Here is a 230686-nt window from a genome sequence, read left to right as displayed (position 1 = left end):
TGTCGATCAGATAGCGCGCCAGGCTGGCCGAAAAGCCGGCCGCCAGCATTTCGCGCAGCACCACGGCTTTTTGCGGCTCGCGCTGCTGCGTCGAGCCCCACGAAATTTCCGCCAGTTGGGTTTCCATCATGCCGCGCATGGCGCGGATTTCATTCATCATGCCGCTCATCTCGGCGGCGGCATTCTCTTTGACGTGCGCCAGCGCGCTGGCCATCATCTGCTGCATGCGGGCCATGTCCACTGGCTCGGAAGAAGCCTGGCGCGGCGCTGGCTGGCGTTGTGTCGGGGTAGCCGGGCGCTGGGCCGGGGCTGCCTGACGCTGCGGCGTGGCGAACTGGGTCTGCAACTGGGGACGGGGCTGGGCCATTTCGGACGCGGCCGGCGGCGAGGCCAGCGAAGCGGCATCGTCATTGGCCAGCGCGAGGATTTCCACCACGCCATCGGCCTGGCGGTTCGACAGGATCACGGCATCGGGGCCCAGCGCTTCGCGCACCTTGCGCAGCGCATCGCGCGACGAGGCGCCCGTAAATTTCTTCACATTCATGACCGGCCTCCCAAGGCGGGGGTGGCGCAATATTGGCTGAACTGTGTGACCATCGTCGACTCCTGTTGCTTGGGTGCTGTCTTCCACATGGACACAGATCACCCGGACAGTTTCCATTATTAGCGATGCTTGGAGGAAACGATCGAAGGAACAGGATGGGAAAGTACCCGTTATTCAGTTTGCCAGCAGGAAATTGATGCTGAAAGTCAAGAATCGGGGCACCGTTCTCGCAGGAACGGCGCACTGATACATATTGAACAACTATTGTGCGCCCACCAAGCTGGTGACGCGAATGGTCTTGGTTTCCGGCACTTCCGCATGCGACAGCACTTTCAGCTGCGGCAAGGCGCGGCGCAGGAAGCGCGACAGCAAGGCGCGCAGCGGCGCCGGCACCAGCAGCACCGGCGTCAGGCCCAGCGCTTCCTGTTGCTGGGCAGCCAGGCCCGCCTGGTGCGCGATGGTATCGGCCAGGCCCGGCTCGATGCCGGCACCATCGCCGCCATTGCCCATGGCTTGCATCAGCAAGCGCTCCAGGCGGCTGTCCAGGGTCATCACGGACAGTTCGGCCGCGCCGGGGAACAGTTGCTGCACGATGGCGCGCCCCAGGGATACGCGCACCAGCGCCGTCAGCTCGTTCGGGTCTTGTGTATTGACAGTATGCTCGGCCAGGGTTTCGATGATGGTGCGCATGTCGCGGATATGCACGCCCTCGGCCAGCAGGTTCTGCAGCACCTTTTGCAGGGCCGACAGCGACAGCATCTTCGGCACCATGTCTTCCACCAGGCGCGGTGCATCCTTGCCCAGGTGGTCGAGCAGGGACTGTACTTCCGCGCGACCCAGCAGCTCGGAAGCGTGCGAGGTGATCAGATGATTCAAGTGCGTGGCTACCACGGTGCCCGCATCGACGACCGTATAGCCCATCGATTGCGCCTGGTCGCGCAAGCTCGCGTCGATCCAGGTGGCGGGCAAGCCGAACGCGGGGTCGTTGGTGGCCAGGCCCGGCAAGGTGCCGCTGGCCATGCCGGGATTAATCGCCAGGAACTGGCCGTTGAACGCTTCGCCCACGCCCACTTCCACGCCCTTGAGGGTGATGCGGTAAGCGGACGGCTTCAATTCCAGGTTGTCACGGATATGCACGGGCGGTGCCAGAAAGCCCACTTCCTGGGCAAATTTCTTGCGGATGCCCTTGATGCGCTTGAGCAATTCGCCGCCCTGCGTCTTGTCGACCAGGGGAATCAAACGATAGCCCACTTCCAGGCCCAGGGTATCGACGGGCATGATGTCTTGCCAGCTTGCTTCTTCCTGCTCGGGCGCCACGGTGGCTTGCGGCACGTCGGCCGGCGTCTGCGCCGCCTCTTTTTCCTGTGTGCGTTTCTTGCTAATCAGATAGGCGGAGCCGGCCAGCAGCGCGGCCAGCAGGAGGAAGACCATGTTCGGCATGCCGGGAATCAAGCCCATGCCGCCAATGATCGCGGCGGTAATGTACAGCACTTGCGGCTTGGCGAACAGCTGGCCCACCAGCTGCGTGCCGATGTCCTGATCGCTGGCCACGCGCGAAACGACGATACCGGCCGCAGTGGAAATGATCAGCGAAGGAATCTGCGCCACCAGGCCGTCACCGATGGCCAGCAGGGTGTAATTTTTGAGCGCGTCGGCAAAGCCCATGTCATGCTGCAGCAAACCCACCAGCAAGCCGCCGACGATATTGATGACGGTGACCATGATGCCGGCGATGGCATCGCCGCGCACGTATTTGCTGGCACCGTCCATGGCGCCATAGAATTCCGCTTCCTGCGCCACTTCCGTGCGGCGGCGGCGAGCTTCGTCTTCGCCGATCAGGCCGGCATTCAGGTCGGCATCGATGGCCATCTGCTTACCAGGCATGGCGTCCAGCGCGAAGCGGGCGCCCACCTCGGCGATACGGCCCGCACCCTTGGTCACCACGGTAAAGTTGATGATCGTCAAAATGATGAACACCACGATACCGACCGTGTAATTACCGCCAATCAGGAAGTGGCCGAACGCTTCAATCACCTTACCGGCCGCGTCGGCGCCCGTATGGCCTTCCGTCAGCACCACGCGCGTTGACGCCACGTTCAGCGACAGGCGCAGCATGGTCGACACCAGCAGGATGGTCGGGAACGCCATGAAGTCGAGCGGCTTGACCGTGTACAGCGCCGTCAGCAGCACGATGATGGACAGCGCGATATTGAAACTGAAGAAAATATCGAGGATGAAGGCCGGCAGCGGCAGCACCATCATCGCCAGCAGCATGATGATGATGATCGGCGCGGCGAGGCCCTTGCTGGCGTTGCTGCCCATTCCGCTGAGCCAGGCTGGCAATCTCAGGCCGTTCATGGTGTACTTCCTTTATTCTTGTTTGCTGCGTCTGCTGCGGCCTTGATCTGCGATGCGGGGTCGAGCGGATCGAGCTCCGCCGGCACGTCGAGTTTTTTCGGCTTGTCGGGCCGCTGGCCATGGCCACTGCCGTAGCTGCGCAGCTGGAATACATATGCCAGCACTTCGGCCACGGCGCCATACAGCGCCTCGGGAATCTCGTCGCCGATGTCCGTGTGCTTATACAGCGCACGCGCCAGGGCCGGCGCTTCCAGAATGGCGACCTTGTGTTCGCCCGCCAGTGCGCGGATCTTCGCCGCCACCTCGTCGATGCCCTTGGCCACTACCTGCGGCGCGCCGCGCGAATTCTCGCCATACTTCAAAGCCACCGCGTAGTGGGTAGGATTGGTCACCACCACGTCGGCCGTCGGCACGTCGGCCATCATGCGGCGGCGCGACATTTCATGCTGCATCTGGCGAATTTTTGCCTTGATCTGCGGATTGCCGTCCGATTCCTTCGACTCTTGCTTGACTTCCTGCAAGGACATTTTCATCTTGTTGGCGTAGTGCCACATCTGGTACGGGCCGTCGATGGCGGCGATCAAGCCCAATGCGCCCACGATCATCAAAAAGGCCGTGATCAGCAGGCTGATCAAATGGGCCGAACCGGCGCGCAAGGATTCGACGGACAGGCCCAGCACGGCGTCTTTCTGGTGCTGCATCACCATCCAGGCGACGACGCCGACGACGATGGTCTTGGCGACGGCCTTGAGCAATTCCACCAGCGCATTCTTCGAAAACATATTGCCCAGGCCGCGAATCGGGTTGAGCTTGCCAAAATTGGGGGTAAACGCCTTGGAACTGAACAGCCAGCCGCCCACCAGCACGGGCGACGCCAGGGCGACGAGCATGATGGCCAGCGCGTATGGCAGGCAAGTCAGCAAGACCGAGCCCACGTCGTAGCCAATGCGCAACATCATCGCGTCGGGATTGAGGATTTGCTCCCGGTCCAGGGTCAAGCCCGACACCATGACGGCCGTCAGCCGCCGCACGATGGCGTCGCCGGCAAACCACAGACAGCAGCCGGACGCCATCAGCACCGTAAACGTTGCCACTTCACGCGATCGCGGAACATCGCCTTCCTCACGCGCCTGCTCGAGGCGCTTCGGTGACGCGGCTTCGGTCTTTTCTGCGTCGCTGTCTTCCGACATCAATCAACTCCGGTGAAGTCCTGCTGCCTGGTTAGGCGCAATACGGACTGGGCATGACGCATTATCGGTTCAATGACCGCAACGCCATCAAGGGAAAAGGAGGGCTAATCCCCTGCTTTTCCTTTGCTCTCAAGTAACCTTAACGCGACTTGCGCGTCTCGGCCTGTTTCAACGTTTGCTCTATCGCACCAAACAGCGACTTGCCGTCATCACCCAGCATTTCCAACCGAACAACATCACCGAACAGCAAATAGGGCGTACTGGCGACGCCATCGGCGATCATCTCCTGGTTACGTCGCTCAACGATACTGGAAAACCCCTTCTTGACTTCCTTGTTGGCGACGCCGCCCGCACTCAGCACGCTGCCGGCGCGCGCGTTGCGCGTCTGGCACAGATGGGCAAGCAATTGCGGATAATTAAACGCCATGTCAGCGCCCGCGTGGGGCTGGCCCGTCAATTTGCCGTTCAGGCTGCAACGCAGGGCGTAATGCACCTTGCCGCCACGCCATGCATCGCCCAGCTCGTCGGGCGTGATGGCCACAGGAGAGCATGCCATGGCCGGTTTCGCCTGCAGGAAGCCGTAGCCACTGGATTGCTCGTCGGGCGCCAGCTTGCGCAGGGTAATGTCGTTGACCAGCATCAAGAGCTTGATGTTCAGGTGCGCCTGGTCCGGCGTCGAGCCCATGGCCACGTCGTCCATGATGGCGGCGATGCCTGCCTCGTAATCGATGCCCCACTGCTCGTGCGCCAGGCTGATGTCGTCGTGGGCGCCGAGGAAATCGTCGCTGGCGCCCTGGTACAGGCGCGGCGCCTCGCGCAAGTTGGCGGGCGCCTCGCCGCCCGCCGCCTTGCAGGCCCGCTCGATCTGCTGCAGGTACGCGGCGCCAGCCACGCGCAAACTGCTGCGCGGCAAGGGTGCCATGCAGTTGGCCGCATCGAACTCGAAGGCGCGATGACCGCGGCCGTTATTGATGGTCTGGTACAGCAAGTCCAGCTGGGGCGCGATGAAACTCCAGTCGTCGAGCGCCTTTTGCAGGGTCGAGGCGATGCCATCGGCCAGATGCGCAGTTTTCAAGTCGCGCGAGACGACAGCCAACTGGCCGTCGCGCGTGCCATCCTTCAGGGTAGCTAATTTCATATGCGGGAAACTTCGTCAAATGCAGGCAATTAGGGACTAAAGACGCCAAAAAGCCGGGACATTCCCGGCTTTGGCGGTCAGGAGGGATTTACGCCAGCAGCGCGATTTGCTCGGGCGTCAGATAGCACCACTCGCCTTCGGCAATGCCCAGCGATTCCAGCGTCAGGCTACCGATGGCGGAACGGTGCAGCGCGCTGCAATGGTTGCCGGCGGCGGCCAGCATGCGCTTAACCTGGTGGTATTTGCCTTGCTCGAGCACGATTTCCAGCTGGAATTCTCCGCGCTGGACGCAGACCAGGGCGGCCAACGGGGCCGGCTCATCGTGCAATTGCACGCCAGCCAATAGCTGCACTACCAGTTCATCGGTCACGGGCTCTTGCGTGGTAGCCTGGTAAATCTTTGGAACGTGACGCTTCGGTGACGATTGTGCATGGATAAAGGGGCCATCGTCTGACATCAGCAGCATGCCGGTCGTATCGTGGTCGAGCCGGCCGACGGGCTGGACTTCACGCCAGGTGAACTGTTCCGGCAGCAGGGTCAGCACGCCAGGGTGATGACTGGGCTTGCGCGAGCATTCGAAGTTGGCGGGCTTGTTCAGCGCCAGATACAGGTGCTCACGGACCACCCACTCTTCGTCGAACACGTGCAGCACCAGGCCTTCGGTCTCGACGGTGGTGCGGTAATTGGTCTGGGTGACGCCATCGATGACGACATCGCCATCCTCGATGAGGGAGCGACAATATTTGCGGGTGCCAAAACCCTGCGATTGCAGGATGCGGTCTAGGGATAATTTACTCATGGGCGTGACTTTACCAGAAGCGGCTGGCAGCGTGAAGCGGCGGCGCGCGCCGCCTGCGCCTGGCGGTGGAACGCGCGCCAGCCTTGCGCAGGCACAGATATGGCGAAGCACAAGGTGAGATTTCGATATAAATGGCCAATTCCTTTGAGATATATCAAGCGCTCGGAATATCGCATTGATAGACTGAAACTTCATTAGGAATCCGCCTAATGTACTTTAGGAATTGTGGCAGTCGCCACCCCTCATAAGGACATCGTATGAAGCATACCGATACCATCGCCTTACAAGGCAGCATCGCCGACATGCGCCAGCGTATCGCCGCGGAACAGGCGGCCATGCACAAGGTCAAACTCGGCGTGGCGCGCTGGAGCAACGCCCCTGTGCCGCAGGATGCGGACGCGCCGCCAGCGCCAGCGCGCCAGACGCACTGGCATGCAGAGGCGCAATGCCATTTCATGTGCTGGCTGGAACAGGGCGGCTTTGCGCACGCGGATGCAGATGCAGATGCAGATGCAGATGTAGCAATCGACAACGTCAGCGCACCCGCCACGGCGGACACGCCGCCCGATACCGGCAGCACAGCAACGGCGCCGGCCCGGCAAGCAGCCACCCCGACCCTGCCCGCCCATTGCAACGGCTGCGCCGCCTGAGCGCCGCCATCGAACCAGCCATGCCCCGCCCTCGCATGCCTACCTTGCCAGCTCGCCCAGACAACGCAACAATGTCGATTCACGCCAGCACATCCAGCACGAACGACGCACAAAAGGAAACGGCGGCATTGCGCCGCCGTTCCCAAGCCCCAGCGGGACTTTAGTGAGGAATGTAAATTCACTCAAAACCACATCTGCGATGCGGCGAGTAGTTCCAAGACCTACCAATCAAGTTAGTACTGACAACATAGTTGATATATCGCCCCTCCTTGAAAAGAACTACGTTTTCAATATAGCCCAAGCAGCCCGTTTTTCAAGCCAAAATACCACCTTATTGAAAATCATTCTCGACTGGCTTGCCCGCCTGCCAAGAGTGATGTCCTCAACGCAATGCCGGTTGTGACTGCTGCACGGCTGCCTTCATGGCACCGGCGCCCATGGCGGCGCCAAATTTCTTCAGCACCCGTTCCGGCAAGCCTTCATGCTGCGTGTAGTCGACGATGTCTTCCGCCTTGACGACGTCGCGCGCCACGCTGTCGACCGTGCCGAAATCATCGGCCAGGCCCATTTCCACGGCTTTCGCGCCGGTCCAGTACAAGCCGGAGAACGTGTCCGGCGTTTCCTTCAGGCGCTTGCCCCGTCCCGTGCGCACCACGTCGATGAATTGCTGGTGGATTTCATTGAGCATGCCTTGCGCATACGCCTTGTGTTTTTCGCTCAGGGGGCTGAACGGGTCCATGAACCCCTTGTTCTCGCCCGCCGTCAGCAAACGGCGCTCGACGCCCACCTTTTCCATCACGCCCGTAAAGCCGAAGCCGTCCATCAGCACGCCGATGGAACCGACCACGCTGGCCTTGTTGACATAGATGCGGTCGGCGGCGGCGGCGATGTAATAGCCGCCCGAGGCGCACATTTCATCGACCACCACATATAAAGGCTTATCCGGATAGCCCTTGCGCAGGCGCTGCATCTCGTCGACGATCATGCCGGCCTGCACGGGACTGCCGCCCGGACTATTAATATGCAGCACCACGGCCACGGAACCGGCATCGGAAAAGGCCTTGTCCAGCGCGGGGATGACGACGGCGGCCGAGCCGCTGCCTTCGGACTCGATGGCGCCGCTGATATCGATCAGGGCCGTGTGGCGGCCCAGGGTTTCGCTGTCGTCGGCCGTGTTGTAGTCATAAAACACCCACAGGGCGAACAGCACGATCAACAGGCCGAAGACCTTGAAAAAGATGCTCCAGCGGCGGTGCGCGCGTTGCTCTTGCAAAGTGGCAAATACCAGCTTTTCCAGTACGTCGCGCTCCCAGTTCCCCGCAGGGGCGCCGTGGCCGGCGGCTGGCGCGCTGCTGTCCAGCTTGTCATTCGTGTTATCGCTCATGGTTCACTTTGCTTAAATTACAGAAGGCCTAAACCCGGCTTCAGGCTGGCAGCGGCTGGACATACTCATCGGGTTGCCAGTACAGCTGGCCATCGCGCTCGGTCACGGGAATCGGGCGCAAGCGGCCACCCTTGCAGGGACCGCCCGCGCACAGGCCGCTCTCCGGCACATAGATGGCGCCATGCGTCGAACACATCAGATACAAGCCGCTGGACTCGAAAAACTCGCCCTCGGCCCAGTCCAGTTCGATCGGCACGTGGGCGCAGCGGTTCAGGTAGCCATACGCCTTACCGCCGTGGCGCACGACAAAGCCCGTGGTCGCTTCGCCACCGGCCGAGACGGGAAAGCGCACGCCCTTGCCGCCATCGGCCACCGCATCGGCGGCACAAATGAAAACGTCGACAACATCGCTCATCATGCGTGCTCGCTCAGCCATTGGTGCAGCTCAGCCACCGTGGCGGCCGAATACAGGGGCTGGCAAGCCTGCAATTGCTCCACAGGATGTGCCCCATACTCTACGGCAATACCGGCCGCGCCTGCATTGCTTGCCATCAACAAATCATGACTGGTATCGCCAATCATCACGGTGCGGCGCATATCCTGACCCAGTTCGCGCGTCAGCTCTTGCAGCATGGCCGGATGGGGCTTGGAAAACGTTTCATCGGCGCAGCGCGTCGCATCGAACAGCGACAGCAGCTTGACGGCATTCAAGGAGCGGTTCAGGCCGACACGGCTCTTGCCCGTGGCGACGGCAAGAAAGTACGCTTGCTGCGACAAGTCCTGCAGCATTTCTTGCACTCCAGGAAACAGGGTCAACTCATGGTCGCGCGACAGATAGTGATAACGGTAGCGCTCGGCCATGCGCGCATGGTATTTCGGCTCGACATCGGGCATCACCAGCTGCATGGCTTCCTGCAAGCCCAGGCCGATCACATGCGAGGCCAGCAACTCGGTGGGAATTGGCAAGCCCAGGTCTTTGGCCGACGCCTGGATGCACTTGACGATGGTCGAGGTACTGTCTATCAGGGTACCGTCCCAATCAAAGACGATCAGATCAAATTGCTTTCTTGCCATGTTTCCCGACGGCAAAGCCGCCGACTCCTTGAGAATGAATGATGGCGACTGGCTACCTTGTGAGTAGTGTCGCGCGCACGCGGTGAATACTTATCGTGCAGCAACGGCCAATGGTTTGCCCAAGCTTACCAAGAAACGCTCGCATTCGGCTGCCAGCGGCGCGTTCAGGGTCATACTCTTGCCCGTCTCCGGGTGCGTAAACGTGATCTGATGGGCGTGCAGGAACATGCGCTTCAGGGCGCCGCGCGTGCTGTCGGCTTTCAAGAGGGCACGGTTGAGGGCAAAGTCGCCATATTTATCGTCGCCGGCGATGGCGAAACCGGAGGAGGACAGGTGCACGCGGATCTGGTGCGTGCGTCCCGTCTTCAATTCCGCTTCCAGCAAGGCGAAGTTGTGATATTTATGCAACAGTGAAAACACCGTGTGCGACGCCAGGCCATCAGCCTGCACGGCCACCCGGCGCTCGCCTTCGGCCGTCGTATATTTATGCAACGGCAGCTTGATATGCTGGCGCGCATTCTTCCAGTCGCCCGCCACCAGCACCAGGTAGCGCTTGTCGGTGACGCCGTCGCGCATCTGCTCGTGCAAATTCGTCAATGCGGTACGTTTCTTTGCCAGCAACAACAAGCCGGACGTGTCGCGGTCCAGGCGGTGCACCAGTTCCAGGAACTTGGCGTCGGGGCGCGAGGCGCGCAATTGCTCGATCACGCCGAACGAGACGCCAGAGCCGCCATGCACGGCCACGCCGGCCGGCTTGTCGATGACGAGCAGTTGCGCATCTTCAAAGATGATCTTGAATTCGGCGGCCGGCGCGCCCGTGGGGGCCTTTTCGGCCACGCGCACGGGTGGAATGCGCACCACGTCGCCGGCGGCGAGACGGTACAGCTGATCGATACGGCCTTTATTAACCCGCACTTCTCCTGATCGCAAGATCCGGTAGATGTGGCTTTTAGGCACTCCCTTGCACACTCTTAATAAGTAGTTGTCGATGCGCTGGCCTGCTTCTTCCTCGGCGATCGTTACGAATTGGGCTTGCGGCTGAACCGGGGGTGTTGAAGGGGGAACAACATCATTTTGACTCTTCATTTACTATGTCTTCCCAGAAATCTCTCTAAGTCCTTCATTTTGAATATATAATTGTTTTTGCTGCGGCCCTGGCTGCTGCGAGTGTAAGAATAAAAGCACATTTTACACAGGGGCGTCTCCACCGGCCTCGCCAAATTGCAAATTCGGTGGAAAAAAATGTATATGCACCATCCCTGCGCGAATCAAGGTTGCACCGTAGTTGTAATCGGATAACGCGTGGAGATGCTGAAGTGAGTGTGGGATTATAAGGATAAGTACCCGTTAGCGCGACTTATCGAGTCGGGCTCGCGGGTTGATGAAGTTGATAACGCTTGCCGTTTTCGCCAAACCCCGTATGCGGCCACCTGAGGTTGTCGATGAATAGGCTGAGGCCAAGCCTCGCCATCGCGATCCCTGTAATGAGCCGGCTGACGATTTGGCTCTGAATTTGCTGACCACTTGCATTCTCTGCCCCCGATATAGTTCATTCTCATTCGGGCTGTTTCAGATGAGTTGCAGGTGTCCTGTGCACTCGGCATGACGATTGACCTCACCGCGCCTGTTGCGGCCGTAACGTATACCTCGTACGCGTTGTTGCTCCGCACGCTAAGGCATTTCCCCCGCCAACACTCCCGTTCTCGCATATATCCCTGTACTTTCGCCGCTTCCCCGGAAGCGGCTTTGAGATGGCCTACGGGTCGCGGAGTTATAAAAATGAAACGCATGTTGTTTAATGCCACGCAGCAAGAAGAACTGCGCGTAGCGATTGTCGACGGACAAAAACTGATCGACATCGATATCGAGACAGCCGGGCGCGAACAGCGCAAATCCAACATCTACAAGGGCGTGATCACGCGCATCGAGCCTTCGCTCGAAGCGTGCTTCGTCAGCTATGGCGAAGACCGCCACGGCTTCCTGCCTTTCAAGGAAGTTGCCCGCACGTATTTCCGCGAAGGCGTCGATGTGCGTAACGCTTCCGTCAAGGAAGCGCTGCGCGAAGGCCAGGAAATCATGGTCCAGGTCGAAAAGGAAGAGCGCGGCAACAAGGGCGCTGCCCTGACCTCCTTCGTTTCGCTGGCCGGCCGTTACCTGGTATTGATGCCGAACAATCCGCGTGGCGGTGGCGTATCGCGCCGCGTGGAAGGTGAAGAGCGCCAGGAATTGCGCGAAACCATGGATAAATTGGACTTGCCTGCTGGCATGTCCGTCATTGCCCGCACCGCCGGCATCGGCCGCAACGTCGATGAACTGCAGTGGGACTTGAATTACCTGATGCAACTGTGGCGCGCCATCGAAGGCGCCGGCAAGTCGGCCAATGGCGCATTCCTGATCTACCAGGAATCGTCGCTCGTCATCCGCGCCATCCGCGACTACTTCCAGCCCGACATCGGCGAGATCCTGATCGACACCGACGAGATCTACGACCAGGCGCACCAGTTCATGAGCCACGTGATGCCCGACATGGTGCACCGCGTAAAACGCTACAGCGACGACGTGCCGCTGTTCTCGCGCTTCCAGATCGAACACCAGATTGAAACGGCGTACAGCCGCACCGTGCCACTGCCATCGGGCGGCGCCATCGTGATCGACCATACCGAAGCGCTGGTCTCCGTCGACGTCAACTCGGCCCGCGCCACGCGTGGCGCCGACATCGAGACGACCGCCTTCAACACCAACTGCGAAGCGGCCGAAGAAGTGGCCCGCCAGCTGCGCCTGCGCGACTTGGGTGGCTTGATCGTCATCGACTTCATCGACATGGAAGTGGCAAAAAATCAGCGCGAAGTGGAACAGCGCTTGAAAGATGCGCTGCACCATGACCGTGCCCGTGTACAAATGGGCAAGATTTCCCGCTTCGGCCTGATGGAACTGTCGCGCCAGCGCCTGCGCCCTTCCCTGTCCGAAGGTTCGCACGTAACGTGCCCGCGCTGCTCCGGCACCGGCCACATCCGCGATACCGAATCGTCCGCCCTGCAGGTGCTGCGCATCATCCAGGAAGAGGCGATGAAGGAAAACTCGGCCACCATCCACGTGCAAGTGCCCGTCGATGTGGGCGCCTTCCTGCTGAACGAAAAGCGCGGCGAAGTGCTGAAAATCGAAAACCGCCACCGCATCGCCGTGATCCTGATCCCGAACAAGCATCTGGAAACGCCGCATTACAAACTGGAACGCATCAAGCACGACGATCCGCGTCTGGAAGACAGCCAGGCCAGCTACAACCTGGCGGAAAGCGCTGAAACCGACATGGCTTACAGCAAGCGCCAGAAGGAAGAAGCCAAGCCGCGCCAGGAAGCCGTCGTCAAGACGATCACGCCTGACCAGCCGGCACCGCTGGTCGAACGCAAGCCTGTCGAAGCGAAACCGGCTCCGGTGGCCGCGCCTGCCGCACCACAGGGCCTGATCGCCAAGATCATCAGCTTCTTCACCGGCGCCCCGGCACCGGTGACGCCAGCGCCCGCCCCTGTCGCACCAGCCAAACCGGCCGGCGCCGACCGCGGCGACCGCAACAGCCGTGGTCCGCGTGGCCGCGGCCGCAACGGCAAGCCTGGCCGCGAAGAACGCGAACCAGGCCAGGGCCGTCCGGCCCTGGACGATGCAGCGAAAGAAGCGGAAGCACTGGAAAAAGCGGCCCGTCCGCCACGCCCACCGCGTCCGCCACGCGAACCGCGTGAAGCCGGCGATGCAACGGCGGCACCACGCGAACGCGGTGAACGTCCTGAGCGCGCCGAGCGTCCTGAACGCGCAGAACGCCCGGAACGCGCCGAACGTCCGCCACGCCAGCCTCGCGAAGGGCGTGAACCACGCGCCGACAAGGCTATTGTTGCTGAAGTGAAAGCGGATGAACTGGCCCTGGTTGGCGCTACCGCCAGTGCCGTCAACGTGGTCGTGCCATCGGCAGGTCCGGACGCTGATGCAGCACCAATGAGCTTGCTGAAAGCGCCGGCAAATGCCGGTCCTGAAGGCGAAGAGACGGAAAACGACGTGGAAGGCGAAGAACCGCGCCGCCGCCGTCGTCGTGGTGGCCGCAACCGCAACCGCCGTGACCGCGAAACTGGCGAACTGATCGAATCGGCAAATGGCGACAACGAAGGCCAGGACGCGCCCGTAATCAGCTTTACGGTCGCTCCGGCGCCGGAAACTGCCGCTGCGGTCGTTGCCGATGCGGCGCCAGTAGCCGTCGTGGCCGCCGCCGCTGTCGTAGCCGTCGCTACCGCGCCGGTGGAAGCTGCGGTCGTGGAAGTGGTCGAAGTGGCCAGGGTCGTGGACATCGCCAAGGTCGAAGAAGCCGCTCCTGCCGCTGAAGCCGCGCCAGTTGCTGAAGTGATCGTACCGGCAGCCCCGGTCGAAGCGGCTGCAGCGCAAGCTGAACCAGCCGCTGCCGAACCGGCACCAGCTGCCGAGTACAGCTTTGCCGAGAAAGCGGAAGCTGCACCAGCGCCTGCGCCTGCGCCAGCGGAAGTCATCTTCGAAGCCTTGCCAGTGGTGGAAGCTGCACCGCTGGTCGAAGCCATCGCCGTGATCGAGGAAGCACCAGCGCCAGTGACTGAAGCGGCGCCTGCCGTGGTGGAAGCCGCTCCGGTGGTGGTCGAAGTTGCTCCCGCCCCTGCTCCTGCGCCTGCTCCGGCGCCTGTCGTAGCTCCTGTACCGGCTTCCGCACCGGCTCCAGCGCCGGTGCCCGCGCCGCTGGACTTGAACGCAGTGCTCGGTTCAGCCGGCCTGACCCTGGCTGCCACCGATCCGGAAAAACTGCGCCTGGCGCAGGAAGCGGCGGCCAAGGCCGTGGCCCCGGTACGCAAGCCGCGCGAACGCAAGCCATTGCCGCCGCAATCGGATGAGCCGTTGATCCAGGTCAACACGCAACGTCCATAAGCGCGCCGGGTTCGCCCAGCCGCCAACGATGAAAGGGGAAGCTCAGGCTTCCCCTTTTTTACGTCCACATCTTTGCCAGCTAGCCGCCATGCACGAGAACGCCAACCTTCCCCGTCCCGCCTCCGTCAGCCTGCGCAGCGCCTTCTGGTACTGGCTCAAGCTGGGCTGCGTCAGCTTTGGCGGCCCGGCCGGGCAAATCGCCATGATGCATGCGGAATTGGTGGAAAAGCGGCGCTGGATTTCCGAGCAGCGTTTCCTGCATGCCCTCAATTACTGCATGCTGCTGCCGGGGCCGGAAGCGACCCAGCTGGCCATCTACATCGGCTGGCTGATGCACCGCACGCGCGGCGCGCTGGTGGCGGGCCTGCTATTTCTGCTGCCCTCGCTGCTGCTGCTGATCGTCCTGTCCTGGCTCTACATGGCGTATGGCCACATGGGCGCCATCGCCGCCATCTTGTACGGCATCAAGCCGGCCGTCGTCGCCATCGTAGTGGCGGCCGCCTGGCGACTGGGCCGGCGCACCTTGCGCAGTCCCGCCCTGATCGCCATCGCGGCGGGCGCATTTGTCGCCATCGCCATGCTACAGCTGCCATTTCCACTGATCGTGCTCGCCGCTGCCCTGCTGGGCATGGCCGGCGGCCACTGGCTGCCGGCCCACTTTCATGCCGGCGGCACGCCGCATGGCGGCGCGGCCCGCTATGGCGCCGCCCTGATCGATGACGACACGCCCACGCCAGACCACGCGCAGCTCAAATGGCCGCGCCTGCTGGCCACCTGCGCGCTGGGCCTGGCCCTGGCCTTCCTCGCCTGGCTGGGCCTGGCGCTGGCGGGCGGCGCGGACCAGCCACTGGCGCAGATGGGCATGTTTTTCAGCAAGGCGGCCCTGCTCACGTTCGGCGGCGCGTATGCCGTGCTGCCCTACCTGGTGCAGGGCGCCGTCGACCACTACCACTGGATCAGCAGCGCGCAGATGATGGATGGTCTGGCGCTGGGCGAAACCACGCCCGGCCCCCTGATCATGATCGTCGCCTTCATCGGTTTTGTCGGCGGCTGGAGCCATGCCTTGGCGGGTGAACACCTGTGGCTGGCGGGCGTGTGCGGCGCGCTCGTCGCCAGCTGGTTCACCTTCCTGCCCTCGTTCATCTTCATCCTGGCCGGCGCGCCGCTGGTGGAAGCGTCGCGCGGCAACCTGCGCCTGAGCGCGCCCTTGACGGCCATCTCGGCGGCCGTGGTAGGCGTCATCGCCAGCCTGGCCCTGTTCTTTGGCCGCCATGTCTTCTGGCAAGCAAACCCGCTGCCGCACTGGGACTGGCTGGCCATCGCCATCGCGCTGGCGGTCGGCGTGGCGCTGATCAAGTTTCAAATGGGCACCATCAAATTGCTGCTCGCCTGTGCCATCTTCGGCCTCGTGCTATCGTATCTGCCTTGAACGACCTAACGTAACTAGTAACTGGCATCATTTTTATGGCTGACAAGATTATCTACCTCGCCGAGGCCCGCAATGGGGCTTTGCTGATCCCCGCGCAACTGGAAAGTCCCAGCGGCAACGTGACCGACAGCCTGGGCCGGCCCCTGCACGACTTGCGCATCTCGATTACCGACCGCTGTAATTTCCGTTGCGTATATTGCATGCCGAAGGACGTGTTCGACAAGAATCACGTGTATTTGCCGCACACGGATTTGCTGTCGTTCGAGGAAATCACGCGCATCGCGCGCCTGTTCGTCGCGCACGGCGTGGAAAAGATCCGCCTGACGGGTGGCGAACCGCTGCTGCGCAAGAATATCGAAAAGCTCATCGCCATGCTGGCAGAACTGCGCACGCCATCGGGCCAGCCGCTGGACCTGACCCTGACGACCAACGGTTCCTTGCTCGCCAGAAAGGCACAAGTGCTCAAGGATGCGGGCCTGAACCGCGTCACCGTGTCGCTCGACTCGCTCGACGACGCCACCTTCAAGCGCATGAATGATGTCGATTTCGCCGTGGCCGACGTGCTGCACGGCATCGATGCAGCACACGCGGCGGGCCTGGGGCCCATCAAGATCAACATGGTCGTCAAGGCCGGCATGAACGAGCAGGAAATCGTGCCCATGGCGCGCCACTTCAAAGGCACGCCATACATCTTGCGCTTCATCGAATACATGGACGTGGGCGCCTCGAACGGCTGGAACTTGCAAGAAGTCATCCCTTCGGCCGAAGTGGTGCGGCGCATCGCCTCGCACATGCCCTTGCTGCCCATCGACCCCAACTATACGGGAGAGACGGCGGCGCGCTGGCGCCATGCAGATGGCGGCGGCGAAATCGGCCTCATTTCCAGCGTCACGCAAGCGTTCTGCGCCGACTGCAGCCGCGCCCGCCTATCGACCGAGGGCAAGCTGTACACGTGTTTGTTCGCCAGCAGCGGCCACGACTTGCGCGGCCTGCTGCGCGGCGGCCACAGCGACGCGGAAATTTCCTCGGTCGTGGCGCAGTTGTGGCGCGGCCGCGGCGACCGCTATTCGCAATTGCGCACCAGCCAGACAGATTTGTCGGGCGGCGCACTTGAGCACGGTAAAAAGAAAGTGGAAATGTCGTATATCGGCGGCTGAATCAGGCGCGGCACAGGCCCGCCGCTGCTACCATGGCGCATGTATCCATATTTTCGCCTCTCATGATCAACAAACACGACATTACCGGCCTGATCCTGGCCGGCGGCCTCGGCACCCGCATGGGCCAGCGCGACAAGGGCATGCTGCTCCTGCATGGCCAGCCCCTTGCGCGCCACGTGCTGCAGCGCCTGGCGCCGCAAGTGGGCCGGCTGGCCATCAGTGTTCACGCAGAGGCCGGCGACTACGCGCGCTTCGGTCTGCCAGTGTGGCCGGACGTGCTGCCGGGCCAGCTGGGTCCGCTGGCCGGCTTGCACAGCGGCATGCAGCACGCCACCACGCCCTACCTGCTCACGGTGCCGTGCGACTCGCCCCTGCTGCCGCCCGACCTGGCAGCGCGCTTGGCGACCGGTTTGATGCAGGACAATGCCGACCTGGCCATCGCCGTCACCGAGGAAATCGATGCGGTGACGGGATCGACGGTGCGCCGTCCGCATCCCGTTTTTTGCTTGGTGAAAACATCGGCCCTGCCCCAGCTGGACACCTACCTGGCCGCAGGCGAACGCCGCATGCGCACCTGGCACGGTCACTTAAAATTGACCGAAGTGCTCTTCCAGAACCATGGTGCGTTCGGCAACATCAATACCCCGGACGAGCTGGCCGCCCTGCAGGCGCAAGGCCTGTCCGTGCCGATGGCGCAAGCCATCCTGGCCGACAGCGTCGCGCCCGTCGCCGAGAGCGAGCAATTACCGCTGCCGCAAGCGTTCGAGCGCATCCTGGCGGCCGACATCATCTCGCCCATCAGCGTGCCTGCGCACGATAATTCGGCCATGGATGGCTATGCTCTGCACGGGGCAGACCTCGGTGGCGACACGCCCGTGACCCTGACCGTGGTCGACACCATCCTGGCTGGCCGTCCCGGCACGGTCACCGTGCGGCGCGGGCAATGCGCGCGCATCATGACGGGCGCCGTCATGCCGGACGGCTGCGACAGCGTGGTGCCGCAGGAACTGGTGCAACAGGCCGGCGAACTGCACATCAGCATCGCACCGGACTGTATCCGCCCCGGCGACAACCGCCGTTTCATGGGTGAAGACTTGATGCAAGGCCAGCCTGCGCTGCTGCAAGGCAAGATACTCGGACCGGCCGAACTGGGCTTACTCGCCTCACTGGGTATCGCCACCGTGCCCGTGCGCCGCCGCCTTCGCGTGGCTTTCTTTTCCACCGGCGACGAATTGCGCTCGATCGGCGAGCCGCTTGCCGCGGGCTGCATCTACGACAGCAACCGCTACACCCTGCTGGGCATGTTGACGCGCCTGGGCTGCGAGGTGCTCGACATGGGCATCGTCAAGGATCAGCCGCAAGCGCTGGAAGCGGCCCTGCGCGGCGCCTGCGCCACGGCTGATGTCATCATCACCTCGGGCGGCGTCTCCAGCGGCGCAGCCGATTTTACACGCGACATCCTGGCGCGCCTGGGTGACGTCGCCTTCTGGCAAATCAACATGCGCCCGGGCCGCCCCATGGCCTTTGGCCAGATTTCCAGCGAGGGCGACTCGGCCTTGCTGCTGGGATTACCCGGCAACCCGGTGGCCGTGATGGCGGCGTTTTACTTCCTCGCCCGCCCGACCTTGCTGCGCCTGATGGGCGCAGATGCGGACACGGCCAGCCTGCCGCTGCTGCAAGTGGCGGCGCAAGCGACTATCCGCAAGAAGCGCGGCCGCACGGAATACCAGCGCGGCATCGTCGAACGCGGCGCGGACGGCCGCCAGCACGTGCGCGTGACGGGTGCGCAAGGCTCCGGCATCCTGCGCTCGATGACGCAAGCCAATTGCATGATCGTGCTGCATGAAGCGCAAGGCCACGTGGCAGCCGGCGATCTGGTCGATATCGTGCTATTCCATGGACTAATATGAAACTGCAACTGCAACTGAAACTGATACTGGCACTGGCACTGCTAAAGGGCATGACGGCGTACGCCGGCGAAGTCCACAGCAATGGCTACACGGTGCGCTTCGATGAGCGCATCGAGGATGCAAACGGTGACTTGCACGGCGAAACCGTGGGCAGCATCCGCCTCGTGCGCACCAGCGACCAGGCGCTCGTGTGGCAGGAAAACACGCCTTTGCGGCCCGACTGCGGCGACGTTGCGGCCGTCACCGCCATCAACGATCGCTTCGTGGCCCTGTGCGGCCACCTGGGCGGGCGCCATTACACGCAGAAAATCATCTTCATGCAAGGCAACTCACCAGCCATGGTGAGCGTGGACCAGTACGACTCGCCCAGTCCCGTGCGCGTGGAGCGCAACGGGTCGCTGGCCATCGACGTCCTGCGGCGCGACCTATTCCCCGGCGAACTGACGGGCTCCCATTACTTTCCCACTGTCTACCGCTTGCACCGCGATGACGCCACCTTCGGCTTCGTCCCCAGCTTTGATGGCGATGCCGCCGAGCGCTACTGGCAGCACTACCGCGCCACGCGCCAGGCGGCGCCGGCGGCGGTCGTACTGCCAGAACTGCTGGCCTCCCTGCTGGCGGCCCAGGCCGGCAAGCAATCCATCTGTGCAGAACTAGATACGCTCGCCGCAGATTTGCAGCAGGGGCGACAGTACGATACGCAAGGCGCGCGCAGCTTGATGCGCAAGTGGCTGCACAAGCTGCCCGCCATCGGCTATCCCGCCTTCGATACGCAAGCCTGCCCGGGCCGCATCTAGATCGTTTCACCGCCGCCTGCTGGCGGCGCATCCTTCAAAACCCCGCTGCCCTCACAACCGGCCCGCCCTGCGCGGGCCGATCGCATTTCCCTTTCGCAATCATCTCCCCTGCGCTGCAGCCGTTCGATTATCGAGATAAAAATATTAATCATCTCTTTAAGCAACATATCAATAAACACAACACAAATTGCAATTATTTTATTTATTTGTTGATACTACAGTTTCTTTGGTGATAACATCTGAATTCATACAAAATATAATTTCTATATTGTTTTCACCGGGAAACTATCAATGAAACACAGCTCATGGATCGCGCGTGCCAGCATGCTGGGAGCGGCTTGCCTGCTTGGCATGTTGTCCCTGGCGCCGCTGCCCGCCTATGCCAAAGGGATCCCTCGGGCCGACGTGCTGGAACACTGCAGCTGGAACCGCCCCGGTGCCGACCCGTTCATGGGCGATGTGGTGGCTGCCGTGGATCGCTATACGGACATCGCGCCGCAGGTGCGCGAAGAATTGAAGACGCGCATGCGCGCGCGCCAGTACGATGAAATCGTCGTGATCAGCCGCGACGCCATCCGCGGCAAAGGCAATTACCAGGCGCGCATCAGCAACATGCATTTCGGGCCAGGCCGCGTTTGCCGCAATGTGACGCGTTCGGGCTGGAGCGAACAGATGCAGGAACGGGGACTCGTCTACTGCGTGCAGGGACAATGCATCCTCGTGCCGACGATCTGCCGCAATGTCAGCCGCATCGCGCAGGCGCCCGCATCGGCGCCGCCGGCAGCAGGCGGTGCAGCTCCCGGCGGTGGCGCACCCGTTGCCGCCGTGCCCGCCGCCCCGGAAGCGGCAGGCGTGCCCCTGATCGATAATCCCGACGCCTTGCGCGGCGGTTCTTTCACGGGTGGCGCCATGCCGCCCGAGGTGGCCAGCATTCCTTTCCTGCCCTTCGATTATGTCCGTACCGTCGGCGGCATCACACCACCGGCCGGCATGGGCGGCGGCGGCGGTGGCGGCGGTCTGCCGCCCGGCCAGGGAAGCAGCATCATCGTGCCGCCCACCGTGATCCTGCCGACGCTGCCGCCCATCGGCCCGAATGTCTTGCCGGCCGTGCCCGAGCCGCAAACCTGGGCCATGCTGTTGGCAGGACTGGCGCTGATCGTCTATGCCTCGCTGCGCCGCCGGCAAGCGCCGGTGGCCTGAACGACAATCCTACTCGCCGTCACCGGGCGAGCCGGCATCTGCCGCTCCCAGCAGCAAGGCGGCAGCCTCGCCCGGCAAGGCTTCCACGGATTTCAGCTTGCGCGCCATCTGCCGGCTGCGCACTTCCGCGCTTTCGATGTTTTTCGCTGCCTTTTCCAGGGTCAGCCGGGTTTGCGACAGCACGTCGCCAAACTTGCCGAACTCCGTCTTGACGGCGCCCAGTACTTGCCATACTTCTGACGAGCGCTTTTCCAGCGCCAGCGTGCGGAAACCCATCTGCAGGCTGTTGAGCAAGGCCGTCAGGGTGGATGGCCCGGCGATGCTGACCCGGTGCACGCGCTGCAATTCATCGGCCAGGCCAGGGCGGCGCAGCACTTCCGCATACAAACCTTCCGTGGGCAGGAAGAGGATGGCGAAGTCCGTGGTCTGCGGCGGCGCCAAGTATTTCTCGGCGATGGTTTTCGCCTCGCCCCGCACGGCACGCTCCAGCTCGCGGCCAGCCACGGCCACGCCGTCCGCATCGGCCCGCTCGGCCGCTTCGACCAGGCGTTCGTACTGTTCCTTGGGGAATTTCGCATCGATGGGCATCCACACGGGCGGCCCGCCGTCGCTCAAGCCCGGCAGTTTCAGGGCGAATTCCACGCGCGCGCCGCTACCCGGCACGGTTTCCACGTTCTTTGCGTATTGGTCGACAGTGAGTACCTGCTCCAGCAGCATTTCCAGCTGCACCTCGCCCCAGGTGCCACGCGTCTTCACATTCGTCAGCACCCGCTTCAGATCGCCCACACCCAGCGCCAGCTGCTGCATTTCGCCCAGGCCCTGGTGGACTTTTTCCAGCCGCTCCGACACTTGCTGAAACGAGGCGGAAAGCCGCGTTTCCAGGGTCGCGTGCAGTTTTTCGTCGACCGTCTTGCGCATCTCTTCCAGGCGCGCGCCATTATCGGCCTGCAAGTCGCGGATTTTGTTCTCCAGCGTGGCGCGCACTTCCAGCATGCGCTGTGCATTCGATTCTGTCAGCTGGGCCAGGGTCTGGTTGGTGCTATCGGCAAAGCGCGCCAAGCTTTGCGCCTGCTCTTCGCGCCCGACTTTCCCCTGCGCCTGCATCTGCGTGCGCAGGCTGTCGAGCTGTTGCAGGGTTGCCGCCTGGAATTGCGCCAGGCCGGCAGCCAAGTCCTGCCGCGTCGCCTGCGCCGACGCCTGCAACTGCAGCCGCACTTCACGTTCGACGCGGTCGATGCGTTCCAGGCTTTGCTGCTGGTGCTGCTGCACCAGTGCCAGCGTGGTGGCGCCATCGCCGGCAACGCCACGCGGACGCAGCAGTATCAGGATCAACAGGACGATGGCGACGGCGGCAGCGCCCAGCAGGCTGTAAAACTCGATTGGGCTCATGGGTGTCAGTCAGGTTTGTTGCGCATCCAGTCGGCCGTCTGATAGAACGATTCCATCAGGCGCACGCGCAGGGACTCTTCGATGCCAGTGTCTTCCATGGCCCAGGCCATGGCGCGCAGCCACTGGTCGCGCTCGCTGGTGCCGATGGCGTAGGGCAAGTGCCGTGCGCGCAGGCGCGGGTGGCCGAATTTCTCGATATACAAATCCGGCCCGCCCATCCAGCCCGTCAGGAAAAAATACAGCTTGTCGCGCGAACCGTCCGTCGATGGCGGATGCATGACGCGGATGCCGGCGAACTCGAGCTCAAGTTCCATCAGATCATAAAAGCGGTCGACCATTTCACGCAGCACGGGGGCGCCGCCGATGGTCTCGTACAGGGTGGGGGCAGTGGTATCAGTCATGGCCGCCATGATAGCGCAAGCGTCGGCGCCCCACGCAGCCGCGTGGCTTACGATGCCACAATCAATGGCAATATACTTGACTACTCAAGCTTATATCAACTACTATGCAACTTCTCAAACACGGACAAGACGACCATGCCAAGCGCTATAGACACTCCTTTGCTGCGCAATAGCAACTTCCGCTGGCTGCTGGGCGGCGGCCTGGTCTCCATGCTGGGCGACCAGTTCAGCATGCTGGCCCTGCCCTGGCTGGTGCTGAGCCTGACCGGCGATAGCCTCAGCCTGGGCATCGCCGTGGCACTGATGGGCGCTCCGCGCGCCGTGCTCATCTTGTTGGGCGGCACCGTCGCCGACCGCTATTCACCCCGACGCGTGATGCTACTGAGCAAATATGCGAACGCCGCCATTCTGTTGTTGCTGGCAGCACTGCTGTTGCTGGACCACGCCAGCCTGGCGCTGGCGTATGCGGCCGCGTTGGCGCTGGGGATCGCGTCCGCCTTTGGCATCCCGGCCGGCACGGCCATTCTGCCGCAGGCTGTGCCGCTGCAATCGTTGCAAAAAGCCAATGGTTTGCAGATGGGCGCGCGCCAGTTGTCCTTGCTGGCCGGCCCCCTGCTGGCGGCGCTGGTGCTCGGCGCTGACGATGGCGCGCAGCAAACCCCCATGGCAGCGCTGGCCGCCGCCTTTGCCATCGATGCGCTGACGTTTCTGTTCTCCGCCTGGACCTTGCGGCAAGTCAGCCTGCGGCCACTGGCAGCCGCCGCCGCGCAAGGCATGTGGCGCGCCACGGCGGCGGGCCTTGCCATGGTGTGGCGCGACATTCCCTTGCGCAGCTGCTATGCCTACTGGGCGGTGGTGGCGTTCTTCGTCATGGGACCGCTGCAGGTGGCCTTGCCCGTGCTGGCCAATGAACGCCTGCACGCTGCCGCGTCGCTGGGACTGCTGATGGGCGCGCATGGCGCCGGCACCCTGGCCGGCATGCTGGCATCGAGCCTGGGCGGCGCCTGGCTGCGCCGGCGTTTCGGCGCCACCTTGCTGCTCGTCGACGCCATCGTGGGCTGCCTGTTGATGGCGCTGGGACAAATCAGCACAGCCTGGCAAGGCGCAGCCTTGCTGGCCGTCACAGGCATGCTGGGCGGCTACTTGCAGGTCGCCATCTTTACATGGATACAGCGGCGCGTCGCGCCCGCCATGCTGGGCCGGGCCATGGCCCTGTTCATGGGCATCTTCCTGGGCCTGGCGCCCCTGTCCGCAGCGGCCACGGGAGCGCTGCTACGCCACCTGAGCGTGGGGGAGCTGTTCTGCGGCGGCGGCGCCCTACTGCTAACGGCAGCCGTGGGGGCGGCACTCTTCACCGCCATCCCGCGCATCGCCGGAGCAGAAACGAATTGCACAAACGATGGGAGAAATAAAACATGGATAAGACACGACAGGCAACATTGAAAGCACACTACCGGCAACAGCCACCGCCGCTGGGCATCATCGCCCTGCGGCACCTGCCCAGCGGACGGACCTTGCTCGAATGCAGCCGTAACGCGCCCGGCATGCTGAACCGGCACCGCTTCGAACTCAACTTGGGCAAGCATCGCAATGCCCAGCTGCAGGCGGACTGGCGGCGCGACGGCGCGGCGGCCTTTTCCTGCGAGATCATCGACACCGTCACCCTGCCCGACGACCCCGCCTTCGATACGGACGCCGAGCTGGGCGCCCTGCTGGCGCTGCACCTGGAGCAACTGCTGGAACAGGGGCAGCCGCTGTATTGAGCAGGTTTACTTTATACTTGCGCACTCAAGCATTTCGCAGCGAATAAAATGGCAACCATGACCGATCACATTTCCCCCTCGCCGGACGGCGCCAGCGCGCTGGACTTCTGCCTGCGCCTGGCGCGCGCCCAGGCGCTGCTGGTGCGCCGCTTCGACAGCGCCCTGGGCAATTTGCATGGCCTGAGCTTCAGCGACTATCAATTGCTGTATCAGCTGCAGCGCGCACCTGGTGCGCGCCTGCGGCGCATCGACCTGGCCGAGCGCCTGGCGCTGACGGCCTCGGGCGTCACGCGCTCCTTGATGCCGCTGGAAAAGATCGGCCTGGTGGCGCGCCAGGCCGATGTGCGCGACGCGCGCGTCGGCTATGCCGTGCTGACTGCCGCCGGCCAGGAATTGCTGGGACATGCCAACGCCACCGCGCATGCGGTGGGCCGCGAATTGCTGCAGGACGCACCGGCAGAGCAGCTGGGAGCGCTATCCGCCGTCCTGGGCAAGCTGGCCGGCTGACGCTGTCAAGCGGCTGACGCCGGCGCTGGTGCCGGCCCTACACGAGCGCCAGCTTGCGCATGCGCCGCGTCGACGGCCAATGTTCCACGTGCACTTCGGCGCGCACTGCCGCGCAGGCGGCCAGCAGCCTGGCGATGCCCGTCTCGTCGAGTCCAGCGTTGAGGGTCAGTCGCACGAGGGCCCGGTTCTTCGCCGTTGCCGGGGCACAAAACATGGCGCCGTAAATGCCATGCCGCTCCAGCGCCTGGCGCAGAGCCAGTGTGGCCGGTTCGCCACCTGCTTCCAGCGCCACGATCTGCTCCGTGCCGTCGCTGACGTTGTAGCCGAGCGCGCTCAATCCCTGGCGCACCTGCAGCGTGTGGCGCCGCAAAATGGCGCGGCGCGCGTCGGCGGCCATAATGAAATCGAGCGCCGCGTCCAGCCATGCCAGCTCGTGGGCCAGCAGGCAGGAGCTGAAGATGGCAGGACGCGATTCGGACAAGAAATATCCCTTGAAGCGGCTGGAACAACTGATGAAACCGGCACGTCCCGCAAAGGCCTTGGCCAGCGACGCCGTGCGGAAATGCACGCGGTGGCCCAGGCCCCAGGCCTCCACCAGGCCCGCGCCTTGCGGGCCATGCGTGCCCAGCGAGTGGGACTCGTCGACCACCACCACGCAGTCGCCGCGCTCGGCAATGTCCAGCAGTTCCAGCAGCGGCGCCACGCTGCCGTTGGTACTGTACAGGGCATCGACGACGATCACGCCGCGGCCATGTTTTTCCACTTGACGCTGCAGGTGCGCCATGTCGTTGTGCAAGAAGGCGACGGCCTGGGTCTGCGCCGACAGCACGCCTTCCCACAGCGAGGCGTGGGCCTGCATGTCCAGGTAGACGGGGATGCCGGGGCCGGCGATACACTGCAGCAAGCCAACATTGGCCGCCATGCCGGACTGCGCCAGGATGCCATCCTCGCAGCCCATGAAGCGGGCCAGCCGGCTTTCCAGCCGATGCTGTTCGCTGCCTTCCTGCAAGTACACGGCCGACATCAGCATGCCGCCCGCGTTCGCCTGCAGGGAAGCCACCTGGGCCGCCACCAGCGCCGGCTCGGCGGCGATGGAAAGATAGTCATTACCCGCCAGAAAAATGGCATGGGCGGGTGTCGGTTGCCAGGCATGGGGATGCTGTCCTCCCAGCAGTTTTTCAATGCGCGTGATGTGATGCGCATCCATGCGCCGCACGATGTAGTCGGGCAGGCAGTGTTCGGCGCGGTCGAAGGATGGGGCGTGCAAGCTGGTAGCGATGGTCATGGGTTTTCTCCTGGGGAAAGGTTTGCTGCGGATTAAAGCCTTCACCGTGTTGCCAACCCATCCATTGACGTATATCAATGTCCGTCGAGATAACCGTACAAACAAGAAAAATTACGCGATGATAATGTTCTGACGAGGATCAAGGCAGAGTCATGACGCAGCAATGGCAAGGAGGATGGACACACTGGCGCAGGCGCCTGCTCCATTCGCTGCTACATGAACGCGTGCCGCATGAAAACCTGGCCAGCCGCGTCGCCATGCTGGCCGCCGTGGGCACGGTGGCAATGCCGCTGTACTACCTGCTGTGGCAATTTTTTTTCCCACAAGCCTATGAAAACCTGACCCTGCGCCTGACGGGCGTGGGCATCTGCGTGGCAGGCCTGTTTGCGCGCCGCTTCTCGGTCCGCTGGCTGTCGCGCTACCTGCTGTTCGCGCTCAGCTACATCCTGCCCTTCTTCTTTACCTTCATGTTTCTGATGAATCATGCCTCGTCCATCTGGAGCCAATCGCTGCTGATCGGCCTGGTGGTGCTGTTTCATTTCGAAACGGGCCTGGCCTGCCGCGCCTACCTGATCGGTACGGGCGCCGCCTGCCTGGCCGTCGTCCTGCAAGGGGAAGGCGCCTACCTGCTGCAGCCTGAAGTGCTGCAGCAATTGCCCGTGCACTGGTTCACCATCGCCGCGCTGTCCGTGGTAAAAGTGGGCAGCAAGGTACTGGAACGGGAACGGCTGGCGGGCATGGCGGCCGGGCTCGGTTCCGTGGCGCACGAACTGCGCACGCCACTGACCAGCGTGGAAGCGAATGTGCGCGGCATGCGCAGGCTGCTGCCGCAGTTGGCTGGCCAGGCGGACGATATGCCGCCGCTGCTGGATGCGCTGTCGCGTATCCAGTTCGAAGTGCGCCACATGCAGCACATGATCGATTTGTTCCTGATGAGCGCCAGTGCCGTGAACCGCAACCTGCAGCCCAGCCAGACGCTATCGATGCTGGCGATGGTGAACGCCGTGCTCAGGCGCTACCCGTTTACCGGCAAGCTGCAGCGGGCCAGCGTCGCGGTGGACTTACGCACCGACTTCCAGTTCGCTGGCCAGGACGAACTGTGCGTGGTGATCCTGCTGAACCTGCTGAGAAATGCGCTGAAAGCCATCCAGCGCGCCGGCAAGGGCCGCGTGCGCATCATCATCGACGGCGCCCGCCCTGTGCCCAGGCTGCTGTTCATCGACACCGGCTGCGGCATCGCGCCTGCCCGCCTGCCGTTGATCTTCGAGCGTTTTTATTCCTATCCCGTGCATAACGGCAGCGGCATCGGTCTGGCACTGTGCTGGCAGATCGTCACCGCCTGGCAAGCGCGCATCCGCTGCGTATCGCGCGAGCATGCGTATGCGGTCTTCATCCTGGAATTTCCCCAGCCCCTGCCTTCCCGCTTCCAACCCTCTTCTCCCGCAAGGTGACGCATGCAACTGCCCGTCTACACCCATCCGTCCCTGACCGTATTGATCGACGACAGCGATTCCTTCCTGAAAAGCCTGGCGTTCCAGCTCGATCCCGGCCTGGCGCGCAAGACTTTCCACGACACCAGCAGTGCGCTGCACTGGCTGCGCCACAGCACGCAACTGGGCGAGACGCCACTGCACGTCAATTTCGATACGCAAAACCTGCCGCCCGACCAGTGCAACGTGGCACTCGATCTCGACCGCATCTGGCGCATCAGCGGCCAGGCACAGCGCTTCGCCGTGCCTTCCGTGCTGGTGGTCGATTATTCGATGCCGCAAATGAATGGCCTGGAATTCTGCCAGGCGGTACGCGACTTGCCGTGCAAGAAGATCTTATTTACAGGGGCGGCCGATGAAAAAGTGGCCGTGACAGCCTTCAACCGGGGCTTGATCGACCGCTACATCAAAAAGAGCGACGACGATGCGCTCGATGTCCTGGAACAGGAAGTCCATACCCTGCAACGCGAATTCTTCCTGCAGCAGTCGGACACCGTGCGCGACTTGCTATTGCTGCACGACTATAGTTTCCTGCAAGACGAAGCCCTGACCATGGTGGTGCACGCGCTGTGCCAGCGCCATGGCTTCGTCGAGTTTTACATCTTTCCCAATCCCAGCGGCATCCTGTTCTTCACGCGCGATGGCCACGCCAAGCTGATGATCATCGAGACGGAACGCAGCCTGCACACGCAGTACGAAATGGCGCGCGACAGCGACGCACCGGAATCCTTGCTGCTGGCCCTGCTGGAAATGCGCGTGATCCCGTACTTTTCCGACGCCGACAGCGACGGCATGTATGCGGCGCACATCGGCGAAAACTGGTTCCGCTATTGCGCCGCGCCCACCATCTGCCTGGGCCGCGTGACATATTTCTGGGCCCTGTTTGACGTGCCGCCGCACCAGCTGGGGCAGCCGGTTATGTCCTACGCGCAATTTTTACGCGCACAGGCGGGCGACAGCGCCTAGCTTTCCCGTAGCGTTTGCAGCGGCGGATGTTTCAAGACATTGCGCAAGCCCAGCCAGCCGCCGGCGATCGCGCACAGGGCGCCGGCCAGTAAACCAAAGGCCCACACGCCCGGTGCGAAGCTCCAGGCGAACTTGAACTGATACGTGGCCAGGGCCCAGCCCATGGCGGCCGCGCCCGTGGCCGCCAGCAAGCCGGCCAGCGCGCCTACCAGCGAGAATTCGATCAGCTGCGCCTGCGCCAGCTGGCGCCGCGTGGCGCCCAGCGCGCGCAGCAGGCCCGCTTCGCGCGTGCGCTCGTCCTGCGAACCCATCAATGCCGCATACAGCACCAGCAAGCCCGACGCCAGGGTAAAGGCGAACAGGAATTCGACGGCCGTCACCACCTGGTCCAGCACGCCCTGGATTTGTTTGAGCACGCCGCCCACGTCCACCACCGTCAGGTTCGGGTAATCGCGCAGCAAGGCATTGCCCAGGTCCGCCTGCGCGGGCGCGGACGCGGTAGGCAAATGAAACGCCGTGATCCACGTCTGCGGCGTGTCCGCCATGGCGGCCGGATTGATGATGACAAAGAAATTGACGCGCATCGAACCCCATTCCAGCTTGCGCAAACTGGTGATGGCCGCTTCGACGGGTTGGCCGGCGATATCGAAGCGCAGCTTGTCGCCCAGTTTCAATTTCAGGGTCTTGGCGATGCCCTCTTCCACCGAGGCTTCTGCCGGCGCGCCGGGCGCGTTGCTGAACCACTTGCCAGCCACAAGCTTGTTTTCTTCCTGCATGGTAGCCATCGTCGACAAATTGAATTCGCGGTCGGCCAGGCCCTTGGCGCGGTCATCCTGGTAAGTCTCTTCCGTGATGGCCTTGCCATTCACGGCCACCAGGCGCCCGCGTATCATCGGATACAAGGGCGCGTTGACCACGCCAGCCTGCGCCAGGCGCGCGGTGATCGGGTCTTTTTGCTCGGGCAGAATATTGATCATGAAACGGTTCGGCGCGTCGGGCGGCGTGGCGTTGCGCCAGGCCACCATCAAGTCGCCGCGCACCACGGTCAGCAGCAGCAAGGCCATCAGGCCCAAGGCCAAGGACACCACCTGGATCACCGTGGCGCCCGGGCGGCGCTGCAAGGAGGTGACGGCAAAGCGCCAACCCTGGTGATTGAAGGCGCCGCGCAGGCTTTTCAACGACTTGATGCCCAGCCAGCCGGCCAGGCCGAACAGGGCAAAGCCGCCCAGGAAGCCGGCCGCCGTCAGCAGCGCCAGTTTCACGTCGCCCGCCTGCCACAAGAGCAGCACGACGAAGGCGGCGATGCCCAGGCCGTAGGTCGCCAGGGCCAGCGCCTGCGGCGGCTCTTGTTCGCGGCGGATCACGCGGTTGTGCGGCACATTGCGCAACTGCAAAATCGGCGGCAGGGCAAAACCCAGCAGCAACAGCATGCCGGTGGCCACGCCCTGCAGCGCGGGCAGCATCGAGACGGGTGGCAAGTCGCTCTGTACCAGCTTGCCCAACAGCTCCAGCAGCACCAAATGGCCGCCGAAGCCCACCATCACGCCGACCACGCTGCCGGCCAGGCCCACGAGCAGGAATTCGATCACATACATGGCCGTGACCTGATTTTGCGTCAAGCCCAGGCAGCGCAGCATGGCGCACGCATCCAGGTGGCGCAACATGAAGCGGCGCGCCGCCATGGCCACGGCGACAGCCGCCAGCATGGCCGACAGCAAGCCGACCAGCGACAGGAAGCGGTCGGCGCGGTCCAGGGTCGATTGCATCTGCGGACTGCCCGATTCCAGCGATTCGATGCGCACGCCCTTGATCGCTTGCGTCTTGATCTGGCTTTCCAGCCAGGCTTGATATTGCGCAAGCTCGGCCGCCTTGGCCGGCGCCGCCGACAGCAGCAAGCGGTAAGACACGCGCGAACCGTTCTGTACCAGCGCCGTGGCGGCCAGGTCGGACAGGGGCAGCATCACGCGCGGCGCGAAATTCAGAAAGGAGGCGCCGCGGTCCGGCTCGCTGGCGATCAGTTGCGTGACCGTAAATGCCTTGTCGCCCAGTGTCAAGGTGTCGCCCAGCTTGACGTTCAGGCTGGACAGAATTGCCGCGTCGACCCACAGGGTGCCGGGCGCGGGCACCTGGCTGGTCGGCCGTCCCAGGGCATCCTGCGCCTCGCTGGTGCTGGTGGTGATTTTCAGCTTGCCGCGCTGCGGGTAGCCGGGCGAGACGGCCTTGATGGACGCCAGTTGCGAGCTCGATTGTTCGCCCTCGCCCGCCTGCGCCATGCTGGGGAAGGTCACCGTGTCGGCCAGGAGGAAGCCGCGCTTTTGCGCTTCGGCGCGCCAGGCTGCATTGACGGGCTGGTCGGCGCTGATGACCAGGTCGGCCCCCAACAGCTGGTGCGCGTCGCGGTTCAGGCCCGCGCGCAAGCGGTCGACGAAGAAGCCCACGGCCGACAGGGCCGCCACGGCCACGATCAGCGCGACGAGCAGGAAACGCAATTGCCCGGCGCGCCAGTCGCGGCCGGTCATTTTCAGGGAGAGGCGGAGCATGGGCGGCGGGTCTTTATGAACGTGGATAGTGATGCGTTATTGCGCGATGCCGTGGGCGGCCGCGTGCCGGGCGAAATACGCATCGACAGTGGCGAGGAAGGCATCTTTCTGCGCCTGCGGCAGGAAGGCGGCGATGAAACCGTTGCGCGCCAGGCGTTGCGCGTGGGACAGGCCCAGCGGCAAGGCATCAAAAATGGCGTCGAAATTGTCGTTCATGTAGCCGCCGAAGTAGGCGGGATCGTCCGAGTTCACCGTCACCAGCAGGCCGGCGTCGAGCAACTGCACCAGGTTATGCTCATGCATCTGGTCAAACACGCGCAGCTTGGTATTCGACAGCGGGCACACGGTGAGCGCAATTTGTTCGCGCGCCAGGCGGATCGTCAGTTCCGCGTCTTCCAGGCAGCGCACGCCATGGTCGATGCGTTCGACTTTTAAGTCGTCGAGCGCCGTGCGGATGTAGGCTGGCGGGCCTTCTTCGCCTGCATGGGCCACCAGGTGCAGGCCCAACTCGCGGCAACGGGCAAACACGCGCGAGAATTTCTCGGGCGGGTTGCCCACTTCCGAAGAATCGAGGCCGATGCCGATGAATTTGTCGCGGTGCGGCAGCGCGTCTGCCAGGGTCTCGAACGCTTCTTCCTCGCTCAAATGACGCAGGAAGCACAGGATCAGGGACGCGCTGACGGGGCTGTCCTGACAGGCGCGGTGGATGCCATTGATCACGTCGGCAATGGGCACGCCGCGCGCCGTGTGCGTTTGCGGGTCGAAGAAAATTTCCGTGTGCAAGACATTGTCCGTCTCGGCGCGGCGCAGATAGGCTTGCGTCATGTCATAGAAATCCTGCTCTTTCAAGAGCACGCTTGCGCCAGCGTAATAAATGTCGAGAAAAGACTGCAAATCCGTAAAAGCATAGGCGCTGCGCAAGTGTTCCACCGATTCATAGCCCAGCGGCACGCCATTGCGCTCTGCCAGTGCGAAAATCAGTTCTGGCTCCAGCGAGCCTTCGATATGGATATGCAGTTCGGCCTTCGGCATGCCGCGGACGATCGCGCGCAATGGGGGGTTCATCATGGGTGTTCCTTATAGGGTGACGATAAAAGTGCTGGCACGCGCACGCGCGGCGCGCAGGGCCATCAGACATGCAGGCATCTTAGCGCAAGATGGCCGGTCTCACCGGCGGCCGGCCGCCATGGCGGTGGCAACAGCAGCGGCATGGCCGGCACCGGCACGCGCTGGCGAATTGTCGTATGATGATTTAAAAGGTACAAAAAGGTTCATTGAAATCGACGAAAAACTTGATGATTTATCCAATTAAATCAACAATTTACAAACAAGTATTAAGGATATGCTGACATATCTTTTGACTTCCTGATCCTTTAGAGCAATAATAAATTTCATGGGGTAAGGTAGGTGCAACAAGCGCTATCAACAGTGAAAAAAAGCCGGCTGGCCACGTCAGCGCACGGCATCAAGCGCCAGTTTTTTGGTCCGGGCAATCCGGACTCGCAAAGACAGCCGGGCTTGAAACAACAATAAAAATTGGTGCGGGGTACAGGAAAAGTTCAGACGGCAAGCCCAGGCGAGTGCCAGGAGGGCGGCCATGGTGACTGGCAGTACAGGTTTACATTAAAGGACATTGACATGACCATTTTTGATAACTATGCAGCACGCTACGAGCGCACCCGCGAAGAGGAAATGTCGCTCACCGAATACCTGGCCCTGTGCAAGAAGGACAAGCTGACCTATGCCAGCGCGCCCGAACGCATGCTGGCCGCCATCGGCGAGCCGCAACTGGTCGACACGCGCAACGACACGCGCTTGTCGCGCATCTTCGCCAACAAGATCATCAAGATCTATCCCGCCTTCCGCGAGTTCTACGGCACTGAGGAAGTCATCGAGCAAGTCGTCTCGTATTTCCGCCACGCCGCGCAAGGCTTGGAAGAACGCAAGCAGATCCTGTATCTGCTGGGGCCTGTCGGCGGCGGCAAGTCGTCGATCGCGGAAAAACTCAAGTCGCTGATGGAACACGTGCCCTTCTATTGCCTGAAAGGCTCGCCCGTCAATGAATCGCCGCTGGGCCTGTTCAACGAGGAAGAGGACGGCACCATCCTGGAAGAGGATTACGGCATCCCGCGCCGCTACCTGCGCAACATCCCCAGCCCGTGGGCCGTCAAGCGCCTGCACGAATACAATGGCGATATCAACCAGTTCCGCGTCGTCAAGCGCTATCCATCCGTACTGAAACAGATCGCCATCTCGAAGACAGAGCCGGGCGATGAAAACAACCAGGATATTTCCTCGCTGGTGGGCAAGGTCGACATCCGCAAACTGGAAGATTACGCGCAGGATGACCCGGACGCCTACAGCTATTCGGGCGGCCTGTGCCTGGCCAACCAGGGCTTGATGGAATTCGTGGAAATGTTCAAGGCGCCCATCAAGGTCTTGCATCCGCTGCTGACGGCCACGCAGGAAGGCAATTACAAAGGCACGGAAGGTTTTGGCGCGATTCCGTTCGACGGCATCATCCTGGCCCACTCCAACGAGTCGGAATGGAAGACCTTTAAAAACAACCGCAACAACGAGGCCTTCCTTGACCGTATCTATATCGTCAAGGTGCCGTACTGCCTGCGCGTGACCGATGAAATCAAAATCTACGACAAGCTGGTGGCCAATTCCTCGCTGGTGAAGGCCCCGTGCGCACCCGGCACCCTGCGCATGATGGCGCAGTTCGCCATCCTGTCACGCCTGAAAGACCCGGAAAACTCCAGCATCTTCTCGAAGATGCTCGTCTACGACGGCGAAAACCTCAAGGATACAGACCCGAAAGCCAAGTCCATGCACGAATACGTCGATTACGCGGGCGTGGACGAGGGCATGAATGGCCTGTCGACGCGTTTTGCCTTCAAGATCCTGTCGAAAGTGTTCAACTTTGATAATTCCGAAGTAGCCGCCAATCCCGTGCACTTATTATATGTACTGGAACAACAGGTCGAGCGCGAGCAGTTCGCGCCGGAACTCGAACAGCGCTACTTCTCCTATATTAAAGAGCACCTGGCGCAGCGCTATGTGGAATTCATCGGCAAGGAAATCCAGACGGCTTACCTGGAAAGCTATTCGGAATACGGGCAAAACATTTTCGACCGCTACGTGACGTTTGCCGATTTCTGGATACAAGACCAGGAATACCGCGATCCGGATACGGGCGAAAGCTTCGACCGCGAATCGCTGAACAATGAACTCGAGAAGATCGAGAAGCCGGCGGGCATTTCCAATCCAAAGGACTTCCGCAATGAAATCGTGAACTTCGGGCTGCGCGCGCGGGCGTCGAATGGCGGCAAGAATCCCGCCTGGACCAGTTATGAAAAGTTCCGCACCGTGATCGAAAAGAAAATGTTCTCGAATACGGAGGAATTGCTGCCCGTGATTTCCTTCAATGCCAAGGCCAGTGCAGACGATGCCAACAAGCACGCCGACTTCGTGGCCCGCATGGTGGAAAAAGGCTATACGGCCAAGCAGGTACGCCTGTTATGCGAATGGTACTTGCGCGTACGCAAGTCATCCTAGCGCGAACAGCGGAGGCGCGCTCCCGCCTGGTGACTGGCGGGGCGCGCAAGACGAGAGGCAAGGAGGCACCCTTTGACATACCTCATCGACAGGCGCTTGCAAAGCAAGAATAAATCCGCCGTCAACCGCGAGCGTTTCCTGCGGCGTTACAAGAGCCAGATCAAGGATGCCGTGGGACGCGCCATCAAGGGGCGCTCGATCACGGACGTCGAGAATGGCGAAAAGGTCAGCATCCCCGTCAAGGACGTGGGCGAACCGTCGTTCGGCCACGCGCATGGGGGCGTATGGGAAGTGGTCAATCCCGGCAACAAGGAATACTTGAAAGGCGACCAGATCGCCCGGCCGAAAGGCGGCGGTGGCGGCGGGCGGGGCAAGGCGGGCAATAGCGACGAGACGACGGAAGACGATTTCATCTTCGAATTGTCGCGCGAAGAATTCATGAATTATTTCTTCGAGGACTTGGAATTGCCGCACATGGTGAAAACCCAGTTGACGGCCACCACGGAATTCAAGAACCAGCGCGCCGGCTACAATATGTCGGGCACGCCATCGAACATCCATGTGCTGCGTTCCCTGCGCGGCGCGCTCGGGCGGCGCATCGCCGTCGGCGGCGGCGCCCGCAAGCAGCTGGCGCAGGCCGAAGAAGACCTGGCCGCCCTGCTGCACGAAGGCGCGCCCGACAGCGATCCGCTGGTGGTGGAGCTGCGCCGCCTGATCCACCACCTGCATACGCGCTTGCTGGCGATTCCCTTCATCGACCCGTTCGATTTACGCTACAGCAACCGCATCAAGGTGCCCAAGCCCATGACGCAGGCCGTCATGTTTTGCATCATGGACGTCTCCGGCTCCATGGACGAATCGCGCAAGGACACGGCCAAGCGCTTCTTCATCCTGTTGTATCTGTTCCTCAAGCGCGCCTACGACAAGATCGAGGTCGTCTTCATCCGCCACCATACGGCGGCGGCGGAAGTGGACGAGCATGAATTCTTCAATTCGCGCGAATCGGGCGGCACCGTGGTGTCTTCCGCCTTGCACTTGCTCAATACCATCATCGACGAGCGCTATGGCGCGGGGCAATGGAACAGCTATGTGGCGCAGGCCTCCGACGGCGACAATTGGGACAACGATTCCGTGCTGTGCCGCCAGTTGCTGATCAACACCATCATGCCCAAGGTGCAGTACTACACCTATGTCGAGATCACCGACGGCCCGCAGCAAAACCTGTGGGAGCAATATGCGGGCGTGCTCGACCATCACGCCCATTTCGCCATGCAAAAGATCGTCACGCCGGCCGATATCTACCCGGTCTTCCGCGAACTGTTCAAAAAACAGGTGAAATGATGAGTGCAGCCTTTGACCGCGCCAGCAACACCCCGGGCGAACCGTTCGTGCGCCTGCGCCACCCGAACGCCCTGCCCGAGCAGTCGGAATGGACCTTCGAGCTGATCGAGCAAATCCACGAGGAAATCCGCCGCGTGGCAAAACAATTCGGCCTGGATACCTATCCGAACCAGCTGGAAATCATCACGGCCGAACAGATGATGGATGCCTACACCTCGGTCGGCATGCCCGTTTCCTACAACCACTGGTCGTTCGGCAAGCATTTTCTTTCCACCGAGAAAAGCTACAAACGAGGCCAGATGGGCCTGGCCTACGAGATCGTCATCAACTCGAACCCGTGCATCGCGTATTTAATGGAGGAAAACAGCCTGACCATGCAGTCGCTGGTGATCGCCCATGCGGCCTATGGCCATAACTCCTTCTTCAAGGGCAACTATCTATTCCGCGCCTGGACGGATGCCGATGCCATCATCGACTATATGGTGTTTGCCAAGAATTACATCGCCGAATGCGAACAGCGCCATGGCGTCGATGCGGTGGAATTGCTGCTCGACTCTTGCCACGCCATCCAGAACTATGGCGTGGACCGCTACAAGCGCCCGGCGAAACTGTCGATGGTGAAGGAATATGCGCGCCAGAAAGAGCGTGAAGCGTATGTGCAGTCGCAGATCAACCAGCTGTGGCGCACCCTGCCCCGGCGTGAAGATGACGAGGAGGAGGACGACCAGCGCAAGGCTGCCCCCCGCTTTCCGCCCGAACCCGAGGAAAACCTGCTGTACTTTATAGAGAAGTACGCGCCGCTGCTGGAACCATGGCAGCGCGAGATGGTGCGCATCGTGCGCAAGATTTCCCAGTATTTCTATCCGCAGCGGCAAACCCAGGTGATGAACGAGGGTTGGGCCACCTTCTGGCACTACACCATATTGAACCAGTTGTATGACGAAGGCGTGGTGGGCGACGGCTTCATGATGGAATTTCTGAAAAGCCATACCAACGTGGTCTACCAGCCGCCCATCGACAGCCCCTACTACAGCGGCATCAACCCGTATGCGCTGGGTTTTGCCATGATGAGCGATATCCGCCGCATCTGCGAGCATCCGACCGATGAAGACCGCGCCTGGTTCCCTGACATCGCCGGCAGCGACTGGCGCAAGAGCCTGGACTTTGCCATGCGCAATTTCAAGGATGAAAGCTTCATCGCCCAGTATTTGTCGCCGCGGCTGATCCGCGAATTCCATTTCTTTGCGGTGCTCGACGACGACAAGAATGAAAAGCTGGCCATTTCCGCCATCCACGACGATGCCGGCTACCGCTACGTGCGCCAGCAACTGGCCGAACAGTACAACCTCGGCAACCGCGAGCCGAATATCCAGGTCTGGTCCGTCAATACGCGCGACGACCGCGCATTGACCTTGCGCCACACGCAATTCCTGCGCCGCCCGCTGAACCAGCAGGCAGCCGAAGTGCTCAAGCATGTGGCACGGCTGTGGGGCTTCGATGTGCACCTCGATACGGTCGATCCGCACGGCGTCGTCCTGGGCACCCTGAATTGCCGGCGCGAAAAGCGCAACCGCCGCGACGATGCGCCGGCACGGCCATAAGTGATCTTCTTGGCAATGATTTTAGCAAGAACATAAGCGCATCCTATGCCGCCATAGGAATTCCGTATGGCCTGGCGACGTCGACACGGCCGCCGGGAGCGTCTTTTTTGACCTGGATGAAGTGCCTTTCGCACCCGATTGGTGCGCACCGATGGCTAAGTGGTCTGGTTCCGAGGCAAAATATTTCCCCGAGGAAATATTTTTCTCCAAATTTAGCAGTTTCCATATTGAATATCACGAAATATAATTCCGTCATAAGGTCACATCGGAGAACTTAGCAGTGGTAGCCCAAAACGGCTGTAAAAAACCGATAAGACCGCCTTTTTTTATGTCCGAAAGCGTGCAAAGATGACATAAGCAAGTACGTTTTCAGGGCGCAAAAGCGCCAAAAATTTAACCGGTTTTAGGCGTTAAAAATCTGTGTAAAATAAAGAATTCGTATGTATAATTCGGCGACGTCCCGGATACGGCTGGAGCTTTGTGTCGTCATTTTGGGGTTCAGTTGCAAGACAAGAGATGGTATTTGGAGAAAGCAGGCATGAATTTTTCGAACGAGAAAAGTCCCAAGAACTACACAGGCATAACCGTCGTTGTCCTGCTGCACGTTCTCGCGGCTTACGGGATCGCGACGGGCTTGGGCAAGCGGTTGGTCACCAAAATGATGGAACCGGTTGAAACCAAGATTATCGAGGAAGTCAAACCGCCTCCACCGAAGGATCTTCCACCGCCACCACCGCCGCCAGAAATGAAAGCGCCACCGCCGCCATTCATTCCGCCAGTCGAGGTGAACGTGCAGCAGCCGCCACCACAACAGAACGTGATTGCAAATACGACTGCTGTGAAGCCAGCCACGAATGTATTGGCACCGCCAACGGCGCCTGCACAGCCTGCGCCAACTCCTGGACCAGCCAAATCGGTGCGTACACCGGCCGTGGTTGACTTCAGTGTCTGCGAAAAACCGGCTTATCCAAAGTCGTCGCAGCGCAATGAGGAAACCGGCGTGGTGACACTGTCGTTCCTGATCGGTGTAGACGGCAAGGTCGCTGATTCGAAGATCGTGAAGTCCAGCGGCTTCAGAGACCTGGACAAAGCCGCAGTGCAAGGTATCAGCCGCTGTACATTCAAGCCGGCAACAGTTGACGGCAAGCCGGAACAAGGCTGGCAGCAAATGCAATACGTTTGGTCGCTGGATTAAAACCCGAGGCAGTTATCCCCTGTCTCACACTATGATTTCGTTGTCATTACGTTCAGCGATCTGTTATTTTTAATTTTGGAGGAAGCATGTTTAAGAATACCCGTTTGTCCGCATTTTTTGCCGCGGTTCTGTTGTCCGTTACCGCTACTACCGCTCTGGTAGCAGCTCCGGCATTCGCTGACGCGCCAGCATCGGCTGCCGCTTCGGCTCCTGCGGCAGACGCTGCACCAGCACCAGTTGCCGCAGATGCCGCCGCTCCAGCAGCAGACGCAGCAGCTCCAGCCGCTGATGCAGCCGCTCCAGCCAAAACCGAAGAAGTGCACAACCCGTTCGGCCTGTCCGCAGTATGGGACGGCGGCTTCGTGCCACGCGCTACCCTGATCATCCTGTCCATCATGTCGATCGGCAGCTGGTACATCATCATCACCAAGCTGCTGGATCAAATGAAGATCTTCAAGCAAGCGAAAGAAGCCGCTTCCAAATTCTGGAAAGCTCCTTCGATCGCAGCTGGTTCGGCAACCTTGAGCGAAGGCTCGCCATTCCGCTTCATCGCTGAATCGGGCACCAAGGCAACCGCGCACCATGACGGCGCCCTGCTGGAACAAATCGATCTGTCGACCTGGGTGACGATGTCGATCCAGCGCGCTTCGGACAAAGTCCAATCGCGTCTGCAAGATGGCCTGTCGTTCCTGGCAACCGTTGGTTCGACCGCACCGTTTATCGGTCTGTTCGGTACCGTTTGGGGTATTTACGGCGCGCTGACCGCTATCGGCATGACCGGTAACGCATCGATCGATAAAGTGGCAGGTCCAGTTGGCGAAGCCCTGATCATGACCGCTTTCGGTCTGCTGGTCGCCGTTCCTGCCGTTCTGGGTTACAACTGGTTGGTTCGTCGTAACAAATCCGCAATGGAAGACATCCGCTCGTTCAGCGCCGACGTTCACTCGGTTCTGGTTTCCGGCGTAATGTCGACCAGCGAAGCTGGCCGTGCTGCCGGCGCTAAAAAGATCGGATAAGAATCATGTCGATGTCCGTCGGCTCCGACAGCGGAGATGAAGATCAAGTAATGTCAGAAATCAACACGACGCCGCTCGTCGACATCATGTTGGTTTTGCTGATCATTTTCTTGATTACGAGTCCGGTTGTCCTCAAGCTGCAGAAAATCGATCTGCCGATTGAGACGAACCAAGCCCTGCAAACCAAGCCAGAGAACGTTAACATTGTTGTTAATAAGGACGGCGAGATTTACCTGGGCCAGACCAGACTGAAAGACACGAACGAGCTGTTCGATTATCTTAAAGTTGAAGCAGTGAAAGTACCGCAGCCGGAAGTACACGTTCGTGGCGACCAAGAAACACGCTACGAATCGATCGGCCGGGTTATTTACACGACCCAACGTGCCGGGATCCAGAAGGTCGGCTTCATCACCGAACCACCTGACAAGGGCTGATAGCGACTGGCAGCGGCGTCCCGGCAACACGCGGACGCCACTGCCAGAAGTTGACCGGGCGGCAGTTTCGCCCGGCGCTTCGTTGGACTTCTTAAAGGAAACACTATGAGTATGAATGTCGGTTCGGGAAGCGCAGCAGGCGCGGATCCGGAACCAATGATGGAACTGAATATGACGCCCCTCATCGACGTGATGCTGGTGCTGATTATCATGTTGATCATCACGATTCCTAAGCAAAACCACTCGGTGAACTTGAACATGCCGGTCGGCACCCCGCCGCCACCGACAACCGAACCAGTGGTCGTCACGATTGATGTCGATTTTGACGGTACGATCTTGTGGGACAATCAGGTCGTTCCTGACCGCGCTTCGCTGGAAGCCAAGCTGAGCAACGTTGCTGCGCAAGCAGACCAGCCGGAAGTGCATCTGCGTCCGAACAAGCTGGTGGAATACAAAGTCGTCGCCGGTGTGATGGCGTCGGCGCAGCGTCTGGGTGTGACCAAAATCGGTCTGGTCGGCAACGAGCAATTCCAGTAAGCTGCAGCAATCAGGTTCTCTTTACATCCGAATAGGCAGGACTTCCTGCCTATTCGCTTTTTACTGAAAGACTTTCTTATGTCCAAGTTTCGTCTCGCTCATCTCGGCCTCGTCATGGCCGCTATCGGTTTTACCGCAGCAACTCCCGTAATCGGCCTGGGCTCGCTGGCATACGCCGCGGACACCGTGCGTGCCGAAGTGGGCAAGCCACTGCAAGAAGCGCAAAAACTCGCTAGCAGCGGCAAAAACAAGGAAGCACTGGCCAAGCTGCGCGAAGCTGACAGCGTCGGCGGCAAGACCGCCTTTGAAAGCTACCAGATCGAGCGCGTGCGCGCCTCGGCCGCTGCTGCTGCCGGCGATAACGGCACCGCCATCAAGGCTTTCGAAGCCGTCATCAATTCCGGTCGCCTGAGCGCCGCCGAAGCACCAAAATTCACGCAAGCGCTGGCAGGCATGTACTACCGCGCCAAGGACTGGCCCAATACCGTCACCTGGATCAAACGCTCGCTGAAAGACCGCGACGATGCGCAGATGCGCGAATTGCTGATCCAGACCTACTACGTCAGCGGCAACTACGCCGAAGCGGCCAAGGAACTGCAAGCGCGCGGCGGCAACTCGGAAGCGAGCCTGCAAATGCTGGCCAACATCCAGTTGAAGCAAAACGACAAGGGCGGCTACGTTGCTACCCTGGAAAAACTGGCATCGAACTATCCAAAAACCAGCTACTGGGCTGACCTGCTGAACCGCGTCTCGGGCAAACCTGGCTTCTCGCAACGCCTGGGCCTGGATGTCCAGCGCCTGCGCCTGGCCAACGGCCTGTTCAGCAAGCCGTCCGAATACATGGAAATCAGCCAGCTGGCCCTGCAAGCAGGCAATCCTGGCGAAGCTTTGACCATCATCGAGCAAGGCTACAAAAAAGGCGCACTGGGCACCGGTACCGATGCACCACGTCACCAGCGCCTGAAAGATCTGGCCCTGAAAACCCAGGCCGACCTGAAAGCCAGCGCCGCCAAGTCGGAAGCGGAATACGTCAAGAACAAGGACGCCGACAGCTTGAGCAAGCTGGGCTTCGCCCTGGTCTACGACGGTCAGGCCGAGAAGGGCATGGGCTTGATGAACGATGCCGTGAAAATGGGCACCGCCAAGTACGCGGAAGAAGCCAAGCTTCATCTGGGCATCGCCTACATCCACGCCGGCAAGAAGTCCAATGCAACGACGGCACTCAAGGCTGTCAAGGGCACCGATGGCGCTGCGGACCTGGCCCGTTACTGGACCCTCATGAACAAGTAATTGACATCGAACCCACGCTACTGCGCGTCGCGCTTTGCGGCCTGTGATGCTCACCGTACTCACGTACGGTTGCGCTTCTCGACCGCAAATCACTGCCGCTCGCTACGCTTGGGCTCGACGTTGAAAGTGCATTGAATCAATACTAAAGCGTTGCCAGCTCACCCGCCGGCAACGCTTTTTGTTATTTCAGCAGTGAAATTCGCCCTGCGCCAGCCCTGCCGGGTGTGCATCCCTGAAACAGTCCGTATAATCCCCCTTTTGGCACAGTTTTTCATCAGATTCCTATGAAGGTATTCCGCGGACTTCCCAATGCCCAGGCACGAGCGCCTTGCGCTCTGACCATCGGCAATTTTGACGGTGTCCACATCGGCCATCAAGCCTTGCTGGCGCGCGTGCGCGGCGCGGCGACCGAACTCGGCATTGAAGCGGCCGTGATGACGTTCGAACCGCACCCGCGCGAATTCTTTGCGCAGCGCGCGGGCGACTTGTCAAAGGCGCCGCAACGCATCGCCAACCTGCGTGACAAGCTGCAGTCGCTGGACGACGCCGGCATCGACCGTGTCGTCGTCGAGCATTTCAGCGCCCAGTTCGCCGCCTTGACGCCGCAGGAATTCACGGAAAAAGTCCTCGTCGACGGCTTGCACGTGAAATGGCTGATGGTCGGTGACGATTTCTGCTACGGCGCCCGACGCGCCGGCGATGTCGCCATGTTGCAGGAAGCGGGCCGCAAATATGGCTTCCATGTAGAAACATTACCTACCGTGATGAACGGCAGCACGCGCATTTCGTCGTCCGCCGTGCGCCTGGCCCTGGCCGCCGGTGATTTCCCCCTGGCCACGCAGTTGCTGGGCCATCCGTATGCCATTTCCGGCCACGTCATCCACGGTCAGAAACTGGGCCGCACCCTGGGTTTCCCCACCCTGAACCTGCGCGTGGCGCATCGCCCCGCCCTGTCCGGCATCTTCATCGTGCAGGTGCACGGCCTGGGCCCGCAGCCGCTGCCCGCCGTGGCCAGCCTCGGCGTGCGCCCTACCGTCGACGACAGCGGCCGCGTCTTGTTGGAAGTGCATCTGTTTGATTTCGCCCAGTCCTGCTACGGCAAGCTGGTACGCGTGGAGTTCCTGCAAAAGCTGCGCGACGAAGAAAAGTATGACGACTTGCCCACCCTGACGGCCGCCATCGAGCGCGATTCGAACCAGGCGCGCGCCTATTTTGAGCAGCGCAGCGGCGCCATTACCGCTACCGACCGAATTTGACGCCGGCCAACTCCGCCGTCTGGCGGCGCCTGCCGCCGCAAACCCGCTACAAAAATAGACTCCATACCATTAAAGAAGATTATGTCCGATCAAAACAAGCCAGCCACGCCCAAGCAGAACAAGAAGCCTGAAAGCAAATACCCGGTCAACATGACGGAAACCCCGTTCCCGATGCGCGGCGACATGGCCAAGCGCGAGCCGCAATGGGTGCAGCAATGGCAAGACAAGAAAATCTACGAGCGCGTGCGCAAGGCTGCCGCCGGCCGTCCGAAATTCATCCTGCATGACGGCCCGCCGTACGCGAATGGCGATATCCACCTGGGCCACGCCGTCAACAAGATCCTCAAAGACATGGTCGTCAAGTCGCGCTCGCTGGCCGGCTTCGATGCGCCGTATGTGCCCGGCTGGGATTGCCACGGCATGCCGATCGAAATCCAGATCGAAAAACTGCACGGCAAGAACCTGCCGACGGCCGACGTACTGGAAAAAGCCCGCGCCTACGCGAATGTGCAAGTCGAGCGCCAGAAGAAGGATTTCATCCGCCTGGGCGTGCTGGGCGAGTGGGACAACCCGTATTTGACCATGGCGCACGGCAATGAAGCCGACGAATTGCGCGCGCTGGGCAAGTTGCTGGAAAAAGGCTATGTCTACCGCGGCCTGAAGCCGGTCAACTGGTGTTTCGACTGCCAGTCGGCGCTGGCCGAGGCGGAAGTGGAATACGCGGAAAAACGCGATCCTGCCATCGACGTGGGGTTCAAGTTCGCCGAGCCGGAAAAACTGGCGGCCGCCTTCGGCCTGCCTTCCCTGCCGACCGAGAACGGTTTCATCGTCATCTGGACCACCACGCCGTGGACCATCCCGTCGAACCAGGCGCTGAACGTACACCCGGAAGTCAAATACGCGCTGGTGAAAACCGAGCGCGATGGCCAGCCGCTGCTGCTGATCCTGGCGCAAGACCTGGTCGTGGCCAGCCTGGCGCGTTTCAAGCTCGATGGCACGACGATTGCCACCTGCGACGGCGCGGCCCTGGCCGGCATCAGCTTCCGCCACCCGCTGCATGCCAGCGACGCCTTCTACGACCGCTTGTCGCCTTTGTACCTGGCCGAATACGTGACCACGGAAAGCGGCACGGGCGTGGTGCACTCGGCGCCAGCCTACGGCCTGGACGACTTCATCTCGTGCAAGGCGCACGGCATGAAGGACGACGACATCATCAAGCCCGTCATGGGCGACGGCAAGTTCGCTTCCACCCTGCCCCTGTTCGGCGGCATGACCATCTGGGAAGCATCGAAACCGATCTGCAACGCCCTGCGCGAAGCGGGCGCGCTGTTCGAAGTCAAGATGTTCGACCACAGCTACATGCATTGCTGGCGCCATAAGACGCCGATCATCTACCGCGCCACCTCGCAGTGGTTCGCCGGCATGGACGTGACGCCGAAAGACGGCGGCGCGACCCTGCGTGAGACGGCATTGAAAGGCATCGCCGAGACCGAGTTCTTCCCGGACTGGGGCCAGGCGCGCCTGCACGGCATGATCGCCAACCGCCCTGACTGGACCCTCTCGCGCCAGCGCCAGTGGGGCGTGCCGATGGCCTTCATCGTGCACAAGGAAACGGGCGACCTGCATCCGCGCACGCCGGAACTGCTGGAGCAAGTGGCCAAGCTGATCGAAAAAAGCGGCATCGAGGCATGGCAGGCACTGGACTTGAAAGACCTGATCGGCGACGAAGCGGCCATCTACGCCAAGAACAAGGATACGCTGGACGTGTGGTTCGATTCCGGCGCCACGCACCAGACGGTGCTGGGCGGCCCGCAAAGCCACGGTTCGCACTCGACGCAGCTGCAATTCCCGGCCGACCTGTACCTGGAAGGTTCGGACCAGCATCGCGGCTGGTTCCACTCGTCCCTGCTGGTGTCGTCCATGCTGAATGGCCGTCCGCCGTACAAGGCCCTGCTGACGCACGGCTTCACGGTCGACGGCGAAGGCAAGAAGATGTCCAAGTCGCTGGGGAATACTTTGGCGCCGCAAAAGATCTCGGACACGCTGGGCGCGGACATCCTGCGCCTGTGGATCGCCTCGACCGACTACACGGGCGAGCTGTCGATCTCCGATGAAATCCTGAAACGCGTGACCGAATCGTATCGCCGCATCCGCAACACCCTGCGCTTCCTGCTGGCGAACACCTCGGACTTCAACCAGGCCACGGACGCCGTGCCAGTGGCGGAGATGTTCGAAATCGACCGCTATGCGCTGGCCAACATGGCATCGCTGCAAACGCAGATCGAAAACAATTACGCGCGCTACGAGTTCCACCCGGTGGTGTCGAAGCTGCAGACGTACTGTTCGGAGGACTTGGGCGGCTTCTACCTGGACATCCTGAAGGACCGCCTGTACACCTCGGGCCTGACCTCGCACGCGCGCCGTTCGGCGCAAACGGCCCTGTGGCACATCACGCAAAGCCTGCTGCGCCTGATGGCTCCAGCCCTGTCGTTCACGGCCGAGGAAGCATGGGCCGTCTTTGCCGGCAGCGAAGCGTATGCCGCCAGCGATGAAACCATCTTCACGCAAACCTGGTGGCAGCTGCCGGAAGTGTCGGATGCGGCTGATTTGCTGGAGAAATACACGGCCCTGCGCGCCGTGCGCACGGACGTCACAAAACAGCTGGAAGACTTGCGCACTTCGGGCGCCATCGGCTCCTCGCTGCAGGCGGAACTGACGATCAAGGCCGCGCCGATGAAGTACAAGCTGTTGACCACCCTGGGCGAGGACTTGAAATTCGTCTTCATCACCTCGCAGGCCACGGTGGCCGAAGTGGCCGACGAAGCGGCCGAGGAAGTGGTTGTGGCCGCGTCGACGGCGCCGAAGTGCGAGCGCTGCTGGCACTACCGTAGCGACGTGGGCACGGACGCCGCGCATGCTACCCTGTGCGGCCGCTGCATCAGCAATCTGTTTGGAAAAGGCGAATCGCGCCGTTTCGCATAGACTGTCACCCCGGGGCGCTGCCTGCGTCCCGCTTCCAACCGCCGCCTGCTACCAGGCGGCGGCTTTATCTTCCCTGGAAAAATATGGCCACTAAAAACCGTTTTTCATCGAAATCGTCCTCCTCATCGTCGCTGGTGCCCTGGCTGGGCATTGCCGCCATCGTCATCCTGTTCGACCAGATTACCAAGATCACGATCCTGAAGACCTTCCGCTATGCGCAGGAAATGGTCATCACCTCGTATTTCAACCTGGTGCTCGCGTATAACAAAGGTGCCGCATTCAGCTTCCTGTCCGACCAGGGCGGCTGGCAGCGCTATTTTTTCACCGCCATCGCCCTGACGGCAGCCATCTACATCATTTATCTGCTGAAAAAGCACGCCGGCCAGCGCATGTTCTGCTGGGCCCTGGCGCTGATCCTTGGCGGCGCGCTGGGCAACGCCATCGACCGCCTGATGTATGGCCATGTGGTCGACTTCCTCGACTTCCACTGGAAAAGCTGGGGCCACTTCCCCGCCTTCAATATCGCCGACAGCGCCATCTGCATCGGCGCGGCCCTGTTCATCATCGATGAACTGCGCCGGGTAAACAAATAAACCAGCAGGAGAACGGCATGGAATTGTCTGGCAAAAAAATCGTCCTGGGACTTTCGGGCGGCGTCGCTTGCTACAAGGCGGCGGAACTGTGCCGCGCCCTGACCAAGGCCGGCGCCTCGGTGCAAGTGGTGATGACGGATGCGGCCAGCCACTTCATCACGGCCGTCACGATGCAGGCCCTGTCGGGCCACCCCGTGCACACCAGCCAGTGGGATGCGCGCATCGATAACAACATGGCGCATATCGATTTGACGCGCCATGCGGACGCCATCCTGATCGCGCCGTGTTCAGCCGATTTTCTGCGCAAGCTCGCGCATGGCGTGTGCGACGACCTGCTGTCGACCCTGTGCCTGGCCCGTCCATCCCACCTGCCTTTGCTGGTGGCGCCCGCCATGAACGTGGAAATGTGGCAGAACCCCGCTACGCAGCGCAATGTGCAGCAACTGCGCGACGATGGCATCAAGCTGTTCGGCCCGGCCGCCGGCGAACAGGCGTGCGGCGAAGTAGGACTGGGCCGCATGCTGGAACCGGAGCAGTTGCTGACGGAGCTGATCGCCGCCTTCCAGCCGAAAGTCCTGGCGGGCAAGCGCGTGCTGGTCACCGCCGGCCCTACTTTTGAGGCCATCGACCCGGTACGCGGCATCACCAATCTGTCCTCGGGCAAGATGGGCTATGCAGTGGCGCGCGCGGCGCGCGAAGCGGGCGCCGAGGTGCTGCTCATTTCCGGCCCCACGGCCCTGGACGCGCCCTTCGGCGTGCGCCGCATCGATGTGCAAAGCGCGCAGCAGATGCATGATGCGGTGCTGGCCCACGTCGACGGCCAGCATGTCTTCGTCGCCGTGGCCGCCGTGGCCGACTGGCGCGTGGCCAACGCCAGCGACCAGAAGATGAAAAAACAGGCCGACGGCTCCGTGCCCGAACTGCAGTTCGCGCAAAACCCCGACATCCTGGCCACCGTGGCGGCGCGCACCAACCTGGCCGGCTATCCGTATTGCGTCGGCTTTGCCGCCGAATCTGAAAACCTGGTGGAATTCGGCTCGACCAAGCGCGAGAAAAAAGGCATTCCATTGCTGGTCGGCAATATCGGCCAGAACACGTTTGGCCAGGACGACAACACCATCATCCTGTTCGACGAGGAAGGCCATACGGTGCTGCCACGCGCCTCGAAACTGAACCTGGCGCGCCAGCTGATTTCGGAAATCTCGAAGCGACTGGCAAAAAATTCGCTCCTCAAGTAACCGTTTATACGACTTAGCTTAGTTAGTTAGATTAATGAAAAATATCGACATCAAGATCCTCGACGCCCGCATGCAAGAACTGCTGCCGGCCTACGCCACCCCAGGCAGCGCCGGCCTGGACCTGCGCGCCTGCATAGCCTCGCCCATCACCATCGAAGCGGGCCAGACGGTGCTCATTCCCACCGGCCTGGCCATCCACATCGGCGACCCGTCGTATGCGGCCATGATCCTGCCGCGCAGCGGCATGGGTCACAAAAACGGCATCGTCTTGGGGAATCTGGTAGGCTTGATCGACTCCGATTACCAGGGCCAGTTGATGGTATCGACCTGGAACCGGGGCCAGAGCGCATTCACGCTCAACCCCATGGAACGCCTGGCGCAACTGATTATCGTGCCGGTGCTGCAAGTGGGCTTTAACGTCGTCGAAGAATTCGGCGACAGCGAACGCGGTGTTGGCGGTTTCGGCAGCACCGGCAAACATTAAGGATTGTCTTATGCCAGGTTTCCGCCATCTGAACTCAGCCTCAACTTCGCTGTGCCGATTGGCCACTCCCTTACTGCTGGCCAGTGCGGCCATCCTCGCCGGCTGCACCACGCCGGCGACGACTGTCAGCGGCCCGTTCAACGTGGTGCCGGCGCCCGATGCGCCTGCCCCGACGGCGCAACAGAAGGCGGCGCAGGAAGAACTGGTGAAGATGGTGGCGCTGCAGGACCGCCTGTCGAAAGTCTCGGCGCCCCTGCTGATCAACAATGCGGACCTGTGCAAGACGTATGCGCGCAACCTGTTGGGCTTTACGGCGCAGAACAAATACTCGTACCCGGGCATCTATGCCGACGCAGCGCAGGCAGCGCTCGGCTATGGCGAACAGATGCAGGTCTCCGGCGTCTTGCCGGGCAGTGGCGCCGCGCGCGCCGGCTTGCGCAAGGGTGATGGCTTGCTGGCAGCTGAAGGCAAGCCGCTGCCGTCCGGCCCGAAAGCGGAAGGTCCGTTTGGCGCCATCGTCGGCCCGCTGGCCTCGAAAAGCGCCAGTCTGAACATGACCATCGCCCGCGACGGCCAGCAGCAGGACCTCAAAATTCCCGTCACGCGCGCCTGCGCCTTCCGTGTCGCCCTGGGCAATGCGGACAATGTCAACGCGTATTCGGACGGCGCGCGCATCTTGCTCACGCGCGGCATGGTCAATGCGGCGCAAAATGACGAAGGCATCGCCTTCGTGATCGCCCGCGAAATGGCGCACAACATCCTTGACCACGCGCGCAGCCAGCGCACGGCGGGTACGGCCGGCAGCATCATCGACGGCCTGGGCGCCGTGCAACCCGACGTATCGATGCTGACGGGCGCCGCCGGCATCAAGGCCATGCCGCAGGAGCTCGACGTGCAAGCCGATATCCTGGCCATCTATCTGCTGGCGCGCGCCGGCTACAACGTCGACAACGCCGCCCGCTTCTGGCAACGCCTGGCCACGCAAGTGCCGGCAACGGTCGCCAACGGCTACACGGCCCTGCATCCGGGCACCAACTCGCGCATGGCGGCCATCAACCGCGCCGTGACCGACGTGCGCTCCAAGCAGGCGGCGAAGAAGCCGCTGAAGCCTTAAACCAAAAAAAGGGGGCCTGACAAAACCGTCGTGAGCGGCAGTGATTTGTGGCTAAGAAGCGCAACCGTGCTCTAGCACGGTGAGCATCGCAGGCCGCAAAGCGCGACGCGCAGCAGGTTTGCTCAGGCGCCCGGGAAATTGGGGAAGTAAGTACCCATGATCCAGGTCAAGGCACCGCAGAACACCACGGCTAAAAACAGGACAATGAGCAGCTTGCCGAACTTGGGAATACCCTCTTCTTGCGTCTTGACTTCATTTGACATGAAAATTCTCCGCAGGGTGGTGGAACAGGTAGTATATCCACAATCTTGAATACTATTCCATACTTTGCCGCAAACATGCGGCATGCAACTCTCGCGGCCCATGGACAGCATCGACCTTGAAGTTCTGAAAACCAGCGCCGCCTGGCTCGCTGCCGGCCATCGCTGCGAACTCGTCACCGTCATCAAGACCTGGGGTTCCAGCCCACGCCCCGTGGGCGCCACCCTGGCCATCTGCGACAATGGCACGGTGGTCGGTTCCGTCTCCGGCGGCTGCATCGAAGATGATCTGATCGATACCGTGCGCGTGCACGGCATCGTGCGCACGCAGCCGGAAATCGTCAGCTACGGCATCAGCGCCGACGAGGCGCACCGCTTCGGCCTGCCCTGCGGCGGCACCATCGAGCTGGCCATCGAGCCGCTGCATGCGGGCAGCCGCGTGGCCGAACTGCTGGCGCGCCTGGAAGCGCATGAACTGGTCGAACGCCGGCTCGACCTGCGCAGCGGCGCCGTCACCCTGCAGCGCGCCACGCCGGGCGCCGCGCTGGCCCTGGAAGGCGCGGTACTCACCACGCAGCATGGCCCGCGCTGGCGCTTGCTGATCATCGGCGCCAGCCAGCTGTCGCGCTTCGTGGCGCAAATCGCCACGGCCATGGATTACCACGTCATCGTCTGCGACCCACGTGAGGAATACCGGGGCGGCTGGAACGTGCCCGGCGTGCCCCTGTTGCACGCCATGCCGGACGACCTGGTGCTGGAACTCAAGCTCGACAGCCGCAGCGCCGTCGTCGCCCTCACGCACGATCCCAAGCTCGACGACCTGGCCCTGATGGAAGCGCTCAAATCGCCTGCGTTTTACGTGGGCGCCATCGGCTCGCGCGCCAACAATGCCAAACGCCGCGAGCGGCTGCTGCAGTTCGACGTCAGCGCGGAACAGCTGGCGCGCCTGCACGGCCCTATCGGCCTGTACATCGGCAGCAAGACGCCGTCCGAAATCGCCATTTCCATCCTGGCCGAGCTGACGGCCGTGAAAAACGGCGTGCCCGACGCACTGCAGATCCAGCACGCGGCGGCCCTGAGCCCTCCCGGCACAGATATCTGCGCGCGTTAAAGACAAAAGCAAGAAACGCGGTGCGCCCGCATCGCCTCCCTGATACCCTCCCTGATACGCCCACTGATTTCCTGCCCACCATGACCCTGCTGCACTGGACCCTCCCCCTGCCCGCCGGCTACCGCCGCGACGATGTCATCGCCTTCCACAGCCGCGATGCACAAGGCGTGGCGGAACAGCTTACCGCGACAGGCCTGCGCAAGGGCATCCTGCTTGCCGGCGTACCCGTAGTACTGGACGTCGCCTTCACGCAGGATGCTGCCATCTGCCAGGCAGACATCGATGGCGATGGCGATGCCGACCTTCAAACGCCCCTGCACGACGCCCTCCTGAACATCCTCGGCCTGCGCATCGATCCGCAGCCGTTTGCGCAACTGGCCGCCGCCGACCCGCTGCTGGCGCCTATGGTCCGCGTCAATCCGGGCTTGCGCATCGTGCAGTCGGCCAGCCCCTTCGAGGCGCTGACCTGGGCCATCATCGGCCAGCAGATCAACCTGCCGTTCGCCATCGCCCTGCGCCGCACCTTTATCTTGCAGGCGGGGCGCCGGCACGGCAGCGGTTTGTGGTGCTACCCGGAGGCGCGCGACGTAGCCAGGCTGTCGGTGGAAGAACTGACTAGCCGCAAATTCTCGCGCGCCAAGGCGGAAACCGTGCTGCGCCTGGCGCGCCTCGTCGACGAGGGCGCACTGTCGCTGGAGTTGCCGGCAGGCGGCGACGTGGCGGCCATTTCGCAAGCGCTGCTGGCCGTGAAGGGCATCGGCCCCTGGACCGTCAACTACGCGCTGCTGCGCGGCTACGGCTACGCCGACTGCTCGCTGCACGGCGACGTGGCCATCCGCGCCGCCCTGCAAAAACTGCTCGGCGAAGACAGCAAGCCGGACATGGCGCGCACGGAACAGTGGCTGCGTCAGTACGCGCCGCACCGCACCATGGCGGCCGCCCACCTGTGGGCCAGCCTGTACGCGCCGGACAAAAATATTTGTCCTGCCCGGGAATAAACGGCGGGCGGCACGCGTCTATCCCTTGCAAGCCCTCAAAACCTCAAGGAGACCATCATGCGCTTTACCACTTTTGCCGCCACCGCCCTTTTTACCGCCTTGTCCGCCCCGCTGGCTTTCGCCGCCGACGTCATGCCCGCCAACGGCATGCTGGTCAACACCAGCGGCATGACCGTGTATGTGTTCGACAAGGATGTCGCCGACAGCGGCAAGAGCGCCTGCAGCGGCGGCTGCCTGGTCGCCTGGCCCGCCGTCATCGCCACCGAAACGGCACCCGCCGCCCCGTATGGCAGCATCCAGCGCGAAGACAACGGTGCCATGCAGCTGACCTACAAGGGCAAGCCCCTGTACCTGTACAAGGAAGACAAGAAGCCGGGCGACGTGGCCGGCGACAATTTCAAGAACGTGTGGCACGTCGTCAAGCCGTAAACAGCCCTTCCCGCCCCGACGATGACTACGCCAGAGGATAGCCGCCAACTGCAAGCCTGCCTGCCCGGCCTGCGCCGCTATGCGCGCGCGCTGGTGGGCAGACTGCGTGCGGACGACCTGGTGCAGGACACCGTCGAGCGGGCGTGGCGCAGACTGGATCAATGGCAGCGGGGTAGCGAGATGCGGCCCTGGCTGTTTGCCATCATGCACAACCTGCACGTGGATCAGCTGCGCCGCCCCGGCCTGGCGCTGCAGGAGCTGGACGACGACACCGAGCTGCCCGCCCCGGAGCGCGCGCCGGGGCAAGCCATCGCCATCGGCGAAATGGATGCGGCACTGGCCTGTTTGCCGCTGGGACAGCGCGAAGTGATCTTGCTTGTCGCGCTAGAGCAAATGCCGTATGAACAGGTGGCGTCCACCCTGGGCATCCCCGTTGGCACCGTCATGTCGCGTTTGTCGCGCGGGCGCGACCGGCTGCGCGAACTGCTCGACGGCCGCCCCGCCGGCAGCCATGGCGCCCCCACCCTGAAAGTCGTGAAATGACAACGCAAGCCATCAGCGAAGCGCAATTGCATGCCCTGGCCGACGGCGTCTTGCCGGAAGAGCAGCGCGCGGCCATCGATGCCTACCTGCGCGCGCATCCGCAAGACGCCGCCAGGGTGGAAGCCTGGCGCGAGCAAAACCGGCAATTGCGCGCCCTGTTCGATCCGCTGCAGCAGGAAGCCGTGCCGCCGGCGTTGCTGCAGGCGGCGGCCCCGCCGGCCGCCAACCATGGCTGGTACCGCCCCGCCATGCAGGCGGCAGCGGCCGTCGTGCTGGTGCTCGCTGGCGGCATGGGCGGCTGGCTGCTGCGCGGAGATGCCAGCGATGCCGGCGATATACGGGCCACCAGCGCCAGCCCCCTGGCCCTGGCGCGCAGTGCCGCCATTGCCCATGCCGTCTACACGCCCGAAGTGCGCCACCCCGTGGAAGTGGGGGTCGAACAAGAGGCCCACCTGGTGCAATGGCTGTCGAAACGCCTGGGCAGCACATTGCAGCCGCCCGTGCTGTCGCCGCTCGGCTATCACTTGATCGGCGGACGGCTGCTGCCCGGCGATGGCAATGGCCCCGTGGCGCAGTTCATGTACGAAGAGGGCACTGGCAAGCGCCTCACCCTGTACGTGGCCAAGGAGCGGGCCGGCAGGCAGGAAACGGCGTTCCGCTACACGCAGGAAAAGGAGCTGGGCGTGTTTTACTGGATCGATGGTCAGATGGGCTACGCCTTGTCGGCCAGGCTGCCGAAAGCCGAGTTGGGCAAGATAGCCGACGCCGTGTATGCGCAGCTGGAAAGCCACTAAACAGACTCTTCCATTTTCCGGAATTCTGAAATCCATTTCACGCTACACCGTTGCAGGCGCAGTGGCGCTACCATCTCTTGATGAAGAGGCAGCCCGCCACGGGCCTGCCATTCCCGCCTTCCCCCGCAACCTCACCACCGAGGAAAAACATGACGACCCTGACCATCAATGGCAAGCAGCACCACCTTGCCCTGCCTGAAGACACGCCCCTGCTGTGGGCCTTGCGCGACGAGCTGGGCATGACCGGCACCAAATTCGGCTGCGGCATGGCCCTGTGCGGCGCCTGCACCGTGCACCTCGATGGCGAGGCCATCCGCTCCTGCGTGACGCCGGTGTCGGCCGTTGCAGGCAAGCGTATCACCACCATCGAAGCGGTGGGCGAAGACGAGGTCGGCCTGGCGCTGCAACAAGCCTGGCAGGAACACGGCGTGCCCCAATGCGGCTACTGTCAGGCCGGGCAAATCATGTCGGCCACGGTCCTGCTGCACAAGACGCCGGCGCCAAACGACAAGCAAATCCGTGAAGCAATGAGCGGCAATATCTGCCGCTGCGGCACCTATACGCGCATCCACGCCGCCATCAAGCAGGCCGCGACCAGCATCAACGCGAAAGGAGCTGCCAAATGAGCATCCTTGAAAACATCCCCGTCCTTACTTCGCCTGCGCGGCGCAACTGGCTCAAGGCCGCCGGCGCGCTGACCGGTTTGAGCCTGGTGGCAGGCCCCTCTGGCCTGGTGATGGCGGCCGGCGCCGTCAAATACGGCGGCGACAAGATGGCGGGCGGCGTAGTCGACGACAGCCTGGTCTTCCTGTCGATCGGCGCCGACGGCATCGTCACCATCGTGGCGCACCGCTCCGAAATGGGCCAAGGTATCCGCACCAGCCTGCCCATGGTGGCGGCCGACGAACTGGGTGCCGATTGGGCGCAGGTGCGCGTACAGCAAGCGCCCGCCGACGAGGCGCGCTACGGCAGCCAGGACACGGACGGTTCGCGCAGCATGCGCCACTCGTTCCGCGCCATGCGCCACGTGGGCGCCACGGCGCGCCTGATGCTGGAAACGGCGGCCGCCGTGCGCTGGGACGTGCCCGTGACGGAAGTGAAAGCCATCAACCATGCGGTCGTGCATGCGGCCAGCGGGCGCTCGCTGTCCTTCGGTGCCCTGGCCGGGGAAGCGGCCAAATTGCCGGTGCCGCCACGCGCGCGCATCAGCCTGAAAACGGCCGGCGAGCTGCGCTACATCGGGCAAACCAGCACGCGCGGCATCGACCTGCATGATATCGTCACGGGCAACACCCACTTTGGCATCGACACGCGCCTCGATGGCATGGCGTATGCCGTCATCGCCCGTCCGCCCGTATTCGGCGGCAAGCTGAAAAGCGTGGACAAGACGGCGGCCCTGAAAGTACCTGGCGTGCTGCGCATCGTCGAACTGGCGGGCAGTCCGCCGCCGGCCATGTTCAATCCGCTGGGCGGCGTGGCCGTCATCGCCAGCAACACCTGGGCCGCCATCAAGGGCCGCGAAGCGCTGGTGCTGGAATGGGAAGATGGCCCGAACGGCGGTTACGATTCGAAGGCCTTCCGCAAGACGCTGGAAGCGGCCGTGCGCCAGCCGGCCAACCCGGCGCGCGACCAGGGCAAGACGGTGGCCACCCTGGCCGCCGCTCCCGCCGCGCGTAAATTCAGTGCCGAATATTATCTGCCGCACCTGGCCCACGCCACCATGGAGCCACCCGCCGCCACCGTGCGTATCGCCGGCGGCAAAGCCGAAGTATGGGCCTGCGTGCAGGCGCCGCAAGCGACGCGCAGCAACGTGGCCAAGGCCCTGGGTCTGGCGTATGACGACGTGACCGTCCACGTGACCCTGCTCGGCGGCGGCTTCGGGCGCAAATCGAAACCCGATTTCGCCGTCGAGGCGGCGCTGCTGTCCAAGGCCATGGATGGCGCGCCCGTCAAGCTGACGTGGACGCGCGAAGACGACCTGCAGCACGACTACCTGCACACGGTGTCCGTCGAACGGCTGGAAGCGTCGCTCGACGCAAAAGGCCTGCCGACGGCCTGGCTGCACCGTACGGCCGCGCCCACCATCACCTCGACCTTTGCCGCCGGCGCAAACAAGCAGGCGCCGTTCGAGCTGGGCATGTCGGCCATCAACGTGCCGTTCGCCATTGCGAACATCCGCGTCGAAGTGCCCGAAGTGCCGGCGCACACGCGCATCGGCTGGTTCCGTTCCGTGTCGAACATCCCGCACGCGTTTGCCATCCAATCGTTCACGGCCGAACTGGCCCACGCGGCGAAGAAAGACCACCGCGACTACCTGCTGGCACTACTGGGCCCTGCGCGCAAGATCAACCCGGCCGACCTGTCCGATGGCTGGAACTATGGCGAAGACCCGGCCAAGTATCCGGTCGATATCGGCCGCATGCGCCACGTGATCGAGCTGGCGACAGCCAAGGCGGGCTGGGGCCGCAAGCTGCCCAAGGGACGGGGACTGGGCCTGGCCGTGTCCTACAGTTTTGTCACCTATGTGGCGGCCGTGATCGAAGTGGAGATCAATGCGGCCGGTGAAGTCATCGTGCCCAGGGTCGATATCGCCATGGATTGCGGACCGCAAATCAACCCGGACCGCGTGCGCTCGCAGATCGAGGGGGCTTGCATCATGGGCCTGTCGCTGGCCATGAGCGGCGAGATCAGTTTCAAGAATGGCCGGGTCGAGCAAAGCAATTTCCACGACTACGCCGTGCTGCGCGCCGCCGACGCGCCACGCATGATCCACACGCACCTGGTGCCGGGCACCCTGGACATGGAGCTGGGCGGCGTGGGCGAACCGGCCACGCCGCCCATCGCGCCGGCCCTCTGCAACGCTATCTTCGCCGCCACGGGCAAGCGCATCCGCGCCCTGCCGGTGGGCATGCAGTTGGCGAAGAAAGGCTGAGTAGTTAGGAACGCCGCGCGGCAGGCAACTGCAACAGCAACGCTGCGGCGGCGACAAAGGCGGCGCCGGCCGCCAGCAGCCACATGGGCCAGTCCAGCAGGAGCAGCAAGCCGCCCATGGCGGCGCCGATGGCGCTGCCCAGGTACAGCGCCGATTCGTTGAGGGCGATGGCCAGGTTGCCGTCGCCCTGCCGCGCGCGCACGGCCAGCAAGCGCTGGTTTTGCGGTACTTGCAGGGCCCAGCCAGCCGCGCCCCACAGCACGATCGGCGCCAGCATCAGCCACGCCGACCAGCCGGCCGCCAGCGGCAGCGCGCACAAGGCCAACGCCAGCAGCAGCAAGATGAAACAGGTCAGTTTCGGCGCCGCTATCTTGTCGGCCCATGGCCCGACCAGCACGCTGCCAACGATCCCCCCCACGCCCCACGCCCACAGGAAGGGCGTGGGGGAAATCGCTGCGCCCTGCGCGGACCATGCCAGCAGCGGCGCGATAAACGTATACATGCCCAGGCTGGCAATCGCCGCCAGCAAGGACACCAGCAGGATGGCCAGCACCTGCCCATCGGCCAGCAAGCCCAGCTTACGGCGCAGCGACGTGGCCGGCACCTCTGGCAGCGCGGGCAACCTCCACAGCAAGCCCGCCAGCGCCAGCGCACCGAGGATGGCGACCAGCCACAGGGCCGCCGTCCAGCCCAGCTGCTGCGCCAGCAACAAACTCAATGGCACGCCCAGCACCGTGCCGCCGGCCATGCCACCCATGATCACGCCAATGGCCTTGCCGCGCTGCTGCGGCGCCGACACGCCCGCCGCCGCCGCGATGCCCAGCGCCAGGTAGACACCGGCCCCGATGCCGGCAATGGCGCGCCATGCCAGCAAGCTGCTGAAACCGGGTGCCAGCGCGCTGGCCCCGTTCGCCAGCACAAACACGGCCAGGGCGGTCAACAGGCCGGAGCGCTGCGCGCGTGCCGGCAGCAGGGCCACGACCAGGGGTGAGCCTAGGCCATAGGCCAAAGTAAACGCCGTCACCAATTGCGCGGCCAGCGCCAGCGAGACAGAAAATGCACTGGCGATCATCGGCATCAAGCCCGCCGTCACATACGACGCCATGCCCAGCGCGAACGCGCCCACGGCGATCAGGTAGACGGTGGCCGGCAACGCGGTGGCGGCAGGCGCTGCGGCACTGGAAGAAGAATAGTCAGACATGGGCAAGCTTTCGGGAAGAAAGCAGGCATTCTGGAATACAATATAAACAATTACAATTTAACTGTTTATGCTATTACTGATAGCAACAGGCTCACCGGAAAGACAGCACCATGCGCACTTTGGCCCGCACCCGCCACGAACTGGCCGCCTATCTGCAGGCGCGGCGCGCGCGGCTGTCACCCGAAGACGTGGGCTTGCCGGGCGGCGGCCGGCGCAGAACGCCGGGTTTACGCCGCGAAGAAGTGGCGGCGCTGGCTGGCGTGGGGCTGACCTGGTACACCTGGCTGGAGCAGGGGCGCGACATCGGCGTCTCCAGCGCCTTTCTCGACAAGCTGGCCGAAGTGCTGAAACTGGACGCGGGCGAGCGCCGCCACCTGTTCCTGCTGGCACACGCGCGTCCGCCGGCCGAAGAGGGCAAGACGTATTGCGTGGTGCCGCCGCTGGTGCGCCGCTTGATGCACGAACTGGCGCATCCGGCGTATGTGCTCAACTTGCGCTGGGACGTGCTGGCGTTCAACGGGGGGGCGGATGCCCTGTTTGGCTTCGGCGTGCATGCTGCCGCGCGCCGCAATCTGCTGTGGCTCTTGTTTACCGACCCGCTGCTGCGCTCACGCTTCGCCGGCTGGGAAGAGCAGGCGCCGCTAATGCTGTCGAGCTTTCGCCGCGACTATGCGCGTGCCACGCAGGAAGCCGATATCCACGCACTGGTGGAAGAACTGGAAAAAGTGTCGCCCGAGTTCAAGCTGTGGTGGCGCCGCCATGATGTGCATGCACCGTGCGAAGGCGTGCGCCACCTGAGAATCGACGGCGAGCAGGTCGCGTATGGGCACACCTCGCTGACCATCGATGCGGACCGCCACTTGCGGCTGGTGGTGTATGCGCGCCAGCTGGCAGAAGAAATCGCCCCGTAAACGAAAAAACCGCTGACCCTCTTGCGAGGAACCAGCGGCTTCGGAATGGTTGCGGGGACAGGATTTGAACCTGTGACCTTCGGGTTATGAGCCCGACGAGCTGCCAGACTGCTCCACCCCGCAGCAGAATTATATACCAGATTGTTGCGCGGCGTAAAGGGCATGATTTGACAATCTCATTCGCGCCCCGCCTTGCGGCGTTTGGCTTTGGCTAGCAATGAAAAAAGCCGCTGATCTTTTTCAAGAGTCAGCGGCTTTCAGGTATTGGTTGCGGGGACAGGATTTGAACCTGTGACCTTCGGGTTATGAGCCCGACGAGCTGCCAGACTGCTCCACCCCGCACTTGAATTATAAGGGCAAACGGGTGGCTTAGGCAATAGCTATCTCAACTTCGAGCGCAATAGCGCCATTGAATTAAAAGTGCGTTAAAAAGTGCGTTAAAAGTTCGGTCAATTGCCGGTTGGCATTCTGTCCGCCCGTCACGCCACGCCGCGCGCAATCGGTGTACAGTAAGCGTTACACTAGACACCCATTTTCCTAAGCCCGCCCATGAAATTCTGCTCCGAATGCGCCCATCCTGTCAGTCTGTCCATCCCGGAAGGTGACAACCGTCCGCGCTATGTCTGCGCCAACTGCGACGCCATCCATTACCAGAACCCGAAAATGGTGGTCGGCTCCATCCCCGTATGGGAAGAGGATGGCCAGCTGCAGGTCTTGCTGTGCAAGCGGGCCATCGAGCCGCGCCTGGGCTACTGGACCCTGCCGGCCGGCTTCATGGAAAACGATGAAACCACGTCGGACGCGGCCGAGCGTGAAACGGTGGAGGAAGCGGGTGCGAATATCGAACTGGGCCCCCTGTTTTCGCTGCTCAACGTGCAGCGCGTGCACCAGGTACACCTGTTCTACCTGGCGCGTTTGCGCGACCTCGATTTCGCGCCGGGCATCGAAAGCCTGGAGGTGCAGCTGTTTACGGAAGCGCAAATTCCCTGGGATGACCTGGCCTTCCCGACCATCCGCGCCACCCTGGAACTGTTCTTTGCCGACCGCGTGAAAATCCGCGAAGGCGGCAGCTACGGTGTCCATACGGGCGACATCACGCGCCCGATGGCGCGCACGGATGCTGAGTAAGCTCCCGAGTAAGCCTCCACCAACTGCCACCTTTGACGCCGCATGATTCCCTGGCTCGACACCCACACCCCATTCCCCGACGTCTCGCGCGCCCTCACCGACGAGGCGCCCGGCTTGCTGGCGGCCGGCGCCGACCTGTCGCCCGCGCGCCTGCTCGACGCCTACAAACACGGTATCTTTCCCTGGTTTTCCGAAGGCCAGCCCATCCTCTGGTGGAGTACCGATCCACGCATGGTGCTGATGACGGAGGACTTCAAGGTGTCCGACAGCCTGGCCAAGACCATCCGCAAGGTCGAGCGCAGCGCCGCCACGGACGGGCGCTGGCAGTTGCGCTTCGACAGCGATTTCGACGCCGTCATGCGCGCCTGCGCGGCGCCGCGCAAGGATGGCCCGGGCACCTGGATCTCGGACGAAATCATCGCCGGCTACACGGGCTTGCACAAGCTGGGCTACGCGCACTCGTCGGAACTGTGGCTGGACGGGGAACTGGTGGGCGGCGCGTATGGCGTGTCGATCGGGCGCATGTTTTATGGCGAATCGATGTTCGCGCGCGTCTCGGATGGTTCGAAGATCGCACTGGCGCAGCTGGTGCGTTTTTTGAAGGAGCGCGGCGTGGCCATGATCGACTGCCAACAAGAAACCAGGCACCTGGCCTCGCTGGGCGCGGCGCCCATTTCGCGCGCGCGCTTCCTGGCCCACGTACGCAGCGCCATTGAAGCAACGCAGATCACCGATTGGCATGCTGCGCCGCCCGCATAAAAACGCTATGATATCTTCACACAGACATCCATTGCCGCGGACAGACCAGACAGGATCAGCATGACGCACCTGAACGAACTACCGTTTGCCACCCTGCAGTTCTACACGACGGCGCCCTACCCGTGCAGCTACCTGGACGACCGCCAGGCCCGTTCGCAGGTAGCCACGCCTTCGCACCTGATCAACAGCGACGTGTATTCGGAACTGGTGCGCAACGGCTTTCGCCGCAGCGGCATTTTCACTTATCGGCCGTATTGCGACGGCTGCCAGGCTTGCATCCCCGTGCGCGTGGTGGCGCAATCCTTCACTTCCAACCGCAACCAGCGCCGCGCATGGAGCCGGCACGCCGACCTGCAGGCGGGCGTGGCCACCCTGTCCTTCCTTGACGAGCATTACGAACTGTATCTGCGCTACCAGAGCACGCGCCACGCGGGCGGCGGCATGGACCAGGACAGCCGCGACCAGTACGCGCAATTCCTGCTGCAAAGCCGGGTCAACACGCGCCTGGTGGAGTTCCGCGAGCCGGATGGCACGCTGCGCATGGTCAGCATCATCGACGTACTGGCCGATGGCCTGTCGTCCGTCTACACCTTCTTCGATCCGGACGTGCCGGGCGCCTCGTACGGCACCTACAACGTGCTGTGGCAAATCGCCCAGGCGCGCGAACTGGGCCTGCCGTATATCTACCTGGGCTACTGGATCGCGCAAAGCCCGAAGATGGCGTATAAAATCAACTTCAAGCCGTTGGAAGCGCGCATCAAGGGGCATTGGGTGATCCTGTAAAAGAGGGGCTTGCGCCCCTTTTGCTTATTAATCCCCTTTATTTGCTTTTGTCCGGAAACGCCGGACGTGCAGGCCGCGCGGGCGGGTTCTTCGCCAGTTCGCCCTGGATCACTTCAATCGCCTTTTCCAGCTGCGGATCACGTCCTGCAATGACGTCGGCCGGCGTTTGCTCGACTTCGATATCGGGCGGCACGCCCTCGTTTTCCACGCCCCAGCCATTTTCTCGCGTCCAGAACGCCAGGTTCGGCGCCGTGATGCTGCCGCCGTCCATCAGCACGGGAAAGCCGAGGATGCCCACCAGGCCGCCCCAGGTGGCCTTGCCGATCAGCGGGCCCATGTTATTTTTGCGGAACATCCACGGCAGCAGGTCGCCGCCCGAGCCGGCCGTCTCGTCGATCAGCATGGCGCGCGGGCCCTGGATGGAAGCCGATGGCGTCTTCATGTCGGCGCCATAACGCATGGTCCACCAGGCGATTTCCTTCTTCTGCAGGATCTCGATGTAGTAATCGGCCACGCTGCCGCCGCCATTGAAACGCTCGTCGACGATGATGGCCTGCTTGTCCGCCTGCGGGAAGAAGTAGCGCTTGAAGTAGGTGTGGCCCAGGCCCGCCGTATTCGGCACGTACACGTACGCCACCTTGCCACCGGTTGCCGCGTTGACCTTACGCATATTGCCTTCGATCCAGTCGCGGTTGCGCAAGGCATCCTCGGTGGGCACGGGCACCACGGTGATCGTGCGTGCGCCCTTGCCATCGGCCGATGGCCCCACGGTCAGGTCGATGGCCTTGCCGGCCGTATTCTCAAAGGCGCTGTAGATATTCGTCGGCGGCAGCAAAGGGCGGCTGTCGACGGCCAGCAGGTATTCGCCCGCCTTGACGTTCAGGCCAGGCTCCGTCAGCGGCGCGCGCAGGGCCGGATTCCAGTTCAAGCCGCCATACACCTTCTTGAAGCGGTAATGGCCGTCGCTGACTTCATAATCGGCGCCCAGCAAGCCGCCCGGCACCTTCTTCGCTTCGATAAAATCGTCGCCGCCGCCGCCGCGATGGTGGCCCACGGCCAGTTCGCTGCACATCCACTGAATCAACCGGTTCAGGTCGGCGCGGCTGGACAGCTCGGGCAGGAAGACGGCGTACTTGTCGCGCATGGCCTTCCAGTCCACGCCATGCATGCCCGGGTCATAGAAATAATCGCGGTTGATGCGCCAGACTTCATTGAAAATCTGCGTCCACTCGGCACGCGGATCGGCTTTTACCTCGATGGCGTCGATTTTGATCTTGCCTTCGCTGGGCGCCAGCAGCTTGCCCGTGGCGCTACCCATGGCCCAGTTATCCTTCTGGCGGTACAGCAGCTTCTTGCCGTCGGCCGAGACCTCGAAATCATCTGCCTCCGCCACCACGGTTTCCGCCTTGCGCTCCTTCAAATCGAAGCGCTGCACGGCCTTCTTGCCATCGCTTTCGCGCAGCAAAAAGATCTGGCCCGCGGCGCCGGCGGTCAGGCTGGAGAACTGCGCGGCAGGCAATGGCAGGTCGACGATGCGCGTGGCGATGCCGTCGAAATCGATGCTGATCGGCGCCACGGGCGCCACCGTCACTTTCGGGTCGTCGCGGCCCGTCTTCGGATCGACCTTCGGTTCGCTCTTCGCCTCCGGCTCCGCCTTCGCCGTGTCTTTTTTAGTTTCCGCGCTGGCGGCCTTTTCCTCGTCGCTTTCCTTGATCAGCGGCGACGGCAAGTCGCGCCGCAACACGGCCATCCATACGGTGCGTGTCACCAGGTTGTCTTCATTCTGCTGCGAGAACCAGTTGTTGCTGGGGCCTGCATTCGTCGAGGCGAAGAAGTACAGGTACTTGCCGCTCTTGTCGAACACGGGCTGGGCCACGTCGGACAGGCCATCGGTCACCGGCATCGACTTGTTCTGCTCGACGGAATAAATGTAGGCGCTGCGCGTGTAGGTGGGCGAATTGAGCGTGTAGGCCAGCCAGCGCGAGTCGGGCGCCCACGAGGCGCGCATGCTCTTGTCGACGCCATACATCGGTTCCGTGGCGACCTTCTGCAGCTTGCCCGTGCCGATGTCGATCACATACATGCTCCAGCCATTGTCGGCAAACGCGATCTTCTTGCTGTCGGGTGACCAGACGGCGTTGTCATAAAAGCCGCTGCCATTCAGCTTGAGTTTCTTCACGGCGCCCTTGCCATCCTGCGCTCGCACATGCAATTCATACTCGCCCGACTCGTCCGAGAAATACGCGACCGAACGGCCATCGGGCGACCAGATGGGCGTGCGCTCGTGGGCGCCGGCCGTCTGCGTCAGGTTGCGCACGTCGCCCTTGTCCGCGGGGATGGTGACGATCTCGCCCCGGTATTCGAAGGCGATGCGCGCGCCCGACGGCGAAATCGACGCGTCGCGGATGTATTTCGCATTCTTGACCCAGCGAGGGCGCGTCTGCCCCAGGTCGCTGGCCACGCCGATGGCCAGCTTGTGCGCCTGGCCGCTGGCGATGTCAAACGAGTGCAGATAGCCGGCCTGCTCGTAGACGATGGTGCCGTTGGCCGCCGACGCGTTCAGCACGGGGAAATCCGTGTGCTGCGTCAGCTGGCGCACGGCCTTCGTTTTCACATCATAGGCAAACAGGTTGAATTCGCCGTTGCGGTCGGAGCGGAAGTACACCGTCTCCTTGATCCACATCGGATCGACGTCGTTCGAGCGCGTCGTGGGCTGGGGGATTTTTTCGATGGATTTGTCGCTCGACGAAAATAGCCACAGCCAGGAATTGGTGCCGCCCCGGTAGCGCTTCCACTGCTTGAAGGCGGGCATCAGCGGGTTGTATGCGATGCGCTTGCCGTCCGGCGAATACGCGGCGCGCGATGCATTCGGGATCTCCAGCTGGGTTTCCACGCCACCCGCCACCGGTACAGTGAACAGCTTCTGGAAGCGGTTGTTGAAGGCGGCGCGGGGCGAGGTGAACATCACGGCCTGGCCATCGGGCGTAAACGACTGCGCCAGGTCCGCGCCCGGATGGAAGGTCAGGCGGCGCGGTACGCCGCCAGCCGCCGCGATCACATACACGTCGACATTGCCATCGATGTTGGCGCTATATGCGATCAGGCTGCCGTCAGGCGAGAAGACGGGGTTGGACTTGTCGCCCAGGTCGGAGGTGAGGCGCCGTGCGCCGCCGCCGTCCAGGTTCGACAGCCACAGGTCACCCGCATAAATGAAGGCGATGTGGCGGCTGGAGACGGCCGGTTCGCTCAGCATGCGGGTGTCTTGCGTATTGGGCAGGGCCAGGGCCGGGTGGCTCAGCAGCAGTGCGCTGGCGGCCGCGATGGCGGTCAAGATACGTGTCTTTTTCAATCGATGTCTCGCTTATGAAGTAAAGAGAACAGGGAAAAAACAGGAAGGTCAACGGCCGGATGCGAATTAACAAGGAATCAATATTGCATCAGACCAATAAGAACTATACACCCGGCAGCCGCGCAGAACACGGTAAAATACGGCACTTATTTTGCGCGCCGCCATCCCTTCCCGGTAGCCCGCACACCTACTCAAAGCGCCCCATGTCTGAAAAATTCCTGTACTCCCTCGCCCGCCCGCTGCTGTTTTCGATGGATGCCGAAGCGGCCCACCATTTCACCCTGCCCGCCCTGAAACGCGCTAGCGCGCTGGGCCTGACGAAGCTGGCCGGCAAACCTGCAGCCGATCCGCGCACGGTAATGGGCATCACCTTCCCGAACCCGGTCGGCCTGGCCGCGGGCCTGGACAAGGATGGCGCCTACATCGATGCGCTGGCCGACCTGGGTTTTGGCTCCATCGAAGTGGGCACCGTCACGCCGCGCGCGCAGGCCGGCAATCCGAAACCGCGCATGTTCCGCCTGCCGCAGGCGCAGGGCATCATCAACCGCATGGGCTTTAATAATGGCGGCGTGGACGCCTTCGTGGCCAACGTGCAGGCGTCGAAGTTTTACCAAAACCGCGCCGGCGTGCTGGGCCTGAACATCGGCAAGAACGCCGACACGCCCATCGAACGGGCAGCCGACGACTACCTGCTGTGCCTGGAAAAAGTCTACCCCTACGCCAGCTATGTGACGGTGAACATCTCGTCGCCGAACACCAAGAACCTGCGCCAGCTGCAAGGCGCGTCCGAACTCGACGCCCTGCTGTCGCAACTGAAGGAAGCGCAAGCGCGCCTGGCCGACAAGCACAAACGCTACGTGCCGCTGGCCCTGAAAATCGCGCCGGACATGGATGGCGAACAGGTGAAAAGCATCGCCGAGTCGCTCACGCGCCACCGGATCGACGGCGTCATCGCCACCAACACGACCCTGTCGCGCAGCGCCGTCGAAGGCATGCCGCACGGCGCCGAAGCGGGCGGCCTGTCGGGCGCGCCCGTGTTCGAGCTGTCAAACAATGTCATCCGCCTGCTGAAAGCGGAACTGGGCGACGCCCTGCCCATCATCGGCGTGGGCGGCATCATGCAGGGCAGCGACGCCGTGGCCAAGTTCGAGGCGGGCGCGCAACTGGTGCAGCTGTACAGCGGCCTGATTTACGCCGGTCCTGCCTTGATCAAGGAGTGCGCCCGCGCGCTGCGCGGCAAGCAGGCCCGCTAAGGACGGCGCTTGGAAAAGATCAAGCTGGGTTCCAGCAGCCTGGAAGTGAGCAGGATCTGCCTGGGCACGATGACCTTCGGCGAACAGAACAGCGAAGCCGAAGCGCACAGCCAGCTCGACTACGCGCTGGAACGGGGTATCAATTTCATCGACACGGCGGAGATGTATCCGGTAATGGCCAGCGCGCAGACGCAGGGCAGCACCGAGCGCTACATTGGCAGCTGGCTGAAGAAAAGCGGCAGGCGCGGCGACATCGTCCTGGCCAGCAAGGTGGCCGGACCGAACTCGCGCATGCATTGGATACGCAAGGGCAAGACCGACCACGACGCGGTCAATATCCGCATTGCCGTCGAAGACAGCTTGCGCCGGCTGCAGACGGAGCACATCGACCTGTATCAATTGCACTGGCCCAGCCGCAACCTGCCCATCTTCGGCGCCAGCGTGTACAACCCGCGCAAGGAACACGCCTCGGTCGCCATCGAAGATACGTTGGCCGTGCTGGGCAAGCTGGTCGAGGAAGGCAAGATCGGCCACATCGGCGTATCGAACGAATCGTCGTGGGGCGTGTGCGAATGCATCAAACAGGCCGAGCTGAAAGGCTTGCCGCGCATTGCATCCATCCAGAACCTGTACAACCTGACGGCACGCCATTTCGAGACGAGCCTGCTCGATGAAACTTGCCACCGGGAAAATGTAAGCTTGCTGGCCTACAGCCCGCTGGCGTTCGGCCAGCTGACGGCGAAATACCTCGACGATTCGCAAGCCAAGGGGCGCCTGACGCGCTTCCCTGCCGGCTGGAGTCCCCGCTACGTGCGCCCCGCTACCATAGCGGCAGCCAGCCAGTATGCGGCGCTGGCCCGCGCGCATGGCTTGACGCCGGCGCAACTGGCGCTGGCCTGGTGCTATACGCGCTGGTTCGTGGCAGCCACCATCATCGGAGCCACCAGCGTGGAGCAGTTGCAGCAAAATATCGATGCGCATCAAGTCACGCTGTCGCCGGAACTGGTGGCGGCCGTCGACGCCATCCACGCCAGCTTGCCCAATCCGGGACAGTAGGCGCGCCCTCTCATTACATATAGTCGTATTTATACAACAGCTGGTAATTTACTGCTGTGCAGCATTGCGGCCGTGCCATGCCCGGTCGTATGCTGGAAACGAGGCCATATGCGCTACTCGCGGCATTTTTACGTGTATCAGACATTTATTGCATATCAATAGACAGAACGATTCGTAAGCACACCGTTCGCCCGCTGCTAAGCTGATTTCGTCATCGGACCGCCATGGTCCGCGCAACCACCAACCGAAGAGATATCGTCGATGAGTTCAAGCACCGCCCGCTCCCAGCTTCCCGCCCTGCCCATAAAAACCGTTATCGCCGCCAGCCTGATCGCCTGCTTCAACCTGCCAATGCATGTGCAAGCGCAGCAAGAGCTGCCGGCTGAGGGGGAATTGCAATCGGTGGTGGTCACCGGCACCTTCGCCAAGAACCGCCGCACCATCGATTCCGAATCGCCGATCGACATCCTCACCTCGCGCGACCTGCAAAGCACGGGCTCGGGCGAACTGGCCACCGTGCTGGCGCGCCTGCTACCATCGCTGAACTTTGCCCGCGCCACGGGCGCTGATGCCAGCGACGCCGTGCGCCCTGCCCAGCTGCGCGGCCTGTCGCCGGACCAGACCCTGGTGCTGGTGAACGGCAAGCGCCGTTACACTTCGGCCGTCGTCAACGTCAACGGTTCCCTGGGTCGCGGCTCGGCACCCGTCGACCTGAACGCCATTCCCCTGGCCGCCATCGACCACGTGGAAGTGCTGCGCGATGGCGCGGCGGCCCAATACGGCTCCGACGCGATTGCCGGCGTGATCAACATCATCCTGAAAAAAGGCGCGGCCGGCGGCGACGTCGAAGTGGGCTATGGCCAGACGCAGGAGCGCGACGGCAAGCAGAAATCCATCAAGGGTTCGGCCGGCTTCGCCCTGGGCGAGGACGGCTGGGTACGTGTCTCGGCCGAAGTGGCTGAACGCGATCCGACCAACCGCGCCGGCGCCGATTTCCGCAATCCGCTGGAACCGCGCTATGGCAAGGTCAACCAGCGCTACGGCGACCCGGAAAGCAAGCCGGCAACGATTTTCCTCAACAGCGAATACCACATCAATGACAATGTGGACTGGTATGCCTTCGGCAACTACGGCAAGCGCGACACGTCGGCCGCCGCCACCTGGCGCACGGCGCTGATCCAGGACTCTGTCAGCAAAGCGTATTCTCAGCGCACGCCTATCTTCCCGGAAGGCTTCTTGCCGCTGCAAAACAGTACCCTGACCGACCAGTCCATCGTCACGGGCTTGCGCGGTGAAGCGGCCGGCTGGCGCTGGGATGCCAGCATCAATTACGGTAGCAACAAGTTCGAACTGGACCTGGACAACACGGTCAACCAGTCGCTGGGCGCGAACAGCCCCACGCATTTCTATGCCGGCTCACTGAAAAATGAACAGACGGTATTGAACCTCGATGCGGCGCGCGAGTTTCCCGTGTCTTACTTTACGGGCCCGCTGACGGTAGCCTTGGGTGCCGAAGCGCGCCATGAAAAGTACAGCATCGGTGCCGGCGATGAAGCGTCGTACATCACCGCAGATCCGAAGCTGGCTGGCGGCTCGCAGGGCTTTGCCGGCTTCCGTCCGGCCAACGCTGGCAGCCACTCGCGCCATAACGAGTCGATCTATGTGAACCTGGAAGCGGAAGCAACGAAGAAACTGTCGGGCGGCGTGGCCCTGCGCCATGAACGCTACAGCGATTTCGGCAGCACCACCTCGGCCAAGGGTTCGGCCCGTTATGCGTTCACCGATGCGCTGTCCCTGCGCGGCACGGTGTCAAGCGGCTTCCGCGCGCCATCGCTGGCACAGCAGTATTACACCATCACCACGACCAACTTCCAGGTCGTCAACGGCGTCAATACGCCAATCGAGACGGGCACCTTCGCCGTCAACACGCCGCAGGCGCGCGCTCTGGGCGCACAGGACCTGAAACCGGAAAAGGCGCGCAACTACAGCCTCGGCCTGCAGTTCCAGCCCAGCCGCAACTTCACGACGACAGTGGACGCCTACCGCATCGACATCGACAACCGCATCCTGTTCTCAGCCAATCTGATCCTCAGCAATGCTTTGAAGAACATCCTGGCAGCGCAGGGCACGCCGGTGGGCTCGGGACGCTATTTCACCAACGCTGTCGATACGCGCACGGAAGGCGTGGACATCGTCAGCACCTACCGCATCGACTTGCAGGACAAGGACCGCCTAGACCTCACCGTGGCGTACAACCACAACAAGAGCACGGTACGGAAAATCGCCGACAATCCGGCCATCCTGACGGCCAATAACCTGAAGCTGATCGACCGCCAGAGCATCGACCGCATCACGGTGGCATCGCCGAAAGACAAGTTCAGCCTGGCCGCCGACTACGGCTTCGGCATCTGGAATGCGCACGGCGTCGTGACGCGCTACGGCAGCTTCACCGTGCCGCAAAACGACGTCAAGCTGGACCAGACGTATGACCCGCAATGGGTGCTGGACGTGTCCGGTTCCGTGAAACTGGGCAAGAACTGGCGCCTGGTGGCCGGCATCGACAACGTCACCAACCGCTACCCGGCGCAAGTGACCAGCAACGGCAACCTGAGCGTCAACGGCACCCAGCCGTACAGCATCTTCGCGCCGAACGGTTTCAACGGCCGCTATTACTACGCCAAGGCGGGTTATAGCTGGTAATAGCTGGTAATAGCTGGCAATAGCAACGCAGCACGGGAGGCATCTGCCTCCCGTTTTTTATTCCGGCCTTCGACACCGAATAAAGCGCTGGCGTACGGGTGGCCATCCTTGCCTGCAATCGGCTACCATGGGTTTTATTCTTCTTGACGACGGACCACCATGCCCAGCTGGCACCTGGCCGACGCCGCCGAACTGGCGGCGCGCCATCCCTACACCTTCTATAAATCGCCGCCCGAGGCCATCGCCCAGGTGCGCCCCGGCGATGTGGTCAAGCTGATCTTCGCCTTCCACAGTGACGATCCGCAAGCACCGGGCGCCGAGCGCATGTGGGTGCTGGTCGAGACGGTGGAAGCGCATGGGCATTTCACCGGCAAGCTCGACAACATGCCTGGCCACATTCGGGATTTGCAGGCCAAAGACCCCGTCGACTTCACGGCGCGCCACATCATCAATACGCAGCACGACGATGACGATAACCTCGTCAACCGCTATGCGGGCCTGTGCTTCGTCACAAAACGCGTGCTGGAAGATGGCGCGCCCGTCGGCTATCTGTACCGTGAGGAACCCGACAATGCCGACGACAGCGGCTGGCGCTTCACGGCCAACGATGAAAACGACGATTACATCAACGACAGCGCCAACATGGCCTTGATCTCGCTGGGCGCCGTGCTCAGCGTGGACGACCGTTTCATCCGCCTGCTGGATTCTCCGGCCGGGTCAGCCTATGCTTTCGACCACAACACGCAACAATTCATGGCGGTTGACGAATGACAACAGATGAACTGAAAGACTTTTGCGCGGCGCTGCCCGGCGCGCAAGCCGTGCTGTACGGCCCGCCGTCGAACATCCTCGTGGTTGAGGTGAGCGGCAAGAAATTTGCCTACTTTAAGACCAGCGCACCGGAACAGTGGCGCTTCAGCCTGCGGGTCAGCGCGGCACGCTTTATTGAACTGACGGACATGCCCGGTGTGAAACCGGCCCGCTACATGGGCCGCTTTCACTGGGTCACCATCGTCGATGTGGCGCGCTTCCCTGCCGATTACCTGATGGAACTGGTGCAGGATTCCCACGCGCGCGCCGTGGCCAGCCTGACGCGCGCGCAGCGGGCAGCCATCGGCTAGAGGGCTTCCTCTCCCGCCATGGCGCGGTCGATGTCTTCGCGCGTCAGATCCGGCGCCAGTTGCAGGATGAACTCGTAGGCGTAGGCGCGCAGGTAGGCGCCACGGCGCACGGCCAGGCGCGTCGTGTTGGTGGCGAACAAATGCGACGCTTCCACCGCCCGCAAGCCCTTGTCGCGGCCATGGTCGAAGGCCATCGATGCCACGATGCCCACGCCCATGCCCAGCGCCACGTATTGCTTGATGACGTCGGAATCCATGGCCGTCAAAATAATATCGGTGGCCACGCCCGCCTTGGCGAAGGCATCGTCGATATGGCCGCGTCCCGTGAAACCCTTGTCGTAGGTAATCAACGGGTATTTCGCCAGGTCTTCCAGGCGGATGGGCGAATGGTCGAGCAACGGATGACCGTCCGGCACGACGATCAAATGGCTCCAGCGGTAGCACGGGAACGACACCAGGTCGGGGAACTGGCTCAGGCCTTCCGTGGCGATGCCGATATCGGTCTTGCCCGACAGCACCCATTCCGCGATATGCTCGGGCGCGCTTTGTTGCAGCGCAATGCGCACGTCGGGGAAAGCGGCGCGGAAGCCCTGCACCACTTTCGGCAGCGCATAGCGCGCCTGCGTGTGCGTCGCCGCCACCGATAACGTTCCGCTGGTCTGGCCGCTGTATTCCAAGCTGGCTTGCTGCAAGTTTTCCGCCTCGATCAAGAGGCGGTCGACGATTTTCAGGATGCCCTTGCCCGGCTCCGTCAAGCCCGTCAAGCGCTTGCCGTTGCGCTCGAAAATCACCACGCCCAGCTCGTCCTCGAGTTCGCGGATCTGCCGGCTCACGCCCGGCTGCGACGTGAACAGGGCGTTCGCCACTTCCGTCAGGTTGTAGCCGCGGCGGGCCGCTTCGCGGATTGAGCGCAGTTGTTGAAAATTCATAGTATTGCAGCCTCTTAGGTTCTTGTCGGTTCAACGAACACGTGTAATCGTTTCGGGCGCACGACCAGGGTCTCGCCCTCTTTCAGTTGCAGATGGGTGAAGCGCTCGTTCGACATCACCGCTTCGATCAGTTCGCTGTTATCGACGCGCTGCAAGTCCAGTTGGGCCAGCGGGCCGATCGCATGGGCGCGGCTCAGCTTGACCACGATGCCTTCGGCGCCCTGCGTGTAGCGGTCGATTTCCAGGTCGTGCGGACGCACATAGGCCGTGCCCTTGCTGTCGCTCACGCCCGCGTAATCGGGTACCTCGAAGCTGGCGTCACCGGTCGCCATCACGCCGTCATGCACGCGGCCGTGGAACAGGTTGACGTTGCCCAGGAAGCCGTAGACGAAGGGCGAAGCCGGGTGGTTGTAAACTTGTTCCGGGGAACCGATTTGCTCGACAGTGCCTTTGTTCATCAGCACCACCTGGTCAGCCACTTCCAGCGCCTCTTCCTGGTCATGCGTGACGAAAATGCTGGTGACGTGCAAGTCGTCATGCAGGCGGCGCAGCCAGCGGCGCAATTCCTTGCGCACCTTGGCGTCGAGCGCGCCAAACGGCTCATCGAGCAGCAGCACACGGGGCTCGACAGCCAGTGCGCGCGCCAGGGCGATGCGCTGGCGTTGGCCGCCCGACAACTGCGGTGGATAGCGGTCGGCCAGCCAGTCCAGCTGCACCAGCTCCAGCAAATCTTTTACCTTGCGGCGGATCTGGTCTTCCGAGGGGCGCTCGCTACGCGACTTCACGCGCAAGCCAAAGGCCACGTTTTCAAACACCGTCATGTGCTTGAACAGCGCATAGTGTTGAAACACGAAACCCACTTGGCGCTCGCGCACGTGGCGGTTCGATGCGTCTTCCGCGTCCAGCAGCACTTGACCGCTGTCCGGATGCTCGAGGCCGGCAATGATGCGCAGCAAGGTGGTCTTGCCGCAACCGGACGGGCCCAGCAAGGCAGTCAGTTCACCGGCGGGAAAGTCCAGCGAGATATTGTCGAGGGCGACGAAATCGCCGAAACGCTTGTGGATGTTGTTAACTGCGATGGTCATGATCAGTGCTCCGTAGAACGTAAGGCGGAATCGTCGGCGTCGCTCTCGTTCAAACGCCACTCAATAAAAGCTTTCAAGGCCAGGGTCACCAGCGCCAGCAGGGCCAGCAGGGAGGCGACGGCAAACGCGGCGGCAAAGTTGTACTCGTTGTACAAAATCTCCACTTGCAGCGGCATGGTGTTGGTTTCGCCGCGGATATGGCCGGAGACCACGGACACGGCGCCGAACTCGCCCATGGCGCGGGCGTTACACAGGATCACGCCATACAGCAAACCCCATTTGATATTTGGCAAGGTGACTCTGCGGAAAGTATTCCAGCCCGAGGCGCCCAGCACGATGGCGGCCTCTTCCTCTTCGCTGCCCTGCGCCTGCATCAGCGGGATCAGTTCGCGCGCCACGAAGGGGAAGGTGATGAAGATGGTGGCCAGCACGATGCCGGGCACGGCAAACAAAATCTTGATGTCGTGCGCCTGCAGCCACGGGCCGAACCAGCCCTGGGCGCCAAACATCAGCACGTAGATCAAGCCGGAAATCACGGGCGAGACGGAAAACGGCAAGTCGATCAGGGTCAGCAAAATGCTCTTGCCACGGAATTCGAACTTGGCGATGCACCAGGAAGCGGCCACGCCGAAGACCAGGTTCAACGGCACGGCGATGGCCGCCGTGATCAGGGTCAGCTTGATGGCGGAAATCGCGTCCGGATCGATGATGGCGGCGATATACGCTTCCCAGCCCTTCTTGAACGCTTCGGCAAACACGGCCACCAGGGGCACGATCAGGAAGGTCGTCAGGAACAGCAAGGCGATGCTGATCAATACCGTGCGCACCCACAAGGGTTCCAGCACGACGGGACCGACGTTCGGTTCGAAGCGGCGCGCTTTTGGCAGCGCATCTTCCACATTCGCAACCGCAGAGACATTGGTACTCATGATTTCTTCGCCTTTCCGCGCGTCCATGCTTGCAGCAGGTTAATCGTCAACAACAGCAGGAAAGACACCACCAGCATCACCACGGCGATGGCCGTGGCGCCTGCGTAATCGTATTGCTCCAGCTTGGTAATAATGAACAGTGGCGTGATTTCCGACACCATCGGCATGTTGCCGGCGATGAAGATCACGGAACCGTATTCGCCCGTGGCGCGGGCAAAGGCCAGCGCAAAGCCCGTCAGCAAGGACGGCAAAATCGTGGGGAAGATGACGCGGATAAACGTTTGCAGCGAATTGGCGCCCAGGCTGGCGGCCGCCTCTTCCAGTTCTTTTTCCGCGTCTTCCAGCACCGGTTGCACGGTGCGCACGACGAAGGGCAAGCCGATGAAAGTCAGCGCCACCACCACGCCCAGCGGCGTGAACGCCACCTTGATGCCCAGCACGCCTTCGATGAACTGGCCAAACCAGCCGTTCGACGAATACAGGGCCGTCAGGGTGATGCCGGCGACGGCCGTTGGCAAGGCGAACGGCAAGTCGACCAGCGCATCGATGATGCGCTTGCCAGGAAATTTATAACGCACCAGCACCCAGGCCAGGATGCCGCCAAACACCACGTTCAGCAAGGCGGCGATCAGCGAGGCGCCAAACGTCAGCCGGTACGACGCCATCACGCGCTCGGATGTAACTGCGCTGAAGAAGGCGTCCCAGGTCATGGTGAAGGTTTTCAGGAACACCGAGGAGAGCGGAATGAGGACGATCAAGGCCAAGTAAAAGAGCGTGAAGCCCAGTGACAGCTTAAACCCCGGCATGACCCGAAACGGCGCTCCGCGCGCCTTGAGCGGTGCTGCTGATGCTGCAGACATAGAAACCCCTTCTTATTACATTTTTGAGTTATAGGGCGCAATAATCACATGCAATCGTTATAAAAAGAACTAACCATTTCTCATTTGCTTAGATGGATTTTGCATACTTGCCCACCGAATCGTTGGGCGAAAAAAAACGCACCAGCGAGGTGCGTTTTTTGTTGGAGTGGCAATTTTTATTTATTGGGTTGTGGTGTCAGGCGGAGATATGGCTTGGCGGCCGTAAAGCCCTTCGGATACTTCTGCTTGATCACGTCCGGGTCTTGCACGGTCAAGGGAATGATGACGTCGTCGCCATCTTTCCAGTTGCCGGGCGTGGCCACCGTATAGCCGTCCGTCAGTTGCAGGGCGTCGAGGACGCGCAGGATTTCATTGAAGTTGCGGCCCGTGCTCAGCGGATACGTGAGGATCAGCCGTACTTTCTTGTTCGGGTCAATGATGAAGACGGAGCGCACGGTGGCCGTGACGGATTGCTCCGGGTGGATCATGTCGTACAGCACCGACACTTTCTTGTCGACGTCGGCGATGATGGGGAAGCCCACCACCGTGTTTTGCGTCTCTTCGATATCCTTGATCCAGCTCTTGTGCGACTCGGCCGCGTCCACCGACAGGGCGATGGCCTTCACGTTGCGCTTGTCGAATTCCGGCTTGAGCTTGGCCGTCAGGCCCAGTTCCGTCGTGCACACGGGCGTAAAGTCGGCCGGGTGGGAAAACAGCACCACCCAGGAGTCGCCAGCCCACTCATGGAACTTGAGCGTGCCGATCGAGCTGTCTTGTTCAAAATCAGGGGCGACATCGCCCAGGCGTAAAGTCATCGTGATCTCCTTGTGAAGTTGTGTGGCTATGGATATTCGTCGAATCAGGCTGCCTGACGGTGGCGTTTGTGGCTTTGCGCCAGATCAAACAGTGTTTGCAGTTGCGCCTGGCCATAGACCCAGTCACCAAGGCGCGACTCGGCGTTGATATGGCCCAGCGCACCGCCATCAATATACTTGCAATTCCAGCGCCGTGCCCACTGCGCCGCGTGCTCGGCCGTCATCCACGGGTCCGTCTGACTGGCGATCAATATGCCGGGACACGGCAAGCGCTTTTGCGGCAAGGCTTGCGCCACGCCAAACTTGTCCGGATCGGCCGGCCCCACCAGCAGCACGCCGGCCACGCCGTGCGGGTCGCGGGCCAGGCTGTGCGCCGTCGTCAAACAGCCAAAGCTGTGGGCAACGATCAGGGTCGGGCGCGCATCTTGCCACCGCACCTGGTCCAGGCGCGCCGACCAGGTGGCCAGGTCAGGTGCGTTCCAGTCGTCCTGCTCGACCCGTTCGAATTGCGGATACAGGCGCTGCCAGCGACTCTGCCAATGCTCGGGACCGCTGTTATGCAAGCCCGGCACGATCAGTACCCGGTAATCGGAAAAGCTGCGCAGCGCCATGATGGATCCCTTTTGGTAGCAGTCTGGCAACCGTTCCCGATTGCCATCCGATATTATTTAGGCTGGTAGATCTGGTCGAAGATGCCGCCGTCGGCAAAGTGTGCCTTTTGCGCCGTCGTCCAGCCACCGGCCACTTGCTCGATGGTGAACAGCTTGACCTTGGCGAACTGCGATGCGTATTTCTTCGACGCCTTGTCCGTGGCCGGACGGTAGTAATTCTTGGCGATGATATCTTGCGCTTCGTCCGTGTACAGGTAGTTCAGGTAAGCCTCGGCCACCTTGCGCGTACCGTGCTTGTCGGCAAACTTGTCCACAACGGCGACGGGTGGCTCAGCCAGGATGCTGACGGAAGGCGTGATGATGTCGAACTTGGTCGGGCCCAGTTCCTTGACGGCCAAGTAAGCCTCATTTTCCCAGGCGATCAGCACGTCGCCGATGCCACGTTCGACGAAGGTGGTGGTGGCGCCGCGCGCGCCGGAATCGAGCACGGGCACGTTTTTATACAGCTTGCCGAGGAAATCCTTGGCCTTGGCTTCGTTGCCGCCCGGCTGGCGCAAGGCATAGCCCCAGGCTGCCAAATGATTCCAGCGGGCGCCGCCCGAGGTTTTCGGATTCGGCGTGATGACGGAGACGCCCGGCTTGATCAAGTCATTCCAATCCTTGATGCCTTTCGGATTGCCCTTGCGCACGAGGAACACGATGGTCGAGGTGTAAGGCGAGCTGTTGTGCGTCAAGCGTTTTTGCCAGTCGGCGGCCAGCAACTTGTGCTCGGCCAGCGCATCGATGTCGTAGGCCAGGGCCAGGGTCACCACGTCCGCTTCCAGGCCGTCGATGACGGCGCGCGCCTGCTTGCCGGAACCGCCATGCGATTGCTTGATCTTGACGTTGTCACCCGTCTTGCCTTTCCACTCCTTGGCAAATGCCGTGTTCACATCCTGGTACAGCTCACGCGTCGGGTCATACGACACGTTGAGCAGGGTGATATCGGCAGCCTGCGCCGTTTGCAGAATGGCAAACGCGCTGACGGCGGCGGCAATGATGATTTTTTTCGACAGCATCTAAGATCCCCGTGTGGTTGAACTTTCAGAGCCACCAGATTACGGCGCTATGGCCGCAAAGAGAAGGAAGCGTTTCGCCGTTTGATATGCGTTTTTCGCATATGGACGGCGAACAACGGGGATTTAGCGGTTAATAAAAGCGGTTGAACAGCACCACGGACCACGTGGCGAAGGCCAGGATGCAAGTCAGCAACACGGCGGCGCTGCCGAAGTCCTTGGCGTTTTTCGACAGCGGATGAAGCTCTAGCGAAATACGGTCGACCACGGCTTCCAACGCGGAATTGATCAATTCGACGATCAATACCAGCAGCAGCACGCCGATCAACAGCAGTTTTTCAAAGGCGGAGATGCGCAGCAGCAAGGCGATCAGCGTGCCGACGAAGAACAGGCCCAGTTCCTGGCGAAACGCGTGTTCATGACGCCAGGCCGCCTTCAAGCCGTCGAGCGAGTAGAAAAAGGCGGAAAAAATCCGTTTCAAGCCACTTTTGCTCTTGAATTCATTGACAGGTTGCATAGTTTTCCATGGTTCAAAGTACGTCCAGCCGCCAATTATGAGGGCCAACATGAGAATTGTGACAATTTATTCGCTGAATATCTCGGAACATTTCACTATTTTTTCACATCATGGTATAAAGAAGCATGAATACTGCATTGCACCAAATCCATCATGAAAATTGAACCGGTCGCTGCCCCGAAGACGACGATCCAGGTGATCGAACGCATGGTCGCCCTGCTCGATGCCCTGGCCAAATATTCCGACCCGGTCAGCCTGAAGGAATTGTCCAAGGTATCCGGCTTGCACCCCTCGACGGCGCACCGCATCCTCAACGACATGGTGCTGACGCGCTTTGTCGACCGCATCGAACCGGGTACGTACCGCCTGGGCATGCGCCTGCTGGAACTGGGCAATGTGGTGAAAAGCCGCCTCAGCGTACGCGAAGCGGCGCTGGACTTCATGCGCCAGTTGCACAAGAAAACCCAGCAAACCATCAACCTGTCCGTGCGCCAGGGCGACGAGATCGTCTACATCGACCGCGCCTTTTCCGAGCGCTCGGGCATGCAAGTGGTGCGCGCCATCGGTGGCCGCGGCCCGCTGCACCTGACCTCGACAGGCAAACTGTTCCTCTCCGTCGACGAGCCGAAAGCCATCCGCGCGTATGCCACGCGCACGGGCTTGGCCGGACACAACAAGAATTCCATCACGGATCTGCAAAAGCTCGAACGCGAGCTGAGCCTGGTGCGCGAGCGCGGCTATGCGCGCGACAATGAAGAGCTGGAACTGGGCGTGCGCTGTATGGCCGCCGGCATCCGCGACGATACAGGCAAGCTGATCGCCGGCCTGTCGATTTCCGCGCCGGCCGACCGCCTGCAAGATGAGTGGCTGGTCGACTTGGTCGAGACGGCGAACCAGATTTCCGTCACCTTGGGATTTATACCCCAAGAGTAAAAATACAGGGCAGCAATGCCGCCCGGTACATTCTTAACCGCCAGGCAGGCTCATGTTGGCAGGCTTGAGAGCCTCCAGCCACTTGCGCATGCGCCCCGCATCGGCCGTGCGCGACTGTTTCCCCTTGGAATCGAGGAAGACCATGATCACGGCCCGTCCTTCGATGACGGCCTGCATCATCAAGCAGCGGCCCGCCTCGTTGATGAAGCCCGTCTTTTGCAAGCCGATTTCCCAGCCCGGGTTGGCCACCAGGTGATTCGTATTGCCAAACTGCATGGGCTGGCCGCTGGCTTCGACGATGGCTTTCGGGTCCGTCGAGTACTCGCGCAGCAGCGGATGGCGAAAGGCGGCCATGGCCAGCTTGCCCAGGTCGCGCGCGCTGGCCACATTCATTTTCGACAAACCGCTGGAATCGACGTAATGCGTATCGAGCATGCCCAGCTGGCGCGCCTTGCTGTTCATGGCGTCGACAAACGATGGCAAGCCGCCCGGATAATTGCGGCCCAGCGCCGAGGCGGCTCGGTTTTCCGAGCTCATCAAGGCGATATGCAACATATTCGCGCGCGTCAATTGTGAGCCCACTTTCAGGCGGGAGCTGCTGAACTTGGCGCGGTCGACGTCCTCGTCCATGATCGTCAGCACTTCATCCATGTCCTGGCGCGCTTCGACCACCACCAGACCCGTCATCATCTTGGTGATGGAGGCGATGGGCAAGGCGACATTGGAATTCTTTTCAAACAGCACCTCCGAATTGGCCTGGTCCAGCACCAGCGCCACGCTCGATTTGAGGTCGAGCGGATCGCGCGTGAGGTTCAGGCCAGCAAGGTCGCCCATGGTGGGCATCGGTGCGGCCATGGGCACGGCCACGCTGCTGACTTTCTGATAGATGACTTTGCGTTTGCCGCGCACCATGACGACCCGGCGCACGCTCTTGTCGCGCGGCGCGGCCGTCGCGCCCTTGCGCAACACCACTTTGACTTTCTTGGTATTGTATTTCTTGGAGGCTGAGGATTTGCCGTTCGCTTCCTTGGCCTGCACGGCCGCAACCGGCGCCAACGCAAACAGCAGGGAAGCCAGGATACCCAGCGCAAGTTTAAACTTAGCCATTCGATAATTCCCCGTGAAGCTGTTGCCCTATTGCAGTGTAGCGAAATGCAGAGTAATCGCAAGCCAATTTAACAGTTAGGACAGTATTTATTGCAGCAACGAAATACAAATCGTTAGCGATCAGAAAACAATCTCATCCTTAACCGGCTGTTTGCCTGTGCAGATTGCTGGCGTGTCTATTTGTCCATGAATTTAACAAAGCCGGCCAGCGGCTCGCGTTCCGTGCTCAAGCGGTTCTCGATCTTATCCGGGTCGGCATAGCCGAGCGCCATGCCGCACACTACCATTTCACTGGCCGGCACGCCCAGTTCCTCGCGGATGATGTCATGGTAATGGATGAAGGCCGCTTGCGGGCAGGTATCGAGTCCCCGCGCACGCGCCGCCAGCATGATGTTTTGCAAGAACATGCCGTAGTCGAGCCAGGAACCCTGTTCCAGCACCCGCTCGATGGTAAAGATCAGGCCGACGGGCGCATCGAAAAACTGGAAATTGCGTCCATGCTGGGCCGCCATGCCGGCCGTGTCGCCCCGCTCCAGGCCCAGCAGCTGATACAGGTCCAGGCCGATCTTGCGGCGGCGCTCGATGAACGGCGCCGTCCACTGGCGCGGGTAATAGATATACGACGCCATGCGCGCGGGTGCATCGGGCGCTTTCGGCGCGGCATAGGCGGCGAGGATGCGGCGCGACAGGCGCAGGCGCGCTTCGCCCGACAGCACATACACTTTCCACGGCTGCATGTTGGCACCCGAGGGCGCGCGCGCCGCCACTTCCAGGATGCGCGCGATATCGTCCTGCGCCACCGGCGTGGGCAGGAAGGCGCGGATAGAACGGCGCGACACGATGACGGCGTCCACGGCTTGCTGCGTCGACGGTGTTTCAGATGCTTGCTTGCTCACTGCCCTGCTCTCCCGCTTGTTATCTGCTTGTTCTCTGCTTGTTCTCTACCTGATGCGCTATTTCTTGACCACAAACACCACGCCGACCACGGCCACCAGCATGCCGGCGATACCCAGCATATTAAATGCTTCGCCAAACATCAGCCAGGCCATCACGGCCGTCGTGGGCGGCGTCAGGTACAGCAAGCCCGTCACTTTCGTGGCATCGCTGCGGCGGATCAGGGCGAACAGCAGGAAGATGGCGCCGATGGATAACACAAGTACCGACCACAGCAAGGCGCCAATAAAATTCGCCGTCCATTGCACACTGCTGAAATGCCAATCCAGTCCTTCGTAATACAGGGCAAACGGCAACACCACCACGATAGAGGCGGCAAACTGCACTACCGTGCCGGTGCGCAAGTCGAATTGGGGACAGTGGCGTTTTTGATACATGGTGCCGGCCGTCATCGACAGCAAGGCAAACACGCACAGCAGCACGCTTTCCACGGTCAGCCCCACGAGGTTGATCTTGGCATACACGACCAGGGCCACGCCCAGCAGGCCAAAGAATAGGCCCAGCCACTGGCGCGGACGCACGGATTCGCCGATCAGGGGCGCGGCGCACGCCGTCAGCACGGGCTGCATGCCCACGATCAACGCGCTCAAACCGGCTGGCATGCCCAGTTTGATGGCACACCATACGCCAGCCAGATAGCCAGCCTGCATCAGGATGCCGGCCACGGCGATCTGGCGGAACTGTCCCACGGGCCATGGCGCGCGCAACAGCAACACCAGCGGCAGCAGGATCAGCAGCACGCCCAGAAAGCGCAGCAACAGGAAGGTCAGCGGCGGCGCGTACGGCAGGCCGAACTTGGCGACAATAAAACCTGTGCTCCATAACAACACGAAGAAGCCGGGCAAGGCCATCGGCGCCAGCGTCGTCAAAAAAGCAGCTTTGGGGGCTTTACCGCTGGTGCCAGACGCGGCGGGAAGATTGGACATGGTATCAACTCGGGAAACGGGGTCGGCACCGGGACACGACGCCAGTGCGGGAGCCAAGTCTAGCATGCTGCGCCGCGATCGCCCCTGCCGCCCCTGGAAACAGCAGTTTTCGCGCAAACCATTAACACACAGAAATCAAATATTTCTCTTTAGAAACAATGGCTTTTGATGCAAATCTATTCAATTGTTGCATCGCACAAGAATCGCTTGACTTCGTTTTTTTTCACCGTAGAATAGGGTTTGTTGCGTTGCACAATTCTTGTTCAGCTTGAAAAATTTAGATTCACCTGCTTTCCCAAACGGTACACGCAGCATCAAATTAACCAGATTTCGATTTTTTGGAGATTTATATGTTTTCAATTCCTGAGCAATTTTCGTCCGCTACCAAAGCCAACCTGGAAGCCCAATTCGCCTTGTTCTCGTCGCTGACGGGCAAAGCCTTCGAAGGCATCGAAAAGATCGTCGAACTGAACCTGACCGCTGCCAAGGCGACCCTGGAAGAATCGACTGCCGCCGCCAAGCAATTGCTGTCGGCAAAAGATCCACAAGAATTCTTTTCGCTGAGCGCTGCTCAAGCCCAACCTAGCGCCGAAAAAGCCATCGCTTACGGCCGTCACCTGGCTGCCATCACGTCCGGCACGCAAGCCGAGTTCAGCAAAGCTGCTGAATCGCAAATCGCTGAAACCAACCGCAAAGTGCTGTCCCTGGTGGAAGAAGTCACCAAGAACGCGCCAGCCGGTTCGGAAAACGCCGTCGCCATCCTGAAAAGCGCCATCGGCAATGCCAATGCAGGCTACGAGCAATTCTCGAAAACCAGCAAGCAAGCCGTCGAAGCCATCGAGGCGAATCTGACATCGGCAGTGAACCAGTTCACGCAAGCGGCTGAAAAAGTCGTGCCGCGCACTGCCAAGTAATTCTTGCGCGACCGCTCCGGCGGTCCGTTGTTACCAGCTCCTCCAGGCATCCATCCCGCACTTCTCCGACGGATGCCATTATGCCCCAGCCCAGCTGGGGCATTTTTTATGCGCTATTACTCCCCCAGATACGCTGCCTTCACGCGCGGGTCATCGAGCATGGCGGCCGCGTTGCCGCCCATGGTGACCAGCCCGGAATCCATCACATAGCCGCGGTGCGCCGCTTGCAGGGCCAGGCGGGCATTTTGTTCGACCAGCAAAATCGTGATGCCTTCGGACGAGACCTTGCGGATCACCTCGAAGATTTTCTCGACCATGATGGGCGACAAGCCCATCGATGGCTCATCGAGCAGCAGCAGTTTCGGATGGCTCATCAGCGCGCGCGCCATGGCCAGCATCTGCTGCTCGCCGCCCGACAGGGTGCCGGCCATCTGCGCCGCCCGCTCCTTCAGGCGCGGAAACACGTCGAACCATTTCTCGATATCGGCCTCGACACCCACCTTGTCCGTACGCGTGTAAGCGCCCATCATGAGGTTTTCGCGGATCGACATACGGGTAAACACGCCGCGCCCTTCCGGTACCATGGCCAGTCTCCTTTCCACCAAATGAAACGATTTCGTGCCCTTGAGCGATTCGCCCAGGTAGCTGATCGTGCCTTCGACCTTGCAGGCCGGCAACGTGCCCGTGATGGCTTTCAAGGTCGTCGTCTTGCCGGCGCCGTTCGCGCCGATCAGGGCGATCAGCTCGCCCTGGTTGACTTCCAGGTCGATGCCTTTCACCGCCTTGATGCCGCCGTAAGCCACGTGCAGGCCCGCGACCTTGAGTACGTTGTTGTTCAAGCCATTGTTAGTCATGCGTGCGATCCCCCCAGGTAAGCCTCGATGACGGCCGGGTTTTGTTGTATTTCGGCCGGCAATCCTTCGGCGATGCGCTTGCCATATTCGAGCACCGTGATGCGGTCGCACAGTCCCATCATCAGCTTCACGTCATGCTCGATCAACAGCACGGTCTTGCCTTCGGCCTTGATTTTTACCAGCAACTCGCGCAGGGCCAGCTTTTCCGTCGCATTCATGCCGGCCGCCGGCTCATCGAGGGCCAGCAGGGTCGGGTCGGTGGCCAGCGCGCGGGCGATTTCCAGGCGCCGCTGGTCACCATATGATAAAAAGCGCGCCGTCCGGTTGGCGAACTGGGCGATGCCGACGAAATCGAGCAGCTCCATGGCCCGCCGGCGGATGGACGCTTCTTCCTCGCGCGCCGCCTTATGGCGGAAGATGGCGCCGAACACACCCTGGTGCGAGCGCACATGGCGCCCCACCATGACGTTTTCCAGCGCCGTCATGTCGCCAAACAGGCGGATATTCTGGAAGGTACGGGCGATGCCCGCCTTGGCCACCTTGTGCGGCGCCGACGGCGAATACGGTTTGCCGGCCAGCTCGAAGGTGCCCGTGTCGGGCTGGTACAGACCGGTGATGACGTTGAAGAAAGTGGTCTTGCCGGCACCGTTCGGGCCGATCAAGCCGTAGATCTGCCCTTGCCGGATGGTAATGCCCACGTCGGTCAGCGCCTGCAGGCCGCCGAAACGTTTATTCACGCCGGCAATATTGAGAATGATCTGTTCGCTCATGCTATCCCTCCCTTAAGCGGACACGACGCCGGTTGATTTATTCGGCTGGTCCACATCGTGGTCGGGCCGGTCTTCGTGCTTCGGCGATGGCCACAGGCCGGCAGGACGGTTGAGCATGATCAAGACCATGGCCAGGCCGTACAGCAACTGGCGCAGCACTTCCGCTTCGATCACCACGTGACCGAAGAGCGCCTGCTGGGCCGGCTCCACCACGTGGCGCAGCACTTCCGGTATCGAAGCGAGGATCACGCCGCCGAGGATCACGCCGGGGATATGCCCGATGCCGCCCAGCACCACCATGGCCAACACGGCGATCGATTCCGTCAGTGAAAACGATTCGGGCGAAACAAAGCCCTGGAACGAGGCAAACATGGCGCCAGCCACGCCACCGAACGAGGCGCCCATGGAGAAGGCCAGCAATTTCACGTTGCGCGTATTGATGCCCATGGCTTTCGCGGCGATCTCGTCTTCGCGGATGGCCACCCAGGCGCGGCCCAGGCGCGAATGCTGGAGCCGCTTGGTGACGAACACCACGGCGATGCACAGGAAGAGGAACAAAAAGTAATAGGCGTTCACGGAAGGCATGGAAAAGCCGCCGACCACGACGGTGCTGTTGGTGCCAGCCTCGCCCGCCAGGTTGACGCCGAAGATGCGGATCGGATCGATCAGATTGATGCCTTGCGGCCCATTCGTGAAATTGATCGGGTCGTTCAAATTGTTCATGAAGATACGGATGATCTCGCCAAAGCCCAGGGTCACGATGGCCAGATAGTCGCCGCGCAGTTTCAGCGTCGGCGCGCCCAGCAAGGCGCCGAACAGGCCGGCAACAAAGGCGGCCAGCGGCACGATGATCCAGATCGACAGACGGATACCGTTTTCACGAATTTCCGGCCCCATCAGCTGCACCAGGGTTTCGCCCAGCACGGGATACTGATTCACCACCGATTCGAGCAGGATGGCGAACTGCGGCGACGCCAGCAAGGCCGTCAGGTAGGCGCCCACGGCATAGAAGGCGATGTAGCCGAGGTCGAGCAGGCCGGCAAAGCCGACGACGATGTTCAGGCCCAGGGCCAGCATGATGTACAGCAAGGCCATGTCGATGATGCGCACCCACGAGTTGCCGAACTGCGCGGCAAAAAAAGGGAACACCATCAGCAGCACGGCCAGGCCCAGCATGCCGGCGTAGGCCTTGGCGGGATTCTTTTTTGCGTCGAAATCGAGTAATGCCATGATTTAATCTCCCAGTTTCACGTCAGGCGCGGTCGGCAACGCGTTCGCCCATGATGCCGGACGGGCGCAGGGTCAGCACGATGATCAGCACGACGAAGGCAAAGATATCCTGGTAGTGGCTGCCCAGGAAGCCGCCCGTGATGTCGCCGATATAGCCAGCGCCCAGGCTCTCGATAATGCCCAGCAAGATACCGCCCAGCATGGCGCCATAAATATTGCCGATGCCGCCCAGCACGGCTGCGCAAAAGGCTTTCAAACCGGGGATGGCGCCCATGGAAAACTGGATGGACGCATAATTGGCGCCCCACATCACGCCCGCCACGGCCGCCAGCGCGGCGCCGATGGCAAAGGTGGCGACGATGACCTTGTCAGAATCGACGCCCATGAGACCGGCCACGCGGGGGTTTTCCGCCGTGGCGCGCATGGCGCGGCCCATTTTCGTTTTTTCTACCAGCAACACCAAACCCCCCATCGACAGGGCAGCCAGGGCCAGCAGCAGCACTTGCGTTTGCGAAATCACGGCGCCACCTATGTTGATGGGGTCGGTCGACAGCAATTGGGGAAAGGGCAAGGGATTGCGCGTCCAGATCATCATGGCAAAGGTTTGCAGCAGGATCGAGACGCCGATGGCGGTAATCAGGGGGGCGAGGCGGGGGGCGTTGCGCAGGCGGCGGTAGGCGACCCGCTCGATGATGATGTTGACCAGAATACAGATGGGTATGGCGCCGAGGATGGCGGTGGCCAGTTTCAGGTAGCCGGGCCAGTCCGGCACATAAATGCCCAGCAGCTTGAGGATGCTCAAGCCCACCATGGCACCGATCATGAGCACATCGCCGTGGGCGAAGTTAATCAGGTTCAAGACGCCGTACACCATCGTGTAACCGAGGGCGACTAAGGCGTACATGCTGCCCAGCACCAAGCCGTTAATGATCTGCTGGATGAATGTATCCATGATTGCCCGCCCTATCAAATATGCATTTTTCGGGAACAACTTCCGCCAGAATATGGGTCGCTGATACAAAAACGGCACCGGAGGAAGAATTCCTGCAGTGCCATCCCTGGACCGTTCTCACCAGCATGATGCACGCACTGAAAACGGGCGTGGCCTTGCTTAGTCATAACGACAACATATTCAAGCTTGAGGCAATCATAACGATCTTTTGCAAAAACTAAGCTTGGAATAAATCGATCATTTCCGAATTAAATTCGGCTTTGAGGTAAATATTTCATCGATACACAATATCCAACAGACTCAGGCGACGTCGCGCTTGAGGCCATCGAGACCTTTCGGCATCGGAAACGTCACGGCTTCCTGCACGCCATCGAGCGGGCGCACGCTCTTCACGCCGCACTCTTTCAAGCGGTCGATGACGGCTTGCACCAGCACCTCGGGCGCCGAGGCGCCAGCCGTCACACCCACGCGCAGCTTGCCTTCCAGCCAGGCGGGGTCGATCTGCGAGGCATTATCGACCATGTAGGCAGGCGTGCCCATCTTCTCGGCCACTTCGCGCAAGCGGTTCGAATTCGAGCTGTTCGGGCTGCCCACGACGATCACCACTTCCACTTGCGGCGCCATGAATTTCACGGCTTCCTGGCGGTTGGTGGTGGCGTAGCAGATGTCACCTTTTTTCGGTTCAGCGATGTTCGGATATTTCAGCTTCAACGCCTCAATAATGTCGCGAGTGTCGTCAACTGACAACGTTGTTTGCGAAACATAGGCCAGGCTTTCCGGATTGGCAACCTGCAATGCCGCCACATCGTCGAGCGTTTCCACCAGATGCATGCCCCTATCGGCCTGGCCCATCGTGCCTTCCACCTCTGGGTGACCATCGTGGCCGATCATAATGATCTCGCGACCCTCACGGCGCATCTTGCCCACTTCCATGTGCACCTTGGTGACCAGCGGGCAAGTTGCATCAAAAATGTTGAGGCCGCGCGATTCCGCCTCTGCGCGCACGGCTTTCGACACGCCATGCGCGGAAAACACGAGCGTATTGCCAGCAGGCACGTCATCGAGGTCGTCGATGAAGATAGCGCCCTTGTTGCGCAAGTCGGCCACCACATAGGCGTTGTGGACGATTTCATGGCGCACATAGATCGGTGCGCCAAATTGTTGCAAGGCGCGCTCGACAATTTCAATCGCCCGGTCGACGCCAGCGCAGAAACCGCGGGGCTGGGCCAGTAACAGTTCTTTATCCATCGCTATTCCTTCACAGCACCGAAATGAGCTTGACTTCAAAGCGCAGCGGCTGGCCGGCCAGCGGATGATTGAAGTCGAACAGAGCCGAGTCGTCGCGCAATTCGCGCAGCACGCCGGCAAAGCGGCCACCGCCCGGTGCCGCGAAGTCGACCAGGTCACCGATCTTGTAGTCGGCGCCCGGCACCGAGTTCTCGTCCAAGGTCGCGCGCGAAACCGACTGCACCAGCTCGGGATTGCGCTCGCCAAAGCCTTCGCCAGCAGCCAGCTCGAACGTCTGGTGCGTGCCTTCAGGCAAGCCCAGCAGTCGCTGCTCAAGGAATGGCGCCAACTGGCCCTGTCCCAGCATCAAGGTCGCGGGATTGCCGCTGAAGGTCGTGACAATATCAGTACCGTCAACAGTAGCAAGACGATAATGCAAGGTGAGGTAAGCCGCTTCGGTGACGACTGCTGGTTGCTCGTTGGACATAGTAGTTTTCAAGTAACTGGTGCAAAACGATATTGTAAGCCACCCTGAGCCAGCGCGCCCCATGCCATCTCGGCGCGGCCATGCTTTTGTCAAAAAACATGGCCGCGCCCGCATCACCTGCCATCTATCAGACGTTGACGTACGTCAACCCGCCAGACGTGCTGGCGTGATTGCCGAAGCCCGAGCTGTCTTTCAGGTTGCCGTCAAGCTTCCAGCGTCCCACGGCCCGGTTCACGATGCCGTACTGGCCATAGTCATACACTTCCTTGGGCGTCAGCACGCGGTCATACGGGATGACGTCCGACAACTGCCAGGCCGGCGTGCCTTGCTCCAGCGCATCCACAGTGCGGCCGATCACCAAAGGCGTGCCGATGGAGTGCACGAATGGCTTTGCCATCTTGTTTCCCTGGTACATCAAGAAAGCGTCAACGTACAGGCTGATGGAGCCGTCATGCTTGACGGTATAGGTGCAGCGGAACCAGCGGTTGGCGATAGCAAGGTTTTCATCACGCCGAAGCACGGCTTGGGCGGCGGCGGGCGGTTGCCGTCGTCACCGCGCAAGGCATTCCAGACCGCCTCGCGTTGATTATTGCGCGCCGGCGCCTGCAACAGGTTCCAGCCCTGCTTTTCCATATCTCCAGCCGTATTCCAGCACCAGAAACTGGCCAACTGCACGCCTGCGCGTCGGATGGCGCTCAGCATGGCGTGCAGATTATCTTGCCGTACAGCATCTTGCAGAGCCAGTTCCTGGCTCCTGGCCACACCGAAGCTGCCGATGTAATACGGTTTGCCCAGGGCCTTGGCAGCACGCTGCATCACTTGCAGATAAGCCAGCGAAGACGAGACGAAGTCCGCTGGCAGATCCGCGCTGCTGTCCAGGCGGCGATGCCGGCGTGGTTGCTGTAACGCTGCGCAAAAGCCTGGGCAAAGGCTCGCATGTAGCGACGTGTTTTCGACTGTGGATTGCTCAGTGCAGCGCGCGCGGCAGCGGCCTGCTCGTCTTTTGTAGCGTCAAAATACCCCGCCAGGACATCTTGGCTTGTGTTTTTTTAATAGGATTCGCCATAAAGAAGAGCTAGCGCAGCATGGCCATGTCGGGAAGACGCCACAATTCTCGGCAGGCGCCGCCATTACCTGAGCGGCAGGGGAGGCATGATGGGCATCAAGGATTGGCCGGCCCGCGAACGGCCACGCGAACGTTTGATCGCGGATGGCGCGCACTCGCTGTCGGATGCGGAATTGCTGGCCGTCTTCCTGCGCACTGGCGTGCGCGGCAAGAGCGCGGTGGAACTGGCGCGCGACACGGTGGAACACTTCGGTTCGCTGCGGGGATTGTTCGGCGCCAGCCTCGAGAGTTTTTCCGCCGTGCATGGCATGGGCAGTGCCAAGTTTGCCCAACTGCAAGCCGTGCTGGAATTGGCGCGGCGCGCCATCATCGAGGACTTGCAGGCGGGCCTGGCCCTCAGTTCGCCGCATGCCGTCAAAGACTATTTGCGCCTGACCCTGGGCAACCTGCCGCATGAAGCATTTCACGTGTTGTTTTTGGACGTCAAGAACCGCCTGATCACCACCCGCGAAATGTTTCGTGGCACCCTCACCCACACCAGCGTGTATCCGCGCGAAGTGGTCAAGCAGGCGCTGCTGCACAACGCGGCCAGCGTCATGCTGGCCCACAATCACCCGTCCGGTACGCCCGAACCCAGCGAATCGGATTTATTGTTGACGCGCGCGCTGGTCCAGGCCTTGTCGCTGGTGGACGTGCGCATTCTTGACCATTTCGTCGTAGCCGGGCGGCAAGTGCATTCGTTTGCCGAGCACGGCCAGATCTAACGCAGATGCGCGATGGCGGCGGCCAAATGCCAGTTAACCATTGTAAACAAGGACATACGTAAAAACGCCAGGCTGCTTATCTAGCAGTAAACACACTGGTTTACAAGCGCTCGCCCCATGAAAACACGTCAAAGTCAAATTGTTAAATTATTTCAATACAACATGACACAATTGTTTTTCGCAAGTCATTGATAAATCTGCTTATTTTGGATATACTCTCGTTTTTCCAATTTGGAATATCTTTAAGGAGTGCGCCATGGCACGTGTTTGCCAAGTCACTGGGAAGAAGCCGATGGTCGGCAACAATGTTTCCCATGCAAACAACAAAACCAAACGTCGTTTTTTGCCTAACTTGCAGAATCGTCGTATTTTTGTTGAATCTGAAAACCGCTGGGTCTCCCTGCGTTTGTCCAACGCCGGTCTGCGCGTCATCGATAAAGTCGGCATCGACGCCGTATTGGTCGATATGCGCGCTCGTGGCGAAAAAGTCTAATTAGCAGAATAAGGGAGCTATCATGGCAAAATCAGGCCGCGACAAAATCAAGTTAGAATCGACCGCCGGTACGGGTCACTTCTACACGACTACCAAAAACAAGCGTACGACGCCTGCGAAAATGGAGATCATGAAATTTGATCCTAAAGCACGCAAGCACGTAACGTACAAAGAAACCAAAATCAAGTAATTGATATTGTGTTCTGTAAAAAGAGCCGCTCCGATGAGCGGTTTTTTTTCGCCCTGATTTTCAGCCGGCTCCCTCCCACTTTGCCTGGACGAAAAAAAGGCCCTGGAAACCAGGGCCTTGATATACAGCAGCAGCTTACTTATGCATAACTACGCAGGCGCAAGGAAAAATCCTGCAGCGACTGGATGCCCGACGCTTCAGCGCGCGCGCACCAGTCTTGCAGCTTCTGCAGCAATTGCTCGCGCGTAAAGTGGGAACGCTCCCAGATGGCGCCCAGTTCCACACGCATGTGGTGCATGGTTTCCAGCGCCTTGCTGTGCTGGAACAATTCCGACAACTGCTTGTGATGCGCATCGGCCAGCTTGCCCGGCTCGCGTTGCATCAACTTGCGCGACGATTTCAGGAAACGCTTTTCCAGTTCCGCCTTGTGCTTCAGGTGTTCCAGCTCTTCCTTCCAGGCATGCTTGATCGATTTCGCGTACTTGGCCATCACGTCATAGCGGTTGGCGATGACCGATTGCAAGGTCTCGAAGTCCGCTTCCAGCTTGCCGTGCGAGAACTTCGGTTCTGGCGCCAGCTTTTTCACCTTGGCCAGGCCCAGCATTTCCAGCGCGCGGATGTACGCCCAGCCGATATCGATTTCATACCATTTCGACGACAGCTTGGCCGACGTCGCATATGTATGGTGATTGTTGTGCAACTCTTCGCCGCCGATCAGGATGCCGAACGGAATGATGTTGGTGGCCGCGTCCGCGCAGTCATAGTTGCGGTAACCCCAGTAGTGGCCGATGCCGTTGATGATGCCAGCTGCCGTGATGGGTATCCACATCATTTGCACGGCCCACACGGATATGCCGATCACGCCGAACAAAACGAAATTGATGACGAACAGCGACACCACGCCCAGCCAGCTGTATTTGGTATACAGATTGCGTTCGATCCAGTCCGTCGGCGTGCCGTGGCCGTACTTGGCCATGGTTTCCATGTTCTTCGATTCAGCGCGGTACAGCTCGGCACCTTCCCAGAAGACTTTTTTGATGCCGCGCGTCACGGGGCTGTGCGGATCTTCTTCCGTATCGCACTTGGCGTGGTGTTTGCGGTGGATGGCCGCCCATTCCTTGGTGACCTGGCCCGTCGTCAGCCACAGCCAGAAACGGAAGAAATGGCTGGGAATGGCGTGCAATTCCAGCGCCCGGTGGGCCTGGTGGCGGTGCAGGTAAATCGTGACGCTGGCAATCGTGATATGCGTGACCACCATGGTGTACAGGAAAATTTGCCATGCGGACAGATCGGTAATGCCAGTTGCCATGAACTGCAAAACGTCGTGTAAAACAGAACTCAATGTCATTACTACTACTCCAAGTGGTCAGGGCATGGGCACGGTCGCTCCAGTGACTCTGGAGGTCCGGCAGAGTTAATTTTAGGCGTGATTGTACGCCCTAATGGGTGTTATCAGGCAAAATCGGAAGCAGGCAGCGAGGTTAAGGCTGGGTGCCGGATGGCGCGGACTCACCCTCTGCCGCGCCCGCGAGCGGGGCAGGAGGCGTACCAACAATACGTAATTCGCGTTGCGGAAACGGTACAGTGACTTTATGTTCCTGCAAGGTGCGCCAGATGGCGCGGTTCACATTCGACTTCACGCCGCCGGTGCCGTTTTCCGGGTCCGCGATCCAGAAGCCGATCTGCACGTCGAGCCCGTCGGCGCCGAAACGCACGAGTGTGGCCGATGGCGGATTGCTTTGCGACACACGCGGCACCTTGGCAGTCGCCGCTTCCAGCAAGGGGAAGATGACATCGATATCCGTTTCATAGCCCACCGATACGGCCGTCGACAGCCAGACCATGCGGTTACTCAGCGACATGTTCTGCACGCCGCCTGAAATCAGCATTTCATTCGGCACGATGGATTCAACGCCATCGCCACCCAATAACACAGTATAGCGCGTATTGATTTGCGTGACTTTTCCCGTGAACTGGCCGACAGTGATCATGTCGCCGATGGTCAGGCTACGATCGAGCAGGATGATAAAGCCGGACACAAAGTTCGCGGCGATCTTTTGCAAGCCAAAGCCCAGCGCCACGCCAAAGGCGCCGCCAAACACGGACAGCACCGTCAGGTCGATGCCCACCAGCGACAGGCTGACCAGCACCGAAACGAGGATCAGCACGGCGCGCCCCATGCGCGACAGCACCACGCGCAAGGAGGTGTGCAGACCCTGCATTTTCATCAGGCGCTCGTCGAGCGAGGTGCCGGCCCACATGGCCAGCACCAGCAGCACGGCCACCGACATAGCGGCTTGCAAGATGGCAGCCACGGAGACCTTGTTGCGTCCCAGCGGCACGACGATGCTTTCCAGGAAGGCATGCAGTTCCGGCCACAGGCCCGTGATATACAAGGCCATGCCAGCCCACACCACGACCGTGAAAATCTTTTCCAGCAGCAACATGGTCGGGCTGATGTCGCCATGGCGGGCAAAAATGCGGCGCAGCACATAAAAACCGAAGCGTACCAGCGCCATCGAGGTGCACAGGGGGATGGCAATACTGAGCAGATTCACCGACTGGAACTTGGCCAGGAAATGTTGCGCAATGCCCAGCAGCATGGCCGCCAGCACGGGCGTCAGGATGCGGATGAAACTGTCCGTGCGCTGCAAGGTTTCCGGCGTAGCCGGGACCGCAGCCGCTTCCGCCCGCTGGTGCAGGAATTCGCGCAACTGCCGCACCAGCAACCAGCTCAGGGCCAGGCAAGCGACGATGACCAGCGCCTGCCACAGGATGGCCGGTTGACGGAAATCATTGACAAAATCGGTGATCAGGTTGAGCAGCGGGGTTTGGTTCATGGCAGATGGGGGCTGGAAGGTGGGACGGACGGGCGGTGTGCCCATGCCGCCAGGCGGGCTGGCGGCATTGAAAGCCGCCACTGCAAGGTGCAGCGGCGACCCGTGACAGGCTTACTCGGCTTGTTCAGCGTCAACGTCGTCGGCCGGTTTCTCATCGGCGTAGACTTTTTTCGGCATGATCTTGCGCTCGAACACAGCGGCGAAGAAGCCGTCGGTATGGTGCAGGTGTGGCAACAATTTCAGGTAATCGCCCATTTCCAGCTCGATCTTCTGTTCGGCCAGCACCTTGTTCATCGGCACCAGGGTGAAGTCCGGATGCGCCGCCAGGAATTGCTCGGCGATAAAATCGTTTTCTTCGTTCAGGAGGCTGCAGGTGGCGTACACCAGACGGCCGCCGCCCTTGACCAGGCGCGCCGCGCCGGCCAGGATGGCTGCCTGCTTGGCTTGCAGCTCGACGATGGAGTTCGGCTGCTGGCGCCATTTCACATCCGGATTGCGGCGCAGGGTGCCCAGGCCGCTGCACGGGGCATCGACCAGCACGCGGTCGATCTTGCCGGCCAGACGCTTGATCTTGGCATCGCGCTCATGCGCGATCTGCACCGGATGCACGTTCGACAGGCCGCTGCGGGCCATGCGCGGCTTCAGCTTGGCCAAACGCTTTTCCGACACGTCAAACGCATACAAACGGCCCGTGTTGCGCATCAGCGCACCCAGCGCCAGGGTCTTGCCGCCCGCGCCGGCACAGAAATCGACCACCATCTCGCCGCGCTTGGCGCCGACGATCTGCGACAGGATCTGGCTGCCTTCATCTTGCACTTCGATGGCGCCACTCTGGAACAAAGGCATGTTTTGCAGCGAAGGCTTCTTGATCACGCGCAAACCCAGCGGCGCATATGGCGTCGGGGTGCTGAGGATCGGTGCTTCGGCCAGGGCCAGCATCACGTCTTCACGCGTGGCCTTGAGCGAATTGACGCGCAAGTCCAGCGGCGCCGGCGCGTTCAAGGCATCGGCCAGCTTCATGGTTTCCGCTTCGCCGAACTGGGCGATCAGCTTGTCGAACAGCCATGTCGGCATGTTGGCGCGCATGTTCGCCGGCATCAGGCTGCGGTCGATCTGCGTGATGCGTTCCAGCCATTCGACTTCTTCTTCCGTCAAGCCGCCCAGGGAGTCGGCACCGACCGCTTCGGCCAGGCCGAGGATGGTCAGGCGGCGCATGGTGGGGCCACTGCCCGCTTCGGCGAAATCGGTAAAGAACGATTTGTTGCGCAGCACGGCATAAATGCCTTCGGCGATGGCGCCGCGTTCGCGCGAACCGAGGCGCGGATGGTCGCGGAAATAGCGCGACAGGGTGGTGTCGGCCGGGGCCGTGAAACGTAAAATTTCGCGCAATACTTCTTCAGCATTGGCAAGTATCGCTGGTGGCAATCTCATTGTTATTCTTCCTGTAATATTTTATTGAGGGTCCACGCGGACCTGGCCATGCTCGACTGACAGTTTATCGTCAATGAACAGGCGGATGGCGCGCGGGTAAAGCAGATGTTCCTGTACCAGCACGCGCGCCGATAAGCTCTCTTCTGTGTCGCCTGGCAAGACGGGGACCTTCGCGCTCGCCACGGCCGGGCCATGATCGAGCTCGGCAGTCACGAAATGCACGGTCGCGCCGTGTTCCGTTACACCAGCATCGAGCGCCTGGCGGTGCGTCGCCATGCCCGGGAACAGCGGCAGCAGCGACGGGTGGATATTGAGCATGCGCCCCGCGTAATGTTCGACGAAGGGTGGCGTCAGGATGCGCATGAAACCGGCCAGCACGACCAGGTCAGGGGCGTAGCCGTCGATCACGGCTTGCAGCGCCGCATCAAACTGCTCGCGGCTGGCATAATCCTTGTTGGCAACGACTGCCGTCGCTATCCCATGTTTCGCGGCAAAAACCAATCCCTGGGCGTCGGCCCGGTTACTGATGACGGCGGCAATACGGGCTGGCCATTGCTCGGCTTGCGCCGCGCGTACGACCGCTTCCATGTTGCTGCCGCGTCCGGAAATGAGGATAACGATATTTTTCATAGCGCGCATTGTACCCGCTATGGCGATGCGAATCTAGAAAGGCCGGCATTATTGTTGCGGCGCAACATAGGCGCAAGCGCACCGCAGCCGCCCGGCGATGCTGATTGCCATCTGTAGGGAAGGCCAGTTTTACAGCGCCGCGGCAAGAGTAAGTATTTACTCGAACGAATAGAAGACGCGGAACGGCACTTTCTTCTCGGCCCAGTAGTCGGCCGCATCGCGGAACACGTCGAGCAGGATCTCGCGCGCTTCTTTGTCGAATTTTTGCGTATTTGGCAATTGCTCGAGCACCACCAGGAAGCCCGTTTGCGTACCGGCCTTGTGCATGGTGTCCGTCAGGCATAGGCGCAAAGCATCAAAATTCTTCGCCAGGTTTTTCGGAAACAGGAATGCTTCTGCAATAATGCCGATGACTTGTTGTTTGGTCTGTCCAGCGTTGCAATGCGCATATAAAAAGTGCTGCCCGAGACGAATCGCCTCGTCTTGTAACTCGGTCACGCGAAAGGCACGGATGGACTGGACAAGGTTGGGCGGCACGGTTAGTAACAAACTCATTTTTCCCTCAAATCGACCTGTTATGTATGGATTTGTTCTAGCTGCTCTTCTTATTGCATCCCCGCACGCGGGTCAATGCGCACGCGGTGATTCGATCTGTATCCACTTTTATGCGATTCAGTGCGATTTTATATAAGCCATACGCGTATTAGGGTAACGTGTTGTCCTGTATGAATCAACCCGAATATGATGTCAAACGCAAGATTTGTTACAAACCGCTGGTTTCAAGTCATTCAACATCTTGTATCGATTGAAAGTGCATGTTACAGACTGTGGGGCAAGGGGCTTGGGCTGTTACATTTTGTTGCCATGCGAAACACTTGTCCCGGTCTGGCGGGCTTACTATAGTCCCAAGTTGTAAAAAATACCCTGAAAGATTCTCTACATAATGAGGTTACAAATGAACTTGCAAGCCAAATTGATGATGTCAGCCCTTTGTATCGGCGCATTGCCACTCGCCCAGGCCGCCGACTTTGAAGATTTCGGCAAGGTCGTGCGCGTCGTGCCGCAAGTGGAACAGATCAATCGTCCACGCCAGGAATGCCGTACGGAATACGTGCAAGTACAGGCACCGCCGCAGCAGCGTAGCGCTGGCGGCTCCATCGTCGGCGGTATCGCCGGCGCCCTGCTCGGTAGCCAAGTCGGTGGCGGCAATGGCCGCACGGCAGCAGCAGCCGCCGGCGCGATTGCCGGCGCCGTCGTCGGCGACCGCGTCGACAACCAGAACAATTACCAGGGCGGCATGCAGGAACAAGCTGTCAAGCAATGCCGCCAGGTCGACCACTGGGAATCGCGCAACAATGGCTACCAAGTCACCTACGACTACCGCGGCCGCAACTACACGAGCATCATGTCCTACGATCCGGGCGAACGCATCCGTCTGCGCGTGTCAATCGAGCCCGCACAGCAGTAACACCTGACATAAGCTGCTGCGCGTCGGCATAGGCGGCCTGCGATGCTCACCGTACCAGAGTACGGTTGCGCTTCTCGGCCACCTCTTCCTTCCGCTCGCAACGCTTCTGTCAGGCGTTGTAACTCAGCATAAAAATGCCGGTCCCTCGGGGTCGGCATTTTTATGACACGCTATAATGCGGCACACTTTCAGGCCGCCTTATGCTTATCAAACGAAAATCCATCGAACAAGTCGAATCCTCGCGCCCTGCGCGCAAGCCCCGCTATGCCCCTGTCACCCTGTCCGAAATGGATGGCGTGCGCTATTTGCATTTCGGCACGGAATGGGTGCAGGGCGCCATGCGCATCCGCAAGCCGGACTGGCCGGAGCTCGAATACGCACAGCAGATGATGGCGTGGATGCTGTGGATCGAGCAACCGCAGCGCCTGGCCCAGCTGGGCCTGGGTACGGCGGCGTTGACCAAGTTCTGCTACCGCCAATTCCCGCAAGCGCAAGTGGAAGCCATCGAACTGAACCCGTCCGTCATCACCATCTGCGCCTCGATGTTCAAGCTGCCGCCCAACGACGAGCGCCTGCACGTGCACGAGATGGATGCGCTCGACTACGTCAACGACGACGCCAACCACGGTACCCTGGACGCCCTGCAGGTGGACCTGTACGACGCCACGGCGCGCGGTCCCGTGCTCGATAGCGCGGATTTTTATACCGCCTGCTGTGCCTGCCTGGCTCCACACGGCATCATGACGGTCAACCTGTTTGGCGACCACCCCAGCTACGCGAAGAACATCAAGGCGATGAAGTTTGCGTTTGAACAGGTGATCTGCCTGCCGGAAGTCCATGATGGGAACGTGGTGGCGATCGCTTTCAAGACGAAAGTGGCACTCGGTGCCGAAGCGCAAGCGGCCTTGCTGGAACGGGCCAAGCAGATCGTCGCCGAAACCAAGCTGCCCGCCAAGAACTGGGTCAAGGGCATCGTCAGCACCCTGTAAGCGCCGGTACACCCACGCAAGGCCGGCAGCACTGAAAGGCACCGGCCATGCCCGCTTCCCCTCCTCCTTCTCGCAACACGCCGCTGGAACTACCGCAACTGCTGGCCTGGTTGCAGGAAGACGGCTTGCTCGACGCGGCAGAAGCGGCCGCCATCGTCGGCCAGGCCGCCGTGCTGCCGGCGCCCCCCTTGCATCCGCTGTGCAACATCGCCCACGGCGCGCTGACGCTCGACACCCTGTGCGCGTGGCTGGCGCGAAAAGCCAGCCTGCCGTATCTGCGCATCGATCCCTTGCATATCGATTTCAGCCAGGTGGCCGACGTGATGACGGCCGGCTATGCGGCCCGCTTCAACATACTGCCCGTGGAAAGCACTGCAGAACGTATCGTCGTCGCCACGGCCCAGCCCTACGCGCTGGCTTGGCAGGCGCAGTTGGGAAACCTGGCGCCACGCAAGCTGAGCCTGGTCATCGCCAATCCGCTGCACATCGCCGACGCCATCGCGCAATTTTTCAGCCTGGCCAGTTCCGTCAAGGTGGCCCGGCAAGCGTCCACGCAAGACCTGACGCTGCGTCACAATTTCGAACAGCTGGTGGAACTGGGACGCAACAAGACCAGCCTCGACGCCAACGACCAGCACGTGGTGCACATCGTCGACTGGCTGTGGCAATACGCGTTTGCCGAGCGCGCGTCCGACATCCATCTGGAACCGAAGCGCGACGCGGGCCTCGTGCGCCTGCGCATCGATGGCCGGCTGCACCAGGCCTATCAATTGCCGCCCGTGGTGCTATTGGCCATGACGGCGCGCATCAAGTTGCTCGGGCGCATGGACGTGGTGGAAAAGCGCCGCCCCCAGGACGGCCGCATCAAGACGCGCAATGCGCAGGGCCAGGAAATCGAGCTGCGCCTGTCGACCTTGCCCACGGCCTTCGGCGAAAAACTCGTCATGCGCATCTTCGACCCGGAAATCGCCATCAAGAGCCTGTTTGATCTGGGCTTTCCGCCCGCAGACGCCGAACGCTGGCGCCAACTGACGGCGCGCACGCACGGCATCGTGCTGGTGACGGGCCCCACCGGTTCAGGCAAGACCAGCACCCTGTACAGCACCTTGAAGGCGCTGGCCAGCAGTGAAGTCAATGTGTGCACAGTGGAAGACCCGATTGAAATGGTCGAACCGGCCTTCAACCAGATGCAGGTGCAAACCCAGGCCGGCATCGAACTGTCGTTTGCCGATGGCGTGCGGGCGCTGATGCGGCAAGATCCCGACATCATCATGGTGGGAGAAATCCGCGACCTGGCCACGGCAGAAATGGCCATCCAGGCGGCCCTGACGGGCCATTTGGTGCTGTCGACCCTGCACACCAACGACGCGCCCTCGGCCGTCATGCGCCTGCTGGAACTGGGCTTGCCCGCCTATCTGCTGGAGGCATGCCTGATCGGCGTGCTGGCGCAGCGCCTGCTGCGCTGCCTGTGCCCGGGCTGCAAGCAGCTGGATGCCGCCACGGGCGCGGCTGCATGGCAGCGTCTGACGGGCGGCCAGCTGGAACGGCCGCAGGCCACGTACCGCCCGGTTGGCTGCGCCCAGTGCCGGCACAGCGGCTACCTGGGGCGTGCGGGCATTTATGAACTGCTGAGCGTGACGGAAACGTTCGGCCAGCTGGTCAAGGCGGGCGCCGACCTGCATGCGCTGCGCTGCCAGAGCATCCTCGACGGCATGACGCCGCTGCGCATCGCCGGCGCGCGCAAGATCATCGACGGCACGACCAGCATCGACGAAGTGCTGAAGATCACGGCAGCCCTGCATTAGCTGGCCAGCACTTTCTCGTAGGAATGCTTTGCATTCTTTTTCACCTGATATATAATGCGGCCTCTTTCGGGTCGTTAGCTCAGCTGGTAGAGCAGCGGACTTTTAATCCGTTGGTCGCAGGTTCGAATCCCGCACGGCCTACCACGAATGCGCAGTACTAAAAAGCTCATCCTCACGGATGGGCTTTTTTCATTTCAGGCTCCCAGGGTTATACTGGTTCTCCGTCTTGCCAGCCCTGAAAGAAATGCATGAAACTTGCCTCCACCCTCCTCCTGGCCACCGCCTGCCTGTCCACGCAGGCACATGCACAAGTACAGCCGCCCATCGTGCTCGACGGCCAGTACAGCGCGCGCACGGACGAGATGAGCTTGCAGATCATCGGCAACCGCGTCTGCTTCGCGCCCGACAAGGCGCAATGGGGCCGCCTGCCCCGCCCCGCAGCGACACACGATGCGTGGTTCTGCTTTTCCAACGATGGCGAGGCGCGCCGGCTGCTGCGCGTGCCCGCGCGCCAGGCCGACAATTGCGGCTGGCAAGCGCGTGCCCGAATCGTCATCGATACCTACCAAGCGTATGTCGAGCAAGGCGACGGCAACGACATGGCGCGCCTGGCGTCGGTCATCAAGGTGGCGCAACCAAATGCCATCGCCTGCGAATAAACGCTAGTCGAGTTCGTATTCCTGCAAATAACGTGCAAACAAGTCGCCATCGGCCAGCGGACACGCAAACCCTGCGCCCCAGTCGGCCAGCAGCAACTGCTCTTTCAAGGGCAGCAGCAACAGCTCAGGCATACCATTGCTGCACCACAGGTCGCACACGATGCCCTTGTCATCCAGGCCGGCAAACAAGGTCTCCGTCTTGTCGCCGCCAAAGGCCAACACGTTCTTGCATTCCACGCGATAACTGCTGTAGCCCGTGTAGACGGCGTCATACGGCGGCATGGAGTCCGCCAGCGCCTGCCGCAGCTGCTCGGCCGTGATACCCAGCGTGCGCAGTGCCGACGGCGGCGCCTCGGGCACGTACATCTGCGTCCAGCCGGCGCCACTGCGGTGCGCATCGGCGAACGCCTGCTGCTCGCCCATCTGCGTCAAACAGTGCTGCAAATTATCCAGCGGCAACAGTTCGATCATGCAAAAGTCGTCTTCGTGATAATACGCTTCCCGCATGGCTTAATTCTCCAGCAACTCTTGCAGTTGCACATTGCGCCGTGACGTCAGCCGGCCGGCCCAGGTGTCGCTGGTGACGGACGGATAGCGCACGGCACCAAAGTTCATCCAGGCATCGCGGTACGCCAGCCACAGGCGCTGGGTGGCGCGGATGCCATCCTTGCCCACGGCGCCCGCATAGGTTTCCACCGGCTTTTTCATCAGCTTGCCGTAGATGGCGTTGAGTTCCTTGTCGAGCGCCGCCACTTGCGCCTTCGACATGCTGGCAGGCAGCTTGCCCGCTTCGTATTCACGCAGATCGTGCGCCAGTAAATCAAGCTCGGCCGTACGGGCCGCGATGCTCAGGGCAGCGCGCGCCGTGCCGCTCAAATCCGTTTCATTGGCGGCGCGCGCATCGGCAAACTTGCTTGCCGCCGCCTGCAGTTTTTGCAACGAGGCTTGCGCCACGGCCGGCATACTTTCACTGACTTTGCCTGTCGCCTGCGCGCGCACGCGCTGCTTTTGCCGCGCATCGATGGCGCTGCACACGCCCATCATGTAGCCGCTGGTGATGTCGTCGCACCAGTCGATCATGCCGCGCCCGCTGGCATTGATCTGCTGCAAGTGTTCGATGCGGCCCTGCATCTCGGCCGGCGCCGCATCGATGCTGCACGCATACTTAAGCGCCAGCAACGGGTCTTTCTGCACGCCCTGTCCATTCTGGTACAACATCATCAGCACGGCGCTGTTGTGCGTGGCCATGGCGCAATGGCGCGCGGGACGCCAGTCGGCAGGCTTGGGCGAGGACATACTCTTGGTATCGTAATACAGGTCGCTTGCCTGGCACTGCTGCAAGGCAGCCACGGCGGATGGGGCCGGCTGGTCGGCCGGTGGTGGCACCGCATCCTTGACCTTCAGGCAGCCCGCATACCAGGCAGTGCTTTCCGCGTGACCCACGCCCATGGCGCTGGTATTCGGGTACGGTGCAGCGGCAAAGCCCGGACTGGCAAGCAGCGCGCCCGCGCCCAGCAATAGCGTTTTCAATAAGGATAGATAAATTTTCATGTTCAAGCAGCGCCAGCGTGAGTAAAGCGGCAAGTTTAACTGATCGGATACGCCAGGGCTGTCCGTCACGCGTGCGCCAGCCTGGTAAGTAACGGTACTCAGCCTTGGCAGTGCAGGAATCGATGGGCAATAATGTTGCCCGCTGTACTTTTTTCACTTCCCGGACCATGCCCATGACCTCACCCCGTCTTCGCCGTTCCCTCGGCTCCCTGCTGATCACAGCAGCCTGTGCCTCGCTGGCAACGACCGTCCACGCCGCCGATACCACGGCGGCTATACCGGTTGCCACCACGCAAACGCAAGCCAAACACGCCATCACGCATGAAGACGTATGGCTGATGAAACGCGTGGGCGCGCCCGTCGCCAGCCCGGATGGAAAGTGGGCCGTTTTTTCCGTGGTCGACAGCGCCTACGATAGCAAGGAACAATGGTCGGACCTGTGGATCAAGTCGCTGCTTGACGACAGCCCCGCGCGCCGCCTGACTTACTCCAAGAGCGGCGAAGGCGCCGTGGCCTGGTCGCCGGACAGCCGCCAGTTGGTCTTCGTTGCCAAGCGCGATGGCGATGAAGCGGGACAGATTTACCGCCTCGACGTGGCCGCTGGCGGCGAAGCGCAACGGCTAACGAGCTTGACCATGGGTGCGCGCATGCCGAAATGGAGTCCGGACGGCAAGCAATTGCTGTTCATCAGCGACATCTATCCAGGCAACAAGACGGAAAGCGAGGTCAAGCAAAGTGCTAAAGAGCGCAAGGAACGCAAGGTCAGCGCCCGTTCGTATGAAACGACGGCGCCCCGCTATTTCGACAAATGGCTGACCGACAAGCAAGTGCGGTTGTTCATCGTCGATGCGCAGCCTGAGGCGAAAGGTGAAAACACACCGCGCGACATCCTGTCGGGCACGCAACTGGTCACCCTGCCGGGCTTTGGCGGCGGCCAGGGCGACGAAGGCCAATCCCTGGACGCCGTCTGGGCGCCCGATGGCAAGGCCGTCGTCTTCAATGCGGCCACCAACCACGATGCGGCCCAGCGCGAAGCCGTCTATTCCCAGCTGTACTGGCTGCCCGTGGCAGGCGGCGAAGCGCAGCGTTTGACGCAAGACAAACACAGCTACGGTTCCCTGAAATTTTCTGCCGACGGCAAGACCCTGTTCGCCTTGAGCGACGCGCAAACGCCGGGCAAGGTGTATGACGTGAAACGCCTGGCCAGTTTTGCCTGGCCAATGAGCAACCCTGCGCCAACGATATTGACAGCCAAGCTGGATCGGTCGATTTCGCGCTTCGTGCTGCCAGAAGGCGGCAAGCGCGTCCTCTTCAGCTACGAACATGCGGGCCTGGAAAAGCTGTACTCGATCGATGCCAGGGGTGGCGAGGTGCGCGAGGAGCCATCCTTGCCGACGGGCACCATCAACTCGCTGAGCAGCGGCGGCAAGGCCCTGGTCGGCGTGTGGGAGTCAAGCATCAATCCGCCGGAAATCTATGCCTTCAACGGCAGGCAGCCGAAGCGCCTGACGGCCTTCAACACGGACAAGGCAAATAAAATCGACTGGCAGGCGCCCGAGCATTTCTGGTTCACCACGGTTGACGGCCGTCAGATCCACAATATGCTCATCAAGCCCGCCAACTTTGACCCAAACAAGAAGTACCCGCTGTTTACCGTCATCCATGGCGGCGCGGCCAGCATGTGGCGCGACCAGTTCGTGCTGCGCTGGAACTATCATTTGCTGGCCAAGCCCGGCTACGTTGTCTTGCTGACCGACTACAAGGGCTCCACCGGCTATGGCGAGGAATTCTCGCGGGCTATTCAGTTCGACCCATTGAAGGGTCCGGGCGACGAAGTCAACCAGGGCGTCGATGAAGCCATCAAGAAATATCCCTTCATCGACGGCACGCAGCTGGCCGCCGGCGGCGCCAGCTATGGCGGCCACCTGGCCAACTGGCTGCAAGCGACCACCACGCGCTACAAGGCCATCGTCTCGCACGCGGGCGAAATGGACTTGATCATGCAATGGGGTACCAGCGATGGCGGCTTCGGCCGTGAAACGAATGCGGGCGGCCCCGTCTGGTCGAACTTGCCCGTGTGGCGCGACCAAAGCCCGGTCATGCAAGCGGGCAACCATGAAAAAGGCACGGGGTTTACCACCCCCATCCTGATCACCGTGGGCGAACTCGATTACCGCGTGCCGGCCAACAATGCCTTGATGAACTTTGCTGTGCAACAACGCCTGAACGTGCCCGCAAAATTGCTGGTATTCCCGGATGAAAATCACTGGATTCTGAAGGGCGAGAACAGCCGCTTCTTCTATAGCGAAGTCGAGGGCTGGTTAGCAAAATACTTGAAATAAGGCTGCTGCACGCTTCTTGAAAAGCCAGGCTCCGCGCATGCGGGCCTGGCTTTTTTCATGCGGGCTGGGCGGGGCCACGGAAGCGCCCAGCTGGTGGCCGGCGAAGATCCAGCCAAGCACCATGCCCGCCCGCTCCCGGCCAAACGTGGCGCCCACCAGCTTCACCGTGAGCGGCACGGTGGCGGCTGGCAGCGATCAAGCCCAGGGCCACGCAGATGACATTGCGCAAGCTGAAGCGCTCCATCAGGATGGCGGCAAACGGCCCCATCAGGCAAAACAGCACGAAGCACACGGCCAGGGCCGAGGAAATCTGCTCGGCATCCCAGCCGAATTCGCGGTTCAAGGGCTGCATCAGCGCCCCCGGCAAGCCCAGCGCGGCAGACGAGGTCAAGGCGGTGAGGAAAGTAATGGCGGTAATGGCGACGATGCCCAGGCAAAGTGGAGGCCGCACCGCTCCAGCTATAGCGAAAAAAGATAAGAAAGCATGCCGCCCTCATGAGAAAAAGTGGATACCGATCCACACCAGCCGGTGGGATTTTTCTCATGCTGCATTATGATCGTCATTTATACAGTCGAAAAACTGGAACGACACTGCTGCGTGCCGCTCCAGTCCTGGCTGCAAGTTTTGTGAAAAATGCCGCTTACTTCACCTTCAAGTCATTTTTCACATCCGTCACGCCGTCCACGCCACGGGCCAGGTCGGCGGCTTTTTTTACTTGCGCCTGGGAGGGTACGAAGCCGCTGAGCATGACGACACCATTCACCGTTTCCACGTGCACATCGAGCGCTTTCAAGTCATTGTCCTTGACGAGGTCCGCCTTGATCTTGGTGGTGATGACGGAGTCGGCTACGGCCATCTTGGTGCTGCCGGCTACATTGCGCGTCACGCAGGCGGCCTTGGCCGTCGCATCCATGGCGTCGCAATTTTCCTTCGTGGTGGCAGGCGGATTTTGCGCGACGTTGGTACCGGCCCTGGCGCCCGTGTTGGCGTCAGCCAGCGCGGCCGTTTTCGCCGCCTTGGCATCGTTCATGCACGTGGTTTTGTCTGCGCCCGAGCGGTCGCCGCACTTGGCCTTGGCCATGTCATACTCTGCATTGGCGACGTCCTTGCGGGCCTTGCCCAGTTCGCGCGGGGTGTTGCGGTATTGCGCCACGGCATCCGAATCGGCCTTGGCGCGCGCCGCCTTGGCTTCTTCAACGCAGACTTTTTTCGCGTTGCCGCTGTGGCCATCGCAAGCGGCTTTGGCCTGCTTGTAGTCGGCCGCTGCCTTGTCCGTCAAGCTCTTGTACGAGGCATCCTGCGCATACGCGGGCGCGGCGGCAAGCAGGGCGCTGGCACTGGCGGCCAGCATGAGTGCGATCATTTTGTTCATGATAGTTCCTCTCTGGTTAGTTGATGCTCAGATTAGACCCCTGCCGCACGCAAAGCTCCGTGCGACAGCACACGCTGACAGGCCATGCGCGTAATAATCAGCGTTTATTTGTCGCCGCTCAAACCCTTACGCCACAATACTTGCGCCTGTTCAAATGGTGAAGCGGACTCATCAAATGCGCCTTCGCCATCCGCCAACGCCAGCCATGCCTGGGTAGCATGCGAACCGCCCGCGCTATCGCCGCCGGCGCGCACGCCGCGCATCCAGGCCAGCACATCACGGTATTGCCCGGGGTGGCGTCCGTGCATCCAGGCCAGGGCCACCAGGTCCGCATAGGCCTCTTCGCGGCGCGTCTCGCGCAGCTCCTGCGCCAGCGGTGTCAACTTGCCGCGTTGCATGCTGGTTGGTTCGATAAAGCCGCGCGGCAAGGCATGCCAGTCGCCCTGCACATAGCGCTGACAATGGCCGATTTCATGCGCCGTCATCGCTTCGATCATCATGCCTTGGCGCGCGGGCAGTACATCTTGCAAGACACTGTCCGCTTGCGCATTGCCGCGCAGCGACAGCACCAGCTTGCAGCGCCCCGCTTCGTAGCCCAGCGCCAGCGGCACGGCACCGGGCGCATCCTGGGGTTGCACGATGATATCGATGGGTAAACCTTGCGCGCGCGCAAACGCGATGACGGGCTGGCCCGCCTGCAGCCAGCGGCTTTCCAGATCGGTGAGCTGGGCGGCAGCCACGGCGGGCACAGGGGACAAAGCGATGAGCAAGCTCATCAGCAAGAGCGGATTTGGCATGGGATCGATGGGGAAAAGGATTTACCACTGCAGAGTAAGCGGTAAAAATATTTCCACAAGGAAATACTGGCAACTTTTCAGAAAAAAGGCGAAAAAAAACCGGCGCAGATGCACCGGCTTTTCATTCTGATAATAGTCAAGGTCGGGTTATTTCTTCGTCGCTTGATCCAGGGCGCGGGCCGTGACGAATTCCGGGCGGATATCGTTGGGCACGGCCTTCATCTTGTCGAGCGCCACCTGCACTTCCGGGCGGATCACCACGTACTTGCTCATCATATCTTTCGCGCGCGCATAATCGCCCGTCGCCTCGATGGTCAAAAATTCACGGTCCAGGTCGATCACTGCTTGCTTGATCTTGCCAAAATCGACGCCGAACTTGCCGTCACCCAGGGACACAAAGCCGCCCTTGTCGAGGATGTAATTCATCTGGATGGCCATGCCGCGCGCGTGCGAATCGGTCAGGCCGAAATGCAGGGTGCGGAAACCCGAGGCGAGGAAAGTGTTGTACAGCTTGCGCTCGGCCACGTCGCCCTGGCCCAGGGTATCGTTGAGTTGCCCTTTGTCCATCATGTAGCGCAGCGCGTACAGGCCCGTGATGTCGGCCTTGGCTTCTTCGATGGTGGAATACGCTTCCTTCAAGTCCTGGCGCGGCGTGGATGGCTTGCCATCGACGACGGTGGCATGCGGGCCCAGGCCGTGCATGATTTCATGCGCGAGGATGTGCGTGAAGAAGGAATTGAAATCCACGTCCTGCTGCGCTTCGGGCGTCAATACCAGCTTGGAAATCGGCGTCAAGGTGGCCTTGAACTTGGCTTCCTGCACGTTTTTCAGCATCACGCGCTTGGAACCGCGCGCGCTGATGATGCGCTCGTCGTTGGGCAGGTTGTAGGCGGCTGTCTGCACGGCCATGTTGCCGTCGCCAGCGCCATACACCTGGTTGACCACCACCATCGGCGCCAGCGCGCCCACTTTCGGGTTGCGGTATTGCGCGTCGAGCGGCAGGTTGTCTTCCAGCTCCTGCATGTGCTTGGCGAAGAAATCGAGCTTTTGCGTTTCCGCCTGGTCGCGGATGTTCACATAAGCCTCGAACGCGGCCTTGTAGCCGAATAACTCGTCGTTATACGTTTCATACGGGCCGATGGTGATGTCGACGGGCGAATCGAGGTCCATCCAAGCGAAGTCGGACGGCAGGTAATCGTTGTCGAGGAAAGCCTTGGCACGCAGGGTCAAAAATTTCTTCAACGATGCGTTGTCCGTGGCGGCCGCCGCCGCGTCGAGCAGCTTGGCCAGCTGTTTCAGCTCCACCTTGTACTCGTCCGCATACTTGACGGTCTGATATATATCACCTTTGCCATCCTTGCCCGTGCGGATGGTGGTGAAGAACCATTGCGCCTGCTGTTTGTCGTCCGGCGACAAGCCGTTCATCCACGTTTCCAGGCTGGCTTTGGTGGCGCCTTGCGGATAGAAATTGCCCGCTTCCGGCTTGTGCGCGGGAATGGCGATGCCGGCGTAGCTGGCCGGCATGAACGAGGCGTGTGCGTCGAGCACCGACCATGGCCCCTTGTTGATCCAGAAATAATTCAGACGGGCCTGGCCCAGCGCCGACTTGTCTTTCTTGAGTGCCGCCCACAGCGCTTCATTGCCGGACCAGCGCTGGCGCAGTTGCAGCACGTCGACCAGCTTGGCCGCTTCGACCAGCTTGGCGATGGCTTGGCGGTCGCCCGCGGACAGGTGCGTGACATCGGCGCTCAGCGCGACGGGCGCGTAGCGGGCGCCCATGGTGGTCAGTTGCGCGGCGGTGGCCGGGGTGGCCGGGGCGGCCGCTGGCGTTGCGGCGCAGGCGCTGCCGACGGCGGCAGCCATCAGCAGGGGAATCAAGAGTTTTTTCATCGAGGTCTCGGTTGGATTTTTCTCAGGCGCGGCTGGCGCGGATGGCGCGCTGCCGCTTTCTTGCTCAGCCTGCGATTGTCCCACCTGCCCCCATGGCATGGCAAGCGGCTTACCAGACCTTGTACACCTGCCCCGTCTGCGCCCCTTCCACGCTGCGGCTGTAAGCCAGGGCCACGCGGCTGGCGGCGGCCGGCTCGAAGCCGTAGAAGAACGGGCCATACGCTTCCAGCGATTCGGCCAGGACCGTGGGGCTGACGGCATTGATGCGTACGCCGCGCGCCAGTTCGATGGCGGCACCCCGCACGAAGCCTTCCACGGCCGCATTCGTCATGCTGGCGGCTGCGCCGAAGCGGATCGGCTGCTCGGCCACGATGCCGCTGGTGAGGGTGATCGAACCGCCGTCGTTCAGGTATTCCTGCGCCACCAGCGCCACGTTGACCTGGCCCATCAGCTTGCTGTCCAGACCCAGCTGGAATTGCTCAGGAGTAAATTCGGCCAGGGGGCCGAAATGCAGCTTGCCGGCCGTGACGACGACGGCATCGACCTTGCCGATGCGCTTGAAAAGGGCGCGCACCTGCGCGATGTCGCCCATGTCGGCCTGGTGCGTGCCACTGCGGCTGCCCACTTCGATGATTTCATGGCGTTGCGCCAGTTGTGCTGCGACGGCCGTGCCGATGGTGCCGCTGGCGCCGATGATGACGATTTTCATACTGCTTCCTTGTCTGGAGTTGAACGATGGAGCCAGTATGCGCCGCTTCCAAAAAGGAATAAATACGCTAGAATTTACAAGATTACTAACCTACCATTTGCAATCAAGGTGCCCATGGATAAATTGCGCAGCATGGAAATTTTTGTCTCCGTCGTCGACCAGGGCAGTTTTACGGCGACCGCCGACATCTTCCGCATCTCGCCCGTGATGGTGGGCAAGCACATCAAACAGCTGGAAGAACGGCTGGGCACGCGCTTGCTGGCGCGCACCACGCGCCGGCAAAGCCTGACGGAAATCGGCCAGCAATATGTGGAACAATGCCGGCAGATTCTGGCGCAGATCGCCGCAGCCGAAACGGGCGCGGAAGCCATGCGGGCCACACCGCGCGGCAAGCTGAAAATCACGGCGCCCGTGTCATTCGGCAGCGAACGCATCGCGCCGCTGCTGGCCGAGTATCTGACGGCCTACCCGGTCGTGAGCCTGGAGCTCAATTTGAATGACAGGATGGTCGACCTGGTGGAGGAAGGTTTTGATGCGGCCATCCGCATCGGCGCACTGCAGGATTCCGGCATGGTGGCGCGGCCCTTGCGGCACTACGCGATGGTCATCTGCGCCTCGCCCGGCTACCTGGCCAAGCACGGCACGCCGCGCACGCCGGACGACCTGGCGCAGCACGAGTGCGTGGATTTTATGCAATGGTCGCGCCACATGCGCTGGCGCTTGAGCGGTAAGGAAACGCGCCGCGACGGTGCTGCGACCGAGAGCCGCTTCCGCTCGAACAATGGCCAGGCGCTGCGCATGGCAGCCCTGCACGGCTTCGGCATCGTCATGCAGGCGGAAATTCTACTGGCCGACGATATCGCGGCGGGCCGTTTGGTGCCGCTGCTGGCTGACTACGTACCGGCGCCGCGCCTGATGCACCTGCTGTATCCGCGCGACCGCCAGCCCACGCCGAAGCTGACGACTTTCATCGATTTTCTGCTGGAACGCTACGGGCCGGCGGCGCCACCGCCGCCGGCCACGCTCACGTAACCGTCGTATCTAGTTCACCTCGTACTTAGGTTGGCCTTCGCCAGCTTCGCCAGCTCGCCGTCCGGTTGCCAGCCGGCACCTAAAGAGCGGGCCACGGCGACCGTTGCCAGCAAACGCTGGGTCTTGATCTGCGCGGCAGCGCGGTCCGCTGTCAGCGAGCTACGCTGGGCATCGGTGACGTCCAGGTAGGTCGAAATACCGCGCTCGTAGCGCGTGCGCGCCACCAGGTAGGCGCGCGCCGCCGCGGCCTGCGACAACGCCTGGGCGTCGCCCTGCAACTGGCGCTGCTCCACGTCGGACAAGGCGTCTTCCACTTCGCGCAAGGCCGTCAGCAGCTTGGTTTCGTGATTCGCCACGGCTTCCGCATAGCGCGCCTTGGACAGGTCCAGGTTAGCCTGGTTGCGGCCACCGTCGAAGATCGGCAGGGACAGGGCCAGCGGACCAACACTGAACTGGCGCGAACCGCCTTGCGCCAGGTCGCGCAGCTTTTCGGAGGCGTAACCGAAATTGCCCGTCAATTGCAGCGACGGGTAAAACGCGCCTTCGGCCACGCCCACTTGCGCGTTCGCCGCGCGCAGGCCCGCCACGCTGGAAACGAGGTCCGGGCGGTGCGCCAGCAGGCTGGCAGGCAGGCCGACGGGGATACTTGGCGGCAGCGGCAAGCTGGAAGGCTCGGCGGCCACCGGCAATTGCAGCGCCGACGGCGGCTTGCCCGTCAGGGTGGCCAGGCTGTTTTCCAGCTGATTGCGCTGGCGCTTGACTTCATGCAGGTCGGCCTGGGCGTTCGACAGTTCGACCTTCGCGCGCGCCAGGTCCAGCTCATTCGTCAGTCCCGCATTGAAACGCGCCTCGACCAGCTGCGCCGATTCGCGGCGCGTGCCCAACGCGCCATTCAAGATGGCCATTTCCGCGTCCAGCCCGCGCAGCTGCCAGTAATTGCTGGCCACTTGCGCCGACAGCATCAGCAGCACGCCGTCGCGGTCGGCCTTCGCCGCCAGTGCCTGCGAGTCAGCCGCTTCGACCATGCGTTTGACACGGCCCAGCAAGTCGATTTCGTACGACAGCGAACCGCCCACGGAGAAGTTATTGCCGCTGATAGAACGATTGCCCAGGGCCAGGCCCTGCGAGGTATTGGCCGAGGTGCGCGAGTTCGACATACCCGTGCTGACATTCACGCTCGGGCCCTGGTTGGCGCGCGCCGTACCGCTTTGCGCCAGCGCCTGCAGCAGGCGCTCGCCGGCCGCTTTCACTCCGGGATTGTCCTGCAGCGCACTGTGCTCGAGGCGGTCCAGGGTGGCGTCGCCATAGATGCTCCACCATTCTTTGGGCAGCTGCGCGGCATCCGCTGCGGCAGCGCCGTGGCGGAAAACGCCGCTGTCGATGCCGGCGACATTCGCCGGAGCGGTGAAATCCTGGCCCACGGTGCCGCAGGCGGAGAGCGCCACGGCAAGGGAAGCGGCCAACGCGATTTTCGTCAATACTGTTTGCATGATGTGTACCTTCTTGTTCTTGAGGTGCTGCACGTGCGGGCTGTGCGCGGTCAATGACCGCCGCCACCGCCACCGGGAGCTTTAAGTTTATCGGCCAGCCACAGGGGCACGATGCAGGCCAGCAGGATGGCGCCGATCAGGAAGAAGCCATCGTTGTAAGCCATCACATACGCTTCGCGGCGCACGATGCCGTCGATCGCCTGCAAGGCCTGGTTGCCTGCCGTGACGGCGTCATAGCCCTTGGCCATGAACGACGACGTCAGTTGCTCAATACGCAGCTGCGTGGCGCTGGAATACGCATTGATCGCTTCACCCAGGCGCTGCGAGTGGAAGTGCTCGCGGGTGCTCAGGGCGGTGGCCAGCAGGGCGATGCCGATCGAACCGCCCAGGTTGCGCGTCATGTTGAACAGGCTCGAAGCGGACGGCATGTCCTTCGGCGCGATGCCCTTCATGGCGAAGTTCGACAGGGTAAGCATGACGAAGGGCTGGCCCAGCGCGCGCACCACCTGCGACCACAGCAGTTGGTCATAGCCGGTGGACGCGTCCATGTAGGCATTCATCATGCACGAACCGCCAAACAGCAAGAGGCCGAATGAACACAGGATGCGGTTATCCACCACCGACGACAGCTTGGCGACGAAGGGCATGATGAACAACTGCGGCAAGCCCACCCACATGATGACTTCACCGATCTGCATCGGCGAATAACCGGCGATCTGGCCCAGGAACAGGGGCAGCAAAAAGGCGGAGCCATACAGGCCCATGCCCGTCACGGCCGACAGCACGGTGGCCACCAGAAAATTGCGCTGGCCGTACAAGGCCAGGTTGACGAACGGTTCGGCGCGCGTGGCGCTGGTGACGACCCAGCCCAGGATGCCCGTCAGGGCCAGCGCGGCAAAGGCGATGATGAAACCGGAGTCGAACCAGTCCTTCGAATTGCCCTCTTCCAGGAAGATGGTCAGGCAGCCCAGACCCAGGGCCATGAAGAAGATGCCCAGCCAGTCGGCTTTCCAGAACATCGCCAGCTTCATCGGCTCTTTGTCCAGGCCATAGATCATGCCGGCGATCAGCAGCACGCCCGGCACCCAGTTGATGTAGAAGATCGAAGGCCAGCCATACAGCTCGGAGAGATAGCCGCCCAGGGTCGGGCCCATGGCCGGCGCCAGGGTGGCCGTCAAACCGAAAATGGCCATGCCGACGGCGCGCTTCGACGGCGGCAGCTTGAGCATCACCAGAGTGAACGCCATCGGAATCAGCGCGCCTCCCGTAAAACCCTGCAGCATGCGGAAGACGATCATGCTTTCCAGGTTCCAGGCCGCCCCGCAAAGAGTGGAGAACAGCAGGAAGAAAGCGGTGGTGCCGATCATGTAGGTGCGCAGTCCGAACACGCGCGCCAGCAGCGCGGTGAGGGGAATGACGATGATTTCCGCCACCAGGTAAGCCGTGGAAATCCACGAGCCCTCTTCCTGGGTGGCCGACAGCGAGCCAAGGATATCCTTGAGCGAGGAGTTCGTGATTTGGATGTCGAGCACCGCCATGAAGGCGCCCAGCATGCCGGCGGCGACCGCCAGCCAGGTGCGCCCGGAGACTTTCTCATCGATCACGGGAAACGCCGGCGGCTTCGCCAGCGTGGTGGAGGGGCTGCTCATGGAAGCTTAGCGGGTGGTGGTCTGTGCGGCAGGAGCGGCTGGAGCGGCGGCGTGGCGCGGGGCCTTTTCCTGGGCCGGCTCAGGCTGGTTCACTTCCACTTCGGCGATCACCGACATGCCCGGCACCAATCGGCCATTCATGGCCTTGATATCTTCCGGCTGGAAGACGATTTTTACCGGCACGCGCTGGACGATCTTGGTGAAGTTGCCGGTCGCGTTATCGGCCGGCAGCAGCGCGAATTGCGCGCCCGAGGCAGGCGCGAAGCTGTCCACGGTACCCACCAGTTTCTTGCCCGGCATGGCATCGATCGTCACGTGCACGCTCTGGCCGCGATGCAGGTCGGCCAATTGGGTTTCCTTGAAGTTGGCGGTGACCCAGACATTGTCCTGCACGATGGCCGTCAATTGCTGGCCAGGCTGCACGCGCATGCCCGTTTCCACATTGCGCTTGCCGATGCGGCCGGCGACGGGGGCCAGGACGCGGTTGTATTGCAGTTGCTGTTCCGCGTCCTTCAATTGCACGCGCAGCACGGCCACCTGCGCTTTGGCCACGTCGCGCGCAGCTTGCGCCGCACCAATCTGCGCCTTGGCGGCGGAAGCGCTATCGCGGCGGGCGGCCAGGTCGGCCACGGCGCCGGAACGGGCCGCGTTGGCGGCGTCCAGTTCCGCTTTCGAGACGGCTTTCATCTGGCTCGTGTACAGCTGGCCATAACGCTCGGCATCCTGTTTCGCGCGCAGCAGTTGCGCATCAGCCTGCGCCACTTGCGCCAGGGCGGCACTGGCCTGCGCCTGCACTTGGGCGATTTGCGCGTCGGCTTGCAGCACTTGCTGTTCGGCGCTGGCAATCTGCGCGGCGATCTGCTCGGTTTTCACGCGCTGGTCGAACGGGTCGAGTTCGGCGATCACGTCGCCCTCTTTCACGATCTGATTGTCGTCGATGAAAACCTTGGTGACGACGCCGGAAATGCGCGCCGAGACGGGATGCACGTGGCCGGACACATAGGCGTTTTCCGTTTCCACAAAATAGTGGCTGCGGTACCACATGCGCGCGCCAGCGCCCAGCGCGACGAGAACAATCAGGCCGGCGATGATTTTCACGCGCTTATTCGGTGCTGCGGAGCTGGCGGAAGCGGAAGGTGCGGAAGGTGCGGCCGAGGCCGCGGGTGGGACGGCGCTCAGCACCTTGTGCTCTGCTTGGCCTGGCTGGTTGGACATACTCGCTCCGGAAATGAAATGATATAGGTTCATTATTGGACAAAGAAAAGCGCTTGTCAAGAAATGAAACGATTGCATTTCATTTTAATTTGCACTACAGTGTGAGCCATCACTTACCTTCCAACTTATAAAGAGACCCAGACCATGTCCGATCCCGGCCTCAGCGATACCTTGCCCACCGATATAGAATCCGATGCCGCCGCCCAGGAGCTTTCCTGCTGCGGCAAACCTGCCGGCCGCCCGCGCGCGGCCGACATGGAAGCGCGCATGGAAAACCTGCTGCACACGGCGGGCTGCCTGTTTCTGGAAAAAGGGTATGGAAAGGTGAGCCTGGAAATGATCGCCCGCGAAGCCCATGTGGCCGTGCGCACGATTTATGTGAAATTTGGCGGCAAGTCGGGCTTGTTCAATGCCGTGGTGGAACTGCGCCGCGCCGCCTATTTCTCGACCATGCCGGCGCTGGAAACCGATATGCGGCCCCTGCCCGCCATCCTGGGCGAGTTCGGCCTGCTGTTCGTGCAACTGGTCACCATGCCCGCTGCCATCCGCCTGAATCGCATGGTGGTGGCCGAAGCGGCCACCCACCCGGAACTGGCAGAAACGTTTTACAAGGTGGGACCGGGGCAGACGCGCGAGATGCTGACCAAGTTTTTCAGCCGTCCCGACATCGCGCCGCTGTTTCGCGCGGAGTTGACGCCCTCCATCCTGGCGCTACACCTGCTCAATTGCCTGCTGGGAGATCAGATGTCGCGCCTGCTGTTTCCACCGCAAGCCCAACCGGACGTGGCGCAATTGCGCGCCAAGGTAGCGCTCAGCCTGGACCTGTTCCTGCGCGGCACCTTGCGCCAGCCGCTCGCGGCCTGACGCAGGGCGGATTGACGGGGAAGTCAGCCAGGGCGGCTACAATCTTCCGGCACCGCCGCTGCGGCGTGTTCCTCGTTCAAGCCCAGCGCACGCAGGAAAGGCTGGGCCGCCGACGCGTCGCCAAGACTAAGTGAAGACTCACTTCCATCATGGCGTTGCGGGCCATAGCGCATCAAGTCGAACGAAGTTTCAAAGCGCTGCGCCAGGAAGTAGGTACGGAAGTAATCGAAGGAAAACGCCACCTGGCCATCGGCCAGCAGCAGCAAGCCATGCGCATACAGCGGTACTAGCCAGTCCCTTGCCGCCATGTTCCAGCCCTTCACGCCACAATAGTCGCTGGCAAAACGCTGCAGTTCGGCTTCGCCAAGGAACAGGGTCTTGCCTTCAAACATCACGAACGCCAGCTCGATCAGGAATTCACGCACATCGGCAGCCACCCCAGCGTCCTCACATTGCTGCGCGCCGGCCTTGCCCAGCAAGCCATCGAAATAGGCGCGTTCGCCTGCCAGCTGCGGCAGCAAGGTGGCAAACACATATTCGGCGTCCATCTGCCCCGTTTCCTGGCCATTCGGCGTGTACAGCACAGACAGGGCGAAGTTCTTGCTCACTTCGTCGAACTCGTGCAGGGAGACCTTCCACTGCGTGCCTGGCGCGTCGCCATCGGCCCCGCCCGCGCCGAACTCGAGCACGGAAAACGCCGCCATCTGGCCAGGCGCACCGTACAGGCTGCCGGGATTGCTCTTGAACAGGATGCCTAGCGACTTCATCAGCGAACTGGCGTCACCCGTATGCTGGTGGCCGTGGAACACGGCGTGGATATTCTTGTAGTGCGCGCGCTGCTCGGCACTGGCGTGCTCATCGGCGGAGAAAAAACTGAAGCCGGCATTACCCAGTGCCGCAGCCGCGACACCCTGCACGCGGCTGCCCGGCACCAGGTAGAAACGCGCACCGGGCAAGCTGGCCGCCTGGAGCAAGGGGCGCAGGAAATATTCGTAGACATACAGGGGCGTCGTGCCGGCACAGGCGTCCAGCGCCACCAGCTGGCCCGTGAAGAAAATCGCATCGATCTGATTGCCCGCCGCCAGAATATCAGCCACATCCTGGTACAAGGCATGCAGCATCACGGCTTGCTCTTGCTCATCAGCCCGACGCAAACGAACATCGGCAATATGAAGGGCGGTAAATTTTTTCATTGTTGCAAAACTTTCTCAGTACAGCGGAATTTGACCATATCCCACGCTGGCAACATTCCTGGAAAAATCACACGCTTCCGTTGAAGCAAAAGAAAAACATGGTGACAGACCTCCATTCTGCCACTTTTTCCACACGGCAATACTCACCAATTTTCACAAGACACCGCTGCGCCACGTTTTACTATGCCGCAGGTCAAGGGAAATAAAAAAACCGGGAACATGTCCCGGTTTTTTATACTGAAAGTTAACTCTTTATCAGCGCTTGCGCGGTGGCGGCAAGTCGGTGCACACGCCTTCGTACACTTCGGCCGCCATACCGATCGACTCGCCCAACGTCGGGTGCGGGTGGATGGTCTTGCCGATGTCGGTGCCGTCGCAGCCCATTTCAATGGCCAGTGCTATCTCGCCGATCATGTCGCCAGCATGCGTGCCGACGATGGTGCCGCCGATGATGCGATGCGTTTCCGCGTCGAACAGCAGCTTGGTGAAACCTTCGGCGCGGCCATTGGCCACGGCGCGGCCGGAAGCGGCCCAAGGGAAGTGGCCCTTCTCGACCTTGATGCCTTTGGCTTTCGCTTCGTCTTCCGTGATGCCGGCCCATGCCACTTCCGGGTCCGTGTAGGCGACAGATGGAATCACCTTGACGTCGAAGTGCGACTTCTGGCCGGCGGCAGCTTCCGCTGCCACGTGGGCTTCATGCACGGCCTTGTGCGCCAGCATCGGCTGGCCCACCAGGTCGCCGATGGCGAAGATGTTCGGCACATTGGTGCGCATCTGGCTGTCGACTTCGATGAAGCCGCGGTCCGTGACGCTCACGCCGGCCTTGTCGGCGGCCAGCTTCTTGCCGTTCGGGCTGCGGCCCACGGCGACGAGCACCAGGTCATAGATTTGCGGCACTGGCGCCGTGGCGCCCGCTTCAGCCGCTTCGAACGTGACCTTGATGCCTTCCGGCAACGCCTCGACGGCTACCGTCTTGGTCTTGGTCATGATGTTGTCGAAGCGCTTCTCGTTGAACTTTTGCCACACCTTGACGGCGTCGCGGTCGGCGCCCTGCATCAGGCCATCCATCATTTCAACCACGTCGATGCGCGCGCCGAAGGTGGAATAGACAGTCGCCATTTCCAGGCCGATGATACCGCCGCCGATGACCAGCATGCGTTTCGGGATCTGCCGCAATTCCAGCGCGCCCGTCGAATCGACGATGCGCGGGTCTTCCGGCACGAACGGCAGTTTCACCACGGACGAACCGGCGGCGATGATGGCTTGCTTGAACTGCACGACTTTTTTGGAGCCGTCACCTACCGTCACTTCGATGTGGTTCGCGGACAGAAACTGGCCCACGCCGGTGACCACTTGCGTCTTGCGCGCCTTGGCCATGCCGGCCAGGCCGCCCGTCATGTTCGAGATGACGCCTTCCTTGTACTTGCGTACCTGGTCGATGTCGATGCTCGGCTTGGCAAACGTCACGCCCGTGTTGGACATGTGCGCCGTTTCATCGATGACGGAAGCGACGTGCAGCAGCGCCTTCGACGGGATGCAGCCCACGTTCAGGCACACGCCGCCCAGGGTGGCGTAGCGCTCGACGATCACGGTGTTCAGGCCCAGATCGGCCGCGCGGAACGCCGCCGAATAACCGCCAGGACCGCCGCCCAGCACCATCATGTCAACATCGATGTCGACCTGGCCGCTGTAATTGCCGGCCGGGATGGCGGCGACAGGTGCCGCCGGTGCTGCAGCGACTGCGGCTACCGGAGCGGCCGCCGCAGGTGCTGGCACGGCAGTTGCCGCGCCTTCAGTCGCTTCCACCACCAGCAGCGCGCTGCCTTCGGCGATCTTGTCGCCAACCTTGACCTTGATTTCCTTGACGACGCCCGCGTGGGTCGAAGGAATCTCCATGCTGGCCTTGTCCGATTCGACCGTGATCAGCGACTGGTCCACCTTGATGGTGTCGCCCACCTTGACCATCAATTCGATGACTTCGACTTCCTTGAAATCGCCGATATTCGGTACTTTTACCTCTACTGTGCTCATCAATCGCTCCTTACAGCAGAATTTTGCGCATGTCGGCCAGGACTTCGCCGAGGTACACGGAGAATCGCGCGCCCATCGCGCCATCGACCACGCGGTGGTCGTAGGACAACGAGGTGCCCATCATCAAGCGTGGCTGGAAGGCCTTGCCATCCCATACCGGCTTGATCGAGGCTTTCGACAGACCCAGAATGGCCACTTCCGGCGCATTCACGATAGGCGTGAAGTGCGTGCCGCCGATGCCGCCCAGGGACGAAATCGTGAAGCTGGCGCCCTGCATGTCGGCCGGTTTCAGCTTGCCTTCGCGCGCCTGCAGCGACAGCTCCGTCATTTCGCGGGCGATTTGCGAGACCGACTTCTGGTCCGCACCCTTGATCACCGGTACCACCAGGCCATTCGGCGTGTCGGCGGCGAAGCCGATGTTGTAGTACTGCTTGAGGATCAGGTTTTCACCCTTGGCGTCGAGCGAAGCGTTAAACGCGGGGAATTTCTTCAGCGCGGCAACAGACGCCTTGATGACGAATGCCAGCATGGTCAGCTTGGCAGCATCCTTGTTCTTCGCATTGGCCGCGTTGGTGTCGACGCGGAACGCTTCCAAGTCCGTCACGTCCGCTTCGTCGAACTGCGTGACGTGCGGGATCATGACCCAGTTGCGGTGCAAATTCGGGCCCGAGATTTTCTTGATGCGCGACAGCGGCAGCAATTCGGTGGTGCCAAATTTGCTGAAGTCCAGCGACGGCCATGGCAGCAAGTCCAGGCCCACGCCGGAACCGGCCTTGGCGACAGGGGCCGCATTGGCAGCACCTGGTGCGGCAACGGCGCCCGACATCACGCCCTTGACGAAGTTCTGCACGTCTTCCTGGGTAATGCGGCCCTTCGGACCGGAACCGCCCACGCGGGTCAGGTCCACGCCCAATTCGCGCGCGAACTTGCGGATCGATGGCGACGCGTGCGCCAGCTTGCCATTTGCGGCAGGTGCGGCGGCAGGGGCAGCAGCGGCGACCGGTGCCGAAGCGACGGCGGCGCTTGGCGCGGCAGCGGCTTGCGCGGCCGGTGCAGGAGCGGCGGCAGGGGCAGCAACAGGAGCGGCAGCGCCACCGGTCGTTTCCACGACCAACACCAGCGAACCCTTGGCAACCTTGTCGCCAACCTTGACTTTCAATTCCTTGACGATACCGGCGTGGCTCGATGGAATTTCCATGCTGGCCTTGTCCGATTCAACTGTCAGCAGCGACTGGTCGACCTTGATCGCGTCGCCGACCTTGACCATCAGTTCGATGACTTCGACTTCCTTGAAGTCGCCGATATCGGGCACGGTCACTTCGACCAGACCGCCAGCGGCAGCGGGTGCGGCGGCAGGTGCCGGCACGGCAGCAGCGGGCGCGGCTTCAGCGGCAGGTGCTGCAGCCGGGGCGGCAGCGGCGGCAGGCGCAGGCGCCGAGGCGTCGTCCGCCACTTCCAGCAGCAGGACCAGCGAACCTTCGGCGATCTTGTCGCCCACGTTGACTTTCAATTCCTTGACGATACCGGCGTGGCTCGATGGAATTTCCATGCTGGCCTTGTCCGATTCGACCGTGATCAGGGACTGGTCGACCTTGACCGTGTCGCCTGGCTTGACCATCAGTTCAATGATCTCGACTTCCTTGAAATCGCCGATATCCGGGACTTTGACTTCCACAATGCTCATAGCTTGCTCCGTTATTTTATTTGTCAGATGGACCCGCACACACGCCAGGGCGGCACTTTCGCACCGCCCTGGCATCATCGGGTCCGCACAACGATTACTGGGTCACCGGATTCGGTTTGTTCGCGTCGATGCCATACTTGGCGATCGCCTGCTCCACCACCGACACGTCGATCTTGCCTTCGTCAGCCAGCGATTTGAGCGCGGCCACGGTGACATAATAACGGTTCACTTCGAAGAACTCGCGCAGCTTGGCGCGGCTGTCCGAGCGGCCAAAGCCATCGGTGCCCAGCACTTTATAAGTGCGGCCCTTCGGCATGAAGGCGCGGATCTGTTCTGCAAACGCGCGCATGTAGTCGGTCGTGGCGACGATCGGGCCGTCCGTGTCCTGCAACAGCGACGTCACGTACGGCACGCGCTGCTGTTTCGACGGGTTGACCATATTCCAGCGCTCGGCATCCTGGCCATCGCGGGCCACCAGAGTCAGCGACGGCGCCGACCACACGTCCGCAGCCACACCCCAGTCGTTGGCAAGCAATTCAGCGGCGAAGATCGATTCGCGCAGGATGGTGCCGCAGCCGATCAGTTGTACGCGCAGCTTGGCGTCAGCCTGGCCTTCCTGCAGCTTGTACATGCCTTTCAGGATGCCTTCTTCCTGGCCTGGCTTGATGCCTGGCTGGGCGTAGTTCTCGTTCATGATCGTGATGTAGTAGAACACATCTTCCTGGTTGGCGATCATGCGGCGCAGGCCGTCCTGGATGATGACGGCGACTTCATGGCTGAAGGTCGGGTCGTACGGCATGCAGGTCGGGATGGTCGCGGCGAAGATATGGCTGTGGCCATCTTCGTGCTGCAAGCCTTCGCCGTTCAGGGTCGTACGGCCAGCCGTGCCGCCCATCAGGAAGCCACGGGCGCGCATGTCGGCCGAAGCCCATACCTGGTCGCCGATGCGCTGGAAGCCGAACATCGAGTAGAAGGTGTAGAACGGGATCATGATGCGGTCGTTGGTCGAATACGACGTCGCCGCGGCGATCCAGGAGCTCATGCCGCCCGCTTCGTTGATGCCCTCTTGCAGGATCTGGCCAGCCTTGTCTTCACGGTAGTACATGACCTGGTCTTTGTCGACCGGTTCGTACAACTGGCCTTTCGGATTGTAGATGCCGATCTGGCGGAACAGGCCTTCCATGCCGAAGGTACGCGATTCATCGACCAGGATAGGCACCACGCGCTGGCCGAGGTTCGGGTCTTTCAGCAGAGTCGAAATGACGCGCACGAACGCTTGCGTGGTCGAGATTTCACGGCCTTCAGGCGTGGCTTCCAGCACGTTCTTGAACGCATCCAGGCCAGGCACAGGCAAGGTTTCTTCCGACTTCTGGCGGCGCTGCGGCAAGTAACCACCCAGGGCCTTGCGGCGCTCGTGCAGGTAGACCATTTCCGGCGCGTCGTCTGCAGGCTTGAAGAACGGGATGTCGGCCAGCTTGTCGTCAGGGATAGGCAGCGAGAAGCGGTCGCGCATTTCACGAATCGCTTCGTCATCCAGTTTTTTCGTCTGGTGCGCCGTGTTGCGCGCTTCGCCCGACTTGCCCATGCCGTAGCCCTTGATGGTTTTCACCAGCAGGACGGTCGGTTGGCCCTTGTGTTCCTGGGCAATCTTGAAGGCCGCGTAGATCTTGTGCGGATCGTGGCCGCCACGGGTCAGGCGCCAGATGTCGTCGTCGGTCATGTTGGCAACCATTTCCAGCAACTTCGGATGCTTGCCGAAGAAGTGCTTGCGCACGTAGGCGCCATCCTTGGCCTTGTAGTTCTGGTACTCGCCGTCGACGGTTTCCATCATCACGCGCTGCAGGATGCCTTCCTTGTCTTGCGCCAGCAGCGCGTCCCAGCCCGGACCCCAGATGACTTTGACGACATTCCAGCCAGCGCCACGGAATTCGCCTTCCAGTTCCTGGATGATCTTAGTGTTGCCGCGCACCGGGCCGTCCAGGCGCTGCAGGTTGCAGTTGACCACGATGACCAGGTTGTCGAGCATGTCGCGCGCGGCCAGGCCGATCGCGCCCAGGGACTCCGGCTCGTCCATCTCGCCGTCGCCGCAGAAAGCCCATACCTTGCGGTTGTCGGTCTTGGCGATGCCGCGTGCGTGCAGGTATTTCAGGAAACGCGCCTGGTAGATCGCCATGTGCGGACCCAGGCCCATCGACACGGTCGGGAACTGCCAGAAGTCAGGCATCAATTTAGGATGGGGGTACGAGGACAGGCCCTTGCCATCGACTTCCTTGCGGAAGTTCAGCATTTGCTCTTCCGTCAAACGGCCTTCGAGGAAGGCGCGCGCGTAGACGCCGGGCGAAGAGTGGCCCTGGATGTACAGCAGGTCGCCGCCGTGGTCGGCCGTTGGCGCGTGCCAGAAATGATTAAAACCGATGCCCAGCATATTCGCCAGCGAGGCAAACGAAGACAAGTGGCCGCCCAGGTCGCCGTCGGCGCGGTTGGCCTTGACCACCATGGCCATGGCGTTCCAGCGCATCCACGAGCGCAGGCGCTCTTCGTATTCCAGGTTGCCGGGACAGTGTGCTTCTTGTTTGGTGGGGATGGTATTGACGTAGGCGGTGGTGCTGGAGAACGGGATCTGGGCGCCACGGCGGCGAGCCAGGTCGACCATGCGCTCCATCAGGTAATGCGCGCGTTCCGGACCTTCATTTTCCAGCACGGCTTCAAGCGCGTCCAGCCACTCCTTGGTTTCCTGCATATCCGGGTCGGTGCCGATCTGTGTCGTTACCTGGTTCAGTTGAGCTGACATCTGTTGAGTCTCCTTTGTGAACGCCCCACCCCGATTTTCCGGATCGCTGTCGGACGGTATTTCGCTGATTATTTACTATTAAGTCGGTTTAGTGTGGGGATTCTAACAGCGTATTTAGTATTTTTCAAATTACGATATAGCATTTCGCATTGTGAAAACACTCTATGAAGTTTATGCTGCACTGCCGCAAATTCTGCCCGGAAACTATGATGTGCGCACCAGCAAAACGAATTAACACCCCGGTCGCCCGCACAGGCATACCGGGCCAAGCGGGCCTGAAAAATGTCGAGGGCAAGGCGCGGCGACGCAGACAGTACGCCAGTACGGCAAGGAGCTGCAACGCCGCCATCGGCATTTTCTCAGGCCCGCGTCTCTGGCCCGCTTTTTAACATAACGGCTTGGCGCCAAAACCGCCCCTTTGCGCCGCCCGGCTTTATAATCTGTCTTTTCCCTCCCACACAGCCTCCCTACTATGCCAGCACAACTGATCGACGGAATCGCCCTCTCCCAAAAACTGCGCAGCGAGATCGCCACCCGCGCCGCCGCCCTCACGGCCAAGGGCACCCGGCCCGGTTTGGCCGTGATCCTCGTCGGCGAAGACCCGGCCAGCCAGGTGTATGTCCGCAACAAGGTCAAGGCGTGCGGCGACGTGGGTTTTCACTCGGTGCTGGAGAAATATGCAGCGGACCTGCCGGAAGCGGACTTGCTGGCACGCATCGCCAGCCTGAACGCCGACCCGGCCATCCACGGCATCCTCGTGCAAATGCCCTTGCCCAAGCACATCAACCCGCACAAGGTCATCGAAGCCATCGCCACGACGAAAGACGTGGATGGCTATTCCGTCCTGAGCGCCGGCGAACTGATGACGGGCTTGCCCGGCTTCCGTCCCTGCACGCCGTACGGCTGCATGAAACTGATCGAAAGCACGGGCGTGGACTTGCGCGGCAAGCACGCCGTTGTCATCGGCCGCAGCAACACCGTCGGCAAGCCGATGGCACTGCTGCTCTTGCAAGCGAACGCTACCGTCACCATCTGTCATAGTGCGACACCGGATTTGGGCTTGTACACGCGCCAGGCGGACGTGGTCGTGGCCGCCGTCGGCCGCCGCAACACCTTGACGGCCGACATGGTCAAGCCGGGCGCCATTGTCATCGACGTGGGCATGAACCGCGACGATGACGGCAAGCTGTGCGGTGACGTGGATTTTGCCGGAGTGAAAGACGTCGCCTCCCACATCACGCCCGTGCCCGGTGGCGTGGGTCCGATGACCATCACGATGTTATTGATGAATACGGTCGAAGCCGCAGAACGTATTTAAAAGAGGAGCACCTGAGAAAATGCCCCTGGCGACGTTGCAGTGCCTCGCCGTACTATTCGTACTGTCTTCGGCACCGCGCCTTGCCAGGAACGTTTTTCAGGCGCTCTAGTATGCAGGCGGCGTTGCCGCCTGAAGATATAAAGACAGAATGGACGAACCGACGATGAATACCAATCCCCTGCTTGATTTTTCCGGACTGCCACGCTTCGACGCAATTACGCACGAGCATGTCACGCCTGCCATCGACACCCTTTTGGCCCAGGCGCGCGCCACGGTGGCGCGGCTGGAAGCGCCCATGCAAGAAGTAAGCTGGGAAAACTTCGTCGCGCCGCAGGACCAGATCGCCGAAACCCTGGGCCGCGCCTGGAGCATCGTCAACCATCTCAATAGCGTGATCGATACGCCGGAACTGCGCGCCGCCTACAATGCCAACCAACCCAAGGTGACGGAATTCTTGACCGAGCTGGGCCAGAACGAAATCCTCTTCGGCAAATACAAGCAATTGCAAGCCCGCGCCGATTTCGCCAGCCTGTCGCCGGCGCGCCGCCGCATCGTCGACAATGCCGTGCGCGACTTCCGCCTGGGCGGCGCCGAGTTGCCCGAGGACAAGAAAGAGCGCTTTGGCGCCATCCAGGAAGAACACGCGGCCGTCTCCACGCGCTTTTCCGAAAACGTGCTAGATGCCACCAATGACTACAAGTTGCTGGTCGAAAACGAAGCCGAGCTGGCCGGTCTGCCCGACGATGTAAAGGCCGCTGCGCGCGCCGCCGCCGAGAAGGCTGGCAAAGCGGGCTATGAATTTTCGCTGCACTTCCCGTCCTATTACCCGATCCTGCAATTTGCCGACAATCGCGCGCTGCGCGAAACCGTCTACCGCGCCAACGCCACCAAGGCCTCCGACCAGGGAGCGGTCTTCAGCAAGAAAGACGAGTGGGACAATACGCACAACATCGTTACCCTGTTGCAACTGCGCGACGAGGAAGCCAAGCTGCTCGGCTACGGCAATTTCGCCGAAGTGTCGCTGGTCTCCAAAATGGCCACCTCGCCCGCGCAAGTCATTGCTTTCCTGGAAGACCTGGCCAAACGCGCGCGCCCGTTCGCCGAGAAGGACCTGGCAGAACTGAAACAATTCTCCCGGGAAGAACTGGGCATCGCCGAGCTGCAAGCCTGGGACGTGCCGTACGCCTCCGAAAAGCTGCAGGAACGCCGCTATGCGTTTTCGGCCCAGGAAGTGAAGCAATATTTCCCTGAGCATAAGGTGATCGATGGCTTGTTCCGCCAGATCCAGAACTTGTTTGCGGTCGAGATCAAGCTGGATACGGCACCCGTCTGGCACCCTGACGTGCGCTTTTACCGCATCGAACGCGAGGGCAAGCTGGTCGGCCAGTTCTATCTGGACCTGTATGCGCGCGCGGGCAAGAGCGGCGGCGCCTGGATGGACGACGCGCGCGGCCGCCGCGCCGATGCGCAACACGTGCAAACGCCGATCGCCTACCTGACCTGCAATTTCACGCAACCGGCCGTGGTCGACGGCAAGGTTCAGCCGGCGCTGTTTACCCACGACGAAGTCATCACCCTGTTCCACGAATTCGGCCACGGCCTGCACCATATGTTGACAGCCGTCGACGAACTGGGCGTGTCGGGCATTGCCGGCGTCGAATGGGATGCAGTGGAACTGCCATCGCAATTCATGGAAAACTTCTGCTGGGAATGGGAAGTACTTGAGCACATGACGGCGCATGCCATCACGGGCGAGCCGCTGCCGCGCGCGCTGTACGACAAGATGCTGGCGGCCAAAAATTTCCAGTCCGGCTTGCAAACCCTGCGTCAGGTGGAATTTTCCTTGCTCGACATGCATTTGCACTATGACTACGATGCCAGCACGGGCCAGAGCGTGCAGCAGCTGATCGACGGCGTACGCGCCAAGTTCGCGCTGCTCATCCCGCCCCCGTTCAACCGCTTCCAGAATGCCTTCGGGCATATTTTCTCCGGCGGCTACGCGGCCGGCTACTACAGCTACAAATGGGCCGAGGTGTTGTCCGCCGATGCCTATGCGGCGTTTGAAGAGGCAAAGGCGCTGGGGCCGGCCGCTACCACGGCAGCGGGCAAGCGCTACCTGCAGGAAATCCTGTCCGTCGGCGGCTCGCGCCCCGCGCTGGAGTCGTTTACGGCCTTCCGTGGCCGCGAGCCGTCCATCGACGCCCTGCTGCGCCATAGCGGCATGGCAGCCTGAGCCCCGCCATGAGCCGCGTCGATTTTCACAGCAACGTGCCGGACAAGCTGGCGTATGCCTGCCGCCTGGCGCGCAAGGCGTATATGGCGGGCAACAAGGTCGTCGTGCTGACGGCTGACAGCGCCCAGCTCGACGCCTTGAACAGCGCCATGTGGACCATTTCCGCCACGAATTTCCTGCCGCACGTGTTGGCCGGCGACCCGCTGGCGGCGCAAACGCCCATCATCCTGACCGATGACGAAACGGCGGAGGTGCCGCACCACGACATCCTCGTCAACCTGTCGCAGTTGCCGCCCGCCAACTACGCGCAGTTCCAGCGCGTCTTCGAGATCGTCTCCATGGAGGAGCAAGATGCGCAGGCGGGCCGCCAGCGCTTCCTGCACTACCGCCAGCAAGACGTGCAACCGACGCACTTTGTGGCGGGCAACTCAGCGGGCAAACCATGAGCCAGCAGCCATTCGACCAGGGCATCCCGCTGCTGACGGAGGTGCTGCTGGGGCCGGAAGTGGCTCCCATCATGGCAGTCGAGCCTGCTGTCGAGGCAACGCCGGCGTTGCCGCCAACGGTGGCGCAGCCCGACTGGGACGCCATCGAACAGCGGCTGACGCAGCGCATCCTGCACCAGGTGCAAGGCAAGATCGACCATCTGCTGGAAGAGCGCATCTCCCATATCTTACAGACGGCCCTGCAAAACGCCCTGATCGGCATGCGCGGCGCCCTGCGCGAAGATTTGCAGCAGTCGCTGGAACAGATCGTGGCCCACGCGGTCAGCCATGAACTGGGACATTTGCAGTGACACCTGTCAAAACCTACTGCGCGTCGGTTTAGGCGGCCTGCGATGCTCACCGTACTAAAGTACGGTTGCGCTTCTTAGCCACCTCTCCCTTCCGCTCGCTACGGTTTTGTCAGGTGTTGTCAGTTTCAGGACCTTTGAAGTCCGACTTCTCCTACACCTGTATTCTCTACAACGCCATTCTTTGGTGCGCTCGCGCCTGCGAAATCGGTGCATCGCGCCTTACTTTGGTGATTGTTGCGACAAAATGTAAAAAGCCCGAAATGCGGCTTTGCGCCGCCTGTTTTTTGTTGTACCTTTCTTCACACGTACCGCCTGTCGTAGCGGTTTTCACGAGACGCCGCCGTATCTTTATCCATTGGAGAATGTTTATGCTGCTCAAGACCAAAGTCCTTCCTCTCGCCCTCGCCCTCGCTTTTGCCGGCCATGCGGGAGCGCAGGAAATCATCAAGATAGGCCACGTCGCCCCGGTCTCTGGCGCCAGCTCCCACCTGGGCAAGGATAACGAGAACGCGGCCAAGATGGCGATCGAAGACTTGAACGCCAAAGGCTTCAAGATCGACGGCAAAGCCGTGAAATTCGTGCTGGTGCCCGAAGATGACGCGGCCGATCCCAAGCAGGGCACGGCCGTGGCGCAAAAGCTGGTCGACGCCAAGGTCAACGGCGTGGTCGGCCACCTGAACTCGGGCACGACGATTCCCGCCTCGCGCATTTACTTCAATGCCGGCATTCCGCAGATTTCGCCGGCCGCCACCAACCCGACATATACCCAGCAGAAGTTCAACACGGCCTTCCGCGTGGTGGCCAATGACAACAAGCTGGGGGGCACTTTGGGCGCGTATGCCGTGGGCAAGCTGCAAGCGAAGAAAATCGCCGTCATCGATGACCGCACGGCGTACGGCCAGGGCGTGGCGGAACAGTTCGTCAAGGGGGCCAAGAAGGCTGCGCCAGGCGTGCAAATCGTCGGCAAGGAATTTACCAATGCCAACGCCACCGACTTCAATGCCATCCTGACCAGCATCAAGTCGAAAAATCCCGACCTGATCTTCTTTGGCGGCATGGATTCCGTGGGCGGCCCCATGCTGCGTCAGATGAAGGCGCTGGGCATCAAGGCCAAGTTCATGGGCGGCGATGGCTTGTGCACGGAACCGCTGGGCAAGCTGGCGGGCGACGCCGTGGGTGAAGACATGGTCACCTGCGCGGAAGCGGGCGGCGTGACGGGCGCACAGCAAAAAGGCATGGACGATTTCCGCGCCCGCTACAAGCAGAAATACAATATGGAAGTGCAGCTGTACGCGCCCTACGTCTACGACGCCGTGATGACCATGGCCACCGCCATGGCCAACGCGAAATCGTCGAAACCATCCGTCTACCTGCCGTTCCTGGCGAAGGTGCAGTACCAGGGCGTGACGGGGCCGATCTCGTTCGACGCCAATGGCGACATCAAGGATGGCGCGCTGACCTTGTTCACCTACCGGGATGGCAAGAAAACCAAGATGGAAGTGATCAAGTAAGCGGCTGCTCAGCCACGTAAGCCTTCGACCAACGCGTCGAAGGTGGCGCGGCAGCGCAGGCTGCCCGCTGCAGGGCCGGTCCGATATCGCCCACCTTGCGCGCCACCAGTTACTTCTGGCGCGCGCGCAGCATCCCTGGAAGGTATGGGCAACTTGCGGGCGCAGCAAAAAAAACGCGCCGGGTTTGCCGGCGCGTTGATTGCAGGTACTGCGGCACAGATTATTTCTGTGCCAGTACCCATTTGACCAGGGTGCGGGCTTCCGCATCGCTCACTTGCGGATTGGCTGGCATCGGGATCGCGCCCCAGGTGCCGGAACCGCCCTTCATGACTTTCGCCACGAGCTTGGCTTCCGCGTCTTTTTGGCCGGCATACTTCGCCGCCACGTCTTTATACGCAGGACCCACCAGTTTCGTGCTCACCGCGTGGCAAGCCATGCAGTTTTTTGCTTTCGCCAGATCCGGATTGGCCAACGCTGCTTGCGATGCCAGAGCCGATACGGTCAATACACTCACCAACATAAAACGTTTCATTGTCTTTTCTCCAAAGTTACTTCCTGCGGCATTTTACTGTGTTTCCGCAGATGCACCACGAGCCCAGATCAAGCGTTTCAATGTAGTAACGCAATGTAGTAACGATTAGGCATTCATATTCTGCCCCATCTGCGCGCGCATGACCATGTTGTTTGTAAGGCGATGTAACGACATGCGGCCCCGCATCGTCAAACGGGGCCGGCCGTCGCACTTATGCAACAAATCAGCGTTTCTGCTTCTTCAGCTGGGAGAGATCACGCACGGCGCCCCGGTCAGCCGACGTCGTCAGGGCCGCATACGCCTGCAGCGCCTGCGACACGTAGCGCTCGCGGTTGACGGGCAGCCAGGCGCAATCGCCCTTCGCTTCCATGGCGACGCGGCGCGCGGCCAGCTGCGCATCCGTCACGCGCAGCTTGATGCTGCGCTCGGGGATATCGATGTCGATGAAGTCGCCCTCTTCCACCAGGCCGATGGCCCCCCCTTCGGCCGCTTCCGGCGACGCGTGGCCGATCACCAGACCCGAAGAACCGCCCGAGAAGCGCCCGTCCGTGAACAGCGCGCACGCCTTGCCCAGGCCCTTCGACTTGATGTACGACGTCGGATACAGCATTTCCTGCATGCCGGGGCCGCCTTTCGGACCTTCATAGCGGATGATGACGACGTCGCCTTCATGCACCGTATCAGCCAAAATCGCTTCAACAGCGGTATCCTGGCTTTCAAACACGCGCGCCTTGCCCGAGAATTTCAAAATGCTTTCATCGACGCCCGCCGTCTTGACGATGCAACCCTTTTCGGCCAGGTTGCCGTACAAGACGGCCAGGCCGCCATCCTGCGAATAGGCGTGGGCCTTGTCGCGGATGCAGCCCGTGCTGCGGTCCATGTCGACGGCAGCGAAGCGCTCCGATTGCGAGAACGCCGTCTGCGTCGGCACGCCGCCAGGTGCGGCGCGGAACAGTTCATGCACGGCAGGGTTGTCGGTGCACATGATGTCGTTTTGCGCGATGGCGTCGGCCAGGGTAGGCGCGTGGATGGTCGGCAGGGTCGTATTGAGCAGGCCGGCACGCGCCAGTTCGCCCAAAATCCCCATGATGCCGCCCGCGCGGTGCACGTCTTCGATGTGGTATTTGTCCGTCATCGGCGCCACCTTGCACAGGCACGGTACCTTGCGCGAAATGCGGTCGATGTCGGCCATGGTGAATTCCACTTCCGCCTCATGCGCGGCGGCCAGCAAGTGCAGCACAGTATTCGTCGAGCCGCCCATGGAGACGTCGAGCGCCATGGCATTCTCGAACGCGGCCTTGGTGGCGATGGAACGTGGCAGCACCGAGTAATCGTCCTGCTCGTAGTGGCGCTTGGCCAGTTCGACGATCAATCGGCCCGCGCGCAGGAACAACTGCTGGCGGTCCGAGTGCGTAGCCAGGACGGTGCCGTTGCCAGGCAGGGCCAGACCCAGCGCCTCGGTCAGGCAATTCATCGAGTTGGCCGTAAACATGCCGGAGCAGGAACCGCAGGTAGGACAGGCCGAACGCTCGATTTCCGCCACGTCGGCGTCGGACACGCTGCTGTCGCCCGCCTTGATCATGGCGTCGACCAGGTCCAGCTTGATGATCTTCTGCGTGCCGTTGACAACCTTGATGACCTTACCCGCTTCCATCGGCCCGCCGGAAATAAACACGACGGGGATATTGATGCGCATGGCGGCCATCAGCATGCCCGGCGTGATCTTGTCGCAGTTCGAAATGCAGACCATGGCGTCGGCGCAGTGGGCGTTGACCATGTATTCGACGGAGTCTGCGATGAGGTCGCGCGAGGGCAGCGAATACAGCATGCCGCCGTGGCCCATGGCGATGCCGTCATCGACGGCGATGGTGTTGAATTCCTTGGCCACGCCGCCGGCCGCCTCGATTTCGCGCGCCACCATCTGTCCCAGGTCTTTCAAATGCACGTGACCTGGCACGAACTGCGTGAACGAGTTGACGACGGCGATGATCGGTTTGTCGAAGTCGCCGTCCTTCATGCCGGTGGCGCGCCACAGGGCGCGGGCGCCAGCCATGTTGCGGCCGTGGGTGGTGGTGCGGGAGCGGTATTGCGGCATGATGGGGACCTTCCGAGAAATGAATAATGCCTGAAGCACGGATTTCAACAAAACCCTGCATGCAGTGGGGGTACGCCAGATTGCCTTGCGCGCGCGCCACTGTCAAATATATGATACACGTGTCTGTGAGTCGATTTATATATCACAGCAATCAAACCGCATGGAAATACATATGAAACGTCCAGCATGAACCTTGAGCTGCGCCAGCTGCGCTACTTTGTCACCGTCGCCGAAGAATTGCACTTCGGCCGCGCCGCCGCGCGCCTGCACATGACGCAACCGCCCCTGTCGCAAACCATCATGGCCCTGGAAGAGTTGCTGGGCGCGCCCCTGTTCGTGCGCACGCGCCGCGAGGTGCAACTCACGCCGGCAGGCAGCGCCCTGCTGCCCGAGGCACGCCGGCTGCTGGCGCAGGCGCTCGATCTGCCCGCGCTGGTACAAAGGGCCGCGCAGGGCGAGGCGGGGCGTTTGAGCCTGGCGTTTGTCTCCTCGGCCGACTACAGCGTGCTGCCGCCATTGCTGCGCGCTTATCAGACAGCCTATCCGCAAGTGCAGATCCAGTTGCAGGAAGCCACCTCCGACCTGCAACTGGACGAATTGCTGGCCGGGCGCACGGATGCGGGCCTGTTGATCCCGCCCCTGCCCGAGAAGGCGAAAGGGGCGCTCGATTACCTGCCCGTGCTGGCCGAACCGCTGGTGCTGGCCGCGCCGTCCGGCCTCGACATCTTGAACACGCCGGGACCCGTGCGCCTGCGCGACCTGCCACCCCTGCCTTTGATCATCTTCCCGCGCGCGATATCGCCCGCCCTGCACGACGCGATACTGGGCGTGTTCCGCGCTGCCGGCATCACGCCACAGATCGGCCAGGAAGCGATCCAGATGCAAACCATCGTCAGCCTCGTCTCGGCTGGCATGGGTATCGCGCTTGTGCCACAATCGGTATCGAATCTGATGCGCCCGGGCGTAGAATACAGGCCGCTGCAGGACGCCACGCCGCTGGTGGAAACGGGCCTGGCCTGGCGCCGCGACAATCCGTCCGCCGTGCTGCAGGGTTTCCTGGCGCTGTTGCGCAAGCAGATCGGCGCCACCACCCCTTAAATTAAGTGGCCGCTAAGGCAAAAAACCGCCGGCGCCGCCATACTACGCAACCTTAGCTTTAAACAAAGAAAGAAACCCCATGCTGAACCACCCGATGCCCGACCCGATAGCTATCCAGATCGGCCCGCTCGCCGTGCACTGGTACGGCCTGATGTATGTGCTGGCCTTCGCCCTGTTCATTATCCTGGGCCGCGTGCGCATCAAGCAGCCGCATATCGCCGTGCTGGGCTGGAAGAAGGAAGACCTTGATGACATGCTGTTCTACGGCATGCTGGGCGTGGTGATCGGCGGGCGCCTGGGCGAAGTGCTGTTCTACCGCCCCGCATACTTCCTGCACAATCCGCTGGAAATCTTCATGGTCTGGCATGGCGGCATGTCCTTCCATGGCGGCTTCCTCGGCGTCATCCTGGCCATGTATCTGTGGAGCCGCAAGGCGGGCCGCAACCTGTTCGACGTGCTCGACTTCATCGCTCCGCTGGTGCCGCTCGGTTATGCCGCCGGCCGCCTGGGCAACTTCATCAATGCCGAACTGCCGGGCCGCATTGCGCCGGAAACGCTGCCGTGGGCCATGCAGTGGCCGGGAATTCCGTATCCCGTGCACCCGTCGCCCCTCTACCAGATGCTGATCGACGGCATTCTCGTGTTCATCATCCTGTGGCTGTATGCGCGCAAGCAACGTCCGCGCATGGCCGTCGGTGCCATGTTTACCCTGCTGTACGGCTGCGCGCGTTTCTTCACGGAATACTTCCGCACGCCGGACTGGGAAGTAGTGTGGCTGGGCGTGCCGATCACCTCGGGCCAGATGCTGTCGCTGCCGATGATCGTCGGCGCCATTGCGCTGCTGGTGTGGGCGCACAAAAGCCAGGTAATGGGGACGCCGCCCACCAAGGCCCGCCCGGCGGACGCCTGATCGGCCTCCCTATGCCTGCAAGCTGTTGGTGATCACGGTCCATTGCGCCGGCGTCACGGGCGTGATGGACAAACGGCTGCCCTTCTTCAACAGCAGCATGTCTTCCAGTTCCGGCATCTGGCGCATCTCGGACAGAGGCAGCAACGCCGTCTTTTTCACGCCCCGCACGTCGACGCTGATCCAGCGCGGCTGCTCAGGCGTGGCCTTGGCATCGAAATATTTGCCACCTTCTTCAAACTGGCTGTGATCGGGATACGCGCCGCTGGCCACTTCGGCCACGCCCGCCACGCCAGGCTGCGCGCAGCTGGAGTGATAAAACAGCACGCCATCGCCCGGCCGCATGCCATCGCGCATGAAGTTGCGCGCCTGGTAGTTACGCACGCCGAACCAGGGCATGGTGTGCTGCGGCGCCGCCATCAAGTCGTCGATGCTCACTTCATCGGGTTCGGATTTCATCAGCCAATATTGTTTCATCTAGACTCCGTGTGAAAGCGGCAGACGTAAAAAAACGGTTGCGCATGATGCGGCAACCGTTTTCAGTTGTACTTACAAATGCAATGCAAATTGGGCCCCGCCTGTGCCGCTATGCCGGCATCCCGAACCAAACGGTTCAAGGTGGTCACGTTAGTTCAATTTCGGGTTCGTCGAACGAGCGACGCTCACTCCCATCAAACAAAATTCGCAACCGATGCGCATAAATGGTTCAAGGAATATATGGCAATCGCGAACACCGCAGGGTAGACCCAAGTTTACTCCTTTGATCGCGCATCGCAAAGAAAAATCGTAGCGTACGCGCTTAAAAAAGATTTTCCTGGGGCGTCAGCGCGCTATCCAATACTGTGTGCATGGCCGAGATTTTCTGTTTCACTTCGAGTATCGTCAATTCCGACAGCGGACCTTGTGGCGACTTCACGGAGAGGAATTCTGCAGCCACGCCCAAGGCGGCCAGCACGGCGATGCGGTCATTGCCCTTGACCTTGCCCGCGTCGCGGATGGCTTTCATTTTGCTATCGAGATAGATCGCCGCTTCGCGCAGCGCGCGCTCTTCGCCGTCGCGGCACACCATGCTATAGGACTGGCCCATGATATTGACATCGACACGCGGCATTACGCTTCCTTCTCGTTCTCGGCAATGTAGGCGCCCGCTTCCGAAGCAGCTTGCTCCAGGCCAGCTTGCACCAGTTCGGGAATTTTTTCCAGCAACGCTTCCACCCGCTCCTGCGCCTCGCGCATGCGTTGCACATACTGCGCGTTGTCGGCGGCCAGCGCGGCATTGTCCTTGCGCAATTGCGCGTTTTCACGGCGCAGCGCATGGGTCATTTCGGCCAGCAGGCCTATTTTGTCGGATAATTCGTTGAATTCGGAAATCATCCCGCCACTATAGGGCGGACGCTCCATGGGCGTCAATCGAATCACGCCGCTGTCACACATATTTACATCAATGCAGGACAGTTGGCGGACAATACACGATTTTTCCGGCGCTTTTCGCCAAGTGCGCGCATCTGCCCGCGCCGCGATGGCAGCGTTTTACTCGTCGACGTAATCGGCTTCGATATCGAGTCCGCCGTAGCGGTTTTCGCAAGAGCGGCGCGTCAGCGTCTGTTGTCCGCCCTTGCCGTCAAGCACCATCGTCAAGTCGCGGCAAGTACGGCGGTAGCTGCCAGGTTTGGCGTCCGTCCCCGAGGGCGTCAGGCGCACTGCCAGCGGCGCCGCATTGCCCAAGCCCTTGTTGCTCCATTGGCGCGTCTTGCCATCCTCTTCATCTTTCAAAGTGCGCACGGCGGCCGTCAGCAGGGCTTTCTGTTCCTTGGCATTCAGCTTGGCGATGGTGACGTCGGACAGGAAAGGAGGATACACGACGGGCGCCGGATCCTTGCCCTGCACATCCCAGTTGCCGCTGTTCTGCGAGCAGGTGCGGCGACTCAAGTCCTGCGACTTGCCGCCCGCCGTAACGACGAATTTCAGATCGCGGCAGACGTGCGCCTTCAGGCTGTGCTCCGTCATGCCGGAGTTGCTGAAGTTATACGTGACTTTCACCAGCACGCCACTGTCGCCGCCGTTGTCCCATACGTGCGCTTCCTGGTCGTCGTCATCCTTGTTGAGGTCGTTGAACAGGTCATTGAGCAGCATCTTCTTTTCCAGTGGCGTCAAGGTCGCCACGGTGATTTCATCGACGATGGTGGGTGTTTGCGCGGCGGCATTGCCCAGGCAGGCGAGACCGATGACGGTGGCGCCCAGCAGGCGCAGGACGGGACGGGAAACAGGAAATGGCATGGTGTTCTTTCTGGCGCAAGTGGCGATATGTGGCGATATGTGGCGATATTGATATGCAATTGCAATCATCTTATCAAATTCCATAGTAAAACTCTGTTTCCTGCGCGTACAGGAACGCCCCCCATCCCGGCGGCATGCTAGAGTCGCTGCTGTTGCTGACGCCCGGGAAGTTGGCTTGCGCCAGCGCAAACCCTGTGTAAATGCAGGCTGCGCAGAACGTCTATGCTTATCTTTCCGGAGAATAAGCCCTTGAATAAGCCCCTTACCGTCCCTATAATTAGCACTCGTTAGTAGAGAGTGCTAACAAACTCTTTCGTAGCAATCCTCAGGAAATGATGGTGCTTGCCAGGTAACTGCAGGGAACGCTACGCGGCGGGCGACGCCGCGATGCACCACTGCCGGAGACAGGCAAGGACAGGATGACATGGGGTTTGCTTGACCGTTGCGGGCTGCTTTCAACGGCGGTCACTGAAAGCACGTCTGGCGCTGTGCCAGGAATGTATTCATTTAGCAACACTTATCCATTGAACTTTAAGGAGTTTTGTATGAATCTGCGCCCATTGAACGATCGCGTCATCGTCAAACGCCTCGACCAGGAAACCAAAACTGCGTCCGGCCTCATCATTCCTGATGCAGCTGCTGAAAAACCGGATCAAGGCGAAGTCCTTGCCGTAGGCAATGGCAAGATTCTCGACGACGGCAAAGTCCGTCCTCTGGATGTCAAAGTGGGCGACCGCGTCCTGTTCGGCAAGTACGCCGGCCAAACCGTCAAAGTTGACGGCGATGAGCTGCTGGTCATGCGCGAAGAAGACATCATGGCGATCGTCGTCAAGTAATTGTTTCCACGTTGTAGACAGATACATCCCGAAACTCAGGAGAATTGAACATGGCAGCTAAAGAAGTAGTATTCGGCGACGCAGCGCGCGCCAAGATGGTCGAAGGCGTCAATATCCTCGCCAACGCAGTCAAAGTAACGCTGGGCCCGAAAGGCCGCAACGTGGTCCTGGAGCGCTCGTTCGGCGCCCCTACCGTCACCAAGGATGGTGTATCGGTAGCGAAAGAAGTTGAACTCAAAGACAAGCTCATGAACATGGGCGCGCAAATGGTCAAGGAAGTTGCTTCCCGTACCAGCGACAACGCCGGCGACGGCACCACCACCGCCACCGTGCTGGCACAAGCCATCGTGCGCGAAGGCATGAAGTTCGTTGCCGCCGGCATGAACCCGATGGACCTGAAGCGCGGTATCGACAAAGCGGTTGCAGCGACCGTCGAAGAACTGGCGAAAATCGCCCGTCCTTGCACCACGACCAAAGAAATCGCCCAAGTTGGCGCGATCTCGGCGAACTCGGACTACTCGATCGGCGAGCGTATCGCTGAAGCGATGGAAAAAGTCGGCAAAGAAGGCGTCATCACCGTGGAAGACGGCAAGTCGCTGAACGACGAGCTGGACATCGTTGAAGGCATGCAGTTTGACCGCGGCTACCTGTCGCCATACTTCATCAACAACCCAGAGAAACAAGTTGCCGTACTGGACAGCCCATTCGTCCTGCTGTGCGACAAGAAAATCTCGAACATCCGTGACCTGCTGCCGGTACTGGAACAAGTCGCAAAAGCTGGCCGTCCACTGCTGATCATCGCAGAAGACATCGAAGGCGAAGCGCTGGCCACCCTGGTTGTCAACAACATCCGCGGCATCCTGAAAACCTGCGCAGTGAAAGCACCTGGCTTCGGCGACCGCCGCAAAGCCATGCTGGAAGACATCGCTGTCCTGACGGGCGGCCAGGTCATCGCTGAAGAAGTCGGCCTGACCCTGGAAAAAGTGACCCTGGCCGAACTGGGCCAAGCGAAACGCATCGAAGTGGGCAAGGAAAACACCATCGTTATCGATGGCGCCGGCGAAGCTGCCTCGATCGAAGCACGCGTGAAACAAGTGCGTGTACAGATCGAAGAAGCGACCTCGGACTACGACCGTGAAAAACTGCAAGAGCGCGTAGCCAAACTGGCTGGCGGCGTTGCCGTGATCAAGGTTGGCGCAGCCACCGAAGTCGAAATGAAGGAAAAGAAAGCTCGCGTTGAAGATGCACTGCACGCCACCCGCGCTGCCGTGGAAGAAGGCATCGTGCCTGGCGGCGGCGTAGCCCTGCTGCGCGCACGCGCCAACATCACGGTCAAGGGCGACAATCCTGATCAAGATGCTGGTATCAAGATCGTCCTGCGCGCAATGGAAGAGCCACTGCGCATGATCGTGCAAAACGCTGGCGAAGAAGCTTCGGTCGTCGTGGCAGCCGTATTGGCTGGCACGGGCAACTACGGCTACAACGCTGCCAACGGCACGTATGGCGACATGGTGGAAATGGGCGTTCTCGACCCAGCCAAAGTGACCCGTTCGGCGCTGCAAAACGCCGCTTCGATCGCTTCGCTGATGCTGACAACTGACTGCATGGTCTGCGAAATCGCTGACGACAAAGCAGGCGGCGGCATGGGCGGCGGCATGGGTGGTATGGGCGGCATGGGCGGCATGGACGGCATGATGTAATGCCCTGCATCCCCGCGCCGACGGCGCGCGGGATGCCTATGCAGGGCCAGGACAGGCAGAGCAAAAGCTGCGTGCGCCTGCCCGGCAGCCCCAAAAAGCTATCTTCTACGGAAGGTAGCTTTTTTTTCGCCGATTGATTGGACAAGCCCGTTTAACAAACCCGTTTGGCCAGCCTGGCGATTGCCCGCCTGCACGTTTTGCTTTAGCATGGCCGCCATCGTCCTTCTTTCTCATGCCACCATCATGCCGCCACGCGCCTCTTCTTCCAAAACCACCATCATCGCCGGCATCCTGGCCGGCTTGCTGGCCGCCGGGCTCGGCGCTTTTTACCTGCACCAGCAGTCCGCGCCGCACAGTGACAATGCCCCGGCCGCGAGCAGCCAGACGGCGGCGCAAGAGCAGAACGCGCGCGCCGTCGATGCGCTGATGGCTTTGCCGGAAATCAAGGCGTGGTCGGCGCATATCGAAAAGGCTAGCGGCGGCCGCGCGCATGGTGCCGTGATGGAAACGTCGCCGGAAACGCGCCTGGTCGATGGCGTCGCCTGCTATCAGCTGAGCTTTTTCGAAAGCACGCCGGACGCGGCCCACCGCTGGGAAAGCTTTGTCGTGTCGCCCGACGGCAAGCGCATCCTCGTCGAGGATATCGTCAACGGCGGCCTGCTGAGCCTGGAACAATGGCGCAAGGACAACGCGCCCATGCAGCGCATCGCCACGCAATAAGCCCGCCTACGCCGGCGCCCCCTGCGGCGCCGCGCCGCGCACGCGCGCCACCCACCACACCGTCCACAGCGACAAACCCGCCGCCAGCCAGCCATTGATGCCATAGCCGCTGATGTGGCCGACCGCGTCCGTCTGCAGGGTCAGGCCGCCCAGCCAGGCACCCAGGCCGCTGCCCAGGCTTTGCAGAGCCGAATTGGCGCTGAGGAAGGCGCCGCGCTTGTGCGGCTCCGGAATCGTCGTCAGCAATGCCTGCAACGGTATCGTGCGCCCAGAGACGAGGGCCATAAAAAACGGAAACACCAACATCAGCGCCAGCAGCGGCAACTGGGGCAAGTGCGTCATGAACAGCAGCGGCGCGATCGACAACAGGGCTACCCAGCGGTACACCTGTTGCTTGCCGGCCCGGTCCGCCCAGCGGCCGATCAGGCGCGCCGTGAAGATCGTGGCACAGCCGCCCGCAAGATACACCCAGGTGACGTCGGCCGGCGCCAGCCCCATATTGCCCACCAGCACGGGCGAAATGAAGGGGATCACCAGCATGCCCGCCGTCATGTTGACAATGGACAAGGCAAACGCTTCCATGTGGCGCCTTTCCCGCAACAGCGCCCCCAGCTTCGGCAGCACCTGGCGCACAGGCGTGGGAACCGCGCCCATGTGCGCCGTCAGCGAGGGCAGCACGCGCGCCGCGCCCAGCCAGATCAGCAGCGACAGCACGACCAGCAGGAAGAAGGGGGACGCCCAGCCAAAGTGCGCGGCCAGCACCACGCCGATGGGCACGCCGCCCACGGCCGCCATGGCAAATGAAGTCATGACGATGCCCGTGGCCGCGCCACGCCGCTCGGAAGGGATCACGTCGCCGATGATGGCCATGACGATGGCGCCCAGCACGCCGCCCGTCAGCCCGGCAAAGGCGCGCGACCACAGCAGCACATGGAAGTTCGGCGCCAGCGCGCAAGCCAGGTTCGACACGGTAAACAGGCAAAACATGGTCAACAGCAGCTTCTTGCGGTCAAAGCGGTCGATATACGTGGCCGCCAGCAAGCCGGACAGGCCCGCGCACCAGGCGTAGGCCGAGACGGCGCCCGAGACGGCAGCCGGGCCGATGCCGAACGCCTGCATCAACTGGGGCGCCAGCGGCATCATCACCATGAAATCCATGATGACAGTAAATTGCGTCAGCGCAAGCAGCCACAGCATCGCGCGTTCGCGCGCCGGCGTCAGCATGGGAACCGGCGCGACCTTCGATGCGGCCATCATGCCAGCGCCTCGATATCGGTGCGGGCCTGACGCAGGATGGCGCGGATGGCGTCGAGGCGGCGGGCATCCACATCGCCCGTGCGCCCGCGCGCCAGCACCGCCGCCTTCAATTCGTGCATCAGGTGGCGCAGATCGTCGTCCGCGCCGGCCGGCGTATCGACCCTGGCGGCAATCGCGTCGACATACGCGCGGTTCGCTGCCAGGAAGGCCAGCCCTTCCGGCGTAATGCTGTGCAGTTTCTTGTTGCCATCGAGGCTGACGGCCACGTAACCGTGTCCCACCAAGCCATGCATGAGCGGATAGATGGCGCCGGGACTCGGGGCATAGGCGCCGCCGGCGCGCTGGGCGATGGCCTTGATGATGTCGTAGCCGTGGCGCGGCTTGTCGGCGATCAATTGCAGCACCAGGTAACGCAAGGTGCCCGCGTCAAACATTTTCGGCCCGCGCGCGGCGGGGACAGGGTTAGCAACGCTGGCAGCGGCGCCCGACGCGTCGCCCTGGCTGTGGGCTGCCACGCGCAGCGGGTGCGCGCCACAAAGAAAGAGGGACATGGCATTCCTTAAGATATATCGCAATAAGATATATCTTAATTTTGAAACCGGCATAATGCAAGGTTTACTTTCCGGCATCGAAGCCCGATACTCGTTCACATGCCCGCCACCACTGTCCGCCCCCTCACGCCAGACGACGCCAGCGCCTACCGCGCGCTGCGCCTGGCCGGCATCGCCGAACTGCCGGCCGCTTTCTGTACCACGCATGCGGCAGAAAGCGGCTTGCCGCTGGCACAGATAGCGCAGCGCTTGCGCGCCACCTTCCACCAAATAATATTTGGCGTTTTCAACGAGAAACAATTGATCGCCATTGCCGGCCTGCGCCGCGAACCGATCGCCATCGTGCATGACAAGGCCAGCCTGTGGGGCGTGTATGTGGCGCCGCAGGCACGTGGACGCGGTGCGGGACGGCAGCTGGTGCAGGCCGCCATCGCGCACGCCTGCGCCATTCCCGAGCTGGGCCGCGTGCGCCTGGCCGTGGCGCAGGACAACCACGCGGCGTTGAGCCTGTACCTAAGCTGCGGCTTTGTCCTGGCGGACAGCTGCGCATCGGATGGCATGCTGCAACTGCAGCTGTTGCTGCCCCGTCCGGCGCGTGCAAGTGCAAGCGCAAGTGCCGATAGTAATGTCTTTATGAAAATCAATACCTTACAAATCCCTGCGAAATAGCGGACAGGCCGTTTTTTCTGTTGCAAGCAAACGCGGCAGGCCTTAGCATCGCGGCTTACAAAAAAAACTTGGGGAGAGCCAATGTCATCGGCCGAGACACAAACCGCCACGGGCAAGATGCCCCGGCAAATACCGTACATCATCGCCAACGAAGGCTGCGAACGCTTCAGCTTTTATGGCATGCGCAACATCCTGACGCCATTCCTCATCAGCACCTTGCTGCTGATGATCCCGATTGACCAGCGCACGGGCGAAGCCAAGCACGTGTTCCACACCTTCGTCATCGGCGTATATTTCTTCCCGCTGCTGGGCGGCTGGCTGGCCGACCGCTTCTTCGGCAAGTACAACACCATCTTCTGGCTCAGCCTCGTGTATTGCGCCGGCCATGCCTGCCTGGCCCTGTTTGAAAACAGCGTCAACGGCTTCTATTTCGGCCTGTTCCTGATCGCCTTCGGTTCCGGCGGCATCAAGCCGCTGGTGGCCTCGTTTGTCGGCGACCAGTTCGACCAGACCAACAAGCACAAGGCCAAGCTGGTCTTCGACCTGTTCTACTGGATCATCAACTTCGGCTCCTTCTTCGCATCGCTGCTGATGCCGATGTTCCTGCGCGACTTCGGCCCATCGATCGCCTTCGGCATCCCGGGCCTGATGATGCTGGCCGCCACCCTCGTCTTCTGGATGGGCGCCAAGAAGTACGTGCACGTGCCGCCAGCGCCGCCGAACCCCGATTCGTTCACCCGCGTGGCCCGCACGGCCCTGCTGGCGCGCGTCGATGGCGGTTCGCGTCCCGGCCTGTATGTGGCCTACGTCGGCGTGATCGGCGCCCTGTATGCGTTCTACAGCATTCCCGAATGGGGCTTCGTGATTTCAGCGTGTACCGCGCTGGTATTGCTGCTGGCCTTCGGCAGCATCGGCACGGCCATGCAGCTGGAGCGCGCGCGCGGCATCCACCCCGACGAAGCCGTCGAAGGCGTGCGTGCCGTCCTGCGCATCCTCGTCATCTTTGCCCTCGTCACGCCGTTCTTCTCGCTGTTCGACCAGAAGGCTTCGACCTGGATCGTGCAAGCGAACACCATGGAAAAACCAAGCTGGTTCCTGCCGGCGCAGATGCAGGCGCTGAACCCGATGCTGGTGATGCTGCTGATCCCGTTCAACAACCTGGTGCTGTACCCGATGCTGAACCGCTTCGGCTGGGAAGCGACGGCCCTGCGCCGCATGACGGCCGGCATCGGCTTTTCCTCGCTGGCGTGGATCGTCATTGGCCTCTTGCAGCTGGCCCTCGACAGCGGCAGCGCCGTTTCCATCATGTGGCAGATCCTGCCCTACGCGCTGCTGACGTTCGGCGAAGTGCTGGTCTCGGCCACGGGATTGGAATTTGCCTACAGCCAGGCGCCCGTCTCCATGAAGGGCGCCATCATGAGCTTCTGGAATCTGTCGACCACGGTCGGCAACTTGTGGGTGCTGATCGTCAACCGCAGCGTCATGAACGAGGGCGTGATCGGCAAGATCGCCGAGAGCGGCATTAGCGTGACGGCCTTCCAGATGTTCTTCTTCGCCGCCTTTGCCGCCGTCGCCATGCTGGCCTTCGGCCTGTATGCAAGGCGCTACAAGATGGTCGACAACTACCGCCAGGCCGTGGTGCCGGGCAAGGCATGATCTACAAGTAAGCTAAAATGAAGAGCGCCCACAGAACATCGTGGGCGCTTTTTTTTGCCTGTCATTGTCAGGTCGTCACTGTCGGCGCGTCGCGCCCCGTGCGTGCGCGGATCTGCGCCAGTTGCTCGGCCACGGCGATCAGTCCCGCCAGCGCTTGCTGCGCGGGGATGGCATGCTGCGCGGGATCGGCTTCGTAGCGCTCCAGGTACAGGCGCAGGGTGGCGCCTTCGGTGCCCGTGCCGGACAGGCGCAGCACGATGCGCGCACCGTCCCTCATGATGATGCGGATGCCCTGCTGCGTCGCCACGGAACCGTCGACGGGGTCCGTGTAGCTGAAATCGTCGGCCAGCGCCACCGTATAGCCATTGACCACCTGGCCCGGCAAGGCGGCCAGTTGGCCGCGCACGGCCTCCATCAGCTGCTGCGCACCGGCGCTGTCGATGTCTTCGTAGTCGTGGCGCGAATAATAATGGCGGCCATAGGTGGCCCAGTGCGCGCGCACGATCTCTTCCACCGATTGTTTTTTCTCTGCCAGCAGGTTGAGCCAGAACAGCACGGCCCACAGGCCATCCTTTTCACGCACGTGGTTCGAGCCAGTGCCGTAGCTTTCTTCGCCGCACAAGGTGGCCATGCCGGCATCGAGCAGGGTGCCAAAGAACTTCCAGCCCGTCGGCGTCTCGTAGCACGGGATGCCCAGCGCGCTAGCGACCCGGTCGGCGGCGCCCGACGTCGGCATGGAGCGGGCGATGCCCTTCAAGCCGGCGCGGTAGCCGGGCGCCACGGTGGCGTTGGCGGCCAAAATCGCCAGGCTGTCCGACGGCGTCACGTCGAAGCGCCGGCCGACGATCATGTTGCGGTCGCCGTCGCCGTCCGAGGCGGCGCCAAAGTCCGGTGCATCATTGTCACCATCTCCGGCCGCCATGATGGAAATCAATTCCTGCGCGTTGACGGGATTCGGGTCCGGGTGGCCGCCGCCGAAGTCTTCCAACGGCACGCCGTTGATGACGCTGCCCTTCGGTGCGCCCAGCATGCCTTCCAGGATGGCCGTCGCATACGGGCCGGAGACGGCGTGCATGCCATCAAAGCAGATGCGCAGGCCGCCCGCGAACAGGGCGCGAATGGCGTCGAAGTCGAACAGCTGCTGCATCAGTTCAGCGTAGTCAAGAACCGGATCGATCACCTCGACCGTCATCCGCTCGATGCGCACCGAGCCCAGTTTATCGAGGTCGATGTCGGCCGCGTCGCTGATGCGGTATTCGACGATGCCTTGCGTGCAGGCGTAGATGGCCTCGGTGACCTTTTCAGGCGCCGGGCCGCCAGTGGCGATGTTGTACTTGATGCCGAAATCGCCATCGGCGCCACCGGGATTATGGCTGGCCGACAGGATGATGCCGCCGCTGGCGCCATGCTTGCGGATCACGCAGCTGACGGCTGGCGTCGACAGGATGCCGCCCTGCCCCAGCAGCACGCGCGCGTAGCCATGCGCGGCCGCCATGCGCAGCACCGTCTGGATGGCCGCGCGGTTGTAAAAGCGGCCGTCGCCGCCCAGCACCAGGGTCTGGCCACGGCAGTCGCCGAGCGTGTCAAAAACGCTCTGCACGAAGTTTTCCAGATATTGCGGTGCGCTGAAGACAGCCACCTTCTTGCGCAAGCCTGAAGTGCCGGGCCGCTGGCCTGCCATCGGCGCCGTATTGATAATTTGAATAGCCATGTTGCCTCCATATTAACTCCGATGGTAACGCATGCCGGGCGAGCGGCAAAGCGTTGTACGTCTGCCACGGTGCACCAAGCCGCTTAGCGCTACCTCCTGGCATGCCATATAATGAGAATCATTCTCATATGCGGCATTCCTGGCTGCGGACTCATACATCGGACGCCGTGGTTGCACGCTATTACCAAGAACTGTTGAACTTTTGCTGGCGCAGCTTGCGCAACCGCGAGGCCGCTGCCGACCTGGTGCAGGAAAGCTATGCGCGCGTGCTGGGCGAAGCGGCCGTGCGCGAACCGCGCGCGCTGCTTTACCGCACAGCGCGCAATCTGCTGATCGACCAGCACCGGCGCGCGGCCCTGCGCCAGCACGAGGCGCTCGATGCCTTGCCGGAAGCCGCGCATCCGGCCGCGCCGCGCCATTTGCAGCCGGAGCAGGCGCTCGAAAGCAGCCAGGACTGGCAAGCCTGCGTGGCCGCCATCGACGCCTTGCCGCCCCGCTGCCGCGACGCCTTCGTGCTGCACGTCTTCGAGGAATTGCCGCACGCGCAGATTGCCGCGCGCATGGGCATTTCCATCAGCATGGTGGAAAAACATATCGCGCGCGGCATGCTCAGTTGCCAGGCGCAGTTGCATTCTTTGCGGGAAGCCACATAATGGCGCCCATGACCGCCCTCCCTCCCCGTCACGCTTTCGGCCCCTCTGCCCAGGACGAGGCGGACTTGCGCGAGCATGCCAACTTTGCCGCCACGCAAGCTCCGGTGGCGCTGGCGGCGGCCACCTGGTTCAGCCGGCGCGGCAACCTTGATGCGCAGCAACAGGCCGAGTTTGCCGCCTGGCTGGCGGCCGATGCGCAGCACGCGCAAGCGTATGCGCGGCTAAAGGATACGCACCGCGTGGCGCGCCGGATTCCCGCACAGGTGGCCGCCCGCTGGGAAGTGCCCCGGGCAGCGCCAGCGCCAGCTCCCCGCCGCCCGCTTCTGCGCTCCCTGCGCTCCCTGCGCGCGCTGCCATATGCGGCCGCCGCCATGCTGCTGCTGAGCGTGGGCGCGGGCGGCTACCAGTGGTGGCAGCAGCAAGCCGTGTTCAGCCAGTCGTATGCCACCATGCGCGGCCAGCGCCTGGCCGTCGCCCTGCCCGACGGCAGCAAGGTGCAGCTCGATACAGCCACGCAATTGCACGTCACGCTATACCGCCAGCGCCGCGAAGTGCGCCTGGCGCACGGCGAAGCGCTGTTCCAGGTGCAAGCGAAGCAGGGCCAGCCTTTCGATGTGCTGAGCGATCCGTTGAAAGTGACGGTGGTGGGCACGCAGTTTTCCGTGCGCAATACTCTCGAACACGACGGCAAGCTGCGCGTGGCCGTACAACATGGCCATGTGCGCGTGGCGGGCGCAGGACAAGACCAGGTCGACCTGCGGGCCGGCCAGGGCGTCAGCAGCGATGCCGGCGGCCGCCTGTCCGACGTCGCCAGCCTGGCACCGGACAGCGTGGCGCCCTGGCGCACAGGCAGGGTCACCTTCGACAATGTGCCGCTGGGTGCGGCGCTGGCCGAATTCGAACGCTATGGCGACACGGGCTTCGTCGTGCGCGATCCCGCCGTCGCGCAGCTGCGCATCGGCGGCAGCTTCAGCCTGACCCAGCTCGACCGCTTCGCCGCCGCCCTGCCGCAGCTGCTACCCGTGCAGATCGTGCGCAGCGGCGGCGCCAACGAGATCCGCATGGCGGCAAAAATGCCTGCACAAGCCCCTGCGATGCGGCGGCCTGAAAAATAAATGCAAATAGTTCGCATTCGCAGGTGAGGATTATGTCCACTGCCGCGTCTACCAAGTTAATCGACAACACATTAACCTGGAGAAATGCAACATGTGGTCCCCCCGCCTCAATCTGACACCCGCCCCCTTCGCCCTGGCCGCCATGCTGGCCCTGGGCAGCATTTCCCTGGCACAGGCGCAAACGGCGCCCACCGTCAAACTGGCCATCGCCACCCAGCCGCTGGGGCAAGCCCTGAATGAGCTGGCGCGGCAAGCCAATTTGCAACTGCTGTTCGCACCCGAACTCGTGGCCGGCAAGACGGCACCGGCCGTCAGCGGCACGCTGAGCGTGGCCGACAGCCTGGAACGCCTGCTGGCCGGCAGCGGCCTGGCAGCTGCCATCGACGGCAACAGCGTCATCATCCGCCCCGCGCCCGCCGCCACGGGCAAGGTGGCGACCCTGGCGGAAATCACCGTCAGCGCGCGCCAGGAGGCGACGCTCGATACTGAGCTGACCAAGTCGTATGCGGCGCAAGCGGTGAGCATCGGCAAGGGCCGGCAAAGCCTGCGCGAAATTCCCCAGTCCGTCTCCGTGCTGACGCGCCAGCAATTGAACGACCAGAATTTGCTGAGCCTGGACGACGCCATGCGCGGCGTGACGGGCATCACCGTCGAAGCGAGCAGCACGGGCGGCAACCACGGTAACTTTTATTCGCGCGGCTATGCGCTCGATGCGGTGCAGGTCGATGGCGTGATGACGCCCGCCAGCACGGGCAACGACCTGTCGGCCGGCTTCGGCCTGGCCATCTATGACCGGGTGGAAGTGCTGCGCGGACCAGCCGGCCTGTTCCAGGGCGCGGGCGACCCGGGCGGCACCATCAACCTGGTGCGCAAGCGCGCACGCGACACTTTCGCCGCCAGCGGCGTGCTCAGCGCCGGTTCTTGGGACCGCTACTATGCGGAAGCGGACGTCACGGGTCCTCTGAGCGTGGACGGCAAGGTGCGCGGCCGCCTGGTGGCCGTCTACGAACACCGGCGCTCCTTCGTCGACCACGTGTATGCGGAAAAGCCCTTGCTGTACGGCACCGTCGCCGTCAACGTCGCACCGGGCACCGTGCTGACGGGCGGCGTCACCTACCAGCAATACAAGGGCCGTCCCGCCTTCGGCTTGCCCGCGTATGAAGACGGGCGCCTGCTCGACGTGCCCCGCTCCACCTACCTCGACCCGGCCTGGAACCACATCACGGAAAAGGTCACGGAATACTTTGCCGAGCTCGACCATAAACTGGACAACGGCGGCCAGTTCAAGGTAACTGCCCTGTACCGCGAGCAGGACGAACCGTCGCGCAATTTCGGCTGGTCCGACTGCTCGGCCGATCCCGTCACGGGCGACAGCTGCCTGATCAGCTGGAACTACCGCAGCCACTGGAAGACGCAGGGACTGGATGCCTACCTGGCCACGCCCTACCAGGCGTTTGGCCGCAGCCACGACCTGATCGTGGGCGCCGACTACCGCCAGGTGCACAAGAATTTCCAGTATGGCGGCGGCGACGGCGCGCCGATCAATATCTTTCACCCGGACAACAATATCGCCCAGCCCAGCGACACTTTTTCCAATGGCAATGACAACCGCAGCAAGCAGTTCGGCCTGTACGCGCGCACCCGCCTGCAGGCGACGGAGCGGCTGGCCGTCAACCTGGGTGGACGCCTGACGCACTGGGATAACCATACCGTCAACCGCAACGCGTACTTCAAGCAGTTCACCGATATCAGCAACACCATCAAGGCCAAGTTCACGCCGTACGCGGGCCTGGTCTACGAGCTCGACAAGCAAGTATCGGCCTACGCCAGCTACACGCGCATCTTCTCGCCCCAGACCACCACGGACGCGGCAGGACAAACCCTGAAACCGCGCACGGGCCAGCAATTCGAACTGGGCCTGAAGGCGGAGCTGTTCGACAAGAACGTCAACGCGCATGCGGCCCTTTTCCGCATGGAAGATGAAAACCGCGTCATGCCCGATCCGGCCAACCCGCTGTTTTCCATCGGTGCGGGCAAGATGCGCAGCCAGGGCATGGAAGCCGAGCTGAGCGGCAGCCCCCTGCCGGGCTGGAACATCACGAGCGGCTATTCCTACACCAGCACGCGCACCCTGGAAGGCAGCGACGACCAGAAGGCGCAGCTGTACTCCTTCATCGCGCCACGCCATAACTTCAACCTGTGGACCAATTACCGGCTGGCCGGCGCGCTCGATAAGATCAGCGTGGGCGGCGGCTTGCGCAGCGTCAGCAGCATGTACCGCTTGAACGGCCCCGTGAAATTCGAGCAGGGCCCCGTCACCACGGTGGGCTTGCAGGCCGGCTACCGCCTCAGTCCCAAGCTGGAGCTGTCGCTGACGGTGAACAATCTGTTCGACAAAAAATACTACACGCGCGTGTGGGCCGCCTATGGCTCGAACTTCTATGGCGAACCACGCAACGCCATGCTGACCCTGCGCGGCCAGCTCTAAACGCCCGCGCTTGCGCGCTTGCACGGCCGCCGCGACAGTACGGTGGCCGTGCTCGTTTACAACATCGCACTCTTGCATGTCTCGCAACCCCGCACTATAATAAGAATAGTTCTCATTCACATTTAAACTCCCACCAGAGTCCGCACGCAGTCGCCTGACGGATGCGCGGCTGGATGACACGCTGCGCCAGCCAGGCATCCCCGCCAAGCAAGCCTTCCATACCAAAACGCCAGCCGCTCGACGGTGGGCACACGAGAAGAAGGATGTTTCATGGCGCGAGTACGTTCGCTGGCTGGCATGGTTGCCGGCCCGTTTACCCCACCGGTTTCCCACCTTGCCCTGCGTCCGCTGGCCATCGCCGTGCATTCGGCATTGCTGGCGGCAACACTGGGGAGCAGCGTGGCTGTGGCTGCCGATACGCCGGCCACGCCCGCTGAAACCACCTTGAGCGAGATCAAGGTGCTGGGCCAGCAAGACAAGGCGGCGACGGAAAACACGGGTTCCTACACGACAAAACAGATGGCCACGGCCACGCGCCTGGGCCTGTCGATCCGCGACACGCCGCAATCGATTTCCGTAGTGACGCGCCAGCGCATGGATGACATGGGCCTGAACAGCCTGGCCGACGTGCTGGTGCAGTCGACGGGCGTGACGGTGCAGGAACTCGATAGCGAACGCATCAGTATTTCAGCGCGCGGCTTTTCCATCGGCAATTACCAGATCGATGGCGTGGCCGTCAATTCAGGCGCCAACGGACTGTTCGACACGGCCGTGTATGACCGCATCGAAATCGTGCGCGGCGCCACGGGCCTGGTCAGCGGCAATGGCGACCCGTCGGCCACTGTCAATATGCTGCACAAGCGCCCCGGCAAGGCATTGGCCGCCTCGGCCGGACTGACGGTGGGTTCATGGAACAAATATCGGCTGGAAGGCGACATCAGCGGACCGTTGAACGCGGACGGCAGCATCCGCGGGCGCGCCGTGCTGGTGGGACAGAACCGCCATTCCTATCTTGACGTCTACAAGGAGCGCAAGGTGGTCGCCTCCATGCTGCTGGAGGCGGACTTGACGGCTGATACTATGCTGACGGCCGGCATCGACTATCAAAAAAACACGCCGAAAGGCACGAGCTGGGGCACCACGCCCCTGTTCTTCAGCGATGGCACGCCCGCCAACATGCCGCGCTCGTTCAACATGGCGGCCAAGTGGAGCAGCTGGGAGCGCGAATTCCAGAACAGCTATGTCTACCTCGACCACCGCTTCGCCAACGACTGGAAGATCCGGGCCGCCTACGGACGCCTCGACAGCTCCTGGGACGGCAAGCTGTATTTCGGTGGCGCGGAATATCCCCGTCGCGACGGCTCCGGATTGAAGGTCTGGAGCGGCGCCTTCCCCTACGAAGAAAAACAGGACAATCTGGATATTTCCGCCAACGGCACCTTTCCCCTCTTCGGCCGCCAGCATGACCTGGTGCTGGGTATCAATGGCTGGAAACGCACTGGCACGACGAAAGCGGCAGCACTGCGCAAGCCGCTACCGTTCTCGGAAGAGATCGCCGACTACCGCAACTGGACGGGCAACGTGCCTGAGCCCGATGTCATGTACACGGGCGCGCGCGGCGTCGTCACCACGCAGCAGACGGGTGCCTTCATCGCCACCCGCATCAATGTCACGGACAGCTTCAAGGTGCTGGGTGGCGCCCGCGTGAGCAAATGGAAGACCTACAAGGAAAACTACGATACCGGCAATGCCTACACGGGACGCACTGCCGCGTATGACACCAAGGACGTCGTCACGCCGTACGCGGGCGTGGTGCTCGACGTCAGCAAGAGCACCTCGCTGTACGCCAGCTATACGGACCTGTTCAAGCCGCAAAACCTGAAGGACAAGAACAACGCCTTCCTTGACCCGATCACGGGCAGCAACGTGGAAGCGGGCGTGAAGAGCGAATTCTTCGACGGCGCCGTGAACGCCTCGTTCGCCGTGTATGAAGCCAAGCAGGACAACCTGGGTGAAGAAGATACGTCCGTGCCGCTGAACGTCTTGCTGCCGGACGGCAGCCGGCCCTATGTCTCAACGGGCAAGGGCACGAAGAGCCGCGGCTATGAGGCGGAAGTGTCGGGCAGCCCGATGACCGGCTGGCAGCTGTTCGCCGGCTACACGCACAACCGCTCGAAGGACGCCAAGGGCGTGCCGACCAACACCATCCAGCCGACCAATATGCTGCGCGTCTCGACCACGTACCGCCTGCCGGGCGAGCTGCAGAACCTGACCATCGGCGGCGGCTTGAACTGGCAGAACGAGATCTACACGACGGCCACCCTGCCAAACAAGACGAAGACGCGGGTCAGCCAGGGCAGCTACGCGCTGGCCAACCTGATGGCGCGCTACCAGATCAGCCCGAAACTGTCGGCCAGCCTGAATGTCAACAACCTGTTCGACAAGACGTATTTCCGCCGCGTGGGTTTCTATAACGGCGGCTACTACGGCGAACCGCGCAACGTGGCGCTGAACCTGCGTTACCAGTACTGACGCACGCAGTCCTTGGGAACCCGGCCGATTTTCCATTCACATAACAAGATAAGGGATACACCATGCACCTCACTTCCATCGCGCGCCTCGGCGCCCTCGCCACCGCCCTGCTGGGCGCGGCCATCGCTTCTGGCACGGCCAGCGCGCACCAGATCTGGCTGCAGCAGGACGGCAAGGCAGCCAGCGTGTACTTCGGCGAATTCGGCGACAACCTGCGCGAAGCCTCGCCTGGCCTGCTGGACAAGTTCAGCATCAAGAACGTGACATGGATATCGGCCAAGGGAGCGCAGGCGCTGCAGGCGAGCAAGACGGCCGGCGCCTTCATCCTGAATGGCAAGGTGGGCGCCGGCGAAAGCATCATCGTCGAGGAAGACAACTATCCGTCTTGGGAAGAAAAAAAGGATGGCAAGACCACGCGCACCGTGTGGGTGCCGGCCGCGCGCCTGGTCGCCGACGGCAAGGCGCAGGCGCCGGCGCTGACGCTGGACCTCGTGCCGACCGGCAAACCAGGCCAGTTCCAGGTCAGCTACCTGGGCAAGCCGCTGGCGCAAGCCAAAGTCAACGCCGTGGTGCAATCGGGCTGGGGCAAGGAAGCGTGGAGCGATGCGCAAGGCCTGGTCAGCTTCCCGCTACCATGGAAGGGAGCCTATGTGCTGGAAGTGCAGCACACGGACAAGACGGCCGGCCAGCGCGGTGCGCAAGCCTATGACAAGGCCATGTTCGTGACCACCCTGAGCCTGCTGCAGCCGCAAGGCGTGACGCCGCTGCCGGCCGGCCCGGCCCTGCCACCGAGCAAGGATCACGACTGACCATGCAAGCCCCAGCCAATACCGAATCCACCAGCGCGGCTGAAAAAATCGCGCGCCTGCGGCTCTCCGCCGGTGCGGCCTATCGCCTCGGCGTGGCTTCGCGCAGCGTGGCCGCCATCGTTGGCGGCTACGTGCTGGCAGCGCTGGTCACCATGCTGCTGTCGGTGAGCCTGCCCATGGCCCGTTCCGAAGCCGTCATGACGGCCACCCTGCTGTCGTTTGCCATCTATACCTGCGCCGTGATATGGGTCTTCGCCACGCGCAGCGCCCTGCGCGCCTGGCTGGGCCTCACGATCCCCGCCGCCGTCATCGCCGCCATCCTGCAGTCGATGGATGCACTATCCTGGAGTCTCGCATGAAAGAAGGTTTCCGCCAGTCGATGGCATGGCTGCACACCTGGTCCGGCCTGCTCGTCTGCTGGATCTTGCTGCTGGTGTTTTGCGCCGGCACGGCCAGCTACTACCGCAATGAAATCACCGTGTGGATGCAGCCCGAGCTGCACGGCGCCGCCGCCAGCCAAGTGAGCACCGAGGAAGCGGCCAGCGTCGCGCAAAAAGCGATGGAAGAGCGGGCCACGGGCGCCACGCGCTGGTTCATCAGCCTGCCCGGCGAGCGCAATCCCGCCACGCAGCTGGGCTGGAGCAAGCCATCGCAACCCGGTGAAAAGAAACGCGGACGGCGCGGCAATTTTCATAGCGAAAAAGCCGACCCGGCCACGGGCGAGGTGCTGTCGAAGCCGCGCGAAACGCGGGGCGGCGAATTCCTCTACCGCCTGCATTTCGACCTGCACTACATGTCCGCCATCTGGGGCCGCTGGATCGTGGGTTTCTGCGCCATGTTCATGTTCGTCTCCATCATCAGCGGCATCGTCACGCACAAGCGCATCTTCAAGGACCTGTTTACCTTCCGGCCGAAAAAGGGCCAGCGCTCGTGGCTCGACGCGCACAATGTGACGGCCGTGCTGGCCCTGCCCTACCACATCATGATCACCTACACGGGACTGGTCACCTTGATGTTCCTGTACATGCCGTCCGGCGCCACGGCCGCCTACAAGGGCGACCAGGATGCCTTCTTTGCCGAAGCCTTCCCCGGCCGCTCGGGCGACAGCAAGGCGGCCGGCGTGGCCGCGCCGCTGACGCCACTGGCGCCCCTCGTGCGCCAGGCGGAACAGCACTGGGGTGGCGGCAAGGTCGAACGCATCTCCGTGAATCACCCGGGCGACGCCAACGCCACCATTTCGCTGACGCGTGCTGGCGGACGCGACATGTCGTCGAAACAGCCGTCGTTGGAATTCGATGGCGTCACCGGCAAGCTGCTGTCGACCGGTGGCGACGCGCTGCCCGGCGCGGCCGCCACGCAGGGCGTGATGGTCGGCCTGCACGTCGCGCATTTCGGCGGACCGCTGCTGCGCGCGCTGTTCTTCCTTTCCGGCCTGGCCGGCTGCGCCATGGTCGCCACGGGCGCCCTGCTGTGGGCCGTCAAGACGCGCCAGAAGCAGGCCAAGGCGCTGGCCGCCGGCAAGCGCGCCAGCTTCGGCCTGCGCCTGGTCGAAGCACTCAACATCGGCGCTATCGCCGGCATCCCGATCGCCTTCGGCGCCTACTTCTGGGCCAACCGCCTGCTGCCGGTCGGCATGGAAGAGCGCCCGCAAGAGGAAATCGCCTGCTTCTTCGGCGCCTGGGCCCTGGCCGCCCTCATCGCCCAGCTGCGTCCCTCGCGCGCGATGTGGCGCATGCAGCTGGCCGTGGGCGCCTTCCTGCTGGCATCGCTACCCGTGCTGAACGTCTTCACCACCGAGTCGCACCTGGGCGTGACCCTGTTCCTGGGCCGCGGCCCCGTGGCGGTGGCCTCCTTCGACCTGGTGGTGCTGATGCTGGGCCTGGGCCTCGCGTATGCGGCGTTCAAATTGAAACCGCTGCCCGTGAAGGCATCGAAAGCGCAAAAAACAAGGGACGCGGCCAAGCCGGCGACGACAACGATGGAGGCTGCGTGATGGAGCTGCTGTCGAACTTCCTCGTCTTCGCGCTGTGCTATGCGGGCCTGTCGTCGCTGTGCCTGGCGATGGATCGCCACTACGCGGACCTGCACGGACGCGGCGCCGAACCACCCGCACCACTGCGCCGCCGTTTGCAGTGGGCGGGCGCGCTGGCGCTGGCGGCCGCCCTGGCCTGGGCCATGTACATCGCCGGCGGCGGCTATGGCCTGGTCTACTGGGTCGGCAGCCTGACGGGCTGCGGCTTGCTGCTGATCTGGCTGCTGCCCTATGCGCCGCAACAGGCCATGCGCCTGGCGCGCGTGATCGGCGGCGCGGCCGTGCTGGCCGTCATCGCGCTGGCAGTGCTGTAATTATCGTGGCCATGCCAGGCAGTCCGTTCGCGCCCTCTCCCCTGCTGCCCACGCAGCTGGAAAGCCATTACCGCGCACACCACGGCTGGCTGGCACACTGGCTGCAGCGGCGCCTGGGCAATGCTGCCGAGGCGGCCGATTTGATGCAGGATACCTTCGCGCGCCTGCTGGCCGGCGCGCCATTGGAGCCGCAAACGCCGGCCCTGCGCGCACCGAAAGCCTATTTGGCGACAGTCGCCAAACATCTGCTGATCAACCACTTGCGCCGCCAGTCGCTGGAACGCGCGTGGCAAGACGCGCTCGCTGCCCTGCCCGAACAGCATATGCCATCGACCGAGCAGCGCGCACAAATCCTGCAGGCGCTGCAAGCGGTCGATGCCATGCTCGATGGCTTGAAACCGAAGGTGCGCGCCGTCTTCATCCTGGCGCAGATCGAAGGCCATGCGTACGCGGACATCGCCGCGCAGCTGGGCATCGGCGAGCGCTCCGTGAAGCGCTACATGGCCGAGGCGCTGACCGAATGCGTGCTGCTGCCGCCGGACATGCTGCCATGAGCGCGGCCGCTCCACCATCTCCTCTGCTGTCGCGCAAGGTGGCGCGCCAGGCTGTCGAATGGTATTTGCTGGAGCAGTCGGGCCAGGCCACGCCGGATGACCTGGCGGCGGCGGCCCGATGGCGCGCACTCGACCCGGAACATGCGCGCGCCTGGCACAGGGTGCAGCAGGTGAGCCAGACGGCAGGCCTGCTGCCGCCCTCGCTGGCCGTGCCCGTACTGCGTCGGCCGCAGCGTCGCGTGGCCATGCAGGTGCTGCTGGCATTGATGGCGGCGCCGGCCGCCTGGCTGCTGGTGCGCCATGAGATGCTGGCCGACTACCGCAGCGGCGTGGGCGAACGGCGCGAAGTGTCCTTGCCCGATGGCGGCACCCTGGTGCTCAACACGGACAGCGCAGTCGATGTGGCGTATGGCGCCGATGAACGCCGGCTGACCTTGCGCCGCGGCGAAGTACTGATACAGACGCGCCCCGACCACGCGGGCAGCCGCCCTTTCATCGTCGCCACCTGCCACGGCCGCATCCACGCGCTGGGCACGCGCTTCACCGTGCGCGTCGACGACGATGGCAGCCGCGTGACGGTGCTCGAACACGCCGTGGAAATTACGCCGCGCGCGCCCTCGGCCACCGTGCGCACGGTGACACAGGGCCAGCAAAGCCGCTTCGACGCCAGCCACGCCAACCTGCCCGCGCCGGCGCCGCTGCAGGCCGATGCATGGGCGCGCGGCATGCTGACGGCACAGGACATGCGCCTCGATGCCTTCGCTGCCGAATTGTCACGCTACCGCCCCGGCCTGCTGCGCGTGGAGCCGCAAGTGGCCGGCTTGCGCCTGTCAGGCGCCTTCCAGCTCGACGACACTAACGCCGTGCTGGAAAACCTCGCACGCATGCTGCCCGTCGACGTGCTGTACCGCACCCCGTACTGGGTCACCCTCACGGCCCGCAAAAAATAATTGTGAAAAGTTGGCCCTTTTTTTCACCATGGTCTGTCCTGTGAGTATTGCAAAGACATTTTGCAACGACATTTTGCAAAGACAATTTGCAACGACATTTTGCAACGACACTCCACCAGAAAGGCCAGACTATGCACCCACCCCGTTTGACTCCCCTCGCGCGCGCCATCGGCAGCGCTTTGATCCTGCTGTCGCTGGCGCAGGCGCCGGCCATGACGGCAGAACTGCCCACCGCGCCGGCCGCCGCACAAACGGCCTTTAACCTTCCGGCTGGCGAGCTGTCTGCCGCCATTGCCAGTTTTGCCATCGAGGCGAAGGTGAGCGTGGGCGCGGCGGCCGAACTGCTGCAGGGCGTGCGCACGCCGGGCCTGAACGGCAGTTACACGGTGCATCAGGCACTGGCCCGCCTGCTGGCCGGCACGGGCCTCGATGCACTGCCCATCGGGGAACGTAGCTACGTGCTGCGCAAGTCGGGCGCTGCATCGCCCGCCGCGCCGATAGCCGCGACGCTGGGCGAAGTGGCCGTCAGCTCCAGCGCCCTGCGCGACGGCACCACGGAAGGCAAGCGGAGCTACGCGGGCCTGACCAGCGCCACGCGTTTGAACCTGTCGCTGCGCGAAACGCCGCAAGCCGTCAGCGTCATCACGCGCCAGCAGATCGACGACCAGGGCTTGCGCACATTGCAGGATGTGCTGCTGCAGGCGCCCGGCATCACGGTCGACCATTCCTCGAGCACGCGCGAATACGACCAGGTGTTTTCACGCGGCTTCGAAGTGACCTCGTATATGTCCGACGGCATCCCGACCAGCAAGAACCTGGAAGCGCGCACCTACGACATGGCCCTCTACGACCGCGTCGAAATCATCCGTGGCGCGACGGGCCTGATCAGCGGCACGGGCAGCCCGTCGGCGGCCGTCAACCTGGTGCGCAAGCGCCCGGGCCGCAGCTTTGCCGCCACCGCCGGCGCGCAGCTGGGATCGTGGGACCGCTACCGCATCGAAGGCGATGTCTCGACGCCATTGACGGCCGACGGCAAGGTGCGCGCGCGCCTCGTCGCCGCGCATGAAGAGCAGCGCTCGTTCATCGACCGCTACCAGCAGAAAAAGGACGTGCTGTACGCCATTGTCGAAGCGGACCTGACGCCATCGACAGTGCTCAGCGCCGGCATCAACTACCAGAAGGAAAAGCTGAAAGGCGCGGGGCGCGACTTTCCCATGTTCTATGCCGACGGCTCGCAGACGCATTTCCCCCGCTCGATGAACGGCACGACCGCGTGGAGCACGTATGACCGCGAACAGAGCATGCTGTTCGCCACCCTCGATCATTATTTCGACAACGACTGGATGGCCAAAGTGGCCGTGAGCCGCAGCAGCAACCAGTACGACGCCTTGCAAGGCTTTTCCGGCAACGGCTACCCGGACCGCGTGACGGGCGGCGGCATGCAGCTGTGGCTGGCCAACTGGCACAGCAAGCCGCAACAGACCTCGCTCGACGCCTATGTCAGCGGCCCGTTCCAGGCCTTCGGCCGCAAGCACGAATTGGTGCTAGGCGTGAGCGCCTCGGAACTCAAGACGAATAGCCCCATCTATCCGGGCTGGCTCCTCGAAGGCTATGCCTATACGGTGCCCGATATCCACGCTTGGAATGGCGCCATGCCGGTACCCGACTACAGCGGCACGCGCCGGGGCAGCTCGTACGACAAGGAACAGGAAAGCGGCCTGTATTCGACCCTGCGCCTGCGCCCGACGGACGCGCTGTCGGTGATCCTCGGCGCGCGCCTGTCGTACTGGAAGCGCGACATCCGCAGCGATTATGTCAACGACACGGACCTGCACGACGCCATGCGCGAAAACGGCAAGATCACGCCGTATGCAGGTCTCGTCTACGACCTGGGCCGGCACTGGTCGGCCTACGCCAGCTATACCAGCATCTTCACGCCGCAAAGCCAGCGCGACGTCAACAGCCGCTTCCTGGCGCCGCTGGAAGGCAAGAATTACGAAGTGGGCGCGAAGGGTGAATTCTTCGGCGGCAAGCTCACCACCAGCGCCGCCGTCTTCCAGCTGAAGCAAGAAAACCTGGCCGAAGCCGATCCGGGCAATGTCTGGATCATCGGCACGGGCGGCGGCTCCTACGCCTACCACACGGTCAAGGGCGCCACCACGCGCGGCGTCGAGGCGGAAGTATCGGGCCAGCTGCGTCCAGACTGGCAACTGACGGCCAGCTATGCCTATAGCCGCATCCGCAATGCCGCCGGCGCGCGCATCCAGACCAGCCAGCCGCGGGGCATGGCCAAGCTGTGGACCACGTACCGCCTGGCGCAAGGCCTGCCTGGCCTGGTGCTGGGCGGCGGCGTGAACTGGCAAAGCGATATCTACATGGATGACCGCGGACCGAATGGCGAACGCTTCACGCAAAAGGCGTATGCGGTGGCGGGAATGATGGCGCAGTACCAGGTCAGTGCGCAGCTGGTGGCGACCTTGAACGTGAATAACGTCTTCGACAAAAAGTATTACTCGACGGGCATGGGCGGCTATTACGGCGACCCGCGCAACGCCATGCTGTCGCTGCGCTATCAGTTCTGAATGACTTCACTACTTTTGAGCACCATCTCGATGCCCTCGGGCGACGTGGCGCGGCCCAGGTAGTAGCCAAACGCCTCGTCGCAGCCCATCTCGGCCAGCAGTTCCAGCTGCTCGCCGCTTTCCACGCCGCTGGCGATGGTGCGCAGTCCGAGCGTGCGCGCCATCGCCACGATGGCGCGCACCATGGCGCTGTCGCCACCGGGCTTGCCCAGGTCGTCAACGAAGCACTTTTCGATCTTCACGGCATCCGTGGGAAAGCGTTTCAGGTAATTGAGCGAAGCATCGCCCGTGCCGAAATCGCTGATGGCAATCGCCATGCCCAGCTGGCGGAACTGGCGCAGTATCAGTTCGCAGTTCTGGTTGCGCTCGATCAGGATGCCGGCGGCGATTTCCAGCTCGATGCAATGCCCCGGTACGCCGGCCGCCTCCAGCGCGGCGGCGAAATTGCGCGCGATATCGCGCTGGTAGAACTGGCGCGCCGACAGGCTGACGGACACCGTCAGCATCTGCCCCTGCGCGATCCAGCTGCGCGCCTGTTCCACCGCCGTGGCCAGCACCCAGGCGCCCACCGGCAGGATCAACGCACTTTCTTCCAGCACCGGCAAAAAATCGAGCGGCATCATCAATCCCAGTTCCGGATGCTTCCAGCGCAGCAGCGCCTTCACGCCCGTAATCCTGCGCGTCTTCAGGTCCATACGCGGTTGGTAGAACAGGGCGAATTCGTTGCGTTCGAGCGCATGGCGCAGGGCCGTCTCAAGGATGGTGCGCGAATACGACTGCGTCTGCATGCGCGCGGCATAGCGCAAACAAGTGCCCGGCGCGTGGCGCTTGGCCGCATACATGGCCAGGTCGGCCTTTTCGATCAGCGCATTGACATCGTCGTCATCGTCCGGGTACAGGGCCACGCCCACGCTGGCCGCCACCGACAAGCTGTATTCGCCGATGACGAAGGGAGCGGCGATGGCGGCGACGATTTTTTCGGCCACCCGCTCGGCATCGTGCGCCGTGCGCAATTCCGTCAGCAGGATAATGAATTCATCGCCGCCCTGGCGCGCCACCGTATCGACCTTGCGCACGCACTGCTGCACCCGGCGCGCGAACTCCGTCAGCACCTGATCGCCCACGTCGTGCCCCAGGCTGTCGTTGATGGATTTAAAGCGGTCGATGTCGACGAACAGCACGGCCAACAAGCCCTGGTGGCGGCGCGCGTAGGCGATGCCGTGCTCGAAGCGGATCTGGAAATGCAGCCGGTTCGGCAAACCCGTCAGACCATCGTGGTGGGCGATGAATTCCAGCTGCTGCTCGGCGCGCCGGCGGGCCGATACATCGTGCAGCAGCAGCACCGCACCGCCCTGCGCCAGCGGCGCGCAGCTGTACTGCACGTCGATGCGCTTGCCGTCGAGATGACGCAGCATCACGGCGCCGCGCGCCACCTCCAGCACTTCCTGCCGCGCCACGCAGTCGCGCACCTGGCGCGCTGCATCGACGGGCGTGCCGTCATGGAACAGCGGTAGCAACTGCGTCACGGGCTGGCCCAGACCATCGTCACCCAGCAAGCCACCCATGGCGCTGGCGCGGGGATTCAGGTACCGCACCACGCCATCGCGGTCGGTGCCGATGACGGCCGCCGGCAGCGCGTGCAGCAGCGCCAGCGCATCTGCCATCTGCTGCGCTAGCGCCGCCTGCAGCACCACTCCCGTCGCATGGTGCAAGCGCCACGTGCGCGCCGCCTGCCACTGGCAGGCCAGCAGCACGCTCAGCATCACGGCCAGGCCCAGGCACAGCGCCAGCAGCAGCGCCGTCATGCGTCACCCGGCAAGCGGGAAGTAAAGAACATGGTTTTCCTTTGCAACGCGCGCCATGCGGCCGGGCGCAGATCCATGCGGAAAGGAAATAGTATAAGAATTTCGCCGGACTTTTTGCCTGATCGGGCGCCGTTTGACTGGCATCAAGCGGCGCGGCGCGGACTCGCATCAGGTCAGCGACAGTCTCCGGGTTGGCGCGGCCACGCCGGGAACGGCATGCAGTTTGAAGATGCTGACGGCGTCGGCCAGGCTGGCAGCCTGTTGCTGCAGCGCGTCCGCGGCGGCAGCGGCCTGCTCCACCAGCGCCGCATTCTGCTGCGTCACGCCATCCATCTGGCTGATGGCGATGCTGATCTGCTCGATGCCGTCGCGCTGTTCCACGCTGGCCACGGCGATCTCGCCGATGATGGCGTTCACGCGCTGCACGCTGCTGACCACGTCATCCATCGTGCGCCCCGCCTGGCCGGCCAGCACGCTGCCCTCTTCCACCGTGCGCACGGATTCGCCGATCAGCTGCTTGATTTCCATGGCCGCCGCGGCCGACCTGTGCGCCAGGCTGCGCACTTCGGTGGCCACGACGGCAAAGCCGCGTCCCTGCTCGCCCGCGCGCGCCGCTTCCACGGCCGCATTCAGCGCCAGGATATTTGTCTGGAAGGCAATGCCGTCGATGACGGCGATAATATCGACGATACGCTTTGACGACGCATTGATATGGCTCATGGTCCGCACCACCTGCGCCACGGCCTCGCCACCCCGCTGCGCCACGTCGGACGCGCCGCCGGCCAGCTGGCGCGCCTGGTCCGCGTTGTCGTTATTCTGCCGCACGGTGGAAGTCATCTCGATCATCGAGGCGGCCGTTTCTTCCAGCGAGCTGGCCTGCTCCTCCGTGCGCGAAGACAGGTCCATGTTACCGCTGGCAATTTCACCCGACGCCGTGGCGATGGCGTCCGTGCCGGCCCGCACCCGTCCCACGATGTCGGCCAGATTGCCGCTCATCGCCTTCAAGGCACGCAGCAGGTCGCCGATTTCATCGCGGCCGCTGTCGGCCACTACGGCGCGCAAATCGCCGGCCGCCACTTGCTGGGCGATGCCGACGGCTGCACCCAGCGGCACCGTGATGCTGCGGATCAGCCACCATACGGTGGCAGTGCCGACAACCAGGGTCACCAGCACGGTGGCAAGCATGGCGATGCTGGCGCTGCGGTGCGCGGCGGCGTCCTGTTCCTTCATCTGCGCCATCAGGCCGTGCGACTGTTTGCCGATGGCCGCGACGATAGCATCGATCTGGCGCGTCGGTTCGCGGTCGATACCCTTGACCAGCGCATCGACGGCCTGCGCGCTGTCGGCGCGCGCGCCGTCATATTTTTGCAGCGCTGCCAGGTAGCTCACGCCCAGCACATCGTGCGCCTGCATGGCTTGCGCCACGGGCGCTGTATCGAGTTTCAACGCGGCCATCATGGCTTGCAGGCCGGCCAGTTCCTTGCGCGTCTGCGCACCGCTGGCGACAAACGCTTCGCGGTAGCGCTGGAAGGCGGCCGCATCGCCGCCGCGCAGCAGGATGTTTTTCCATTCCTGCACCTGGATCTTGAATGCCACCTGCGCGCTGCGCGCCGCGTCGACCGCTTCCGTCAGGGCCACGGAGCGTTGCATGGCGTCCGCGCTGCGCGCACTGGCGGCGTCGAGCGCGCTCCAGCCGCGCGCGCCAACGAATACCAACGCTAGAAAGAAAAAGGCGCCCAACAGACCCAGGCGGACGGAGATTTTCAGATTCGCAAGTTGCATGTATTTCTCCCGGCGGCAAGAACAGGATGGCAACAACAGCGCCGCCAAAAACTATCCAATTCTCACCAAGTGAGAGAATCATGCAGCGTGCTCCGTGAAAAACCAAGTGACGCTTTCGCTAGAGAAACACTTTCAGCATAGAAACAACAAATTACATAGGAAGGTTGACTGTCTGGCCATATTGCCGGGCTCACAGCATGATCGGGTCGGCAATCTTGCCGGCCCATCAGCGCGCAGCTGCAGCCGCTCCCGCAAACTCTTCGCGCAGCAGCGGATACAAACGCCGGTAGCGCGCCAGGCGCTCATCGAGCACGCCAGAGTCCTGCGGCACCACCGTTTCCTGCACGGGCGGACGCGTGCACACCTGCGCAGGCGGCAAGCCCGTCACCGCCATCTGCGCCAGGCGCGCCGCGCCCAGGGTGCCGCCAGCCACGCCGTGGTCGTGGCGCAACACGTTCAAGCCCGAGGCATTCGCGCACAGCTGGGCCCAGAAGCGGCTGCGCGAACCGCCGCCCACGAACGACGCTTCTTCCAGCCGCGTGCCGGCGTTGCGCAGGGCCGCATTGCCGTCGGCCATGGCAAAAGCCACGCCTTCCATCACGCTGTAGGCCAGCTCCGCGCGCCCGTGTTCCGTCGACAAACCGAAAAACACGCCGCGCGCGGTGGCGTCGTTATGCGGCGTGCGCTCGCCGCTCAGGTATGGCAGGAACAATGGCGCCTTGCGCGCCTCCACGCCTTCGGCCAGCGCCACCAGGGCACCAATATCGTGGGACTGCGTCAACTGCGCCACCCAGCTCAGGCTGGACGCGGCGCTGAGGATCACGCTCATCTGGTGCCAGCGTTCGGGCAGGCAATGGCAGAACGCGTGCACGCCCTGGCCCGGATTGGGCGCATAGCCATCGCTGCCGGCGAACAGCACGCCCGACGTGCCCAGCGACAGCAGGCCGGCGCCCGGTTCCACCACGCCCAGGCCCACGGCGGCGGCGGCATTATCGCCCGCGCCACCGGCCAGTAGCACCGCGTGCGCGATGCCCCATTCCTGACACAGGGCCGGGCGTATCTGCGCGGCGGCGTGGCTGCCCTCCACCAGGCGCGGCATGTGTTCGCGCCCCAGGCCGGTCGCCGCCAGCATGCGCTCGGACCAGTCGCGTTTGGCCACGTCCAGCCACAGGGTGCCGGAAGCGTCGGACATGTCGGAGACGCAGTCGCCCGTCAGGCGCAGCGCCACGTAATCCTTGGGCAGCAGGACCGTGGCCGTGGCGCGGAACAGCGACGCTTCGTATTTTTGCAACCACAGCAGCTTGGGCGCCGTGAAGCCGGACATGGCCTGGTTGCCCGTAATAGCGCGCGACTCGGGCACCAGCGCTTCCAGTTCCACGCATTCGGCAAAGGCACGAGTGTCGTTCCACAAAATGGCCGCGCGCAGCACGTGCTGCTGCTTGTCGAGCAGCGTGGCGCCGTGCATCTGGCCCGACAGCGCGATGCCGCGCAAGCCGGAAAACGCCACCGGCTGGGCGCTGCGGATGGCCGCGATCACGTCCAGCGTGGCGTGCCACCAGTCTTCCGGATTTTGCTCTGACCAGCCGGGATGGGGGCTGGACACGCGCAGGGTCACGCCGCTGCTGGCCAGGATAGTTTGCGCGTCGTCGGTCAGGATGGCCTTGACTTCGGAGGTGCCGATATCGATACCGAGATATGTCACGATGGTTCCATGTATAAAAGTGGGTAAAGCCGGACGTCAGGGGAACGACTCGGGCATGTTCATGTGCAGGCAGGAGCGGAATTTCGACGGCGACATCTGCTTGTGGGCCAGGAACTGGCGGTTGAAATTGGACAGATTGTTAAACCCCGTGCGGTAGCAGATATCGGTGACCTTCATGTCGGTATTCATCAGCAGTTCGCAGGCCAGCGCGATGCGCTCCTGGTTTACGTAATGGATGAAGGAGGTGCCCGTATGCTTGCGGAAGAAACGCGTGAACTTGAGCGTGTTCATCTCCGCCACGTCGGCCACGTCCTGCTCACAAAAATCGAGCGTGATGTTCTGCTTGATATACGCCAGCACCAGGTTGATGGTCGACGACATGTAGCGCCCCGCCTGCGCCAGATAGGTGACGCTGGCCAGCGGACGCCGTTCGCGGCAGTCGCACAGGTCGCCGAACAGGCGCGCGAACAATTCCACCCTGCGCGGGCCCTGCGCCGTCGTCAGTTCCGCCATTAGCGGCGCCAGGCGCAAGCCCAACGCGTCGGGAAACTGCAAGCCCCTGCCCGCCTCGCCCAGCAAGGTTTTCAGGGGCGCCATTTCCGGAAACAGCAACGCGCAGCGTTCAATGAAGTCGCTGGAAAACTGCAGCACCAGGTCGCGCGCGGGCAGGCTCACGCCTTCAGCCAACTCGCTGACCCAGTTGTGCGGCAGGTTCGGTCCCGTCAGCACCAGATTGCCCGGCGCGTAGCTGCCGATATGGTCGCCGACAAAGAACTTGCCGGTCGAGGTGGTGATGATATGCAGCTCGTACTCGGGATGGAAATGCCATTTCGCCACCACGTGCGGATAGCCGTGCGCCCACGCGCGAAACGATTCGTGTATCGGTTTGTGGATCAGTTCCAGGTCAGGCGTCACGGCAGTTCCCTTGCACAGTCTCGGTCACCTATTCTAACGACTTCAGTCGAGGGCCAGTGCCAGTTCAGTTTCGGCGTCGAACAGATGGATGTGTTCTTCGTCGAAGGCCAGCGCCAGCATCTGCCCCACCTGCGCCCCGCTGTTGGCGGCATTCGCCGGCAGCAGGGCCGACAGGGTCAGTGCGCCGCACTGAAAGCTGATCAGCGCTTCCGCGCCCAGCAATTCCACCAGGTCGATCACGCACGCCAGGCCATGCACTCCGCCGCTGCCGGGCTGCTGATCCTGCGGCGTGGCGGCGCGCAAATGATTCGGCCGCAAGCCGAACACCACCCGCGTGCCCGGCTTGAGCGCCGCGAAGCGGGGCGAGGTCAATGGCCAGCGGTAGCTGGAGCAAATGAGCAGGGTGCGCTCGCCATCCTTCTCGATCACGCCGTCGATGAAGTTCATCGCCGGCGTGCCGATGAAGCCAGCCGCGAACAGGGTGCGCGGATGGTTGTACAACTGGGCCGGCGTGCCGATCTGCTCGATATGCCCGCCCTTCATCAGCACCACGCGGTCGGCCAGGGTCATCGCTTCAAGCTGGTCGTGCGTCACGTACAGGGTGGTGGTGCGCAGGCGGCGGTGCAATCGCTTGATGTCGGCGCGCAGCTGCGCGCGCAACTTGGCGTCCAGGTTCGACAGCGGTTCGTCGAACAGGAATACCTGCGGCGTCTTGATCATGGCGCGCGCAATCGCCGTGCGCTGCTGCTGGCCGCCCGACATGGCGCGCGGCTTGCGGTCGAGCAGGCTGTCCAGGCTGAGGATGGCCGCCACTTCGCGCACGCGGCGCTCGATCTCGTCGGCCGGCACCTTCAGGCGGCGCAGGCCGAAGGCAATATTGTCGTACACCGTCATATGCGGATACAGCGCGTAGTTCTGGAACACCATCGCCACATTGCGTTCGCGCGGCGGCAAGTCATTGACGACGGCGCCGCCGATCAGCAGCTCGCCGCCGCTGATGTCTTCCAATCCCGCGATCATGCGCAGCAAGGTGGATTTGCCGCAGCCCGATGGCCCCAGCAGGACGATGAATTCGCCGTCATCGATTTCCAGATCGAACGGCTGCAGCACGGCCGTCTTCTCGTCATACGTCTTGTGCAACTGCCTGCAAGCGATATTTGCCATGATTAGTCTCCTGCCATTTCAATTTGTATCTTGACGTCGCGCGGGTGGCCCTTGGCCGCTTCCTCGAACGCCTGCACGCCGTCGGCAAAGCCGAAGGTGCGCGAAATGAAGGGCTTCACGTCGATCTTGCCCGAGGCCAGCAGCGCGATGGCGCGCGGGAAGATATTCGCGTAGCGGAACACCGACTCGATGCGCACTTCCTTGGCCTGGATGGCGACGATATCGAAGGGCACCCTGTCTGGCGGCATGCCGACCAGCACCAGGCAGCCGTTGGGACACAGCAGGTCAACGATGTTGTCATAGGCGCGCATGCTGCCGCTGGCCTCGAAAACGATGTCGGCGCCCCAGCCATCGGTGGCCTCGCGCACCGTGTCGGCCAGGCTGGCATGGCGCACGTCGACCGTGGTCACGGCGGGATTACCGGCGAACAGGGCCAGTTTTTCCGGCACCAGGTCGGCCAGGATCACACGCGAACAGCCGCCCGCCAGCGCCGCCAGGGCATTCATCGCGCCAATGGTGCCGGCGCCGATCACCACGGCCACGTCGCCCGGCTTGATGGCCGCCTTCTTGGCCGCCTGCAGGCCGATGGCCAGCGGCTCGACAATGGCGCCTTCGCCGAAACTGACGTTGTCGGGCAGCTTGAAGGTAAACGAGGCGGGGTGCACCACGTATGGCGTGAGGCAGCCATGGATGGGCGGCGTGGCCCAAAAGCGCACAGCCGGGTCCAGGTTGTAGAGGCCGCGCATGGTGGCCGGCGAATCGAACTGCGGCACGCCCGGTTCCATGCAGACGCGGTCGCCCACTTTCAGATGTGTGACTTCCGCGCCCACTTCGGCCACCACGCCCGACGCCTCGTGGCCCAGCACCATCGGCGCTTCGACCAGGAAGGGGCCGATCTTGCCGTGCTTGAAGTAGTGCACGTCGCTGCCGCAGATGCCCACCGTGTGCACCTTGATCTTGACGTCGCGCGCGCCGACGATAAGCGGCATGTCGATGTCGCGCAAGGTGATTTTTTCAGCCTGTTCCAAAACGAGTGCTTGCATGATGATGTCCTTTTTATTTGTGTTTGAGCATGGAGTTGAGCAGGCGTCCCAGGATGCCGACGAACAGCAGCGGCGGTAGCGCCAGCAGCACGGTGGACGCGTTCACCACGCCCCACGGCACTTCCTGCCCCATCGAGGTAAAGGCCGACGCCACCACCGGCAGAGTCATGCTTTTCGACGAGGTGAGCGCCAGCGCGATCATCAGTTCATTCCAGACCAGCACGAAGCTGAAAACGATGCCGCCCATCAGGGTCTTCGAGGCCACCGGCAGGGCCACGTACCAGAACACCTGGTAAGGGCCGTAGCCATCCAGGGCCGCCGCTTCCTCGATCTCTTTCGGGATGCGGGCAAAGGCGGGAATCGACAGCCAGATGATGGTTGAGAGGGTCACCAGCAAGTACGTCACCACCATCGACAGGCGCGAGTCGTACAGGCCCAGGTCGATCCAGATCGAGATCAGCGGAATGGCCACGGCCACTGGCGGCAGAAAGCGCAAGGAGAGCAGGAAGAACTGGATATCCTTCTTGGCCGGGATCGGATAGCGGGCGATCGCGTACGCGGCCGGCACGCCCAGCGCAGCGCCGGCAAGCACGGCCAAGCCAACGATGGCCACGCTGTTGCCCAGGCCCGTCAGCACCTCGGGACTGGCCAGCACCTGCTTGTAATTGGCGAGTGTCGGGCTGAAGAAAAAGCGCGGCACGGGCGTGACGATATCCATCAACTCCTTGAAGGAATTGAGCACGGCCCACAGGATGGGAAACAGCGCCACCAGCACAATCAGCGTGGTGACGGCGGTGGTGGTGACGGCGCCAAGGCCGCGCGCGACAGTCAGTTTTCCCATTTGGCGACTCGCTTCCAGAGTAAGGTGAAGATGACTGTCGTGGCCAGCATCATCAGCACGGCCATGCTGGACGCATACGAGACCTTGCCCATCAGGCCGATGCCTTGCGCATATGCATACATGTCCAGCGTTTCGGTGGCGATGCCGGGGCCGCCCTTGGTCATCACGTAGATCAGGTCAAATGAGCGCAGCGATTCCACCATCTTGATGAACACCAGGCTCATGATGGGCACCTTCAGCATCGGCAGCGCGATATACGCATACACCTGGAGGGTGCCGGCGTAATCGAGGCGGGCCGCTTCCAGCGGCTCGGTGGGCAGGGTCTCCAGCAGCTTCAGGATGACGGCGCCGAAAAACAGGCCCCATTGCCAGATGTCGACCAGCGCCACCGCATACAGTGCCGTGGCGGGATCGGACAGCAGCGCGCTGCCACCCAGCCCCACGATCTCCAGCAGCCAGTTGAGGATGCCCATCAGAGGCGAATACATGAACTTCCAGATGAAGGCGGCCGACACGCGCGGCAGCAGCACCGGCACGATCAGCAGCAGCGCGAGAAGATCGCGGGTGCGGCCCTTGACCTTCTCGAACAGGAACACGGCCAGCAGCACGCCGACGATCAGCGAGCCGGCCACGGTGACGACTTCCCAGATGGCCGACACCTGCACGGCATTGAGAAAGCGGCGGTCACCGAACAGGCGCAGAAAATTGGCAAAGCCCACGTACTCGCTGTCGCTGTAGCGCAGCACGCGGTTTTGCAAGGCCAGGTTGATGGCGGCGATACTGGGCACCATGCCCAGTATCAGCAGGACCAGCAGCGGCAGGGTGAGGAACACCGCCGGCAGCCAGGTATGGCGTTTTTTACGGATGGTATGCGGCATAGAAGTAGACTCTCGCAACGAACTTTCAGACACAGGGAAGCTGGCCGCCGCCTTTACGGGCGGCGGCTAAACGGCATGCCGATTACTTTCTCTTTTGCGCGCGCTGCATCACTTCTGTGGCGTACTCGTTGGCTTCGTCGAGGGCGCTCTGCACGTCGCCGCGCGTGCCCGTAAACACTTCTTCCAGCACCACGCCCAGGTTGTCGCCGATGTCCGGCCACTCGGGGCTGGGCCAGATGGTGACGCGCGAGACGGGCGTGGTGTCCGTCAGGCCCGCCTGGATCTGCGGCTTGACGTGCTTGCGGAAGTACTCGCTGGCGATGGTGCTGCTGCGGTTGTAGTCGCTGAAGACATTGTCCTTCAAGCGCGCCTGCTCCTGCTCCTTGCCCGTGGCCCAGGCGATGAACTTGCCGGCCGCTTGGCGCGTGCATTCATCCTTCGCGCCCGTGGCGGAAATGGCCAGGCCGTGGCCGTAGGCGGCCGATGGCAGCGGCGATGGCGGACGCACATAGCCCACCTTGTCCACCACCGAGGATTTTTTCGGGTCTTCCATCCAGTCGGCGAACGGCGTCGATTCGATCATGAAGGCCACCTTGCCGGACCTGAACGCTTCGAGCGCATTGCTCCAGTCGTAGGTGGCGCCGCCCGGCGGCGAATACTTGAACAGTTCGCGGTACAGGGTAGTCGCCTTGACGGCCTGCGGCGAATTGAAGGTGGGCACGCCATCCTTTTCCCACTTGCCGCCGGCGGCCAGCATGAACGGCGCCCAGCGCCAGACATTCATGCCCGAGCCGCGCTGACCGCGCGCCGCCCAGCCGTAGACATGCGGCGGATTATTCAGTTTCTTCACGGCGGCAACCAGTTCGTCGAGCGTCTTCGGCACGGCGATGCCGGCCTTTTCCAGCAAGTCGCGTCGATAGAACAGGAAATCGCTGCCGCCGATCAGGGGCGCGAAATAGGCCACGCCCTTGTACGAAGCGACTGCGCGGCGGCCCGGCAGGAAGTCCTCGTAGTCGGCCTCCTTGGGCAGGTATTTGAGCAGTGGGACGACCCAGCCGGCCGTGGCGAATTCGGCCACGTTGGCTTCGTCGATGTAATAGATCTGGTAGGAGCCGGCCCTGGTGGAAGCATCGAGCCTGGCCTTGGAGCGGCGGTCGTTTTCGCCGAAATAGCTGATCTGGACCTTGGTGCCGCTTTTCTTTTCATACTCGGCCAGGGTCTTTTCCATCACCGTCAAACCCAGGCTTTTTTGCGCCAGCACCTTGAGCACGGGCACCGAGCAATTTTGCGCCGATGCCGACGGCATCGACAGGCAGGCGGCGGACATGACGCCGCCCCATGCAATAGCAGTAACGATTTTCATCACGAGTCTCCATTTTTATAGTCCGGCGTTCTGCCACCGGTAGTCCAACTATAAAAACAAAGCCGCCGCGTCACCACTACAAAAGACACGGCTTTCTAAATACTTTTTTTCATTTTTTCAATACGGATTTGCCGTTTCAGTGCTGGCGAAAATCCTTGCGATAGATATTCGTCTCCTTGCCCGCCGGCGGCAGCCGCGAGAAGCGCTCGAAGCGCAAGCCGAGTTTATTGAGCAAATTGATCGACGCCTGGTTCTGCGGCGAGGTGATGCCGTACAGGGTAGGGATACCCAGTACGTGCCGGGCATGCTGCACCACGGCGGCGGCGGCCTCGTAGGCATAGCCCTGGCCCCAGTATGCGGGCAGCATGGCGTAGCCGATGTCAGGGCCGGGCAGGCTGTCGCGGCGTATCATGCCGCCCATGCCCATGCCGGCGCCGTCGCTGCGGCGCTCGATGATGTAAAAGGAATAGCCATGCTCGCGCTGCTGCGCCATCGGACCGGCTTCCAGCGCCGCGCGCGCCGCTTCCAGGGTATGGATGTTGCGGTCGCCGATGTTGGCGATCCATGACGGTTCATTCACCAGCGCCAGGTAGAACGGCGCATCGTCCAAGGTGGCGGTGCGCAGGCGCAAGCGGGGCGTCTCGATGGCAATCATCGACTCTGTCATGGCAGCGCTCATGCCGGCCACTGCATCGGATCGGTCAGCAGCTGGTACATCACGTAGGCATCGACGTAGCCCAGGTGCGCGTGGCGGTACGCCAGCGGCAGGGTGCCGATGATGGAAAAGCCCAGCTTTTTCCACAGGGTGACGGCGGCCAGGTTGGTGCTGACGACGAAGTTGAACTGCATCGCCAGAAAGCCGGCGCGGCGCGCTTCTTCCATGCAGTGCACGCCCAGCAGGCGGCCCACGCCCACGCCCTGCGCGGCCGGATCGACCATGAACGAGGCATTGGCCACGTGCGCGCCATGGCCCGGCTGGTTCGCGATCAGCTTGTACATTCCCAGCAGGCGCTCATTGCCCATCGTCGCCACGCAACTGCGCACGCCGGGACCGAACCAGTAAGCGTGGCAGTCTTCGCGCGTGGTCGCGGCAGGCAAGGTGTAGGTGTCGCCGCTGGCGACGAGCACCTGGAAAATCTGCCACATGTCTTCGAAGTCGGATTCCTGGGCGGGGCGGATGTCAATTTCTTTCAAGGGCAACTCCGGCTGAAATGAGTAAATGGCAAAATCCAATTGTCGGGGATTTGCACAAGGGCGTCCAGTGGCGCGCGCGCCGCGCCGTCAGCGCCCCAGGCGGAAATCGACGCTCTCGGGACGGCCCGGCAGCGACAGACGGGCGCTGGCGCGCGGCGCTACACTGACCACCTTCCCGCGCCGCAGCACCAGGCGCCGCGCCGCGCGCAGTCGTAGCGCCTCCACCGTGGAAGCGCAATCGAGGATCAGCAAGTCCGCATGGCAACCGGGCGCGATGCCATAGCCGTCCAGGCCCAGGATGCGCGCCGGCGTTTCCGTCACGGCCAGGAAGCAGTCGTGCATGGCTTGCTGGCCCGTCATCTGCGCCACGTGCAAACCCATGTGCGCCACTTCCAGCATGTCGCCTGAACCGAGGCTGTACCACGGGTCCATCACGCAGTCGTGGCCAAAGGCGACGGGAATGCCGGCGGCCAGCATCTCGGGCACCCGCGTCATGCCGCGCCGCTTCGGATACGTATCGTGGCGCGCCTGCAGGGTGATGTTGATGAGGGGGTTGGCAATCGCCGCCACGCCCGCTTCGCGCATCAGGGGCAAGAGCTTGCTCACATAATAATTGTCCATCGAATGCATGGACGTCAGGTGCGAGCCCGTCACCCGGCCCTGCATGCCAAGACGCTGGCTGTGGAAGGCCAGGGTTTCGATGTGGCGCGACAGCGGGTCATCCGATTCGTCGCAATGCATGTCCACCATCAGGCCACGCTCGCAGGCGAATTCGCACAGCAGGCGCACGGATTCGGCGCCGTCGGCCATGGTGCGTTCGAAATGCGGGATGCCGCCCACCACGTCCACGCCCATGGCAATCGCCCGCTTCAGGTTATCGAAGGCACCGGGACTGCGCAGGATGCCGTCCTGCGGAAAGGCCACCAGCTGCAAATCGAGGTAGGGCGCCACCTGGCGCTTGACGTCGAGCAGCGCTTCCACGGCCAGCAGGCGCGGGTCGCAGATATCCACGTGCGAGCGGATGGCCAGCAGTCCCCGCGCCACGGCCCAGTCGCAATACTGCAGGGCGCGTCGCACCAGGGCGTCCTGCGTCAGCTGCGGCTTCAGCTCGCCCCACAAGGCGATACCTTCCAGCAAAGTGCCGGAGGCGTTCACGCGCGGCAAGCCATAGCTGAGCGTGGCGTCCATGTGGAAGTGCGCATCGACAAACGGCGGCGTGACGAGGTCGCCTGCGGCATCGATCTCCTGCGCGCCCTGCACGGGCAAGGCGGGGCCGACGGCGGCAATCCGGCCGTCCTCGATGGCGATGTCGATGGCACGGCGCCCATCGGGCAGGCTGGCATTGCGGATGACAAGGTCCATGCGGACGCTCCTTCGGTTGACTACGGCGCCTGATGCGTCCAGTTAATTGCCACTTTTTACACTTTTCGAGATGCTGCAGTGCACGAATGCAGTCACTGGCAAAAGCATAGCCATAGATTCGCTGACAACACCTTGCGCGTGCGCAAACTTCCCCCAAATGCTGCCAGGCGCGTGAATAGGGCAAGCATGCGCCGCACGGGCTGAATAAAATAACTTTCAACTAACTCGAATCACCGCTAGAATATTCATATTGCGTTGCATCATAATCAGGCTTTGATCAGTTACTCAGCACGCTACCCACTTTACAAAACGCGGCCAACTCTGGTTTTCGGGATTTTGCAGAGCGTTTTGCCAGCATTTTAATCCGTACAAGGAGTAAATATGTTTCCGATTCCAGAACAAATTTCCAGCGCCGCCAAATCGCAACTGGAAAGCCAGCTGCAAATCTTCAGCACCCTGACCAGCAAAGTCTTCGAAAGCGCCGAAAAAATCATCGCCCTGAACCTGAACGCAGGCAAGGCTGCCCTGTCGCACACGGCGGAAACGGCACAGCACCTGCTGGCAACGCAGGATCCGCGCGACTTCTTCAGCTACAGCACCAGCCAGGCGCAGCCGAATATCGAAAGCCTGCTGGCGTACAGCCGCCAGCTGTTCGGCATCGCCTCGATCACCCAGGCTGAATTGCTGGCCTCGGCCAAGGCCCGCCTCGATGCCGCCGCACCTGCTGCCGTCCCCGCCCCGGCAGCGGCCAAGCCGGCGCTGGCCGTCGTCGCGCCTGCACCCAAGCCGGCCGCCGCACCGGCACCGGCACCGTCGCCAGTGGCAGCAGCACCTGTGCCCGCCGCCAAGCCTGCGCCAGCCAAGCCGGTCGAAGTGGCCAAGCCTGCCGCCAAAGCCCCACCCGCGCCCGCCACTGTTGCTGCGCCAGCAGCCAAGCCAGCGGCAGCGCCCGCCAAGGTTGCCGATAAGATTGCCGACAAGGTTGCCGACAAGCCCGCCGTGAAAGCAGTCGAAGCCAAGCCAGCGGCCAAGCCTGAAGCGGTCAAGCCAGCACCTGCCCCCGCCGCTGCGCCAGCGAAAGCCGCCGCGCCAGCACCCGTCAAGCCTGCCGCCAAGCCATTTCCTTCCAGCAAGCCAGTCGCCAAACCGGCCGGCGCCGCCGGCAAGACCGTGGCCAAGGTTGCCGTGAAGCACACCCCTGCGCCAGCCGCCAAGCCGGCAGCCAAAGTGGCGCCCAAGGGCACGCCACCGAAACAGCTCGACATGCTGGGCGGCGGCAAAGGCAGCGGCCGCAAGTAAGCATCGCGCAGCAAGCTGGCGCAGCAACACAACGGGCTACGGCCCGTTTTTTGCGTCCCCCTCCACAGCGCAGTTTTCCGCCTTGTTGTATCCTACGCGTACTTTCCGTCCGCGTGCCCGTCCTTCCACCCCGCGACACCCCAATACTAAAAACAAAAGGTAACCATGAGTTTATCGAGGCTCATCGCCGGCTTCGTGCGTCAGCATAGTCCGGCGTATGCCGCTGCCGCCGTCATGCTGACAGGCGTGGCAGCACTGACCGTCTGGATCCCGCGCCGCGTGGGCGCCATCATCGACGCGCTGGCAGCGCACCGCATGACGGCTGCCGAACTGTGGCTTGAGCTGCTGACCCTGCTCGCCGTCGGCGTCGTCATCTACTTCCTGCGCGTGGGCTGGCGCATCACCTTGTTCAAGGCCGCTTACCAGCTGGGCGTGATGCTGCGCACGCGCTTCTACACGCGCATGTCGCAGCAGGGCGCCGCGTTTTACCAGAACCAGCGCACGGGCGACCTGATGGCGCTGGCAACGAACGACATCGACGCCATCGAAATGGCCGCCGGCGAAGCCATGCTGGCCGGCTTCGACGGCACCTTGACCTTGCTGATGGTGCTGGGCATCATGCTGCTGGGCGTGGATTGGCGCCTGGCTTGCATCGCCCTCTTGCCCTTCCCGCTGATGGGACTGGCCTTCTGGCGCATTTCCAGCCATATCCATACGGCGTCGACGGATTCATTGAATCGCTTTTCCGCGCTGAACGACCATGTGCAGGAATCGCTGTCGGGCGTGCGCACCCTGCGCGCGTTGGGCTTGGAAGAGCGCAGCAGCGCCCAGTTTTCCACCCTGGCCGGCCATGCGGCTAACGCCAGCCTGACGGCGCAGCGCTGGGAAGCGGCGTATGAACCGGCCGTCGGCCTGACCCTGACGGCCGCCACGGCGCTGACCCTGGGCCTGGGCGGCTACCTGGTGTGGCACGATCAATTGACCATCGGCGCGCTGACGAGCTTTTCCATGTACCTGGGCCAGCTGATCTGGCCCATGTTCGCCGCCGGCTGGGTACTCTCGCTGATCGAACGGGGCCGCGCCGCCTGGCAGCGCTTGCAGCCGATGCTGGACGCGCCGCTGGCCATCGACGACCATGGCAGCATCGCCACGCTCACGCCCGGCCCCCTGCAATTGCAGGATATCGGCTTTGCCTACGCGGGCCAGACGGCGCCCGCCTTGTCGCATATTTCGCTGCGCTTGCAGCCGGGCCAGACCCTGGGCCTGGTCGGCCCCACGGGCAGCGGCAAGTCGACCCTGCTGCGCGTGCTGCTGCGCCAGGTCACGCCGCAAGCGGGCACGGCCACGTGGAATGGCCACGCGCTCGACGCCTACACCCTGCATGCGCTGCGCGCGGCCATCAGCTGGGTGCCGCAGGAATCGTTCCTGTTCTCCGCCACCATTGCCGACAATATCGCCCTTGCCCGTCCCGGCGCCACGCGCGAGGAAGTGGAACGGGCGGCGCAGCTGGCCGACATCCACGCCGATATCTTGCAATTCCCCGACGGCTATCAAACCCACGTGGGCGAAAAAGGCATTACCCTGTCGGGCGGCCAGCGCCAGCGCGTGGCGATTGCCCGGGCTCTCCTGGCCGACAACGGTTTGCTGCTGCTCGACGATGCCTTATCCGCCGTCGACACGGGCACGGAAACGCGCATCCTGCAGCACCTGGAAGAACTACGCCGCAAGCGTCCCGAGCGCAGCGCCATCATCGCCAGCCACCGTCTGAGCGCCGTCGTCAACGCGGACCTGATCCTGGTGCTGCGCGACGGCCACGTGACGGAAACGGGCAACCACGACGCGTTGATGCAGCGCGACGGCTGGTACGCCAGCCAGTGGCGCTATCAACAACTGGAGGCCAGCCTCAATGCCATCTAAGACCATCCAAACGGACAGCGCCACGCCATCCGTGCGGCGCCAGGCCGCGCAAGCGATCGGCCTGCTGCGCCGCGCCGCCGCGCCCGACCTGCGCCATTTGTACTGGGCCACGTTCTGGCTGATCCTCGCCGCCGCGCTGGAAGTCACGGGCCCGATCCTGGGCAAGGCCCTGATCGACCAGCACCTGCTGCCGCGCCACCTGGACTGGACGCGCATGTCGCTGCTGCTGGGCGGCTGCCTGCTCACGGGCTGGGTCGCTTCCGGCCTGCGCTACCTGCAGCTGGTGCGTCTGTCCGGCCTGGCCATGCGCTCGGTGCAGCGCCTGCGCGAAACCGTCTACCAGCACGTGCTGCGCCTGCCCATGGCGTTCTTTGACCGCGCCATCACGGGGCAGTTGGTCAGCCGCGTCACCAATGACACGGAAGCGGTGAAATCGCTGTACGTGCAAGTGCTGTTCGTCATCCTCGACAGCTCCATCGTGCTGGTCGGCACCATGGCCGCCATGGCTTTCCTCGACTGGCGTTTGATGCTGATCGTGCTGGCCCTGCTGCCGGCCGTGCTGGTCATCGTCTTCCTATACCAGCGCTGGAGCGCGCCGGCCGTCACGCGCGCGCGCGCCCTGCGCAGCGAAATCAATGGGCAGATCGCCGAATCGATCGGCGGCATGAGCGTGCTGCAGGCGAATAACGCGGAAAAGCGCTTCGGCGCGCGCTTCACGGGCATCAACCAGGACCACTACACAGCGCGCATGCAGGAGTTGCGCGCCAACGCCTGGCTGCTGCGTCCCGCGCTCGACATGCTCAACATCGTGCTGCTGGCCGTCGTCATTTTCAGCTTCGGCCGGCGCGACATGGGCGCCGTGGAAGTGGGCGTGCTGTATGCGTTCATCAGCTACATCGCGCGCGTGATCGAGCCGCTGATCCAGATCACCATGCAATTCAGCCAGTTGCAGCAGTCGGTGGTGGCGACGGCGCGCGTCTCGGCCCTGCTGGACGAAGCGCAGGCGCTGGAACACGCGCAGGGAAGGGAAACAAGGGTAACACCGGCCCTGCGGCATGCGCAAGCGGACATTGACCTGCCCGCCGTGGATATCAAGAACCTGACCTTCGCCTATGTGGAAAACCAGCCCGTGCTGCACGACCTGTCGCTGACCATCCCGCAAGGTGCCTTCTTTGGCATCGTCGGCCACACGGGCAGCGGCAAGTCGACTTTGCTCTCCTTGCTGCTGCGCTTTTATCCCGTCGAGCAGGGCAGCATCGCCATCAATGGCGTCGCCCTCGACAGCATCGACAACGAGCATTTCCGCGCCGACGTGGGCCTGGTGCCGCAAGATCCTTTTCTGCTGGCCGCCTCGGCGCGCGAAAACATCGACATGGGCCGCGGCTACACGCAGCAGCAGATCGAGACGGCAGCGCGCGCCGCGCATGCGCACGACTTCATCGCCGCGCTGGAACACGGCTACGACACGCCGCTGGGCGAAGGCGGCTCGCGCCTGTCGTCGGGACAAAAGCAGCTGATTGCGATTGCCCGCGCGCTGGCCGGCCAGCCGCGCATTTTGCTGCTCGACGAAGCGACCTCGCGCATCGATAGCCAGACGGAGCAGATCGTGCAGCTGGCCCTCAACGAATTGCGCGGCAAGGTCACCATCATCGCCATCGCCCACCGCCTGTCAACCATCCGCGACGCCGAGCGGATCATCGTGCTCAACCATGGCCGCATCACGGAGGCGGGACCGCACGAGGAACTGATGCAGATAGAGGGCGGTTTGTACCAGCGCCTGTACCTGCTGCAGCAATTGGCGGTGTAAGCCAGGCGGCGCCGTTGCGCATCTACTGGGACTGCGTGGCGGCGGGCATGCCCGTGCCGGCGGCGACAGACCCCGCCGTGTCGTTGACGGAACTGATGCGCAAAGCCGGCTTCAGCGAACATGAATTCGCCAAACTGCAGAGGCCCAGGCCAATTCAGACGGACTGATTAAGACTGAGGTGATCGAGATGAACGCCGTCAAAGGTTTGTTCGACGACGGCAGCGGCAGGTTTAGCAAGACGGGGCCGCCCGACCTGGAAATGGCCAGCAAGATCATGCACGATGCCGAATACCAACGCAACAAGGGCAAGATCAGGCAGCCGGTGGGAATTTCTCACGCTGCTCGATCAATGCACGAGCGCGGCCGTGCAGACGGCGAGGGAAATCAAGACCTTGGTCGGCGCATCGGTGGAGCGGGTCAACGCCGGCAGCAAGCTGGTCGACGAAGCCGGCCGCACCATGACGCTGGTGGTGGATTCGATCAAGAAAGTGGATGCCATCATGGGCGAGATCACCAGCCCCAGCCACGAGCAAAGCGCCGGCATCAGCGAGGTCAACCAGGCCGTCACGCAAATGGACGACATCACGCAACAGAACGCTGCCCTGGTGGAGCAGGCGGCGGCCGCCGAGAGCCTGCAAGAGCAGGCCCAGGCCTTGATCAAGGCTGTCGCCATCTTCTGTCTGAGGGATGCGCCATCGGACCGGACGGTCCTCGCCCTGCACTGAAGCGGCCTTTTCCGACACCTACGCGTCCACTTTCACAAAAATCTACGCGCGCCATGATATTTCTTGATTGCAACAGAATATAATCTTTGCAAATCAAGTCGGTCATTGCGGAGGCGGCACGTTGGCAGGTAAAGAGAAACTGGCATCACGGCGAGGGGTACACTGGCTGCTGGCTTTGGCCTGCCTGCTGCCCTTGCTCGCCTGCGCTCAGGATGACTTGGAGCAGCACCTCTTCGCCGTGCGCGAGGATGGCCGCTTCATGCCCGCGCGCGCGCTCGAGCGCCTGCAAGAGGTGGAAACGCGGGCGCGCAGCGCACCCCTGCCAGTGCGCGCGGAATTCCTTACCCAACTGAGCACCGTCCGCATGCGCCTGGGGCAGAACGATCTCGCCATGCAGCTGGCCGACGAATTGATCGCTTACGCCCGCCTGCACAAGAGCGACGTGGCGTTGGCGAAAGGCATGCTCAGCAAGGCTTACATCACGTTTGCCAGGAACGAACGCCGCGCCTCGCACCTGCTGGCCTTCGAAGCGGAAAAGATCGCCAACCGCACGGACGACCTGCCCGTGCGCGTGCAGGCCACCATCAGCGCGGGACAGTCGTTGGCCGAGGAAGGCAATTTCCCGTTCGCGCTGGCCAAGCTGCAGGCGGCCGTGGATCTGGCGCGCCAGAGCAATTCCCCCTCCAGCCTGGCCGCCGCCCTGAATGCCCTCACCCTGCTGCACACGCAGATGCGCGAATACGACAAGGGCTTCGAAGTGCTCGATGAGCTGCTCGCCGTCTCGGCCACCCTGGCCTCACCGGGCCGCATGGCGCAGGCGAAGAATACGGAATACGGGCTGGCGCTCGACGCGCAACAGCCGCAGCGGGGCCAGCGCGCCCTGCTGGCCGCCCTGGCGCTGGAACGCCAGTTGGGCGCGCGCGGCATGGTGGCCGTTACGCTCGTCAATCTGTCGGACAGCTATCTGAAGGAAAACGACTATGCGCGTGCCCTGCGCTATGCGCATGAAGCCATCACGGCGGGGCGCCTGGTCAACAATGAACAGGTGGAGGCGACGGCGCGCCTGAACATCGGCCAGGCGCTGATCGGCCAGGGACATCTGCAGGAAGGCAAGCAAAGCGTGGCCACGGGCCTGGCCTACTACGAGCGCACGGCCAACCAGCCGGACATGCAGGCCGTGCTGCTGGAGTACGGCATGGCGCTGGAAAAGGCGGGGGACATGCGCGGCGCCGTCACGGCATACCACCGCGAGCGGGGCATTTCCAACCAGCTGTTCGAGAAGCAGCGGCAAAAGGCCGTGTATGAATTACAGGAAAAGTATGCGGCGGAGAAGAAGCAGCGCCAGATCGAGCTGCTGAGCCGCGAAAATCAGCTCAAGAGCACGGAAATCGACAACCGCCGCCTGCAGCAGCGCGTGTGGTGGTTGCTGGCGCTGGTGCTGGCCATGGCGTCCGTCATCGTCGGCTTGCTGTACCGCAAAGTGCACCACGCGAACGTGCAGCTGAAAGTCAAGAACCAGGAACTCAAGCGCCAGAGCTCGCGCGACCCGCTGACGGCCCTGTACAACCGCCGCCATTTCCAGGAATTCATGCGCAGCCATGCGGGCAAGCCGCTACCGGCCTACGCCGGCGCCGATGTCGTGGGCGCGCTGTTCCTGCTCGATGTCGACCATTTCAAGCACATCAACGACCGTTACGGCCATGCGGCGGGCGACCTGGTGCTGACGACGATCGCCGAAACGCTGCACGACGTGTTGCGCGAAACGGACATGATCGTGCGCTGGGGCGGCGAGGAATTCCTCGCCTTCCTGCCTGCCGTCGCGCGCGACGGACTCGACGATATCGCGCGGCGCATCCTCAACGGCATCGCCGCGCAAGACGTCCATTACCAGGGGCAAGCTATCCAGGTGCACGTTTCCGTGGGCTTTGCGCCCTATCCGCTGGCGCCGCAGGGACGGCCGCTCACGTGGGAACGCAGCGTCAACCTGATCGACATGGCGTTGTACCTAGCCAAGGCGCACGGGCGCAACCGGGCGTATGGCTTGCGCGGTTTTCAGCAGGTGGAAAGAACTACGCTGGAAGCGGTGGAGCAAGACCTGGAACGCGCATGGCGCGACGGCTTTGTCGATTTGAGCGTGGTGCTGGGGGGAACGAACGTTACGGACGGTGCGGATACAGCGAGTGCGGCGCATCGCAGGCAGGCTGACGCCAGCGATGGCGTCGCTGCAGCTGCCATCATTTGACGGCAGCTGCGGGCGCCGGGCCGACAGCGATCGGCCCTGGCGCGCTTATTACGAGGATTACTTGTGCGCGGCGTCCTGCATCTTTTCGCCGGCTTTTTCCACTTTCTTGCCGACCGCATCGGCCGCTTCGCTCATTTTCTTGTCGGCGTCAGCGGCGACCTGGTCCATCTTGGCGCCCGTATCGGCAGCGGCCTGGCTCACGGCAGCGTCAGCTTTGCTAGCGGCGGCCTTGATGTCGGCTTCAGCCTTGGCAGCGGCCGCATCGATCTTCTGACCCGCTTGTTCCGCAGGACCGGCAGCAACATCGTCCTTCTTCTGGCAGGCAGCCAGTGCCACGACCATCATCCCGGCGGCGCACACGGTCATCCAATTTTTGCTTACTTTCATGATATTCCCTTTCATTATTATCAAAAGACACAAATCAGTTCGCAATATACACCTGCCTAAAATTTTCTAGCGTGCGCTAACGCACATAAAAACAGGCTTTTATGGCGTAGTTGTAAGCAATGGTATCTTGATATTTTTCAGCCATGTTTTCCCAGCGCCGTATGGGGGGCATGATAGCCATCCGTCAAGGTATGCAGGAAGACAATCACGTCGGCGATTTCCCTTTCGTTCAGGGCGGGCGCCTGGCCCGGCTGGCGGTCGAACGGCGCCTCCTGGTTCACGTTGGCGTCCAGGCCGGGCGGCAGATCGTTGTATTTGTGCACCTTGCCACTCTTATCTTTCGGATACCATTTTTGTGGCGCCGTGTCGCGCTGTACGTAAAAACGCAACACCTGCTCCAGGCTGTCAAAGCTGCCGTTGTGGAAAAACACCTTGCGCAGGGCGACGTTGCGCAGGGACGGCGTCTTGAAACTGCCGCAGTATTCCTTGTGCTCCATCAAGTCGGTGCGATCCGGACCGCACAATCCCAGGTCAAAGAACGCCGGGTCGGCATTCGCCGGCAGTTTGGCATTGCGCGGCACGCCGATATTGATCAAGCCGTAGTCGGTAAATTGTGGAAAGGCGCCGCCGGGCGAGATCCGGCTGATATGACAGGATGCGCAATTGCCCTTCGCTTCAGCGTTGAACAGGGCCAGGCCGCGCGCTTCCTGCGGCGTCAAGCTGGCCTGCTTGCGCAGGAAGGCGTCGTACTTGCTGGTGTACGGATAGAAGTCCAACGGGCTTTCCTGGAACACTTCCAGCGACATCAGCGCCCAGCGCAACGCCTGGCCAGGCTGTTCGAAGATATCCGCGCCATACGTCTGGCGGAACTGCGCCGCCAGGGGGCCGGCCCGTAACTTGGCGACGACGGCGGCCGCGTCGCGGTTGCCCATCTCGCGCGGTGACAGCAAGGGCGCCAGCGCCTGTTCGTGGCCGGACTGGGCGCGGCCATCCCAGTTGTGCCCGCCCGTGGGACCCGCGTCGACGCCGTCGTCGCCATCGTCATCATGAAAATGTTCGGTAAATGCGGGCGCGTTCTGGAGGTAGCGCAGCGAGGGCGCGGCACGCGTGCCCGCGTCCTTCAACTCCGGGCCGCCCAGCTGCACCGCCAGCGCGTTCGGCGGACCATACGCGTGTTCCGGACTGTGGCAGCTGGCGCAGGCCAGCTTGCCCGACACGGACAGGCTGGGTTCAAAAAACATGGCGCGGCCCATGGCCGTCATTGCCGCCACCGAAGGCTGGCGTTTCAGGGTGGGCGTGTAGGCCCCGGCAAGGTAGGCGGGCGCGGACGCGGCCTGGGCGTCTTTCGGCGGCGCTGGCTGGCAGGCGGAAAGCACACAGGTCGCGCTTATTGCAGCCAGCAGCAGAGAGGGTATCGGTTTCATCATGGGCTGGCAGCGTAGCAACGGCATGTGACAACTGCGTGACAAGTCCCTGCAAAACCTAATGTATCAAGTCCGTACATTACGTCATGTAACAGGCGCTGACATGTCACAGAGCTGACATATTGCCTGCCTAGCATGCGACGTTTTCCATCCAGAAGGCACGAACATGAACTTGCACGCCAAAACCGCTTTACGCCCCTCTTTACGTCCCCTGCCCTTGCTGCTGTCGCTGGGCCTGGCCGCCTGCGGCAGCGACTACGCGATCACGCCCAGCACCACCGGCCAGGTGATCGGCAGCTACTATGAGAACGCCCAGGTGTGCCTGGAAAGCAGCATCGCCAAGCTGACCTGCGACAGCGGCTCGGCCGCCGTACGCACGGCGGCCGACGGCAGCTATACGCTCGATGGCCAAGGCGCCGTGTTGGTGACCATCGGCACGGATGCCATCCGCCATGAAACCATCGGCGACGCAGGCAGCAAGGTCACGCAAAAACTGCTGCTGCGCGCACCCGCCGGGCACAGCGCCTTCGTCAGCGCCCTGTCGACGGAACTGGCGCAAATTATGGACGGCAACGGCAGCGACTTTACGGCCGCCAGCAGCAAGCTGGCCGCGCGCCTGGGCGTGTCCGAAGCGGGCCTGGCGTCCGACTTCAACAAGGCCAGCGGCGACGAACTGGCGAAACTGAAGGCGGAAAACGCCAGCGTGACGGCCTTGATCGCCAGCGCCAGCACACAGGCGGCGCCCGCCGACGCGCTGGCCGCCCTGAACGGCGCACTGGCGCTGAACAACATCCAGACCATCGTCGTCATCTACGCGGAAAACCGCGGTTTCGATAATCTGTACGGCCTGTTCCCGGGCGCCAACGGCGTGCCGGGCGTCAACCCCACCTCCAGCGCCGCCTACGTGCCGCAAAAAGACATCGACGGCAGCACCCTGCCCGTGCTGCCGCCGACCTGGGGCGGCATGACGGCGGCTGGCCAGAGCACCGTCATCACCCAGGCGCAATCGGCCAACCTGCCGAACAAACCATTCCAGATCGATGACGCCAGCAGCCCCCTGTACCTGCCGCAATCGGTGATCACGCGCGACCTGGTGCACCGTTTCTACAACAACCAGATGCAGATCAACGGTGGCGCCAACGACAAGTTCGCGGCCTATTCCGATGCGGGCGGCCTGTCCATGGGCTATTACGACGGCAGCAAGATGCAGCTGTGGGACATCGCCAAACAATATGCGCTGGCCGACAATCTGTTCATCGGCGCCTTCGGCGGCTCCTTCCTCACGCACCAGTACCTGATCTGCGCCTGCGCGCCCACCTATCCGAACGCCGACACCTCGGTAGCCAAGGGCTCGATTGCCAAGATCGACGTCGATGCCAACGGTAACTTCGTGCGCCTGACGCCATCCGCCACGGCCCCCAACACGGTCCTGAACGGCGCGCCCGCCTATGCCAACGACGGCGCGCTGACGCCGGCCGACAGCACGGGCATGTTCTACGCCGTCAATACCATGCAGCCGCCGTTCCAGCCCAGCAGCAACGCCCCCGCGTCCGGCGACAGCAGCAAGCTGTATGCGGACACGGGCAAAGCCAACACCCTGCCGCAGCAGACGCAGACGAATATCGGCGACTTGCTCTCTGGCAAGAACATCGACTGGGCCTGGTATGCGGGCGCCTGGAACGATACGACGGCCCTGGCCACGGCCAGCGCGCGCGCTGGCAGCTTCCCGAATCCGCCGAACTTCCAGTTCCATCACCAGCCGTTCAATTACTTTGCCAATATGGACCCGGTGAAAGCGCCCGGCTACCGCGCCGCCCACCTGCGCGACTTCGACAGCCAGTTCCTCAGCGACGCCAGCGCCGGCAAGCTGCCGCCCGTGGCCTTCTACAAGCCGCAGGGCAATTTGAACCAGCATGCGGGCTACGCCAGCGTGGCCGACGGCGACGCGCATATCGCCAGCGTCATCGCCCAGCTGAAAAAGAGTCCGCAGTGGAAAAACATGCTGGTCATCGTCACCTACGATGAAAACGGCGGCTTCTACGATCACGCCGCGCCGCCGAAGGGCGACCGCTGGGGGCCGGGCACGCGCGTGCCGGCCATCCTCGTCTCGCCGTACGTGAAAAAGGGCTTGGTTGACCATACGCAATACGATTCGGCCTCGATCCTGCGCGCCATCACGCACCGCTTTGCCCTGCCCGTGCTCGACGGTTTGACGCTACGCGACAAGGCACTGGTGGCCAACGGCGGCAAGCCGATGGGCGACTTCAGCGCGGCGCTTGCGTTGGTGCCGCAAGAGTAAGCGTCGGTTCAAACGGCAATACGACGCCCGCCCGGCCTGGCCGCGGCGGGCGCTTTAGCTGCTGGCGCCAGGTTATTGTCCCGGCGCCGCGTCCAGCAGCGAACGCTCGAGCAGTTGCGACAAGGCCGTGCGCAGCGCCTGCGTGCGCGCCACCAGTTCCGGCCGTTTGTAGCGCTCGGCGGCGATCAGGCTGCTTTCCAGGCAGGCGCGGTCCGACCTGGCCAGGCAAGTGTCGGCCACGTCGAGCTGGGCGCTGGCTTGCGCCACTTTCACCTTGGCGTCGAGTTCCAGGCTGTCGGGATCGTCGCCCCAACGTTTCACGTAGATGGCCAGGCGCGTGGCGGCCAGATCCGGCTTGCCCGCATCGAGCGCCTGCTTGACGCCGTCTTGCAGCGCCGTCCATGCCTGTGCCCGCTGCTGTTGCCGGTCGCACGCGGCGGCCGACTTGGTAATGGTCGCTTGCAAGCGCTTGAGGTGCGCGGCGGGCGCCTTGGCGCTTTTCAGCATGGCCAGCGTACTGCGCGCCCCGTCCAGGTCGCACTGCGCCGCCAGCGCAGTGGCGGCCTCGACCTGTTCCGCCACGCTGGCCGGCTTGTCGGCGGGCTTGTTGAAGAACCAGATACCGGTCAGTACCAAGGCCGCCGCGATCCAGGTGCGCAAGCGCACGGGCGGGCGCGGCGGCGGTACTGAACCCTTGGCGGCCGGTTTCGCGGGCGGCGCCTTGGCTGGCACGGAAACCGGCGGCGGAACGGGCTTGGGAGCGGGAGCAGACTGCGGCGCGGGCGGCGGCACAGGATCGGGCGGGACGACGGGCACCGGCGGTGGTGGTGGCATGCGCGGCACCGGCGGCGGCACTACTTTCTGCAAAACAATGGGTTCGGCCGCCTGGCGCGTGCCGCAAAATGGACAACAAGCCACGCGCAGCAGCAATTCCCGGCCGCAAGCGGCGTTAATACAACGTTCATTCACTTTTTCAAGCACATTCCAACCTTTTCCTGGGTGCGCCCCGTCGCCCTGCGCACGTCTTGCTGGTTCATATCGTCATTCCTCTTGGCGAGCGCAGCGGCCAATGCTGTCGCCAGATCCCGGCTGCGCCTTGTCGCAATATTACCTTACGCGACGGCAAAAACGGCACGACGACCTGGCGCTGGGAGGAGAGACCACGCCAGGCCGGCCGATCGCCGAAGGCAAGCAGCCCTGCCCGCTCCAGGCGCAGGCGAATATTATCGTGGTGTAGGGAGGGTACAGTCAGCCAGTACAGCAAGGCAAAGCAAAGGCAACAATAACGCCCTGCCTAATCGTCCGCATGCCATGAACGCCTGAAAAATGCCCAGGGCTGGGCGCCACGTCGAAATCAGACTTTGACGCTTTCGGCTTTGGCGATAACAGTGCGGGGAATAATCTCATTCTCGGGGCAAGTCTGCATCGCCTCCGAATACGTCAGCCAGCGTTTCAGGCTATCCATATGGCGGATGGTGATGCCCTTGCCATTGATATAGCCGATTTGCTCGAAATTGGCGGGGCTGGTGGTGAGCTTCGATACGGTGGGGGCATTATCGATCAGGCGATCATAGGCCTTGCGCGCCTTGTGTTCCCACTTCGCCAGCGCAGGATCGTCGAAACGGTTGCTTTCAAAATACACGGTGACGGTACGGTCGTGGTTGGCGAAGCCGACGATGGCCGCGCCCCTGCGTATCGTCAACAGCACATCTTCCTTGACGCTTGCAATGGGCACAAGCAGGGCCGCGCGGCCATCCGCATCGGGCCGTTCCATCGGAATATCTTGTCCAATCACACTCATCGCATCACACTCGTCGAAGTCTATTCATTGCACCATCCTTATCAGGAGGGTGTCGTCCTGCATCATATTGCAAAAACCGCCATGCGTACACGCCGCATGCCGCTCGTGTATCTGGCCTGTTTTACAAATAATACATTGCCATACAGCACTACACAAGATAATCGGCCTTCCCCGGTGGGGCTTGAGCATCCCTGCCACAGAAGCAAGCCTGAAACGGCGCAGTATCGACGACACGCCCGGCAATCGCCTTATAATGCCTGGTTTACTATACGCCAGACGAAATCCGCACCATGACGCTTCCCGAGAATGACACCAGCCGGCTCGATGCCATCAGCGCCGCCGCCACCGAAGTGGCCGCGCAAAACGTGGCCGACCTGCTGGCCATGGCCATCTGTCACCGCCCGGACGAACCGGCGCTGATCGTCTGCGACAAGCGCAGCTGGCTCAACGTCGTGTTGACGGAAGCCTATCGCCAGGCCTTGCCGGACGCGAGCTTCATCGATTTCGACGAGGTCACGCCCGACGCCGTGCTGGCCGCGTTTGCCGAACTGCCGGCCGGCAGCCTCGTCGTGCTGATCCAGTCGACCAGCTTCCGCCTGGAAGCGTTCCGCATCCGCATCGAGCTTTTCAAGCGGGGCTTGAAAGTGATCGAACACGTGCATTTGTCGCGCATGCCTGGCGTGCAGGGACTGCACTACATCGCTTCGCTGGCCTACGACCCGGCCTACTACCGGGGCGTGGGACATGCGCTCAAGGCGCGCATCGACCGCGCCCGTCATGGCATGGTCGACAGCGGCGGAGAGCAACTGGTGTTCGCCTCACCGTTCGAATCGGCCAAGCTGAATATCGGCGACTACAGCGGCATGAACAATATTGGCGGCCAGTTCCCCCTGGGCGAAGTGTTTACGGAAGCGCAGGACCTGGAAGCGGTGAATGGCCGCGTGCGCATCTTTGTCTTTGGCGATACGCACTTCATGGTCAACCGCCCCGATACGCCGATTACCCTGATCATCGAGAAGGGCCGCGTGACGGGCACCGAACACGCCACGCCAGAATTTACCGCCATGCTGGAAATCATTCGCGCCCACGAAGGCGACGTGTGGGTGCGCGAACTGGGCTTCGGCATGAACCGCGCCTTTTCGCGCGAGCAGCTGGTCAACGATATCGGTACGTATGAACGCATGTGCGGCATCCATTTGTCGCTGGGCGCCAAACATGGCGTCTACACCAAACCGCAATTCAAGCGCAAGGATGCGCGCTACCATGTCGACATCTTCGCTGTCACCGAAGCCGTTTATCTGGACGACGAGCGCGTGTATGCGGATGGTGCGTGGACGCTGGAACCCGTCGCCTTCAACTGACCGTCAGTTGAAGAATCCCGCCGCCTCCAGCTCGCGGTCCCAAGGCGGCACGGGCTGGTATTCGGCCACCAGGAAATCGATCAGCGCGCGCACCTTGGGCGATGGCTGGCGGCTGGCCGGATACAGGGCGCTCAAGTGATTCAGCGGCAGGTCCCAGCCGGACAGCACGGGCATCAGGCTGCCGTCGAGCAGATTGCGCCAGGCGAGGAAGGTAGTGCTGTAGACGATACCGAGCCCCCGCTGCGCCGCCTGGTGCAGCACCAGGCCATTGTTCGCCGTGAAGCCCGCCTGCACGCGCACGCTCACCTCTTCTTGCTTGTCGCCCACCCCGCGCTGGAAATGCCAGTTCGTGCCATCGGTCAGATGGCTGAAATGCAGGCACTGGTGCTTCAGTAGCTCTTGCGGCGTCTGCGGCACACCCCACTGCGCCAGGTAGGCGGGACTGGCGCACAGCACTGCGCGGCACGGCGCCAGCGGTCGCATGGCCAGCGCGCTGCTGTCCGGGATGCCGCCCACGCGGATGGTCAAGTCAAAACCATGGCGTATCGGATCGAGCAGCGCATCGTCGACAAACAACTCGGCCTGCACCTGCGGGTGCAGCAGGCTGAAACGGGCGACAGCGTCGGCCAACCACACGCTACCGAAACTCGATGGCGCCTGGATGCGCAGCGGCCCGGCGAGCTCCGCCCCCGCACCGGCCTGCGCCACGTGCGCCACCATGCGCGCCGCTTCTTGCGCCTGGCTGACGGTGGCCATGCACGGCGCCAGGTAGGCACGCCCCGCATCCGTCAAGCTCACTTCGCGCGTGGAGCGGTGCAGCAGGCGCGCATGCAGGCGTTCTTCCAGCTGCATGATGGTCTTGCTGACCATGGCCCGCGTCAGGCCCAGGCGCTGGCCGGCCACAGTGAAGCTGCGCTGGCGCGCCACTTCGACAAAAATTTCCATCGCTTTTAGTTGATCCATATCAAATATTGTCTTCGTTTTAGCGACAATCTGTCAACCTACTGCCAATTGTTTGCCGCCTTCGCCCATCCTACAATGGCGCTTTCCATTGACCTCCGGAGCCGCCGCCATGCTGAATCAATCACAACAAGAACAATACCAACGCGACGGCTACATCATCTTGCCCGATTTCAAGGGCGCGGACGAAATCGCCTCCTTGCGCGCGCGCGCCGAGCAGATTGTCAACGAATTCGATCCTAGCGTCAGCCAGTCCATCTTCACCACGCGCGACCAGGCCAAAAACACCAACGACTATTTTCTCGCTTCCGACAACACCATCCGCTGCTTCTTCGAGGAAGAAGCGTTCGGCGCGGACGGCCAGTTAAAGCAGGCGAAATCGCTGTCGATCAACAAGATCGGCCACGCCATGCATGACCTGGATCCCGTCTTCCGCGCTTTTTCGGCCGACCCGAAGCTGGCCGAAGTGGCGCGCGACTTGGGCCTGGCAGACGCGCAGGTATGGCAATCGATGTACATTTTCAAGCAGCCCGGCATCGGCGGCGAAGTGCGCTGGCACCAGGACGCCACGTATTTCGAGACCACGCCCATCAGCGTGACCACCTTCTGGTTCGCGCTGGAAGACGCGACCCTGGACAATGGCTGCCTGTGGGCGGAACCGGGCGGCCACCGCGGCCCCTTGCGCGAACGCTTCATCCGCAACGGCGACGCCGTGCGCGTGGAAAAACTCGATACCATGCCGTGGCCCGACGACAGCACGGCCGTGCCGCTGGAAGTGAAAGCCGGTGCCCTGGTCTGCTTCCACGGCTTGCTGCCCCATTACAGCGCGCCGAACCGCTCGCCCGTCTCGCGCCACGCCTATACCCTGCATGCGACGGACGGCCAGACCGCATACGCAGCCCACAACTGGATCCAGCGCGACGCGGCGTTCCCTGTGCGGGGCTTCGTCTGATGCGCATCGAAGTCTACGCCGCCCACTGGGGCAATAACCACCTGGCGCCCGAGGTCTTCATCGACAAGGTGCTGGCGGCCGGTTTCGACGGCATTGAAATGTCGCTGCCGCTGGACGCTGCCCTGCGCGAGGAATGGACGGACCGCATCGCGCAAGCAGGCCTGGAACTGATCGCCGCGCAATGGGAAACTGTGTTCCACCGCGACTTCGAGCAGCACCGCGCCGCCCTCGCGGAACTGCTGGAAAACGCCTGCCTGGCGCGTCCCGTGCTGGTCAACACGCACACGGGCAAGGATTACTACAGCCAGGCACAAAACGCAGAGCTGCTCGATCTGGCCGCCGCCATCGCGGAAAAGCACGGTGTGCCCATCGTGCATGAGATCCACCGCAGCCGCTTCAGCGGCCACCCGATGCTGCTGCTGCCCTATTTGGCGCAGTATCCGCAATTGCCGCTGACGGCCGACCTGTCGCACTGGTGCTGCGCCTGCGAATCCTTGCTGGAAGACCAGCCGCCAACCCTGGCGCAGGTGCTGCCGCTGGTGCGCCACGTGCATGCGCGCGTGGGTCATGCACAAGGGCCGCAGGTGGCCGACTTCCGTGCGCCGGAAGCCAAGGCAGCGCTGGATGCCCACCTGGCGTGGTGGGATACCATCGTCGCCCTGCGCCGCGCAGCCGGCGCCGAGCGCATGACATTCACGCCGGAATTCGGCCCCGCGCCATACACGCAAACCCTGCCCTGGACGCAGCAACCGGTGAGCGACGCGTGGGAACAGAATGTCGCCATGCTCGAACTGCTGCGCCAGCGCTACCAAGACTGAACGGAAGGCACCGGCCAGGGCAAGCCGGTGTGCCATCTACCCGCCGGCACTCGCTTGCAATTGAATAGCGCGCTATATATACTATCCCTATGGATACCACTGCCGCCCCCAACCCCTTGCACCAGGTGCCGCGCCTGGACAGCCAGCTATGCTTTGCGCTGTACTCGACCTCGCTTGCCATGAACAAACTGTACCGCAAGCTCCTGCGTAAACTCGGCCTGACGTATTCGCAATACCTGGTAATGATGGTGCTGTGGGAACACGACGGCTTGACGGTATCGGAAGTGGGTGAGCGCCTGTTCCTCGACTCGGCCACCCTGACGCCTCTGCTCAAGCGCATGGAGCAAGCGGGCCTGTTGACGCGTGCGCGTGCCGCCAGCGACGAGCGCCAGGTCATCATTTCCCTCACGCAGCAAGGCGACCAGCTGCGCCAAGAAGCGGCCCTGTTGCCCGAAGCCATCCTGACGGCCAGCCACTGCAGCGTGGAGCAAGTTGTGGACATGAAACAACAACTGAACCAGTTGCGCGACAGCCTGATGAAAAGTGAGTAAAAGCGCTACTTTCCCGAGCAAAATCAGGTAAAGCATCCTCCTGACAGCGCCAGGAAAAAGCTGGCGCAAAATCCACCTTTCTTTATTACAAATCGATACAAGGATGGCCCCACCCTGCGTATAGAATAGTTGCCACTATTTCTCTACAACAACATCAGGGTGACTATGCGCATACCTTTCAGCTCCGTAGCCTCGTTGGCTCTCTGCTTTACCGTGTCGGCTTTCGCTGCCGAACCATTCGACGACAAGTTCCGCCAGCTCGAAGAAGTACTGCCCACCCCGAATACCTACCGCACCGCCTCCGGCGCGCCGGGCCACGCCTACTGGCAGCAACGCGCCGACTACACCATCCGCGCCACGCTGGACGAAGCCAAACGCGAGATCGCCGGTAGCGGCAGCATCACCTACCATAACCAGTCGCCTGACACCCTCGGCTACCTGTGGGTGCAATTGGACCAGAACATCTACCAGCCCGATTCCGACGCGCGCCGCATGACCACGGCGCCCTCGCGCCAGGCGTGGGCCAAAACGACGGGCGAAGAAACGATGAAGTTCGAAGGCTTGCGCGGCATCCTGGCGCGCGGCGACTTCCAGGGCGGCTTCCATATCCGCCGCTTGACAGGCGCGGATGGCCAGCCTTTGAAACATGTAGTGAACCGCACCATGATGCGCATCGACCTGCCGCAGCCTTTGAAACCGGGCCAGGATTTCTTCTTCCAGATCGACTGGGATTACCGCATCAATGAACAGAAGGTGCTGGGCGGGCGCGCCGGCTATGAAGTCTTCGACGACAAGAACGCCCTGTTCGAAGTGGCGCAGTGGTTCCCCCGCATGGCGGCCTACTACGACGCGGCCGGCTGGCAGCACAAACAGTTCCTCGGCTCGGGCGAATTCACGCTGGAATTTGGCGACTACGACGTGCAGCTCACCGTCCCCGCCGACCATATCGTCGCCTCCACGGGCGCGCTGCAAAATCCGCAAGACGTGCTGTCGGCCGCGCAGCGCGAGCGCCTGGAAAAGGCACGCAGCAGCGACAAGCCCGTCATCATCGTCACGCAAAAAGAAGCCGAGGCGGCCGAAAAATCCGTCAGCCACGCGCAAAAGACCTGGCACTTCAAGGCGGCCAATGTGCGCGACTTCGCCTGGGCCTCAAGCCGCAAGTTCATTTGGGATGCGCAGGGCTACAAGAAGGGCGGCAGCGACGTGATGGCCATGTCCTACTATCCGAAAGAGGGCAATCCGCTGTGGGAAAAGTACAGCACGCAAGCCATCGTGCACACGATCGAACAGTACAACAAATACAGCATAGACTACCCGTATCCGACGGCCATCTCCGTCAACGGCCCCGTTGGCGGCATGGAGTATCCGATGATCTCGTTCAACGGCCCCCGTCCGGTGAAAGACAAAAAGACGGGCGAGCTGACTTACTCCAAGCGCACCAAGTATGGCTTGATCGGCGTGATCATCCACGAGGTGGGTCACAACTACTACCCGATGATCATCAACTCGGACGAGCGCCAATGGACGTGGATGGACGAAGGCTTGAACACCTTCGTGCAATACCTGGCGCAGCAGGCCTGGGAAGAGAACTATCCGGCCTCGCGCGGCGAGCCGCGCGAGATCGTCGACTACATGCGCAGCCGCGACCAAGTGCCGATCATGACGAACTCCGAATCGCTGCTGCAGTTCGGCAACAACGCCTACGCCAAGCCGGCGGCGGGCCTGAACATCCTGCGCGAGACCATCCTCGGGCGCGAACTGTTCGACTACGCGTTCAAGGAATATGCGCAGCGCTGGAAATTCAAGCGCCCCACGCCCGCCGACTTTTTCCGCACCATGGAAGACGCGTCCGGCACGGACCTGGACTGGTTCTGGCGCGGCTGGTTCTACACCACCGATCCGGTCGACATCAGCATTGACGGCATCAGCGAATATGGCGTGAGTTCCAAAAATCCGGCAACGGAAAAAGCCTGGAAGAAGGCGCAGAAGGATGCCCAGCCCGAATCCGTCACGAGCCGCGCCAACAAGGGTATGCCGCGCCGCGTCGACGCGCATCCGGAACTGAAGGATTTCTACAACCAGCACGACGACTTCACGGTGACCAACAAGGACCGCAACAGCTATGCCGAAGCGCTGGCCGGCCTGGAACCATGGGAAAAGGACTTGCTGAAACAGGGCAAGCACCTGTACCTGGTCGACCTGTCGAACCTGGGCGGCATGGTCATGCCCCTGATCCTGGAGATCGAACTGAAAAGCGGCAAGAAGTACGTCGAGCGCGTGCCGGCCGAAGTGTGGCGCTACTCGCCCAAGAGAATCACCAAGGTCGTCATCACGGATGAACCGATGGTGGGCCTGGTGCAGGACCCGTACTGGGAAACGGCCGACATCGACACCAGCAACAACGCCTGGCCGAGAAAAGTCACGCCATCGCGCCTGGAACTGTTCAAGAGCGAGAAGTCGCCCAAGGATAACCTGATGCGCGATTTTCATACGCCATTGAAAGGCAAGAGCGGCGGCTCGGACAAGGGCGACGAGGCATGAAGCGCTGGCGCATGTTCGCGGCAAGCCTGCTGGCCTGCGCCAGCATGGCCGCTGGCGCCCACAATTTCCACATGGGCATCGCCGACATCAGCTATAACGCGGCCAGCGGCAACACGGAAGTAGTGCACACCTACACGGGCCACGACGTCGAGGCGCTGCTGACGCAGCTGTACCAGCGCCAGTTCGACCTGGGCCAGGAAGACAGCGAAGCGGCCCTGCGCCGCTATGTCGAAAAACAGTTTTATCTCGTGGCGCCGGACGGCAAGCGATTGCGTCTGAACTGGGTCGGCATGAAGGTCAATGCCGACAACGTGGTCATCTTCCAGGAAATCGAGCACACGCGCCTGGCCCCCGCCACGCGCATCCACAACCAGTTGCTGATCGATTTCCTGCCCAGCCAGCGTAACACCCTCAATGTGCAAGACAGCGGCACCATCCAGACGCTGACTTTCGACCGCCAGAACACGGAACTGCCGATCCGGTAAACAACGCCAGACCCCACCGCCGCCATACCCAGACACCCATGACGCCACGCTATCTTGCCCTCCTCCTCGCCGTCCTGTTTTCACCGGCCGCCCACGCCGACGACATGTTCCAGCGCGTGCTGGTCGACGGTTCGCGCATGAACCAGCTGGGCGTGGCCGATTCGGCCAACGCGGGCAGCGTCACGCAAAAGCAGCTCGAGGCGCGCACCAGCTACCGGCCCGGCGAATTGCTCGAAGCCGTGCCGGGGCTGATCGTCAGCCAGCATAGCGGCGAAGGCAAGGCCAACCAGTTCTACCTGCGCGGCTTCAACCTTGATCACGGTACGGACTTGCGCACTACCGTCGACGAGATGCCCGTCAACCAGCGCAGCCATGGCCACGGCCAGGGCTGGACGGACCTGAACTTCCTGATCCCCGAACTGGCCATGCGCCTCGATTACAAAAAGGGGCCGTATTCGGCGGCGCAAGGCGATTTTTCCTCGGCGGGAGCGGCGTCCATCGTCTACGCGAACCGCCTGACGCAGGGCATCGCCAGCGTGGGCATCGGGCAGAACGGCTTTCGCCGCGCCCTGCTGGCCGATACATTCGATGCCGGCGACGGCAGCCTGCTGTACGCGCTCGAAGCGCAGCATAACGATGGCCCGTTCACGCAGCCGGACCGCTACCGCAAGCTCAATGGCGTGCTGCGCTACAGTGTAGGCTATGCCAACAACGGCTCAACGTCACGGCCATGGCGTATGACGCCAGCTGGCATGCCACCGACCAGATTCCGCTGCGCGCCGTGCAGGACGGCACGCTGGGCCGCTTCGACGCCATCGATGCCAGCGATGGCGGCAAGGCGCAGCGCTACAGCCTGTCAGGCGCCTGGCGCCAGACGACGGACGACATATCGTCCAAAGTCAGCGCGTATGTGATCGCCAACCGCCTGGACCTGTTCTCGAATTTCACGTATGCGCTGGACGATCCCGATAACGGCGACCAGTTCGCCCAGCCCGACCGGCGCGTGACTGCCGGCCTGGATGCCAGCCATACCTGGCACCGCCACACGGACAGGGGCAGCAGCGACACCACCATCGGCCTGCAGCTACAGAATGACAATATTCACAATGGCCTGTACAACACGCGCCAGCGCCAGATCCTGTCGACCACGCGGCAAGACCATATCATCGAAACCAGCATCGGCGTGTATGGCGAAAACAGTACGCGCTGGTCGCGCTGGCTGCGCAGCGTGGCCGGCCTGCGTGCGGACGCCTACCGCTTCGACGTGCGCAGCGACCGCGCCACCAATTCGGGTACGGCCAGCGACCATTTGTTCAGCCCCAGCCTGAGCGTGATCGCGGGGCCGTGGCGCGACACGGAAGCGTATATCAACATCGGCAATGGCTTTCACAGCAACGACGCGCGCGGCACGACGATCACAGTCGACCCGAAGACGGGTGTAACGGCCGACAAGGTCACGCCCCTGGTGCGCTCGCGCGCCCTGGAACTGGGCTTGCGCAGCGACGCCATCGCCGGCCTGCAAACGTCGCTGTCGCTGTACCGCCTGGACTTCGATTCCGAGCTGCTGTTCATCGGCGACGCTGGCGCCACCGAGGCGGGCCGCCCCAGCCGCCGCTACGGCATCGAGTTTTCCAGCTACTACAAGGCGGCCAGCTGGCTGTCGCTGGACCTGGCGTATGCGCGGGCGCGCGCGCGCGGCAGCGACCCGGCGGGCGACTTCATCCCCGGCGCCATCGAAGGCGTGGCCCAGCTGGCCATGACGGTGACGCCGCGCGGGCCATGGTCGGGCTCTTTGCGCCTGCGCTACTTCGGCCCGCGTCCTCTGATTGAAGACAACAGCGTGCGCTCGTCGGCCAGCGTGGGCTTGAACGGGCGCATCGCCTACCAGATCGACAAGGCCTTGCGCGTGGAGGTCGAAGGCTACAACCTGACCAACCGGCGCGACTCGGCCATCGATTACTACTATGCCTCGCGCCTACCCGGCGAGGCGCAGCCGGTCGACGATATCCACTTCCATCCGGTGGAATCGCGCTCGTTGCGCCTGACCCTGGTAAAGAATTTTTAACGCAACAAGCATAATTCCTGGCGGACGTAACACAAGAGTTGCCGCGAAGTCGTAGAATGCCAGGCTGGATAAACTGATACAGGCCGCGTTCCGGCCCGCACCGCCATGAGCACTTCCGCACCGATCTTTACCGACCCGTCCCACATCAAGGACGCCTTGCGCGATGATGGCTATGCCGTCTTGCGCCCACAGGACGTGGCCGCGCTGGCCGGCTGCCCGCTGGCCGCGCTGCGCGCGCTGGAACTGAGCTGGAACACCCTGGCGCTGGACAATTACCTGAAGGATGGCGGCCGCTATCGCCGCCGGCGCCACTCCTGCTTCGTGCAGGATGGCGCGCGCCTGACGCAGACGGCGCACCGTCCGCACTGGCAACCGGTCGAATACAACGCCCTGCATGGCGGCATGCACCGCCTGTTCGAGCCGGTCGAGCCAGCCATCGTCGCACAACCAGCCTGGCAACAGCTGATCCGCGCGCTGGGCGACGCCTGCTCGCAGGTCAAGGGTAGCCAGCCGTGGTTCATCGAGGCGCACCAGTTCCGCATCGATACGACCGATGGCATCGGCCGCCCCACGCCGGAAGGCGCGCACCGCGACGGCGTCGATTTCGTCGCCGTGCTGCTGATCGGACGCGAACAGGTCAAGGGCGGCGAGACACGCATCTTCGAAGCCAATGGTCCCAACGGCAAGCGCTTTACCCTGAGTGAGCCATGGTCGCTGCTGCTGCTCGACGATGCGGCGGTGATCCACGAATCGACGCCGATCCAGCCCATCGGCGAACATGGCCACCGCGACACGCTCGTGCTGACATATCGCGCGGGCCAGTTCCAGGGCGAGAATTAAGCGTTGGCCACAACATTCCCTGTGGCCAAAATAGTTACTTGTAAGTTACTTTTACAGACCTAAATCCGATATAGTCATACGATGTCGATAGGGCGCGCTCACGGCGCCCAGCATCACCACACTGAAATCCTAGGAGAGGTCTGTGGACTCCAACAACCAAATCAAGCCTGACGAAATCGAGATCCTGATCGTCGAAGACAGCCCGACCCAGGCGGAGCGCTTGCGCCGCCTGATCCAGTCGCTGCACTACAATGCGCGCGTGGCGGCGAATGGCCAGCTGGCCCTGGCCGCCATCCGCGAGCGCAAGCCGCACCTGGTGCTGTCCGATATAGTCATGCCTGAAATGAATGGCTACGACCTGTGCCGTGCCATCAAGTCCGATCCGACCCTGCGCGACATTCCCGTGATCCTCGTCACCTCGCTCAACGACCCGAAGGACATCATCCGCGGCATCGAGTGCGGCGCCGACAATTTCATCCGCAAGCCCTATGCGGAAGACTACCTGCTCAACCGCATCAGCCACATGCTGATGAACCAGAAACTGCGCAAGAACCAGAATGTGGAAATCGGCATCGCCCTGTACCTGGGTGACCAGAAGCATTTCATCAATGCGGAGCGCCAGCAAATCCTCGATTTGCTGATCTCCACCTATGAACAGGCGGTGCAGGTCAACGGCGAACTGCAAGCGCGCGAGCGCCAGGTGATCGAACTGAACATGCGCCTGGCGCACCATGCGGCCGAACTGGAAACCATCAACCGCGAAATCGCCCTGAAAAACCTGGAGCTGGCCGAAGCGAGCCGCATGAAGTCGGCCTTCATCGCCAATATGTCGCATGAATTGCGCACGCCCCTGAACGCCATCATAGGATTTACCGGCGCGCTGCTGATGAAACTGCCCGGCCCCCTGACGTCCGACCAGGACAAGCAACTCAACACCATCCGCGCCAGCGCGCGCCATCTGCTCTCGCTGATCAACGACATCCTCGACGTGGCCAAGATCGAAGCGGGCAAGCTGACCCTGTCGATCGAACCCGTGCACTGCCAGGAGCTGATGGCCGAAGTGGCCGACACCTTGCGCCCACTGGCCCAGCAAAAAGGCCTGGCGCTGGAAATGGGATTGGGAGAAGCGGGCCGCCCGCCCGCCATCATCGACACGGACCGCCGCGCACTGACGCAAATCCTCATCAACCTGCTCAACAACGCCATCAAGTTCACGGAACAGGGCACGGTGCGCATCAGCCTGTCCCAGCGCGAGGAAGACGGTGTGCTGGTGACGGAAATGAGCATCGCCGATAGCGGCGCCGGCATCAAGGAAGAAGACCAGGCCAAGCTGTTCCAGGCCTTCTCGCAGCTCGATTCCACTTCCACGCGCCACGTGGAAGGCGCGGGACTGGGCCTGTACCTGTGCCAGAATCTGGCCAACGCCATCGGCGGCGCCCTGTTCTTCAACAGCGACTACGGTTCCGGCAGCACCTTTACGCTGGCCCTGCGCAGCAAGGCCTGAGCTTCTGTGCGCCGCAACATGGAATGCTGATTTTTTGCTATCCAGGAGAGACCGATATAGTAGTTCTACGGTATTGCACTGCACCATTTTCAGCGCTATAGTGGAACTGTCTCCTCCAATTCGTTCTCCGAACATTGGATTTAGCCCGCGAATACCACCGCGGGCTTTTTTTTGCCCGCGTTTTACATTTTCTTCATCTTCCCTTAACTAAATCAACCGATTTAGTTATATCAATCGTTTGAGATATATGATTAAATCTCCGGCATGATTGAAAAAAACGCCATCCCCACTTCCCACGCCGACGACGGGCGCAAGCCCCGTTCCGACGGCGAACAGTCGCGCGAGCGGCTGCTGCATAGCGCCATCCGGCTATTTGCCGAACAGGGCTACGCCAAGACGTCCACGCGCGAACTGGCGCAAGCGGCCGGCACGAACGCGGCCGCCATCAGCTACTATTTTGGCGACAAGGCGGGCCTGTACCGCGCCGCCTTCGCCCAGCAGTCGTCGGCTCCGCAAGACAATATCGCCCTGTACGAGCAACCCCATTTCACCCTGCGCCAAAGCCTGGAAGGCTTTTATGCGCAATTGCTCGCCCCCATGCAGCAGGGAGAAATCGCGCGCGACTGCATGCGCCTGTGGTGCCGCGAAATGCTCGAACCGACAGGCCTGTGGGCACGCGAGATCGACCAGAACATCCGTCCCGAACATGAGGCGCTCACGCGCGTGCTGGCACACCACCTGGGCGCGCCCGACAACAGCGACGACATGCATCGGCTGGCGTTTTCCATCGCTTCACTGGCCCTGCAGCACATGGTGGGCGCCGAGGTACTGCAAACCTTGCGTCCGCAACTGCTGGAAACGCCGCACGCGATCGACACCTGGCTGGCGCGCATGACCGACTATGCGCTGGCCATGGCCGACGTGGAACGCCGGCGCCTGGCCATTCCTCCCTCTCCCCCTACCGCTCAATGACAAGCAGAAGGACCAGCATGACGACTATTCAATGCACCGTTCAACGCGTCCTGGCCGCCAGCATCGTGCTGGCGCTGGGCGGTTGCGCCCTGCAGGGGCCACCCGCAGCGGTGGCAGCTAGCGCACCCGCGCAGTGGCAGGCGCCGTTGCCGCATAACGGCAAGCTGACGGACCTGGCCAGTTGGTGGCAGGGCCAGGGCGACAGCCTGCTGGTGGAATTAATCACCGATGCGCAGCAGGTCAGCCCGACCATCGCCGCCGCCGGCACGCGCATCGTGCAGGCGCGCGCGGACCGAGTGGCCAGCGGCGCCGCGCTGGCGCCCACGCTCGACGCAACAGGCAGCGTGGTGCGCACCAGCCAGCAATCGGCCCAGCCGGGCGGCACCACCTCGCAGGCCGCCCTGCAAGCCTCGTGGGAAATCGATGTGTTTGGGGCCAAGCGCGCCACGCGCGATGCGGCGCAGGAGCGCTACGACAGCGCACGCGCCGGCTGGCATGAGGCCCGCGTCTCGGTCGCCGCCGAAGTGGCGAACCAGTACTACGCCTTGCGCACCTGCCAGCAGTTGCAAACAGTGTCCGAACAGGATGCCGTCTCGCGCCGCGATTCGGCACGCCTGACGGAACTGAGCGCCGGCGCCGGCTTCCAGCCGCCCGCCAACGCTGCCCTGGCCCGTGCCAGCGCCGCCGAAGGCGCCAGCCGCGCCATCGAACAGCGCGCCGCCTGCGATGTCAATATCAAGGCGCTGGTGGCCCTGTCGGCCATGCCGGAAGCGTCGCTGCGCCAGAAACTGGCGGCCAGCCCCTTTGTTGCACCCTCGCCTGTGGCGATTGCGCAACTGCCGGCACAAACCCTGGGCCAGCGTCCCGACATCTACAGCGCGGAACGCGAAGTGGCGGCGGCCAGCTTCGAAGTGCGCGGCGCGCAGGCGCAGCGCTACCCGCGTCTGAGCCTGGCCGGCTCCATCGGCAAGGGCAATATCCGCAGCGGCGGCGACAGCATCACGGCCAGCACCTGGAGCATCGGGCCGCTGGCCGTCAGCCTGCCCATCTTCGACGGCGGCACCCGCCGCGCCCAGGTCGATGCGGCGTCGGCGCGCTATGACGAAGCGGTGCTGAAATACCGCGCCGGCGTGCGCCAGGCCGTGCGCGAAGTGGAAGAGGCGCTGGTCAACCTGGCCAGCACGGACGCACGCAGCGGCCACGCCAAAACGGCCCTGGAAGGTTACCGCGTGTCGTTTGTCGCCACCGAGGACCGCTACAAGAATGGCCTGGCCAGCCTGATCGAACTGGAAGACGCGCGCCGCACGCGCCTGGCCGCCGAAAACACGGTGGTCAACCTCGAGCGCGAACGCAGCGCCGCCTGGGTAGCGCTGTACCGCGCCGCCGGCGGCGGCTGGAACAGCAGCAGCGCCATCGCCAACAACGCACTTTGACGGATACGACAACATGAAAAAAATGACCTTGAAACCGATGGCACTCGCGCTGGCCACCCTCTTTGTGGTGCTGGGCGCCGGCGTGGCCCTGTATTCCCCGTCTTCCACCGCGGCCGACGATGCCAAGGATAAAAACGCGGCACAAAAGCCTGCGCTCACCGTCACCACGGCCAAGCCGCAAACGGCCAGCCTGCCCATCAAGCTGAAGGCCAACGGCAACGTGGCCGCCTGGCAGGAAGCCGTCATCGGCAGCGAATCGAACGGACTGCGCCTGACGGACGTGCGCGTCAACGTGGGCGACGTGGTGCGCGCCGGCCAGGTGCTGGCCGTGTTCTCGAACGACACGGTGAACGCCGACGTGGCGCAGGCGCAAGCGGCGGTGCTGGAGGCCGAAGCGAATGCCGCCGAAGCAGCCGCCAACGCGCAGCGCGCCCGCTCGCTGCAAAGCACGGGCGCCATCAGCGCGCAGCAGATCAGCCAGTATCTGACGGCCGAACAAACGGCCAACGCGCGCATCGCGTCCGCCAAGGCGCAGCTGGCGTCGCAGCAGCTGCGCCTGAAATACACACAGGTGGTGGCGCCCGACAGCGGCATCATCTCTTCGCGCTCTGCCACCGTCGGCTCCGTCGTGGGCGCCGGCACGGAACTGTTCCGCATGATCCGCCAGGGCCGCCTCGAATGGCGCGCCGAAGTGACGGCCACCGAGCTGCTGAATCTGAAACCGGGCACCGTGGCGCAGGTGAAGGCCGCCAATGGCAGCGTTTTGACGGGCAAGGTGCGCATGATCGCTCCCACGGTCGACCCGCAGACCCGTTCTGCCCTCGTGTACGTGGATCTGCCGGCCAGCACCGGCAACAATGCGCCATTCAAGGCCGGCATGTACGCCAGCGGCGAATTTGAACTGGGCACATCGGGCGCGCTGACGGTGCCGCAGCAGGCCATCGCCGTGCGCGATGGCTTCAGCTATGCCTTCCGCCTGAATGCCGACCAGCGGGTCAGCCAGATCAAGGTGCAGGCCGGACGGCGCCTGAGCGACCGCATCGAGATTGTAGGCGGCATCACGGCCGACACGACAATTGTCGTCAGCGGGGCCGGCTTTCTCAACGATGGCGACCTGGTGCGGAATGTGCAAAACCCGGTCGTGGCACCAGCAACCAAGACTGCCGCAGCATCTGCAGTGAAAAAGTAAGGAGAGGCCATGAATTTTTCCTCCCTCTCGATCAAGAACCCGATCCCGGCCATCATGCTGTTTGCGCTCTTGACCCTGGCCGGCCTGCTGGCCTACAAGGCCAACCCGGTGCAAGATTTCCCTGACATCGAACTGCCCATCGTCACCGTCAGCGCGGTGCTGCCTGGCGCCGCGCCGGCCCAGCTGGAAACGGAAGTGGCGCGCAAGATCGAAGACTCCGTCGCCACCCTGCAAGGCGTGAAAAACATCTACACCAAGGTGCTCGATGGCGTCGTCACGGTGACCGTCGAATTCATCCTGGAAAAGCAGATTGCCGAAGCCGTCAACGATGTGCGCGACGCCGTGGCCCGCGTCAAGGCAGACATGCCGGCCGAGCTGCGCGATCCCACCGTTACCAAGGCTTCCACGGCCGGGCGCGTGGTGCTGACCTTTATCGCCACGGCGAAAGGGGGCGTGGACAACCCGCTCGACGCGCCCGACCTGTCGTGGTTCGTCGACAACACGGTGGCCAAGCGCCTGCTGACCGTGCCCGGCGTGGGCGCCGTCACCCGCGTGGGCGGCGTTTACCGCGAGATCCAGGTGGAACTCGACGAGGCGCGCATGGCGGCATTGAAAGTGTCGGCCCTCGACGTCTCGCGCCAGCTGCGCCTGGTGCAGCGCGAAGCGCCCGGTGGCAGGGGCGACATCAGCGGCGCCGAGCAGTCGGTTCGCACCATCGCCACCGTCAAGACGGCCGATGAACTGTCGCGCGTGGAAGTGCCGCTGCCGGATGGACGCCATGTGCGCCTGGACCAGGTGGCCACCGTGCGCGACACGGTCGCCGAACCGCGCGCGCTGGCCGAGCAGGATGGCAGGACCGTCGTCGCCTTTGAAGTGTTCCGCACCAAGGGCGCCAGCGAAGTGGCCGTCGCCAAGGGCGCGCGCGACGCCATCGCCGATCTGCAGAAGGAAAACCCCAACGTGGTGCTGCAGCAGTCGATCGACAATGCCTTCCCCGTCGAGGAAAACTTCGATGGCTCGATGGAGCTGCTGTACGAAGGCGCGCTGCTGGCCGTGCTGGTGGTGTGGTGGTTCCTGCGCGACTTGCGCGCCACCCTGGTGGCCGCGGCCGCCCTGCCCCTGTCCGTGATGCCGGCGTTCCTCGGCATCTACTGGTTCGGCTACACGCTCAATACCGTCACCTTGCTGTCGCTGGCCCTGGTCGTCGGCGTGCTGGTCGACGACGCCATCGTGGAAATCGAAAACATCGAGCGCCATCTGCGCATGGGCAAGTCGCCCATGGAAGCGGCCATGGAAGCGGCCGACGAAATCGGCATGGCGGTGATCGCCACCACCTTCGCGCTGGTGGCCGTGTTCCTGCCGACGGCCTTCATGAGCGGCATTCCCGGCCTGTTCTTCAAGCAGTTCGGCTGGACGGCCGTGCTGGCCGTGCTGGCCTCCCTGGTGGTAGCGCGCCTGCTGACGCCGATGATGGCCGCCTACCTATTGAAACCGCTGCCGCACAAGGAAGAGCAGGATGGCTGGCTGATGACGCGCTATCTGCACGTGATGCGCTGGTGCCTGAACCACCGCGGCATCACGGCCATCGCTGCGGCCCTGTTCTTTATCGGCGCCATCGCGCTCGTGCCGCTGCTGCCGACAGGTTTCGTGCCGGCCGCCGACCGCGCGCAGACGCAAATCAACCTGGAACTGCCGCCCGGCTCCACCCTGGGCGAAACGCAGGCAGTGGCAGCTATGGCGCGCGATGCGGCCATGCAGACGCCGGGCATCAAGGGCGTCTTCAGTTCGATTGGCGGCGGCTCCAGCGGCGACGCCTTCGCCCCCGGCGCGGCGGCCGAGGCGCGCCGCGCCGTGCTAACCCTGACCACCGTGCACCGCACGGAGCGCAAGGAATCGATGGCAGGACTGGAAACGCAGCTGCGCCACAAGCTCGATACCATACCCGGCGCCCGCTTCACGGTGGGGCCGCCCGACACGGGCGTCAAGATGCAACTGGTGCTGCGCTCGGAAGACCCAGTAGCGCTGATGGCGGCGGCGCAAAAGGTCGAGCGCGAACTGCGCGGCCTGAAAGGCATCGGCAACGTCAATTCCAGCGCTTCGCTGGTGCGCCCGGAAATCATCGTGCGCCCCGATTTTGCCAAGGCGGCCGATCTGGGCGTGACGGCGGCAGCCATCGGCGAGACGGTGCGCGTAGCCACGGCCGGCGACTACGACACGGACCTGACGAAGATGAACCTGCCCGAGCGGCAAGTGCCAATCCGCGTCAAGCTGCCCAACAGCGTGCGCGCCGACCTGGCCGCCATCGAACGCCTGACCGTGCCCGGCAAAAATGGCCCCGTGCGCCTGGCAAATGTGGCCAGCGTGACGATGGAAAGCGGCCCGGCGCAGATCGACCGTTTGAACCGCAGCCGCAACGTGACCCTCGATGTGGAACTCGGTTCGCGCACCCTGGGCGAATTGAATGAAGAGGCGCGCGCGCTGCCGTCGATGAAGAATTTGCCGCCGTCCGTGAAGATCGCCGAACTGGGCGACGCGCAGGAAATGGCTTCGCTGTTTGCCAGCTTCGGCCTGGCCATGCTGATCGGCGTGCTGTGCATCTACTGCGTGCTGGTGCTGCTGTTCAAGGACTTCATGCAGCCGGTGACCATCCTGGCGGCGCTGCCGCTGTCGATCGGCGGCGCCTTCGTGGCGCTCCTGATCACGGGCAGCGCCCTGTCGATGCCGTCGATGATCGGCCTGATCATGCTGATGGGGATCGTCACCAAGAACTCCATCCTGCTGGTCGACTATGCGATCCTGGCGCGCCAGGCCGGCATGAACCGCTTCGATGCGCTGGTCGACGCCTGCCACAAGCGCAGCCGACCCATCTTGATGACGACGATCGCCATGGGCGCCGGCATGATGCCGCTGGCACTGGGCTGGGGCGCCGATCCCAGCTTCCGTTCGCCGATGGCGATTACCGTCATCGGCGGCCTGATCACCTCGACTTTACTGAGCCTGCTGGTGGTGCCGGCGGTGTTCACCTACATCGACGATCTGGAGCACCTGCTCAAGCGCGGCATGGCGAAACTGCGCCGCCAGAAAGCGCCGCTGCGGCGCGATGACAAAGTGGCGCTGGAAAAATAAGCGCCGCCTTTGTTTGCAAAAGCGCCCCCTGCGGGCAAGGAAGCGAAGGAGCGGCCGGCAGACCGCGCTCCCTCGCTTTCATCTATCTGGCATACTGCGCCCATTCTCCATGAACGCAATTTGCCTTGCCTATGAATTACCGCACCCCGCTCATTCTGCTACTGGTATCCGCACTGCTCGGCGCCTGTTCGGACAAGACCACCCCCGCCAGCGCCGACCTGGCAGCTGACGGTGTAGCCGATGTCCCCGCAGCCGCTGCCGATGCCGCATCGGCCGAACACGTGCCACCGCCGGCCGCCACCGCCCCCAAGATGGAAGAGATGAACACGCCGCAGGCGCGCAAGCGCGAGGCGGGCATGATGCGTGCCGTCTTTGGCAAGGACTACCGCGGCGACAGCGACGATGCGCTGGCCGACCTGCCCGATCCGGACAACCATGTCGACAAACTCAGTTATGTCGTCAGTGCCGTCAGCCACAGGCTGCTGCCCGATGGCCGCGCCATCCTGGTGGCGAATGCGGAAACGGCCAACACGGAAGGCACGGCAGAATCGGCGCACGCCTCGTCGGGGTTGTTGAACGTCTTTTTCCTGGCACCCAAGGGTCAGCCGGAAGACGGCCAGTGGCAAGTCGTGAAGCGGCTGGAAAACATCGCGGCCCTGGGTTCGTCCGGGCAGCTGGGCGAAGTCCACTGGATCATGCTGGGTGCGAACAAGCCGGGACTGGCGATCCGCCACGGCTATACGGGCCAGGGTTACACCATCACGCAACTGGCCCTGTTTGAAATCGGCGACGGCAAGGTGACCGCGCTCGGTAGCGGCATCGAGCTGTACTCGGACAATATGGGCGCCTGCACGCCAGACATGGACGAGTGCTGGATGGTCGAAGGCAAGTGGCGCTTCGCCCCCGCGCGCAACGGCGGCGCCCACGACGACTTGCTGATCGACTTCACGGGGGCATCCGAAAAGATCAAGCCCGGCGTCACGGTCAAGCCTGACGAAGACCCGCCGCGCATCGCCACGCCCTTGAACGGCCGCGCGCGTTATGCTTTCGATGGCAAGGAGTACAAGCTGGTTGAAGGCAAAAACACGGTACCTGGCGTGTAAGCCAATACGCATCAAGCACCGTCATGCCGCTACCTGCGTGCCGCCTCCAGACGCACCAGCAGCGGCGCATACATAGCCCGCGTATGGCTGCTCCAGCGGGCCATGGCGCTGTCGATATCGAGCAGCAGGCGTTCCGACAACACCTTGTCACCCTGCTGCAGCGCCCAGATCGCATACTCGGCGCGGCACTCGAAGCTGTTGTAGCGCGTCAGCGCGTCGTCGAACTCCGCCTTCGCTTCCGGCTGGCGCCCGCTTTGCGCCAGCGCGCGCGCCGTCAGCAGGGAAACCATCTCGGGACGGAAATGGATGTCCGTGCGACGGATGAATTCCAGGTGCGTCAAGGCCTCGGCGCCGCGCGCGCATTCCAGGTAGGCGCGTGCCGCACCCAGGCGAATTTCCAGGTCCGATGAAAACGCTCCCTGCAGGCAGGCTTCATACGTCGATGCCGCTTCCTGCGCATCGCCCGCTTCGAGCAACGCGCTGGCCAGGCGCATCTGGTTCTGCGCCGTCGGCGTATACTCGAAGGCGGCCTTCGCCTCGCGCAATTCGCGGTTCGGGTCGAGTGCTTGCACGGCCACCGAAGCGACCTTGCGCGCACCTTGCGGCAGGCGCGAATTTGGCAGGTAGATGGCGAAGAAATACACCACGCTGCCCAGCAGCGGGAACATGAATAAAATGAGCAGCCAGTACAACTGCTGCCCGTTGCGCACCACGTGAATCGCAAAAAATACCGCGATCAGTAGGTGGATGCCTATGCCAAAAATCGTCATGTTACAACCTCGTTCGTGACGGGAGCCGCTGGCACCATGCCGCCGCTTTCCCAGGCCAGAATATTACACCGGCCGCGGCAATCGGCCACGCCGTGCACGCGCGCCTATGGCGTCTTGGCCGACCAGCCGCCGCCCATGGCCCGGTACAAGTCAACCGAGGCAACGAGGATGCGTGTCTTCAGCTGCAGCAGCCCCACGTCGGCGCTGTACAGGGTACGCTGGGCGTCAAGTTCTTCCAGGTACGATGCGTAGCCATTGCGATAGCGGTTATGCGCGATGCGCAGGGTATCAAGCGCGGTGGCGCGGCGTGCATCGTTTTCCACGGCTTGCTGCTGGAGCCGGTAGATGGCACCCAGGCTGTTCTCCGTTTCGGCGAAGGCGTTCCTCACCACGTTTTCATAGGTGTACACCAGTTGGTCGCGCTGCGCGCCGGCCGCATCCGTCTGCGCCTGCACCCGCCCGCCATCGAACAGGGGACCGGCCGCCAACGCCGTCAGCCGCCACAGGGCGGTCGGCGCATGCAGGAAATCGGTCAAGGTCGTGGCTTGCCCGCCGCCGACGGCCGTCAGTTTGAATGACGGCAGCAGCTGGTCGCGCGTGGCGGCCAGACTCGCGTTGGCGGCCGCCAGCTTATGTTCCGCGCGCGCGATGTCGGGCCGCCGGCGCAGCAATTCGGACGGCAGGCCGGCCGGCACGTCAGGCGCCGCCAGCTCGGCCAGGGGCAAGCCGCGCGCGATGGGGCCGGGATTGCCGCCGACGAGGATGGCCAGCGCGTTTTCCTGTTCAAAGATCTGCCGCTGCAACTGCGGCACTTGCTCGGCCGCCGCATGGTATTCCGATTGTGCCTGCAGCCATTCCAGCCGCGAGCTGTAGCCCACCTCGAACTGCTTGCGCGCCAGCTCGCGCGATTGTTCGCGCAGCTGCAGGGTCGATTGCGTCAGCGCCAGCTGCGCGTCGAGTCCGCGCAGGTTCAGGTAGGCAGTGGCCACGCTGGCGGCGATCGACAGGGCCGCCGCATCGAGGCTGGCCTGCTCGGCGCGGTAGCTCTCTCCGGCCGCGTCGCTCAAATTGGCCAGCCGGCCCCACACATCGATTTCATAGCTGGCCTGCAGTTCGGCCTGGAAAACATTCGTCACGTACGGCTTGCCGCTCGACGCCAGCGTGCGCGTGCGCGTGGGTGAGCCGTCAAACGCCAGGTTCGGCGCGCGGTTGGCATCGGCCTGCGCCAGGCGTGCACGGTATTCCTGCACGCGGGCGCGCGCCACGCGCAAGTCGCCATTGCGCGCCAGTGCCTCGCCCACCAAATCACTTAAAACGGGATCGCCAAATGCCTGCCACCACAGCTGTTCCACCTGTGTGCCATGCGCTGACGCTGCGCCGCCCTCGCCTTGCGCGCGCCAGCCGGACGGCAGTTGCAGGGCCGATGCGGGCTGCGGTGGCGCGTTGGCGGCGCAGCCCGCCAGCGCCAGCACGCCGGCCATCAGCCATACACAGCGCTTCATGGTTTGGCCTTCGCAGCCGCCTTTTTCGGTGCAGGCGGTGGCGCGGGATTGTCCGCCGAGTCGTTCAAGACGGCGGATGTGTCGACGCTGACCACCACCGACATACCCGGCACGAGGCGGCGCGCATTCGCCTGCCCCGCATCGATGCGGATGCGCACGGGAATGCGCTGGGCGATCTTCAGGTAGTTGCCCGTCGCGTTATCGGCCGGCAGCACGGAAAATTCGGATCCCGTGGCCGGCGAGATGCGCTCCACCTGGCCCGTCAACACGGCGCCGTCAAGCGCGTCGACGTGGAAGGTGGCGCTCTGCCCTTCCTGCACACCATTCATCTGCGTTTCCTTGAAATTGGCGATCACCCACATCTGGCGCGGCACCAGCGCCATCAGCTGCGCACCGGAGTTCACGTACGCGCCCTGGCGCACCGTCACCTGGCCCAGCTGGCCATCGGACGGCGCCACGATGCGCGTGTTATCGAGGTCGATCTTCGCTGCCTTGACAGCCGCCTGCGCGTTCGCCACGGCCGCTTCCAGTGCCTGCTTGTTGACCACCACGGAATGCACGCTTTGCTGGGCAATGTCGAGATTGGCGCGCGCCTGCGCCAGCGCGGCCGCCATCTGCGCCTGCGTGGCGCGCGACTGGTCATGTTCGCGCTGCGACAGCGAACCGTCAGCCACCAGCTGCTCCACGCGATTCAAGTCGGCGCTGGCCTTGCGCGCCTGCGCTTCCGCGTTGGCCAGGGCCGCCTCGCTGACGGAAATCCCCGCCTGTGCGCTGGCCTTCTGCTGCGCCCAGTTCGACAGCGCCGCCTGCTGCGCCGCCTGCTGCGCTTGCGCCTGCTCATAGCGCTGCTGGTAGATGCGGTCGTCGATGCGCACCAGCAGCTGGCCTTCCTTCACATCCATGAAATCCTGCACCGTCACTTCCACCACATAGCCGGACAGCTGCGTGCCGATGATGGTCACCTGTCCGCGCACGGTGGCGTTTTCCGTCGTCACGATGGGACTGGTGAACGGCGGCAGGCGCCACGCATACAGCACGATCAGCACGCCCACCAGGGCCACGGCAGCGAAGGCCAGCGCGGACAGCCACTGGTGGCGCCGGTCCGGCTGCGGCGGGGTGGTGCTGGCTGCGGGCCCGGGTGCAGGCGGCGACGCTGGTGCTGGTGCTGGTGCTGGTGGTGTGGTGTTATTTTCTGTCATTGCTCGGTTCCGAATTGGTAATGGGGACGATGGCCATGGCCGTCTGCGCATCGCGCACGGGGCCGACCAAGCGACGCGCGCCGGTGGTAATGCGGGTCCAGGACTGGCTGACCAGCATCCACAGTAAAGTAGCAAGGGCGACACCGGCGATCATCAAAAAAACATCGTTGTAGGCGAGGACATTGGCTTCGCGCGTGGCGATGGCGCCCAGGCGCGCCACGCCCTGGGCGCTGCGCAAGGCGGGGTCCATCAGCACGCCGCCGTAAGCCGATGCCCCCGACTGCACGCGCGCGGCCACCTGCGGGTCGAGCATGGTCAGGTGCTCGACCAGGTAGCTGGAATGGTATTTTTCGCGCGCCGTCTGGATGGTGCCGACGATGGCCGAGCCGAGCAGACCGCCCAAGTTCTGGGTCATGGTAAACATCACGGAAAAACTCACGAGATTGCGCGGTTCCGCGATCACGGCACCCATGCCGGTGACCATGGTGGGTCCGAGAAAAAACGTGCCACCAAAGGCCAGCAGGAACTGGCTGACATACATGTTGACGGGGCGCGTCTGGCTGGTGGCGTGCGCGTCGATGAGCGCCCCGGCGGCGATCAGCAGCAGCGCGAACATCAGCGAGCGGTTCAGCGTCGCCGGATTGATCGTCAGCGCGCTGGCCACCAGGCCCGCCACGCTGCCCAGGAGCACCACGATGAACAGGTTCTGCATCTGGTCCGTATTCAAGCCCAGCGCCTGCAGGAAGCCGACCGCCCCCGTCGACTCGGACAACACGATGCGAAACAGCAGCACGGATAAAAACAGCTTGGCGATCTTACCCGTGGTAAGCCAGCGCGTATTGAGCAGCGGGCGCGCGCGGTTATGCTCGATGGCCAGCGACGCGGCGATCAACACGATGGAACACGCCAGGCACACGCCCACCCACTCGGCTTCCATCCACCACGCCGTGCGCCCCTGTGCCAGCACGGCGCACAGCAAGGCCACGCCGGGCGCGAACAAGATGAAAGTGAGGAAATCGAGCGGCTCGAAGGTTTGCACGCGGTCGCCCGGCGGCAATTTGAGGGCCAGCACGCAGCCCAGCGCCAGCAGGGCCAGGCCCAGTTCGAACAGGTACAAGCCGTGCCATTCGCCGATCTGCAGCAGTTCGGAGGTGAAGATGCGCGCCAGGGGCAATGCCAGTTGGGCAAAGCCCAGGCCCAGCACCACGCCCTTCAGGCGGTGCCGCGCAGGAAACGCCTGCAGAGTGTAGTACAGGCCCAGCACCCCCAAGGCGCCGCCCACCATGCCATGTGCGGCGCGCACGGCGATCGCCGACGGCAAGGTATTCGCATACAGGTGGGCGAACGTCACCAGCGCGTACAGCACCAGGAACGCTTCTGTGAACAGGCGCAGGCCGAACTGCTGGCGGAACTTCACCAGTAGCAAATTCATCGACACGATGGTCATCACGTAAGCGGCTGGCAGCCACTGCATCTGGTAGGCATAGGCTGCCAGCGAACCTTGCAGGTTCAGAAGATTGGCCGTCACCAGGCCATTGCCCAGTCCCCCCGTCAGCGCGACGATCAGGCCGACGATGAAATACGCGACACGCCTGGGCGTCGAATGTTCGGGCATCGATGGCGACCCGGGCAAGGTCGGGCGTTCGCCCGGCCCCCAGGTGCGCGGTGTGTACTTGTCCATGCAGTAATCGCGATCCGGTTTGCTGAAGCCGTTCTTTGCTGCTGTTATAGAAATAGTTGCAAATGAACAGTTCTAGTCAGCAGCATATCACCGCAGGACATCTTTATTGTTTACATATTGTATGGCCTTGCGCAGGCAAGGCAGTATGCAACCGGACCGGCGGGTCCGGCCCTGGCCTTGCACCTGCGCTGACGCCGCCACTCACACGCGCGGCGGGTCCGTTTCGCGCGCGAACGCCCGGTGCGCCGCCAGCGCCTTCTTGAAGGCGGCCACGGCTTTCACCACGTCGCCGGACGGCGCGACGATGACGGCAGGATCCGGCTTGCCATCGGGCAAGGCCGCTGGCACGCCTGCCTTGTCCAGCAAGCCCTTGCCCGCGCCGACAGCCAGCATCGGCTTGCAGTGGCGGTATTGCAGGCGCAGGAAGTCGAGCGCGTTGGCGTCGTCGCCCAACTGCTGTACGGCACCTTGGCCGTCGGCAAGCACGACGGCGTCAAACAGCACGGATGGTCCCGCTTCGAGCGATATTTCCACGTCGAGCGGCGCACCGCTGCTGGTGTCGACACGGCCAAGCTGGCTGCCTACCAGGCGCGGCACAGCGCCGTCGGCCAGCAGTGCGGCATAGAGGTCGCGCACCTGCGCGCCATCGCTGCCCGGCCCCACCAGGATGGCCACGCGCAGGGTATGGATGCCCGTCTTGCCGGGGCGGAAAAAGAGCGACAACGCTGGCGACGGCGCATACGCGGGCAGCGGCTGCAGGGAGGCGCGCGGCATGACCGGCGGCAGCACCAGGCCCAGCCCATCGGCCAGGCGCTGCGCCAGGGTCTCGTCGACATTACGCAGCATGGCGACGATACGCTGGCGTATCACCACGGTCTGTACCTTGCTCAGCTCAAAGCGGAAGGCATGCACGATATGGTCTTGTTCAACCGGCGTCTGGCTGATCCAGAACAGGCGCGCCTGGCCATAGTGCTCGGCGAATTTCTCGGGCTTGCCGCGCACCTTGTCGCCTTCGGCAGCTGCGGGAAAACTGTTAAAACCCCTGGCGCCCGCCTGGAAGGGACAGCCGCCCGCCAGCGAATTGGGTTCGTACGCGACCCGGCCACGGTTGATGGCCTGGCGGTGGATGCCGTCGCGCTGGTTGTTGTGCAGCGGCGCCAGCGGAGCATTGATAGGGATTTCATGGAAGTTCGCGCCACCCAGGCGCGTGAGCTGCGTGTCCACATACGAGTGGATGCGGCCCTGCAGCAGCGGGTCGTTGGAAAAATCGATGCCGGGCACAATGTGCGCCGTGCAAAAGGCCACCTGCTCCGTCTCGGCAAAAAAATTGTCCGGGTTGCGGTTCAAGACCATTTTGCCGACGGGGACGAGCGGCACCAGTTCTTCGGGGATCAGCTTGGTCGGATCGAGCACGTCGAAGGGGAACGCTTCCGCCTGCGCTTCCGTGAAGACCTGGAAGGACAGCTCGTATTCGGGATACTCGCCGCATTCAATGGCTTCCCACAGGTCGCGCCGGTGGAAATCGGAATCGGCGCCGCTGATCTTGACCGCTTCGTCCCACACGAGCGAGTGCGTGCCGGCCATGGGCGACCAGTGGAATTTGCAGAAGACGGACTGGCCCTTGGCATTCACGAGGCGGAAGGTATGCACGCCGAAGCCCTGCATCATCCGATAGCTGCGCGGGATGGCGCGGTCGGACATGGCCCACATCAGCATATGCGTGATTTCCGGCGACAGCGAAGCGAAGTCCCAGAAGGTATCGTGCGCGCTGGCCGCCTGTGGCATGCCATTGTGCGGCTCGGGCTTGACGGCGTGGACAAGGTCGGGGAACTTCATCGCATCCTGGATGAAGAAGACGGGAATGTTATTGCCCACCAAATCCCAGTTGCCCTCGTCCGTATAAAACTTCACGGCAAAGCCGCGCACATCGCGCGCCGTATCGGTCGAACCGCGTTCGCCGGCCACGGTGGAAAAACGCACGAAGACGGGCGTGCGCTTGCCCTCCTTGGCGAACAGCGCCGCGCGCGTATGCTTGCTTTGCTCTTTGTAGCATTCGAAGTAACCATGGGCGGCAGAACCGCGCGCATGCACGACGCGCTCGGGGATGCGCTCGTGGTCGAAATGCGTGAGCTTTTCACGCAGAATAAAATCTTCCATCAGGGTGGGGCCGCGCAAGCCCGCCTTCAGCGAATTCTGGTTGTCGCCCACAGGCACGCCCTGGTTCGTCGTCAGCACGCAGCCACTGTCATCCGACCTGGCGCGGTCCAGCGAGGCATTCACGGCATTCTCGCCAAGCGCGGGCTGGCCATCGCCGGTTTTCGGTGATGCTGTCGTTTCACCCGTGGTGCTGGCCGTCGCCAGCGGTTCGCCCGCTGCCACATGCACGCCTTCGGCCGGCGTGCGCGCCGCGTCGCCATACTGGCCGTCTTCCTTGGGATTGACCGCCATGGCGGCGGCCAGCTGCTGGCCGGCGGCGGTTTTTTGCAGCAGCGAGCGGGTCACATCATTGTCCGCGCCCAGGCTGTACGGCGCCTTGCTGTCGGATGGGCCGGACATGCTGCTCAAGACGGAACCCGCACCGTCCGTGGAGGGCGTTTTTTTGTTGCTAGCCATTACATCTCCTGTGAGTAATTAATTTGCCCCGGGAAGTAACGCTACAACTCCCTCATTCAGCGCACGAACAGGGCAATCAAAATAATGAAGGGAATAGGTATGCCGATCAATCACAATAAAACGGAGCGCATTATCACTCTGCTTTACTGCTTTCTACTACCTCGTGCGCGTGGACGCTGTCCCACCGCGCCATGACGGCGAAGGGAACAGCACCCACGACAACACCTTGCCGGATTGCGTAAAACTTATTTACGCGAACCCAGCAGTTTGGACAAGCCATAACCGGCCGCTGCAGCAATCAACAGGGATACGGCAGGACGCTCGCGCACATAGCCGCGCCCCGTCTCGCCGGCGCGCTGGCAGGCGGCGCCCAACTGCTTGCCGCGCGCCATCAACGTTTCGGAGGCTTTGCTGACGGTGTCGCTGACCTGCTCGATGCGCTCACCCACCTGGTCCACGCCGTCGTGGACGCGCGTGGCCACCTTGTCGGCCAGAGGCTGGGCCTGGCTTGCCACCTTGTCGATGGTGCGGTGCATATCCTGGCGGGTATCCTGGGTGGTGCCATTCAGGTCGGAGCTGGTTTTTTCAATCGCGTTCATGATGGTTTCCTTTAATAGTAAATAATTTCAACCATGCTCGATGCCGTGACCGAATCATGATTCTCCTCGCTTCGGGGAAAAAGAAGCGGCTAAACGCTGCCGGGCTGAGCCATATCAAATACTGGATCAGCAGCAAGCTGTTGACACTACCTTAACCGCGCCTGCCGCACGCCACTGTGCGCTGCCACACCTTGTGACCCAGACTTAAATTCCTGATGGAAATAACAATCCTTACCGCCCTGGTGGGGCGGCGGGGATAGCGGCAGGGGACGGCAAGCCTGGCGCGCTGTTACTTAATTGCCGCCCGACTTTTCCAGCAAGCGCGCCACATCCTGCAAGATGGCATTATCCAGGCGCAATGGCGATTTCGCCGGCAGCGCAGAGTCAAAATCGCTGGCCGTCATGCTTACTCTTGCAAGCGTGCGCGTTCGGGCGTCATCTGCAGCGGCATCATGTTCCTTGGGGTTATGCATGACTCACAGGAAGCCTGCCACCACGAGATAAAGCCTGTTACACATATAAATGTATGGATTTTTACACGTCTTTTCCCCATAATTACAGAAAGAAATATCCATACATGCAGATAAAATGTCCAAGTCAAAATCCATACAAGAAGAAAGCCAGGCCAGCGCGTGGATCACGCCCTTCGTGCAGTACGGCGGCCCGCGCTACCTGCAGATCGCCGACATGCTCGAGCGCGCGCTGTCCGACGGCAGCCTGCGCCCGGGCGACCGCCTGCCGCCGCAGCGCCGGCTGGCCGCCCTGTTCCAGGTCGACCTGACGACGGTGACGCGCGCCTACGACGAGGCCAAGCGCAGGAATCTACTGGAAGGACAAGGTGCGCGCGGCACCTATGTGGCCGCGCCGAAAGTGGAATTGACGCAGATGCTGGACCTGAGCATGAACATCCCGCCGCCGCCCGTGGGCGTGGATTTCGACGACCTGCTGAAACAGGGTGTGGCGCAGGTACTGATGCGCACGGACAGCGATTTATTGATGAGTTATCACCTGGGCGGCGGCGGCAAGGCCGACCGCGCGGCGGGGGCCGTCTGGCTGGCGCCCATGTTCGACCACGTCGAGGAAGAGCACGTGGTGGCCTGCCCCGGCGCGCAGGCGGCGCTGGCGGCACTGATACTGACCTTGAGCCGGCCCGGCGATACCATCTTGACGGAGCCGGCCGTGTATCCGGGCTTGCGCTTGGCGGCGGGACAACTCAACCGCAAAGCCATCATCGTGGAAACGGATGCGGACGGCATGCTGCCCGAAGCGCTGGAAAAAGCCTGCCGCAAGCACCATGCGCGTCTCATCTATCTGAATCCCACCCTGCAAAACCCCACGGCACACACCATGCCCGCCGCGCGGCGTCTGGCCATCACGGAAGTGGCCCGGCGCTGCGGCATGCACATCATCGAGGACGACCCGTACTGGCTGCTGGCCGCCGACGCACCGCCGCCGCTGGCCCACTACGCGCCGGGCCACGTGTCGTATATCGCCACGCTGTCGAAATGCCTGGCGCCGGGCTTGCGCATGGCCTACACATTGATCGCCGACGCGCATCTGCGCGAACGCTTCGTGCAAGCCCTGCGCTCGTTTTCCTTGATGGCCACGCCCCTGACGACGGCACTGGCGACGCAATGGATACACGACGGCTCTGCGCGCGAACTGCTGGCCGGCGTGCGCAGCGAAGCGGACGCGCGCCAGGACGTCATCCGCACGCTTTTGACCGGCGCCAGCCATCCGCGCAGCGACGGCATCCATGTATGGTTTTCGCTGCCCAGCTACTGGACCTCACGCGAGCTGGCCGCCACCGCCCGCGCCCAGGGCGTGGCCGTCACGGCCTCGGACGCCTTCTACGACAGCCGCCCGCCGAACGCCATCCGCATCTCGCTGGGCAGCATCCGCGACCGCACGCGCCTGGCCAACGCCCTGAAAAAGCTGTCGCTGCTGCTGGCGCACAAGCCGGTGGTGCGCAGGGAGTTTGTGATTTAGGCAGGCGGCGAGGTGGTGGAGATCCCGCCCGCGCAGGCTGGCGGCGATAAAGCTGCAGACGAAAAAAAACCACCGTTTGAGCGGTGGTTTTTTCTACTGCGAATACTTGGTGCCGTTGGCCGGAATCGAACTGGCGACCTTCACATTACGAATGTGCTGCTCTACCAACTGAGCTACAACGGCGAAGACCCACATTCTACAAACAATGCATAAAATTTGCTAGTGTCAACGCGATCTTTTTTCATTTTTTTTAGCGGCCGGGCTGCGGGCCGCTAAAAATCGCTGAAAAGTGCGGTTTTTTTACTCAGCGTGATATACGGTGACGCGGGCAACTTCGTCCTTCGAGCCGAGGAACACGGGCACGCGCTGGTGCAGCTTGTGCGGGGCGATGTCCATGATGCGCTGCTGGCCGTCGGTGGCGGCGCCGCCGGCCTGTTCGACGATGAAGGCCATCGGGTTCGCTTCGTACATCAGGCGCAACTTGCCCGGCATCGACGTGTCGCGCAAGTCGGCCGGGTACATGAAGATGCCGCCGCGGTTCAGGATGCGGTGCACGTCGGCCACCATCGATGCGATCCAGCGCATGTTGAAGTTGGTGCCGCGCGGGCCCGTGTCGCCGGCTAGCAGTTCGTCGACATAGCGCTTCACGGGCGGATGCCAGTGGCGCGCGTTCGACATATTGATGGCAAATTCCTTGGTGGTGGCCGGAATCTGCATATTGCTTTGCGTGAGCACCCACGAACCCATTTCGCGGTCCAGGGTAAAGCAGTTCACGCCATTGCCGAAGGTCAGCACCAGCATGGTTTGCGGGCCGTACACGGCGTAACCGGCGGCAACCTGCTTGGTGCCGGCCTGCATGAAGTCCTGCTCGGTCGGCTGCCCCATGCCTTCCGGGGCTTTGAGCACCGAGAAAATGGTGCCGATCGAGACGTTGACGTCGATGTTCGACGAGCCATCGAGTGGGTCGAACAGCAGCATGTATTCGCCCTTCGGATAGCGGTTCGGGATCGGGTGAATCGATTCCATTTCTTCCGACGCCATGGCTGCCAGGTGGCCGCCCCATTCATTCGCTTCGAGCAAAATCTCGTTGGAGATGATGTCGAGCTTTTTCTGCACTTCGCCCTGCACGTTTTCCGTGTCGGCCGTGCCCAGCACTTCACCGAGGGCGCCCTTGCCGACAGCGTGGCTGATAGTCTTGCAAGCGCGCGCGACGACTTCGATCAGCAGGCGCAGTTCGGCGGGAATGCTGTTGTTCGAGCGCTGCTCTTCAACCAGGTATTGCGTAAGACTGATGCGTTTCATGAATTCCCTTTTGTTTTGGTGATGATTTGCCGTGCTAGTTCGCTAAAGCCTTGCTGACCACTTCCATCACGTCATTCGACAGGCTGGCCTGGCCGGCGACTTGTTCCAGCGCGTCGCGCATGTGACTTTGCAGCGCGGGCACGTAACGGCGCCAGCGGTCCATGGAACGCGCCAGGCGCGCGGCCACTTGCGGATTCAAGGCGTCGAGCGCGATAACTTGCTCGGCCCAGAAGGCGTAGCCGCTGCCGTCTTGCGCATGGAATTGCGACGGATTGCCGTTGGTGAAATTGAAGATCAGGCTGCGCGCGCGGTTCGGATTTTTCAAGGTGAACGCCGGATGCGTCATCAACTGGCGCACGGCTTGCACATCGCTCGTTGGTGCGGCCGCCTGCATGGCAAACCACTTGTCGACCACCAGCGCTTCGTTCACGAAGTCGGCATAGAAACTGGCCAGCGCGGCCTCTGCATGCGATTGCGAACCCGAATGTATCAGGGCACCCAAGGCTGCCGCGCGGTCCGTCATGTTGCCGGCGCTGTCGAACTGCTGCTGCGCCAGCGCCAGTTCAGCATTGCCTGGTGCGATCAGCAGGTAGGACAGGGCCAGATTTTTCAACGCCCGCTTGCCGGCCGACAGGGCGTCAGGGCTGTATTCGCCCGGCGTCTGGTTGGCGTGGTATTGCGCCAGCAATTCGGGCTTCAAGGCCGCCGCGATGGTGCTGCGCATGAACTTGCGCGCCGCATGGATCGCCTGCGGATCGACTTGCGCCATGCGCTCGGCGATGATGATTTCCGATGGCAGAATCAAGGCCAGCTCGCGGAAGGCAGGATCGAGCGTTTCGTCGGCCAGCAAGGCGCGCTGCGCGGCGATGAAGGTGTCATCCAGCACCAAGGCCTCTCCGGCGGCGACGGCGCCCGTGAGTTTCAGCAAACGTTCCATGGCCAGGCGCTGGCCCGCTTCCCAGCGGTTGACCGGATCGCTGTCGTGTCGGAACAGGTGCAGCAGCTCGGCGTCGGTATAGTCGTATTCCAGCACCACGGGGGCGGAAAAGTCGCGCAGCAGCGATGGCACGGGGACTTCCCCCACCTGCGTAAAGCGGAAGGTTTGCGAGGCCTCGGTCAGCTCCAGCACCACGCTGGTGGCGCCGTTCGACACCACGCCATGCACGTACAGCGGCAGGTCGCACCCATCCGCGCCCAGCAAGCCGACGGTGACGGGAATATGGAATGGCAGTTTTTTCGGCTGGCCCGGCGTGGCGGGACAGCTTTGCGCCAGGGTCAGTTCGAACGTCTGGCTGGCAGAGTCGTAGCGCGTGGAGGCCTTGACGATGGGCGTGCCGGCCTGGCTGTACCAGCGCTCGAATTGCGTAAAATCGCGGCCATTCGCGTCCGCCATGGCGGCGCGGAAGTCGTCGCACTGCACGGCCTGGCCATCGTGACGTTCAAAGTACAGGTCCATGCCCTTGCGGAAGCCGTCGCGGCCCACCAGGGTCTGGACCATGCGCACCACTTCGGCGCCCTTTTCGTAGATGGTGACGGTATAAAAGTTATTGATCTCGACGAAAGAATCGGGACGCACGGGATGCGCCATCGGGCCGGCATCTTCAGGGAACTGCGCCTGGCGCAGGGTGCGCACCTGGTCGATGCGCGTGACGGCGCGGCCCGTGTCCGTGCCGATCATGTCGGCCGAGAATTCCTGGTCGCGGAACACCGTGAGACCTTCTTTCAGCGACAGCTGGAACCAGTCGCGGCACGTCACGCGGTTGCCGGTCCAGTTATGGAAGTACTCGTGGCCCACCACCGCTTCGATGCCCGCGTAATCGACGTCGGTCGCCACGCGCGAATTGGCCAGCACATACTTGGTATTGAAGATGTTCAAACCCTTGTTTTCCATGGCGCCCATGTTGAAGTCGCCCACGGCGACGATCATGAAGCGGTCCAGGTCCAGCTCCAGGCCGAAGCGCTCCTCATCCCAGCGGATCGAGTTTTTCAGCGACTGCATGGCGTAATCGGTTTTATCCAGGTTGCCCTCTTCCACCCACACCTGCAGCAGCACTTCGCGGCCGGACTTGAGCGTGTAGCGCTCTTCCTGGCACACCAGGCGCGCCGCCACCAGGGCAAACAGGTAAGACGGCTTCTTGAACGGATCTTCCCACTTGGCGTAATGGCGGCCGTCGCCCAGGTCGCCCTCTTCGATCAAGTTGCCGTTCGACAACAACACCGGATATTTGTCCTTGTCGGCCCGCAACATGACGGTGTATTTGGCCATCACGTCCGGACGGTCTGGGAAGAAGGTGATACGGCGGAAGCCTTCGGCTTCGCACTGCGTAAAGAAGTTATGGTTCGACACATATAAACCGGACAGCGAGGTATTGTCCTGCGGCGACAGTACCGTTTCGATATCGAGCAGGACCTCGTCCGGTGCCTTGGGAATGGTCAGCATGCCGGCCGTCAAGGTGTACTGCGACGGTTTCAGCAGCTTGCCGTTCAGGCGCACTTGCACCAGTTCGATGTGTTCGCCGTGCAATTCGATGCTGCGGCTGGTGCTGGCCGGGTTGTGGCGCATGCGCATCCGGCTCGCCACCACTGTGCGGGCGGGATCAAGATCGAAACCAAGTTCGACGCTGTCAACCAGGAAGCTGGGCGGCGTGTAATCTTTGCGGTAAATCGTCTGAGGGCTGTCTGTGCGCATAGGGAATGGGTGGGAGCGGAGGCAAAAGCCTATTTTACCAACACCAGGCAGGGAAAGGACCGATTCACCCGCCAATTGCACCGATTCAGATCAGGAATGTTGGATTCCCTTACACGCCGACATACCAGGTAACATTCTGTAATAATGCATGGGAACAAACAGCACTATTCTTATCATATTAGACGATAAATTGCCTCTACTATCAGGAGATCATGCCATGAAACGATATCTGACCATCATGATGGCTGCATTGACCGTGTTGCTGACCGGATGCGCCACCACCATACGCAGCGATGTGACCGTCTTCCATGAGTGGCCTGCGCAATTGCAGGACAAATCGTATGCTTTTGAAGCGCCAGCGCCCGAAAACGACACGCTGGAATACCGCAGCTACCAAAACCTGGTGCGCGCGGAACTGGCAAAACACGGCTTCGGCGAAGCTTCCGGCCCGGCGGCAGCCAACTTGCGCGTGGCGATGCATTTTTCGACAGTCGACTATCCTGAGCGCGTGCTGCAAGCCACCGATCCATTCTGGTATGGCCCCGGCTACTGGCCTGGCCGCTACGGCTATCGCTACGGCGCATGGCCAGGCTATGGCCGCTTTGGCTACAACCCTTACTGGTATGGTCCGATGGATATCGAAGAAAGCGTACGACATAAATACGAACGCGAATTGCGCGTGACGATCAATGACCGCAGCGGCAAGAAACTGTACGACGTGACCGTGCAATCGACCAGCAACAAACGCGCCACGTCGCAAGTGATGCCAGCCATGGTGGCCAGCGCCTTTGCCGACTTCCCCGGCCAGAGCGGCGTGCCCCGTAAAGTCGAAGTCAAAATAGAGTAATGACGTGGCAACACAAAAAAACCGGCTTATGCAGCAATGCGCAAGCCGGTTTTTTCATGTCTATGAGTAATACGCTTCGGCGGCAAAAGTGAGCACGCCGATCAGGGCCACTGCCAGCACCAGCACGATCAGCAGGCGGCCGAACTTCGGCGTGCCATCATGTGCGCCGCTCATGGCACGATAATGGTCGAACCAGTGGTCTTGCGCCCTTCCAGGTCCGCGTGCGCCTGGGCGATATGGGCCAGGCTATAGTGCTGGTTGATCTCGATCTGCACTTCGCCACTGCTGACCACGCCGAACAACGAAGCGGCCATCTCTTCCAGGTTCACGCGGTTGGAGGCATAGCTGAACAGGGCGGGGCGCGTGAGGAAGAGCGAACCGCGCGAGGCCAGCTCGGACAAGGTAAACGCCGGCACGGGGCCGGAGGCATTGCCGAAGCTGACCATCATGCCCAGCGGCGCCAGGCAGTCGAGCGAGCCGGTAAACGTATCCTTGCCGATGGAATCGTAGACCACCGAGACACCCTTGCCGCCGGTGATCTCGCGCACGCGCTCGACGAAGTTTTCCGTGTTGTAGTTGATGACGTGGGCCGCGCCATGCGCCTTGGCCAAGGCCGCCTTTTCATCGGAGCCGGCCGTGCCGATCAGGTTCACGCCCAGCACCTTCGCCCACTGGCAAGCGATCAAGCCCACGCCGCCCGCGGCCGCGTGAAACAGAATAGTGTCGCCCGCCTTCAGGGCCACCGTGCGGTGGAACAGGTATTGCACCGTCAAGCCTTGCAGCATCATGGCGGCAGCCGTATCGAAACCGATACGCTCGGGCAGCGCCAGCAACAGGGCCGCCGGCAAGTTGCGCTGCTGCGCATACGCGCCATTGATGCGCGCCGCGTAGGCCACACGGTCGCCCACCTTGACTTCCGTGACACCCTCGCCCACCGCCTCGACGATGCCCGCGCCCTCGACACCGAGGCCATTAGGCAGCGGCTGCGGATACAGGCCCGAGCGGAAATACACATCGATGAAATTGAGGCCGATCGCCTCGTGTTTCACGCGCGCTTCGCCGGGACCGGGCGGCGGCAGCTCCACGTCCACGTATTCCATCACTTCCGGGCCGCCCACGCGCTGCACGCGGATGGCTTTGGTGGTAATCGTTGCGCTCACAATATGCTCCTTGAAGAAGAATCGGGAAAAACGTCAGGCAGCCGCGTTGGCCAGCACCTGCAGCTGCGACAGCACCAGGTGCGCCGACGACAGATTCGTCGCGCACGCCACGTTGTGCACGTCGCAGGCGCGCACCAGGGCGTTGATGTCCGGCTCGTGCGGCTGCGGCGTCATCGGATCGCGCAGGAAGATCACGCAATCGATCAAGCCTTCCACCAGCAGCGAGCCAATCTGCAAGTCGCCGCCGAACGGGCCGGAATGCTTGCGCTCCACTTGCAAGCCCAGCTCGTTGATCAGGCGGCCGCCCGTAGTACCCGTGGCCGACAGGTCACAACCCTTCAAAAAATCCAGGTATTCGCCCGCCAGGGTAATCATGTCATCTTTTTTCTTGTCGTGGGCAATCAGGGCGATGCGTGTTTTCATGTTCGGAGCGTTTTCAGTGGTTGGAGGAATTATTTCTTTTTCGACAGCAAGTAAATACCGGCCAATACCAGGCTGGTGCCAGCCAGTTGCCAGTTGGTGATCGGTTCATCGAGGATCATGGCGCCCAGGAACAGGGTCGACACGGGGCCGATCATGCCCGCCTGCGAGGCGACGGGCGCGCCGATGCGTTCCACGGCGATCATCGTCATGAAGACGGGCATCACCGTGCAAAAGATGCCATTTAATACAGACAAGCCATACACGGGCATGGGCTGGATCAGCAGCTCGACGGGGCGCAGGATGAAGAATTGGGCGATGCAGGCAAAGCTGGCCACGCACATCGCGTAGGAAACGAGCCGCATCGAGCCGATGCGCTTCACCAGTTCGCCGGAGCCCAGCAGATACACGGCGTACGAACAGGCCGAGCCCAGCACTAAAGTGGAACCCAGCGCCACATTGCTGGCGCCGCCCTGCAAGTCGTGCACGAAGACCAGCACGATGCCGCAATACGAGGTGAACAGGGCCATCCATTGCAGACGGCTGATGCTCTGCTTGAAGTACACCGTGGTAATCAGGAGCACGAAGGTGGGCGTGAGGAACAGGATCAGGCGCTCCAGTCCAACGGAAATGTATTGCAAGCCAAGAAAGTCCAGATAGCTGGACAGGTAATAGCCGACGAGACCCAGTCCGACCAGGAGCCAGCGGTCGCTGGTCGACAGCGGCGGCTCCGTGCGCATCTTCCACCAGGCGATGACGGCGAATACGGGCAGCGAGAAGATCATCCTGAAGGCGATCAGGGTGACGGCATCGATCTGGTAGCGGTACAGCAGCTTGGCGACGATGGCCTTGGTGGAAAACAACACCGCCCCGCCCACAGCGATGGCCAGGCCACCGAGGTAGACGGAACGGGGAATCGATGCAGGACTTGCTTGCGGGGAACTGGAGCTCATGCCCAGATTGTAATGGATAAGCACAAGTTTGCCGGGCCTGCCCCTCCGCACCGGCCGCCAGCCTCCATTCCAACGACGGCTTAGGAAATACTGACCCCCACCGTACCAGCAGCCACCGTGGCCGTCGTGACACGCGCAATCACGTTGCTTGGTGCCGCGGTGCCGATCAGTTTATTCACCTGCTTGAACTGCGCCACCAACTTGCCCGGCGTCAAGGTGACTACCGTGTAGCCCTGCGCATCCGTATTCAGATGCTTGATCCACGGATTGTTGCCCAGGCTAGACAATTGCTGTGCCAGGCCCAGCAGGGTCGCGCTGAAGTCAGTGCTCGCTTTCAAGCCTGCCTGTACGGCTGTCACCGTGGCGTCCAGCTGCGCTTCCGGCACGCCCTTGGCGGCCAAGGCGCCGCGCAGTTGCACGCGCAATTGCTCCAGCAAGCTGTCGAGGGTGGGCGCCGCCTTGCCCATGGTGTAGTCGAGCAGGTTGATGTCCAGGTTGACCGTGCCCAGGCCTATGACGGGAATGGCCAGCGGATAGCTGACGAGGGCGCCAATGTCGCCCATGCTGCCGGCGGCCGACTTCAGGTAGCTGAAGAAGGAGTCGGAGCTGACGCCGGCCGACACCAGGTCCACCATGACGGGCGTGCCGCCGCCGGCCGCATCAAAATCATCGCTGACGGTGCCCGCAAAGAAGGAGTGGATATCGCCGGTAATCGCCACCACGTTGCCGATGGCATTCGTCTTCAGGTGCGCCATCAGGTTCTTGCGCTCGCTGTTATAGCCATCCCACTGGTCGCAATTGAGCAGGAAGCGCGTGAAGAATGGCGCCAGCGCCGCTTGCTGACCGGAAGCGGCGACAAAATTCGATGCGGCGCCCTTGGCCTGCACATCGGGCTTGATCCAGCCGAAGGCGATCACTTGCGCGGCGGCGGCCGGCGAGCCGCTGTTGTAGGCGGCCACCGTGATACCGGCCTGGGCCGCACTCAAGCCGGCGCCCACAGCAGCGGCGCCCTGTGCGCTGGCGTTGGCTGCCGCGCCGGCAATCGCCATGGCCGCCGCTTGCGCCACGGTCGTCGATGCGCCCGCCGTCGAAGCGGCCACGATGGCCGAGGCCAGCGGCACGCTGCCGCCCACCAAAGGCAGGGTGCTGGCGATGGCCTTGCCCACGTTCGACATGGCGCTCAGCGCCAACAAGGTGGCTATCGCATCCGTGCCATTCAAGCCCATGCGCAGCAATGACACTTCATTGCCCCACAGCTTCCAGGTGGACGTGGCGGCCTTCATCTTGCTTTTCCACCAATCGCGCTGCGTGCTGCCCAGCATGCCAACGGCAGCCAGCGGGTCGGCGCCAGCCTTGGTGGCGGCGGCCATTTTCTGCCCTTCCACGCTGTCGAACAGCGCTTGCGGCACCAGGTAGCGGCTGCCGATGCTGCCCAGCGGCTTGCCCGTGGCCGGGTTGATGGTCGACTCGGCAATCGCATGGTCAGCGCGGTACAGGCGCTCGTCCGTCATCACCAGCTGCATCAGTTTGCCGAACTGGAAATCGCGGTAGATCTGGATGTTCTGGAACGTTGTCGCGGCAGCATCGAACGTGACGTCGGCCGGCATGTATTCGAACCAGGCCTGGTTGGCGCTGCGGCGGCGATTTGGCTGGTGCAGGTCGCTGCCGTCCGTCGCCACGATGCTTTCATAGGTGGAAGCGTCCTGCCAGGCGTCGTCCGTGAATTCGTGGTCGTCCCAGATGGCGATGAAGGCAAAACGCTCGTGCACGGCTTGCAGGCGCGTATCGGTGCGGTATTTCTTGTACAGGTAGCGGTAGTCGGCCACCGTGGTCGCGTACTTGGCGCCGGCGTTGCCGCTCTTGTACGTGCCGTCCGGCAGGATCAAGCGGTCGTGGCGGCTTTCCACTGCGCCGCTCTGGAAGGCCTCGCCCACCGTTTCATAGATGTAATCGCCCAGGTGGACAATAAAATCGAGCGACTCGTTGGCGGCGATGTGCGACAGCGCGCCCCAATGGTTGATGCTCCAGTCCTGGCACGTCAGATAGGCGAGCTGCAGCTGCGACACGTCAGCCGTGGCCGCGGGCGCCGTCTTGAAGCGGCCCACGTTCGAGCGCACGTCGCCGGCGATGAATTGGTAAAAATACACCTGGCCAGCTTGCAAGCCCGTCACCTTGTGGCGCAGGGTATTGTCGAAATCGGCTTTCAGCGGCAGTTTCGCATCGACGATGGGTGTGCCGGCCAGGGCCGTGTTGCTGCCCAGGGCGGCCGTATTGTCGCTGGCGCTGACGATCAGGCGCACGGCCACGTCCGACTTGCCGGCCACGGCGGGGGCGACGGCGTCAAAACTGGCGGGCACGACGCGCGTCCACAGCATGGCGCTGTCGGCGCGCGGATCGCCCGAGGCCACGCTTTGCGGGAATTTCCAGTCGCTGCCGGATGCCAGCGGCACGCCAGGATCGCTGTAATCGGTGCTGCCGCAGGCGGCGAGGCCGACAGTGGCGACAGAGACAGTTATAAAACCGCCCAATTTCAGAAATTGCCGTCTATCCATTTGACTTGCCATGATGTCGCGCCCTTAATCTTGATTATTGGAGTGGTGGGATGATGCATAACATGAAAGCGCGTCACTTTAACAACAAAATGTGTCGGCTTGATGACGGGGCCATGCCGCTTCGCAGGGGGGCAATATGCTAAAATGTCGGCCACAATTGAACACCTCGTCTAAGGAAGATTCGACATGGCAGGACATAGCAAATGGGCCAATATCAAGCATAAAAAGGCTGCCACCGATGCCAAGCGCGGCAAAATCTGGACGCGCCTGATCAAGGAAATCACGGTCGCGGCCCGCATGGGCGGCGCCGACGCCATCACCAATCCGCGCCTGCGCCTGGCGGTCGACAAGGCGGCTGACGCGAACATGCCGAAAGACAACGTCCAGCGCGCGATCAACCGCGGCAGCGGCGGCGTCGATGGCGCCAACTACGAAGAAGTGCGCTACGAAGGCTACGGCGTGGGTGGCGCAGCCGTCATCGTCGAATGCATGACCGACAACAAGGTGCGCACGGTGGCCGAAGTGCGCAACGCCTTCAACAAGAATGGCGGCAACATGGGCAACGAAGGCTCCGTCGCCTTCATGTTCCAGCACTGCGGCCAGTTGCTGTTCGCGCCGGGCACCGACGAAGACAAGCTGATGGAAGCGGCGCTGGAAGCGGGCGCCGACGACGTCATCGCGGACGAGGAAGGCGGCTTCGAAGTGCTGACCCCCGTGCACGATTTCGCCACCGTCAAGGAAGCGCTGGAAGCGGCCGGATTCAAGGCCGAAGTAGCCGAAGTCATCATGAAACCGGCGACAGAAACCGTGTACGCGGGCGACGACGCCATCAAGATGCAAAAGCTGATCGATGCATTGGAGTTGCTGGACGACGTCCAGGAAGTCTTTACCAACGCCCTGATCGAGAACTAAGCGACAACATCAAGGGCGGCACCGCCGCCCTGCAACCCACACTGAACGAACGGTCCCTATGAAAATTCTGGTAGTCGGCTCTGGCGGCCGCGAACACGCCCTGGCCTGGAAACTGGCCCAGTCCGAACGCATACAGATGGTGTATGTCGCGCCGGGCAATGGTGGCACCGCACGCGATGCGCGCCTGGTCAATCTCGACATCAGCGACCCGCAATTGCTGGCCGACTTCGTTCAGCAGGAACACATCGGCCTCACGGTCGTCGGTCCGGAAGTGCCGCTGGCAGCTGGCATCGTCAACCTGTTCCGCTCGCGCGGCCTGAAAATCTTCGGCCCGACGAAAGAGGCGGCGCAGCTGGAATCGTCGAAGGACTTCGCCAAGGCCTTCATGCAGCGCCACGGCATTCCGACTGCCGCTTACCAGACGTTTTCCGGCGTCGCGCCCGCGCATGCCTACATCGATGCCATGGGCGCGCCCATCGTCATCAAGGCCGACGGCCTGGCCGCTGGCAAGGGCGTGGTCGTTGCCATGACATTGGAAGAAGCGCACCAGGCGGTCGACATGATGCTGTCCGATAACCAGTTCGGCGACGCCGGCGCGCGCATCGTCATCGAGGAATTCCTCGCCGGCGAAGAAGCAAGCTTCATCGTCATGTGCGACGGCAAGAACATCCTGCCACTGGCCACCAGCCAGGACCACAAGCGCCTGAAGGACCACGACCAGGGCCCGAACACGGGCGGCATGGGCGCGTATTCGCCGGCGCCTATCGTCACGCCGGCCATGCATGCGCGCGTCATGCGCGAAATCATCGTACCGACCATTCAGGGCATGGCCAAGGACGGCATCACGTTTACAGGCTTCCTATACGCCGGCCTGATGATCGACGACAAGGGCACGCCGAAGACCCTGGAATTCAACTGCCGCATGGGCGACCCGGAAACGCAACCCATCATGACGCGCCTGAAAACCGACCTGGTGAGCGTCATGGAGCACGCCGTCAACGGCACGCTCGACGCGGTGGAACTGGAATGGGACCGCCGCACCGCCGTCGGCGTGGTGATGGCCGCCGCAGGCTACCCGGACGATCCCGTCAAGGGCACGGCCATCGGCGACATCCCGGCCGAAACGCATGACTCGGTGACCTTCCATGCGGGCACCCGCATCGAGGGCGAGCGCCTGGTCACCAACGGTGGCCGCGTGCTGTGCGTGGTGGGCCTGGGCGACAGCATCAAGATGGCGCAGAAGCAGGCGTATGAAACCGTGGAAAAAATCCATTTCGATGGCGCGCAGTACCGCCGCGATATCGGCTGGCGCGGTTTGAAGCATTGATCGCCCCATAACGATCACACGGCGGGCCGGCGCGGAATGCATCCGCCCCGGCCCGTTTTCATTTTGATTGTCAGCCCCATTGCTCGCCATGACCATTCCAACCGGCCTTGCCGCACCAGACAACGATGCCCCGGTGAGCCCCCTGGCCTGGCTGACGCTTGCCTCGCTGCTCGTTGCCGGCCTGGCCTGGTACTGGTTCAGCAGCTATGCCGTACCGCGCTGTGACACCAGACAAAGCGTGGCCGCGGTCACGGATGGCAAATTCAGCCTGCACGATATCAAACAGGCCGGCTATGCCTGGTCGCAAAAAACCCGTGGCTGCCTGGCCACCGTCATCCAGGACGGCAAGCCGATGCAATACGCCTGGACCATTTCGCGTGTGGAAGGCCGCCGCAAAAGCCGACTGGGCTATGACCACGCGCATCCGGGCATCGTGCAAAAGCGCTTTGCCGACATCGCCTGGCATGGCGGTTTTGTGCAGCAGGGCCAGCCCATCGGGCGCGATGGGCTGAAGAATGCGGTGCTGACCGGCATGGATGCACTGCGCGGCAAGCCGCTCTACCATGTCAATCTCAACGCAGTGGCGTCGCCGCAGCACTACCGTGAAATTGGCGATATTGAAGCGCTGGGACCATGCAAAGATGTGTTGCCCGGCGTGGTTTCCTGCCGTCTGCTGCTGGCCCGTAACGACCTTGTGCCCGCTGCCGCAACGAAGGTGCTGGCAGTCTCGGTGCTGCAGCAAGGCGACTTTACTTTCCAGCGCAGCAAGGATGGCAAGAACTGGTCAGTAACACCGCAGTTCAGGACAGAACTGGATCAGGCGCAGCTTCAATAGTGCGCTGGGGAAACGAGATTTTATTGTAAAGTTTATCATCTTAATTCTTGATAAACCCACTCCCGATGACAAGCAAGCTACCTGTGTCCACGCATACTTCCGTCGAGGCGCTGCATGTGCTGAAGCTGCTCACGCGCCGCCAGCGCGAGCATGCGCTTGCGCATCCCGACTTGCCACAGCTCGCCATCGGTACGCCGCTACCCGACACCTTGATGTGGTTGTACCGGCGCCAGATCATTACGTCCGAGGATGTGACAAGCCTGTTGTTGAGCGTGGCGCGCAACTTCAGCGGCGACGAGCTGGCACTGCGTTTGTCGATCTTGCAGCAACTGGTGGAAGTGCTCAATCGCGTATCGCTCGATCATCTGCGTGACGAAACGCTGATCACGCCAGAGCTGTACCAGCGGGCGCTGGCACACCTGCCCGGCGACGTTTTGCTGCCCACGCCGGGCGAGGCGCTGAACTGGATGCTGCATGTGGGACTGCTGCCGCGCGCAGAATTCAAGTCCATGGCCCAACGCATCGAGTCCGGCGGCAGCGATGATGCAAAGCGCGTGGTCCAGCATGCGCAAGGGCGCCAGGATGAACATAAAAAGGCGGTACGCGGCGTGATCCT

194 protein-coding genes, 4 tRNA genes, 1 other RNA gene and 4 pseudogenes (2 of these 203 cut by a window edge) are annotated in these 230686 nt (G+C 62.4%); 106 read left to right on the top strand and 97 right to left on the bottom strand.

Annotation, left to right across the window (positions count from 1 at the left end; genetic code table 11):
• From flhF to ACQ4W7_RS01270, 5 genes are all read right to left on the bottom strand, one after another.
• A protein-coding gene (gene flhF, locus ACQ4W7_RS01290) for a flagellar biosynthesis GTPase FlhF (RefSeq protein WP_426071613.1) crosses the window boundary here: on the bottom strand, positions 1–544 show its 5' portion. 791 nt of this gene lie to the left of the window's left edge; only the first 544 of its 1335 coding nucleotides appear in the window; its start codon is at positions 542–544; its stop codon lies off the left edge, out of view.
• Between the two features lie 261 nt (positions 545–805).
• Complete coding sequence (gene flhA / locus ACQ4W7_RS01285) at positions 806–2902, bottom strand: flagellar biosynthesis protein FlhA (RefSeq protein ID WP_436527904.1); 2097 nt, start codon at positions 2900–2902, stop codon at positions 806–808.
• A complete protein-coding gene (flhB, locus tag ACQ4W7_RS01280) occupies positions 2899–4092 on the bottom strand; it encodes a flagellar biosynthesis protein FlhB (protein WP_436527902.1) in 1194 nt (397 codons plus the stop codon). The genes flhA and flhB overlap by 4 nt, the downstream gene beginning before the upstream one ends.
• Positions 4093–4231: 139 nt before the next feature.
• On the bottom strand, positions 4232–5230 hold the full coding sequence (locus ACQ4W7_RS01275) for a fumarylacetoacetate hydrolase family protein (RefSeq protein WP_436527900.1): 999 nt from the start codon (positions 5228–5230) through the stop codon (positions 4232–4234).
• A gap of 88 nt (positions 5231–5318) precedes the next feature.
• On the bottom strand, positions 5319–6029 hold the full coding sequence (locus ACQ4W7_RS01270; protein WP_426071609.1) for a pseudouridine synthase: 711 nt from the start codon (positions 6027–6029) through the stop codon (positions 5319–5321).
• A gap of 257 nt (positions 6030–6286) precedes the next feature.
• Here ACQ4W7_RS01270 and ACQ4W7_RS01265 point away from each other — a divergent pair, with 257 nt between their 5' ends.
• The gene (locus tag ACQ4W7_RS01265) at positions 6287–6679 is read left to right on the top strand and encodes a hypothetical protein (RefSeq protein ID WP_436527898.1); all 393 of its coding nucleotides are present in this window, start codon (positions 6287–6289) and stop codon (positions 6677–6679) included.
• Positions 6680–7061: 382 nt separating this feature from the next.
• Here ACQ4W7_RS01265 and ACQ4W7_RS01260 read toward each other — a convergent pair whose 3' ends face one another.
• The 4 genes from ACQ4W7_RS01260 to ACQ4W7_RS01245 all read right to left on the bottom strand — a co-directional run bounded on the left by ACQ4W7_RS01260 (position 7062) and on the right by ACQ4W7_RS01245 (position 10223).
• The gene (locus ACQ4W7_RS01260; RefSeq protein WP_426071607.1) at positions 7062–8063 is read right to left on the bottom strand and encodes a S49 family peptidase; all 1002 of its coding nucleotides are present in this window, start codon (positions 8061–8063) and stop codon (positions 7062–7064) included.
• Positions 8064–8103: 40 nt separating this feature from the next.
• Entirely contained in the window at positions 8104–8481 is a 378-nt protein-coding gene (locus ACQ4W7_RS01255; RefSeq protein ID WP_426071606.1) for a Rieske (2Fe-2S) protein, read from the bottom strand.
• Positions 8478–9137 carry an HAD-IIIA family hydrolase gene (locus ACQ4W7_RS01250; protein ID WP_426071605.1) on the bottom strand — a complete coding sequence of 220 codons (660 nt, stop codon included), beginning with the start codon at positions 9135–9137 and terminating at the stop codon, positions 8478–8480. The genes ACQ4W7_RS01255 and ACQ4W7_RS01250 overlap by 4 nt, the downstream gene beginning before the upstream one ends.
• Before the next feature lie 90 nt (positions 9138–9227).
• Positions 9228–10223, bottom strand: a complete 996-nt coding sequence (locus ACQ4W7_RS01245; protein ID WP_426071604.1) for an RluA family pseudouridine synthase — start codon at positions 10221–10223, stop codon at positions 9228–9230.
• Between the two features lie 693 nt (positions 10224–10916).
• Between ACQ4W7_RS01245 and ACQ4W7_RS01240 the strand changes: the two genes are divergently transcribed.
• The 6 genes from ACQ4W7_RS01240 (at position 10917) to ACQ4W7_RS01215 (ending at position 20562) form a co-directional block, all read left to right on the top strand.
• On the top strand, positions 10917–14069 hold the full coding sequence (locus tag ACQ4W7_RS01240; RefSeq protein WP_436527895.1) for an Rne/Rng family ribonuclease: 3153 nt from the start codon (positions 10917–10919) through the stop codon (positions 14067–14069).
• An 88-nt stretch (positions 14070–14157) separates the two neighbouring features.
• Positions 14158–15498, top strand: coding sequence for a chromate efflux transporter (chrA, locus tag ACQ4W7_RS01235; RefSeq protein ID WP_436527893.1), 1341 nt, complete (start codon positions 14158–14160; stop codon positions 15496–15498).
• A 35-nt stretch (positions 15499–15533) separates the two neighbouring features.
• Positions 15534–16655, top strand: a complete 1122-nt coding sequence (gene moaA, locus ACQ4W7_RS01230; RefSeq protein ID WP_426071601.1) for a GTP 3',8-cyclase MoaA — start codon at positions 15534–15536, stop codon at positions 16653–16655.
• A 62-nt stretch (positions 16656–16717) separates the two neighbouring features.
• Positions 16718–18565: a molybdopterin molybdotransferase MoeA gene (moeA, locus tag ACQ4W7_RS01225; RefSeq protein ID WP_436527891.1), complete on the top strand. Its 1848-nt coding sequence runs from the start codon at positions 16718–16720 to the stop codon at positions 18563–18565.
• Positions 18562–19362 carry a hypothetical protein gene (locus ACQ4W7_RS01220; protein ID WP_436527889.1) on the top strand — a complete coding sequence of 267 codons (801 nt, stop codon included), beginning with the start codon at positions 18562–18564 and terminating at the stop codon, positions 19360–19362. The genes moeA and ACQ4W7_RS01220 overlap by 4 nt, the downstream gene beginning before the upstream one ends.
• A gap of 291 nt (positions 19363–19653) precedes the next feature.
• Positions 19654–20562: an MHFG family PEP-CTERM protein gene (locus ACQ4W7_RS01215; protein ID WP_436527887.1), complete on the top strand. Its 909-nt coding sequence runs from the start codon at positions 19654–19656 to the stop codon at positions 20560–20562.
• A gap of 9 nt (positions 20563–20571) precedes the next feature.
• On the opposite strand, the gene ACQ4W7_RS01210 is transcribed toward ACQ4W7_RS01215, so the two are convergent.
• A complete protein-coding gene (locus ACQ4W7_RS01210; protein ID WP_436527885.1) occupies positions 20572–21951 on the bottom strand; it encodes a DNA recombination protein RmuC in 1380 nt (459 codons plus the stop codon).
• A gap of 5 nt (positions 21952–21956) precedes the next feature.
• Positions 21957–22352 carry a group II truncated hemoglobin gene (locus tag ACQ4W7_RS01205; protein ID WP_426071596.1) on the bottom strand — a complete coding sequence of 132 codons (396 nt, stop codon included), beginning with the start codon at positions 22350–22352 and terminating at the stop codon, positions 21957–21959.
• Between the two features lie 135 nt (positions 22353–22487).
• Here ACQ4W7_RS01205 and ACQ4W7_RS01200 point away from each other — a divergent pair, with 135 nt between their 5' ends.
• From ACQ4W7_RS01200 to ACQ4W7_RS01190, 3 genes are read left to right on the top strand one after another with little or no spacing between them, the layout of a single operon-like run.
• Positions 22488–23795 (top strand): MFS transporter, encoded by a 1308-nt coding sequence (locus ACQ4W7_RS01200; RefSeq protein WP_426071595.1) that lies wholly within the window; start codon positions 22488–22490, stop codon positions 23793–23795.
• On the top strand, positions 23768–24115 hold the full coding sequence (locus tag ACQ4W7_RS01195; protein ID WP_426071594.1) for a GIY-YIG nuclease family protein: 348 nt from the start codon (positions 23768–23770) through the stop codon (positions 24113–24115). Before ACQ4W7_RS01200 ends, ACQ4W7_RS01195 begins: the two co-directional genes overlap by 28 nt.
• A gap of 57 nt (positions 24116–24172) precedes the next feature.
• Entirely contained in the window at positions 24173–24622 is a 450-nt protein-coding gene (locus ACQ4W7_RS01190; RefSeq protein WP_426071593.1) for a MarR family winged helix-turn-helix transcriptional regulator, read from the top strand.
• A 37-nt stretch (positions 24623–24659) separates the two neighbouring features.
• Here ACQ4W7_RS01190 and cqsA read toward each other — a convergent pair whose 3' ends face one another.
• Positions 24660–25907, bottom strand: coding sequence for an alpha-hydroxyketone-type quorum-sensing autoinducer synthase (gene cqsA / locus ACQ4W7_RS01185; RefSeq protein ID WP_426071592.1), 1248 nt, complete (start codon positions 25905–25907; stop codon positions 24660–24662).
• A gap of 152 nt (positions 25908–26059) precedes the next feature.
• Between cqsA and ACQ4W7_RS01180 the strand changes: the two genes are divergently transcribed.
• Entirely contained in the window at positions 26060–27358 is a 1299-nt protein-coding gene (locus tag ACQ4W7_RS01180) for a sensor histidine kinase (RefSeq protein WP_426071591.1), read from the top strand.
• Between the two features lie 3 nt (positions 27359–27361).
• Positions 27362–28363: a response regulator gene (locus tag ACQ4W7_RS01175; protein ID WP_426071590.1), complete on the top strand. Its 1002-nt coding sequence runs from the start codon at positions 27362–27364 to the stop codon at positions 28361–28363.
• On the opposite strand, the gene ACQ4W7_RS01170 is transcribed toward ACQ4W7_RS01175, so the two are convergent.
• The gene (locus ACQ4W7_RS01170; RefSeq protein ID WP_436527880.1) at positions 28360–30903 is read right to left on the bottom strand and encodes an ABC transporter permease; all 2544 of its coding nucleotides are present in this window, start codon (positions 30901–30903) and stop codon (positions 28360–28362) included. The genes ACQ4W7_RS01175 and ACQ4W7_RS01170 overlap by 4 nt on opposite strands.
• 36 nt (positions 30904–30939) lie before the next feature.
• On the bottom strand, positions 30940–31971 hold the full coding sequence (locus ACQ4W7_RS01165) for an adenosine deaminase (RefSeq protein WP_436527878.1): 1032 nt from the start codon (positions 31969–31971) through the stop codon (positions 30940–30942).
• On the opposite strand from ACQ4W7_RS01165, the gene ACQ4W7_RS01160 reads away from it, so the two are divergent.
• From ACQ4W7_RS01160 to ACQ4W7_RS01090, 15 genes are all read left to right on the top strand, one after another.
• A complete protein-coding gene (locus ACQ4W7_RS01160; protein WP_436527876.1) occupies positions 31970–32215 on the top strand; it encodes a hypothetical protein in 246 nt (81 codons plus the stop codon). The two genes, ACQ4W7_RS01165 and ACQ4W7_RS01160, sit on opposite strands and share 2 nt — an antisense overlap.
• Before the next feature lie 326 nt (positions 32216–32541).
• On the top strand, positions 32542–34464 hold the full coding sequence (locus ACQ4W7_RS01155) for a PrkA family serine protein kinase (protein WP_426071586.1): 1923 nt from the start codon (positions 32542–32544) through the stop codon (positions 34462–34464).
• Between the two features lie 72 nt (positions 34465–34536).
• The gene (locus tag ACQ4W7_RS01150; RefSeq protein ID WP_436527874.1) at positions 34537–35805 is read left to right on the top strand and encodes a YeaH/YhbH family protein; all 1269 of its coding nucleotides are present in this window, start codon (positions 34537–34539) and stop codon (positions 35803–35805) included.
• Complete coding sequence (locus ACQ4W7_RS01145; protein WP_426071772.1) at positions 35805–37406, top strand: SpoVR family protein; 1602 nt, start codon at positions 35805–35807, stop codon at positions 37404–37406. The genes ACQ4W7_RS01150 and ACQ4W7_RS01145 overlap by 1 nt, the downstream gene beginning before the upstream one ends.
• A gap of 538 nt (positions 37407–37944) precedes the next feature.
• Complete coding sequence (locus tag ACQ4W7_RS01140) at positions 37945–38601, top strand: energy transducer TonB (protein WP_219135966.1); 657 nt, start codon at positions 37945–37947, stop codon at positions 38599–38601.
• A gap of 86 nt (positions 38602–38687) precedes the next feature.
• On the top strand, positions 38688–39617 hold the full coding sequence (locus ACQ4W7_RS01135; RefSeq protein WP_167468694.1) for a MotA/TolQ/ExbB proton channel family protein: 930 nt from the start codon (positions 38688–38690) through the stop codon (positions 39615–39617).
• A 5-nt stretch (positions 39618–39622) separates the two neighbouring features.
• On the top strand, positions 39623–40051 hold the full coding sequence (locus ACQ4W7_RS01130) for an ExbD/TolR family protein (protein ID WP_100874176.1): 429 nt from the start codon (positions 39623–39625) through the stop codon (positions 40049–40051).
• 105 nt (positions 40052–40156) lie between these two features.
• Positions 40157–40588: an ExbD/TolR family protein gene (locus tag ACQ4W7_RS01125; protein WP_180977327.1), complete on the top strand. Its 432-nt coding sequence runs from the start codon at positions 40157–40159 to the stop codon at positions 40586–40588.
• A gap of 78 nt (positions 40589–40666) precedes the next feature.
• Complete coding sequence (locus tag ACQ4W7_RS01120) at positions 40667–41878, top strand: tetratricopeptide repeat protein (protein ID WP_436527871.1); 1212 nt, start codon at positions 40667–40669, stop codon at positions 41876–41878.
• Positions 41879–42162: 284 nt separating this feature from the next.
• Entirely contained in the window at positions 42163–43134 is a 972-nt protein-coding gene (locus ACQ4W7_RS01115; RefSeq protein ID WP_426071583.1) for a bifunctional riboflavin kinase/FAD synthetase, read from the top strand.
• 81 nt (positions 43135–43215) lie between these two features.
• Positions 43216–46116, top strand: coding sequence for an isoleucine--tRNA ligase (gene ileS, locus ACQ4W7_RS01110; protein WP_436527868.1), 2901 nt, complete (start codon positions 43216–43218; stop codon positions 46114–46116).
• An 83-nt stretch (positions 46117–46199) separates the two neighbouring features.
• Positions 46200–46709 carry a signal peptidase II gene (lspA, locus tag ACQ4W7_RS01105; RefSeq protein ID WP_426071581.1) on the top strand — a complete coding sequence of 170 codons (510 nt, stop codon included), beginning with the start codon at positions 46200–46202 and terminating at the stop codon, positions 46707–46709.
• A 17-nt stretch (positions 46710–46726) separates the two neighbouring features.
• Complete coding sequence (gene coaBC, locus ACQ4W7_RS01100) at positions 46727–47947, top strand: bifunctional phosphopantothenoylcysteine decarboxylase/phosphopantothenate--cysteine ligase CoaBC (RefSeq protein WP_034785232.1); 1221 nt, start codon at positions 46727–46729, stop codon at positions 47945–47947.
• A gap of 34 nt (positions 47948–47981) precedes the next feature.
• Positions 47982–48431, top strand: coding sequence for a dUTP diphosphatase (gene dut, locus ACQ4W7_RS01095; protein WP_426071579.1), 450 nt, complete (start codon positions 47982–47984; stop codon positions 48429–48431).
• Between the two features lie 10 nt (positions 48432–48441).
• Entirely contained in the window at positions 48442–49545 is a 1104-nt protein-coding gene (locus tag ACQ4W7_RS01090; protein WP_436527865.1) for a M48 family metalloprotease, read from the top strand.
• A 122-nt stretch (positions 49546–49667) separates the two neighbouring features.
• Here ACQ4W7_RS01090 and ACQ4W7_RS01085 read toward each other — a convergent pair whose 3' ends face one another.
• On the bottom strand, positions 49668–49808 hold the full coding sequence (locus tag ACQ4W7_RS01085; RefSeq protein WP_162835767.1) for a hypothetical protein: 141 nt from the start codon (positions 49806–49808) through the stop codon (positions 49668–49670).
• Positions 49809–49908: 100 nt separating this feature from the next.
• Between ACQ4W7_RS01085 and ACQ4W7_RS01080 the strand changes: the two genes are divergently transcribed.
• The 7 genes from ACQ4W7_RS01080 to ACQ4W7_RS01050 all read left to right on the top strand — a co-directional run bounded on the left by ACQ4W7_RS01080 (position 49909) and on the right by ACQ4W7_RS01050 (position 56612).
• Positions 49909–50916 (top strand): XdhC family protein, encoded by a 1008-nt coding sequence (locus ACQ4W7_RS01080; RefSeq protein ID WP_426071771.1) that lies wholly within the window; start codon positions 49909–49911, stop codon positions 50914–50916.
• An 80-nt stretch (positions 50917–50996) separates the two neighbouring features.
• On the top strand, positions 50997–51914 hold the full coding sequence (locus tag ACQ4W7_RS01075; protein WP_436527862.1) for a DNA-3-methyladenine glycosylase family protein: 918 nt from the start codon (positions 50997–50999) through the stop codon (positions 51912–51914).
• Positions 51915–51971: 57 nt separating this feature from the next.
• Positions 51972–52343 (top strand): COG4315 family predicted lipoprotein, encoded by a 372-nt coding sequence (locus ACQ4W7_RS01070; RefSeq protein ID WP_436527860.1) that lies wholly within the window; start codon positions 51972–51974, stop codon positions 52341–52343.
• Between the two features lie 21 nt (positions 52344–52364).
• Positions 52365–52886 carry an RNA polymerase sigma factor gene (locus ACQ4W7_RS01065; RefSeq protein ID WP_426071575.1) on the top strand — a complete coding sequence of 174 codons (522 nt, stop codon included), beginning with the start codon at positions 52365–52367 and terminating at the stop codon, positions 52884–52886.
• Positions 52883–53680 (top strand): anti-sigma factor family protein, encoded by a 798-nt coding sequence (locus tag ACQ4W7_RS01060; protein WP_436527858.1) that lies wholly within the window; start codon positions 52883–52885, stop codon positions 53678–53680. Before ACQ4W7_RS01065 ends, ACQ4W7_RS01060 begins: the two co-directional genes overlap by 4 nt.
• A gap of 149 nt (positions 53681–53829) precedes the next feature.
• Positions 53830–54306: a (2Fe-2S)-binding protein gene (locus ACQ4W7_RS01055; protein WP_436527856.1), complete on the top strand. Its 477-nt coding sequence runs from the start codon at positions 53830–53832 to the stop codon at positions 54304–54306.
• Entirely contained in the window at positions 54303–56612 is a 2310-nt protein-coding gene (locus ACQ4W7_RS01050; protein WP_436527854.1) for a xanthine dehydrogenase family protein molybdopterin-binding subunit, read from the top strand. The genes ACQ4W7_RS01055 and ACQ4W7_RS01050 overlap by 4 nt, the downstream gene beginning before the upstream one ends.
• A gap of 4 nt (positions 56613–56616) precedes the next feature.
• Here the strand turns inward: ACQ4W7_RS01050 and ACQ4W7_RS01045 are convergent, their stop codons facing one another.
• Positions 56617–57813, bottom strand: a complete 1197-nt coding sequence (locus ACQ4W7_RS01045; protein WP_436527852.1) for an MFS transporter — start codon at positions 57811–57813, stop codon at positions 56617–56619.
• A 110-nt stretch (positions 57814–57923) separates the two neighbouring features.
• Between ACQ4W7_RS01045 and ACQ4W7_RS01040 the strand changes: the two genes are divergently transcribed.
• Positions 57924–58724, top strand: coding sequence for a helix-turn-helix transcriptional regulator (locus ACQ4W7_RS01040; RefSeq protein WP_436527850.1), 801 nt, complete (start codon positions 57924–57926; stop codon positions 58722–58724).
• Between the two features lie 46 nt (positions 58725–58770).
• Here ACQ4W7_RS01040 and ACQ4W7_RS01035 read toward each other — a convergent pair.
• A tRNA-Met gene (locus ACQ4W7_RS01035) sits at positions 58771–58847 on the bottom strand.
• A 142-nt stretch (positions 58848–58989) separates the two neighbouring features.
• Positions 58990–59066: transfer RNA gene (locus tag ACQ4W7_RS01030), tRNA-Met, on the bottom strand.
• A gap of 207 nt (positions 59067–59273) precedes the next feature.
• Here ACQ4W7_RS01030 and ACQ4W7_RS01025 point away from each other — a divergent pair.
• The 3 genes from ACQ4W7_RS01025 to ACQ4W7_RS01015 are packed head-to-tail and all read left to right on the top strand — an operon-like array spanning position 59274 to position 61394.
• Entirely contained in the window at positions 59274–59852 is a 579-nt protein-coding gene (locus ACQ4W7_RS01025; protein WP_426071569.1) for an NUDIX hydrolase, read from the top strand.
• 42 nt (positions 59853–59894) lie between these two features.
• Positions 59895–60611, top strand: a complete 717-nt coding sequence (aat, locus tag ACQ4W7_RS01020) for a leucyl/phenylalanyl-tRNA--protein transferase (protein ID WP_436527847.1) — start codon at positions 59895–59897, stop codon at positions 60609–60611.
• Between the two features lie 60 nt (positions 60612–60671).
• Positions 60672–61394, top strand: a complete 723-nt coding sequence (locus tag ACQ4W7_RS01015) for an arginyltransferase (protein ID WP_436527845.1) — start codon at positions 60672–60674, stop codon at positions 61392–61394.
• Positions 61395–61431: 37 nt separating this feature from the next.
• Here the strand turns inward: ACQ4W7_RS01015 and ACQ4W7_RS01010 are convergent, their stop codons facing one another.
• On the bottom strand, positions 61432–64725 hold the full coding sequence (locus ACQ4W7_RS01010) for a S41 family peptidase (protein WP_436527843.1): 3294 nt from the start codon (positions 64723–64725) through the stop codon (positions 61432–61434).
• A 221-nt stretch (positions 64726–64946) separates the two neighbouring features.
• Between ACQ4W7_RS01010 and ACQ4W7_RS01005 the strand changes: the two genes are divergently transcribed.
• The 5 genes from ACQ4W7_RS01005 (at position 64947) to ACQ4W7_RS00985 (ending at position 70873) form a co-directional block, all read left to right on the top strand.
• On the top strand, positions 64947–65996 hold the full coding sequence (locus tag ACQ4W7_RS01005; RefSeq protein WP_436527841.1) for a quinone-dependent dihydroorotate dehydrogenase: 1050 nt from the start codon (positions 64947–64949) through the stop codon (positions 65994–65996).
• A gap of 9 nt (positions 65997–66005) precedes the next feature.
• The gene (locus ACQ4W7_RS01000; protein ID WP_436527839.1) at positions 66006–67052 is read left to right on the top strand and encodes an aldo/keto reductase; all 1047 of its coding nucleotides are present in this window, start codon (positions 66006–66008) and stop codon (positions 67050–67052) included.
• Positions 67053–67313: 261 nt separating this feature from the next.
• Positions 67314–69752, top strand: a complete 2439-nt coding sequence (locus tag ACQ4W7_RS00995; RefSeq protein ID WP_436527837.1) for a TonB-dependent receptor plug domain-containing protein — start codon at positions 67314–67316, stop codon at positions 69750–69752.
• A 159-nt stretch (positions 69753–69911) separates the two neighbouring features.
• Complete coding sequence (locus ACQ4W7_RS00990) at positions 69912–70523, top strand: immunity protein Imm33 domain-containing protein (protein ID WP_436527835.1); 612 nt, start codon at positions 69912–69914, stop codon at positions 70521–70523.
• Complete coding sequence (locus ACQ4W7_RS00985; RefSeq protein WP_426071561.1) at positions 70520–70873, top strand: MmcQ/YjbR family DNA-binding protein; 354 nt, start codon at positions 70520–70522, stop codon at positions 70871–70873. The genes ACQ4W7_RS00990 and ACQ4W7_RS00985 overlap by 4 nt, the downstream gene beginning before the upstream one ends.
• Here ACQ4W7_RS00985 and ACQ4W7_RS00980 read toward each other — a convergent pair.
• The 8 genes from ACQ4W7_RS00980 to ACQ4W7_RS00945 form a co-directional block, all read right to left on the bottom strand.
• A complete protein-coding gene (locus tag ACQ4W7_RS00980) occupies positions 70870–71802 on the bottom strand; it encodes a CysB family HTH-type transcriptional regulator (protein ID WP_426071560.1) in 933 nt (310 codons plus the stop codon). The two genes, ACQ4W7_RS00985 and ACQ4W7_RS00980, sit on opposite strands and share 4 nt — an antisense overlap.
• Before the next feature lie 14 nt (positions 71803–71816).
• Positions 71817–72887, bottom strand: a complete 1071-nt coding sequence (locus ACQ4W7_RS00975) for a sulfate/molybdate ABC transporter ATP-binding protein (RefSeq protein ID WP_426071559.1) — start codon at positions 72885–72887, stop codon at positions 71817–71819.
• A 2-nt stretch (positions 72888–72889) separates the two neighbouring features.
• Entirely contained in the window at positions 72890–73816 is a 927-nt protein-coding gene (gene cysW, locus ACQ4W7_RS00970; RefSeq protein ID WP_426071558.1) for a sulfate ABC transporter permease subunit CysW, read from the bottom strand.
• Complete coding sequence (gene cysT / locus ACQ4W7_RS00965; RefSeq protein ID WP_070224513.1) at positions 73813–74622, bottom strand: sulfate ABC transporter permease subunit CysT; 810 nt, start codon at positions 74620–74622, stop codon at positions 73813–73815. Before cysT ends, cysW begins: the two co-directional genes overlap by 4 nt.
• Positions 74623–74852: 230 nt before the next feature.
• The gene (locus ACQ4W7_RS00960) at positions 74853–75491 is read right to left on the bottom strand and encodes a peroxiredoxin (RefSeq protein WP_436527832.1); all 639 of its coding nucleotides are present in this window, start codon (positions 75489–75491) and stop codon (positions 74853–74855) included.
• A 44-nt stretch (positions 75492–75535) separates the two neighbouring features.
• Positions 75536–76102, bottom strand: coding sequence for an RBBP9/YdeN family alpha/beta hydrolase (locus ACQ4W7_RS00955; RefSeq protein ID WP_436527830.1), 567 nt, complete (start codon positions 76100–76102; stop codon positions 75536–75538).
• A 53-nt stretch (positions 76103–76155) separates the two neighbouring features.
• Positions 76156–77160 (bottom strand): sulfate ABC transporter substrate-binding protein, encoded by a 1005-nt coding sequence (locus tag ACQ4W7_RS00950; protein ID WP_436527828.1) that lies wholly within the window; start codon positions 77158–77160, stop codon positions 76156–76158.
• 130 nt (positions 77161–77290) lie between these two features.
• A complete protein-coding gene (locus ACQ4W7_RS00945) occupies positions 77291–77674 on the bottom strand; it encodes a diacylglycerol kinase (RefSeq protein WP_436527826.1) in 384 nt (127 codons plus the stop codon).
• Positions 77675–77827: 153 nt separating this feature from the next.
• Between ACQ4W7_RS00945 and ACQ4W7_RS00940 the strand changes: the two genes are divergently transcribed.
• Complete coding sequence (locus tag ACQ4W7_RS00940) at positions 77828–78607, top strand: IclR family transcriptional regulator (RefSeq protein WP_099378009.1); 780 nt, start codon at positions 77828–77830, stop codon at positions 78605–78607.
• Between the two features lie 33 nt (positions 78608–78640).
• On the opposite strand, the gene ACQ4W7_RS00935 is transcribed toward ACQ4W7_RS00940, so the two are convergent.
• The 3 genes from ACQ4W7_RS00935 to ACQ4W7_RS00925 all read right to left on the bottom strand — a co-directional run bounded on the left by ACQ4W7_RS00935 (position 78641) and on the right by ACQ4W7_RS00925 (position 81519).
• Positions 78641–79714, bottom strand: a complete 1074-nt coding sequence (locus tag ACQ4W7_RS00935) for a serine hydrolase (RefSeq protein ID WP_436527824.1) — start codon at positions 79712–79714, stop codon at positions 78641–78643.
• Positions 79715–79890: 176 nt separating this feature from the next.
• The gene (locus ACQ4W7_RS00930) at positions 79891–80610 is read right to left on the bottom strand and encodes a nitroreductase (RefSeq protein ID WP_436527822.1); all 720 of its coding nucleotides are present in this window, start codon (positions 80608–80610) and stop codon (positions 79891–79893) included.
• A gap of 57 nt (positions 80611–80667) precedes the next feature.
• Positions 80668–81519: a DMT family transporter gene (locus ACQ4W7_RS00925; RefSeq protein ID WP_436528282.1), complete on the bottom strand. Its 852-nt coding sequence runs from the start codon at positions 81517–81519 to the stop codon at positions 80668–80670.
• Between the two features lie 425 nt (positions 81520–81944).
• Between ACQ4W7_RS00925 and ACQ4W7_RS00920 the strand changes: the two genes are divergently transcribed.
• Positions 81945–82508 carry a phasin family protein gene (locus ACQ4W7_RS00920; protein ID WP_426071549.1) on the top strand — a complete coding sequence of 188 codons (564 nt, stop codon included), beginning with the start codon at positions 81945–81947 and terminating at the stop codon, positions 82506–82508.
• Between the two features lie 116 nt (positions 82509–82624).
• Here the strand turns inward: ACQ4W7_RS00920 and ACQ4W7_RS00915 are convergent, their stop codons facing one another.
• The 8 genes from ACQ4W7_RS00915 to ACQ4W7_RS00880 form a co-directional block, all read right to left on the bottom strand.
• The gene (locus tag ACQ4W7_RS00915) at positions 82625–83347 is read right to left on the bottom strand and encodes an ABC transporter ATP-binding protein (RefSeq protein ID WP_426071770.1); all 723 of its coding nucleotides are present in this window, start codon (positions 83345–83347) and stop codon (positions 82625–82627) included.
• A gap of 11 nt (positions 83348–83358) precedes the next feature.
• Complete coding sequence (locus ACQ4W7_RS00910; protein WP_131689619.1) at positions 83359–84132, bottom strand: ABC transporter ATP-binding protein; 774 nt, start codon at positions 84130–84132, stop codon at positions 83359–83361.
• Between the two features lie 12 nt (positions 84133–84144).
• Complete coding sequence (locus ACQ4W7_RS00905) at positions 84145–85362, bottom strand: ABC transporter permease subunit (protein WP_436527820.1); 1218 nt, start codon at positions 85360–85362, stop codon at positions 84145–84147.
• Positions 85363–85384: 22 nt separating this feature from the next.
• Positions 85385–86314: a branched-chain amino acid ABC transporter permease gene (locus ACQ4W7_RS00900; RefSeq protein ID WP_131689621.1), complete on the bottom strand. Its 930-nt coding sequence runs from the start codon at positions 86312–86314 to the stop codon at positions 85385–85387.
• A gap of 300 nt (positions 86315–86614) precedes the next feature.
• Entirely contained in the window at positions 86615–87562 is a 948-nt protein-coding gene (ispH, locus tag ACQ4W7_RS00895; RefSeq protein ID WP_426071545.1) for a 4-hydroxy-3-methylbut-2-enyl diphosphate reductase, read from the bottom strand.
• Positions 87563–87572: 10 nt separating this feature from the next.
• Complete coding sequence (locus tag ACQ4W7_RS00890; protein ID WP_034747468.1) at positions 87573–88028, bottom strand: FKBP-type peptidyl-prolyl cis-trans isomerase; 456 nt, start codon at positions 88026–88028, stop codon at positions 87573–87575.
• Between the two features lie 127 nt (positions 88029–88155).
• Positions 88156–88425, bottom strand: a complete 270-nt coding sequence (locus ACQ4W7_RS00885) for a hypothetical protein (RefSeq protein ID WP_426071543.1) — start codon at positions 88423–88425, stop codon at positions 88156–88158.
• A gap of 17 nt (positions 88426–88442) precedes the next feature.
• On the bottom strand, positions 88443–88844 hold the full coding sequence (locus ACQ4W7_RS00880; protein ID WP_436527816.1) for a hypothetical protein: 402 nt from the start codon (positions 88842–88844) through the stop codon (positions 88443–88445).
• A gap of 339 nt (positions 88845–89183) precedes the next feature.
• On the opposite strand from ACQ4W7_RS00880, the gene radC reads away from it, so the two are divergent.
• The 3 genes from radC (at position 89184) to rpmG (ending at position 90541) form a co-directional block, all read left to right on the top strand.
• Positions 89184–89858, top strand: coding sequence for a RadC family protein (gene radC / locus ACQ4W7_RS00875; RefSeq protein WP_436528280.1), 675 nt, complete (start codon positions 89184–89186; stop codon positions 89856–89858).
• Between the two features lie 256 nt (positions 89859–90114).
• Positions 90115–90351, top strand: a complete 237-nt coding sequence (rpmB, locus tag ACQ4W7_RS00870; protein WP_010400928.1) for a 50S ribosomal protein L28 — start codon at positions 90115–90117, stop codon at positions 90349–90351.
• A gap of 22 nt (positions 90352–90373) precedes the next feature.
• Positions 90374–90541, top strand: a complete 168-nt coding sequence (rpmG, locus tag ACQ4W7_RS00865) for a 50S ribosomal protein L33 (protein ID WP_010400929.1) — start codon at positions 90374–90376, stop codon at positions 90539–90541.
• Positions 90542–90680: 139 nt separating this feature from the next.
• Here rpmG and ACQ4W7_RS00860 read toward each other — a convergent pair whose 3' ends face one another.
• The 5 genes from ACQ4W7_RS00860 to ACQ4W7_RS00840 form a co-directional block, all read right to left on the bottom strand.
• Positions 90681–91850: a DesA family fatty acid desaturase gene (locus ACQ4W7_RS00860; RefSeq protein ID WP_436527814.1), complete on the bottom strand. Its 1170-nt coding sequence runs from the start codon at positions 91848–91850 to the stop codon at positions 90681–90683.
• A 172-nt stretch (positions 91851–92022) separates the two neighbouring features.
• Entirely contained in the window at positions 92023–93381 is a 1359-nt protein-coding gene (locus ACQ4W7_RS00855; RefSeq protein WP_426071540.1) for a mechanosensitive ion channel family protein, read from the bottom strand.
• Between the two features lie 111 nt (positions 93382–93492).
• Complete coding sequence (locus ACQ4W7_RS00850; protein ID WP_426071539.1) at positions 93493–94812, bottom strand: RsmB/NOP family class I SAM-dependent RNA methyltransferase; 1320 nt, start codon at positions 94810–94812, stop codon at positions 93493–93495.
• 21 nt (positions 94813–94833) lie between these two features.
• Complete coding sequence (purN, locus tag ACQ4W7_RS00845; RefSeq protein ID WP_426071538.1) at positions 94834–95442, bottom strand: phosphoribosylglycinamide formyltransferase; 609 nt, start codon at positions 95440–95442, stop codon at positions 94834–94836.
• A 156-nt stretch (positions 95443–95598) separates the two neighbouring features.
• Complete coding sequence (locus ACQ4W7_RS00840) at positions 95599–95997, bottom strand: barstar family protein (RefSeq protein ID WP_071075771.1); 399 nt, start codon at positions 95995–95997, stop codon at positions 95599–95601.
• Between the two features lie 400 nt (positions 95998–96397).
• Here ACQ4W7_RS00840 and ACQ4W7_RS00835 point away from each other — a divergent pair, with 400 nt between their 5' ends.
• The 5 genes from ACQ4W7_RS00835 (at position 96398) to ACQ4W7_RS00815 (ending at position 100363) form a co-directional block, all read left to right on the top strand.
• Complete coding sequence (locus ACQ4W7_RS00835) at positions 96398–96910, top strand: glycine zipper 2TM domain-containing protein (protein WP_034785134.1); 513 nt, start codon at positions 96398–96400, stop codon at positions 96908–96910.
• 200 nt (positions 96911–97110) lie between these two features.
• Positions 97111–97899, top strand: a complete 789-nt coding sequence (locus ACQ4W7_RS00830) for a spermine/spermidine synthase domain-containing protein (protein ID WP_436527811.1) — start codon at positions 97111–97113, stop codon at positions 97897–97899.
• Between the two features lie 47 nt (positions 97900–97946).
• Positions 97947–99704: a GspE/PulE family protein gene (locus tag ACQ4W7_RS00825; protein WP_436527809.1), complete on the top strand. Its 1758-nt coding sequence runs from the start codon at positions 97947–97949 to the stop codon at positions 99702–99704.
• A gap of 68 nt (positions 99705–99772) precedes the next feature.
• A tRNA-Lys gene (locus ACQ4W7_RS00820) sits at positions 99773–99848 on the top strand.
• Positions 99849–99952: 104 nt separating this feature from the next.
• Positions 99953–100363: a hypothetical protein gene (locus ACQ4W7_RS00815; protein WP_436527807.1), complete on the top strand. Its 411-nt coding sequence runs from the start codon at positions 99953–99955 to the stop codon at positions 100361–100363.
• A 3-nt stretch (positions 100364–100366) separates the two neighbouring features.
• Here ACQ4W7_RS00815 and ACQ4W7_RS00810 read toward each other — a convergent pair whose 3' ends face one another.
• A complete protein-coding gene (locus tag ACQ4W7_RS00810; RefSeq protein ID WP_436527805.1) occupies positions 100367–100870 on the bottom strand; it encodes a hypothetical protein in 504 nt (167 codons plus the stop codon).
• 3 nt (positions 100871–100873) lie between these two features.
• Positions 100874–101914, bottom strand: a complete 1041-nt coding sequence (locus tag ACQ4W7_RS00805; protein ID WP_436527803.1) for a lysozyme inhibitor LprI family protein — start codon at positions 101912–101914, stop codon at positions 100874–100876.
• A 173-nt stretch (positions 101915–102087) separates the two neighbouring features.
• Here ACQ4W7_RS00805 and ACQ4W7_RS00800 point away from each other — a divergent pair, with 173 nt between their 5' ends.
• Positions 102088–104256 (top strand): prolyl oligopeptidase family serine peptidase, encoded by a 2169-nt coding sequence (locus tag ACQ4W7_RS00800; protein ID WP_436527801.1) that lies wholly within the window; start codon positions 102088–102090, stop codon positions 104254–104256.
• A 187-nt stretch (positions 104257–104443) separates the two neighbouring features.
• Here ACQ4W7_RS00800 and ACQ4W7_RS00795 read toward each other — a convergent pair.
• The 5 genes and pseudogenes from ACQ4W7_RS00795 to ACQ4W7_RS00775 all read right to left on the bottom strand — a co-directional run.
• A pseudogene (locus ACQ4W7_RS00795) lies at positions 104444–104715 on the bottom strand (MFS transporter); the annotation flags it as partial.
• Positions 104716–104897: 182 nt separating this feature from the next.
• Positions 104898–105629 carry a BON domain-containing protein gene (locus ACQ4W7_RS00790; RefSeq protein WP_436527799.1) on the bottom strand — a complete coding sequence of 244 codons (732 nt, stop codon included), beginning with the start codon at positions 105627–105629 and terminating at the stop codon, positions 104898–104900.
• 104 nt (positions 105630–105733) lie between these two features.
• Positions 105734–106426, bottom strand: a complete 693-nt coding sequence (locus ACQ4W7_RS00785; RefSeq protein WP_426071530.1) for a hypothetical protein — start codon at positions 106424–106426, stop codon at positions 105734–105736.
• Between the two features lie 147 nt (positions 106427–106573).
• Positions 106574–108316, bottom strand: a complete 1743-nt coding sequence (locus ACQ4W7_RS00780; protein WP_436527797.1) for a dipeptidyl-peptidase 3 family protein — start codon at positions 108314–108316, stop codon at positions 106574–106576.
• Between the two features lie 109 nt (positions 108317–108425).
• The gene (locus tag ACQ4W7_RS00775) at positions 108426–109025 is read right to left on the bottom strand and encodes a short chain dehydrogenase (RefSeq protein WP_426071528.1); all 600 of its coding nucleotides are present in this window, start codon (positions 109023–109025) and stop codon (positions 108426–108428) included.
• A gap of 114 nt (positions 109026–109139) precedes the next feature.
• Here ACQ4W7_RS00775 and ACQ4W7_RS00770 point away from each other — a divergent pair, with 114 nt between their 5' ends.
• Positions 109140–110057 carry a LysR family transcriptional regulator gene (locus ACQ4W7_RS00770; protein WP_436527795.1) on the top strand — a complete coding sequence of 306 codons (918 nt, stop codon included), beginning with the start codon at positions 109140–109142 and terminating at the stop codon, positions 110055–110057.
• 14 nt (positions 110058–110071) lie between these two features.
• On the opposite strand, the gene ACQ4W7_RS00765 is transcribed toward ACQ4W7_RS00770, so the two are convergent.
• From ACQ4W7_RS00765 to ACQ4W7_RS00755, 3 genes are read right to left on the bottom strand one after another with little or no spacing between them, the layout of a single operon-like run.
• Positions 110072–111547: an efflux transporter outer membrane subunit gene (locus tag ACQ4W7_RS00765; protein WP_436527793.1), complete on the bottom strand. Its 1476-nt coding sequence runs from the start codon at positions 111545–111547 to the stop codon at positions 110072–110074.
• 50 nt (positions 111548–111597) lie between these two features.
• On the bottom strand, positions 111598–113196 hold the full coding sequence (locus tag ACQ4W7_RS00760; RefSeq protein WP_436527791.1) for a DHA2 family efflux MFS transporter permease subunit: 1599 nt from the start codon (positions 113194–113196) through the stop codon (positions 111598–111600).
• A gap of 6 nt (positions 113197–113202) precedes the next feature.
• On the bottom strand, positions 113203–114411 hold the full coding sequence (locus tag ACQ4W7_RS00755; protein ID WP_436527789.1) for an HlyD family secretion protein: 1209 nt from the start codon (positions 114409–114411) through the stop codon (positions 113203–113205).
• Positions 114412–114555: 144 nt separating this feature from the next.
• On the opposite strand from ACQ4W7_RS00755, the gene ACQ4W7_RS00750 reads away from it, so the two are divergent.
• Complete coding sequence (locus ACQ4W7_RS00750) at positions 114556–115275, top strand: TetR/AcrR family transcriptional regulator (RefSeq protein WP_436527787.1); 720 nt, start codon at positions 114556–114558, stop codon at positions 115273–115275.
• A gap of 23 nt (positions 115276–115298) precedes the next feature.
• Here ACQ4W7_RS00750 and ACQ4W7_RS00745 read toward each other — a convergent pair whose 3' ends face one another.
• The 4 genes from ACQ4W7_RS00745 to aceE form a co-directional block, all read right to left on the bottom strand.
• A complete protein-coding gene (locus ACQ4W7_RS00745) occupies positions 115299–116468 on the bottom strand; it encodes a hypothetical protein (protein ID WP_436527785.1) in 1170 nt (389 codons plus the stop codon).
• Positions 116469–116723: 255 nt separating this feature from the next.
• Positions 116724–118499: a dihydrolipoyl dehydrogenase gene (lpdA, locus tag ACQ4W7_RS00740; protein WP_436527783.1), complete on the bottom strand. Its 1776-nt coding sequence runs from the start codon at positions 118497–118499 to the stop codon at positions 116724–116726.
• Between the two features lie 10 nt (positions 118500–118509).
• Entirely contained in the window at positions 118510–120183 is a 1674-nt protein-coding gene (aceF, locus tag ACQ4W7_RS00735; RefSeq protein ID WP_436527781.1) for a dihydrolipoyllysine-residue acetyltransferase, read from the bottom strand.
• 94 nt (positions 120184–120277) lie between these two features.
• Positions 120278–122974, bottom strand: coding sequence for a pyruvate dehydrogenase (acetyl-transferring), homodimeric type (aceE, locus tag ACQ4W7_RS00730; RefSeq protein ID WP_426071519.1), 2697 nt, complete (start codon positions 122972–122974; stop codon positions 120278–120280).
• Positions 122975–123446: 472 nt separating this feature from the next.
• Between aceE and folD the strand changes: the two genes are divergently transcribed.
• The 5 genes from folD to ACQ4W7_RS00705 all read left to right on the top strand — a co-directional run bounded on the left by folD (position 123447) and on the right by ACQ4W7_RS00705 (position 128832).
• Entirely contained in the window at positions 123447–124292 is an 846-nt protein-coding gene (folD, locus tag ACQ4W7_RS00725) for a bifunctional methylenetetrahydrofolate dehydrogenase/methenyltetrahydrofolate cyclohydrolase FolD (RefSeq protein ID WP_426071518.1), read from the top strand.
• A gap of 163 nt (positions 124293–124455) precedes the next feature.
• A complete protein-coding gene (locus tag ACQ4W7_RS00720; protein WP_436527778.1) occupies positions 124456–126525 on the top strand; it encodes a M3 family metallopeptidase in 2070 nt (689 codons plus the stop codon).
• A gap of 8 nt (positions 126526–126533) precedes the next feature.
• Positions 126534–126971: a DNA polymerase III subunit chi gene (locus ACQ4W7_RS00715; protein ID WP_436527776.1), complete on the top strand. Its 438-nt coding sequence runs from the start codon at positions 126534–126536 to the stop codon at positions 126969–126971.
• Positions 126968–127321 carry a DUF2486 family protein gene (locus ACQ4W7_RS00710; RefSeq protein WP_426071515.1) on the top strand — a complete coding sequence of 118 codons (354 nt, stop codon included), beginning with the start codon at positions 126968–126970 and terminating at the stop codon, positions 127319–127321. The genes ACQ4W7_RS00715 and ACQ4W7_RS00710 overlap by 4 nt, the downstream gene beginning before the upstream one ends.
• Positions 127322–127689: 368 nt before the next feature.
• Positions 127690–128832, top strand: coding sequence for a branched-chain amino acid ABC transporter substrate-binding protein (locus tag ACQ4W7_RS00705; protein ID WP_436527774.1), 1143 nt, complete (start codon positions 127690–127692; stop codon positions 128830–128832).
• 220 nt (positions 128833–129052) lie between these two features.
• Here the strand turns inward: ACQ4W7_RS00705 and ACQ4W7_RS00700 are convergent, their stop codons facing one another.
• Together ACQ4W7_RS00700 and ilvD are read right to left on the bottom strand one after the other, a co-directional pair.
• Positions 129053–129364 (bottom strand): c-type cytochrome, encoded by a 312-nt coding sequence (locus ACQ4W7_RS00700; protein WP_099762392.1) that lies wholly within the window; start codon positions 129362–129364, stop codon positions 129053–129055.
• A gap of 223 nt (positions 129365–129587) precedes the next feature.
• A complete protein-coding gene (ilvD, locus tag ACQ4W7_RS00695; protein ID WP_426071513.1) occupies positions 129588–131459 on the bottom strand; it encodes a dihydroxy-acid dehydratase in 1872 nt (623 codons plus the stop codon).
• A gap of 186 nt (positions 131460–131645) precedes the next feature.
• On the opposite strand from ilvD, the gene ACQ4W7_RS00690 reads away from it, so the two are divergent.
• Together ACQ4W7_RS00690 and lgt are read left to right on the top strand one after the other, a co-directional pair.
• Complete coding sequence (locus ACQ4W7_RS00690; RefSeq protein WP_426071512.1) at positions 131646–132557, top strand: LysR family transcriptional regulator; 912 nt, start codon at positions 131646–131648, stop codon at positions 132555–132557.
• Positions 132558–132636: 79 nt separating this feature from the next.
• On the top strand, positions 132637–133467 hold the full coding sequence (gene lgt / locus ACQ4W7_RS00685; protein ID WP_436527771.1) for a prolipoprotein diacylglyceryl transferase: 831 nt from the start codon (positions 132637–132639) through the stop codon (positions 133465–133467).
• A gap of 9 nt (positions 133468–133476) precedes the next feature.
• Here the strand turns inward: lgt and ACQ4W7_RS00680 are convergent, their stop codons facing one another.
• The 5 genes from ACQ4W7_RS00680 to ACQ4W7_RS00660 form a co-directional block, all read right to left on the bottom strand.
• Entirely contained in the window at positions 133477–133941 is a 465-nt protein-coding gene (locus ACQ4W7_RS00680; RefSeq protein ID WP_436527769.1) for an EVE domain-containing protein, read from the bottom strand.
• A 90-nt stretch (positions 133942–134031) separates the two neighbouring features.
• A non-coding RNA gene (ssrS, locus tag ACQ4W7_RS00675) (6S RNA) lies at positions 134032–134209 on the bottom strand.
• A 54-nt stretch (positions 134210–134263) separates the two neighbouring features.
• The gene (locus ACQ4W7_RS00670) at positions 134264–134575 is read right to left on the bottom strand and encodes a cell division protein ZapA (protein WP_034747344.1); all 312 of its coding nucleotides are present in this window, start codon (positions 134573–134575) and stop codon (positions 134264–134266) included.
• A complete protein-coding gene (locus ACQ4W7_RS00665; RefSeq protein ID WP_099378049.1) occupies positions 134575–134838 on the bottom strand; it encodes a DUF904 domain-containing protein in 264 nt (87 codons plus the stop codon). Before ACQ4W7_RS00665 ends, ACQ4W7_RS00670 begins: the two co-directional genes overlap by 1 nt.
• A 156-nt stretch (positions 134839–134994) precedes the next feature.
• Positions 134995–135741 (bottom strand): hypothetical protein, encoded by a 747-nt coding sequence (locus ACQ4W7_RS00660; protein WP_436527767.1) that lies wholly within the window; start codon positions 135739–135741, stop codon positions 134995–134997.
• Between the two features lie 545 nt (positions 135742–136286).
• On the opposite strand from ACQ4W7_RS00660, the gene groES reads away from it, so the two are divergent.
• From groES to ACQ4W7_RS00645, 3 genes are all read left to right on the top strand, one after another.
• Positions 136287–136577 carry a co-chaperone GroES gene (gene groES, locus ACQ4W7_RS00655; protein WP_010400979.1) on the top strand — a complete coding sequence of 97 codons (291 nt, stop codon included), beginning with the start codon at positions 136287–136289 and terminating at the stop codon, positions 136575–136577.
• A 50-nt stretch (positions 136578–136627) separates the two neighbouring features.
• Positions 136628–138277, top strand: coding sequence for a chaperonin GroEL (gene groL, locus ACQ4W7_RS00650; RefSeq protein ID WP_010400981.1), 1650 nt, complete (start codon positions 136628–136630; stop codon positions 138275–138277).
• A 207-nt stretch (positions 138278–138484) separates the two neighbouring features.
• A complete protein-coding gene (locus ACQ4W7_RS00645) occupies positions 138485–138997 on the top strand; it encodes a hypothetical protein (RefSeq protein ID WP_436527765.1) in 513 nt (170 codons plus the stop codon).
• Between the two features lie 6 nt (positions 138998–139003).
• Here the strand turns inward: ACQ4W7_RS00645 and ACQ4W7_RS00640 are convergent, their stop codons facing one another.
• Together ACQ4W7_RS00640 and ACQ4W7_RS00635 are read right to left on the bottom strand one after the other, a co-directional pair.
• A complete protein-coding gene (locus ACQ4W7_RS00640; RefSeq protein ID WP_436527763.1) occupies positions 139004–140254 on the bottom strand; it encodes an MFS transporter in 1251 nt (416 codons plus the stop codon).
• Positions 140251–140805: a PadR family transcriptional regulator gene (locus ACQ4W7_RS00635; RefSeq protein WP_426071506.1), complete on the bottom strand. Its 555-nt coding sequence runs from the start codon at positions 140803–140805 to the stop codon at positions 140251–140253. The genes ACQ4W7_RS00640 and ACQ4W7_RS00635 overlap by 4 nt, the downstream gene beginning before the upstream one ends.
• 99 nt (positions 140806–140904) lie before the next feature.
• On the opposite strand from ACQ4W7_RS00635, the gene ACQ4W7_RS00630 reads away from it, so the two are divergent.
• Complete coding sequence (locus ACQ4W7_RS00630) at positions 140905–141474, top strand: GNAT family N-acetyltransferase (protein ID WP_436527761.1); 570 nt, start codon at positions 140905–140907, stop codon at positions 141472–141474.
• An 81-nt stretch (positions 141475–141555) separates the two neighbouring features.
• Positions 141556–143130 carry a POT-type proton-dependent oligopeptide transporter gene (locus tag ACQ4W7_RS00625; protein ID WP_436527759.1) on the top strand — a complete coding sequence of 525 codons (1575 nt, stop codon included), beginning with the start codon at positions 141556–141558 and terminating at the stop codon, positions 143128–143130.
• 67 nt (positions 143131–143197) lie between these two features.
• Here ACQ4W7_RS00625 and ACQ4W7_RS00620 read toward each other — a convergent pair whose 3' ends face one another.
• Positions 143198–144841 carry an alpha-D-glucose phosphate-specific phosphoglucomutase gene (locus ACQ4W7_RS00620; RefSeq protein WP_436527757.1) on the bottom strand — a complete coding sequence of 548 codons (1644 nt, stop codon included), beginning with the start codon at positions 144839–144841 and terminating at the stop codon, positions 143198–143200.
• A gap of 167 nt (positions 144842–145008) precedes the next feature.
• Here ACQ4W7_RS00620 and ACQ4W7_RS00615 point away from each other — a divergent pair, with 167 nt between their 5' ends.
• The 11 genes from ACQ4W7_RS00615 (at position 145009) to ACQ4W7_RS00565 (ending at position 158870) form a co-directional block, all read left to right on the top strand.
• Positions 145009–145494, top strand: a complete 486-nt coding sequence (locus ACQ4W7_RS00615) for a sigma-70 family RNA polymerase sigma factor (RefSeq protein ID WP_436527755.1) — start codon at positions 145009–145011, stop codon at positions 145492–145494.
• Positions 145495–145502: 8 nt separating this feature from the next.
• The gene (locus tag ACQ4W7_RS00610; RefSeq protein ID WP_436527753.1) at positions 145503–146609 is read left to right on the top strand and encodes a FecR family protein; all 1107 of its coding nucleotides are present in this window, start codon (positions 145503–145505) and stop codon (positions 146607–146609) included.
• Between the two features lie 91 nt (positions 146610–146700).
• On the top strand, positions 146701–149097 hold the full coding sequence (locus tag ACQ4W7_RS00605) for a TonB-dependent siderophore receptor (protein WP_436527751.1): 2397 nt from the start codon (positions 146701–146703) through the stop codon (positions 149095–149097).
• A 270-nt stretch (positions 149098–149367) separates the two neighbouring features.
• On the top strand, positions 149368–151629 hold the full coding sequence (locus ACQ4W7_RS00600; protein ID WP_436527749.1) for a TonB-dependent siderophore receptor: 2262 nt from the start codon (positions 149368–149370) through the stop codon (positions 151627–151629).
• A 62-nt stretch (positions 151630–151691) separates the two neighbouring features.
• Entirely contained in the window at positions 151692–152438 is a 747-nt protein-coding gene (locus ACQ4W7_RS00595) for a DUF4198 domain-containing protein (protein ID WP_426071498.1), read from the top strand.
• A gap of 2 nt (positions 152439–152440) precedes the next feature.
• Positions 152441–152797 carry a DUF3649 domain-containing protein gene (locus tag ACQ4W7_RS00590; protein WP_436527746.1) on the top strand — a complete coding sequence of 119 codons (357 nt, stop codon included), beginning with the start codon at positions 152441–152443 and terminating at the stop codon, positions 152795–152797.
• Complete coding sequence (locus ACQ4W7_RS00585; RefSeq protein ID WP_436527745.1) at positions 152794–154431, top strand: PepSY-associated TM helix domain-containing protein; 1638 nt, start codon at positions 152794–152796, stop codon at positions 154429–154431. Before ACQ4W7_RS00590 ends, ACQ4W7_RS00585 begins: the two co-directional genes overlap by 4 nt.
• Positions 154431–154784, top strand: coding sequence for a DUF3325 domain-containing protein (locus tag ACQ4W7_RS00580; RefSeq protein WP_426071768.1), 354 nt, complete (start codon positions 154431–154433; stop codon positions 154782–154784). The genes ACQ4W7_RS00585 and ACQ4W7_RS00580 overlap by 1 nt, the downstream gene beginning before the upstream one ends.
• Positions 154785–154795: 11 nt before the next feature.
• On the top strand, positions 154796–155338 hold the full coding sequence (locus tag ACQ4W7_RS00575) for a sigma-70 family RNA polymerase sigma factor (protein WP_436527744.1): 543 nt from the start codon (positions 154796–154798) through the stop codon (positions 155336–155338).
• Positions 155335–156288, top strand: a complete 954-nt coding sequence (locus ACQ4W7_RS00570) for a FecR domain-containing protein (protein WP_436527742.1) — start codon at positions 155335–155337, stop codon at positions 156286–156288. Before ACQ4W7_RS00575 ends, ACQ4W7_RS00570 begins: the two co-directional genes overlap by 4 nt.
• A 131-nt stretch (positions 156289–156419) precedes the next feature.
• Entirely contained in the window at positions 156420–158870 is a 2451-nt protein-coding gene (locus ACQ4W7_RS00565) for a TonB-dependent siderophore receptor (protein WP_436527740.1), read from the top strand.
• On the opposite strand, the gene ACQ4W7_RS00560 is transcribed toward ACQ4W7_RS00565, so the two are convergent.
• The 12 genes and pseudogenes from ACQ4W7_RS00560 to ACQ4W7_RS00505 form a co-directional block, all read right to left on the bottom strand.
• Entirely contained in the window at positions 158861–160675 is a 1815-nt protein-coding gene (locus tag ACQ4W7_RS00560; RefSeq protein ID WP_436527738.1) for a putative bifunctional diguanylate cyclase/phosphodiesterase, read from the bottom strand. The genes ACQ4W7_RS00565 and ACQ4W7_RS00560 overlap by 10 nt on opposite strands.
• 168 nt (positions 160676–160843) lie before the next feature.
• Entirely contained in the window at positions 160844–162457 is a 1614-nt protein-coding gene (locus ACQ4W7_RS00555; protein WP_436527736.1) for a methyl-accepting chemotaxis protein, read from the bottom strand.
• Between the two features lie 226 nt (positions 162458–162683).
• Positions 162684–164159 carry a xylulokinase gene (gene xylB, locus ACQ4W7_RS00550; protein ID WP_436527734.1) on the bottom strand — a complete coding sequence of 492 codons (1476 nt, stop codon included), beginning with the start codon at positions 164157–164159 and terminating at the stop codon, positions 162684–162686.
• 36 nt (positions 164160–164195) lie between these two features.
• Positions 164196–165074, bottom strand: coding sequence for an AraC family transcriptional regulator (locus ACQ4W7_RS00545; RefSeq protein ID WP_426071488.1), 879 nt, complete (start codon positions 165072–165074; stop codon positions 164196–164198).
• A gap of 66 nt (positions 165075–165140) precedes the next feature.
• Positions 165141–166238: pseudogene (locus ACQ4W7_RS00540) on the bottom strand (ABC transporter ATP-binding protein); the annotation flags it as partial.
• 2 nt (positions 166239–166240) lie between these two features.
• Positions 166241–167281, bottom strand: a complete 1041-nt coding sequence (locus ACQ4W7_RS00535; RefSeq protein WP_436527731.1) for an NAD(P)-dependent alcohol dehydrogenase — start codon at positions 167279–167281, stop codon at positions 166241–166243.
• A 13-nt stretch (positions 167282–167294) separates the two neighbouring features.
• Positions 167295–168122, bottom strand: coding sequence for a carbohydrate ABC transporter permease (locus ACQ4W7_RS00530; protein ID WP_436527729.1), 828 nt, complete (start codon positions 168120–168122; stop codon positions 167295–167297).
• On the bottom strand, positions 168110–169000 hold the full coding sequence (locus ACQ4W7_RS00525) for a carbohydrate ABC transporter permease (protein WP_426071485.1): 891 nt from the start codon (positions 168998–169000) through the stop codon (positions 168110–168112). The genes ACQ4W7_RS00530 and ACQ4W7_RS00525 overlap by 13 nt, the downstream gene beginning before the upstream one ends.
• Positions 169001–169082: 82 nt before the next feature.
• Positions 169083–170363 carry an ABC transporter substrate-binding protein gene (locus ACQ4W7_RS00520; RefSeq protein WP_426071484.1) on the bottom strand — a complete coding sequence of 427 codons (1281 nt, stop codon included), beginning with the start codon at positions 170361–170363 and terminating at the stop codon, positions 169083–169085.
• Between the two features lie 136 nt (positions 170364–170499).
• Complete coding sequence (locus ACQ4W7_RS00515; protein ID WP_436527726.1) at positions 170500–171030, bottom strand: GNAT family N-acetyltransferase; 531 nt, start codon at positions 171028–171030, stop codon at positions 170500–170502.
• An 8-nt stretch (positions 171031–171038) separates the two neighbouring features.
• Complete coding sequence (locus ACQ4W7_RS00510; protein ID WP_426071482.1) at positions 171039–171557, bottom strand: GNAT family N-acetyltransferase; 519 nt, start codon at positions 171555–171557, stop codon at positions 171039–171041.
• Positions 171558–171644: 87 nt separating this feature from the next.
• Entirely contained in the window at positions 171645–172919 is a 1275-nt protein-coding gene (locus tag ACQ4W7_RS00505) for an amidohydrolase family protein (RefSeq protein WP_436527724.1), read from the bottom strand.
• A 381-nt stretch (positions 172920–173300) separates the two neighbouring features.
• On the opposite strand from ACQ4W7_RS00505, the gene ACQ4W7_RS00500 reads away from it, so the two are divergent.
• The 5 genes and pseudogenes from ACQ4W7_RS00500 to ACQ4W7_RS00480 all read left to right on the top strand — a co-directional run bounded on the left by ACQ4W7_RS00500 (position 173301) and on the right by ACQ4W7_RS00480 (position 180909).
• Positions 173301–174218 (top strand): phasin family protein, encoded by a 918-nt coding sequence (locus tag ACQ4W7_RS00500; protein ID WP_436527722.1) that lies wholly within the window; start codon positions 173301–173303, stop codon positions 174216–174218.
• Between the two features lie 165 nt (positions 174219–174383).
• Positions 174384–176135: an ATP-binding cassette domain-containing protein gene (locus tag ACQ4W7_RS00495; RefSeq protein ID WP_436527720.1), complete on the top strand. Its 1752-nt coding sequence runs from the start codon at positions 174384–174386 to the stop codon at positions 176133–176135.
• Positions 176125–177942: an ABC transporter ATP-binding protein gene (locus ACQ4W7_RS00490; RefSeq protein WP_436527718.1), complete on the top strand. Its 1818-nt coding sequence runs from the start codon at positions 176125–176127 to the stop codon at positions 177940–177942. The genes ACQ4W7_RS00495 and ACQ4W7_RS00490 overlap by 11 nt, the downstream gene beginning before the upstream one ends.
• 374 nt (positions 177943–178316) lie before the next feature.
• Positions 178317–178667, top strand: a pseudogene (locus ACQ4W7_RS00485) (methyl-accepting chemotaxis protein); the annotation flags it as partial.
• Positions 178668–179058: 391 nt separating this feature from the next.
• Positions 179059–180909, top strand: a complete 1851-nt coding sequence (locus tag ACQ4W7_RS00480; RefSeq protein ID WP_436528277.1) for a sensor domain-containing diguanylate cyclase — start codon at positions 179059–179061, stop codon at positions 180907–180909.
• Positions 180910–180966: 57 nt separating this feature from the next.
• Here the strand turns inward: ACQ4W7_RS00480 and ACQ4W7_RS00475 are convergent, their stop codons facing one another.
• Together ACQ4W7_RS00475 and ACQ4W7_RS00470 are read right to left on the bottom strand one after the other, a co-directional pair.
• Positions 180967–181296, bottom strand: a complete 330-nt coding sequence (locus tag ACQ4W7_RS00475) for a hypothetical protein (RefSeq protein WP_426071475.1) — start codon at positions 181294–181296, stop codon at positions 180967–180969.
• Positions 181297–181433: 137 nt separating this feature from the next.
• Positions 181434–182720 (bottom strand): cytochrome-c peroxidase, encoded by a 1287-nt coding sequence (locus ACQ4W7_RS00470; RefSeq protein WP_436528275.1) that lies wholly within the window; start codon positions 182718–182720, stop codon positions 181434–181436.
• 166 nt (positions 182721–182886) lie between these two features.
• Between ACQ4W7_RS00470 and acpA the strand changes: the two genes are divergently transcribed.
• Positions 182887–185019 (top strand): acid phosphatase, encoded by a 2133-nt coding sequence (acpA, locus tag ACQ4W7_RS00465; protein WP_436527716.1) that lies wholly within the window; start codon positions 182887–182889, stop codon positions 185017–185019.
• Between the two features lie 72 nt (positions 185020–185091).
• Here acpA and ACQ4W7_RS00460 read toward each other — a convergent pair whose 3' ends face one another.
• Positions 185092–185853, bottom strand: coding sequence for a hypothetical protein (locus tag ACQ4W7_RS00460; protein ID WP_436527714.1), 762 nt, complete (start codon positions 185851–185853; stop codon positions 185092–185094).
• 235 nt (positions 185854–186088) lie between these two features.
• On the opposite strand from ACQ4W7_RS00460, the gene ACQ4W7_RS00455 reads away from it, so the two are divergent.
• A complete protein-coding gene (locus tag ACQ4W7_RS00455; protein WP_436527712.1) occupies positions 186089–186256 on the top strand; it encodes a hypothetical protein in 168 nt (55 codons plus the stop codon).
• Positions 186257–186373: 117 nt separating this feature from the next.
• On the opposite strand, the gene ACQ4W7_RS00450 is transcribed toward ACQ4W7_RS00455, so the two are convergent.
• Complete coding sequence (locus ACQ4W7_RS00450) at positions 186374–186820, bottom strand: hypothetical protein (RefSeq protein WP_426071471.1); 447 nt, start codon at positions 186818–186820, stop codon at positions 186374–186376.
• A 290-nt stretch (positions 186821–187110) separates the two neighbouring features.
• Here ACQ4W7_RS00450 and ACQ4W7_RS00445 point away from each other — a divergent pair, with 290 nt between their 5' ends.
• Complete coding sequence (locus ACQ4W7_RS00445) at positions 187111–188181, top strand: M29 family metallopeptidase (RefSeq protein ID WP_426071470.1); 1071 nt, start codon at positions 187111–187113, stop codon at positions 188179–188181.
• Positions 188182–188184: 3 nt separating this feature from the next.
• Here ACQ4W7_RS00445 and ACQ4W7_RS00440 read toward each other — a convergent pair whose 3' ends face one another.
• Entirely contained in the window at positions 188185–189144 is a 960-nt protein-coding gene (locus ACQ4W7_RS00440) for a LysR family transcriptional regulator (RefSeq protein ID WP_436527710.1), read from the bottom strand.
• 109 nt (positions 189145–189253) lie between these two features.
• Between ACQ4W7_RS00440 and ACQ4W7_RS00435 the strand changes: the two genes are divergently transcribed.
• From ACQ4W7_RS00435 to ACQ4W7_RS00375, 13 genes and pseudogenes are all read left to right on the top strand, one after another.
• A complete protein-coding gene (locus ACQ4W7_RS00435) occupies positions 189254–190093 on the top strand; it encodes a phytanoyl-CoA dioxygenase family protein (protein ID WP_436527708.1) in 840 nt (279 codons plus the stop codon).
• The gene (locus tag ACQ4W7_RS00430) at positions 190093–190911 is read left to right on the top strand and encodes a sugar phosphate isomerase/epimerase family protein (protein WP_426071467.1); all 819 of its coding nucleotides are present in this window, start codon (positions 190093–190095) and stop codon (positions 190909–190911) included. Before ACQ4W7_RS00435 ends, ACQ4W7_RS00430 begins: the two co-directional genes overlap by 1 nt.
• Before the next feature lie 89 nt (positions 190912–191000).
• Positions 191001–191462 (top strand): MarR family winged helix-turn-helix transcriptional regulator, encoded by a 462-nt coding sequence (locus ACQ4W7_RS00425; protein ID WP_436527705.1) that lies wholly within the window; start codon positions 191001–191003, stop codon positions 191460–191462.
• A 165-nt stretch (positions 191463–191627) separates the two neighbouring features.
• On the top strand, positions 191628–194003 hold the full coding sequence (locus tag ACQ4W7_RS00420) for a M1 family metallopeptidase (protein WP_436527703.1): 2376 nt from the start codon (positions 191628–191630) through the stop codon (positions 194001–194003).
• Complete coding sequence (locus ACQ4W7_RS00415) at positions 194000–194488, top strand: DUF6702 family protein (protein WP_426071464.1); 489 nt, start codon at positions 194000–194002, stop codon at positions 194486–194488. The genes ACQ4W7_RS00420 and ACQ4W7_RS00415 overlap by 4 nt, the downstream gene beginning before the upstream one ends.
• Before the next feature lie 38 nt (positions 194489–194526).
• Positions 194527–196553, top strand: a pseudogene (locus ACQ4W7_RS00410) (TonB-dependent receptor).
• A gap of 105 nt (positions 196554–196658) precedes the next feature.
• Positions 196659–197393 (top strand): 2OG-Fe dioxygenase family protein, encoded by a 735-nt coding sequence (locus ACQ4W7_RS00405; RefSeq protein WP_436527701.1) that lies wholly within the window; start codon positions 196659–196661, stop codon positions 197391–197393.
• Positions 197394–197535: 142 nt separating this feature from the next.
• The gene (locus tag ACQ4W7_RS00400; RefSeq protein ID WP_426071461.1) at positions 197536–198897 is read left to right on the top strand and encodes a hybrid sensor histidine kinase/response regulator; all 1362 of its coding nucleotides are present in this window, start codon (positions 197536–197538) and stop codon (positions 198895–198897) included.
• Between the two features lie 264 nt (positions 198898–199161).
• Positions 199162–199869 (top strand): CerR family C-terminal domain-containing protein, encoded by a 708-nt coding sequence (locus ACQ4W7_RS00395; protein WP_426071460.1) that lies wholly within the window; start codon positions 199162–199164, stop codon positions 199867–199869.
• 17 nt (positions 199870–199886) lie between these two features.
• Positions 199887–201302: an efflux transporter outer membrane subunit gene (locus tag ACQ4W7_RS00390; protein ID WP_436527698.1), complete on the top strand. Its 1416-nt coding sequence runs from the start codon at positions 199887–199889 to the stop codon at positions 201300–201302.
• 13 nt (positions 201303–201315) lie between these two features.
• Positions 201316–202491, top strand: a complete 1176-nt coding sequence (locus ACQ4W7_RS00385; RefSeq protein WP_436527696.1) for an efflux RND transporter periplasmic adaptor subunit — start codon at positions 201316–201318, stop codon at positions 202489–202491.
• Between the two features lie 9 nt (positions 202492–202500).
• Positions 202501–205617 (top strand): efflux RND transporter permease subunit, encoded by a 3117-nt coding sequence (locus ACQ4W7_RS00380; protein WP_436527694.1) that lies wholly within the window; start codon positions 202501–202503, stop codon positions 205615–205617.
• A gap of 131 nt (positions 205618–205748) precedes the next feature.
• Positions 205749–206720: a hypothetical protein gene (locus tag ACQ4W7_RS00375; protein WP_436527692.1), complete on the top strand. Its 972-nt coding sequence runs from the start codon at positions 205749–205751 to the stop codon at positions 206718–206720.
• Positions 206721–206749: 29 nt separating this feature from the next.
• Here ACQ4W7_RS00375 and ACQ4W7_RS00370 read toward each other — a convergent pair whose 3' ends face one another.
• From ACQ4W7_RS00370 to ACQ4W7_RS00345, 6 genes are all read right to left on the bottom strand, one after another.
• Entirely contained in the window at positions 206750–207490 is a 741-nt protein-coding gene (locus ACQ4W7_RS00370) for a tetratricopeptide repeat protein (protein WP_436527690.1), read from the bottom strand.
• Positions 207491–207594: 104 nt separating this feature from the next.
• The gene (locus tag ACQ4W7_RS00365; RefSeq protein WP_436527688.1) at positions 207595–208992 is read right to left on the bottom strand and encodes an efflux transporter outer membrane subunit; all 1398 of its coding nucleotides are present in this window, start codon (positions 208990–208992) and stop codon (positions 207595–207597) included.
• On the bottom strand, positions 208989–210191 hold the full coding sequence (locus ACQ4W7_RS00360; RefSeq protein ID WP_436527686.1) for an HlyD family secretion protein: 1203 nt from the start codon (positions 210189–210191) through the stop codon (positions 208989–208991). Before ACQ4W7_RS00360 ends, ACQ4W7_RS00365 begins: the two co-directional genes overlap by 4 nt.
• Positions 210178–211872, bottom strand: a complete 1695-nt coding sequence (locus ACQ4W7_RS00355; RefSeq protein ID WP_426071452.1) for an MFS transporter — start codon at positions 211870–211872, stop codon at positions 210178–210180. Before ACQ4W7_RS00355 ends, ACQ4W7_RS00360 begins: the two co-directional genes overlap by 14 nt.
• 201 nt (positions 211873–212073) lie before the next feature.
• The gene (locus ACQ4W7_RS00350; RefSeq protein ID WP_436527683.1) at positions 212074–214485 is read right to left on the bottom strand and encodes a catalase; all 2412 of its coding nucleotides are present in this window, start codon (positions 214483–214485) and stop codon (positions 212074–212076) included.
• A 245-nt stretch (positions 214486–214730) separates the two neighbouring features.
• Positions 214731–215084: an ElaB/YgaM/YqjD family protein gene (locus ACQ4W7_RS00345; RefSeq protein WP_426071450.1), complete on the bottom strand. Its 354-nt coding sequence runs from the start codon at positions 215082–215084 to the stop codon at positions 214731–214733.
• 588 nt (positions 215085–215672) lie between these two features.
• Between ACQ4W7_RS00345 and ACQ4W7_RS00340 the strand changes: the two genes are divergently transcribed.
• Complete coding sequence (locus ACQ4W7_RS00340) at positions 215673–217073, top strand: aminotransferase-like domain-containing protein (RefSeq protein ID WP_436527681.1); 1401 nt, start codon at positions 215673–215675, stop codon at positions 217071–217073.
• Positions 217074–217180: 107 nt separating this feature from the next.
• On the opposite strand, the gene ACQ4W7_RS00335 is transcribed toward ACQ4W7_RS00340, so the two are convergent.
• The 3 genes from ACQ4W7_RS00335 to pepN all read right to left on the bottom strand — a co-directional run bounded on the left by ACQ4W7_RS00335 (position 217181) and on the right by pepN (position 221064).
• A tRNA-Thr gene (locus tag ACQ4W7_RS00335) sits at positions 217181–217256 on the bottom strand.
• Between the two features lie 117 nt (positions 217257–217373).
• Positions 217374–218375, bottom strand: coding sequence for a class 1 fructose-bisphosphatase (locus ACQ4W7_RS00330; protein WP_436527678.1), 1002 nt, complete (start codon positions 218373–218375; stop codon positions 217374–217376).
• A 34-nt stretch (positions 218376–218409) separates the two neighbouring features.
• Entirely contained in the window at positions 218410–221064 is a 2655-nt protein-coding gene (gene pepN, locus ACQ4W7_RS00325; RefSeq protein ID WP_436527676.1) for an aminopeptidase N, read from the bottom strand.
• 217 nt (positions 221065–221281) lie between these two features.
• Between pepN and ACQ4W7_RS00320 the strand changes: the two genes are divergently transcribed.
• Positions 221282–221911, top strand: coding sequence for a DUF4136 domain-containing protein (locus tag ACQ4W7_RS00320; RefSeq protein ID WP_426071446.1), 630 nt, complete (start codon positions 221282–221284; stop codon positions 221909–221911).
• Positions 221912–222081: 170 nt separating this feature from the next.
• On the opposite strand, the gene ACQ4W7_RS00315 is transcribed toward ACQ4W7_RS00320, so the two are convergent.
• From ACQ4W7_RS00315 to ACQ4W7_RS00300, 4 genes are all read right to left on the bottom strand, one after another.
• Positions 222082–223011, bottom strand: a complete 930-nt coding sequence (locus ACQ4W7_RS00315; protein WP_426071766.1) for a quinone oxidoreductase family protein — start codon at positions 223009–223011, stop codon at positions 222082–222084.
• 93 nt (positions 223012–223104) lie between these two features.
• Positions 223105–223494 (bottom strand): methylglyoxal synthase, encoded by a 390-nt coding sequence (locus tag ACQ4W7_RS00310; protein ID WP_436527674.1) that lies wholly within the window; start codon positions 223492–223494, stop codon positions 223105–223107.
• A 29-nt stretch (positions 223495–223523) separates the two neighbouring features.
• On the bottom strand, positions 223524–224444 hold the full coding sequence (locus ACQ4W7_RS00305) for a DMT family transporter (protein WP_436527672.1): 921 nt from the start codon (positions 224442–224444) through the stop codon (positions 223524–223526).
• 80 nt (positions 224445–224524) lie between these two features.
• Positions 224525–226996 carry an alkaline phosphatase D family protein gene (locus tag ACQ4W7_RS00300; protein ID WP_436527670.1) on the bottom strand — a complete coding sequence of 824 codons (2472 nt, stop codon included), beginning with the start codon at positions 226994–226996 and terminating at the stop codon, positions 224525–224527.
• Positions 226997–227182: 186 nt separating this feature from the next.
• On the opposite strand from ACQ4W7_RS00300, the gene ACQ4W7_RS00295 reads away from it, so the two are divergent.
• From ACQ4W7_RS00295 to ACQ4W7_RS00280, 4 genes are all read left to right on the top strand, one after another.
• A complete protein-coding gene (locus ACQ4W7_RS00295) occupies positions 227183–227908 on the top strand; it encodes a YebC/PmpR family DNA-binding transcriptional regulator (protein ID WP_010401062.1) in 726 nt (241 codons plus the stop codon).
• Between the two features lie 58 nt (positions 227909–227966).
• Positions 227967–229235: a phosphoribosylamine--glycine ligase gene (gene purD, locus ACQ4W7_RS00290; RefSeq protein WP_436527668.1), complete on the top strand. Its 1269-nt coding sequence runs from the start codon at positions 227967–227969 to the stop codon at positions 229233–229235.
• 88 nt (positions 229236–229323) lie between these two features.
• On the top strand, positions 229324–230070 hold the full coding sequence (locus tag ACQ4W7_RS00285) for a hypothetical protein (RefSeq protein WP_436527666.1): 747 nt from the start codon (positions 229324–229326) through the stop codon (positions 230068–230070).
• Positions 230071–230153: 83 nt separating this feature from the next.
• A protein-coding gene (locus tag ACQ4W7_RS00280; RefSeq protein ID WP_436527664.1) for a hypothetical protein crosses the window boundary here: on the top strand, positions 230154–230686 show its 5' portion. It continues 751 nt past the right edge of the window; the window shows 533 of its 1284 coding nt (coding positions 1–533); it begins with the start codon at positions 230154–230156; its stop codon lies off the right edge, out of view.

The organism is Janthinobacterium algoris (genome assembly GCF_051380935.1).
GTDB lineage: Bacteria > Pseudomonadota > Gammaproteobacteria > Burkholderiales > Burkholderiaceae_D > Janthinobacterium.
Note: the sequence above shows the minus strand (reverse complement) of the source record. Positions and strands in the feature narration are given on the sequence as shown.

Bases quoted from the DNA above. Each gene is read 5' to 3' on its own strand.
- ACQ4W7_RS00630 (WP_436527761.1), top strand. From the start codon at position 140,905: ATGCCCGCCACCACTGTCCGCCCCCTCACGCCAGACGACGCCAGCGCC.
- ACQ4W7_RS00945 (WP_436527826.1), bottom strand. From the start codon at position 77,674: ATGCAACCTGTCAATGAATTCAAGAGCAAAAGTGGCTTGAAACGGATT.
- purN (WP_426071538.1), bottom strand. From the start codon at position 95,442: ATGAAAAATATCGTTATCCTCATTTCCGGACGCGGCAGCAACATGGAA.
- ACQ4W7_RS01190 (WP_426071593.1), top strand. From the start codon at position 24,173: ATGACCGATCACATTTCCCCCTCGCCGGACGGCGCCAGCGCGCTGGAC.
- ACQ4W7_RS00365 (WP_436527688.1), bottom strand. From the start codon at position 208,992: ATGAAGCGCTGTGTATGGCTGATGGCCGGCGTGCTGGCGCTGGCGGGC.
- ACQ4W7_RS01025 (WP_426071569.1), top strand. From the start codon at position 59,274: ATGAAATTCTGCTCCGAATGCGCCCATCCTGTCAGTCTGTCCATCCCG.
- ACQ4W7_RS00390 (WP_436527698.1), top strand. From the start codon at position 199,887: ATGACGACTATTCAATGCACCGTTCAACGCGTCCTGGCCGCCAGCATC.
- ACQ4W7_RS00405 (WP_436527701.1), top strand. From the start codon at position 196,659: ATGAGCACTTCCGCACCGATCTTTACCGACCCGTCCCACATCAAGGAC.
- ACQ4W7_RS01215 (WP_436527887.1), top strand. From the start codon at position 19,654: ATGAAACACAGCTCATGGATCGCGCGTGCCAGCATGCTGGGAGCGGCT.
- ACQ4W7_RS01130 (WP_100874176.1), top strand. From the start codon at position 39,623: ATGTCGATGTCCGTCGGCTCCGACAGCGGAGATGAAGATCAAGTAATG.
- rpmG (WP_010400929.1), top strand. From the start codon at position 90,374: ATGGCAAAATCAGGCCGCGACAAAATCAAGTTAGAATCGACCGCCGGT.
- ACQ4W7_RS00555 (WP_436527736.1), bottom strand. From the start codon at position 162,457: ATGCAACTTGCGAATCTGAAAATCTCCGTCCGCCTGGGTCTGTTGGGC.
- ACQ4W7_RS00940 (WP_099378009.1), top strand. From the start codon at position 77,828: ATGAAAATTGAACCGGTCGCTGCCCCGAAGACGACGATCCAGGTGATC.
- ACQ4W7_RS01145 (WP_426071772.1), top strand. From the start codon at position 35,805: ATGAGTGCAGCCTTTGACCGCGCCAGCAACACCCCGGGCGAACCGTTC.
- ACQ4W7_RS00985 (WP_426071561.1), top strand. From the start codon at position 70,520: ATGACAACAGATGAACTGAAAGACTTTTGCGCGGCGCTGCCCGGCGCG.
- groL (WP_010400981.1), top strand. From the start codon at position 136,628: ATGGCAGCTAAAGAAGTAGTATTCGGCGACGCAGCGCGCGCCAAGATG.
- ACQ4W7_RS01220 (WP_436527889.1), top strand. From the start codon at position 18,562: ATGAAACTGCAACTGCAACTGAAACTGATACTGGCACTGGCACTGCTA.
- groES (WP_010400979.1), top strand. From the start codon at position 136,287: ATGAATCTGCGCCCATTGAACGATCGCGTCATCGTCAAACGCCTCGAC.
- ACQ4W7_RS00975 (WP_426071559.1), bottom strand. From the start codon at position 72,887: ATGACCATCGCAGTTAACAACATCCACAAGCGTTTCGGCGATTTCGTC.
- ACQ4W7_RS01070 (WP_436527860.1), top strand. From the start codon at position 51,972: ATGCGCTTTACCACTTTTGCCGCCACCGCCCTTTTTACCGCCTTGTCC.
- ACQ4W7_RS00900 (WP_131689621.1), bottom strand. From the start codon at position 86,314: ATGGATACATTCATCCAGCAGATCATTAACGGCTTGGTGCTGGGCAGC.
- ACQ4W7_RS00420 (WP_436527703.1), top strand. From the start codon at position 191,628: ATGCGCATACCTTTCAGCTCCGTAGCCTCGTTGGCTCTCTGCTTTACC.
- ACQ4W7_RS00605 (WP_436527751.1), top strand. From the start codon at position 146,701: ATGTGGTCCCCCCGCCTCAATCTGACACCCGCCCCCTTCGCCCTGGCC.
- ACQ4W7_RS01180 (WP_426071591.1), top strand. From the start codon at position 26,060: ATGACGCAGCAATGGCAAGGAGGATGGACACACTGGCGCAGGCGCCTG.
- ACQ4W7_RS01055 (WP_436527856.1), top strand. From the start codon at position 53,830: ATGACGACCCTGACCATCAATGGCAAGCAGCACCACCTTGCCCTGCCT.
- chrA (WP_436527893.1), top strand. From the start codon at position 14,158: ATGCACGAGAACGCCAACCTTCCCCGTCCCGCCTCCGTCAGCCTGCGC.
- purD (WP_436527668.1), top strand. From the start codon at position 227,967: ATGAAAATTCTGGTAGTCGGCTCTGGCGGCCGCGAACACGCCCTGGCC.
- ACQ4W7_RS00680 (WP_436527769.1), bottom strand. From the start codon at position 133,941: ATGAAACAATATTGGCTGATGAAATCCGAACCCGATGAAGTGAGCATC.
- ACQ4W7_RS00635 (WP_426071506.1), bottom strand. From the start codon at position 140,805: ATGTCCCTCTTTCTTTGTGGCGCGCACCCGCTGCGCGTGGCAGCCCAC.
- ACQ4W7_RS00905 (WP_436527820.1), bottom strand. From the start codon at position 85,362: ATGGCATTACTCGATTTCGACGCAAAAAAGAATCCCGCCAAGGCCTAC.
- ACQ4W7_RS01255 (WP_426071606.1), bottom strand. From the start codon at position 8,481: ATGATGAGCGATGTTGTCGACGTTTTCATTTGTGCCGCCGATGCGGTG.
- ACQ4W7_RS01275 (WP_436527900.1), bottom strand. From the start codon at position 5,230: ATGAAATTAGCTACCCTGAAGGATGGCACGCGCGACGGCCAGTTGGCT.
- ACQ4W7_RS00585 (WP_436527745.1), top strand. From the start codon at position 152,794: ATGAAAGAAGGTTTCCGCCAGTCGATGGCATGGCTGCACACCTGGTCC.
- ACQ4W7_RS00535 (WP_436527731.1), bottom strand. From the start codon at position 167,281: ATGCAAGCACTCGTTTTGGAACAGGCTGAAAAAATCACCTTGCGCGAC.
- ACQ4W7_RS00705 (WP_436527774.1), top strand. From the start codon at position 127,690: ATGCTGCTCAAGACCAAAGTCCTTCCTCTCGCCCTCGCCCTCGCTTTT.
- ACQ4W7_RS01175 (WP_426071590.1), top strand. From the start codon at position 27,362: ATGCAACTGCCCGTCTACACCCATCCGTCCCTGACCGTATTGATCGAC.
- ACQ4W7_RS00505 (WP_436527724.1), bottom strand. From the start codon at position 172,919: ATGGACCTTGTCATCCGCAATGCCAGCCTGCCCGATGGGCGCCGTGCC.
- ACQ4W7_RS00350 (WP_436527683.1), bottom strand. From the start codon at position 214,485: ATGGCTAGCAACAAAAAAACGCCCTCCACGGACGGTGCGGGTTCCGTC.
- ACQ4W7_RS01155 (WP_426071586.1), top strand. From the start codon at position 32,542: ATGACCATTTTTGATAACTATGCAGCACGCTACGAGCGCACCCGCGAA.
- ACQ4W7_RS00560 (WP_436527738.1), bottom strand. From the start codon at position 160,675: ATGACGGCGCTGCTGCTGGCGCTGTGCCTGGGCCTGGCCGTGATGCTG.
- ACQ4W7_RS00285 (WP_436527666.1), top strand. From the start codon at position 229,324: ATGACCATTCCAACCGGCCTTGCCGCACCAGACAACGATGCCCCGGTG.
- ACQ4W7_RS00805 (WP_436527803.1), bottom strand. From the start codon at position 101,914: ATGAAAATTTATCTATCCTTATTGAAAACGCTATTGCTGGGCGCGGGC.
- ACQ4W7_RS00720 (WP_436527778.1), top strand. From the start codon at position 124,456: ATGAATACCAATCCCCTGCTTGATTTTTCCGGACTGCCACGCTTCGAC.
- ACQ4W7_RS00565 (WP_436527740.1), top strand. From the start codon at position 156,420: ATGCACCCACCCCGTTTGACTCCCCTCGCGCGCGCCATCGGCAGCGCT.
- ACQ4W7_RS00500 (WP_436527722.1), top strand. From the start codon at position 173,301: ATGTTTCCGATTCCAGAACAAATTTCCAGCGCCGCCAAATCGCAACTG.
- ACQ4W7_RS01045 (WP_436527852.1), bottom strand. From the start codon at position 57,813: ATGTCTGACTATTCTTCTTCCAGTGCCGCAGCGCCTGCCGCCACCGCG.
- flhB (WP_436527902.1), bottom strand. From the start codon at position 4,092: ATGTCGGAAGACAGCGACGCAGAAAAGACCGAAGCCGCGTCACCGAAG.
- ACQ4W7_RS00790 (WP_436527799.1), bottom strand. From the start codon at position 105,629: ATGAACAAAATGATCGCACTCATGCTGGCCGCCAGTGCCAGCGCCCTG.
- moeA (WP_436527891.1), top strand. From the start codon at position 16,718: ATGATCAACAAACACGACATTACCGGCCTGATCCTGGCCGGCGGCCTC.
- ACQ4W7_RS01120 (WP_436527871.1), top strand. From the start codon at position 40,667: ATGTCCAAGTTTCGTCTCGCTCATCTCGGCCTCGTCATGGCCGCTATC.
- ACQ4W7_RS00770 (WP_436527795.1), top strand. From the start codon at position 109,140: ATGGATAAATTGCGCAGCATGGAAATTTTTGTCTCCGTCGTCGACCAG.
- ACQ4W7_RS01250 (WP_426071605.1), bottom strand. From the start codon at position 9,137: ATGGCAAGAAAGCAATTTGATCTGATCGTCTTTGATTGGGACGGTACC.
- ispH (WP_426071545.1), bottom strand. From the start codon at position 87,562: ATGGATAAAGAACTGTTACTGGCCCAGCCCCGCGGTTTCTGCGCTGGC.
- ACQ4W7_RS00300 (WP_436527670.1), bottom strand. From the start codon at position 226,996: ATGGATAGACGGCAATTTCTGAAATTGGGCGGTTTTATAACTGTCTCT.
- ACQ4W7_RS01060 (WP_436527858.1), top strand. From the start codon at position 52,883: ATGACAACGCAAGCCATCAGCGAAGCGCAATTGCATGCCCTGGCCGAC.
- ACQ4W7_RS00385 (WP_436527696.1), top strand. From the start codon at position 201,316: ATGAAAAAAATGACCTTGAAACCGATGGCACTCGCGCTGGCCACCCTC.
- ACQ4W7_RS00320 (WP_426071446.1), top strand. From the start codon at position 221,282: ATGAAACGATATCTGACCATCATGATGGCTGCATTGACCGTGTTGCTG.
- ACQ4W7_RS00515 (WP_436527726.1), bottom strand. From the start codon at position 171,030: ATGACAGAGTCGATGATTGCCATCGAGACGCCCCGCTTGCGCCTGCGC.
- ACQ4W7_RS00450 (WP_426071471.1), bottom strand. From the start codon at position 186,820: ATGAGTGTGATTGGACAAGATATTCCGATGGAACGGCCCGATGCGGAT.
- ACQ4W7_RS00980 (WP_426071560.1), bottom strand. From the start codon at position 71,802: ATGAATTTTCAACAACTGCGCTCAATCCGCGAAGCGGCCCGCCGCGGC.
- ACQ4W7_RS00710 (WP_426071515.1), top strand. From the start codon at position 126,968: ATGAGCCAGCAGCCATTCGACCAGGGCATCCCGCTGCTGACGGAGGTG.
- ACQ4W7_RS00665 (WP_099378049.1), bottom strand. From the start codon at position 134,838: ATGATTTCCGAATTCAACGAATTATCCGACAAAATAGGCCTGCTGGCC.
- ACQ4W7_RS00885 (WP_426071543.1), bottom strand. From the start codon at position 88,425: ATGGCAAAGCCATTCGTGCACTCCATCGGCACGCCTTTGGTGATCGGC.
- ACQ4W7_RS01065 (WP_426071575.1), top strand. From the start codon at position 52,365: ATGACTACGCCAGAGGATAGCCGCCAACTGCAAGCCTGCCTGCCCGGC.
- ACQ4W7_RS00570 (WP_436527742.1), top strand. From the start codon at position 155,335: ATGAGCGCGGCCGCTCCACCATCTCCTCTGCTGTCGCGCAAGGTGGCG.
- ACQ4W7_RS01080 (WP_426071771.1), top strand. From the start codon at position 49,909: ATGGACAGCATCGACCTTGAAGTTCTGAAAACCAGCGCCGCCTGGCTC.
- ACQ4W7_RS01160 (WP_436527876.1), top strand. From the start codon at position 31,970: ATGGGTGTTCCTTATAGGGTGACGATAAAAGTGCTGGCACGCGCACGC.
- ACQ4W7_RS01260 (WP_426071607.1), bottom strand. From the start codon at position 8,063: ATGAGCGATAACACGAATGACAAGCTGGACAGCAGCGCGCCAGCCGCC.
- ACQ4W7_RS00855 (WP_426071540.1), bottom strand. From the start codon at position 93,381: ATGAACCAAACCCCGCTGCTCAACCTGATCACCGATTTTGTCAATGAT.
- ACQ4W7_RS00750 (WP_436527787.1), top strand. From the start codon at position 114,556: ATGTCCGATCCCGGCCTCAGCGATACCTTGCCCACCGATATAGAATCC.
- ilvD (WP_426071513.1), bottom strand. From the start codon at position 131,459: ATGCCGCAATACCGCTCCCGCACCACCACCCACGGCCGCAACATGGCT.
- ACQ4W7_RS01245 (WP_426071604.1), bottom strand. From the start codon at position 10,223: ATGAAGAGTCAAAATGATGTTGTTCCCCCTTCAACACCCCCGGTTCAG.
- aceE (WP_426071519.1), bottom strand. From the start codon at position 122,974: ATGTCAGCTCAACTGAACCAGGTAACGACACAGATCGGCACCGACCCG.
- ACQ4W7_RS00835 (WP_034785134.1), top strand. From the start codon at position 96,398: ATGAACTTGCAAGCCAAATTGATGATGTCAGCCCTTTGTATCGGCGCA.
- ACQ4W7_RS01265 (WP_436527898.1), top strand. From the start codon at position 6,287: ATGAAGCATACCGATACCATCGCCTTACAAGGCAGCATCGCCGACATG.
- ACQ4W7_RS00880 (WP_436527816.1), bottom strand. From the start codon at position 88,844: ATGCAGCGTGCTGCCAAGGCCCTGGGCAAACCGTATTACATCGGCAGC.
- ACQ4W7_RS00575 (WP_436527744.1), top strand. From the start codon at position 154,796: ATGCCAGGCAGTCCGTTCGCGCCCTCTCCCCTGCTGCCCACGCAGCTG.
- ACQ4W7_RS00850 (WP_426071539.1), bottom strand. From the start codon at position 94,812: ATGAGATTGCCACCAGCGATACTTGCCAATGCTGAAGAAGTATTGCGC.
- ACQ4W7_RS00760 (WP_436527791.1), bottom strand. From the start codon at position 113,196: ATGAGCAGCCCCTCCACCACGCTGGCGAAGCCGCCGGCGTTTCCCGTG.
- ACQ4W7_RS01205 (WP_426071596.1), bottom strand. From the start codon at position 22,352: ATGACTGATACCACTGCCCCCACCCTGTACGAGACCATCGGCGGCGCC.
- ACQ4W7_RS00640 (WP_436527763.1), bottom strand. From the start codon at position 140,254: ATGATGGCCGCATCGAAGGTCGCGCCGGTTCCCATGCTGACGCCGGCG.
- ACQ4W7_RS00355 (WP_426071452.1), bottom strand. From the start codon at position 211,872: ATGGACAAGTACACACCGCGCACCTGGGGGCCGGGCGAACGCCCGACC.
- radC (WP_436528280.1), top strand. From the start codon at position 89,184: ATGGGCATCAAGGATTGGCCGGCCCGCGAACGGCCACGCGAACGTTTG.
- ACQ4W7_RS00910 (WP_131689619.1), bottom strand. From the start codon at position 84,132: ATGAGCGAACAGATCATTCTCAATATTGCCGGCGTGAATAAACGTTTC.
- ACQ4W7_RS00525 (WP_426071485.1), bottom strand. From the start codon at position 169,000: ATGCCGCATACCATCCGTAAAAAACGCCATACCTGGCTGCCGGCGGTG.
- ACQ4W7_RS01195 (WP_426071594.1), top strand. From the start codon at position 23,768: ATGGATAAGACACGACAGGCAACATTGAAAGCACACTACCGGCAACAG.
- ACQ4W7_RS01140 (WP_219135966.1), top strand. From the start codon at position 37,945: ATGAATTTTTCGAACGAGAAAAGTCCCAAGAACTACACAGGCATAACC.
- ACQ4W7_RS00590 (WP_436527746.1), top strand. From the start codon at position 152,441: ATGCAAGCCCCAGCCAATACCGAATCCACCAGCGCGGCTGAAAAAATC.
- ACQ4W7_RS00370 (WP_436527690.1), bottom strand. From the start codon at position 207,490: ATGACGATTTTTGGCATAGGCATCCACCTACTGATCGCGGTATTTTTT.
- ACQ4W7_RS00480 (WP_436528277.1), top strand. From the start codon at position 179,059: ATGCAGCTGGCCGACGAATTGATCGCTTACGCCCGCCTGCACAAGAGC.
- ACQ4W7_RS00935 (WP_436527824.1), bottom strand. From the start codon at position 79,714: ATGGCTAAGTTTAAACTTGCGCTGGGTATCCTGGCTTCCCTGCTGTTT.
- lspA (WP_426071581.1), top strand. From the start codon at position 46,200: ATGGCCACTAAAAACCGTTTTTCATCGAAATCGTCCTCCTCATCGTCG.
- ACQ4W7_RS00580 (WP_426071768.1), top strand. From the start codon at position 154,431: ATGGAGCTGCTGTCGAACTTCCTCGTCTTCGCGCTGTGCTATGCGGGC.
- ACQ4W7_RS01085 (WP_162835767.1), bottom strand. From the start codon at position 49,808: ATGTCAAATGAAGTCAAGACGCAAGAAGAGGGTATTCCCAAGTTCGGC.
- ACQ4W7_RS00785 (WP_426071530.1), bottom strand. From the start codon at position 106,426: ATGCCAAATCCGCTCTTGCTGATGAGCTTGCTCATCGCTTTGTCCCCT.
- ACQ4W7_RS00360 (WP_436527686.1), bottom strand. From the start codon at position 210,191: ATGACAGAAAATAACACCACACCACCAGCACCAGCACCAGCACCAGCG.
- cqsA (WP_426071592.1), bottom strand. From the start codon at position 25,907: ATGACCATCGCTACCAGCTTGCACGCCCCATCCTTCGACCGCGCCGAA.
- ACQ4W7_RS01210 (WP_436527885.1), bottom strand. From the start codon at position 21,951: ATGAGCCCAATCGAGTTTTACAGCCTGCTGGGCGCTGCCGCCGTCGCC.
- rpmB (WP_010400928.1), top strand. From the start codon at position 90,115: ATGGCACGTGTTTGCCAAGTCACTGGGAAGAAGCCGATGGTCGGCAAC.
- lpdA (WP_436527783.1), bottom strand. From the start codon at position 118,499: ATGAGCACAGTAGAGGTAAAAGTACCGAATATCGGCGATTTCAAGGAA.
- ACQ4W7_RS00625 (WP_436527759.1), top strand. From the start codon at position 141,556: ATGTCATCGGCCGAGACACAAACCGCCACGGGCAAGATGCCCCGGCAA.
- pepN (WP_436527676.1), bottom strand. From the start codon at position 221,064: ATGCGCACAGACAGCCCTCAGACGATTTACCGCAAAGATTACACGCCG.
- ACQ4W7_RS01005 (WP_436527841.1), top strand. From the start codon at position 64,947: ATGTCTGAAAAATTCCTGTACTCCCTCGCCCGCCCGCTGCTGTTTTCG.
- ACQ4W7_RS00310 (WP_436527674.1), bottom strand. From the start codon at position 223,494: ATGAAAACACGCATCGCCCTGATTGCCCACGACAAGAAAAAAGATGAC.
- ACQ4W7_RS00440 (WP_436527710.1), bottom strand. From the start codon at position 189,144: ATGGATCAACTAAAAGCGATGGAAATTTTTGTCGAAGTGGCGCGCCAG.
- ACQ4W7_RS01050 (WP_436527854.1), top strand. From the start codon at position 54,303: ATGAGCATCCTTGAAAACATCCCCGTCCTTACTTCGCCTGCGCGGCGC.
- flhA (WP_436527904.1), bottom strand. From the start codon at position 2,902: ATGAACGGCCTGAGATTGCCAGCCTGGCTCAGCGGAATGGGCAGCAAC.
- ACQ4W7_RS01015 (WP_436527845.1), top strand. From the start codon at position 60,672: ATGACGCACCTGAACGAACTACCGTTTGCCACCCTGCAGTTCTACACG.
- ACQ4W7_RS00530 (WP_436527729.1), bottom strand. From the start codon at position 168,122: ATGGGAAAACTGACTGTCGCGCGCGGCCTTGGCGCCGTCACCACCACC.
- ACQ4W7_RS00445 (WP_426071470.1), top strand. From the start codon at position 187,111: ATGACGCTTCCCGAGAATGACACCAGCCGGCTCGATGCCATCAGCGCC.
- lgt (WP_436527771.1), top strand. From the start codon at position 132,637: ATGCTGAACCACCCGATGCCCGACCCGATAGCTATCCAGATCGGCCCG.
- ACQ4W7_RS00700 (WP_099762392.1), bottom strand. From the start codon at position 129,364: ATGAAACGTTTTATGTTGGTGAGTGTATTGACCGTATCGGCTCTGGCA.
- ACQ4W7_RS00815 (WP_436527807.1), top strand. From the start codon at position 99,953: ATGAAACTTGCCTCCACCCTCCTCCTGGCCACCGCCTGCCTGTCCACG.
- aat (WP_436527847.1), top strand. From the start codon at position 59,895: ATGATTCCCTGGCTCGACACCCACACCCCATTCCCCGACGTCTCGCGC.
- ACQ4W7_RS00745 (WP_436527785.1), bottom strand. From the start codon at position 116,468: ATGAAAAAATTTACCGCCCTTCATATTGCCGATGTTCGTTTGCGTCGG.
- ACQ4W7_RS00330 (WP_436527678.1), bottom strand. From the start codon at position 218,375: ATGAAACGCATCAGTCTTACGCAATACCTGGTTGAAGAGCAGCGCTCG.
- ACQ4W7_RS01075 (WP_436527862.1), top strand. From the start codon at position 50,997: ATGACCCTGCTGCACTGGACCCTCCCCCTGCCCGCCGGCTACCGCCGC.
- dut (WP_426071579.1), top strand. From the start codon at position 47,982: ATGAAAAATATCGACATCAAGATCCTCGACGCCCGCATGCAAGAACTG.
- ACQ4W7_RS00455 (WP_436527712.1), top strand. From the start codon at position 186,089: ATGCTGTCGCCAGATCCCGGCTGCGCCTTGTCGCAATATTACCTTACG.
- ACQ4W7_RS00920 (WP_426071549.1), top strand. From the start codon at position 81,945: ATGTTTTCAATTCCTGAGCAATTTTCGTCCGCTACCAAAGCCAACCTG.
- ACQ4W7_RS00490 (WP_436527718.1), top strand. From the start codon at position 176,125: ATGCCATCTAAGACCATCCAAACGGACAGCGCCACGCCATCCGTGCGG.
- aceF (WP_436527781.1), bottom strand. From the start codon at position 120,183: ATGAGCATTGTGGAAGTCAAAGTCCCGGATATCGGCGATTTCAAGGAA.
- ACQ4W7_RS00295 (WP_010401062.1), top strand. From the start codon at position 227,183: ATGGCAGGACATAGCAAATGGGCCAATATCAAGCATAAAAAGGCTGCC.
- ACQ4W7_RS01170 (WP_436527880.1), bottom strand. From the start codon at position 30,903: ATGCTCCGCCTCTCCCTGAAAATGACCGGCCGCGACTGGCGCGCCGGG.
- ACQ4W7_RS00990 (WP_436527835.1), top strand. From the start codon at position 69,912: ATGCCCAGCTGGCACCTGGCCGACGCCGCCGAACTGGCGGCGCGCCAT.
- ACQ4W7_RS00775 (WP_426071528.1), bottom strand. From the start codon at position 109,025: ATGAAAATCGTCATCATCGGCGCCAGCGGCACCATCGGCACGGCCGTC.
- ACQ4W7_RS00955 (WP_436527830.1), bottom strand. From the start codon at position 76,102: ATGGCGCTGCGCAGCTTTTCCGATTACCGGGTACTGATCGTGCCGGGC.
- ACQ4W7_RS00395 (WP_426071460.1), top strand. From the start codon at position 199,162: ATGATTGAAAAAAACGCCATCCCCACTTCCCACGCCGACGACGGGCGC.
- ACQ4W7_RS00830 (WP_436527811.1), top strand. From the start codon at position 97,111: ATGCTTATCAAACGAAAATCCATCGAACAAGTCGAATCCTCGCGCCCT.
- ACQ4W7_RS00925 (WP_436528282.1), bottom strand. From the start codon at position 81,519: ATGGCCTTGCCCGGCTTCTTCGTGTTGTTATGGAGCACAGGTTTTATT.
- ACQ4W7_RS00345 (WP_426071450.1), bottom strand. From the start codon at position 215,084: ATGAACGCGATTGAAAAAACCAGCTCCGACCTGAATGGCACCACCCAG.
- ACQ4W7_RS00470 (WP_436528275.1), bottom strand. From the start codon at position 182,720: ATGAAACCGATACCCTCTCTGCTGCTGGCTGCAATAAGCGCGACCTGT.
- ACQ4W7_RS01135 (WP_167468694.1), top strand. From the start codon at position 38,688: ATGTTTAAGAATACCCGTTTGTCCGCATTTTTTGCCGCGGTTCTGTTG.
- ACQ4W7_RS00995 (WP_436527837.1), top strand. From the start codon at position 67,314: ATGAGTTCAAGCACCGCCCGCTCCCAGCTTCCCGCCCTGCCCATAAAA.
- ACQ4W7_RS00340 (WP_436527681.1), top strand. From the start codon at position 215,673: ATGTCCAAGTCAAAATCCATACAAGAAGAAAGCCAGGCCAGCGCGTGG.
- ACQ4W7_RS00765 (WP_436527793.1), bottom strand. From the start codon at position 111,547: ATGCAAACAGTATTGACGAAAATCGCGTTGGCCGCTTCCCTTGCCGTG.
- ACQ4W7_RS00860 (WP_436527814.1), bottom strand. From the start codon at position 91,850: ATGGCAACTGGCATTACCGATCTGTCCGCATGGCAAATTTTCCTGTAC.
- ACQ4W7_RS01270 (WP_426071609.1), bottom strand. From the start codon at position 6,029: ATGAGTAAATTATCCCTAGACCGCATCCTGCAATCGCAGGGTTTTGGC.
- ACQ4W7_RS00715 (WP_436527776.1), top strand. From the start codon at position 126,534: ATGAGCCGCGTCGATTTTCACAGCAACGTGCCGGACAAGCTGGCGTAT.
- ACQ4W7_RS00475 (WP_426071475.1), bottom strand. From the start codon at position 181,296: ATGAAAGTAAGCAAAAATTGGATGACCGTGTGCGCCGCCGGGATGATG.
- ACQ4W7_RS00755 (WP_436527789.1), bottom strand. From the start codon at position 114,411: ATGTCCAACCAGCCAGGCCAAGCAGAGCACAAGGTGCTGAGCGCCGTC.
- ACQ4W7_RS00960 (WP_436527832.1), bottom strand. From the start codon at position 75,491: ATGACTTTACGCCTGGGCGATGTCGCCCCTGATTTTGAACAAGACAGC.
- cysW (WP_426071558.1), bottom strand. From the start codon at position 73,816: ATGAGTACCAATGTCTCTGCGGTTGCGAATGTGGAAGATGCGCTGCCA.
- ACQ4W7_RS00620 (WP_436527757.1), bottom strand. From the start codon at position 144,841: ATGGCTATTCAAATTATCAATACGGCGCCGATGGCAGGCCAGCGGCCC.
- ACQ4W7_RS00520 (WP_426071484.1), bottom strand. From the start codon at position 170,363: ATGAAAATCGTTACTGCTATTGCATGGGGCGGCGTCATGTCCGCCGCC.
- ACQ4W7_RS01115 (WP_426071583.1), top strand. From the start codon at position 42,163: ATGAAGGTATTCCGCGGACTTCCCAATGCCCAGGCACGAGCGCCTTGC.
- ACQ4W7_RS00690 (WP_426071512.1), top strand. From the start codon at position 131,646: ATGAACCTTGAGCTGCGCCAGCTGCGCTACTTTGTCACCGTCGCCGAA.
- ACQ4W7_RS00305 (WP_436527672.1), bottom strand. From the start codon at position 224,444: ATGAGCTCCAGTTCCCCGCAAGCAAGTCCTGCATCGATTCCCCGTTCC.
- ACQ4W7_RS01200 (WP_426071595.1), top strand. From the start codon at position 22,488: ATGCCAAGCGCTATAGACACTCCTTTGCTGCGCAATAGCAACTTCCGC.
- ACQ4W7_RS01040 (WP_436527850.1), top strand. From the start codon at position 57,924: ATGCGCACTTTGGCCCGCACCCGCCACGAACTGGCCGCCTATCTGCAG.
- ACQ4W7_RS01125 (WP_180977327.1), top strand. From the start codon at position 40,157: ATGAGTATGAATGTCGGTTCGGGAAGCGCAGCAGGCGCGGATCCGGAA.
- ileS (WP_436527868.1), top strand. From the start codon at position 43,216: ATGTCCGATCAAAACAAGCCAGCCACGCCCAAGCAGAACAAGAAGCCT.
- ACQ4W7_RS01240 (WP_436527895.1), top strand. From the start codon at position 10,917: ATGAAACGCATGTTGTTTAATGCCACGCAGCAAGAAGAACTGCGCGTA.
- ACQ4W7_RS00810 (WP_436527805.1), bottom strand. From the start codon at position 100,870: ATGCGGGAAGCGTATTATCACGAAGACGACTTTTGCATGATCGAACTG.
- ACQ4W7_RS00380 (WP_436527694.1), top strand. From the start codon at position 202,501: ATGAATTTTTCCTCCCTCTCGATCAAGAACCCGATCCCGGCCATCATG.
- ACQ4W7_RS00890 (WP_034747468.1), bottom strand. From the start codon at position 88,028: ATGTCCAACGAGCAACCAGCAGTCGTCACCGAAGCGGCTTACCTCACC.
- coaBC (WP_034785232.1), top strand. From the start codon at position 46,727: ATGGAATTGTCTGGCAAAAAAATCGTCCTGGGACTTTCGGGCGGCGTC.
- ACQ4W7_RS00375 (WP_436527692.1), top strand. From the start codon at position 205,749: ATGAATTACCGCACCCCGCTCATTCTGCTACTGGTATCCGCACTGCTC.
- ACQ4W7_RS00600 (WP_436527749.1), top strand. From the start codon at position 149,368: ATGGCGCGAGTACGTTCGCTGGCTGGCATGGTTGCCGGCCCGTTTACC.
- ACQ4W7_RS00950 (WP_436527828.1), bottom strand. From the start codon at position 77,160: ATGCTGTCGAAAAAAATCATCATTGCCGCCGCCGTCAGCGCGTTTGCC.
- ACQ4W7_RS00425 (WP_436527705.1), top strand. From the start codon at position 191,001: ATGGATACCACTGCCGCCCCCAACCCCTTGCACCAGGTGCCGCGCCTG.
- moaA (WP_426071601.1), top strand. From the start codon at position 15,534: ATGGCTGACAAGATTATCTACCTCGCCGAGGCCCGCAATGGGGCTTTG.
- cysT (WP_070224513.1), bottom strand. From the start codon at position 74,622: ATGCCGGGGTTTAAGCTGTCACTGGGCTTCACGCTCTTTTACTTGGCC.
- ACQ4W7_RS00610 (WP_436527753.1), top strand. From the start codon at position 145,503: ATGACCGCCCTCCCTCCCCGTCACGCTTTCGGCCCCTCTGCCCAGGAC.
- ACQ4W7_RS00415 (WP_426071464.1), top strand. From the start codon at position 194,000: ATGAAGCGCTGGCGCATGTTCGCGGCAAGCCTGCTGGCCTGCGCCAGC.
- acpA (WP_436527716.1), top strand. From the start codon at position 182,887: ATGAACTTGCACGCCAAAACCGCTTTACGCCCCTCTTTACGTCCCCTG.
- ACQ4W7_RS00645 (WP_436527765.1), top strand. From the start codon at position 138,485: ATGGCCGCCATCGTCCTTCTTTCTCATGCCACCATCATGCCGCCACGC.
- ACQ4W7_RS00670 (WP_034747344.1), bottom strand. From the start codon at position 134,575: ATGCCGCGTGTCGATGTCAATATCATGGGCCAGTCCTATAGCATGGTG.
- ACQ4W7_RS00595 (WP_426071498.1), top strand. From the start codon at position 151,692: ATGCACCTCACTTCCATCGCGCGCCTCGGCGCCCTCGCCACCGCCCTG.
- ACQ4W7_RS01090 (WP_436527865.1), top strand. From the start codon at position 48,442: ATGCCAGGTTTCCGCCATCTGAACTCAGCCTCAACTTCGCTGTGCCGA.
- ACQ4W7_RS00840 (WP_071075771.1), bottom strand. From the start codon at position 95,997: ATGAGTTTGTTACTAACCGTGCCGCCCAACCTTGTCCAGTCCATCCGT.
- ACQ4W7_RS00780 (WP_436527797.1), bottom strand. From the start codon at position 108,316: ATGAAAAAACTCTTGATTCCCCTGCTGATGGCTGCCGCCGTCGGCAGC.
- ACQ4W7_RS00460 (WP_436527714.1), bottom strand. From the start codon at position 185,853: ATGCCACCACCACCGCCGGTGCCCGTCGTCCCGCCCGATCCTGTGCCG.
- ACQ4W7_RS00430 (WP_426071467.1), top strand. From the start codon at position 190,093: ATGCGCATCGAAGTCTACGCCGCCCACTGGGGCAATAACCACCTGGCG.
- folD (WP_426071518.1), top strand. From the start codon at position 123,447: ATGCCAGCACAACTGATCGACGGAATCGCCCTCTCCCAAAAACTGCGC.
- ACQ4W7_RS00825 (WP_436527809.1), top strand. From the start codon at position 97,947: ATGCCCGCTTCCCCTCCTCCTTCTCGCAACACGCCGCTGGAACTACCG.
- ACQ4W7_RS01165 (WP_436527878.1), bottom strand. From the start codon at position 31,971: ATGATGAACCCCCCATTGCGCGCGATCGTCCGCGGCATGCCGAAGGCC.
- ACQ4W7_RS00315 (WP_426071766.1), bottom strand. From the start codon at position 223,011: ATGGAATACGTGGACGTGGAGCTGCCGCCGCCCGGTCCCGGCGAAGCG.
- ACQ4W7_RS00435 (WP_436527708.1), top strand. From the start codon at position 189,254: ATGCTGAATCAATCACAACAAGAACAATACCAACGCGACGGCTACATC.
- ACQ4W7_RS00800 (WP_436527801.1), top strand. From the start codon at position 102,088: ATGACCTCACCCCGTCTTCGCCGTTCCCTCGGCTCCCTGCTGATCACA.
- ACQ4W7_RS00660 (WP_436527767.1), bottom strand. From the start codon at position 135,741: ATGCCATTTCCTGTTTCCCGTCCCGTCCTGCGCCTGCTGGGCGCCACC.
- ACQ4W7_RS00495 (WP_436527720.1), top strand. From the start codon at position 174,384: ATGAGTTTATCGAGGCTCATCGCCGGCTTCGTGCGTCAGCATAGTCCG.